213 protein-coding genes (2 of these 213 cut by a window edge) are annotated in these 230,686 nt (G+C 40.4%); 69 read left to right on the forward strand and 144 right to left on the reverse strand.

Annotated features, from left to right (window positions below; all coding sequences use genetic code 11):
• Window positions 1–59 carry the final stretch of an EamA family transporter gene (locus tag MTF64_RS01000; protein ID WP_248450166.1) on the forward strand. The gene continues 805 nt to the left of window position 1, outside the view, so the window shows 59 of its 864 coding nt (coding positions 806–864); its start codon lies beyond the left edge, outside the window; the stop codon is at window positions 57–59.
• A 67-nt stretch (window positions 60–126) separates the two neighbouring features.
• On the opposite strand, the gene MTF64_RS01005 is transcribed toward MTF64_RS01000, so the two are convergent.
• From MTF64_RS01005 to MTF64_RS01015, 3 genes are all read right to left on the reverse strand, one after another.
• Window positions 127–1,122, reverse strand: coding sequence for a patatin family protein (locus MTF64_RS01005; RefSeq protein WP_029772994.1), 996 nt, complete (start codon window positions 1,120–1,122; stop codon window positions 127–129).
• Window positions 1,123–1,404: 282 nt separating this feature from the next.
• A complete protein-coding gene (locus MTF64_RS01010) occupies window positions 1,405–2,394 on the reverse strand; it encodes an LLM class flavin-dependent oxidoreductase (protein ID WP_004586324.1) in 990 nt (329 codons plus the stop codon).
• 140 nt (window positions 2,395–2,534) lie between these two features.
• Window positions 2,535–3,278 (reverse strand): siderophore-interacting protein, encoded by a 744-nt coding sequence (locus MTF64_RS01015; protein ID WP_024032378.1) that lies wholly within the window; start codon window positions 3,276–3,278, stop codon window positions 2,535–2,537.
• Window positions 3,279–3,401: 123 nt separating this feature from the next.
• On the opposite strand from MTF64_RS01015, the gene MTF64_RS01020 reads away from it, so the two are divergent.
• From MTF64_RS01020 to MTF64_RS01030, 3 genes are all read left to right on the forward strand, one after another.
• The gene (locus MTF64_RS01020; RefSeq protein ID WP_004586326.1) at window positions 3,402–3,821 is read left to right on the forward strand and encodes a MarR family winged helix-turn-helix transcriptional regulator; all 420 of its coding nucleotides are present in this window, start codon (window positions 3,402–3,404) and stop codon (window positions 3,819–3,821) included.
• 81 nt (window positions 3,822–3,902) lie between these two features.
• A complete protein-coding gene (locus MTF64_RS01025; RefSeq protein ID WP_004586327.1) occupies window positions 3,903–4,316 on the forward strand; it encodes a S24 family peptidase in 414 nt (137 codons plus the stop codon).
• On the forward strand, window positions 4,304–5,563 hold the full coding sequence (locus MTF64_RS01030; RefSeq protein ID WP_121638558.1) for a Y-family DNA polymerase: 1,260 nt from the start codon (window positions 4,304–4,306) through the stop codon (window positions 5,561–5,563). Before MTF64_RS01025 ends, MTF64_RS01030 begins: the two co-directional genes overlap by 13 nt.
• Before the next feature lies 1 nt (window position 5,564).
• Here MTF64_RS01030 and MTF64_RS01035 read toward each other — a convergent pair whose 3' ends face one another.
• The 5 genes from MTF64_RS01035 to MTF64_RS01055 form a co-directional block, all read right to left on the reverse strand.
• On the reverse strand, window positions 5,565–6,020 hold the full coding sequence (locus MTF64_RS01035; RefSeq protein ID WP_248450168.1) for a hypothetical protein: 456 nt from the start codon (window positions 6,018–6,020) through the stop codon (window positions 5,565–5,567).
• Window positions 6,021–6,201: 181 nt separating this feature from the next.
• On the reverse strand, window positions 6,202–6,717 hold the full coding sequence (locus MTF64_RS01040) for a DUF4240 domain-containing protein (RefSeq protein ID WP_096043004.1): 516 nt from the start codon (window positions 6,715–6,717) through the stop codon (window positions 6,202–6,204).
• Complete coding sequence (locus MTF64_RS01045; protein ID WP_004586332.1) at window positions 6,717–6,908, reverse strand: YwbE family protein; 192 nt, start codon at window positions 6,906–6,908, stop codon at window positions 6,717–6,719. Before MTF64_RS01045 ends, MTF64_RS01040 begins: the two co-directional genes overlap by 1 nt.
• A gap of 59 nt (window positions 6,909–6,967) precedes the next feature.
• A complete protein-coding gene (locus MTF64_RS01050) occupies window positions 6,968–7,249 on the reverse strand; it encodes a hypothetical protein (protein WP_248450169.1) in 282 nt (93 codons plus the stop codon).
• 3 nt (window positions 7,250–7,252) lie between these two features.
• The gene (locus MTF64_RS01055) at window positions 7,253–7,465 is read right to left on the reverse strand and encodes a hypothetical protein (protein WP_004586334.1); all 213 of its coding nucleotides are present in this window, start codon (window positions 7,463–7,465) and stop codon (window positions 7,253–7,255) included.
• An 89-nt stretch (window positions 7,466–7,554) separates the two neighbouring features.
• Here MTF64_RS01055 and MTF64_RS01060 point away from each other — a divergent pair, with 89 nt between their 5' ends.
• Window positions 7,555–8,382, forward strand: coding sequence for an ion transporter (locus MTF64_RS01060; RefSeq protein ID WP_004586335.1), 828 nt, complete (start codon window positions 7,555–7,557; stop codon window positions 8,380–8,382).
• Window positions 8,383–8,448: 66 nt separating this feature from the next.
• On the opposite strand, the gene MTF64_RS01065 is transcribed toward MTF64_RS01060, so the two are convergent.
• The 18 genes from MTF64_RS01065 to MTF64_RS01150 form a co-directional block, all read right to left on the reverse strand.
• Window positions 8,449–9,564 (reverse strand): DUF748 domain-containing protein, encoded by a 1,116-nt coding sequence (locus MTF64_RS01065; protein WP_054981963.1) that lies wholly within the window; start codon window positions 9,562–9,564, stop codon window positions 8,449–8,451.
• A 462-nt stretch (window positions 9,565–10,026) separates the two neighbouring features.
• Complete coding sequence (gene asd / locus MTF64_RS01070) at window positions 10,027–11,166, reverse strand: aspartate-semialdehyde dehydrogenase (protein WP_039972138.1); 1,140 nt, start codon at window positions 11,164–11,166, stop codon at window positions 10,027–10,029.
• 367 nt (window positions 11,167–11,533) lie between these two features.
• Window positions 11,534–14,251, reverse strand: coding sequence for a TonB-dependent receptor plug domain-containing protein (locus tag MTF64_RS01075; protein ID WP_004586338.1), 2,718 nt, complete (start codon window positions 14,249–14,251; stop codon window positions 11,534–11,536).
• 95 nt (window positions 14,252–14,346) lie between these two features.
• Entirely contained in the window at window positions 14,347–15,948 is a 1,602-nt protein-coding gene (locus MTF64_RS01080; RefSeq protein WP_121638538.1) for a hypothetical protein, read from the reverse strand.
• A 300-nt stretch (window positions 15,949–16,248) separates the two neighbouring features.
• Window positions 16,249–17,577 carry a CDC27 family protein gene (locus MTF64_RS01085; protein ID WP_029772987.1) on the reverse strand — a complete coding sequence of 443 codons (1,329 nt, stop codon included), beginning with the start codon at window positions 17,575–17,577 and terminating at the stop codon, window positions 16,249–16,251.
• Between the two features lie 33 nt (window positions 17,578–17,610).
• Window positions 17,611–18,216, reverse strand: coding sequence for an energy transducer TonB (locus MTF64_RS01090; protein WP_248450518.1), 606 nt, complete (start codon window positions 18,214–18,216; stop codon window positions 17,611–17,613).
• Window positions 18,217–18,228: 12 nt separating this feature from the next.
• Window positions 18,229–18,642 (reverse strand): biopolymer transporter ExbD, encoded by a 414-nt coding sequence (locus tag MTF64_RS01095; protein WP_004586342.1) that lies wholly within the window; start codon window positions 18,640–18,642, stop codon window positions 18,229–18,231.
• Window positions 18,643–18,693: 51 nt separating this feature from the next.
• The gene (locus MTF64_RS01100) at window positions 18,694–19,221 is read right to left on the reverse strand and encodes a MotA/TolQ/ExbB proton channel family protein (RefSeq protein WP_029772985.1); all 528 of its coding nucleotides are present in this window, start codon (window positions 19,219–19,221) and stop codon (window positions 18,694–18,696) included.
• Between the two features lie 3 nt (window positions 19,222–19,224).
• Window positions 19,225–20,592, reverse strand: a complete 1,368-nt coding sequence (locus MTF64_RS01105; protein ID WP_024031703.1) for a MotA/TolQ/ExbB proton channel family protein — start codon at window positions 20,590–20,592, stop codon at window positions 19,225–19,227.
• A gap of 10 nt (window positions 20,593–20,602) precedes the next feature.
• On the reverse strand, window positions 20,603–21,355 hold the full coding sequence (locus MTF64_RS01110) for a DUF3450 domain-containing protein (protein ID WP_248450171.1): 753 nt from the start codon (window positions 21,353–21,355) through the stop codon (window positions 20,603–20,605).
• A 232-nt stretch (window positions 21,356–21,587) separates the two neighbouring features.
• Window positions 21,588–22,202 (reverse strand): DsbA family protein, encoded by a 615-nt coding sequence (locus MTF64_RS01115; protein WP_248450173.1) that lies wholly within the window; start codon window positions 22,200–22,202, stop codon window positions 21,588–21,590.
• Window positions 22,199–23,296 carry a GGDEF domain-containing protein gene (locus tag MTF64_RS01120; protein WP_248450175.1) on the reverse strand — a complete coding sequence of 366 codons (1,098 nt, stop codon included), beginning with the start codon at window positions 23,294–23,296 and terminating at the stop codon, window positions 22,199–22,201. The genes MTF64_RS01115 and MTF64_RS01120 overlap by 4 nt, the downstream gene beginning before the upstream one ends.
• A 3-nt stretch (window positions 23,297–23,299) precedes the next feature.
• Window positions 23,300–25,189 (reverse strand): methyl-accepting chemotaxis protein, encoded by a 1,890-nt coding sequence (locus MTF64_RS01125; protein WP_248450177.1) that lies wholly within the window; start codon window positions 25,187–25,189, stop codon window positions 23,300–23,302.
• A 246-nt stretch (window positions 25,190–25,435) separates the two neighbouring features.
• Window positions 25,436–26,689 carry a sugar MFS transporter gene (locus MTF64_RS01130; RefSeq protein ID WP_248450179.1) on the reverse strand — a complete coding sequence of 418 codons (1,254 nt, stop codon included), beginning with the start codon at window positions 26,687–26,689 and terminating at the stop codon, window positions 25,436–25,438.
• Window positions 26,690–26,773: 84 nt separating this feature from the next.
• The gene (locus tag MTF64_RS01135; protein WP_031289408.1) at window positions 26,774–27,661 is read right to left on the reverse strand and encodes a transporter substrate-binding domain-containing protein; all 888 of its coding nucleotides are present in this window, start codon (window positions 27,659–27,661) and stop codon (window positions 26,774–26,776) included.
• A 90-nt stretch (window positions 27,662–27,751) separates the two neighbouring features.
• Window positions 27,752–28,264: an RNA methyltransferase gene (locus tag MTF64_RS01140; protein WP_004586351.1), complete on the reverse strand. Its 513-nt coding sequence runs from the start codon at window positions 28,262–28,264 to the stop codon at window positions 27,752–27,754.
• A complete protein-coding gene (locus MTF64_RS01145; RefSeq protein ID WP_024031710.1) occupies window positions 28,264–28,776 on the reverse strand; it encodes a YcgN family cysteine cluster protein in 513 nt (170 codons plus the stop codon). The genes MTF64_RS01140 and MTF64_RS01145 overlap by 1 nt, the downstream gene beginning before the upstream one ends.
• A gap of 95 nt (window positions 28,777–28,871) precedes the next feature.
• Window positions 28,872–30,713, reverse strand: a complete 1,842-nt coding sequence (locus tag MTF64_RS01150; RefSeq protein WP_248450180.1) for a DUF885 domain-containing protein — start codon at window positions 30,711–30,713, stop codon at window positions 28,872–28,874.
• Between the two features lie 152 nt (window positions 30,714–30,865).
• Between MTF64_RS01150 and MTF64_RS01155 the strand changes: the two genes are divergently transcribed.
• From MTF64_RS01155 to MTF64_RS01165, 3 genes are all read left to right on the forward strand, one after another.
• Window positions 30,866–32,137, forward strand: coding sequence for an amidohydrolase family protein (locus MTF64_RS01155; protein WP_248450182.1), 1,272 nt, complete (start codon window positions 30,866–30,868; stop codon window positions 32,135–32,137).
• A gap of 209 nt (window positions 32,138–32,346) precedes the next feature.
• Window positions 32,347–34,764, forward strand: coding sequence for a TonB-dependent receptor (locus MTF64_RS01160; protein WP_248450183.1), 2,418 nt, complete (start codon window positions 32,347–32,349; stop codon window positions 34,762–34,764).
• 154 nt (window positions 34,765–34,918) lie between these two features.
• Window positions 34,919–35,470, forward strand: a complete 552-nt coding sequence (locus MTF64_RS01165; protein ID WP_004586357.1) for a MarR family transcriptional regulator — start codon at window positions 34,919–34,921, stop codon at window positions 35,468–35,470.
• A 53-nt stretch (window positions 35,471–35,523) separates the two neighbouring features.
• On the opposite strand, the gene MTF64_RS01170 is transcribed toward MTF64_RS01165, so the two are convergent.
• Both MTF64_RS01170 and MTF64_RS01175 read right to left on the reverse strand, forming a co-directional pair.
• Window positions 35,524–36,540, reverse strand: a complete 1,017-nt coding sequence (locus MTF64_RS01170) for a lytic murein transglycosylase (protein ID WP_004586358.1) — start codon at window positions 36,538–36,540, stop codon at window positions 35,524–35,526.
• Window positions 36,533–36,820 carry a YcgL domain-containing protein gene (locus tag MTF64_RS01175; RefSeq protein ID WP_004586359.1) on the reverse strand — a complete coding sequence of 96 codons (288 nt, stop codon included), beginning with the start codon at window positions 36,818–36,820 and terminating at the stop codon, window positions 36,533–36,535. The genes MTF64_RS01170 and MTF64_RS01175 overlap by 8 nt, the downstream gene beginning before the upstream one ends.
• 155 nt (window positions 36,821–36,975) lie before the next feature.
• On the opposite strand from MTF64_RS01175, the gene minC reads away from it, so the two are divergent.
• From minC to minE, 3 genes are read left to right on the forward strand one after another with little or no spacing between them, the layout of a single operon-like run.
• Entirely contained in the window at window positions 36,976–37,683 is a 708-nt protein-coding gene (gene minC / locus MTF64_RS01180; protein ID WP_004586360.1) for a septum site-determining protein MinC, read from the forward strand.
• Between the two features lie 5 nt (window positions 37,684–37,688).
• The gene (gene minD, locus MTF64_RS01185; protein WP_024031716.1) at window positions 37,689–38,498 is read left to right on the forward strand and encodes a septum site-determining protein MinD; all 810 of its coding nucleotides are present in this window, start codon (window positions 37,689–37,691) and stop codon (window positions 38,496–38,498) included.
• A gap of 1 nt (window position 38,499) precedes the next feature.
• A complete protein-coding gene (minE, locus tag MTF64_RS01190) occupies window positions 38,500–38,763 on the forward strand; it encodes a cell division topological specificity factor MinE (RefSeq protein WP_004586362.1) in 264 nt (87 codons plus the stop codon).
• Window positions 38,764–38,848: 85 nt separating this feature from the next.
• Here the strand turns inward: minE and MTF64_RS19865 are convergent, their stop codons facing one another.
• The gene (locus MTF64_RS19865; RefSeq protein WP_268795991.1) at window positions 38,849–39,187 is read right to left on the reverse strand and encodes an outer membrane beta-barrel protein; all 339 of its coding nucleotides are present in this window, start codon (window positions 39,185–39,187) and stop codon (window positions 38,849–38,851) included.
• A 40-nt stretch (window positions 39,188–39,227) separates the two neighbouring features.
• Window positions 39,228–39,545: an outer membrane beta-barrel protein gene (locus tag MTF64_RS19870; protein ID WP_282446946.1), complete on the reverse strand. Its 318-nt coding sequence runs from the start codon at window positions 39,543–39,545 to the stop codon at window positions 39,228–39,230.
• A 134-nt stretch (window positions 39,546–39,679) separates the two neighbouring features.
• On the opposite strand from MTF64_RS19870, the gene MTF64_RS01200 reads away from it, so the two are divergent.
• Together MTF64_RS01200 and MTF64_RS01205 are read left to right on the forward strand one after the other, a co-directional pair.
• Window positions 39,680–40,576 (forward strand): LysR family transcriptional regulator, encoded by an 897-nt coding sequence (locus MTF64_RS01200; protein ID WP_248450185.1) that lies wholly within the window; start codon window positions 39,680–39,682, stop codon window positions 40,574–40,576.
• A gap of 70 nt (window positions 40,577–40,646) precedes the next feature.
• A complete protein-coding gene (locus tag MTF64_RS01205) occupies window positions 40,647–42,332 on the forward strand; it encodes an RluA family pseudouridine synthase (RefSeq protein WP_248450187.1) in 1,686 nt (561 codons plus the stop codon).
• Between the two features lie 190 nt (window positions 42,333–42,522).
• Here the strand turns inward: MTF64_RS01205 and rnd are convergent, their stop codons facing one another.
• The 3 genes from rnd to MTF64_RS01220 form a co-directional block, all read right to left on the reverse strand.
• A complete protein-coding gene (rnd, locus tag MTF64_RS01210; RefSeq protein WP_248450189.1) occupies window positions 42,523–43,653 on the reverse strand; it encodes a ribonuclease D in 1,131 nt (376 codons plus the stop codon).
• Between the two features lie 51 nt (window positions 43,654–43,704).
• Entirely contained in the window at window positions 43,705–45,357 is a 1,653-nt protein-coding gene (gene fadD / locus MTF64_RS01215; protein ID WP_024031721.1) for a long-chain-fatty-acid--CoA ligase FadD, read from the reverse strand.
• A gap of 115 nt (window positions 45,358–45,472) precedes the next feature.
• On the reverse strand, window positions 45,473–46,324 hold the full coding sequence (locus tag MTF64_RS01220; protein WP_004586368.1) for an alpha/beta fold hydrolase: 852 nt from the start codon (window positions 46,322–46,324) through the stop codon (window positions 45,473–45,475).
• A gap of 580 nt (window positions 46,325–46,904) precedes the next feature.
• Between MTF64_RS01220 and MTF64_RS01225 the strand changes: the two genes are divergently transcribed.
• Window positions 46,905–48,194: an alkaline phosphatase gene (locus MTF64_RS01225; protein WP_054981946.1), complete on the forward strand. Its 1,290-nt coding sequence runs from the start codon at window positions 46,905–46,907 to the stop codon at window positions 48,192–48,194.
• Window positions 48,195–48,258: 64 nt separating this feature from the next.
• Here the strand turns inward: MTF64_RS01225 and MTF64_RS01230 are convergent, their stop codons facing one another.
• The 5 genes from MTF64_RS01230 to MTF64_RS01250 form a co-directional block, all read right to left on the reverse strand.
• Window positions 48,259–48,588 (reverse strand): hypothetical protein, encoded by a 330-nt coding sequence (locus MTF64_RS01230; protein ID WP_248450191.1) that lies wholly within the window; start codon window positions 48,586–48,588, stop codon window positions 48,259–48,261.
• Window positions 48,589–48,656: 68 nt separating this feature from the next.
• Window positions 48,657–49,361 carry a tRNA (adenosine(37)-N6)-threonylcarbamoyltransferase complex dimerization subunit type 1 TsaB gene (gene tsaB, locus MTF64_RS01235; protein ID WP_096042989.1) on the reverse strand — a complete coding sequence of 235 codons (705 nt, stop codon included), beginning with the start codon at window positions 49,359–49,361 and terminating at the stop codon, window positions 48,657–48,659.
• Between the two features lie 9 nt (window positions 49,362–49,370).
• The gene (locus MTF64_RS01240) at window positions 49,371–51,287 is read right to left on the reverse strand and encodes an ATP-dependent DNA helicase (RefSeq protein ID WP_029772969.1); all 1,917 of its coding nucleotides are present in this window, start codon (window positions 51,285–51,287) and stop codon (window positions 49,371–49,373) included.
• 98 nt (window positions 51,288–51,385) lie between these two features.
• Window positions 51,386–53,239: a M20/M25/M40 family metallo-hydrolase gene (locus MTF64_RS01245; RefSeq protein ID WP_248450193.1), complete on the reverse strand. Its 1,854-nt coding sequence runs from the start codon at window positions 53,237–53,239 to the stop codon at window positions 51,386–51,388.
• Between the two features lie 73 nt (window positions 53,240–53,312).
• Window positions 53,313–55,493: a pre-peptidase C-terminal domain-containing protein gene (locus MTF64_RS01250; RefSeq protein WP_248450194.1), complete on the reverse strand. Its 2,181-nt coding sequence runs from the start codon at window positions 55,491–55,493 to the stop codon at window positions 53,313–53,315.
• A gap of 503 nt (window positions 55,494–55,996) precedes the next feature.
• Here MTF64_RS01250 and MTF64_RS01255 point away from each other — a divergent pair.
• Window positions 55,997–57,280: a sodium:proton antiporter gene (locus MTF64_RS01255; RefSeq protein ID WP_029772968.1), complete on the forward strand. Its 1,284-nt coding sequence runs from the start codon at window positions 55,997–55,999 to the stop codon at window positions 57,278–57,280.
• 133 nt (window positions 57,281–57,413) lie between these two features.
• Window positions 57,414–59,351, forward strand: coding sequence for a cytochrome c/FTR1 family iron permease (locus MTF64_RS01260; RefSeq protein ID WP_248450195.1), 1,938 nt, complete (start codon window positions 57,414–57,416; stop codon window positions 59,349–59,351).
• 57 nt (window positions 59,352–59,408) lie between these two features.
• Here the strand turns inward: MTF64_RS01260 and MTF64_RS01265 are convergent, their stop codons facing one another.
• The gene (locus MTF64_RS01265; RefSeq protein ID WP_004586377.1) at window positions 59,409–59,657 is read right to left on the reverse strand and encodes a hypothetical protein; all 249 of its coding nucleotides are present in this window, start codon (window positions 59,655–59,657) and stop codon (window positions 59,409–59,411) included.
• 435 nt (window positions 59,658–60,092) lie between these two features.
• Here MTF64_RS01265 and hisG point away from each other — a divergent pair, with 435 nt between their 5' ends.
• The 11 genes from hisG to MTF64_RS01320 all read left to right on the forward strand — a co-directional run bounded on the left by hisG (window position 60,093) and on the right by MTF64_RS01320 (window position 68,851).
• Entirely contained in the window at window positions 60,093–60,992 is a 900-nt protein-coding gene (hisG, locus tag MTF64_RS01270; protein WP_004586378.1) for an ATP phosphoribosyltransferase, read from the forward strand.
• Window positions 60,993–60,997: 5 nt separating this feature from the next.
• Window positions 60,998–62,299 carry a histidinol dehydrogenase gene (gene hisD / locus MTF64_RS01275; protein WP_248450196.1) on the forward strand — a complete coding sequence of 434 codons (1,302 nt, stop codon included), beginning with the start codon at window positions 60,998–61,000 and terminating at the stop codon, window positions 62,297–62,299.
• Entirely contained in the window at window positions 62,289–63,398 is a 1,110-nt protein-coding gene (hisC, locus tag MTF64_RS01280) for a histidinol-phosphate transaminase (RefSeq protein ID WP_248450197.1), read from the forward strand. The genes hisD and hisC overlap by 11 nt, the downstream gene beginning before the upstream one ends.
• On the forward strand, window positions 63,395–64,456 hold the full coding sequence (gene hisB, locus MTF64_RS01285) for a bifunctional histidinol-phosphatase/imidazoleglycerol-phosphate dehydratase HisB (RefSeq protein WP_248450198.1): 1,062 nt from the start codon (window positions 63,395–63,397) through the stop codon (window positions 64,454–64,456). Before hisC ends, hisB begins: the two co-directional genes overlap by 4 nt.
• On the forward strand, window positions 64,453–65,043 hold the full coding sequence (gene hisH, locus MTF64_RS01290; protein WP_004586382.1) for an imidazole glycerol phosphate synthase subunit HisH: 591 nt from the start codon (window positions 64,453–64,455) through the stop codon (window positions 65,041–65,043). Before hisB ends, hisH begins: the two co-directional genes overlap by 4 nt.
• Window positions 65,044–65,076: 33 nt before the next feature.
• Window positions 65,077–65,811 (forward strand): 1-(5-phosphoribosyl)-5-[(5-phosphoribosylamino)methylideneamino] imidazole-4-carboxamide isomerase, encoded by a 735-nt coding sequence (locus tag MTF64_RS01295; RefSeq protein ID WP_248450199.1) that lies wholly within the window; start codon window positions 65,077–65,079, stop codon window positions 65,809–65,811.
• Entirely contained in the window at window positions 65,793–66,572 is a 780-nt protein-coding gene (gene hisF, locus MTF64_RS01300; protein ID WP_006793443.1) for an imidazole glycerol phosphate synthase subunit HisF, read from the forward strand. The genes MTF64_RS01295 and hisF overlap by 19 nt, the downstream gene beginning before the upstream one ends.
• Window positions 66,563–67,177, forward strand: a complete 615-nt coding sequence (gene hisIE / locus MTF64_RS01305) for a bifunctional phosphoribosyl-AMP cyclohydrolase/phosphoribosyl-ATP diphosphatase HisIE (protein WP_054981937.1) — start codon at window positions 66,563–66,565, stop codon at window positions 67,175–67,177. The genes hisF and hisIE overlap by 10 nt, the downstream gene beginning before the upstream one ends.
• 123 nt (window positions 67,178–67,300) lie before the next feature.
• Window positions 67,301–67,795 (forward strand): hypothetical protein, encoded by a 495-nt coding sequence (locus tag MTF64_RS01310; protein WP_248450200.1) that lies wholly within the window; start codon window positions 67,301–67,303, stop codon window positions 67,793–67,795.
• Entirely contained in the window at window positions 67,796–67,981 is a 186-nt protein-coding gene (locus tag MTF64_RS01315; RefSeq protein WP_248450202.1) for a DUF1289 domain-containing protein, read from the forward strand.
• Window positions 67,982–68,044: 63 nt separating this feature from the next.
• Window positions 68,045–68,851, forward strand: coding sequence for a glycosyltransferase family 25 protein (locus MTF64_RS01320; RefSeq protein WP_248450203.1), 807 nt, complete (start codon window positions 68,045–68,047; stop codon window positions 68,849–68,851).
• An 8-nt stretch (window positions 68,852–68,859) separates the two neighbouring features.
• On the opposite strand, the gene MTF64_RS01325 is transcribed toward MTF64_RS01320, so the two are convergent.
• From MTF64_RS01325 to MTF64_RS01335, 3 genes are all read right to left on the reverse strand, one after another.
• A complete protein-coding gene (locus MTF64_RS01325; protein ID WP_138577195.1) occupies window positions 68,860–70,131 on the reverse strand; it encodes an aminotransferase class I/II-fold pyridoxal phosphate-dependent enzyme in 1,272 nt (423 codons plus the stop codon).
• 314 nt (window positions 70,132–70,445) lie between these two features.
• Window positions 70,446–72,527 carry a bifunctional diguanylate cyclase/phosphodiesterase gene (locus MTF64_RS01330; protein WP_248450205.1) on the reverse strand — a complete coding sequence of 694 codons (2,082 nt, stop codon included), beginning with the start codon at window positions 72,525–72,527 and terminating at the stop codon, window positions 70,446–70,448.
• Between the two features lie 133 nt (window positions 72,528–72,660).
• Complete coding sequence (locus MTF64_RS01335; protein ID WP_248450207.1) at window positions 72,661–74,451, reverse strand: M61 family peptidase; 1,791 nt, start codon at window positions 74,449–74,451, stop codon at window positions 72,661–72,663.
• Between the two features lie 203 nt (window positions 74,452–74,654).
• Here MTF64_RS01335 and MTF64_RS01340 point away from each other — a divergent pair, with 203 nt between their 5' ends.
• The 6 genes from MTF64_RS01340 (at window position 74,655) to MTF64_RS01365 (ending at window position 81,745) form a co-directional block, all read left to right on the forward strand.
• Window positions 74,655–76,190 (forward strand): GGDEF domain-containing protein, encoded by a 1,536-nt coding sequence (locus MTF64_RS01340; RefSeq protein ID WP_248450209.1) that lies wholly within the window; start codon window positions 74,655–74,657, stop codon window positions 76,188–76,190.
• A 79-nt stretch (window positions 76,191–76,269) separates the two neighbouring features.
• On the forward strand, window positions 76,270–77,613 hold the full coding sequence (gene ppnN / locus MTF64_RS01345; RefSeq protein WP_004586396.1) for a nucleotide 5'-monophosphate nucleosidase PpnN: 1,344 nt from the start codon (window positions 76,270–76,272) through the stop codon (window positions 77,611–77,613).
• Window positions 77,614–77,623: 10 nt separating this feature from the next.
• Window positions 77,624–78,397: a flap endonuclease Xni gene (xni, locus tag MTF64_RS01350; protein ID WP_248450211.1), complete on the forward strand. Its 774-nt coding sequence runs from the start codon at window positions 77,624–77,626 to the stop codon at window positions 78,395–78,397.
• Window positions 78,398–78,466: 69 nt separating this feature from the next.
• Entirely contained in the window at window positions 78,467–78,853 is a 387-nt protein-coding gene (locus tag MTF64_RS01355; RefSeq protein ID WP_004586398.1) for a DUF3192 domain-containing protein, read from the forward strand.
• Window positions 78,854–78,859: 6 nt separating this feature from the next.
• On the forward strand, window positions 78,860–80,548 hold the full coding sequence (locus MTF64_RS01360) for a hypothetical protein (protein ID WP_248450213.1): 1,689 nt from the start codon (window positions 78,860–78,862) through the stop codon (window positions 80,546–80,548).
• 189 nt (window positions 80,549–80,737) lie between these two features.
• Window positions 80,738–81,745, forward strand: a complete 1,008-nt coding sequence (locus MTF64_RS01365; protein WP_004586400.1) for an isocitrate dehydrogenase — start codon at window positions 80,738–80,740, stop codon at window positions 81,743–81,745.
• 204 nt (window positions 81,746–81,949) lie between these two features.
• Here the strand turns inward: MTF64_RS01365 and MTF64_RS01370 are convergent, their stop codons facing one another.
• A complete protein-coding gene (locus MTF64_RS01370; RefSeq protein WP_248450215.1) occupies window positions 81,950–84,949 on the reverse strand; it encodes an immune inhibitor A domain-containing protein in 3,000 nt (999 codons plus the stop codon).
• Window positions 84,950–85,393: 444 nt separating this feature from the next.
• On the opposite strand from MTF64_RS01370, the gene MTF64_RS01375 reads away from it, so the two are divergent.
• A complete protein-coding gene (locus tag MTF64_RS01375; RefSeq protein ID WP_248450217.1) occupies window positions 85,394–87,118 on the forward strand; it encodes an acetolactate synthase 3 large subunit in 1,725 nt (574 codons plus the stop codon).
• Window positions 87,118–87,615, forward strand: coding sequence for an acetolactate synthase small subunit (gene ilvN / locus MTF64_RS01380; protein ID WP_004586403.1), 498 nt, complete (start codon window positions 87,118–87,120; stop codon window positions 87,613–87,615). Before MTF64_RS01375 ends, ilvN begins: the two co-directional genes overlap by 1 nt.
• Before the next feature lie 208 nt (window positions 87,616–87,823).
• Here the strand turns inward: ilvN and MTF64_RS01385 are convergent, their stop codons facing one another.
• From MTF64_RS01385 to MTF64_RS01460, 16 genes are all read right to left on the reverse strand, one after another.
• Complete coding sequence (locus MTF64_RS01385; RefSeq protein WP_004586404.1) at window positions 87,824–88,099, reverse strand: HU family DNA-binding protein; 276 nt, start codon at window positions 88,097–88,099, stop codon at window positions 87,824–87,826.
• 206 nt (window positions 88,100–88,305) lie between these two features.
• Window positions 88,306–88,845: a DUF3833 domain-containing protein gene (locus tag MTF64_RS01390; RefSeq protein WP_024031747.1), complete on the reverse strand. Its 540-nt coding sequence runs from the start codon at window positions 88,843–88,845 to the stop codon at window positions 88,306–88,308.
• A gap of 1 nt (window position 88,846) precedes the next feature.
• Window positions 88,847–89,320: a chalcone isomerase family protein gene (locus MTF64_RS01395; protein WP_248450520.1), complete on the reverse strand. Its 474-nt coding sequence runs from the start codon at window positions 89,318–89,320 to the stop codon at window positions 88,847–88,849.
• 50 nt (window positions 89,321–89,370) lie between these two features.
• Window positions 89,371–89,883 carry a DUF2878 domain-containing protein gene (locus MTF64_RS01400; protein WP_029774497.1) on the reverse strand — a complete coding sequence of 171 codons (513 nt, stop codon included), beginning with the start codon at window positions 89,881–89,883 and terminating at the stop codon, window positions 89,371–89,373.
• On the reverse strand, window positions 89,858–91,120 hold the full coding sequence (locus tag MTF64_RS01405) for a cyclopropane-fatty-acyl-phospholipid synthase family protein (protein ID WP_248450219.1): 1,263 nt from the start codon (window positions 91,118–91,120) through the stop codon (window positions 89,858–89,860). Before MTF64_RS01405 ends, MTF64_RS01400 begins: the two co-directional genes overlap by 26 nt.
• A 53-nt stretch (window positions 91,121–91,173) precedes the next feature.
• Window positions 91,174–91,911, reverse strand: a complete 738-nt coding sequence (locus tag MTF64_RS01410; protein WP_248450221.1) for a DUF1365 domain-containing protein — start codon at window positions 91,909–91,911, stop codon at window positions 91,174–91,176.
• Entirely contained in the window at window positions 91,904–93,160 is a 1,257-nt protein-coding gene (locus tag MTF64_RS01415; protein WP_248450223.1) for an FAD-dependent oxidoreductase, read from the reverse strand. Before MTF64_RS01415 ends, MTF64_RS01410 begins: the two co-directional genes overlap by 8 nt.
• Window positions 93,157–93,867, reverse strand: a complete 711-nt coding sequence (locus MTF64_RS01420) for an SDR family NAD(P)-dependent oxidoreductase (RefSeq protein WP_004586411.1) — start codon at window positions 93,865–93,867, stop codon at window positions 93,157–93,159. The genes MTF64_RS01415 and MTF64_RS01420 overlap by 4 nt, the downstream gene beginning before the upstream one ends.
• Window positions 93,868–93,869: 2 nt before the next feature.
• Window positions 93,870–94,298, reverse strand: coding sequence for a nuclear transport factor 2 family protein (locus MTF64_RS01425; protein ID WP_096042973.1), 429 nt, complete (start codon window positions 94,296–94,298; stop codon window positions 93,870–93,872).
• 1 nt (window position 94,299) lies between these two features.
• Complete coding sequence (gene phrB / locus MTF64_RS01430) at window positions 94,300–95,691, reverse strand: deoxyribodipyrimidine photo-lyase (RefSeq protein WP_248450225.1); 1,392 nt, start codon at window positions 95,689–95,691, stop codon at window positions 94,300–94,302.
• Window positions 95,691–96,644, reverse strand: coding sequence for a DUF523 and DUF1722 domain-containing protein (locus MTF64_RS01435; RefSeq protein WP_096042971.1), 954 nt, complete (start codon window positions 96,642–96,644; stop codon window positions 95,691–95,693). The genes phrB and MTF64_RS01435 overlap by 1 nt, the downstream gene beginning before the upstream one ends.
• 8 nt (window positions 96,645–96,652) lie before the next feature.
• Window positions 96,653–97,333: a ChrR family anti-sigma-E factor gene (locus MTF64_RS01440; protein WP_248450227.1), complete on the reverse strand. Its 681-nt coding sequence runs from the start codon at window positions 97,331–97,333 to the stop codon at window positions 96,653–96,655.
• Window positions 97,326–97,949: a sigma-70 family RNA polymerase sigma factor gene (locus MTF64_RS01445; protein ID WP_004586416.1), complete on the reverse strand. Its 624-nt coding sequence runs from the start codon at window positions 97,947–97,949 to the stop codon at window positions 97,326–97,328. Before MTF64_RS01445 ends, MTF64_RS01440 begins: the two co-directional genes overlap by 8 nt.
• Before the next feature lie 69 nt (window positions 97,950–98,018).
• Entirely contained in the window at window positions 98,019–98,600 is a 582-nt protein-coding gene (locus tag MTF64_RS01450; RefSeq protein ID WP_248450229.1) for an LON peptidase substrate-binding domain-containing protein, read from the reverse strand.
• 223 nt (window positions 98,601–98,823) lie between these two features.
• Window positions 98,824–99,102, reverse strand: a complete 279-nt coding sequence (locus MTF64_RS01455) for a hypothetical protein (RefSeq protein ID WP_024031759.1) — start codon at window positions 99,100–99,102, stop codon at window positions 98,824–98,826.
• Window positions 99,103–99,339: 237 nt separating this feature from the next.
• On the reverse strand, window positions 99,340–99,687 hold the full coding sequence (locus MTF64_RS01460; protein WP_248450231.1) for a hypothetical protein: 348 nt from the start codon (window positions 99,685–99,687) through the stop codon (window positions 99,340–99,342).
• Between the two features lie 167 nt (window positions 99,688–99,854).
• Between MTF64_RS01460 and MTF64_RS01465 the strand changes: the two genes are divergently transcribed.
• Both MTF64_RS01465 and MTF64_RS01470 read left to right on the forward strand, forming a co-directional pair.
• Entirely contained in the window at window positions 99,855–100,484 is a 630-nt protein-coding gene (locus tag MTF64_RS01465; protein WP_121638500.1) for a hemolysin III family protein, read from the forward strand.
• A gap of 606 nt (window positions 100,485–101,090) precedes the next feature.
• Window positions 101,091–101,990, forward strand: a complete 900-nt coding sequence (locus tag MTF64_RS01470; RefSeq protein ID WP_248450232.1) for an SDR family oxidoreductase — start codon at window positions 101,091–101,093, stop codon at window positions 101,988–101,990.
• A gap of 270 nt (window positions 101,991–102,260) precedes the next feature.
• Here MTF64_RS01470 and MTF64_RS01475 read toward each other — a convergent pair whose 3' ends face one another.
• The 3 genes from MTF64_RS01475 to MTF64_RS01485 form a co-directional block, all read right to left on the reverse strand.
• Entirely contained in the window at window positions 102,261–102,812 is a 552-nt protein-coding gene (locus tag MTF64_RS01475; RefSeq protein ID WP_248450234.1) for a diguanylate cyclase, read from the reverse strand.
• Between the two features lie 549 nt (window positions 102,813–103,361).
• Window positions 103,362–103,673, reverse strand: coding sequence for an MGMT family protein (locus MTF64_RS01480; RefSeq protein WP_248450236.1), 312 nt, complete (start codon window positions 103,671–103,673; stop codon window positions 103,362–103,364).
• The gene (locus MTF64_RS01485; RefSeq protein ID WP_024031766.1) at window positions 103,663–104,559 is read right to left on the reverse strand and encodes a LysR family transcriptional regulator; all 897 of its coding nucleotides are present in this window, start codon (window positions 104,557–104,559) and stop codon (window positions 103,663–103,665) included. Before MTF64_RS01485 ends, MTF64_RS01480 begins: the two co-directional genes overlap by 11 nt.
• Before the next feature lie 123 nt (window positions 104,560–104,682).
• Between MTF64_RS01485 and MTF64_RS01490 the strand changes: the two genes are divergently transcribed.
• The 3 genes from MTF64_RS01490 (at window position 104,683) to MTF64_RS01500 (ending at window position 109,766) form a co-directional block, all read left to right on the forward strand.
• On the forward strand, window positions 104,683–105,765 hold the full coding sequence (locus MTF64_RS01490; protein ID WP_024031767.1) for an efflux RND transporter periplasmic adaptor subunit: 1,083 nt from the start codon (window positions 104,683–104,685) through the stop codon (window positions 105,763–105,765).
• 2 nt (window positions 105,766–105,767) lie between these two features.
• Complete coding sequence (locus MTF64_RS01495) at window positions 105,768–108,848, forward strand: efflux RND transporter permease subunit (protein WP_055019066.1); 3,081 nt, start codon at window positions 105,768–105,770, stop codon at window positions 108,846–108,848.
• A gap of 333 nt (window positions 108,849–109,181) precedes the next feature.
• The gene (locus MTF64_RS01500; RefSeq protein WP_029774483.1) at window positions 109,182–109,766 is read left to right on the forward strand and encodes a hypothetical protein; all 585 of its coding nucleotides are present in this window, start codon (window positions 109,182–109,184) and stop codon (window positions 109,764–109,766) included.
• A gap of 9 nt (window positions 109,767–109,775) precedes the next feature.
• Here MTF64_RS01500 and rluF read toward each other — a convergent pair whose 3' ends face one another.
• From rluF to MTF64_RS01550, 10 genes are all read right to left on the reverse strand, one after another.
• The gene (gene rluF, locus MTF64_RS01505) at window positions 109,776–110,762 is read right to left on the reverse strand and encodes a 23S rRNA pseudouridine(2604) synthase RluF (protein ID WP_029774482.1); all 987 of its coding nucleotides are present in this window, start codon (window positions 110,760–110,762) and stop codon (window positions 109,776–109,778) included.
• A gap of 76 nt (window positions 110,763–110,838) precedes the next feature.
• Window positions 110,839–111,918 carry a DUF418 domain-containing protein gene (locus MTF64_RS01510; protein ID WP_248450522.1) on the reverse strand — a complete coding sequence of 360 codons (1,080 nt, stop codon included), beginning with the start codon at window positions 111,916–111,918 and terminating at the stop codon, window positions 110,839–110,841.
• A gap of 34 nt (window positions 111,919–111,952) precedes the next feature.
• Window positions 111,953–113,167 carry an HDOD domain-containing protein gene (locus MTF64_RS01515; protein ID WP_248450238.1) on the reverse strand — a complete coding sequence of 405 codons (1,215 nt, stop codon included), beginning with the start codon at window positions 113,165–113,167 and terminating at the stop codon, window positions 111,953–111,955.
• A gap of 91 nt (window positions 113,168–113,258) precedes the next feature.
• Window positions 113,259–114,794, reverse strand: coding sequence for a glycogen/starch synthase (locus MTF64_RS01520; protein WP_248450239.1), 1,536 nt, complete (start codon window positions 114,792–114,794; stop codon window positions 113,259–113,261).
• A gap of 41 nt (window positions 114,795–114,835) precedes the next feature.
• A complete protein-coding gene (gene glgC, locus MTF64_RS01525; protein WP_004586432.1) occupies window positions 114,836–116,137 on the reverse strand; it encodes a glucose-1-phosphate adenylyltransferase in 1,302 nt (433 codons plus the stop codon).
• Between the two features lie 14 nt (window positions 116,138–116,151).
• On the reverse strand, window positions 116,152–118,689 hold the full coding sequence (locus MTF64_RS01530) for a glycogen/starch/alpha-glucan phosphorylase (RefSeq protein ID WP_248450240.1): 2,538 nt from the start codon (window positions 118,687–118,689) through the stop codon (window positions 116,152–116,154).
• A complete protein-coding gene (gene glgX, locus MTF64_RS01535) occupies window positions 118,682–120,745 on the reverse strand; it encodes a glycogen debranching protein GlgX (protein WP_248450241.1) in 2,064 nt (687 codons plus the stop codon). The genes MTF64_RS01530 and glgX overlap by 8 nt, the downstream gene beginning before the upstream one ends.
• A complete protein-coding gene (gene glgB, locus MTF64_RS01540; protein ID WP_248450242.1) occupies window positions 120,738–122,957 on the reverse strand; it encodes a 1,4-alpha-glucan branching protein GlgB in 2,220 nt (739 codons plus the stop codon). The genes glgX and glgB overlap by 8 nt, the downstream gene beginning before the upstream one ends.
• Entirely contained in the window at window positions 122,950–124,947 is a 1,998-nt protein-coding gene (gene malQ / locus MTF64_RS01545; RefSeq protein WP_248450244.1) for a 4-alpha-glucanotransferase, read from the reverse strand. Before malQ ends, glgB begins: the two co-directional genes overlap by 8 nt.
• A 9-nt stretch (window positions 124,948–124,956) precedes the next feature.
• Entirely contained in the window at window positions 124,957–125,259 is a 303-nt protein-coding gene (locus tag MTF64_RS01550; RefSeq protein ID WP_004586437.1) for an isoamylase early set domain-containing protein, read from the reverse strand.
• A 373-nt stretch (window positions 125,260–125,632) separates the two neighbouring features.
• Here MTF64_RS01550 and MTF64_RS01555 point away from each other — a divergent pair, with 373 nt between their 5' ends.
• Window positions 125,633–126,565 carry a hypothetical protein gene (locus MTF64_RS01555; protein WP_248443530.1) on the forward strand — a complete coding sequence of 311 codons (933 nt, stop codon included), beginning with the start codon at window positions 125,633–125,635 and terminating at the stop codon, window positions 126,563–126,565.
• A gap of 64 nt (window positions 126,566–126,629) precedes the next feature.
• On the opposite strand, the gene MTF64_RS01560 is transcribed toward MTF64_RS01555, so the two are convergent.
• Both MTF64_RS01560 and MTF64_RS01565 read right to left on the reverse strand, forming a co-directional pair.
• On the reverse strand, window positions 126,630–127,802 hold the full coding sequence (locus MTF64_RS01560; protein WP_248450246.1) for a cellulose-binding family II protein: 1,173 nt from the start codon (window positions 127,800–127,802) through the stop codon (window positions 126,630–126,632).
• A gap of 128 nt (window positions 127,803–127,930) precedes the next feature.
• Complete coding sequence (locus tag MTF64_RS01565) at window positions 127,931–128,359, reverse strand: Lrp/AsnC family transcriptional regulator (RefSeq protein ID WP_004586440.1); 429 nt, start codon at window positions 128,357–128,359, stop codon at window positions 127,931–127,933.
• Between the two features lie 182 nt (window positions 128,360–128,541).
• Here MTF64_RS01565 and MTF64_RS01570 point away from each other — a divergent pair, with 182 nt between their 5' ends.
• The 6 genes from MTF64_RS01570 (at window position 128,542) to MTF64_RS01595 (ending at window position 135,560) form a co-directional block, all read left to right on the forward strand.
• The gene (locus MTF64_RS01570; RefSeq protein ID WP_248450248.1) at window positions 128,542–129,747 is read left to right on the forward strand and encodes an aspartate aminotransferase family protein; all 1,206 of its coding nucleotides are present in this window, start codon (window positions 128,542–128,544) and stop codon (window positions 129,745–129,747) included.
• A gap of 45 nt (window positions 129,748–129,792) precedes the next feature.
• Window positions 129,793–130,827: an arginine N-succinyltransferase gene (gene astA / locus MTF64_RS01575; RefSeq protein WP_248450250.1), complete on the forward strand. Its 1,035-nt coding sequence runs from the start codon at window positions 129,793–129,795 to the stop codon at window positions 130,825–130,827.
• 7 nt (window positions 130,828–130,834) lie between these two features.
• Window positions 130,835–132,301, forward strand: coding sequence for a succinylglutamate-semialdehyde dehydrogenase (gene astD, locus MTF64_RS01580; protein ID WP_248450252.1), 1,467 nt, complete (start codon window positions 130,835–130,837; stop codon window positions 132,299–132,301).
• Window positions 132,302–132,328: 27 nt separating this feature from the next.
• On the forward strand, window positions 132,329–133,132 hold the full coding sequence (locus tag MTF64_RS01585; RefSeq protein WP_096042953.1) for a DUF1338 domain-containing protein: 804 nt from the start codon (window positions 132,329–132,331) through the stop codon (window positions 133,130–133,132).
• A 56-nt stretch (window positions 133,133–133,188) separates the two neighbouring features.
• Window positions 133,189–134,043, forward strand: coding sequence for a transporter substrate-binding domain-containing protein (locus MTF64_RS01590; protein ID WP_248450254.1), 855 nt, complete (start codon window positions 133,189–133,191; stop codon window positions 134,041–134,043).
• 293 nt (window positions 134,044–134,336) lie between these two features.
• Window positions 134,337–135,560 carry a type III PLP-dependent enzyme gene (locus tag MTF64_RS01595; RefSeq protein WP_248450256.1) on the forward strand — a complete coding sequence of 408 codons (1,224 nt, stop codon included), beginning with the start codon at window positions 134,337–134,339 and terminating at the stop codon, window positions 135,558–135,560.
• A gap of 160 nt (window positions 135,561–135,720) precedes the next feature.
• On the opposite strand, the gene MTF64_RS01600 is transcribed toward MTF64_RS01595, so the two are convergent.
• Window positions 135,721–137,001, reverse strand: coding sequence for a flavohemoglobin expression-modulating QEGLA motif protein (locus MTF64_RS01600; RefSeq protein ID WP_248450258.1), 1,281 nt, complete (start codon window positions 136,999–137,001; stop codon window positions 135,721–135,723).
• A gap of 146 nt (window positions 137,002–137,147) precedes the next feature.
• On the opposite strand from MTF64_RS01600, the gene MTF64_RS01605 reads away from it, so the two are divergent.
• From MTF64_RS01605 to MTF64_RS01635, 7 genes are all read left to right on the forward strand, one after another.
• Window positions 137,148–137,405, forward strand: a complete 258-nt coding sequence (locus MTF64_RS01605) for a DUF3081 domain-containing protein (protein ID WP_024031788.1) — start codon at window positions 137,148–137,150, stop codon at window positions 137,403–137,405.
• Window positions 137,405–137,710 carry a hypothetical protein gene (locus MTF64_RS01610; RefSeq protein ID WP_004586449.1) on the forward strand — a complete coding sequence of 102 codons (306 nt, stop codon included), beginning with the start codon at window positions 137,405–137,407 and terminating at the stop codon, window positions 137,708–137,710. Before MTF64_RS01605 ends, MTF64_RS01610 begins: the two co-directional genes overlap by 1 nt.
• Before the next feature lie 414 nt (window positions 137,711–138,124).
• On the forward strand, window positions 138,125–138,700 hold the full coding sequence (gene betI, locus MTF64_RS01615; protein ID WP_024031790.1) for a transcriptional regulator BetI: 576 nt from the start codon (window positions 138,125–138,127) through the stop codon (window positions 138,698–138,700).
• 1 nt (window position 138,701) lies between these two features.
• Window positions 138,702–140,165: a betaine-aldehyde dehydrogenase gene (gene betB, locus MTF64_RS01620; protein WP_248443520.1), complete on the forward strand. Its 1,464-nt coding sequence runs from the start codon at window positions 138,702–138,704 to the stop codon at window positions 140,163–140,165.
• Between the two features lie 10 nt (window positions 140,166–140,175).
• Window positions 140,176–141,843 (forward strand): choline dehydrogenase, encoded by a 1,668-nt coding sequence (gene betA / locus MTF64_RS01625; protein ID WP_096042949.1) that lies wholly within the window; start codon window positions 140,176–140,178, stop codon window positions 141,841–141,843.
• A gap of 146 nt (window positions 141,844–141,989) precedes the next feature.
• On the forward strand, window positions 141,990–143,207 hold the full coding sequence (locus MTF64_RS01630; RefSeq protein WP_064387210.1) for a BCCT family transporter: 1,218 nt from the start codon (window positions 141,990–141,992) through the stop codon (window positions 143,205–143,207).
• Between the two features lie 9 nt (window positions 143,208–143,216).
• Window positions 143,217–143,918, forward strand: coding sequence for a TorF family putative porin (locus tag MTF64_RS01635; protein WP_054981895.1), 702 nt, complete (start codon window positions 143,217–143,219; stop codon window positions 143,916–143,918).
• Between the two features lie 178 nt (window positions 143,919–144,096).
• Here MTF64_RS01635 and MTF64_RS01640 read toward each other — a convergent pair whose 3' ends face one another.
• The 3 genes from MTF64_RS01640 to fdxA all read right to left on the reverse strand — a co-directional run bounded on the left by MTF64_RS01640 (window position 144,097) and on the right by fdxA (window position 148,938).
• Window positions 144,097–146,004 carry a GGDEF domain-containing phosphodiesterase gene (locus MTF64_RS01640; protein ID WP_248443518.1) on the reverse strand — a complete coding sequence of 636 codons (1,908 nt, stop codon included), beginning with the start codon at window positions 146,002–146,004 and terminating at the stop codon, window positions 144,097–144,099.
• Between the two features lie 223 nt (window positions 146,005–146,227).
• Window positions 146,228–148,474, reverse strand: a complete 2,247-nt coding sequence (locus MTF64_RS01645; protein ID WP_248450260.1) for a DUF5916 domain-containing protein — start codon at window positions 148,472–148,474, stop codon at window positions 146,228–146,230.
• A 140-nt stretch (window positions 148,475–148,614) separates the two neighbouring features.
• Window positions 148,615–148,938 (reverse strand): ferredoxin FdxA, encoded by a 324-nt coding sequence (gene fdxA, locus MTF64_RS01650; RefSeq protein WP_029774458.1) that lies wholly within the window; start codon window positions 148,936–148,938, stop codon window positions 148,615–148,617.
• Between the two features lie 192 nt (window positions 148,939–149,130).
• Here fdxA and MTF64_RS01655 point away from each other — a divergent pair, with 192 nt between their 5' ends.
• A complete protein-coding gene (locus tag MTF64_RS01655) occupies window positions 149,131–150,738 on the forward strand; it encodes an NAD(P)/FAD-dependent oxidoreductase (protein ID WP_024031796.1) in 1,608 nt (535 codons plus the stop codon).
• 125 nt (window positions 150,739–150,863) lie between these two features.
• Here the strand turns inward: MTF64_RS01655 and MTF64_RS01660 are convergent, their stop codons facing one another.
• The 28 genes from MTF64_RS01660 to MTF64_RS01795 form a co-directional block, all read right to left on the reverse strand.
• Window positions 150,864–152,165 (reverse strand): DEAD/DEAH box helicase, encoded by a 1,302-nt coding sequence (locus tag MTF64_RS01660; RefSeq protein WP_248450262.1) that lies wholly within the window; start codon window positions 152,163–152,165, stop codon window positions 150,864–150,866.
• A 68-nt stretch (window positions 152,166–152,233) separates the two neighbouring features.
• On the reverse strand, window positions 152,234–152,665 hold the full coding sequence (locus MTF64_RS01665; RefSeq protein WP_248450264.1) for an excinuclease ABC subunit A: 432 nt from the start codon (window positions 152,663–152,665) through the stop codon (window positions 152,234–152,236).
• Between the two features lies 1 nt (window position 152,666).
• On the reverse strand, window positions 152,667–153,470 hold the full coding sequence (locus MTF64_RS01670; RefSeq protein WP_248450266.1) for a MipA/OmpV family protein: 804 nt from the start codon (window positions 153,468–153,470) through the stop codon (window positions 152,667–152,669).
• A 1-nt stretch (window position 153,471) separates the two neighbouring features.
• On the reverse strand, window positions 153,472–154,701 hold the full coding sequence (locus MTF64_RS01675; protein ID WP_055019091.1) for a beta-ketoacyl-ACP synthase: 1,230 nt from the start codon (window positions 154,699–154,701) through the stop codon (window positions 153,472–153,474).
• Entirely contained in the window at window positions 154,701–155,426 is a 726-nt protein-coding gene (gene fabG, locus MTF64_RS01680; protein WP_248450268.1) for a 3-oxoacyl-ACP reductase FabG, read from the reverse strand. The genes MTF64_RS01675 and fabG overlap by 1 nt, the downstream gene beginning before the upstream one ends.
• The gene (locus tag MTF64_RS01685; protein WP_055019093.1) at window positions 155,426–155,881 is read right to left on the reverse strand and encodes a hypothetical protein; all 456 of its coding nucleotides are present in this window, start codon (window positions 155,879–155,881) and stop codon (window positions 155,426–155,428) included. Before MTF64_RS01685 ends, fabG begins: the two co-directional genes overlap by 1 nt.
• 3 nt (window positions 155,882–155,884) lie before the next feature.
• Window positions 155,885–157,054: a beta-ketoacyl-[acyl-carrier-protein] synthase family protein gene (locus MTF64_RS01690; protein WP_248450269.1), complete on the reverse strand. Its 1,170-nt coding sequence runs from the start codon at window positions 157,052–157,054 to the stop codon at window positions 155,885–155,887.
• Window position 157,055: 1 nt separating this feature from the next.
• Window positions 157,056–157,544, reverse strand: coding sequence for a DUF3261 domain-containing protein (locus MTF64_RS01695; protein ID WP_248450270.1), 489 nt, complete (start codon window positions 157,542–157,544; stop codon window positions 157,056–157,058).
• A 77-nt stretch (window positions 157,545–157,621) separates the two neighbouring features.
• Window positions 157,622–158,887 (reverse strand): NAD(P)/FAD-dependent oxidoreductase, encoded by a 1,266-nt coding sequence (locus tag MTF64_RS01700; RefSeq protein WP_248450271.1) that lies wholly within the window; start codon window positions 158,885–158,887, stop codon window positions 157,622–157,624.
• A complete protein-coding gene (locus tag MTF64_RS01705; protein ID WP_248450272.1) occupies window positions 158,887–161,226 on the reverse strand; it encodes an MMPL family transporter in 2,340 nt (779 codons plus the stop codon). The genes MTF64_RS01700 and MTF64_RS01705 overlap by 1 nt, the downstream gene beginning before the upstream one ends.
• Window positions 161,195–161,779, reverse strand: a complete 585-nt coding sequence (locus tag MTF64_RS01710; protein WP_248450274.1) for a hypothetical protein — start codon at window positions 161,777–161,779, stop codon at window positions 161,195–161,197. The genes MTF64_RS01705 and MTF64_RS01710 overlap by 32 nt, the downstream gene beginning before the upstream one ends.
• Complete coding sequence (locus tag MTF64_RS01715; protein WP_248450276.1) at window positions 161,769–162,197, reverse strand: acyl-CoA thioesterase; 429 nt, start codon at window positions 162,195–162,197, stop codon at window positions 161,769–161,771. The genes MTF64_RS01710 and MTF64_RS01715 overlap by 11 nt, the downstream gene beginning before the upstream one ends.
• Before the next feature lie 14 nt (window positions 162,198–162,211).
• Window positions 162,212–163,762, reverse strand: a complete 1,551-nt coding sequence (locus tag MTF64_RS01720) for an aromatic amino acid ammonia-lyase (RefSeq protein ID WP_248450278.1) — start codon at window positions 163,760–163,762, stop codon at window positions 162,212–162,214.
• Window positions 163,763–163,782: 20 nt separating this feature from the next.
• Window positions 163,783–164,772: a family 2 glycosyl transferase gene (locus MTF64_RS01725; RefSeq protein ID WP_248450280.1), complete on the reverse strand. Its 990-nt coding sequence runs from the start codon at window positions 164,770–164,772 to the stop codon at window positions 163,783–163,785.
• A 15-nt stretch (window positions 164,773–164,787) separates the two neighbouring features.
• Entirely contained in the window at window positions 164,788–165,525 is a 738-nt protein-coding gene (locus MTF64_RS01730) for a glycosyltransferase family 2 protein (RefSeq protein WP_248450282.1), read from the reverse strand.
• Between the two features lie 12 nt (window positions 165,526–165,537).
• A complete protein-coding gene (locus tag MTF64_RS01735) occupies window positions 165,538–165,894 on the reverse strand; it encodes an acyl-CoA synthetase (protein ID WP_248450284.1) in 357 nt (118 codons plus the stop codon).
• Complete coding sequence (locus MTF64_RS01740) at window positions 165,887–167,227, reverse strand: AMP-binding protein (RefSeq protein WP_248450286.1); 1,341 nt, start codon at window positions 167,225–167,227, stop codon at window positions 165,887–165,889. The genes MTF64_RS01735 and MTF64_RS01740 overlap by 8 nt, the downstream gene beginning before the upstream one ends.
• Window positions 167,211–167,618 carry a hypothetical protein gene (locus tag MTF64_RS01745; RefSeq protein WP_248450288.1) on the reverse strand — a complete coding sequence of 136 codons (408 nt, stop codon included), beginning with the start codon at window positions 167,616–167,618 and terminating at the stop codon, window positions 167,211–167,213. The genes MTF64_RS01740 and MTF64_RS01745 overlap by 17 nt, the downstream gene beginning before the upstream one ends.
• A 158-nt stretch (window positions 167,619–167,776) precedes the next feature.
• A complete protein-coding gene (locus tag MTF64_RS01750; RefSeq protein WP_087532315.1) occupies window positions 167,777–168,031 on the reverse strand; it encodes an acyl carrier protein in 255 nt (84 codons plus the stop codon).
• Window positions 168,032–168,082: 51 nt separating this feature from the next.
• Window positions 168,083–168,340, reverse strand: coding sequence for a phosphopantetheine-binding protein (locus MTF64_RS01755; protein ID WP_087532151.1), 258 nt, complete (start codon window positions 168,338–168,340; stop codon window positions 168,083–168,085).
• Window positions 168,333–169,127, reverse strand: a complete 795-nt coding sequence (locus MTF64_RS01760) for a lysophospholipid acyltransferase family protein (RefSeq protein WP_248450290.1) — start codon at window positions 169,125–169,127, stop codon at window positions 168,333–168,335. The genes MTF64_RS01755 and MTF64_RS01760 overlap by 8 nt, the downstream gene beginning before the upstream one ends.
• On the reverse strand, window positions 169,106–169,837 hold the full coding sequence (locus tag MTF64_RS01765) for a beta-ketoacyl synthase chain length factor (RefSeq protein ID WP_248450292.1): 732 nt from the start codon (window positions 169,835–169,837) through the stop codon (window positions 169,106–169,108). Before MTF64_RS01765 ends, MTF64_RS01760 begins: the two co-directional genes overlap by 22 nt.
• An 82-nt stretch (window positions 169,838–169,919) precedes the next feature.
• The gene (locus MTF64_RS01770) at window positions 169,920–170,444 is read right to left on the reverse strand and encodes a hypothetical protein (protein WP_248450294.1); all 525 of its coding nucleotides are present in this window, start codon (window positions 170,442–170,444) and stop codon (window positions 169,920–169,922) included.
• Complete coding sequence (locus MTF64_RS01775; RefSeq protein ID WP_248450296.1) at window positions 170,445–171,530, reverse strand: beta-ketoacyl synthase N-terminal-like domain-containing protein; 1,086 nt, start codon at window positions 171,528–171,530, stop codon at window positions 170,445–170,447. It abuts the gene before it with no gap.
• Complete coding sequence (locus MTF64_RS01780) at window positions 171,530–171,802, reverse strand: hypothetical protein (RefSeq protein WP_055019111.1); 273 nt, start codon at window positions 171,800–171,802, stop codon at window positions 171,530–171,532. The genes MTF64_RS01775 and MTF64_RS01780 overlap by 1 nt, the downstream gene beginning before the upstream one ends.
• Window positions 171,793–172,956: an ABC transporter permease gene (locus MTF64_RS01785; RefSeq protein WP_248450298.1), complete on the reverse strand. Its 1,164-nt coding sequence runs from the start codon at window positions 172,954–172,956 to the stop codon at window positions 171,793–171,795. Before MTF64_RS01785 ends, MTF64_RS01780 begins: the two co-directional genes overlap by 10 nt.
• The gene (locus MTF64_RS01790; protein WP_248450299.1) at window positions 172,950–173,873 is read right to left on the reverse strand and encodes an ABC transporter ATP-binding protein; all 924 of its coding nucleotides are present in this window, start codon (window positions 173,871–173,873) and stop codon (window positions 172,950–172,952) included. The genes MTF64_RS01785 and MTF64_RS01790 overlap by 7 nt, the downstream gene beginning before the upstream one ends.
• 43 nt (window positions 173,874–173,916) lie before the next feature.
• Window positions 173,917–175,950, reverse strand: coding sequence for an NADPH-dependent 2,4-dienoyl-CoA reductase (locus MTF64_RS01795; protein ID WP_248450301.1), 2,034 nt, complete (start codon window positions 175,948–175,950; stop codon window positions 173,917–173,919).
• Between the two features lie 240 nt (window positions 175,951–176,190).
• Here MTF64_RS01795 and MTF64_RS01800 point away from each other — a divergent pair, with 240 nt between their 5' ends.
• Window positions 176,191–177,009, forward strand: coding sequence for a HEAT repeat domain-containing protein (locus tag MTF64_RS01800; protein WP_248450302.1), 819 nt, complete (start codon window positions 176,191–176,193; stop codon window positions 177,007–177,009).
• A gap of 54 nt (window positions 177,010–177,063) precedes the next feature.
• Here MTF64_RS01800 and MTF64_RS01805 read toward each other — a convergent pair whose 3' ends face one another.
• Window positions 177,064–177,504 (reverse strand): DUF2141 domain-containing protein, encoded by a 441-nt coding sequence (locus tag MTF64_RS01805; RefSeq protein ID WP_248450303.1) that lies wholly within the window; start codon window positions 177,502–177,504, stop codon window positions 177,064–177,066.
• 82 nt (window positions 177,505–177,586) lie between these two features.
• Between MTF64_RS01805 and MTF64_RS01810 the strand changes: the two genes are divergently transcribed.
• From MTF64_RS01810 to MTF64_RS01825, 4 genes are read left to right on the forward strand one after another with little or no spacing between them, the layout of a single operon-like run.
• Window positions 177,587–178,507, forward strand: coding sequence for a dialkylrecorsinol condensing enzyme (locus MTF64_RS01810; RefSeq protein WP_248450304.1), 921 nt, complete (start codon window positions 177,587–177,589; stop codon window positions 178,505–178,507).
• Between the two features lie 9 nt (window positions 178,508–178,516).
• A complete protein-coding gene (locus tag MTF64_RS01815) occupies window positions 178,517–179,671 on the forward strand; it encodes a beta-ketoacyl-ACP synthase III (RefSeq protein WP_248450305.1) in 1,155 nt (384 codons plus the stop codon).
• A gap of 12 nt (window positions 179,672–179,683) precedes the next feature.
• Window positions 179,684–180,085, forward strand: a complete 402-nt coding sequence (locus MTF64_RS01820) for a hypothetical protein (RefSeq protein WP_055019119.1) — start codon at window positions 179,684–179,686, stop codon at window positions 180,083–180,085.
• 8 nt (window positions 180,086–180,093) lie between these two features.
• On the forward strand, window positions 180,094–181,098 hold the full coding sequence (locus MTF64_RS01825) for a BtrH N-terminal domain-containing protein (protein WP_248450307.1): 1,005 nt from the start codon (window positions 180,094–180,096) through the stop codon (window positions 181,096–181,098).
• Between the two features lie 79 nt (window positions 181,099–181,177).
• Here the strand turns inward: MTF64_RS01825 and dapA are convergent, their stop codons facing one another.
• Window positions 181,178–182,092, reverse strand: a complete 915-nt coding sequence (dapA, locus tag MTF64_RS01830; RefSeq protein ID WP_248450309.1) for a 4-hydroxy-tetrahydrodipicolinate synthase — start codon at window positions 182,090–182,092, stop codon at window positions 181,178–181,180.
• Between the two features lie 172 nt (window positions 182,093–182,264).
• On the opposite strand from dapA, the gene MTF64_RS01835 reads away from it, so the two are divergent.
• A complete protein-coding gene (locus tag MTF64_RS01835) occupies window positions 182,265–182,918 on the forward strand; it encodes a DUF6058 family natural product biosynthesis protein (RefSeq protein ID WP_248450311.1) in 654 nt (217 codons plus the stop codon).
• Between the two features lie 113 nt (window positions 182,919–183,031).
• On the opposite strand, the gene MTF64_RS01840 is transcribed toward MTF64_RS01835, so the two are convergent.
• The 3 genes from MTF64_RS01840 to MTF64_RS01850 all read right to left on the reverse strand — a co-directional run bounded on the left by MTF64_RS01840 (window position 183,032) and on the right by MTF64_RS01850 (window position 185,528).
• Window positions 183,032–183,319: a putative quinol monooxygenase gene (locus tag MTF64_RS01840; protein ID WP_004586483.1), complete on the reverse strand. Its 288-nt coding sequence runs from the start codon at window positions 183,317–183,319 to the stop codon at window positions 183,032–183,034.
• 65 nt (window positions 183,320–183,384) lie between these two features.
• A complete protein-coding gene (gene dkgB, locus MTF64_RS01845) occupies window positions 183,385–184,200 on the reverse strand; it encodes a 2,5-didehydrogluconate reductase DkgB (protein WP_004586484.1) in 816 nt (271 codons plus the stop codon).
• Between the two features lie 155 nt (window positions 184,201–184,355).
• Window positions 184,356–185,528, reverse strand: coding sequence for an MFS transporter (locus MTF64_RS01850; protein ID WP_004586485.1), 1,173 nt, complete (start codon window positions 185,526–185,528; stop codon window positions 184,356–184,358).
• Window positions 185,529–185,642: 114 nt separating this feature from the next.
• Between MTF64_RS01850 and MTF64_RS01855 the strand changes: the two genes are divergently transcribed.
• Both MTF64_RS01855 and MTF64_RS01860 read left to right on the forward strand, forming a co-directional pair.
• Entirely contained in the window at window positions 185,643–186,530 is an 888-nt protein-coding gene (locus tag MTF64_RS01855) for a LysR family transcriptional regulator (protein ID WP_248443500.1), read from the forward strand.
• Between the two features lie 249 nt (window positions 186,531–186,779).
• Window positions 186,780–187,823, forward strand: a complete 1,044-nt coding sequence (locus MTF64_RS01860; RefSeq protein ID WP_248450313.1) for a metal-dependent hydrolase — start codon at window positions 186,780–186,782, stop codon at window positions 187,821–187,823.
• Between the two features lie 188 nt (window positions 187,824–188,011).
• Here MTF64_RS01860 and MTF64_RS01865 read toward each other — a convergent pair whose 3' ends face one another.
• On the reverse strand, window positions 188,012–188,278 hold the full coding sequence (locus MTF64_RS01865) for a hypothetical protein (RefSeq protein ID WP_024031803.1): 267 nt from the start codon (window positions 188,276–188,278) through the stop codon (window positions 188,012–188,014).
• 224 nt (window positions 188,279–188,502) lie between these two features.
• On the opposite strand from MTF64_RS01865, the gene MTF64_RS01870 reads away from it, so the two are divergent.
• A complete protein-coding gene (locus tag MTF64_RS01870; protein ID WP_248450315.1) occupies window positions 188,503–188,766 on the forward strand; it encodes a type B 50S ribosomal protein L31 in 264 nt (87 codons plus the stop codon).
• A complete protein-coding gene (ykgO, locus tag MTF64_RS01875) occupies window positions 188,766–188,900 on the forward strand; it encodes a type B 50S ribosomal protein L36 (protein ID WP_004586489.1) in 135 nt (44 codons plus the stop codon). The genes MTF64_RS01870 and ykgO overlap by 1 nt, the downstream gene beginning before the upstream one ends.
• A gap of 51 nt (window positions 188,901–188,951) precedes the next feature.
• On the opposite strand, the gene MTF64_RS01880 is transcribed toward ykgO, so the two are convergent.
• Entirely contained in the window at window positions 188,952–189,338 is a 387-nt protein-coding gene (locus MTF64_RS01880; RefSeq protein WP_004586490.1) for an OsmC family protein, read from the reverse strand.
• Window positions 189,339–189,538: 200 nt separating this feature from the next.
• The gene (locus tag MTF64_RS01885) at window positions 189,539–189,928 is read right to left on the reverse strand and encodes a cytochrome b562 (RefSeq protein ID WP_024031804.1); all 390 of its coding nucleotides are present in this window, start codon (window positions 189,926–189,928) and stop codon (window positions 189,539–189,541) included.
• A 615-nt stretch (window positions 189,929–190,543) separates the two neighbouring features.
• Here MTF64_RS01885 and MTF64_RS01890 point away from each other — a divergent pair.
• Complete coding sequence (locus tag MTF64_RS01890; RefSeq protein WP_248450317.1) at window positions 190,544–193,390, forward strand: TonB-dependent receptor; 2,847 nt, start codon at window positions 190,544–190,546, stop codon at window positions 193,388–193,390.
• Between the two features lie 105 nt (window positions 193,391–193,495).
• On the opposite strand, the gene MTF64_RS01895 is transcribed toward MTF64_RS01890, so the two are convergent.
• The 11 genes from MTF64_RS01895 to MTF64_RS01945 form a co-directional block, all read right to left on the reverse strand.
• Complete coding sequence (locus MTF64_RS01895) at window positions 193,496–195,274, reverse strand: sugar phosphorylase (RefSeq protein WP_004586493.1); 1,779 nt, start codon at window positions 195,272–195,274, stop codon at window positions 193,496–193,498.
• A gap of 24 nt (window positions 195,275–195,298) precedes the next feature.
• Entirely contained in the window at window positions 195,299–196,522 is a 1,224-nt protein-coding gene (locus tag MTF64_RS01900) for a glycosyl transferase (RefSeq protein WP_248450319.1), read from the reverse strand.
• Window positions 196,515–198,260 (reverse strand): HAD-IIB family hydrolase, encoded by a 1,746-nt coding sequence (locus MTF64_RS01905; RefSeq protein ID WP_248450321.1) that lies wholly within the window; start codon window positions 198,258–198,260, stop codon window positions 196,515–196,517. The genes MTF64_RS01900 and MTF64_RS01905 overlap by 8 nt, the downstream gene beginning before the upstream one ends.
• A gap of 136 nt (window positions 198,261–198,396) precedes the next feature.
• Window positions 198,397–199,635 (reverse strand): uracil-xanthine permease family protein, encoded by a 1,239-nt coding sequence (locus MTF64_RS01910; RefSeq protein ID WP_055254010.1) that lies wholly within the window; start codon window positions 199,633–199,635, stop codon window positions 198,397–198,399.
• 9 nt (window positions 199,636–199,644) lie between these two features.
• On the reverse strand, window positions 199,645–200,277 hold the full coding sequence (gene upp, locus MTF64_RS01915) for a uracil phosphoribosyltransferase (RefSeq protein ID WP_004586497.1): 633 nt from the start codon (window positions 200,275–200,277) through the stop codon (window positions 199,645–199,647).
• A 144-nt stretch (window positions 200,278–200,421) separates the two neighbouring features.
• Window positions 200,422–201,381: an oxidoreductase family protein gene (locus MTF64_RS01920; RefSeq protein WP_248450323.1), complete on the reverse strand. Its 960-nt coding sequence runs from the start codon at window positions 201,379–201,381 to the stop codon at window positions 200,422–200,424.
• A 309-nt stretch (window positions 201,382–201,690) separates the two neighbouring features.
• On the reverse strand, window positions 201,691–202,665 hold the full coding sequence (locus tag MTF64_RS01925) for a transposase (protein ID WP_248450325.1): 975 nt from the start codon (window positions 202,663–202,665) through the stop codon (window positions 201,691–201,693).
• An 82-nt stretch (window positions 202,666–202,747) separates the two neighbouring features.
• The gene (locus MTF64_RS01930; RefSeq protein WP_248450327.1) at window positions 202,748–203,230 is read right to left on the reverse strand and encodes a hypothetical protein; all 483 of its coding nucleotides are present in this window, start codon (window positions 203,228–203,230) and stop codon (window positions 202,748–202,750) included.
• The gene (locus MTF64_RS01935) at window positions 203,205–203,735 is read right to left on the reverse strand and encodes a hypothetical protein (RefSeq protein ID WP_157686038.1); all 531 of its coding nucleotides are present in this window, start codon (window positions 203,733–203,735) and stop codon (window positions 203,205–203,207) included. The genes MTF64_RS01930 and MTF64_RS01935 overlap by 26 nt, the downstream gene beginning before the upstream one ends.
• 191 nt (window positions 203,736–203,926) lie before the next feature.
• On the reverse strand, window positions 203,927–204,160 hold the full coding sequence (locus MTF64_RS01940; RefSeq protein WP_248450329.1) for a DUF6429 family protein: 234 nt from the start codon (window positions 204,158–204,160) through the stop codon (window positions 203,927–203,929).
• A 118-nt stretch (window positions 204,161–204,278) separates the two neighbouring features.
• A complete protein-coding gene (locus tag MTF64_RS01945) occupies window positions 204,279–204,839 on the reverse strand; it encodes a hypothetical protein (RefSeq protein WP_248450331.1) in 561 nt (186 codons plus the stop codon).
• A gap of 241 nt (window positions 204,840–205,080) precedes the next feature.
• On the opposite strand from MTF64_RS01945, the gene MTF64_RS01950 reads away from it, so the two are divergent.
• Entirely contained in the window at window positions 205,081–205,338 is a 258-nt protein-coding gene (locus MTF64_RS01950; protein ID WP_004588699.1) for a phage integrase N-terminal SAM-like domain-containing protein, read from the forward strand.
• Window positions 205,339–205,512: 174 nt separating this feature from the next.
• On the opposite strand, the gene MTF64_RS01955 is transcribed toward MTF64_RS01950, so the two are convergent.
• The 5 genes from MTF64_RS01955 to MTF64_RS01975 all read right to left on the reverse strand — a co-directional run bounded on the left by MTF64_RS01955 (window position 205,513) and on the right by MTF64_RS01975 (window position 214,807).
• Window positions 205,513–207,768 carry an acyl-CoA dehydrogenase gene (locus MTF64_RS01955; RefSeq protein ID WP_004588700.1) on the reverse strand — a complete coding sequence of 752 codons (2,256 nt, stop codon included), beginning with the start codon at window positions 207,766–207,768 and terminating at the stop codon, window positions 205,513–205,515.
• Between the two features lie 265 nt (window positions 207,769–208,033).
• On the reverse strand, window positions 208,034–209,062 hold the full coding sequence (locus MTF64_RS01960; RefSeq protein ID WP_248450333.1) for a zinc-binding dehydrogenase: 1,029 nt from the start codon (window positions 209,060–209,062) through the stop codon (window positions 208,034–208,036).
• Window positions 209,063–209,076: 14 nt separating this feature from the next.
• Complete coding sequence (locus MTF64_RS01965) at window positions 209,077–210,486, reverse strand: TolC family protein (RefSeq protein ID WP_248450335.1); 1,410 nt, start codon at window positions 210,484–210,486, stop codon at window positions 209,077–209,079.
• A complete protein-coding gene (locus MTF64_RS01970; protein ID WP_248450336.1) occupies window positions 210,479–213,631 on the reverse strand; it encodes a multidrug efflux RND transporter permease subunit in 3,153 nt (1,050 codons plus the stop codon). The genes MTF64_RS01965 and MTF64_RS01970 overlap by 8 nt, the downstream gene beginning before the upstream one ends.
• Before the next feature lie 9 nt (window positions 213,632–213,640).
• A complete protein-coding gene (locus MTF64_RS01975; protein WP_248450337.1) occupies window positions 213,641–214,807 on the reverse strand; it encodes an efflux RND transporter periplasmic adaptor subunit in 1,167 nt (388 codons plus the stop codon).
• Window positions 214,808–214,927: 120 nt separating this feature from the next.
• Between MTF64_RS01975 and MTF64_RS01980 the strand changes: the two genes are divergently transcribed.
• On the forward strand, window positions 214,928–215,866 hold the full coding sequence (locus MTF64_RS01980) for a LysR substrate-binding domain-containing protein (RefSeq protein ID WP_004588705.1): 939 nt from the start codon (window positions 214,928–214,930) through the stop codon (window positions 215,864–215,866).
• Window positions 215,867–215,874: 8 nt separating this feature from the next.
• Here the strand turns inward: MTF64_RS01980 and MTF64_RS01985 are convergent, their stop codons facing one another.
• The 7 genes from MTF64_RS01985 to MTF64_RS02015 all read right to left on the reverse strand — a co-directional run bounded on the left by MTF64_RS01985 (window position 215,875) and on the right by MTF64_RS02015 (window position 223,992).
• A complete protein-coding gene (locus tag MTF64_RS01985; RefSeq protein WP_248450338.1) occupies window positions 215,875–216,912 on the reverse strand; it encodes a GGDEF domain-containing protein in 1,038 nt (345 codons plus the stop codon).
• A 129-nt stretch (window positions 216,913–217,041) separates the two neighbouring features.
• Window positions 217,042–218,013 (reverse strand): GTP 3',8-cyclase MoaA, encoded by a 972-nt coding sequence (moaA, locus tag MTF64_RS01990; RefSeq protein WP_138579071.1) that lies wholly within the window; start codon window positions 218,011–218,013, stop codon window positions 217,042–217,044.
• Between the two features lie 84 nt (window positions 218,014–218,097).
• Complete coding sequence (locus MTF64_RS01995; RefSeq protein ID WP_248450339.1) at window positions 218,098–220,389, reverse strand: molybdopterin cofactor-binding domain-containing protein; 2,292 nt, start codon at window positions 220,387–220,389, stop codon at window positions 218,098–218,100.
• Window positions 220,390–220,401: 12 nt separating this feature from the next.
• A complete protein-coding gene (locus MTF64_RS02000; protein WP_029771953.1) occupies window positions 220,402–220,890 on the reverse strand; it encodes a (2Fe-2S)-binding protein in 489 nt (162 codons plus the stop codon).
• Between the two features lie 194 nt (window positions 220,891–221,084).
• Window positions 221,085–221,693 (reverse strand): nucleotidyltransferase family protein, encoded by a 609-nt coding sequence (locus MTF64_RS02005; RefSeq protein ID WP_248450340.1) that lies wholly within the window; start codon window positions 221,691–221,693, stop codon window positions 221,085–221,087.
• Window position 221,694: 1 nt separating this feature from the next.
• Window positions 221,695–222,714, reverse strand: a complete 1,020-nt coding sequence (locus MTF64_RS02010; RefSeq protein WP_138579077.1) for an XdhC/CoxI family protein — start codon at window positions 222,712–222,714, stop codon at window positions 221,695–221,697.
• Between the two features lie 417 nt (window positions 222,715–223,131).
• The gene (locus MTF64_RS02015; RefSeq protein WP_064386626.1) at window positions 223,132–223,992 is read right to left on the reverse strand and encodes a DUF6279 family lipoprotein; all 861 of its coding nucleotides are present in this window, start codon (window positions 223,990–223,992) and stop codon (window positions 223,132–223,134) included.
• Window positions 223,993–224,589: 597 nt separating this feature from the next.
• Here MTF64_RS02015 and MTF64_RS02020 point away from each other — a divergent pair.
• Window positions 224,590–225,315 carry a tetratricopeptide repeat protein gene (locus MTF64_RS02020; protein WP_024032214.1) on the forward strand — a complete coding sequence of 242 codons (726 nt, stop codon included), beginning with the start codon at window positions 224,590–224,592 and terminating at the stop codon, window positions 225,313–225,315.
• 71 nt (window positions 225,316–225,386) lie between these two features.
• Here MTF64_RS02020 and MTF64_RS02025 read toward each other — a convergent pair whose 3' ends face one another.
• The 7 genes from MTF64_RS02025 to ybaK all read right to left on the reverse strand — a co-directional run.
• Window positions 225,387–226,805 carry a coniferyl aldehyde dehydrogenase gene (locus MTF64_RS02025; protein WP_064386625.1) on the reverse strand — a complete coding sequence of 473 codons (1,419 nt, stop codon included), beginning with the start codon at window positions 226,803–226,805 and terminating at the stop codon, window positions 225,387–225,389.
• Between the two features lie 154 nt (window positions 226,806–226,959).
• Window positions 226,960–228,684, reverse strand: a complete 1,725-nt coding sequence (locus MTF64_RS02030) for an ATP-binding protein (protein ID WP_248450342.1) — start codon at window positions 228,682–228,684, stop codon at window positions 226,960–226,962.
• 171 nt (window positions 228,685–228,855) lie between these two features.
• Entirely contained in the window at window positions 228,856–229,122 is a 267-nt protein-coding gene (locus tag MTF64_RS02035) for a hypothetical protein (protein ID WP_004588716.1), read from the reverse strand.
• A 186-nt stretch (window positions 229,123–229,308) separates the two neighbouring features.
• Window positions 229,309–229,560 (reverse strand): hypothetical protein, encoded by a 252-nt coding sequence (locus MTF64_RS02040; protein WP_248450343.1) that lies wholly within the window; start codon window positions 229,558–229,560, stop codon window positions 229,309–229,311.
• 157 nt (window positions 229,561–229,717) lie between these two features.
• Window positions 229,718–230,086: a response regulator gene (locus tag MTF64_RS02045; protein ID WP_024031358.1), complete on the reverse strand. Its 369-nt coding sequence runs from the start codon at window positions 230,084–230,086 to the stop codon at window positions 229,718–229,720.
• 57 nt (window positions 230,087–230,143) lie between these two features.
• On the reverse strand, window positions 230,144–230,548 hold the full coding sequence (locus MTF64_RS02050; protein ID WP_054981852.1) for a DUF1761 domain-containing protein: 405 nt from the start codon (window positions 230,546–230,548) through the stop codon (window positions 230,144–230,146).
• Window positions 230,549–230,668: 120 nt separating this feature from the next.
• On the reverse strand, window positions 230,669–230,686 hold the 3' end of the coding sequence (gene ybaK / locus MTF64_RS02055) for a Cys-tRNA(Pro) deacylase (RefSeq protein WP_248450345.1). 444 nt of this gene lie beyond the right edge of the window; 18 of the gene's 462 nt are visible here — the last part of the coding sequence; its start codon lies off the right edge, out of view; the stop codon is at window positions 230,669–230,671.

Below are 230,686 nucleotides of genomic sequence, written 5' to 3' on the forward strand. Positions count from 1 at the left end.
TAGGCGCGGTAATTAGCAATAAAAAGCCATCGATAAGTTTAAATAAAGCAGAGCTTTAATTTTGCCACTGCACTTTACCAACGCTTAAACTTAAGTAGTAATTTAAGTTTAAGCGTTAATACACAGCTACATAGCGTAGCTGTGTGCGTAATCTACTATACGTGCGTTTTGGCTTTTTAAATAAGCGCGGCCCGCTTTTACACCTAGCTTATGATCAAAGCGTAAGTCGTCGTTTGAGCTACCTAATAATTTACTGTGCAGCTTTTCGTCTGCAAAAATTTGTATAATTTCTACATCACTAGGCGGGTTGGCAATAAACGTTAGCTCGTCTAGGTATGCTTGCTCGTGTTGAATCAAGTAATCAAGTGTTTTTGGGCAGTAGCCTGATGCACATGCAAATGTTCTAAGCTTTTGAACCCATGCTGTTTGCGCCTGAAAATGCTCATCAACGGTTCTAATTACTACGATTTTTCGTGCGCCACGGTTATAAGCTTCGCGTACAGGCAAGGGCGCAGCTAAGCCGCCATCTAAATAAAAATCTTCACTCGATTGCTCTGCAGCTAAATGCGCTTCGTTTGCCGCTTTTGTACCTAACCAAGGAGTAAGTTTAACGCCTTGTTTATACAAAAAAGGTAACGCGCTCGATGCTTTTAACAAATCTCGCCATTGCTTACCCTCGCCTGTAGGTGAAAGGTAATAGGCTTTTCTGTCGCGTGCATTGGTTGCCGTTATAAGCAGCTCTCGCTCGCCTAAGCTGGTTTTTGCTGTTTTAAAATCAAGAGCTCTGTTTACTTCGGTGGTTTTTTCAAAGTACCAGTCTAAATCAACAATGTGCTTGCCCATTAAACCACGCCCTAGTTGAAAAAAGCGTTTGTTACGAGAAAGCCCTCTAATTAAGCGTTTAGCGTAACCTTTTTGACGTGCTAAATAGCTTGTTAAATTTTGCGAGCCGGCAGAGGTGCCAATAAATAAATCAAATGGGTCATAGTTTTGCTCTAACCATGCATCTAATACACCGGCAGTGAATATCCCTCGTTGTCCGCCACCTTCAGCTATCAGAGCAACTTTTGGCTGAGCTGTATGAGTAACTGAATTAGCCGATGCGGTTGTTAGAGCGTTCACGGTGTACCTTCCTTTAATTTAATGATGTTTGGTTAATAACTACATTGTAAAAAATAATAGTGATGTCTTAAAATTGATTGTTTAAATCAGTTTGATTGAAAAAACAGAACGATAAATAATGCAAAATGGGCCTTATCCTTGGCAACCTAAATATGTTTAATTATCGAAATTGTTTGTTCAGACATCACTTAAAGTTAATAAGTTTGTATTCACTTTTAATGATGTCTACATAGTAGCAAGGCTTGTGTGTACGCTTGCTTAACTAAACACTTCCTTTTTTAATTAATGCTTTATTTCCATTAAAATTTCTAGGGCTCGGTGGCGTTTTTCGCTGTCGTAAACATCGTTGGTAAATATAAACTCATCCACTTCTAGCTCTTTCGCTATCATTTGTAATTTATGTTTTATACTCACATGCCCGCCAACAACGCTTAAGCTTAAAAAGTTTTCTACGTGGGCGCGCTCTTGCTCACTCCATAAACCTTCCATACTCTCTACCGGTGGCTTTAGCCATAGCTCTTTGCCGCGTATTAATTCAAGCACGCGTTGCTTTGAGGTGGTAGATAGGTACTGCGCTTCTTCATCGGTTTCTGCTGCTACCAGCGGTAAAGCAAGCATTACATAGGGTTTATCGAGTACATTTGAGGCTTTAAATTCTCGCTTATATAGCGCAATGGCATCGTGTACAAAACGTGGTGCAAAGTGCCCTGCAAATACATAAGGCAACCCTTTTTGCGCAGCCAATTGGGCGCTAAACAAACTTGAGCCTAATAACCAAAGCGGTACGTTTGTGTCCTCCCCCGGAATAGCACGTATAGGGTGTGTGCCATTGTATGGGCCTAATAATGTTTGCAGCTCTGTTACCTCCCCCGGGAAGTTTTCTGCGCGGCTCATATCATTATTTAGCGCACGGCTGGTTACTGGATCACTACCAGGGGCGCGGCCAAGGCCTAAATCTATTCGTCCAGGGTATAAACTCTCTAACGTACCAAATTGCTCAGCCACAACTAAGGGCGAATGATTCGGCAGCATTATTCCGCCAGAGCCAACCCGTATACGCTGAGTTTTACCTGCAATGTGACCTACTAATATTGAGGTGGCAGCACAAATTATACCGGGCATATTGTGATGCTCGGCTAGCCAAAAGCGATTAAACCCTAATTGGTCGGCGCGCTGGGCGTATTTAGTGGTTTTATTGAGCGTATGAGAAACGCTGTCCCCTTTGATCATGGGGGCAAGCTCTAATAACGAAAAGGGAATGGAAGATAACAAAATAGCAGCTCCTTAAAATGCATGCTAACAATGGGCTTCATCATCAGCATAAAACACTTAAATGGGTCTGCTATTTATTCAATTCAAGTTAGGTAACGGATAAAAGCAAAATAGCGTTAGGCTGTTTTGCTCTAAGGTATTTATGCAAGCTCAGGGCTTTGCTGGCGCTCTTTTTTATAACCCTCTGAGTCTACGCCTTTTTTCCAATAGCCAGAGGAAACTATATTACTACGCGGTATATTACAGTCCTGGGTAAGTAAGGTTTTTGCTTTACGTACTAACCCTGCCTCTAATGCCATAAATACAATAGGTGGCTCGTTTGTGTGTGGCAAATTGTTAAGCGCGCTGAGCATATCGGTATCCGGTGTATCTGTAATTAACCAATTAACATCGCGCTGCGTTTGTAAATCAATAATGTCTTGCTCTGTAGGGGCATGCACAAACGCGTCAATTTTTGCGCTGGCGGGTAACTGCTGCATGTACCCTTTTATTGCATTAACTGAGGTTAAATCGCCTAGTAATACATAATGCGGATGCTGGTAATTATCAAGCTTTTTAGGACCTGGGCCCGCTATGCCAACCTCGTCACCTACTTTTGCAGTTATAGCCCATTGCGTAGCCGGACCTTGGTGCATGTTTATTACAAAGTCGAGCGTTAACGCGCCCGTTGCATCATCAACATCTCTTATTGTGTAAGAGCGCATACACGCGGTTTTTAAATTAAAATCAACTTTACCATTTTGGGGAATAAGCACTTTTACATAGCTGCCAATATGTGCTTGTGTTAAATCCGAAAACTCATCTGAGCCTACAACAATGCGCTGTAAATGCGGTGTTATTTGTTCAGTACTTAGTACCGTAGCTTTGCGAACTTGTTTACCCATTTAAAATCACCTCGTTTAACAAAATAGTTAACTGCTTTTTAAAGCAAGCATTGCACAACGCCCCATTGGTTGATAAAATCAACTATAACAAATTAATTGATATTGTCAACCATTAGAGAGCTTATGAACACGCTTTTATCAAATACCCTATTTGAGCTGATGCAAAATTACCGCGTAACAATACGTGAGGCTATTAACGCAGGCGACCTTGGTATTAATGCTATGCACGTGCGTTGTATACACATTATTGCCAGTACATCTAACTGTACCGCTAACGACATTGTGACTAAAACACAGCGCGACAAAGCCCAAATTGCCCGCTTAATTAAAGATCTTATTGCCTTAAATCTTATTAATAAGCAAGCAAGTGAGCACGACAAACGTTGCTTTATTTTGTCGCTCACCGAACAAGGCAACACACTTTTTGATAAGTTATTAGCCTCTGAGCAGCAAATAAATGATCAAATGTGTAAAAACTTAAACCCGCAGCAAATCAAAGACTTTTTAGATACCGCGCAACAAATGATCAAAAACATGGCGTGATCTGTCTTTCATTTCTTGGCATAACTTACACAAAACGCATATACTGTACGCTTATACAGTATATGCGTTTTAGGTTGTGTTATGTTTGTTATTCCCGTTTATATAGAAGCCGGTGTGTGTGGGTTTGAATCGCCCGCGGCGCAATACGCCGAGCTCGGTGTTTCTCTTGATGAGCTATTAATAAAGCACCCCGACGCCACCTTTATTGGTATTGCCTCGGGTAATTCCATGCAAGAGGTGGGGATTTTTGAAGGCGACTTACTGCTTGTAGACCGTGCTGAGCAAGCCGATAACGGCGATGTTATTGTTGCCAACTTAAATGGCTTATTTGTGTGTAAGCTATTAGATAAAACCAATGCGCGGTTACTCTCTGCATCGCCTTTACATAAGCCGGTACAACTAACCTCAGCTGATGAGTTTCAGTTAGAGGGAGTGGTTACACTATCGATTAGAATGCACCGCCCAAGCCCTGAGCTATTAAAATGTACGCCTTAGTCGATGCCGTTGCATTTTATGCCAGTGCCGAAAAAGTGTTCGACCCCGCTATTCGCTCTAAACCTGTGGTGGTTTTAACTAATAACGATGGCTGCGTATGTGCGGTATGCCCGATAGCTCGGCGCTTAAACATTCCTAAATTTGGCCCTTATTTTAAAGTTAAGCACCTGCTTGAGCAACACAAGGTGGTTGTACGTTCGAGTAACTATGAGTTGTACGCCGATTTAAGCGCCAAAATGATGAACGTAATTGGCCGCTTTTGCGACACACAATACATATACAGTATTGATGAATCGTTTTTGCACTTTAATGGCTACACCCCCCTTATACAAAACTGGCACGAGTACGGGCATACAATAAGGCGCACCGTTTGGCGCGAAACTAAACTCCCTGTGGGTGTTGGTTTTGGCCCAACCCCTACTTTGGCAAAAGCCGCTAACCATGCAGCTAAAAAGCTAAGCGGGTTTGATGGGGTGGCCGTTATACATAACGAGCAAAGCCGCCAAGCAATTTTACAAAGAATGAGCTGCGCCGATGTATGGGGCATAGGTAAGCGCCTAGCTAAAAAGCTTAATATAATGAACATACATACCGCGTGGGATCTGGCACAGCAAAACCCTAAAACCATGCGCCGCGCGTTTAGTGTGGTAGTAGAGCGTACCGTAAGTGAGCTAAATGGTATAGCGTGCTTAACATGGGACGATGTACGCCAAGATAAGCGAGAAATATATTCTACTCGCAGCTTTGGTGAGCGGATCAGTGAGCCAACTGCACTTAAAACCGCCCTTATTAACCACGTAACCACGGTTGCCAGTAAACTACGAGGGCAGCGCTCATTAGCAAAACAGCTTTATATATTTGCCGCCACTGGCAAACACGAAGACCGCTATTGTAAAAAGTCGTTTATATATAAATTTGCCACCCCCACTAACGATACCTGCGTAATGGCAAATGCAGTATCAGAAGTATTTACTCATATTTACCAGCCAGGTGTACGGTTTTATAAATGTGGTGTAGGCGCTTTAGAGCTTACCTCGGTGCAGTATCAGCAAACTGATTTATTTAGCCAAAGTGCCGATAACCCTAAATTAATGCAGTGTCTTGATACAATAAACAACCGCTACGGAAAAGGCATACTCACCCTAGCCAGCAGCAAACTAAATCAAGGCTGGCATATGAACAGAGATTACTTATCGCCCCAATACACAACGCGCTGGCACGATATACCGCAAATTCATTGCAAGTAAGTTAATCAACCTGTCTTGTAAATGTGCACTCTACTGCGGGGGTATTCTGCGTATATTCGAGCGTTGTAACACTGGTAAACTTAGTGCTTTGTCTGATGGTTTTTTCGTTATTGGGGTCAATACAGCGGCTCATTTTTAAGCTGTTATCAACACCATCACTTTTGTATTTATACGAGCTAGTTACAAAACAAAAATTTGGCTTTTTAGTTGTACGGGTGCCGTTGTGTAAACTTTCAAACGCAATATGCTCGCCTAATTTAAAACCCGCGTCTGGGTAAACTGGGTTAATTAAACTCAACTGACTATCCACACACAGTGGGGAGTTAGCAGTTACCACCTGGTAATCACCAAGCATTGTTTTTAATAACGGTATAAAACGGCTTTTATTACTCGGCGCAGCCAATGCAGATGCACTAATAAAGGTTGTCGAAATTAAAAAACAAAGTAAGGTTTTCATTAAGTGGGCGTATCCTCGTAATAAGTAACGTGCGGCGCTAACTTTTATAACTATAACAGAGATTTAATCTAAAAAAAGGACGCAGCACTTAGCATTATGTAATGCAGTGTTGTAGTTATGTTTTACGAGTAATAAAACAAAGTGGTTTATTTACTAAATAAATAAACCACTAAGAGTGACTTTACTGCCAGTATTTTGCAAATAATTGCGGATAGCTTTGTTTTAAAAACTTGGGTTTGTCTTTAAAGCGTTTACCTGCAGGTTGCTCGCCTGAGGGTACAAAAGGTAATTCGTCGTCGTTGCGCTCTTCAAATAATAAACCGGCTATTAAGTCGTATTCATCAATATAAGGGTAAGGTTGCTCATTTAAATAATACACAGGGGAGCACTGTGCAAGTGAGTCGGCATTGCTTAATGCGTTATTAAATACCGTCTCCCCGCGGGAGATGAGCCAGCACCTAAATTCGCTAAAACCGTATTCGTCGTTACAGCCAGCCATAACAAATGCGGCACCAAATAAATCCCAGGTAAAACATTTGCGCATGTGAATACCAAAAAATTTATCAAAAGCAATGAGCTGCTCGTCGGTTAAATCGCTCAATTTAGCTTTTAAGTTGTCGCTTACGCTTTGTGGGTCGAGCCCTAACTCAGGCGTGGTCACTAAATCCCAAAATTCCTGCTCTGTTAACGCTGTCATTATAAAATCTCTTTTACTCGGCCGACTTGACCATCTTCTAGGCGTACTTTAATACCATGCGGGTGATTAGGTGATTTAGTTAATAAACGCTCAACTACACCTTGAGTTAATGTGCCGCTGCGTTGATCTTCTTTTAATACAATATTTACGGTTGTACCTGGTGTGATTTGCGAGCGCGATGGAACAGCCATGCTTTACATCCTAAAAATAATTTTGGTAATTATAACGTCCATAGCTAGGCAAACCAATGTTAATCAACTAAAAACGCTATTTGCTTAGCCGCTACCGGTAAGCTTATTTTGCTAAGCTCAGCGTGAATAATATCGACTAGCTGAGAAAAATGCGCTTCGGTGTCGTTATAGGCTATATCATCTTCAAAATAGCAGCTTATTTTTAGTGACTTTGCTTCATTTTTTAAATCAATGGTGTGAGTTAAATAAGCAAAACCATCATGAGTCGCTTTTATTTGCTCACAGGCGTTGGTGAGGGCTTGGCGTATTTGTTTATCGCGCAATTTTTGTGTTTTAGTCATAAATTATTGTGTTTGTTCACTTTGCTGTTTTTTATACTCTTCAAAATTTTTATCTTGATTTTCAAGGCACTCGTAATATTCTTTATCAGCTTTATAATTACATTCATCAAGACGTGCTGATTGAATTTCGTGAAAGCGAGCGTCGGAGCTGCACCCTGCAAGTACCGAAAATCCCACAAACAGCAATGCGCTTTTAGTTATTTGACTGATTAACATTAGAATTCCTTACACTTTCGTTATCGAAAGCAACAATATTATTGTATATTAGCGTCATAAAAACCTGACTTTGCATAGGACCCATAATTATGATGTCGCAGTTACAAAAGCTGTTTCAGCGTATAGACAAAAGCAAGATATTTCAATCATTTGTTATAGCTGTCATTGTTGTTTCTGCCCTCACCGTAGGTGCTCATACATATTCTCTTCACCCCACTGTAGAATTTATTCTAAATTGGATGGATGTAGGGATCACAGCTTTCTTTTTAATCGAACTCATTATTCGCTTTATTGCAAGTAAAGGAATAAAAGACTTCTTTTCAAAGGGCTGGAATATATTCGATACCATTATTGTACTTGGCAGCTTATACCCAGCTGCAGGCTCAACCATGTTACTTGCCCGATTGCTGCGTATATTTAGGGTACTGCGTTTAGTATCTATGATCCCTGAGCTGCGTTTGCTTGTAAATTCGTTACTTAAAGCCATTCCGCAAATGGGCTATATAGCACTGCTTATGTTTGTTATTTTTTATATTTACGCAGCCATGGGCAGTATGATGTTTGCCGATATTAATCCGGTGCTTTGGCAAGATGTATCCATTTCAATGTTAACGCTATTTAGGATAGCTACCTTTGAAGATTGGACCGACATTATGTACGAAACCATGGCGGTATACGAACTGAGCTGGATTTACTACCTCACGTTTATCTTTTTAACTGCGTTTGTGTTTTTAAACATGATGGTAGGTGCCATTTTAGAAGTAATGAGCGAGGAGCACCGAAATGCCCGTGAGCTAAAAGCGGATAATAACTCACTTCCTGCAACGCAAGGACAAGTGGTTGAACTACAAGCGCAAATAGCTGAGCTAAAAACGTTATTAAGTAAAACCTCAGATATTACCAACTCCAATAAATAGCTGATCTATTTTACTTGCTAAAACTTAAAAAGCCCTTTGTATTGAGTTAATACAAAGGGCTTTTAGTTACTCACCTTGTTGTTCTTGCGTGCTTTCAAACGAAATAACATTATCAACCTTCATTTTAAATGCTTCAAAAAACGCATTTTTTAATACCGAAACCACGGCTTCAAAAGTAGATACATCAGCGTTATCTAACTGCCCGTCTATGGGCACCCGAGCAGCCACCAGCTTTGACTCGTCGTTTTCTAATAACGAGCTGAGTAAATCAATACTGCCTTCAAAAATAGCGGTAAATAGACCGTCATCATCTTTTTCTATATCTTCGCGCCACGAAAAAACACTTAAATCGTGCACACCCGCTTTTACATATCCATTTAAGTTATTATTGTTAGCGGCCAATTCCATTGCGCCATCTATTCCGCCGGCTTCAATGTCAAATGGGGTATACACTTTAAAAACAGTTTCGAGATTTTTAACCGAAAAACGCTGCACTTCAACATTAAAATCAAAATTAGCTTCATCGCTAAAGGGGTCTAATTTACCATTTAAAGACAGCTTAGCTTCGCCCATTAGCTGCCCTTCTACTTTTAAACTCGTAACTAAAGTTTTAGAGAGGTTTTGTGCATTGGTAATATTGTTAATGTTAGCGTTTATATTTGATACGTAAGTAGGCTGCTCTCCTTCGCTGGTGGCGTTAACTAAGGTTACTTTACCATTGTCTATACGTAGCGTATCAATTGAAAAAGGCACGAGATCATTAGCAAGGCCTACCCACGTGGTTTCATCTTTCACCTGTTGATTTTGTTCAGCGGTAGTTGGGTCTTTATCGTAAATAACAATTTCTGGGCGGGTAAAAGCCATGTTGGTGACAAAATTACCGTTTAATAAAGCAGACCACGCAAGCGAAAAATCAAGTGTATCAATAGACAGTAACGGCTTAGGCATCTGCGTGGCATCTACCGCGTAAATTTCTACCTCATCAACAGCGTAAGCTCCTCGGTATAAGTACAAATCAACATCACCCACATGCCCTGTTATGCCTTGGGTTTGTTCAAGCTGCTGATTTACATAATATTGAACCGCATAAGGGGCTAAAGCTCTGAGTAAAATTAACCCCAAGGCTGTAACCACTAAAGCATAAAACCATTTTTTGCGTGTATTTTTAAAAGTAGAAGCCATTATCTATCCTTATGTGAAGGCTTAGCATCTCGGCATAAGTAAAAAATACCTGCATAAGTGAATTAAGTACCCACAAAGCAGCTAAAACCGAGCGAATAAAGCTGTAATAGACTATTACGAGCAAAAGCTATACCAAAAAATGCAATGAGCCGAGTTAAGCAAGCTTACTGAGCCTTTCATATAGTCATTAATTTTATAACTGCTCCAACAGAGCATAGGGGATGGCAATATTAATATTTATTACGTTTTTCCTAGGTATTAATGAAGCACAAACTTATACGCTTTATATACAGTGCATTTATATACAGCGCGTTACAGCACCATTGAGCAAGCGTTGTAAATAGCAAAAACGAAAGCAAAACACGAAGGAAAAAATAAAGTAGCGTATGCAGTGCCGCTTAACTAAAAAAGGGGTTAGCAATACGCTAACCCCTTTTTAATATACACTTTTAAATGCAGAAATTATTCACCGTCTACAATGATGCGAAGCATACGACGAAGTGGCTCTGCAGCGCCCCATAACAGCTGATCGCCCACGGTAAATGCGCTAATGTATTTAGGACCCATTGCTAATTTACGAATACGACCAACAGGAATACTTAAAGTACCTGTTACTTTAACTGGGGTTAAGTCAGTTGCACTAATTTCGCGCTCATTTGGGATAACTTTAACCCACTCGTTATGCGAAGCTAAAATTTCTTCAATTTTTTCTACGCTAATGTCTTCACGTAATTTAATGGTCATTGCTTGGCTATGACAACGCATTGCACCAATACGTACACATAAACCATCAATTGGCACAGGCTGTTTAGAAGAGCCTAAAATTTTGTTCGCTTCAACCTGAGCTTTCCACTCTTCTTTAGACTGGCCACTTGGCATTGGTACGTCAATCCAAGGAATTAAGCTACCGGCTAGCGGCACGCCAAATTGGTCTTGTGGTAAATCGCTTGAAGCCATTTTTTCGCTCACTATTTTATCAATTTCTAAAATAGCTGAACTTGGGTTATCTAGTTGCTCGGCAACGCTTGAATGAATAGCGCCCATTTGTGCTATAAGCTCTTTCATATTACGAGCGCCGGCACCAGAGGCCGCTTGGTAAGTCATTGGGCTTACCCACTCAATTAGGTCTTGCTCAAACAAACCACCTAAAGCAAGTAGCATTAACGATACGGTACAGTTACCACCTACAAAAGTTTTTACGCCTTGCTCTAAACCTTGTTCAATGACATCTTTATTTACAGGGTCAAGTACAATAATGCTGTCATCAACCATACGAAGTGCAGAGGCTGCATCAATCCAGTAACCATCCCAACCCGATTCGCGTAATTTAGGGTAAACCGCTTTGGTATAATCACCACCTTGACAGGTAACAATAATATCCATTTTAGCAAGTTCATTTACATCACTTGCATCTAATAACGGTTTTGCGTCGCCAGCAATATCAGGGCCGAGTTGCCCAGCTTGTGAGGTGGTGAAAAAGGTGGTGTCGATATGTGCAAAATCACTTTGCTGTTGCATACGTTCTAATAACACAGAGCCAACCATGCCACGCCAACCGACTAATCCTACTTTTTTCATTGTTTTTTCCACTGTTTGATTCATAAAAGATGCCTTAATACATTAAAAATTAAAATTCATTGCGTGAGAATTAATTTTTATTAAAACCAATCATATTAAGTTATTAATCATTTATAGCGGCAAATTAATAGCGAGATAACAAGCCATAATTTTTTGTATGTAGCTGTTCTGCATCAAAAATTTATTACGCCGTTCGCGCTTTATTTAGCACACTAGAATGACTAGTTATTTAAGTTGATTAGTATAAAGCTAACCTAACACCCCAAGCGCCCTAAAACTAGTGAATAAAGCGAAACTTAAATATTTTTCATAGTCATAAAAAAGCCCTGTATTAAATACAGGGCTAATCGGTAGTTAGGTTTTATTATATCCCCCTTCCTTGGGAAGAAAATTAAAACTCGTAGCTGTAACTTAAATCAAACGTTACACCTTGCTCTTTTGAGCGCACTATAATGTCTGATTGTGTTACCTCTTGATCTTCATCGAGTAAGTTTTTAACTTTAAACTTAATCTTAGAATTAAAGTCAGGGTAATAAGTATAAACTAAATCAAGTGAGTGAAATGGCTGCTCATACGCGTCATCTCTATTAGCAACACCCGCTGCTAAAATTCGCTCACCAAATACGTTATAAACTAATGAACTGCTGTGCATGCCATCTAACGAATCGTAGTTTAATTGTAAATTAACTACATACTCAGAGTGGCCTGTCATACGTTTTTTAGGATTAGTTAATGTACCCGCCAGTGCTGGGTCAATAGACGCTTCAGAATCACTTAATGTGATATTACCGCTAGTAAATAGGCCTTCACTTACAAATGTTAAGTCTTGTAGCCATTCAGCTTCAATACCATAAACTTCTGCTGTTTCACCATTTATAAACGATGCTGAGTAATCTTCATCACCAATGTTTAAAACTGTTTCAATTGGCGCTGTAATATCTTTATAAAACGCCGCTACGCTAAATGAATTACCGGCTTGTCCGTAATATTCATAACGTAAGTCGTAGTTTTTAATTGGGCTACTTTTTATACCTGTACGACCAAACGTTCTAATGTCGGTCAAAGGGTCGTAATACGTAACAGGCACTACTTCACGAAAATCAGGACGAACTACTGTTTCACCATAACCTAAGCGCACTTGGTAATCATCGCCACCTACATAGGTAACAGACAGTGCCGGGTACCAATCATCGGTAATAACAGAGCCTGCTTGAATTTTATCTGGATCGTAAAAGGTATTTAAATCGTCTTCATCAAAAATAAGGCTCGATGTACCGATAGAAGATTGTTTAAATTCCTCATAACGAATACCACCGCTTATTCTTATCCATTGATCATAAAACACATCGAAAGACGCATAACCTGCATCCACCTTTTGCGCAGCAATGTAATCATCGGCATCAGGGGCTGTTGGCTCATTAAAGTCAACTAACACAGCGTTATTATCAATAAAGTCGTCAGTTAAAAAACCACTATTATTAAGCGCATCAGTGCTACCGTCGTTTATTGAAATACCTGAGCCGCCACTGTTGTTTATAGCAAAGCTTGAGGTATTAAATATTCGAGCTCTGTCAGAAAAATCGTAACCAACTTTAAACTCAACTTCCATAGACTCAAAGCTAAGCGGCAGCGTTAAGTTACCACCGTACGATTTAACACGCTCTTCCATATTGGTGTATGACATAATTACACGGTTATCATCCCCTGTAATAGTTGAGCCGGCATAGCTGCCATCACTATTATAAGTGTCACGAAACTCAAAATCGGCACTGGTAGGTATATCAGTCGTTGCTTTAGCTTCGGTGTACTGCCAATCGGCACCAATACCAAAATAATCTAAAAAGGTATGTTGCCCCATAACTTGAGTAATGTTTAATTGGCGTTCTTCGTAATTAAACTCATGATTACGGTTTGCAATCCCATCACCCGCAATACTAAACGTAGAACTCCCCGCAGGGCTTTGCGAAATAGCAATTTCAGACTCATCTTCATTATCAATAATATAAAGCTGTTGAGCTGAAATACTGTGCGTACCTAAACGGTATGACAAGCTTAATGAACCGTTATAACTTTCGGTTTCAGTTGTCACTTGCGAATTTTTGACTGTGTTGTAACACGAGTTACTCACATCTTCACTGGTCGCTAACGACGTTGTACAATCAACATTGCCTTCTTCGTTTTCTAAATCTTGGGTGATAACTGAGCTAAAACGTTCTTCAAAATCCCATTCGTTTTTGTAAGCACCTGCCAGTAAAAACCCAACCTTGCCGCCAAAATAGCTCTCTTCAAAGCTATCACCATAATGGGCTTTAATATTATAACGCGGGTCTAACGACTCTTCTTTTAACTCATAATCGCGAGGAAGCGACTTTAAAAGTGCGTTATTAACAGCGGTTGCTTGTTCTGCACGCGTTAAATCGCCATCTTCAAAGCCTTCACTACTAACAATATTGCCAATACTAAAATCACCACGGTATGTTGAAATAGCCTGTGATAACTCACTTGGAATGCCATTTTCGTTACGATTGTAGGTAAAGCCATCACTTGATGCCGTATCGTAACCTGCACCCACTTCTATGCCTGCTGTAAATTCACTCGGTGCGGTTTTAGTTCTAATATCTATATTACCGCCCCCAAACGCTGCTGGCATGTCTGGAGAGTAAGCTTTTTGAACGGCCATACTTTCAATTATACTTGCAGGGAAAATATCCAGCGGAATAACGTTACGGGTTAAATCTGGGCTTGGGATGTAAGCGCCATTTAAACGCGCACTAGAGTAACGCTCACCAAGGCCCCTAACGTAAATAAACTTACCATCAACAAGCGTTAGGCCTGTTACTCGACGAAGCGCAGATGCTGCATCGCTGTCGCCCGTGCGTGATAATTGTTCAGAGCCTAAAATATCGGCAACAAAGGCTTGGTTTTTACGTTCTTCTACAACTGCCGCAGCGCTCCCTTGTAAACGCGTACCTACAGCAACAACTTCTTCTATTTCTTGTTCGTTTGTTAACTGTTCATCGGCTTGTGCAGCAATTAAGCTAGTCGAATGAGCGACTAAACCTAAACCAATTGCCCAGGTAATTTGATTGAGTCTATGCTTTTTAGACATGAGATAATCCTAATCAGGTTATACAAAAGAGGCGCCTGACGCTTAAATAACAAGCCACAAGGCGCCTTTAATCAGAGGTTATAATGGTGTGCTATTTAGTCAGCATTTGCTGCTGTAACAGCCGCTTCAACCCATTTATACCAGCTAGAGTCTGTATCCTGATCCGATACCGCACCAATGTAGTTTACGCTTTCAAAAAATGAATCGCTTGTGCTTAAGTCTGTTGCAGTAACCGTTACTTCTGCAGCTGCTGTGTTCGTTGCAAAACCGTTATCTGCAAGTACTGCAACATCATCAGTTAAGATTTGGTTAGCACCGTCATTTTCAAACCACGCTGTTTTTGTTTGACCTTCTAATGGGCCGCTTGCAAACGTATCTGTATCTGTAAAGTTTGCAGAACACGCCATTACAGAGCTTGTGAATGAGATTTTATCTGCTTGTGCTTCACCGTCGCCTGAGAACTCAATACATTGCGTGTTAGTTGCGTTTTGCTTAACGATAACAGTGTTGTAAATGCTTGAATTAAATTGGTCATCAAACTTGTAAGCTTGTGAAGGGTCGTCATCACGTACCGAGTTACCATCGGTAGTTACAACCGTTACATTGGCAACCGTTGGGTTAGATGGAGACACTTGCTCGGTAGAAGAACCTTTAACACCATCAGACTCAAAGCCATTGTTACCCATGTTAACTACAGTGCCGTCATTTAGTGTCACAGTACCGTGTTGAATAAATAAGTACTGAGCTTTACCTTGCCAACCTGCGTCAAAGTCAAACGAATCATCTTGTGTATCTGTTACCGCTACGTGTTTAAGCGTTGTAGCACCACCAAAAATTTCAATACCGTCATCAAAACCTTGGTGAATGTGTAGGTAATCAAACTCAGAACCAGAGCCAACTGCATTTAGTGTTAGTGAATTCAAATCATCGCCTTCACCACCAACGCGAGGGCCTGAACCTGCGTACCAAATTTTAGCCCATTTAATATTACCGCTAGAGTCTGCATTATCGTTACCACCAAAGTAGCTTGTAATACCTTCAGAGGCTACGTTACACGTACCACCGTCACGCTCTGCATCAGTACATTGGTCAGTAATGCCGTTACCATTAATGATGATACCGCCCCAATCTGCGTAGCGTGCGCCTTCGCCTGCTGTATCAAAACGGTCAAACGCGTTTGCCGAAGTAAATACAACCGGCTTTTCTTCAGTACCTACCGCTTGAATTTTTGCACCACGTGCAATGCGTACAATTGCTTCACCTGAGCCAAATGCTAAAACGGCACCTGGTTCAACAGTCATTGTTGGACCATTTGATGGTACTTCAAAGCCATCTACAGTGCTGCCGTCTTCGCCAATTTGTAATGCATCTTCAAAAACGTGAACACCGCCATCAGGTAGCTCAGCGAAAGTAATGTTGCTTGTGATAGAAATTGTTTTGCTTGCAAACGAGTCGTTGTATAAACAATCAATGCCACTTACTACGCCTGTTACCGTACCTGCATCTGATTCGTAGCTTGCACAAACAGCTTCTTCTTCAGTTGTTGAACCAGTTGTATTGTTTGAATTATTAACACTGTTATCTGTTGACGAGCTGTTATCGTTTACAGTAGGTGTAATTTCGATATCGCCGCCACAGCCAGCTAGTGTCATTGCAGTTGCTACTAGGCTGACCTTAAATAAATCAGATAATTTCATTGTTCACTCCGTTAAAGTATTTAATTATTTTGTTAGTGCATTAAGTAAAAACTTAAGTCACTTTAAGGCACGATACTCATGCATTAAGGTGACCTGAGTTATCGGATGCAAATAAGATACTGTAGAGATATGACAAACCAGTTACAGTTTAGTAACCATAAGATGACAATAGTAATTAATTTAAATTCAACAACTTAAATATTTTAACAACGAAAAAAACCGCCCTAAGGCGGTTTTGGTGTTGCGATTATGAAATAGGTAAACGCTTTATTATTTGTAAAATAGCGTTAAGGTATAAAGTTAAAGTAACGCGGCTTTAAGTGTTTGCGCATGCACTTTTTCACGCTTAACATATTTAATCCACTGCTTTGCTAAACGTTGTGATTTATCATGCTTTTGGGCTTGTTCAAACGCTAAAATAGACGCATCAAAATTTTGCATATTGTACTGTGCCATACCTAGCGCAACGTAAGCGTTTGATTCAAAATCAAGGCCGCCTTTATCAAGCGCCTTACGCGCAGCATCAGCCGCTTCTTCGTATTGCTCAGTGTTAACAAACACTTCTGCTAGGCGTTGATCGTACTTACCATGCTCTGATAGGTCAGCCGCTTTTGCAAAGTAGCTAATCGATTTTTCATCTTCTTTAGCTTGAATCATGGCCTCTGCAATAAAGGCATAGTTTTTCGCTGATTTTTCTACAATGCCTTTTTCTATCGCATCACTCATTGTTTTAGCTGCTTTGTATGCCAGGCCGTTATAAAGGTAAGTTTGCGATAACTGTCGTAAATCAGACTTGGTTTTTAAAAAGCCTTGTTGATACGCCGCTTCGATTACTGCTAGTTGCTCTTTTTCTTTGCCGGTTTCTCCGTACATACCAGCTAGCTGAACCCAATACTCTGGTTTATTGTAAAGTTTAACCATGCGCTCAAGCACTGCCACTACTTTATCTGTTTGATTAAGTGAGTAATACATAGCGCGCTGTAGTACCAGCCAGTTTTCTTTAGGGGTTTTACCTTCGCTGTCGCTAAGAGCAATAACTTGATTAATGTACTCAAGCCCCTTTGGGTATTCTTTTAACTGGTAGTAAGTTTGCGCTCTAAGTAAGTAATACCCTTCTGTAATAGGTTTGGTATTTATTTCATCCCACTTATCTAAAAACGCGATAACTTTTTTATACTCGCCGTTGGCCATTGCAAGCTGCGCTAGGCTAAACGTGGTACTTAAACGTAATGATTCAGGAATAGCCTCCTCGGCTACCACTTTTTCAAACGAGGCAATGGCTTTTGGTAAATCATTTTCGTTGTAATAAATAAAGCCATAAAAGTTATGCATCATCGCAATTTCGTACGAGTTCATACTTGAAGCTCGCTCTTGAATGCTATCAAGTGCTTCAAGGCCGGCTTTTACATCGCCATCGTCAGCGAGCTTTTGCGCACGAGCAAGCTGGCTATAAACCTTTTCGCGCAGTGCGGGTACACGCTTTGTTTTTTGCTCTTGCTCTGCATGGGCAGTTGCTACGTTTAGCCCCGGCACAAGGCTTAGCGTACTTGGCACAACAATACTTGCACTGATCGCGGCAGTGCAAAATAATGCCAGTTTTAAATTTTTAGCTGTAGGTAGTAATTTCATAATCGCCTCGCTATTTCATCCAATTAAGATAAGTTAACCATTAATTTGGAAAGATATTTTGTTTTGAACACCCGCCACTTCAACGGCTTCACCATTTACTACGCGCGGTTTATATTTAAATTTAAGTGCGGCATCCATCGCTGCTCTATCAAACAGTGACTCAGGAACCGCTTTTACTACTTGCGGGTCACGTACAGTACCTTGCTTAGTTACTGTAAATTCAACAATTACATAGCCTTCAATACCACGCGACAAAGCACGACGCGGATACACTGGAGCTACTTTTACAATGGGTAGGTATTCACCATCACTTGTTTCAAGCGCTAAGCCACCCGCTAGGTCAACGTCGCTGCCTACATCCGCGCCAAAATCAAAATTATTGCTGGCCGCGTTTGCATCATTATTTTGCATTTGCGGCGACTCCATAGGCGGTGGTGGCTCTTTTGGTGTAGGTGGCTTTTGCGGTTTACGTTCTTTCTTTTGCACTGTTTCTTCTTTTTTCAAACGTACAAAATCTAAAACGTTTCCTTTTACTGGCTCCGACATGGCACCTTCACCACCGGTGATCAGTGCCTGCATGCCTAAAAACAGCATAAAGGTCACTGCACCCGCTACTATTAATGCTACTAAATATCGCAACATGGCTAACCCTTAAGACGCATCTTGTGCAGCAATTGAAACATCAAACGCACCTGCAGCACGCGACGCATCCATTACTTTGATTAACATATCAGTGGTGGCTTTTTTATCAGCTTGAATAACCACGCTCCCTTGTGGGTTTTCTGCTTTTAAGCGTTCGATATTGGCTTGCACTGCACGTACATCGATTTGACGTTTATTAATCCAAATCTCGCCTGTATCAGAAATAGCCACTAAAATATTAGCGCGTTCTTTTTTAACCGCTGTTGCGGCTTCTGGGCGGTTTACATCAATACCGGCTTCTTTAACAAACGAGGCGGTAACGATGAAGAAAATAAGCATGATAAATACAACGTCTAACATTGGGGTCATGTTAATTTCTTCAGCTTCGTCTTCTTGTAATAGGTTTCCTAACGGGGCTCTCATTTTTATTCTCCTAGGATGAGCGACTCTATAAGCCGCTTATCAAAATGTTACTTAATGGTCTAAAACCATGCTGTCTTCAAGTAGTTCAACTTCGCGCTTGGCTCTGCGCTGTAAAAACGTAGAGGCAAATACACCCGAAAGTGCACCAACCATACCTGCCATGGTTGGAATAGTTGCTTTAGAAACACCTGATGCCATAGAGCGCGCACTACCCGTACCGGTAATTGCCATTACATCAAATACTTCAATCATTCCCGTTACTGTGCCTAACAGGCCAAGTAGCGGACACAATGCAACCATTACATTTATCAGTGCTAAGTTGGTGTCTAAACGCATTGAAGCACGTGAAATCATCGCCTGGCGTATTTGCTCAGCATTCCAGCTATTGCGCTCTGCACGGTTTTTCCACTGTGCTTTTACGTTTTGCTTGTAACTACGAAAACCTTTGAAAAAATAAATAAATCGCTCGAGTATCAATAACCACATCGCGAAGATTAACACCCCGATGACCAAGAGGACTTGGCCACCAGTGTCGAGAAAATCACGGATAGCATTGATTGAGTCAATCAATAGCACCATGGTTTATGCTCCCTTCTCGCTTCGCTGTGCGATAATACCTGCGCTTTGCTCTTGAATAGTAAGCAAAATATTTTTAGCGCGTGTATTAAGTAGGGTGTATAAAAATACCGTAGGAATCGCCACAACTAAGCCTAGCACCGTTGTTACCAATGCTTGCGAAATACCACCAGCCATTAGTTTAGGGTCGCCTGTACCAAATAATGTGATTGCTTGGAAGGTGTTGATCATACCGGTTACTGTACCTAGTAAACCTAGCAGCGGCGCCACCACCGAGATGATTTTAATAAGCGTTAAATTACGCGTTACTTTTGGCATTTCACGTAAAATAGCTTCGCTTAATTTAAGCTCTAACGTGTCGTGGGCAACATCAGGGAACTGATCTTTAACTTTCATCACGCGGCCAAGTGGGTTGTCATCGCGTGCTACATCATCTTTAAGTTGACGACGAATTTTACCGCCCATAATCAGTAGTGAGAAAAAACGTTCAAGTGAGATAAGTAAAGCAATAACACCTACACCTAAAATAACGTAACCGACTGTGCCACCTTGGTGTACGCGCTCTTCGGTATCTGGTGCTTGCACTAATAAACCTAAAATTGAGCCACCCGTTGGGTCAAGTGCAAACTGCACAATACCATTTTTTGCATTTTGTAACTCTTCTGCAGTTGCAGTAAAACGTGCTACAGGCTGGCGATTTAACTCGCTTAAGGTATTTGTTACTGGGTTAAATTCTAGGTATTTACCGTTAGAGATTAAGTTAAAAGCACCTACACGTACCACTTCTTGTTGTGCTTTTTCACCACCTTGTACAATTACATCGGTAGTAAAGCGGCTTACTTTACCTTGCTCTGTCATTTCGCGTTGTAGCTCAAACCATACTTTTTCAATATCTTCGATAGAGGCAAGCTTTGAAGTAGAGCCCATTTTTTGTGCTAGCTCATCCATAAATGTGCTACGACCCGCAATTTCAGCTGATACCACAGAGGTAGCGAACTTATTGCTAGAATCACCAGCAACTTGCTGAAGCACACCAAATAGCTCTTTTAAAGAACCCATTCGTTTAGACAGTGTATCTGTTAAGTTAGCAAGTTTAATTTCGTTTTCTTCAAACTGTGTTTCTAAGCGCTCAGACTCAGCAAGCATTTGATTACGTTTTGCTTGTGTGTTGTTAAGCATTTGCACTTGTTCGTTTTGGCGCGCCATAAATTCTTGTTCGCGTTGCTTGTTTTGCGCGCTTTGAGCCGATTTGCCTTCTTCAAGTGTTTTTAATAGTGAGTCTAAGTCCATAGGCTCAGCTGCCACACTAGCGCCTGCAAAGCTTAGGCTTGCAGCAAAAAGGGCCATTTTTGTCATTTGAGTAAACAGTTTCATCTTCAACCTCTTATTCTGCTGCGTGTACTGGCAGAGTTAACATATCTGGGGCAAGTTGCTTACGTGCGATACGTAAACCTTTGTTGATTTGGCTAATTGTTGAGTCTGGTAAAGTAAAAAACGATTTTGTTTCTTCATCCCAGCTGCCAGCTTGCTTACCATCACGTGTTAAATAAATAAGCTCTAAGCGGCCAATGCGTAAAAAGTCTACTTCACGCTCTTTACCGTCTACCGTTAGCAGTGAGGTGTAGGCTTCAATAGTGCGTCCGTAATCAACTTCTACTTGATATGCTTCTAATACGCGGCGGAATTTTTCGCTTGAGTTAATATCTGCACGGTCCATCATGGCGTTTAAAGAGCTAATACGCTTAGTGCGCTCTTCTTGCAAAAATGGCACATCAAGTGCTACAAATTGCTCAAGCCCTTCAATCATGCGCAGCATTAGTGGTGTGATCTGACGCTCAATAATAGAGACCTGATCCATTGAAAGGTTAAGTGACTCCATTTCTTCAATTTGGTTATTTAACTGTTTAGTTAATTGCGCGTTATAAACAGTTAAACCATCAATTTCTTTATTAAGGGTTTTAAACTGTTGAAGACGTCCTTGCATTGAATCAGCAATCTTGTCTATTTTTGTTTGTGATTGCGCAGCTGATTTATTTATTTCACTGCTTTTATCGATAACCTTTTCTAAATCATTGGCATGTACTGCAGCACTTGCTGCTACAATACCAGCTAAGATCAATGGTTTAACGCCTTTCATCGCATACACCTTTACTCGTTAATTAGCGGATTTGCTAGTTTGTTGTTTTAGCCTAAACTGACTTGTTTTAGGCTAAAGATTTTCAATGAGTGAAATTGTATAGATGAATAATGACAGGCATGTTGCGCAAAAAAGTCTATTTTGTTACAGCTGTAACATTTGCGTCTTATATCGGAGTGTTTATATGCAAAGCGTGTATTAAAGCAGCAAATACACGCATTTTGGCTAGTTGTTAAGCTAATAAAGCGTTAATTGTGTTTAGTGTTTGCTGGTGATCGGTGTAATTTATTTTAATTGCAATGGCTTTATTATCAGTTATTAATACTAACGAAGGAAAGCCTTGTATTGGCAAACTTGCACTAAATGCTAACTCATCATGTAATTTTTGATTCAAATCCTCTGAGCAAAGTTCCTCGCAAAACTGTTGTTTATCTAGCCCGATTTTTTCAGCTAAGGTAATTAGAGTACTTTCATCAGATGGGTTTTGGGCATGTAGATAATAAGCATGTTGAATTGCCTCTATCATTTGTGGCTCTTTATTATGCGCTCTGGCAATAATCGCCGCTCTGCAGGCTGGGTAAGTAGAGCGCCTTGGCTGACAAACCTGCCAAAAATCAAAATTAAACTGTGTGCCCAACATCGCACTAATTTTATGCCACGTGCTTTGGAGCATGGCGCGCATATTTTCTGGCATGGGCTCTAGGCTATCTGGAGCAAGCCCCCCTACTTTGTATTCTATAGTCAGCTGCGAAGCTAATGCGGCTTTTAGTTTTAACCACGTCGGTTTATATCCCCAGCACCAACTGCACATAGGGTCGTGTACATATATAAGTTTAGTTTGAGTCATAGTGTTCCTGTGTGATTTGATACAACTTTGTTACGCCCTTGCTCTTTAGCTAGGTACAGGTATTCGTCTGCTTGTTTAAGTGCACGGCTGTAATGATCCACATTATCAACCTGTGCCACACCAATACTACAGGTAATAAATACCCGTTTATTATCGCTGGTTAAAATAGCTTGTTTTGCGACACATTGTCTAAAATCATCGGCTAATTTTGTAGCCACTGGGGCTGTTTCTTTAGGTAAAATCACCACAAACTCTTCGCCTCCATAACGGGCTTTAACTGCGGAATTTGGAAATTGTGAATCAAGTAATTTGGTAAATTCTATCAACACTGTATCGCCAAAATCATGACCATAGGTGTCGTTTAGTCGTTTAAAATAATCTAAATCAAGTAATAAAATAGAAAACGGCAGGTAGTTTTCGGGCGTTTTAGCGGCTAATTTTAAAAAGTGAGCGGTGATGAAACGCCTGTTCGCGCCACCCGTTAACTGATCTGTATAAGCATCTTGCGTTTGCGCAAGGGTTATATCAGCAATTGCCAGGTGACTTTTATGCCTGAAATATTCACCTATAAACGAAAAAATAAACACCAGTGTAAAAGAGGCTAAAAAACGAGACTTTTCAATACCGCCATAGTTAACTTGGCCAAAATCAGGCCCGTATAAAATAACACTGCAACACAGTAATAAGCCTAAGCCAAGCCTGCAGCCATGCTTTACACCTAAAGAGGCAAAACACACTACAGGGTAAAACATTAGCCAATAAAGCGCGGTATTTTCTTTTCCGCCTGTATACGTAAGGGCCACACACATAATAAACACTATACACATACTTATAAGTGCAACCATTTCCAGCTTGGCTGTTTTTATAAAATAAAAAGTGCCGCTAATAAGGGTAATATTAACCGCGATTAACGACGCGGTAAGAATAGGCGAATACACCGTGTAGTTAAACACCACCAACATAGAGATAACAATAATAGCAATGGCTATCATGGTGAATAGTGAAAATGCTTGGCGCTGTTTATCTGAGCTATACACCTTATCTATGTTAATAAGGCTTAACCAACTTTGCCCTGTAACCGGTTTTTTTGGCATATTTTAAACTCTAAACTTTTGAACCATTTGCTCTAAATCACTAAATTGTTGTTTAAGTTTAGTACATTCATTGAGGGTGTTTTTTAAATTTTCTTGGCTTTGTACCGATAACTCACTCATGCTTGTAATGTCTGCGTCGAGCACTTTAACAAGGTCGTTTTGCTCAACAGTGGCATTGGCAACACTATGATTAGCATTGCTAATTTGTTTTATTGACTCTATTATTTGGCCCATTAACACGTTCACACCTTCAGCGTGCTCTACGCTTTTTTCACTGTCTTGAATGCTTGTTTTCATCAGCTCTACCGCTTGGTTTGAGCCTCTTTGTAGTTGCCCTACGGTATCTTCAATCTCTTGGGTTGATTGCTGAGTACGATGAGCTAATTGGCGTACCTCATCAGCAACAACAGCAAAACCGCGCCCAGCTTCGCCTGCTCTTGCAGCTTCAATTGCCGCATTTAATGCAAGTAAGTTGGTTTGCTCGCTCACACCTTTTATCACCTCAAGCACTTGCCCAATGCTAATTGTATGCGCGTTAAGGCTATTAATAGTGTGTTGCGCTTGTTCCATATTGGCTGATAACTGATGAATACTATTAACGCTGTGCAATAAGGTTTGCTGGTTTTGTGTTGAATGCTCATCTGCATTTTTAGCAATTACAGAAGCGTCACTGGCGTTATTAGCAATAGCCATAGCCGATTGTGAAAAATTATTAACCGCCATGGCAACACTATCAGTACGTTTTGTTTGGTCATGGTGCATGGCTAGTGAAGAATGTGTCTGCGACACCACGCTGGCTATTACGCTATCGAGTTGTTCGGTCGTTAATTTAACGTGTTCTATAGAGTGCTGAATTTTTTCAATAAAAATGTTAAACGAGTGACTAATTTGGCCAAACTCATCATTGTTTTCAACCTTTAAACGTTTGGTTAAATCGCCTTCGCCTTTTGCAATATCTTCTAGTGCATCATTTAGGCGCGCCATAGGTTGCATTAAGTAACGCAGTAAAAATTGCATAAACACAATAATGGCTACAATTCCCACTAACATATAAATAAGCGCGTTAACACCAAAGCGAGACACCTCTGCATAGGCTTGGTTTTTATTAATAACTACACCTAAGTACCAGTCAACATTGTCTATGCCACGTATTTTAGTAAACGATATCAACTGCGGCTCACCCGCTATATCATATTGTGTAAATTCGCTATTAAGCTCAGTAGATTGGCCAAATAATTCGGAGGTGTTTTTTAAATTAAGTTCGCTATTAGGATGGCTTAGCACTTGGCCATTTTTATCTACTAAAAAAGCATACCCTAACCCTAAAAAATCAATATCGTTAATTATTTCAGTCACTGCGTGCATGTCTATATCTGCACCCGCTACACCACTAAAGCGGGCATTGCTTTGAATGGGCACAACTGCAGATATAGTCAGCTCGTTGGTGGTTACATCAATATACGGTGTGGTAAATGCGGTATAGCTTTTATTTTCAACTAACTTATACCAAGGTCGCGAGGTGGCATCAAAATCAGAAGGTAACACAATGCTTTGATCGTTAAGTATAAATAAACCACTTGGTTTACCTATATACGTGTTTTTAAAGCCACCAGCGTATTTAGCAGTATTAAGCTGGGCAAGGGTTAACTGTTTTGGATCACTATTTTGGTGAGTTTGCGCAATCGATTTTACTATGGTGAGTTTGGCGTTAAGCCAGCTTGCAATGTTTTGTGAGGTAGATTCTGAATTTTGCTTAAGGACTAAATCGAGCTGCTGTTGCGTTTGGTTTCGCATGGCGATGTAATTATTTATAGCAAATAAACCCAGTACAATAACCAGTACCATAGATGCTGCAATAGTCACTTTTGAGGTGAATTTAAGTGAGTTAAGCATGACTGCCCTTTTTTATTTTTTTGTTATTAATTATATTTTTAGCAAAAATTTAAAGGTATGTCGTCGTTAATGAGGTAGATAAGCAGGTTATGTACTTAAAATAAGAATAAAGAACCAGCTCTATTCGGTATATAGTTGTAACAACTCTATTTTTTTAAAAACAAACCCGCACTTGGAACGTTCCTATAAAATGGTAATAAAAAAGCGACTGAATACGTATTCAGTCGCTCTTTCATCTGGGAGTATTTACCACTTTTTAGCTAAACGAACCACGTTTAAGCCATACCAAGCAATAAATACATAACACACTAGCGGAACAAAAAAGCTTTGCTGAATATTAACAACATCAGCAATGTAACCTTGTAATAAAGGCACCAAGGCACCCCCTACTATTGCCAAACACAACCAACCAGAGCCTTTACTGGTTAATGAGCCTAAGCGCTCTATCGCTACAGAAAATATAGTCGGGAACATAATTGAGTTAAATAAACCAATGGCCAGTACCGCGTACAGGGCTACATTGCCTTGCGTAAATATAGTCACAAGTAATAAGGCAATTACCATGCAGGCATTAAATGCCAATGCTTTAGATGGCGCTATTTTTTGTAGTGCAGCAGAGCCAATAAAGCGGCCAACCATTGCTCCGCCCCAATAGTAGCTGATCAGTGCAGCAGCAGCGTGCTCTTCAAGCCCAGCTATATGTGCTTCGCCAAAAAAGTTAACTAAAAAACTACCAATAGCCACTTCACCACCGACATAACAAAATATAGCAAATACGCCCATTGTTAAATGAGGTGCCTGTGTTAGTGAGCGAGTTTCAGTAACCGGGTTATTTTCTTCTTTATGGCCTTCTATTTCAGGAAGTTTAATAAAGGCAAATACGATAGCAATAATAAGTAAGGCCGCTGCTAACATTAAATAAGGTACTTTTACAGACTCAGCAGTAGCAGCACTTGCTGCTAATGTACCTGCGGTACCAAAAAACAGGATACCTCCAACATACGGGCCTACGGTTGTCCCTAAGGCATTAAGTGCTTGCGCTAAATTTAGCCTAGATGAGGCGGTTTTTTCTGGCCCTAAAGCAGCTACATACGGGTTCGCAGAAACCTGCAAAACAGTTACACCAGCAGCCAGTACAAATAAAGCACCTAAAAACAACCAGTATTCATGCACCACCACCGCAGGGTAGAACAACATACAGCCAATTGAGGCAACCACTAGGCCGGTTAGTATGCCTTTTTTATAACCTAATTGTTTAACCAAAATTCCAGCTGGAATAGAGACAATAAAATAGGCGCCAAAAAAGCAAAACTGTACGAGCATTGCTTCAAAGTAAGTTAGGTCAAAAACGCCTTTCAGACGAGGGATTAGTACGTCGTTTAAAACGGTAATAAAACCCCATAAAAAAAACAGTGTGGTCATTGCAGTCAGCGGTAACAGGTAATTTTTATTTTGTTGCTCTTTGACCGCAAATGATTGATTGGTATTTATTTCACTCACGTCATTTTCACTCCATTAACAAGTTGAAAATGATTTTACACGTTTGCGACACATTATAAGTACAAAATAATTGGAACGTTACAATTAATCACATTCATTTAATAAGGACTGTTTCATCCTTTGGGTTTCGCCGCTATTTTTAAATTTGTATAAAGCAGTATTAATATCTTCTAATACAGTGAGCCAGTGTGGTGTTTTTTTACTTATCGCAAAATATAAAGGGTTATATTGAATTGCCTTGCTTTCTGGTTCAATAGCACTAAGTAGGGTCTGTTTTTCGCTATCGGGTAAAGCTGCATATTTTACCGAGTAAAGTAACACAGCGGGGTCGCCTATAATTAAATCTACACGCTTTGCCGCAAGTAACTTTACCAGCTGTAAATCATCAACGGCATTAATGATGATAAATTCGTTGTTATCCATCATGGCATCAAACTCAGGGGTATTTTGATACCCTCTTACAACACCAATACGCGAGCCTTTAAGCGACTTTAAATTGCCATTAAACCTGTCGGGCTCGCCTTTGCGTTTTAAAAAACCTATGTTACCGCCTTCAAACGAATTAGAAAGCCCTAAAAGCTTACGGCGTGTTTTACCTTCTATGTAATCAGATGGCGCGGTGTCTTCAATATAATACTCTGGCATTAACACATCGGCTTTACCTAGCTCTACAGAACGAACAGCTCTCGCCCAAGGAACAAACTCTATATAAGCACTATAACCAGCGCTATGTAGAATCGCCGTACTAAATTGATATACCCAGCCTTTGTTACACAGCTTATTACCTATGTACGGCGGCCAGTCTAATGTAACCACATGAATTGTTTGATTGCTGTTTGGCGTGCTAAATAGGTAACCCGATTTATAGCGCTCACCTATTACAGTGTGACGAGTATCATCTTGCATGTAGGTCACAGGAACCTCAGCAAAACAATAAGATGAAAAGAGTATGAGGATTAAAAATAAACGCATAATTAAATTTCATTTACAATATGTTCCTAAAGTGTAGAACTTAGTACATAAAGTAAAAGAAATTTTAATTAAAATTACAGCAGTGGGTGCTTAAGCTTTTACCCACTTCATTTTATTATTGGTATCGCGAGAATTAATAATAGTTGAGTCGCTGCTCTCTACCCCACCAAGTTTGGCTAAACGGTCGTAAAGTACCACATTGCAGGTGGCCGCAAGGTTCATACAACCAATTGTAGGTACGTAAACCACTTCATCGCACCATTTTAAAACCTCTTTTGGTACTGAGCCGTCTTCTGGCCCAAATACATAAAATGCGTTTTCAGGGTGTTTAAAATCAGGTAACGCCGTGGCGCCTTCAATCAGCTCAATAACCACAACCTTTGCGCCTTCAGGTTTTACACTGAGTAGGTTATCAGTGCCGGTAAGTGCAATACGCTCAACAACATTTTTAGTGTCGGTATGAAACTTTTTAGCATTTAAGTAGCGACTACCGGTAAAAAATACTTGTTTAGCGTCATAGCAACCCGCAGCACGTAAAACGCCGCCAACATTTGTCGGGCTTTTAGGATTAATTAAACCTATTACAGCCTTAAGCTCGCTCATTAGTCGCAATCCTTTGTTGGCCACTCAGCAATGTATAAATCAAAGTCATCGAGCTTTACGTCACAGTCTTTTACGGTTTTATCTTTAACAGAAATACCAAGCGCATGCATTTGGGTTTTGTCACCCTGATTTAATAGCGGATGCCAAGAGGCTAAACCTCGCCCCTCGTGAAGACGGCGATAACTACAGCTTTGCGGCATAAAAAAGATATCTTTAAGGTTGGCTTTGGTCAGTTTAACGCAAGAAGGGACAAGCGTTTGGCGGTTTTCGTATTCGCTACAACCACAGGTATTGTTATCAAGGTATTGGCAAACAATGTTGGTGAAAATAAGCTCTTCGCCTTCACGTAGTTGGTCGGTGGCGGTAAATTCGTCTTCATCTTCACTGTCAATAAAGGTATTTAAACAGCATTTTCCGCAACCATCACAAATCGCTTCCCATTCGTTTTGGTTCATATCGGCTAAGCTTTTTTTAAGCCAAAACTGTGTATTTGCTAACTCTTGATCAAACATAATTTACTCGCGCCCCTAAAGAGCGCGCATTCTAACGTATTGCTACAGCGTGCGCAAAGCCCGTGCCTTTATTTGTACGGGCTTTGTGCGTTTTGCTATTTACTGGCAGCAACCCAACGTTTAATTTTTTCCTCTAAAATAGGCATCGGCAAGGCGCCATCAATCAATATTTGCGTATGAAACGCTTTAATATCAAACTTATCACCTAACTCTTTTTTAGAGTAGTCACGTAATTGTTGAATTTTAAATTGCCCCAATTTGTACGACAGTGCTTGGCCAGGCCATGCAATATAACGCTCAACTTCTGCTATCACATCGCTTTTAGCCATTGACGAATTTGCCAGCATGTAATCGATACCTTGCTGTCGAGTCCAGCCTTTTGCATGAAAGCCTGTATCAAGCACTAAGCGCATTGCTCTAAGTTGCTCATCGGCCAAACGCCCGTACCACATATAAGGGTCGGTAAATAAGCCCAGCTCTTTTCCTAGGCTTTCTGCGTACAACGCCCAGCCCTCGGCAAATACCGTGTAGCCGCCAAATTTTCTAAAATCTGGAAGGCCATCTATTTCTTGCTGTAAAGCAATTTGAAAGTGATGGCCTGGCGCGGCTTCGTGTATAGAGAGTGTTTCTAATAAAAATTTTGGCTGCGCTTTAAGGTTATAAGTATTGATGTAAAAAATACCTGGTCGAGAGCCATCAGGTGCCGGCGCTGCATAAGATGCACCCGCTGCAGATTGAGCTCGATAAGGTTCAACCCCTTTTACAACATAAGGGGCTTTAGGCGCAACATCGAACAGTAAAGGGACGCGCGCATCTATTTTTTGTTTTATATCTTCATACGCTGCAATTAATGCCTCTGGCGTATCGTAATAAAATTGGTCCGAATCACGTAAGTGCTGAAAAAATTCATCTAAGGTGCCGTTAAAACCTACCTCGTGTTTTACTTTTTTCATCTGACTTAAAATACGCGAAACTTCACTTAAACCAATCTCATGTATTTCATCTGCAGAAAGGCTCAACGTGGTATTTTTTTTAATTTGATATTCATACCAAGCTTTACCATTAGGCAAGTCGCTATAGCCTACCGTTTCTCGGCTTTGAGGAATGTATTGATTGGCTAAAAAGTCGCTCATACTTATATATGCAGGCACTAATTGCTGCATAATAAGTGCTTTATATTGCGCCGTTATTTGCTGCTTTTGCTGTGCAGTAAATGAGGCTGGTAAGTTTTTAATTGGCCCCCAAAATAACGAATCCTCTGCATTTTTAACCACATGCGCAGCAAATTGTGGCTGAAGCTTTTTAGCTAATGGTTTTGGTAAGGTAATGCCCGCTTTAATCCCTTTCGCCATCGCGCGCTCTACACTGCTGAGCCACGTAATAAAGCCTTCGCTTCGTTTTATAAAATTATTGTAATCTTCTACGGTATTAAATGGCTGCGCACTTTGTCCCGAGCCAAAACCTGCAAAGGTATTATGCGCTCCCGCCATTTGGTTAATAGGCAGCATATAGCTTGGAAATTGCATTCCCTCTAAATTAAGTGCCAGGTCTCTTTGTAATATTTCATAGCTGAGTAACGCTTGCCCTGTTAACTGCGCCTTATCAATAAGTGTTAAACGTTGTTGATACTTTTTGTAAAACGCGGCTTTTTTTGCCCTATTCTTTTGGGTAATAGCGGGGGTAAACTTATCATTAAATTCACTGCGACCACTATAAGTTGCATTAATAGGTTTAAAGCTGAGTAACTCGTTGTAGTACTGTGCTACAAGTACATCTAATTGCTGCTCATAAGAGAGCTCTGAAACAATAGCTGCAGGTGCGTTTGACGTGTTTAGCTGTGCACTATTGCCAGTGTTATTACTGGTTTGTGTGTTCATACAGCCACTTAAAGCAAACATAACGCCACTGGCAACTAAGGCTAATTTAATTGATTTCATGGTAATCCTTTTTAGTATCGTCAGCCGATTATGCGCACTTAACCTGCGTTAATAAAGAAATTACGATAAGTGGCGATTAACCTATTATATTTACACTTTTATATTAGGTTGTTACATTTCAATTAATTAAACCGCCACCAGAAGAAAAAACAATGAAAAAAAAGCTACTCAGCGCCTCCGTTGCACTTATGTGTTTAGGAAGCTTTAACGCGCAAGCCCTTACTTATATATCTGCTAAAGCCATGGTAGATGTTCAAACAGGCGAGGTTATTCAATCGCCGCTGATCACCATTGATAATGGGGTGATCACTGATGTTACACAAAACAAAAAGCCGAGCATCAGCAAAAACGATCAGCATATTGATTTACCCGAGCTCACTTTAATGCCGGGCCTTATGGATATGCATGTACATTTGACCAGCGATCCTACGGTATCTCGAAGTGAGCGTTTAAGTCAGTCGGTACCGCGCATGGCCATTAAAGCCGCGCACTTTTCTAAAAAAACATTGCTTGCTGGTTTCACTACCCTCAGAAATGTAGGGGCCGAGGGCTATAGCGTGATTGCAGTGCGTGATGGTATTAACGCCGGAGATATTGTAGGCCCGCGTATTTGGGCAGCTGGCCCTTCGCTTGGGATCACAGGCGGACATTGCGATAATAACCGTTTACCACCAGAGCTAAAATACACTTCAACAGGGGTAGCCGATGGCCCATGGGCTGCACGAGTAAAAGTACGAGAAAACATAAAGTATGGCGCTAATGCCATTAAGTTTTGCGCCACGGGGGGCGTTTTTTCTAAAGGTACAAAAGTGGGTGTACAGCAGTATTCATTTGAAGAAATGAAAGCCATTGTAGATGAAGCCCACATGCGTGATTTACCTGTAGCCGCTCACGCACATGGCACAAGTGGTATTAAAACAGCTATAAAAGCCGGCGTAGATAGTATTGAACATGCCAGCTTTTTAGATGATGAAGCCATCGCACTTGCTAAAAAACATGGCACGTGGTTATCAATGGACATTTATAATACAGAATACACACTGAGTTTTGGTGAGCAAAATGGGGTAGATGAAGAAAACCTCAATAAAGAACGTCAAGTGTCTAAAAAGCAACGCGACAGCTTTAACCGCGCAGTAAAAGCCGGTGTAAATATGGTATTTGGTACCGATGCTGCTATTTACCCTCATGGCGATAACGCCAAACAATTTAGCCGTATGGTTAAATTTGGCATGAGCGAACTACAAGCAATACAGGCTGCCACCATTAACAGTGCAAAGCTATTAAAAATGGATAATAAACTGGGTCAGCTAAAATCAGGGTTTGCAGCCGACATTATTGCCGTAAAAGGTAATCCACTTAAAAATATCTCTGTGCTTGAGCGCATTCCTTTTGTTATGAAAGCAGGCGTTGTTTATAAAAAATAGTCACTAATTAATGTATTATTTTACAAAAGCATGAAAGCTTACACTTTCATGCTTTTTATTTACCGCATTAATTTAACCTTAAATTTACTTTTTAGAACAATAACTCACCTACTACGCAATTAATTTCACTTTTTTAGAATTTTTTATTCACTTAACGAATAATAACTATTACTATTCGCACACTTTATGGAATGCGAATAATTATCAATATGAAAAAGTTCAAATACTCTCTTGTTACACTTGCGTGTTTAAACGCATCATTAGTGGTTGCTGCAACAACGGCTGAAAAAGACATTGAGCGCATCAGCGTTTACGAAAAGCAAAACCAAGTTGTAATGAGCTCAGGCCTTGCAACTAAATCAGACATGTCGTTAATGGAAACACCGGCACCGGTTGTTATTATTGACCGTGAACTTATAGAGTCACAAGGTGTAGACAGCCTACAAGAGCTTGTACGTAATGTAAGTGGTTTAACTCAAGCCGGTAATAACTACGGTATAGGCGACAATTTAGTCATTCGTGGTCTTGATGCTAATTACACTTACGATGGTATGTATGGCGGTGCAGGCTTAGGTAATACCTTTAACCCAACTCGTTCACTCACTAATGTTGAGTCGGTTGAAGTACTTAAAGGCCCTGCTACCGGTTTATATGGTATAGGCAGTGCTGGTGGTGTTATTAATCTGATTGAAAAAAAGCCTGAGTTTGAAGAAAAACATAAAATATCTGCCGAACTTGGCCAATGGGATAGTTATTCACTTGCCTTTGATAGCACCAATGCGATTACCGATGACCTAGCGTATCGCGTAATGGCTAAAACGGCCTCAAGCGATGGCTTTCGTGATTTAAAAGAAGACCGCGACGAAATTTATACCTCGCTTAAATACATACTAAGCGACAAGCAAGATATCATGCTCTCTGCTGCCTATATTAAAGACTCAATTGCAGTAGATTCTATTGGCCACCCTATTCGAATTTATAATGCAGAAACCGCCAATGGTTTAACTGCAGGTGAAGTAACTGGCGCAGATTTAGTAAATGACCCATCTGGTAATGGTGTTCAATTAACTGCGGCTCAACAAACACAATTGGCAGATTCGCTTTCATCAACCGATGGCCTTACCCCGTACGATTTTGGTACTAACGGTATTATCTCTCCTATGGCGGATGATAATGAAGGTGAAGAGCTTCGCTTTAAGCTAACCCATAATTACTTTATTACAGATGATTTATTTTTAAATCAGCAGTTACAGTACCGTAACTACACATCAAGCTTTGCTCGTCAAACTGGTGCGTTTAATTATGTGTATTCAACACGCGATGGCATTATAAATAACGACCCGCGTGCCCCGTTAGTTGAAGACGGTGTGCTTTACCCATTTGCAGCGCGACGCCAAGAATACCGCCAAGTAGAAGCTGATGAAAAGTCATGGCAGTATTTCTTAGATTTACGCTATGACTTTATGTTAGGCGACGTAGATAACGAATTACTGGTTAATGCAAACTACGAAGACAGAGACATTCGCTTTAAACAGTATTCTATTTACGATGCAGACAAAGTTATTTACGACAGCGAAGGAAATGTACTTTACCAAGGCACGCTGCCATATATTTATGATATGCGCTCGCCAAATTGGCCAACAGGCAGTTTTGATGACTACGACCCGCTAAAAACCAGTGACTACAACAAAAAAGTACAAGCGTGGGGCTTAGGTATTCAACACGTAGGGTATATTACTGAGCAGCTTACAACTCGAGTTGGTGTTGCTTATAATCGCATTAAGCAAACATATGAGCACTATGGTGTAGATGAGCGTTATAGCTCAAGCCGCGCTGAGCCAACGCCTGAAGCAAACACATCAGACAGTGGCTTAACTTATAACTTAGGCGCAACGTATCAGCCTACTGAAAACTTTTCCGTGTTTATTAACCACGCGAAAGGCCGTACTGCCTACAGTGTATTAGGCTCAGTAGCAGGTACAGAGGCCGACCGTGAAGACTCTGAGTCTATCAGTAACGATTTAGGCTTTAGATTTAAAGCATTTGATGATCAGCTTTTAGCATCACTGGTGGTATTTGAAAGCGCGCGTACAAACCTTGAATACACAAACCCACTGTATGAAGCCGGTGTGTCTGGGCCTGATGTAGTAGAGAGCTACTACGATGGTGAAGAGCAAACCAAAGGCGTTGAACTCGATTTAAATGCGCACTTAAACGAGCAATGGAAAGTAAATGTAAACGGCGTATACCAAGATGCCCGCGATAAATCTAACCCAAATAGCAGCAGTTACGATACACGCCAAAAAGGCGTACCGTATGTAACGGCAAGTACGTGGGTTACCTACTATGCCGATATGTTTAACCTACCTGAAGCTGTTAACATCAGTGGCGGTGTTACTTTTGTAGATAACAGAAGCACAAACTCTAGCTCGTTTAGTATTCCTGATGGCTATGTACCAAGCTACACGGTGTACGACGCAGCAGTTTCGTACACCACTGATAAATGGCACATGCAGCTTAATTTAAACAATTTGTTTAATAAAAGGTACTACTCTAAAGCCATGTTTTTAGGTGGTATGCCAGGCGAAGAGCGCAACGCTAAGCTCAGCTTTAGCTACACACTTTAACCCTGCCTAAGCAATTAATTTACTCCTACAAAAAGTAGGAGTAAATTAAACCTAATCTTGATTTAATACTCTACAAAAGATACCAGGCTAAACGTTGCTATAATTTATAAGCGTGCTAGCATTACTTTCTGAATTTACTGAAACTTAAAAAGCTATGAGTCTATCTGAAAAAAACTTAGCCTTTGTTATGCACTGTGGTGAAATGGGCAGCCGTTGGGGTTTCAATCGTACGATTGGCCAAATGTGCGGTTTGCTGATCATCACCAAAGAGCCCATGACCGCAAATGAGATTGCCGATGCGCTAAGTATCTCGCGTGGCAATGTAAGCATGGGAATTAAAGAGCTCCAGTCATGGCAATTAATTAAAGTGCATCATATCCCTGGTGATCGTAAAGAATATTACGCCCCAGCGGGTGAAATTTGGGATATGGCTAATCGCGTATTTGAAGAACGTAAAAAGCGTGAAATAGACCCTACCCTAAGTTTGCTGCGTGATAACCTTTTAGACGAAGCAAACAACGAAGAAGAGCGCTATGCACAAAAGCAAATGGGCGAAATCCACAACCTACTCGAAACGGTTACTAAGTGGTCTTCAGAGTTACAACGCTTAAGCCCAGAGCAGCTTAACAAGCTAATGAAGCTTGGTTCAGGAATTGGCAAGGTTATCGATTTAAAAGATAAAATATTTAAAAAAGAACATGATTAAACAAATAAAAAAAGCCGCTTAGCGGCTTTTTTTATCACACAACAGCGTATAAATTATATTTTTGGATAACCAATTCTATCTGATAGATAGCCCACGCTGGTGGCAAAGTAATATGAGCGGTTCCAGTGCATAAACACTTTGTAGTTATCATACGCTAAGTACATACGCCCATTAATGTCATCGGGCATTACCAGTGCAGCGCGTACATCAACATTAGGTAAGTCAGACCCGTCAGCTTTGCGTACACCCAGTGCTTGCCAGTCTGCAAGCGAGCGCTCTGAGTCGTTCCAATATTCTAACCATTGCTTACGTGTTTTAGTGCCACGTTTTAGCACGTATTTACTGTCAAAATTTTCAGGTAATTTTACCTGGCGACCCCAAGTTAGTGAGTCATTCCAACCTTCTTGTTTTAAATAATTGGCAATCGATGCAAATGCATCCTCTTTTGTGGTCCAAATATCTTTACGGCCGTCGTTATTGTAATCAACAGCGTAGGCGTTAAAAGAGGTAGGCATAAACTGAGTTTGCCCCATTGCTCCAGCCCAAGAGCCTTTAAATTTATCAAGCGTAATATGGCCTGACTTTAAAATATCTAATGCTGCCCAAAGCTGGCGCTTATAAAGTGCTTCACGACGACCATCAAAGGCAAGCGTCACTAGCGATGAAATAACATTATGGCCACCTTGTATTGTGCCAAAGTTACTTTCAAGGCCCCATAATGCCACTATAAAGCGTGCTTGTACGCCAAACTCTTTTGCAACTTGTTCAAGTACATCTTTATTTTCTGCGTAGAGTTTACGTGCACGATCAATTTTCCATTGCGGTACACGTTTTGGTAAGTAGGTTTCGAGGGTTTCTTTAACCTCTGGCTGGTTTTTATCAGCCGATACAACTTTTTCTTTGTATGAGGCAGTCGCAAATGCATCATCTATTAACTTGCTATCGTACCCTTTAGCAATGGCCTCTTGTTTTAAGTCACTTAAATAAGTTTGAAATTCGGCCTGCGTTTTAGCAACTACAGAGCCACTTAAACACACTGAGCATAAAATTACGGCTAACTTTTTAATCACTATCAACTCCGTTTTCTTTTCGTAATTGGCTAAGTAAATTTTCTTCCGGCGGTGGAATTTGCAAATAGTAACCCTTGTCTGGGTCAGCTAACGCTGCTTTTACTGTTTCAAGGTCGGCACCGCCTAAATGATCACGCTTTGCTAAATTGATAATCATTACATAAATAGGTTGACCAAACATAGCCAGTAAAGGTTCAGGCACTTTACTAAAATCATCTCTTTTTTCAACAAATAAGAAGGTATCCGCTTTTTTCTTACTTTTATATACCGCAGTGAGCATAATGGCCCTATTTAATCTTGCTTAACATTGCCGCACACTATAACATGAGAGTAATAATAAGTTAGAAAAATTAGATTAGAAATTTCATTAAAGGCCTTATTCAGCCTACGTTTATCTAAAATTAATTTCTAATCAGACAAATCAATTGAGCGTGTATGTCGGAACAAATTTTTGAGCTAAAAGGGAACCTTTTCACGTTGTCAGTATTGCATCTTTATAGCACTGATATCGCCCTTCTAGCAGAACAGTTGTATGTAAAAATAGCCCAAGCTCCTCGTTTTTTTGAAGGAGCGCCTATTGTTGTTAATTTAGAAGAAATTAAAAACAGCTCACTTGATTTTGTACATTTAAAATCTCTCATTGAGCGTATGAGCTTTAATGCTGTAGGTGTTTGTAATGGCTCAGATGAGCAACACACGCAAGCTAAAGCCGCTGGCCTGTCTGTACTAAATTACTCGCAAGATGCTAAAAGTGCACCCGTTAAACAAGAGGCGCCAAATACCTCTATTGTTGAAAAAAACGTGTACCTACCTGCGCAAGTAATTAATGGCACGGTACGCTCAGGGCAGCAAGTTTATGCAAAAGACAGAGACTTAATTGTACTTGGTGCAGTTAGCCATGGTGCAGAAGTAATAGCCGATGGTAATGTGCATATTTATGGCACCTTACGCGGGCGCGCTATTGCAGGTGCTAAAGGGATTAAAGACGCCTGCATTTATTGCCAAAAGCTCGAAGCCGAATTGGTTTCAATTGATGGCAATTACTGGATCAGCGACTCATTACAAGGTGAGCACTGGGGCAATGCAGTACAAATACAACAAAAAAACGAATCATTAGAAATTTCAGCTTTGGTTAAAGGATAAATCTCATGGCAAAAGTAATTGTCGTTACCTCTGGTAAAGGCGGTGTTGGTAAAACAACATCAAGTGCTGCAATAGGCACCGGTTTAGCTTTAAAAGGCTATAAAACAGTTATTATCGATTTTGATATTGGCTTACGTAATCTAGATTTAATTATGGGGTGTGAGCGCCGCGTAGTATACGATTTTGTAAACGTAATAAACGGCGAAGCCAACCTAAATCAAGCGCTTATTAAAGATAAACGCGTTGAAAAATTATTTTTACTACCCGCATCACAAACACGTGATAAAGACGCCCTTACCCGTGAAGGCGTAGAGCGCGTTTTAAACGAACTAAAAGAAGACTTTGACTACATTGTGTGTGATTCACCTGCAGGTATTGAAGCCGGCGCAATGATGGCGATGTACTTTGCTGATGAAGCAATTGTAACAACAAACCCTGAAGTATCTTCGGTTCGAGATTCAGACAGAATTTTAGGTATTTTACACAGCAAATCAAAACGTGCTGAAGAAGGCCTAGAAAATATTAAAGAACACTTATTATTAACACGCTACAACCCTGAGCGAGTTGAAAAGGGTGAAATGTTATCGGTAGAAGATGTTAAAGATATTCTGTCGATTCCTTTACTTGGTGTTATCCCTGAGTCGCAAGCGGTATTAAGTGCGTCTAATTCAGGCCAGCCAGTAATACTTGATGGTGATTCAGATGCAGGGCAAGCATACGCTGATGCAATCAATCGCTTACTCGGTGAAACAGTCGATTTTCGCTTCTTAGATGTTGAGAAAAAAGGCTTATTTAAACGGATTTTTGGAGGTTAATGTGTCTTTACTTGACTACTTCCGCTCAGAAAAGAAAAATAGCGCGTCATTAGCAAAAGAGCGATTGCAGATCATTGTCGCGCACGAGCGTTCGCAACGCGGAACACCGGATTACTTACCACAATTAAAACAAGATATTTTAGATGTGATCCGTAAGTACGTAAATGTAAACACTGATGCAGTGCAGGTACAGTTTGATCAAAACGAAGATGATTTAGCGGTACTTGAACTCAACGTGACATTACCTGACGAAGAAAAAAAGTAGCACAACTAAAAGCGGCATTTAAAATGCCGCTTTTTGCTTTACACACTCACTACACGTATGTGGTGCATTGTGTTGTGTTTTAAATTTAAAAGTTTACACGTAAACCAAGTAAAAACTCATGACTTGCTGCACTGTCAATTTTAAAGCCATCAGTAAATGCATCTTGCCCCGTTTGCACATCACCAAATTCAATGTATTGATACTCTGTGTATAACGACATAGTTTTAGTTATTTGATAGTTAACCCCTGCACCAATATTCCATGTAAATTCAGTTGAATCGTCATCAGCATACGCATCGTAATAGCCATCAACATTTCCATCGAATGCGTCAAAGGCGCTAATGCCTGCACCACCTAACTTTGCAGAATAGCTGTTATCGGCAACCCCTAACCCCGCTTTAATATAAGGCGTAAAAGCCTTCAATTGTATAAGTGGTGGTTTTTAAATCCCCCTTTAATACATACTACTCACCTTCGCGTGCACCCACGCCAACTTTTGTATCGCTATAATCGGTATCATGATAGCTAATACGCGCCTCTACTCTAAATTGAGGATTGAACTGATAACCTAAACCAATACTGCCTACACTGCCCTCACCGGCATCAAATTCAGGTGGAAAATCGGCATCTACGGCAATATTGTTACCAATGGCTTGAGAGTCATTTGCTTGCGAACTATAGCCTACATGTGCAGTTCCATAAAATCCCTCTGCACTAGCTAAAGTAGGCGTGGTACACGCTAAAGCAATTGCGGCAACTATAGTTTTTTGTAATGTGTTCATTGTCATTCCTGATTTTTTTAACAGCCAAATTATTGGGCTGTAAGGCTAATGTTGAATTCGCAGTTAATATAACTTTTAGATACACAAGCGAATAGATACAATAACGGCACAATACAATTCCGACTTTCAGAACAATGATTAACTATTTACGACACATGGCTTTTTTTGCCAAAGTGGTTACTGGCGGTTCATTTCGTATTGCAGCTAAGGAGCTTGGCATAGCACCTTCACGTGTAAGCCATAGTGTTTCTGACTTAGAACAGTTTTTAGGCGTCACTTTATTACATATAACAACCCGTAAATTGTCGCTTACCCCTGAAGGTGAAAAATTTTACGCCCACGTAGAAAACATAACAAAACACGCAGAGGCAGGTTTGAACGAAATTAACTCTGTGGGTGATGAGCCTATAGGGTCTTTAAAAATATCGCTGCCCGCCTTTTTAGCAAGCTCCGAGATTTCAGCCGCGATAGCAGAATTTGTGCAAACCTACCCAAAAATCAACTTGTCTCTTAATTACACAGACCAAGTAATAAATATAATGGATGAAGGGCTCGATTTAAGTATTCGAGTTGGCTGGCTAGAAGACAGCTCACTCATGGCGCGCAAAATTGGAGAGAGTAAACGCTTTTTAGTTGCTTCAAGTAAGTACGCGAGTAAGCATCAACCCCCTACGCACCCAAACGATTTAAAACAGTGGGATTGGGTTCATTTTAGTATGCGCGGCAGCACTGTAGATTTTACCTCTCCAAATGGCGAAGTGGTGTGTATTTGTGAAAAGTCGCGCGTAAATGTAAATAGTGCGCTTGCAATAAGTCACTTTGTATCTGAAAACTTGGGTCTTGGCATATTACCCGAAAACCTAGTAAAAAAACAATTAGCACGAGAAGAGCTCATTCACATTTTACCTAACTGGCAACTTAAGCCGCTTGGTTATTACGCGGTATGGCCAAATAATGCACGCAGAGAAAACCTAACACTATCATTAGTACGCTTTTTAGCTAAGCGCGGTTTAGTAACCGCAGAGGATTAAGCAAGTACCCCTTAAGTGAATATGTTATTATGGACCTATTACTTTGCTTTATGCCTGCTATTACTTTGCTATGTTAAATCACGCTTCTTGTTTTACTTTATTTGATTGCTCCGTAGATTCTATACCGCTTCCAGATAAATTTACGTTTCCGTTTTACTACCAGCCTCATCCGTTATCTGTTTTAGCCGCAACACAATTGCAGCAGCAACTTGAAACGCATTTACCGTATAACGAAAATGACAGCAGCAATACAGCAACGAATGATGGCAAAATGTTTGGTGTACTGGTTGTACAAAACCAGCAACAACAACTTGGCTTTTTAGCGGCGTATTCAGGCCAGCTCGAAAATTTAAATACCGATATAAAATGCGTGCCTAATGTATCTACAATGGCACTGGAAGATGTGGGTTATTTAAAAGAAAGTAAAATAATTAACGACATAAATGCGCAAATACATGCCCTAGAAAATGCAAGTACATTGAATAAATTAACAGCGTCATTAAATGCCGATAGAGCCGCGTTTGAGCAGCAGTTACACGCTCAACAAAGCGTAATGCAAGCCAATAGAAAAACACGTAAAAAGGCGCGCAGTGCACTTGTAATTGAGCACAGCCAAGCAATAACGCCTGTGCAACAAGCAAGCTTGAATGAACTGGCCAAACAAAGCATAGAAGATAAAAAACACTATCAAAGCATAAAAGATCACTGGCATGATAAAATAACTCAGCAACAGCAGGCGCTTAATGCCCTACACGACGAAATAAAACAGTTAAAAAAACGCCGTAAAATCTTATCTAAAAACCTACAAAAGCAAGTGTTTGCACAGTACCAGTTTTTAAATGCAGAGCATGAAGTTAAAGATCTCAATGCCATATTTGCAGTATTGCCAGAGCATACTCCGCCATCAGGTGCGGGAGATTGCGCTGCGCCCAAGCTATTACAATACGCTTATCTTAATAACTTAAAGCCAGTGGCTATGGCTGAGTTTTGGTGGGGGGCCGCACCTAAATCGGCAATACGCCAACATAAAAACTATTACCCTTCTTGCTACAGTAAGTGCCAACCTATTTTATCGCACATGTTAAAAGGCCTCAGCATAGAAGATAACCCGCTACTCGTTAACCCTGCTGAAGGTAAAACGCTGCCGATAGTCTATCAAGACGATGATATTGTTATTGTAAACAAACCCAGCGAGTTTTTATCTGTACCAGGTGTCAATATTGAAGATTCTGTGTATTTACGTATTCAAACGCAATTTCCACACGCTACAGGCCCGTTAATTGTGCACAGACTAGATATGTCTACATCAGGTTTATTAGTGGTGGCGCTCAATAAACGAGCCCACAAAGCACTACAAAAGCAATTTATTGCCCGCACTATTGATAAACGTTACATTGCGCTGGTTGATGGTATTGTGCCTAAGGACAGTGGCAAGATAGAGCTACCATTGCGACTTGATTTTGACGATAAGCCACGCCAGCTTGTTTGTTATAAAAACGGCAAACCCGCACTTACTACATGGCAGGTGCTTGAACGTAAAAACAATATTACACGCCTACAGCTCTACCCTAAAACGGGACGCACTCACCAGTTAAGGGTACACTGCGCTCACCACTTAGGGCTGAATATGCCTATTATTGGTGACACACATTACGGTAAAAAAGCCAACAGGTTACACTTACATGCCGAGTATTTGGCGCTAGATCACCCCATTACACATAAGCGTTTAACGTTCAGCGTAGCGCCCGATTTTTAATACCAATTCGCATAATTAAGTCATCTATATTGAGGATGGAAAAACGTGTTGATTGCAAGGCAAAAAAATCGCTATTTAGTTGTTCTAAATGAGAATTTTTTAACGCAGATAGCGACACGTTTAGCCCCTAAAAATGATTAAATATTATTGCGAATTGGTATAACATAGCCTGTTAGCTTAAAAAGTGGGTTTAATTATCCCACTCCTTGAGAGCTTCTTTAACAAAACTGTAGCGCCAAGAATTAAGTAAATCAGGTTTAATATGATTTACCTTTTGCTCATCGGTGAGTTTCCAATTCCAGCTAATAAGCTGATTAATTTGCTTCTTAGAGGCCATTACATCCTCTGGTATACCCTGCTCTTTTGCTACTTTCGCAATTTTTTGTTTAATATCTTTAGCTACTTTTTTATAAGCCGGAAAATCAATTAAACGTTTAAGTACAGGTGGATGCTCATCAACCGGGAGTGCTTTGGCCTTTTCAATACACTTTAGTATTTCGACCCCTGAGCGGTTTACTTCCATTGACTCAACACCCGGAATTTGTCTCAGCGTATTTAAGCTCGAGGGCCCTCGTTTAGCTATTTCCGTCATGTTCTGCTCTTTAAGCACAAAGTTAAGCGCTAAATTTTTACGAATAGCTTTATTACGACGCCATACAGCTAATTCTTTTAATACCGCGAGCTCGTGTGGTTTTAGTTGCCATGCGTTTTTTATATCTTTGTAAAGTAGCTCATCTGGGGTTTGAAAGGCGCGTTTATTTGCAATTAACTCGCTCTCATTTATGACAATATCAAATAGCTCAGCTTTATTTATACGCTCTATTATTAGTTCAAAACAAGGCAGTAAATGAAACGTATCAGCGGCTGCATAATCGAGCTGCTTTTTAGTTAATGGGCGCTGTAGCCAATTAGTTCGCGATTCACTTTTGTCTATTTCTATGCCTAATAGCTCTTTTACCATTAGCGCAAAGCCCATACAGTTGCCTTCGCCTAAAAGCTGAAGAGCAAATTGTGTATCAAACAATGGAGCGGGTACAAAGCCTGCATATTTTTGAAATACTTCAATATCTTCTGAGGGTGAATGCAACACTTTCAGTACTGATGGATCTTGTAATATTTGCCAAAATTCAAATAACGAGAGTTCGGCAAGTGGATCTATAAGGGCAAGATGCTCACCATCATATACTTGAATAAGTGCAACTTCAGGGTACAAAGTACGGCGGCGCATAAACTCTGTGTCTATGGCTAAAATAGGCTTGTTTTTTATTTGCTCAACAAAGGTATTGAGTTGATTTTGTGTTTCGATCAATTGGTATTGCACTTAATCTCCTACAATAAAAAAGCCGGCTAATGCCGGCTTTTTTATAGTTTACTAATCTTTTAGGGCTCTTCTGAGAATTTTACCTACATTTGTTTTAGGTAACTCATCCTTAAACTCAACGAGTTTAGGCACCTTGTAATTAGTTAAATTATCACGACAGTGATTTATTATATCTTTTTCAGTTAAAGAAGGGTCTTTTTTAACAACAAAAACTTTAACTTGTTCGCCACTTACATCGTGCGGAATACCAATAGCCGCTACTTCTAGTACGCCGTCGTGCATGGCAACCACTTCTTCTATCTCATTTGGGAACACATTAAAGCCCGATACAATGATCATGTCTTTTTTGCGGTCAACAATATAGAAGAAACCTTCATCGTCGTATGTGGCAATATCGCCGGTAGCAAACCAGCCATCTTGCAAACATTCTGCGGTTGCATCTGGGCGGTTATAGTAACCTAGCATAACTTGTGGGCCTTTAACCCATAGCTCACCGGGTTCACCTTTTGCCGCTTCTTCTCCGTTTTCAAGCATTAGCTTAATTTCGGTATTAGGAGCAGGTAAACCAATAGAGCCATTATAAGCTTCTAAATCGTACGGGCTTACAGTTACAAGCGGTGCACACTCAGTTAAACCGTAACCTTCCATTAATTTAGAATTAGTCACTTTTTGCCATTTTTCAGCTACAGGACGTTGTACCGCCATACCGCCACCTAATGACATTTTTAAATGACTAAAATCAAGCTCTGCAAACCCTGGTGTATTAAGTAACCCGTTAAACAGGGTATTTACACCGGTAATAGCAGTAAATTTATGCTGATTAAGCTCTTTAACAAATGCTGGCATATCACGTGGGTTTGTAATTAATACATTCAAACCACCGTATTTCATAAACGTTAAGCAGTTAGCCGTTAACGCAAATATATGATAAAGCGGTAATGCAGTAACAACAACTTCAGTACCACGGTCTAATACTTTATCTAAACAGCCCGATACTTGCTCAAGGTTACCAACCATGTTGCCATGACTTAACATCGCCCCTTTAGATACGCCGGTTGTACCACCCGTGTATTGTAAAAAGGCCAGATCAGATAAGCTCATTTCTGGACGCGTATACTTTGCAGGGTCACCTGCTAACACATCTGAAAACTTAATTGTATTTGGCAGGTTGTAGCTGGGTACCATTTTTTTTATGTATTTAACCACAAAATTAACGATATGCTTTTTAATACCACCCACCATGTCGCCCACTTGGGTAACAACAATGTGTTTTACATCAGTTTTTGCAAGTGCTTTTTCAAGCGTGTCTGCAAAGTTAGCCAATATAAAAATAGCTGACGCGTCAGAGTCTTTTAATTGATGCTCAAGCTCTCGTACTGTGTAAAGTGGGTTTACGTTAACCACCACACACCCTGCACGTAAAATACCTAAAATAGCGATAGGCGTTTGTAACAAGTTAGGCATCATTACGGCAACTTTGTCGCCTTTTTTCAAACCTAAATCATTTTGAATATACGAGGCAACACGTTGTGTCGCTGTATCTATTTCATCATACGATAATGTTTTACCCATATTCGTAAATGCAGGTAAATCTTTGTAATCGGTAAAACTTTTTTCGAACACTTCGAGTAACGAGTTGTAATGCTCAGGATCGATTGTTTCAGGCATACCTTCTGGGTAGCGCTTAAGCCAGATTTTTTCCACTCTTAGCCCCTGTTTATAATTATATTTTTATTAACCTTAATCTAAGTAAGGCACTTTAACAATTGAGCAAATACTCTAATGCAGGAATAATCCCACATTTGGCGCTAATTTACAATTAACATGCACCATTTTGCAGCATAAAGGCTTGAATATGCTCAAAACATAACCCACTGCTTTGCATATGGCAATGATGCCCGCCATCTACATTAATTACCTTCAAGTTGTTGTAATAGCTAATATACTTGGCCAAATTTTGTTTTACAAACGAATAACCTTGGTTACCTAAAATTAATTGGCTTGGTGCAATTAATTGTTTTATTGCACCAATACATTGCGCTTCATCAAACCTAAAACCTGAGTGATTTTTAAGCTTAGGGTCTGTTGTTAACTCATACCCTAGTTCACTTTGCTTAATATTACGACTCATCAATAAGGTGATCAGTTCGTTATTTAAATCTGTTGTATTTGCACGCGCATCGATAATCGCTGATTGCGATTTATAAACGCGCTTTTTTTTATTGTAGGCGCGCTCTCTGTTCAGTATCGCCCCTTTTAATTGCTCACATACTTCATCACTGGGGGTTGTAACACAGCCAATCCCTTCAATAAAGGTAACTGAATGCACATACTCACTAAAACAACTAGCAAATAAACCAGCCACCATTGCGCCCATTGAATGGCCGACTAAATGTACCTTTTTTGCCCCTAAGCTCTTTATAAGTTGGTACACATCGTCAATATAATCAACAAAATAATAATGAGCGTCCTGTGCGCGCCAATCAGATAGCCCATGCCCAGCAAACTCAACACAATACCAAGTATGCTGCGGGTTAACTTTATCTAGCATAGGTGTAAAACTATTACTGTTATCTAGCCACCCATGCAAGGCTATAACCAGCTCATCGCCAGTGCCTTTTTGTAAGCCACGCAATGTTATATTTCTTGTTTTTATTTCAAATGGCTGCAACAGACACCTCTTTTTAACGTGCGACATTATTTATAACATACTAGTTGTCAGACCTCTAATACCAAAAGTTTTTATATTTTTTATATTTATAAAGACCACTTTATTTGTAAGGTTAACTTTTGAATTTTAATTATGTATTTAATTTCAACAACTTAAAATATTTTAAGTTTCATTAATTCAATAAATAATTACAAACAGAGCTTAAATACTCTTCAGGTAAGTAATGTATACCACTATATTCATTACACTATAATTAACATAACCTAAAAAAATGGTTGTATTGTTTTAGTGACAATTAGCCAAACCTGTTTATATACTTTGCTTTTTATTCTTACTTCATTTCATTATTATACAAGGGCGTATTGAACTTTGTGGATTGAAACTTGTTCAATCTACGGGCGGTTAAATCCTGTTACGAGGTTTGTAACCTTGTGGGCTGAGTAAAAACCTAGCAAAAAACTTAATCGCCTTAGAAAGAATTCTTGGGCAGCGCATATTTGGTATTTATGCTGCAAATTCAACACGCCGTAACCATATACAATTGTGGTGCTATTTAAACAGCACATTCATAGGGATAAAAATGAAAAACCAACTTAGCTTATTAGCGCTTTTATGTGCATCTACCAGTGTTTATGCTAGCGATGCACCTAAAAATGTAATTTATATGATTGGTGACGGGATGGGTCCTGCCTATACAACCGCTTATCGTTATTTTAAAGATGATCCAACCACCAAGCAGATTGAAACAACCGTATTTGATACTATTTTAACAGGCATGGCGCGTACTTACCCTGACGATCACACTTATGTTACCGACAGTGCTGCAGGTGCAACCGCACTGAGTAGCGGTCACAAAAGTTATAATGGTGCTATTGCAGTCGATACAGACAAAAAGCCCGTTAAAACCATGCTAGAAATAGCAAAAGAACGCGGTATGACAACAGCATTAGTAGCTACCTCGCAAATTAACCATGCCACCCCAGCTAGTTTTGCTACACATAACGAATCACGTCGAAATTACGATGCGATTGCTAATGAATACATAGATAACAAAATTGCCGGTAAACTCCCTGTTGATTTAATGCTAGGCGGCGGTACGCAGTATTTTATTAGAGAAGACCGTAACCTCGTGGATGAATTTAAAGCAGCTGGTTATCAATATAGCGATGATATAAAAAACCTTGGTCAGATCACACAAGTACCGGCACTTGGCTTATACGCCCCAATGGGCCTGCCGTTTGCGCTTGATGCTAATTCAAACCACTTAACGCAACTAACAGCTAAAGCATTTGATTTACTCGACGGCCAAAATAAAGACGGCTTTTTTGTCATGATTGAAGGCAGCCAAATTGATTGGTGTGGACATGCTAACGATGTAGCCTGTGCCATGGCCGAAATGGATGACTTTGCACAGTCGATTGAAAAAGCAAAAGCCTATATTGATAAAAACCCTGATACTTTATTAGTGGTTACTGCAGATCATTCAACTGGTGGGTTAACCCTCGGTGCGCACGGACAATATAAGTGGGATACAGAAGTTATTAAAGGCGTTAAAGCAACAGCCGTTGAGCTGACAAAGCAATTACTCGCTGCTGATGACCTAGAGCCTATTTGGCGCGCCAACACAGGTATTGAATATACACCGGCTAATAAAGTAAAACTTGAACAAGCGAAAAAAATGGGCGAAACAGCGCTTAATTTAGCCATTAAAAGTATTATTAGTGACGCCAGCTTTACTGGTTGGACAACAGGCGGACACACCGCTGTAGATGTACAAGTATTTGCCTACGGTAAAGGCAGTGAACACTTTAACGGTGCTCAAAATAATACAGATATTGCCGATAAACTAATTGGCTTTATTAAACAGTAGCTATAAGCTAACGCAAAAAGCCCGAACCTGTGTTCGGGCTTTTTATTTTTTACTATTACTGGGGCTAAGCGTATATATCGACGCCTATTAAATCTTGTACTTCGGCGCGACGCTCTAAATTTGCAAATTCTGTATATGTTGAAATTGCTTTACTCACCGTTGGGCTTGGTTGGTCATAAATAGTTTGGCTATACTTTGCGTTACGAGTGCTTTGACTAAAGTATTGATTAGCAAGCTCTACACCCGCTTTACTACTTTTTACATAATCTGTGTTTGTTTTTTGACTGGCGCTATCATCCGCTAAACCTTGTGGTTTAGAGGGTATAATTTTTGTAGAGGTAACCTTTGCAGGAATATCCCCCGTAAAAAAACCAGCACCAATTGGCAAAGTCATAGATAACTTCCAACAATAAACATATTAAAAATTATGATTTAAAAACACCCAATTTGCAACTCTTGTGCTTATTCGCGACCCGGTAGTTTTTTCCATGTTACGGTATCGCGCACATATTTAGGTTGCGCATCACTTGCTTTAACAACCTCGCCCTTTAAAAAGGCCGTATCTACATGGCTAAGCATATAGCGAGCATCTGGCAAAGTAATGGCTGTATTTATGGTTATATTGCTAACGTTTTTAAGTGCATCAGGGTAACTTTTAAATCCCGTGCCAACGGCAATCGCGTGTAACTCTTCACTGCTTATGTGCTCTTTGCTTAATAAATCAGGTTTTATAACACACTCTTCATTTACCAACTCCATGCGTGCGTTATTTACCTGGTATTGGGCAAAATAAATTTCTCCCATACGCGCATCTATAGCTGAATACACGACTGGCGCCTGCGTTTGTTCGTACGCTTGCTGGGCCATAATTGCCAAGGTTGATACACCCACTAATGGTAAATTGGCTGAATAAGCTAACCCTTGTGCAATAGCAACACTAATGCGTACACCGGTAAAGCTACCTGGCCCTTGGCCAAAGCCAATAACGTCTAAGTCTTTTAATTTACACTGTGCTTTATTAAGAAGCTCATCAACTAAAGGGAGTATTTTTTGACTATGTTGCTGTGGGCATTCTTCAAAATGATGAAATGTTTGCCCCTCAAAGTGTAAAACTATAGATAACGCTTCTGTTGAGGCGTCTAGGGCAAGAATATTACTTTTAATCATTTTAGTACTCTAGTTAATGTGTTTTAAAAATGTGTTTGCATCTTCTAAGCTTCGCGTGCGGCGCATCGGCGGTAAGCTTTTTAAAAATACTTGGCCATATTGGCGCGTTACTAATCGGTTGTCGCAAATAACCAGCACGCCTTTATCTTTGTTATCTCGTATTAAACGCCCCACGCCCTGCTTAAGCGCTATAACAGCTTGCGGTAACTGTATATGAGCAAACGGGTCTTTGCCTTGCATTTGGCAATCTTGCATTTTGGCTTGCAGTAATGGGTCATCCGGTGCTGCAAAAGGTAACTTGTCGATAATAACACAGCTTAGCGTGCTACCACGTACATCAACCCCTTCCCAGAACGAGGCAGTACCTAACAAGACCGCATTACCATGGCGCGTAAATTTTTCCAGTATTATACGCTTAGACATTTGCCCTTGCATATAAACTGGGTAGTCCATTTGTGTGGTTAACCCCTCAGCCACCAAATGCATCATTCGGTAACTTGTAAACAGCACAAAGCAACGCCCTTTAGCCGATTTAATCAGCTCTAGGGTTAATTTTATAATTGCATGAGGCATGTTCTCTGCGTGCGATTCAGGCAAATATCGTGGTAAGCATAAAAGCGCCTGATTAGGATAATCAAAGGGGCTATCAACCATCATACTTTGCGCAGGAGTAATACCTAAACTTGCATTAAAGTGATCAAGCTTATTATCAACCGATAACGTGGCTGAGGTAAATACAAACCCTGCACCGGTGTCTTTCATCATTTGAGCAAATTTAGCAGAGACATTAAGTGGCGTAATATTAACCGTTAAATAGCGCCGCGTGGTTTCGTACCAATAGCTAAAGCCCGTTTGTGCGGTATCAAAAACACGCTCTAACTGACCTTTAAACGCTAAAGTGCGCTCAAACGGGTGCTCTATTTTATCACTGCGCTCTAGGCACAGTTTTAATACCTGATAAACAAAGTCTAAATCGCTAATTACCCGATGCAGCGCTGCGCAAATTAATTTATCGCTGAGCTTTTCGCGCCAATCACCTCGGCTACCATCTACACCAAACTGTAAACGTAAATCAGCCACACTGGTTTCAAGCTTATTAAGGCTTTTGCCAAGCTGCAGCATATCGGGAATTTCTGCACGGTAAATAGCGCGTAAATCGTTAATTAAATCCACCAGCTTTTTAGTGCTAATACTTTCACCAAAGTAGTCACTAGCAATTTCGCTAAGCTGGTGTGCTTCGTCAAAAATATATGCGTCGGCGGTGGGCATAAGTTCGGCAAAACCGGAGTCTTTTACTGCCATATCAGCAAAAAATAAATGATGGTTTATAACCACTACATCCGCTTCGGCTGCATTTAAACGCGCTTTGCGTATATAACATGATTGAAAGTCTGGACACTCTTTGCCTAAACAATTATCGGCTGTCGAATTAACATAGGGCAGTACTTTGGCATCTTCTTCAATACCAATACAATCAGCTAAATCACCCGAGTGTGTTTCACTGGCAAATTTTGCAACCATAGCAAGTTGATGCATTACATCAGGATCGTCTGTTGGTACGTGGGCTACATGTTGGTTTAGCCTATAAGTACACAGATAATTAGCGCGCCCTTTTAATAATGCGGTTTTTTTAGATGCATTAAGTGCTTTTACTAGCTGAGGTAAATCGCGGTGGTATAACTGCTCTTGCAAGGCCTTAGAGCCTGTAGAGATAATTGTTTTACCTTTAGATTTAAGGGCAGGCGCTAAATAGGCAAACGTTTTACCTGTACCAGTGCCCGCTTCAACCACTAACTGCGTGCTATTTTTTAATGCATCGTTAACGGCAACGGCCATATCAATTTGAGGTTGGCGAGGCGTGTATCCATCTAAAGATAACGCTAACGGCCCGGTTGCACTAAACAGCTGTTTGATAATACCAGTCACTTTACAAAAAATAATAGCGAGATTTTACGTAAGCCTGGCTATAAGGGCAAGCCAATTGAAATTAGAATTTTGCAAAGGGGCTCACACCCCTTTACACGTTATTGTGCATTTATAGATAACGTGACATTGCTGGCATTGCTATACCCTTTTAAATCGATATACCAATTACCTGTTTGTGGCGCAGAAAACGAACAGGTTTCGCTATTGCCATTTTTATATGGCCTGCACAAGTACTCAGAATCACTAGAAGGAGTGCCAAAGTTTACATATAAATCAGCATCGCCACTGCCACCAGACATTGTTATATCTAATGATGCGTACTGCGTATTTAAACTTTGACTAAAGCGCTGCCAGCTCCCAGCAGAAACATTTATGTTTGTAATGCTCCGATTGATAGGCTCAATACTCCCCCCTTCATTGTAACTTCCGGTTAGGGATACATTTTCTATCGCATTCCATGCGTGTACCATCACATAGTAAACTCCTTCACTAGAGGGGTTAATATCGCAACGTTCATTACTACTTGAGGTAGTGCTTTTACAATCATAATCGTTCAGCGTAGGTGCTTGATTGTAGCGTACATATAAGTCTGCATCGCCTGTGCCCCCAGTCGTAATAAAATTTAAATTGCTCGCACTTTGTGGCACAGCTAATGTGTAAATAAACTGCTCTTTTGCAACCCCTGTGATCCCACTGAGTGTTTGCCCATTGGTTAATTGGTAATTAGTAGGGGGCGCGGTATCGCCGGCATTTTTAGCCATTTCGGCAACATAACTTACTGCCAACTTGGCGAATTTACTGGCATGTTGAGCATCAAACTGGTTATCGTTTTGGGTGTGAATAAGCGGGTTTATATCGCCCATTTTTGATTCAAAAGGCATAGAGGCTGCAAACCCTTGCTGATACCATGACGCATGATCAGAACACCCATAACCACACTGATCAAATCCATAATTTAATTGCGGTAAGTAGGTATCTAAAAGCGCTGCTAAAAACTGATTTTGTGCATTGTTAGTGTAATCAGTCATCATAACTATATCTTCAAGGCTGCCATTATTGCCTGTCATATCAAACTGCACCATGCCCACTACATTTTTACCCTGCGATTGGTAGCTGTTTGCAATATCACTTGAACCTCTAAGGCCGACTTCTTCCGCTGCAAACGCCATAATTTGAATCGTACGCTGTGGTTTGTAATTAGTTTGTACAATAGCGCGCAGCGCCTCTGATAGCACAGCAATGCCTGAGGCGTTATCATCAGCACCGGGTGAACGTCCATTACTTGGGTTTGACTGATTTATCGAATCAAGGTGGCCGCCAATAATAACAATTTCATCTGCTTTTTCATTGCCTTCAATTGTCACTATAACCGACGATTGCGCCCAATTATGCGGGTAAGTTGCAATGCTAATATCACTGCGACTTTGCGCTATTTGTTGCCAATATGTGTTTAACCAATTTGCAGCATCTATCCCTGTTTGTGAGGTGTAATAACGATTATTAAAACTGGTTAAAGAGTTAACAGTGCTATCGAGGTTAACGGTGCTAATTGATGACATTAAATTTTGTACTGTTTGTTCGTTATCAATAGAATAACTAAATGCTAATGTATTTTGTATAGTATGCGCCGCGGCTAATTGTGTTGCGTAACTGCTCGCCTCTTGCCATGAATCATGTGCCACAAACCCACCGCACCGATTATAATTGTGGTGCATAAATTCGCTTAGATTATTTACCTGATCAGCAGGTATATTTACCAAGTCTATATTTTCAAGCGCACTTTTTGAGCGCTGTGCAAAGGGCAATCTTTGTACTAATCCATGCTGGGTATACTCATAATGTGCCGCTGCAGTTGAATCTATACTTACCCACACTTTGTTTGTTTCACTTTGTGCTACAACGCCCATTGTAGTAAATAAGCTCAGCGCACTTAGTAGTTTAAAAGGTTTCATTGGTATTCCTTATAATTGGCAATACTGGTATCCATAAAATTAAAAAGGGGCACTAGGCCCCTGGTATCAATGTTTAATTAGCAGACACACTCAGTGTTACTCCGCTTGCATTACTGTACCCTCTTAAATCTAGGTACCAGGTACCTGATTGTGGGTTATCAAACGAACACGTTTCACTGTTGCCATTTTTATAAGGTCTACACAAATAAGTTGACGTACTCGACGCCGAACCATAATTTACATAAAGATCGGCATCGCCACTTCCACCAGAAATAGTAACGGTTAAATTACTATAGCCCGCTCCTAAGTCTTGAGTAAATCGAGCCCAGCTATTAGTTGAAACACTAATATTAGACTCGGTTCTGTTAATCGGTGTTACGCCTCCTGTTGAATTGTTAAAACTCCCAGTAAGCGATACATCAGCTATAGCATTCCATGCTTCTACCATTACATAGTAGGTGCCTGCTTGAACGTTCGAAATACTGCAGTTTTCAGTGCTTGAAGAGGTGGTACTTTTACAGTCATACGTATTCAGTGTGGGTTTACTTCCAAACATTACATATAAATCTGCATCGCCCGAGCCACCAGCGGTATTAAACTCAAGATCTGTTGCCCCCGCTGGTACATCGAGTGTAAAAAACATCTGCGATTTTGCAGAGCCGCTGATCCCCGTACGTGCCACTTTATTTGTTAACGCTTCATCCGTAGGCACAGGCGTGCTCGAGCAATCGCTCCCTGCACTTAGGTTTGAAGTAACTCCCACTGCCGCCAATGCAGCTTGTACATCGCTTGGGTTGTAATTTAAGTCACATGCAGCGTCCATAACGCCGTTACCAGCTAAATCCCAATTTGTACTCGCACTCCAATAAAGCTGATTTGCACGTGCCATGACTACAAATGCTTTTTTAGTATCCCAGCCGGATGTAGTAGCAAGGTTATAAAATGCTTTGTTAAATACACCCGAGCTATAGTGCACATCCATGCCAGAGGTATAACTACCTTGATTATCTATAGAGCGTCCATCCTGTGATGGGTTATTCATATAGCGGAGCGCGCCATTGCCTTTAAAAATATCTTGTCCAACTAACCAATCGTTAGTGCCTTTCATGTAATACTCAGCCGCTTCACCAGCCATATCTGAAAAAGCTTCATTTAAGCCACCAGACTTACCGCTGTAAATTAAGCCAGAATTCTGTTCGGTAAAGCCATGGCTTACCTCATGTGCTGATACATCAAGGCTTACGAGTGGGTAAAAAGTGCTTTGCCCATCGCCAAAGGTCATTGCACTGCCATCCCAAAATGCATTTTCATAATTACTTGAATAATGTACGCGCATTTTTAACTGAAAACTTAGCGGTGGCGATCCCACCCAGTCGTTATACATATTAAAAATAACGTTACCAAAATAATGAGCATCGTTAAGCGGCGAATAAGCCCCATTTATCTCTTTTACTGTATTCTCAGGGCAAGTAAATGAATGGGCAGCAGAGCCACTTGTGCCGCCATTGAGATTTATAGTTCTTACATTGGCATTATCCATAACACAGGTGTTACCAGATTGAGACACATCTAGGTTGCTAAAGTCAGTACCGTAAATGTATTTACCTGTTTTGAGATTCCCCCCTGGTCCCGTAGCATCAGCATGTTGTAAGTTATCGTAGCTGAGCAAAACCTCACCGGTATTAGCATCGATTATTTGATAAGGGCGTGATGGCGATTTGCCGTAGGTTACATACGATACTTCATACACCAAATGCGCCTTACTTTGTTGATCAACCCAAATCGCTAACCTTGATTTCTCATTGTGTTTTTTTAAACCTTTAGTTTTTGCAGCTATGCCTACATTTTGGCTTTGAAGCATGGCTTGTTTTACAGATAATTTAGCGCTTACATCGTTTATATCGCCTTCAATATCGTACACCGCAGCGCCATGGGCTTTTTTAAGCATGCCATTTTTAAATGAAAGGCTTAAAGTGTCACCAATTACTGGTAAACCTTGATATGTTTGCTGATATCGGCGAGTTACTTCACCGTTATTACTTATAAACTCTTTTAATACAACTAACTCGTTCCTTACACTTAACCCAATCAAGTCTTTAGGGCTAGTAGATAAAATGGATGCAGAATTTGATTGCATCATGTTATTTAAAGCCGTTTGTTGATTTAGGTATTTCTTGTTCGCAGCTACTGCATCTGTTGCTTGAACCAAGGTTAAAGCAGCAAAAGTTGCTAATGTGATTTTTGATAAATTCACGTTTACGCTCCGTCAAAATATTTAGTTTGTAGTGGATTTGTATTAACCGGAACTACTTGTACCCGATTAAGGATCAAGCTTATGTTACAAATTTGAGTTATGAAAATTAAACATTTAATTTACAAGTAAAGTATTAGGAAACGTAAGAACAACAGAAATTACAGCAGGTTAAAAAATACACAAAATCAGTAAAACCTTAAACAGATACAAATTGTATACATATATTTACACTAAATTACACTATTACACCCGCAAAATAGCCGCGTTTACTTTATTCAATTAACGGCATTAATTAGCCACTACGTTGCCTAGGCAACTTTGTATTAATCTCTTCATTACAAGCAATAACACCAGTAAATTTGCATTAACTATATGTCTCCTAAAGACATAAAAAAAGTGCTAAAAGCCCCATAAATACTGTGACACAGCCTAGTCACAGGAGTAATATACGGCTCGTTTAATTCGCTCTTTTTTGTTCTCTAAAATAAATTTAAGGTTAGCCAATGAATGCTTGGTATCTCATTTGTTTTCTCTCTGCTATCGCAATTTTTATTGCTTATGCAAACCAGTATGTTCTTAAAATGCAAACAACGATTGCTATAACAACGGGCTCGGTTGTTATATCGTTGTTATTAATTATTTCAGTTAAGTTATTAGGCGATACAACTGCATTAGAAATGACGCAAGTTGTAGCCAGTATTAATTTTAATGAATTGCTTTTAAAAGGCATGCTTGGATTTTTGTTATTTGCAGGTGCTTTAGAAATTAACCTGTTGGCACTGCGTAAACAACGATGGGAAATAACCGCTTTAGTTTTGTTCTCTACCGTAGTCTCTACTTTTTTAATTGGCTATTTAAGTTTTTATATTTTTGCCGCACTCGGCTGGCCCGTCCCTTTTATTTATTGTTTACTTTTTGGCGCCTTAATAAGCCCAACCGATCCAATTGCTGTACTGGCAATTATTAAACAATTACGCGCCCCTGAAGGTATTTCGGTACAGGTAGAAGGCGAGTCTTTATTTAACGATGGTATTGGTTTGGTAATTTTTACTACGCTGTTTTCTGTTGCATTTTTTGGCACCGATGCCAACCCAGCCGACATTGCAGAGCTGTTTTTTGTTGATGCCATAGGTGGAATCGTGTTTGGTTTAGCAATGGCCCTTGTGGGTCACTTTTTAATTATTAACTGTAAAGATGTAAATATACGCCTATTAATAACCTTAACCATTCCAACTGCGGGTTTTGCCGCTGCCAATGTATGGGAAATATCAGGCGCGCTTGCCATGGTAACCAGTGGTATTATTTTAGGTAATATTACTCGCGCAAAAGCAACCGAGCGCACAGGGCCTGAAAACACGCGCTATATTAAAGACTTTTGGCACGCCACCGACAGCTTTCTAAACGCTTTGTTGTTTTTGATTATTGGTATGCTGATTGTCACTATGCCAGTAACAATGGGTGAAATTGGCTTAGGCCTTGTTATGATCCCTGCTATTTTATTAGCACGTTTTATTAGTGTTGGTGCGCCATTTGTAATATTTAAGCGCTTTAAAAACTACGACAAACACAGCGTTAAAATTTTAACTTGGGGTGGTTTACGTGGCGGTTTAGCATTAGCTATGGCTGCAGCTATTCCTCGTGATCAAGTATTTATATCAGGCAGTGATCTGCATGATTTAATCGTTATTGTGACCTATGTTGTGGTTATATTTTCTATTATTGTGCAAGGTTTAACTATCTCTCCTCTCATTCAAAGTAGTATTAAATCAGCCGAGCAAAATCACTAAGTTTTCTTTATTAAACCCGCAGTCTATTCACTGCGGGTTAGTTATTTATGGGGGATTATTTTTAGCACGGTTTTATTTATTTTAAGCGTAATAAAAATAGTTTTAATTTTAAATGTTTTTTATAGGGCTAATTATGTCCAGTAAGTATACAAGTGTTTTTTCGTTATTTTATGGCATTACACGTCGCCACGTTTTTCTCTTTCCTTTGTTCTTACTCACTTTTTTATGTTTTTCTGCTTTTGCCTCAACGCCTGCTGAGCAAGCTAAGATTAAACAAATATCACAACTTGCAGAGTACGTAGGGGTTGATTACGTTGGCGCGGTGCAAAAAGGCGAGGTAGTCAGTAAAGACGAATTTCAAGAAATGTCTGAGTTTGCAAATTTAATAAGCACGCTAGCCACACAGTTAAGCAGTGCTAATAATCAATACAGTCATATAAAAATACAAGCTGGCGCCTTACATAACGCCATTATAAATAAACAAAGCGTACAAAGTGTTCGTGCTGCCAGCTCAAAGCTTAGGGAGTCTTTGCTTGAATTTATGCCGCAGCTTTCTTTACCTTCATCTTTATTACCCCTAAAACAAACAAAGGCACTTTTTGCAGAAAACTGCTCTATGTGCCATGGCATAAATGGACAAGGTGATGGACCACTTGCTAAAGGTTTAATACCACAGCCCACCAACTTTACGGATAAAGAGCGAGCCACAAATCGCACAATTATGGGATTATATGAAGCTGTATCCAATGGCATAGACGATACGCCAATGGTTGCTTTTAGCCAATTTAATGAGCAACAACGTTGGTCACTCGCCTTTTATGTAGGCAGTTTAGCTTTTCAAGATATAACTAAGCCGCAACACAATAACCAGACAATCAGCATTTCAGACATCATTAATCTTAATCCTGCGCAGCTTTCACAAAATCAATCCCCTGCCCAAGTTCAATTTATTAAGTGGCTACGCGGTAATCCAGAACACTTATTTAAAAACAAAGCTCAGCCACTTAGCGTTGCACGCTCGCAACTTATTGCAGCGCAAAATGCACATGCTAATGGTGAATATGCAAAAGCCAGCGAACTGGCTATCAGTGCCTATTTAGATGGCTTTGAGCTGATAGAAAATAACTTAAATGCATACGACGAAACTTTGCGTAAAAACATTGAAGTACAATTGGTGAACTTACGTAACACATTTAAAAATGAAAAAAGCACCGAGCTTGTCAGTGCGCAAGTTAATGCTGTACTTGCACAATTAACAAAAGCAAACAACCTACTTAATGACACCACACTCAGCGATGGCGCCTTGCTATCAGCCAGTTTAGTTATTTTGCTACGCGAAGGCCTAGAGGCACTATTAGTTGTTATAGCGCTAATGACGGTGCTTATAAAAACCAAACGCCAGGATGCGCTTAAATACGTTCATATTGGCTGGGTAATGGCCCTCATAGCAGGTGGTTTAACATGGGCAGCAGCGCAAACATTAATACAAATAAGTGGTGCCAGCCGCGAAGTAATGGAAGGGATAGGCGCCTTATTTGCAGCTATTATTTTGCTATATGTTGGGGTATGGATGCACAGTAAAACCAGTGCTCAGCAGTGGCAGGCATATATTCAGCAAAATATTAATACGCGATTAGAGTCTGGCACACTATGGGGGCTCGCGGGCCTCTCGTTTATAGCGGTATATCGTGAAGTGTTCGAGACGGTATTATTTTATCAGTCGTTATTAACGCAAAGCTCGCAAGCACAGTATTCATCGGTTGCGATGGGCTTTGCACTGGGTGTGGGTCTATTAGCGCTTATAGCATGGGTGTTAGTTAAATATTCGATTAAGTTACCTATTGCTAAGTTTTTTGCCTATACAACTTATTTATTATTTGTACTTGCCTTTGTATTAATGGGTAAAGCTGTCATTGCATTACAAGAGGCTGATATAGTCGCGATTAGTTCAATGCCGATAAGCTTTGATATTGCACTACTGGGTTTAAAATCTACGTGGCAAGGCTTTATAGCCCAACTTACCGTTGCTGTTATATTTAGCTTTTACATTATTAAAGCTAAAAAACGCTAGCAAACACATCCTTAATAGTAAAAAGTTGTACGTGGCTTTTACTATTAAGGGTTTAGCTCATGCCCACGTATCTAAATGTTTATTCCCTTCATCATCTACGGTGATTGCTTTTTCATTAGCTGCACTTGCACTTTTTTTGCCCTGCGCCTGCGCTAATCTTTTTTTGTTGAGCGTCTGCTTTTTTTCATTTTCAAGCTTAATTTTTTGCGCTTGTGGCATATTTTGCACACCTGCAATATGAAATGTACTTTTAGGCTCAAGCTCTAACCGCGAAATTTTCCCTAAAAAAGGGATCATTATATCCATACTCCCCTCCTTAACCTGTTTATTAAAAATTAGATAAATTGACCAACAAAGCCCAATTTGCCTACAATTTAAACATTAAAACAACTAAAAATACTGTTTAGCTCTCAATATTATCGGCAGTTATAAGATATGCTTTAATTTGGTAAAAAAAAACTTGCCTTAGCTAGGCGGTTTATGTTTTTATGAATGCGAAATTTATTGAAACAGATTAAAGCTTAACGCTCACTAAATAGCGGTAAGCAAAATAGGATACAAAAATGCGCTTAAACCTGACAACAGTACATCATCACCACCATTCACCGGAATAACCTGTCAGGTCTTTCGCTGAGAGGTTATTCCTAAAAGGAACCTCTGGCGATTCAAAACACATTGATTCATTTTCGCCCTGAGGTTCCCCTCGGGGTTTTTAGTTTTTAAATTAAAGGAAAATGAATAATGAGTAACACAAATCGTCTACGTATCGCCATCCAAAAAGGCGGTCGCCTGTCTAAAGATTGTCAAGATTTACTAAAGCAACTAGGTGTTAAATTAAACCTACGTGAGCAACGCTTAATTGCACACTCAACCAATATGCCAATTGACGTGCTTCGTGTGCGCGATGACGATATTCCGGGCTTAGTAATGGACGGTGTTTGTGATTTAGGTATTGTTGGCGAAAACGTACTAGTAGAAGTACAAGCCGAACGTGAACGCCAAGGTGTACCAAGCGAAGTTAGCAAACTAGCAAAACTAGACTTTGGTTACTGCCGCCTTGCACTTGCATGGCCACAAGAGCTTGGCCCACGTGATAAAAGCTGGTTTGAAGGCAAACGTATTGCAACAACCTACCCAGAAATTTTAACGCAGTGGTTAAAGCGCGAAGGCATTAATGCAAGTACTGTAATGCTTACAGGTTCAGTAGAAGTAGCCCCACGTGCCGGTCTTTCAGATGCAATTTGTGATTTAGTTTCTACCGGTGCAACGCTTGAAGCGAACGGCTTGATTCAAGGTGATACAATTTTAGAATCAAACGCGTGTTTAATTCAAAATAAAGACCTGCAAGATGAAGACAAACTAGCGCTAATCAATAAGCTTATGCCGCGCCTTCGTGGTGTTAAACAAGCTAAAGAAAGCAAATACATTATGCTACACGCGCCAAAAACTAAACTTGATGAAATTTGCGAAATTTTACCAGGCTCTGGCCAACCTACTCTACTTGCACTTGCTGGTAACGAAGAGTACGTAGCGCTTCACATGGTAAGCAGCGAAACATTATTTTGGGAAACAATGGAGCAGCTTAAAGCCCTAGGCGCTAACTCTATTTTAGTAATGCCAATTGAAAAAATGATGGAGTAAGTACCATGCTTCGTTGGAATGAGGAATCTTCACAAGTACAAGCAGCGGCGCTAATGCGCCCTGCGGTTTCTGCCAGCGCAAAGGTTGAAGCTATATGCCAAACAATTATGAGCGATGTGAAAGAGCAAGGTGATAAAGCCTTACTTGATATGGCTAAAAAGTTTGATAATAGAGCTAACCCTCGTTTACGTGTACCGCTTGATGAAATAAACGCATCAGAGCAAGCACTAAGCGCAGAGCTTAAATACGCAATTGACACCGCTTATGCAAACGTTAAACGTTTTCACGAAGCGCAATTGCCTAAAGATATTAAGTTATCAACCCAACCTGGCGTTGAATGTGAACTGAAATATCAGGCCATCGAAGCTGTGGGTATTTATGTACCAGGTGGCAGTGCTCCACTGCCATCATCGGTTATTATGCAAGGTGTACTTGCACAATTAAGTGGTGCTAAAACCGTCGTACTTGCCACCCCTGTACAAGGTGATGAAAGCATTAACCCTGCGATATTATATGCGGCTAAGTTATGTGGCATTACAACTTTAATTGAAAGTGGTGGCGCAGGTGCAATTGCCGCAATGGCCTACGGCACCGAATCAGTGCCTAAAGTGAACAAAATTTTTGGCCCAGGTAATAGCTTTGTAACGATGGCAAAACAGCTTGTTGCGCAAACGATCCCTGGAATGGCAATCGATATGCCAGCAGGCCCCTCTGAAGTACTAGTGATTGCAGATGAGCGTGCAAACCCAGAATTTATAGCTGCAGATTTACTCTCGCAAGCTGAGCACGGCGCAGACTCGCAAGTTATTTTATTATGTAACAGCGAAAGTATCATTGAGCAAACGCAGCAGGCGCTTACACGCCAGCTTGCTAAATTAAGCCGCAAAGAGACAGCCGAGCAAGCTCTGGCTAATTCATCACTTATTTTAGTCGACTCTGTTGAGCAAGCATTTGACGTATCAGCGCAATATGGCCCTGAGCACTTAATTTTGCAATTAGCAGATTCAACACCTTACTTAGATAAAGTAAAAAATGCAGGCTCGGTATTTGTTGGCGACTACACGCCAGAATCAGCGGGCGATTACGCATCGGGTACTAACCACGTGTTACCTACCTACGGTTACAGTGCAACCTATTCAAGTTTAAACTTACTTGATTTTTTCCGCACTTACACAGTACAAACTATAAGTAAAAGTGGCCTAACACAGCTGTCAAAAGCTATTTTGCCACTAGCAGATGCAGAAGGCCTTGATGCACACGCAAATGCGGTTTCAATTCGTTTAGAGGCAATTAAAAATGAGCAATGAGAGCGCACAAGCGACAAGCTTATTACCACAAAATATTGCAGCCCTTGCTGCCTATAGCTCTGCTAAAAGTGAAAAGCTAACAGGGACAACGTGGTTAAATGCCAATGAAAGCCCGTACGCTAAAAATATTGAACTGAGTATTGAAGATTTAAATCGCTACCCAGATCCACAACCGCAATTGGTTATTGACCGCTATGCTGCGTATGCAGAGCTTGAAAGCGAAAACGTATTAATGACGCGCGGCGCCGATGAAGGCATTGAGCTTTTAGTACGTACCTTTTGCGAACCTGCAAAAGACAGCATTGCGTTATTTTTGCCAACTTACGGTATGTACAAAGTAACCGCTGATACGCACAACGTTGCTATCAATGGCTTAACCCAAGCGCTATTACTTGATGGCAGTGTTAATGAAATAGTTGAGGCAGTGGACAGCTCAAAATTGGTGTTTATTTGTAATCCAAATAACCCAACCGGTAGCATAACCCCCCTTGAAAAAGTAAAGGCAATTGCAGCAGCGCTTACCGGTAAAGCTTTAGTTATTGTTGATGAAGCCTATATTGAATTTTGCCCTGAGCAAAGTGCTACAGCGCTGATTAACGAATATAGTAATGTAGTGGTACTGCGCACTTTATCTAAAGCGTTTGCACTTGCAGGGCTAAGAACCGGTTTTACACTTGCACAAGAAAGTGTACTTGCACCTATTCGCAAAGTGATTGCGCCGTATCCGGTATCGGGTGTGGTAGCAAGTATTGCAGCACAAGCCATAGCGCCTGATGCAATAACATCAATGCGCCGACAAGTAACTATTTTAAATAGTTTAAAAGCTAAACTTGTACAGTGGTTAAACGCATCCCCAGCTGCATTAAAAATTCTCACTGGTGAAGGTAACTTTGTTACCTTAAAATTAGCCGACAAAAACTACTTTAAAGTAGCACTTGAACAAGGCTTAGTGATGCGCGCGTTTACCCTATACGGTGAAGACGATTGGCTACGTATCTCCATTGGTAATGAGCAAGAACTTGAGCAAGTAAAAATTTGGTTAGATGGCCTTGATAAGCCAGCAACCTCACCTCTTTTATCAGGACAAGAAGTATCATGAGTAACCCCTATTTATTTATTGACCGTGACGGCACTATAATTGAAGAGCCAATCACCGACAAACAGGTAGACAGCCTAGAAAAATTAGCGTTTTTACCTGGTGTTATCCCGGCTTTATTACAGTTACAAGCCGCAGGGTACCGCTTAGTTATGGTATCTAACCAAGATGGCTTAGGCACAGACAGCTTCCCTACTGCTGACTTTGATATAGCACAAGATAAAATGATGGACATACTGCAAAGCCAAGGCATTAGCTTTGACGAGGTATTGATTTGTCCACACTTTGACGAGCAAAACTGTGATTGCCGTAAACCTAAAACAGGTTTATTAACTGAGCTTATGCGCTCAGGCAAAGTTGATTTAGCTCGCTCATACGTGATTGGCGATCGCCAAACCGATATTGGCCTTGCTCAAAACTTATGTTGTGAAGGCATTTTGTATGATGGCAGCTGGCCTGCCATTGTTACAAAGCTTACAACTGCCAACCGTGAAGGCCGTGTTACGCGTAACACCAAAGAAACCCAAATTGATGTAGCCATAAACCTAGATCAAACTAAAAACGGTAGCATTGAAACAGGCCTTGGCTTTTTTGATCATATGCTTGATCAAATTCGCACCCACGCCAACATTGGTTTAAATATTAAAGCGAAAGGCGATTTACACATAGACGAGCACCACCTTGTTGAAGACATAGGTATTGCCCTAGGTATTGCGCTTAAACAAGCGCTGGGTACTAAATCGCAAATAGCGCGCTATGGTTTTGCACTGCCAATGGATGAGTGTAAAGCAGAGGCACAAATCGATTTATCGGGCCGCGCTTCATTTGTATTAAACGCTAACTTTAGCCGTGAAAAAGCCGGCGATTTAGACGTACAAATGGTTGAGCACTTTTTCAAAAGCTTAAGCGATAATGCCGCTATTAGCCTTATTTTATCGGTGAGCGACGGTAACTGTCATCACCAAGTAGAAGGCTTATTTAAAGCGTTTTCACGTGCCCTTCGTATGGCAGTAGCACAAGACACGACCCAACAAACAGCCAGCTCTAAGGGATGTTTATGATTGCCATAATTAATACCGGGTGTGCCAATATAAATTCAGTTCGTTTTGCCTTTGAACGTTTAGGTCAAACGCCAACAGTCATTACCTCACCAGAGCAATTAGCTGGTTTTGAGCGTGCAATATTACCAGGCGTTGGACATGCATCTGTTGCCATGAAACGCCTTGTAGATAATGGCTGGCAACAAGCTATAAACGAATACCAGCGCCCACTTATGGGAATTTGCTTAGGTATGCAGTTACTGTGCGAAAGCACCGAAGAAGGTAACGTACAATGCTTAGGTAAAATACCAGGCCAAGTAAAAGCCCTTGATGTTGGCAATTTAACATCGCCTCATATGGGTTGGAATAACTTAAGCGTAAATAAAGAGCATGCACTTACCAAGGGCTTGACACAAGACGAGCAAGTGTACTTTGTACATAGCTTTGCGCACACCGTAAACGATGCAACACTTGTAAGCGGCGAATACGGCCAAACCTTTTCAGCCATAGTTGCAAAAGACAACTACGCAGGCATGCAATTTCACCCAGAGCGCAGTGCAAAAGTAGGCACACGTTTATTACAAAATTTTGTTGATTGGCAGTTATAAACGGCCCATTAACCAACAATAAAGAGATTATTTGTGATTATTCCAGCATTAGACGTATTACAAAATCAAATTGTTCGTTTATACCAAGGTAAGTACGACACCGCTCAGTTTTACCCTTTTGAGCTTGGCGCACGTTTAAAAGAATACGCCGACAGCGGCGCAGGTAAATTGCACCTTGTAGATTTAGAAGGCGCACGCGATCCAAGTAAAAAACAGTGGCAACATATCCAAGCTGCAACGAAAGCGCTTAACGTACCGTATCAAGTGGGCGGCGGTATTCGCTCAGAGCACGATGTAAGCGATTGGCTAAAAGCCGGTGCTAACCAAGTTGTTATTGGTTCTATGGCGGTAGAAAAGCGCGAGCAAGTAAAAGCCTGGATTGAACAATTTGGCGCCGAGCACTTTGTTATTGCCCTTGATGTAAATAAAACAGCCACGGGCTGGGCTCCTGCAACCCATGGTTGGTTAAGTGAATCTGAGTTTGGTTTACTTGAGCTTGTAGATTTTTATGTAAGCTTGGGTGTTATTGATTTTTTATGCACGGACATCAGTAAAGATGGCACCATGACGGGCCCATCGTTTGAGCTTTACGAAGATTTAACTCGCCATAACAGCAGCATTAAAGTGCAAGCTTCGGGTGGCGTGAGCTCACTTGATGACATTAAAAAGCTTAAAGAGCTTGGTGTAGGTGGCGTTATTTTAGGTAAGTCACTACTTGATGGCGCATTTAGTGTTGAGGAGGCGTTGGCATGTTATCAAAACGCATAATCCCGTGTTTAGATGTAAAAGACGGCCAAGTAGTAAAAGGCGTTAAATTTAAAGGCCACGAAATAGTGGGCGATATTTTAACAATGGCAAAAGCATACAGCGATGCCGGCGCCGATGAACTGGTTTTTTATGAAATCAGCGCAAGTGTTGAAAAACGCCTACTTGATGTAAATTGGGTAGAGAGCATTGCCCGCCACATCGATATTCCATTTTGTGTGGCTGGCGGTATTAAATCGGTAGCCGATGCAGCACGTGTACTAGAGCGTGGCGCTGACAAAATAAGTATTAACAGCCCCGCTATTGCCCGCCCTGAGCTTATAAAAGAGCTACATGATGAATTTGGTAAGCAATGTGTTGTTGTAGGTATTGATAGCTTTTACGATGAAGTGACCGGCGAATACTTAGTGTATCAATTAACCGGCGATCCTAATGCATCAAGCCGAACACGTTACAAAACCGAGGAATGGGTTAAACGCGTACAAGACTTAGGCGCAGGCGAAATTGTTTTAAACTGTATGAACCAAGATGGCGTACGTAATGGGTACGACAATGAGCAGCTGAGTAAAATGCGCGCATTATGTAATATTCCTTTAATCGCATCAGGCGGTGCAGGCAGTATGCAAGATTTTGTTGATGTATTTAAACAAAGCGAAGTCGATGGCGCATTGGCAGCAAGCGTTTTTCACAAAAATGTGATTAACATTGGCGAATTAAAACAATTTTTAACTGATAACCAAGTGGCAGCAAGACTATGCAAGTAACACAACAAAACCAAACTCAAGTAGATTTTGCTAAAAGCGAAATGATCCCTGCGATTGTTCAAGATGCTCGCTCTGGTGTTATTTTAATGCAAGGCTTTATGAACAGCGAAGCACTAAAGGTAACGCTTGAAAGTAACAAAGTAACCTTTTACTCGCGTTCAAAGTCACGTTTATGGACCAAAGGTGAGTCATCAGAAAACTACTTAAACGTAGTATCAGTGCATACCGATTGTGACTACGACTCAATTTTAGTACTGGCTAACCCAGAAGGCCCAACATGTCACTTAGGCACACAAAGCTGCTTTGGTGATGACGCAAAACCTAGCCTAAGCTTTTTAGCGCAATTAGAAGATGTGATTGTTGAGCGTAAAAACGACGACCCATCAAAAAGCTACACCGCTTCATTGTTTGCTAAAGACTTAAGCCGTAGCTGTCAAAAAGTAGGTGAAGAAGGCGTAGAAGTAGCGCTTGCTGCAATGAAACACGATAACGATGAGCTTACTAACGAATCGGCTGATTTAATTTACCACCTTACTGTATTACTACAACGCCAAGGCTTAGCCCTAGAAGACGTTGTAAAATGCCTGCAAGGTCGCCATAAATAATACAGCTGCTTTATTTTAGCGCATTTACAGGCCCATATTTTATGGGCCTTTTTACGTTATGGTATTTATTTTTTTACATAGGTTGCGTATGGTGCAGCTTATCGAATTCTTTTAGCGTTGCTTATGAATAAATCAATTATCACAGCCTTATCCTTATTGGTACTAACAGGCTGTGTAAGCCAAAAAGCCCCTGCGCCTAAAATAGTAAAAACGCAAAACGCATGTAGCCCACTAAACACATTACTTAATGCGCACACTAACGGCTTTAATGCAGTAAAAGCAAATAAAGTGGGAAATGATTTTATAAACCAGTGGCATGCTAATACTCATTTTATAGGCAATACCTGCACCATTACTCAACATAATAAACAGTTTAGTTATCAATGCACGAGTGAAAACAAACAAGCCCATGCCACAAATCTACATATACAAACAGTGGATAAAATACGTCAATGTGTAGCGTCACAAGGCTGGTACGAAAATACGAAAGAGTCAGCAACTTCAATGAGTAGTAACTTTGTTTTGGATGAAGCTCATCCAGTTATCACCTTATTTACCTCTCAAAGCAGAACGCGCTATATTACCCGTTTTGAAATTGCTCCACCGCTAGGAAATTAAATGCAAAAAACTACACACTCAAACACTAAGTTAAAAACAGACTGTTTAGGCATATGTGAGCGCCGCAGCGGTTATTGCACTGGCTGCGGGCGAACTAATGAAGAAATATTTGATTGGATCATCCTCAGCCAAGAAGAAAAAAACGCCATTTTAGCGCAGCCGCGAGCTGACTTAAAAAAGCCATAAATTTGCCACTTGCGTGTAACAGCCCCCCTTTAGTATTGCTAAAAACGGTAGGGGGTGAACATCATGGCAGCATTATTTGTAATAAACTTAGCGCGCTCCGCGCAGCGACTCGCAAATACTCAAACGCAACTGGCACGTGTTAACTTGCCATTTGAACGGATTGATGCCGTAGATGGCGCACAATTGAGTACACAACAAAAGTTCCTACATTACAGCCCGCAATTGAATAAACAGCAGTATCACTATCCGCTTAGCAATGGTCAAATCGGCTGCTATTTAAGCCACCGTAAAGCATGGCAAAAAATAGTTGATGAAAAACTAGATTACGCAATTGTGCTCGAGGATGACTTTTATATTGATGAGAGCATTCAAAATGCGATAAAAAATATTGAGCAGCTACAGCAGCCCTGGCAGCTTATTAAACTCGCCGCTTATGAAAACCGCACTCGCCCTATTGCCTATCAGCAAAACCTAAATAACCACCAGCAATTAGTCATACATAAAAAGCTAATGACCGGCTGTTGTGCTACGGCAATAAGCTATGAAGGGGCTAAGCAATTACTTAAAGCCACTGCTCAATTTGGCCGCCCTGTAGATTGCGACTTACAACATATTTGGGAAACCCGCGTAAATGGTTTTTCGCTTATGCCATACCCTGTTTCGCAAAATACAGACATACAGAGCGATATTGCAAGCTGCGCTACTAAAACCAAGGTTAAAAAAGCTTTTTTTAAACGTAAGTTTCAACAATTACACAGCGGCGTTTTAAATAAACTTTATACAAATGCATTTATAAAACAAACCAAGCAAATTAAACCTAATAAAAAAGGCGCTACAAAAGCACCTTCTTTACTCACGCAAGGTTCTTAATTTTATAACTATGCTTTATCGAGCGCTTGGCTTACATCGGCAATAATATCGGCAATGTTTTCAATACCGACTGATAGGCGAATTAAATCACGGCTCACACCTGCGTTTGCAAGCTCTTCATCATTTAATTGGCGGTGCGTGGTTGACGCTGGGTGACAAGCCAGCGATTTAGCATCGCCAATATTAACTAAACGCAAGATCATATTAAGCGCATCAATAAAGCGCGTGCCTGCTTCAAGGCCGCCCGCAATACCAAAACTTAAAATGCCTGAGGCTTTACCACTGGTGATTTTTTGGCTCATTGCATTATGTGGGCTTGATGTTAAACCAGCGTAGTTAACCCAAAGTACTTTAGGGTGATTTTCTAAGTATTCAGCCAGTTGCTGCGCGTTTTCGCAGTGACGATCCATTCGTAAACCTAAGGTTTCTAGGCCAATTAAAATGTCAGATGCGTTTTTGGGCGCAAGTGCTGCACCGGTATTTCTAAGTGGCACTACTCTACAACGACCAATAAAGGCTGCTTCTGCAAAGGCATCGGTATAGACCACATTGTGATACGACGGATCGGGCTCATTCATCATTGCAAAGCGTGTGGCATTGGCTTTCCAATCAAATTTACCTGAATCAACAATCATACCGCCAATAGCTGTACCGTGTCCGTTTATATACTTTGTCAGTGAATGAACCACTATATCGGCACCTAGCTCAAATGGGCGGCATAAATACGGGGTAGCCACAGTATTATCAACAATAAGTGGCACCCCTTTACTATGAGCAATATTAGCTAAACGCTCAATATCGACGATATTACCTGCCGGGTTACCAATGGACTCACAAAATACTGCGCGGGTATTATCATCAATCGCGTCTTCAAAGGCGCTAAAATCATCAGCCTTAATCATGCGTGCTTCAATACCTTGGCGCGGTAACGTATGAGCAAATAAGTTATATGTACCGCCATATACTTGGCTGGTGCTCACAATATTAGTGCCTACTTCACACAAGCATTGAATAGCATAGGTAATAGCTGCCATGCCCGAGGCTACCGCTAGCGCGCCAATGCCCCCTTCCATTGCAGCAATACGCTGTTCAAGTACGGCATTGGTTGGGTTCATTATGCGGGTATAAATATTGCCTGGTACTTTTAAGTCGAATAAATCAGCGCCATGCTGCGTATTATCAAACGTGTAAGATGAGGTATTATAAATAGGCACTGCTGCTGATTTAGTGGTTTCTTCAGACTCGTAACCATGGTGCAGTGCTAATGACTCTAGTTTCATAATTATTTCCTTCAATATTGTGATGATTAAACCTAGCATCATTAGCTAATAAAATGCACATGAATTAAATTAATGAATTATGAGTGTGAGGGGTATTAAAGTTTGCGGGATGAGTTTTACTCAATCTAGTGGGTGTTTTATTTAACTACGTAGGTTTTGTTTTATCTAAATACCAAAGCAGTAGCAGTAAAGCCTATCATATTAATGTGTAGCGTTATTTGGCTAAAGGGTTTAAATACTAAATGCGGTGGGCTGCTCAATTTACGCTATTTAAAGCTCAATGAGTTTTAGGTTAACACTTATAATAAATGTACTTATAACGCTTTAAAATCAAGTAACTGTAGCGCAGGCAGCGGTTTACTAAAGTAGTAACCTTGAATCAAATCGCAATTTAGCTCGGCTAGTAGTTTTTGTTGTGCTGATGTTTCTACGCCTTCAGCTACCACACTTAAGCCTAAGCTATGCGACATTGCAATTGTGGCTTTAACTAAGCTGTAGTCTTCTTGGTTTTCGGTAATACCACAAATAAAGCTGCGATCTATTTTTAATACCTCAAACGGATATTGCCTTAAATAGCTAAGCGATGAGTAGCCTGTGCCAAAGTCATCCATGGATAGTTTAATACCGAGCTTATTAAGTGCATGCAACGACTCTGTAATATTGGTTTGTACGCTCATTAACACGCCTTCGGTTATTTCAAGCTCGACATTTTTAGCACTTACTCCGGTTTTTTCTAACGTGCTTGCTATAAAACTTAGCAGCTCTGAATCTCTAAATTGGCTTGGTGATAAATTAATTGCCATGCTGTAGTTTTGTTGAGAGCTTGCCTGCCACTGCGTTAAAAATGCTAATGCCTGCTCAATAACAAACTTTCCAATAGGAATAATTAAACCTGTTTGCTCTGCTAACGGAATAAACTCATCGGGCATAACCTTACCAAGCACACTATTGTTCCAGCGTAATAGCGCCTCAGCCCCAATTATTTTAAGTGTTTTAGCATCGCATTTAGGTTGGAAATACAATTCAAATTCGTTTTTTTCAAGAGCAACATGCATCTGCGCTTCTATTGCTAACCGCCTTTTTATGGCGGTATTCATTTCGCTGGTAAAGCAGGCGTAGGTGTTTCTGCCAAGCGCTTTTGCTTGGTACATTGCGGTGTCTGCATGGCGTAATAAATCAGAGGCTGTTACCCCATTATCAGGGTACAAAGCCACGCCAATACTTAACGTTAATAACAATTCGCGGCCATCTATTTCAAAGGGGGTTCTAAAGCTTTTAAGTAAGCGTGTAACAATCGCATCTAGCTGTTTTTTACTGTGTAGCTCTGGTTGTAAAATAATGAATTCATCGCCCCCTAACCTGCCTACGGTCGCGTTTTCATTAACTATTTGGCTCAGTTTATTTGCGGCGCTGATAAGTAATGAATCGCCAATTTCATGCCCGAGTGTGTCGTTTACTTTTTTAAAGTCATCTAAGTCGATAAAAATAACAGCGGCTAAAGTATTTTTTTCGCTCGCAGTGCTAATCAGCTGAGTAAGTCGTTTTAAAGAATAAAAACGATTAGGAAGTAGCGTTAAGCTATCGTAATAGGCTTGTTTACGTATAAGTTTGTCTGACTCATGCTGCTCTGTTATGTCGCGAATTATCACCATGACTTGGTCTGAATGATGTAAATAACTCACTCGCGCTTCGAAATACAACACGCCTTTGGGTACTAAAAGTTCGTATTCAAAGCATACATTACCTTTGTGAATTAACAGCTCTTGAATATTGTCTTTAAACATTTTGGCTACAGTATAGGGCAATACGCTAAACATCGATTTATTTAAAAATTGCTCAGGTTGTAAATGTAAGTTGCTCAAATCATTTGCGTGGTAATCAACTATGGTGCCATCCGGTTTGAGTAAAAAGTACAAATCAGGAATGGCTTCAAATACTTTTTCGAGCATCTGCTGTTTATCCATAGCTTGCGCTTGTGCTTGTTTTACATCGCTCAAATCTATGTCGATGCAGTACATCTGTTTTACCCCATGCTGATTTGTAAACATAACATGGCTTGAAAACACAGTGACATTGCTGCCATTTTGATGCTGTAATGTAAGCTCAGCCGCGGGTATTTCGATATCGTTTATGAGCCACTCACGATGAGCATCTATAACCGCATCTTGCATTGGGGGCGGAATAATTAAATCTTCTAGTTTTTTTCCGGTTGCGTACTCTTTTGTATAGCCATAAAGCAGCTCACTGCCTTTATTCCAATAAATAACGCGGCGCTGCTCATCGTATCCTTGCACAGAAATACTGTGTATCGCATCAAATAACTGATGCAGCGGATCGTTAAGCACAATTGATGTGAGAGGATTTGAGTGGTTTTTAATGACTTCATTTATACGCAACCTAGAGTTGTTATTAACACAATAATAGGACGTACTTTTAAAATTAGCACTTTTAGGTTGGTTTCTAGGTGATATACCTTTGCATAAGATATAAAAAAAGGAGCCAAAGCTCCTTTTATTAAACGCTATTATGTTAATCAGCTTGCACATTAATTGGGTGCTCTACCCCCATCCATGCTTTAAATAAAGCGCGTTGAGATAAAGTAGCATTTTTATCAGCAACCACCTTTTTAGGTTTATCATAATCTTGCGATAAAACGAGGGTTGTTGATTGAAGTGCATCGCGACGAATAAAATCGATAGTGACTTTTTCACCCGCTTTAAATACTTCTAAGCTCGATTTTAAATCTTTTCCAACATGCTGCTTGTTAACCGCCACAATTTTATCGTCTGTTGTGAGGCCCGCCTGCCATGCTGCTCCACCTCTGCGAACATGGGTAAGCGTTAATAACTCACCGCTATTTTTTGCAGTGGCATCAATACTTGCTAGTGGCTTAGCGCTCTCAGGGCGAGTAAGCTTTAAGCCAACTTTACCTAATAAAGCATCAAAATCTATATTAGCTGGGGTGCTCACGTTATCGTGCCACCACGTTGTGTAGTCTTCACCTGTTAGCTCTTTCAATATTGCCAGTACATCTTGCTCAGTAAACCCTTGTGGTAACGTGTGCTTGTTGTATAAAGCGTTGTGTACTTGGCGGTAGTTAACTTTTGCCTGGGTTGTTTCTAATAAATGTATATCTAACAACATAGAAAGCAATGAGCCTTCTAAATATATATTGGTGCTGTAATTACGCGCGTGGTCGCCGCCTTGGTTTATCCATTTATCAAAGCTTGTTTCACTGGCACTTTGTACTTCTCGACCTGGTGTTTGTAAGTGGCGATTAATCGTTTTACTCATCACTTTAAAAAACTCATCGGTGGTTTCTATGCCTGAGCGCACTAATAGATGATCTTCAAAGTAGCTAGTAGAACCTTCCGAAATCCATAATAAATTTGAGTAGTTCATGTTGGTGTAATCATAAGGCGCCAGCCCTTTAGGGCGGTAAGCTTTTACATTCCAGGTATGAATAAATTCATGCGCGGCGGTACTTATAAAGCCTAAGTAGTCTTCGCGGCTACCAAAACGATTCCGTGGGCGCTGTATAATGGTTGAGTTTAAATGCTCAGTTGCCCCGCCAGCACCCGATGTAGCATGCACCATAAATACATAACGCTCATACGGGTAGCTATTCCAAATAACATTACCTGTGGTCACTAATTTTTTTAAATCAGTAAGCATTAGTTGCTCATCGTAGTTGCCTTCGCCCCATATAACTAACTCGTACTGGCGGCCATCTACTTCAAATTTATGAAGTTTGTTAATTCCTGTTTCTATTGGTGAGTCTACCAGTACATCGTAGTCTGCGGCTTTAAAACTGTGTTTATTACTCGCATTTTCCATACCTGATACAGAGCGCCACGCTTTAGGCACCTTTAAATCTACGGTAACTGGTTCTTGGCGAAACGATTCACTAAACATAAAAAAGCCAGATGCATCAATAAACGCATGGCTATCGTCTATGTGGCGTGCACGTTTACCTAACTCGTTTGCATATACTTGGTAATCAATATTCACGTGTGTTGGCTCAGCTAAATGCACTCGCCATGTGCTGTGATTAATTTTTTCCCATTTTAATGCATTGCCATTGTCGTCTGTGGCCGCAAAGTAACGTACCCCATTGGCTAAATTTAATATTTCGTAGCGACCAGTACGCCATGCAGGCAATTTAACATCGATATGCGATTGCGCCGACTTTGGAAACTCTACACTTACATTACCTAAATGATGTTGTGGCTGTGTAATACTTAAAGAATAATTTACATCGGCTAACGCAGGGGCTGCACAACAGGCCGCTAACATTGACAGGACTAAACGCTTTTTCATAATGACTCAAGGTTACTTATTATTTGAAATAAGCCTAACAAGGCATAAATTAAAAGTGAATTAAAAACGACAAACAACCTAATAGCTCAGTTTACATGCAGGGTCTAAGTAAAAATGCTAAGTTTTTAATTAGATAACTACACTTAATATGATTTTGTTGTAAACTGAAGGTAATGTAATTAATACGATGGCGGTATGCTTAGGTGTCTGAAAACTCTAACGCTGTAGATAAAAAGTTAAAGCAAGCAATTGAAGCAAGGATAGCCATTGAAAATGCGCGTAAGCTCCAAGTTGATACTTTATCAAATCTAACTGCAAAATTGTCTTTAAGCTGTAAAGGGCTTGATATTGAGCTTGATAATAAACTCGCCAAATTTAGAAGTTCGCTAAATAAAGGTGTCGGGTTTGAAATATTATCCCCTTTAATAGATGACATTTTATTGTTACTGCAAAACCAAGAGGCGTTACAAACAGCCCATCAGCGAGAGCTGTTTTCGAGCGTACAAACAGCCGGTAAGCTTTTACAAAAAACCAAAGGCTTACCAGATGATACCCGCCGCACTTTAAGACATTTACTCGACCACGAAATTAATAATGTACAGTCTACGCACGACTACATTCCGATATTAAATCAGCTTATTAACTTTTATCACCATGCTTTGCATAGCAAGCTTTCAACCACGGATGAAACAAGTACCAATGCTTCTCCTCGTATGGCTAAAAAGCTGTTAGAGCTTGCAAATGAGCTGGTATTAGAGGATGAATCGACAGAACAAATTAAACAAATAAAAAATGCAATTACCGAAAACGATAATTTAGAAACCCTGCTGCAAGCCGCTTTAAATATAATAAGCGTCGTGGTCAAAAATATCAGTAAAGAGCGCCAATCGGCACAAAGCTTTTTAGTCTCGCTTAACCAAACATTAGAAGAGTTGCACTCATCAATCGTATCTACCAGCCAGCACTCTAAATCAATGGGGGAAGAGTTCGATACACTAAATAAACGTATTGAAGGAAAAATAAAGCATTTAAACGAGCAAACCCAATCTGCTACGTCTATTTCCTCTTTAAAAGAATTAGTTGATAACGAGCTAAAATCACTCAGCCAAGACTTTATTGCTAAAGAGCAGCTAGAAAGAAAAGACCGCGAAACGCTGATTGCCAGCTTTGATGAAATTAACGAGCGAATCGGCAGCTTAGAAGGCAAACTAACCAAATATAAAAAACGCCTAAACGAGCAACGCTTTAAAAGCTTACTCGACAGCCTTACAAAACTTCCTAATAGAGCGGCTTTTGATGAACGTTACAATCACGAGCTTCACTTATTTAATGTCCAAGCCTCGGATGTTACCCTAGTGGTTATTGATGTGGATCACTTTAAGTCAATTAATGATAGATTTGGTCATACTGCAGGCGATATAACCTTACAAGTTATTGCAAAGGCGCTGCAAAAATCAGTGAGGCAGTCTGATTTTATAGCCCGCTACGGCGGAGAGGAATTTGTACTACTTATGCCTGGGCTTTCGTTGTTAAACGCAGCGCAGCCGCTTGAAAAACTGAGAAAAGTGATTAAAAATATTCCTTTTAAATTTAGAGAAAAAGAAATAGAAATCACTATTTCGTTAGGCGCTACACAATTTAAAAAAGGCGATACACCGCTCAAAGCATTCGACAGAGCAGATGACGCCCTTTATGAAGCAAAGAAAACGGGTCGGGATCGCCTTTGTATGAGTAAATAATGTCATAATTCTCAATTAGTTTGAGTGCTAAAGTAGATGACATGCAGTTTTTACATTTTAAACAGCAAGGAGAATGCCGATGTTAATACAGTTAAACCCGACTGGGGTTTTAGATTTACTGTCACAATTGGAAGTTGATTTATTAGAGCAATCTTCAGCCAGTGAACGTTATCGACTTTTTAGAAACTGTGCCTTAGCCGTCCTTAACGTAGGCAGCCACACAGATGCAAGTAATGAAATTTACGACAAATACCAAGACTTTGATATTCGTTTAGTCAGTCGCGAGCGCGGCATTAAAATTGAGTTAGAAAACCCTCCCGAAACCGCCTTTGTTGATGGCGAAATAATTACCGGTATTCACGAGCATATTTTTTCGGTGATCCGCGATATTTTATTTATTTGCCAAAAATACGAAAAAGATCTTAAAGAACAAAAAGCCATTACCCACATGGTATTTGATATGCTTAGAAACGCCGGGGCGCTGCGCGTTAACAGCGAACCAAATATGATTGTGTGTTGGGGTGGGCATTCAATTAACGAAATAGAATATAAATATACAAAACAAGTCGGTTACGAGCTTGGCTTACGTGGTTTAAATATATGCACTGGCTGCGGCCCGGGGGCAATGAAAGGCCCGATGAAAGGTGCCACTATTGGCCATGCTAAACAACGTATTAGTGAAAACCGTTATCTTGGTTTAACCGAGCCTAGTATAATTGCCGCAGAGCCACCAAACCCTATTGTAAATGAGCTGGTAATTTTACCCGACATTGAAAAGCGCCTTGAAGCATTTATTAGAACGGCGCATGCAATTATTATATTTCCAGGTGGTGCAGGTACTGCAGAAGAATTACTTTATTTATTAGGTATTTTGCTGCACCCAGATAACGAAAAACAGTGTTTGCCTGTTATTTTAACCGGCCCTAAGGAAAGCGAAGCGTACTTTAGCGAGTTATGTAAGTTTGTAGAGCTGACATTAGGCAAAGAAGCCCTTGATAAGTTTGAAGTAATCATTGATGATCCAGCGCTAGTAGGGCAAAAATTAAAATCAGCTATGGCAAATGTACGTAATTATCGTAAAAGCCAAGGCGATGCCTACTACTTTAACTGGACACTTAAAATCGATAACGATTTTCAGCAACCTTTTGCACCTACGCACGAAAACATGGCAAGTTTAGATTTGCACCTAGAACAGCCCAAGCAGCAATTAGCGGCTAACCTACGTAGAGCGTTTTCGGGGATTGTTGCTGGCAATGTTAAAGATGAAGGCCTACGCGCTATAAAAGCACATGGACCTTATGTGTTAAGTGGTGAGCCTGATTTAATGAAAGATATGGATAAACTATTACAAGCATTTGTAGACCAAGGTCGTATGAAGTTACCCGGTAGTAAGTATATCCCTTGTTATGAAATAAAAGCATGAGTTTGACTATTTGAAACCCCATTTACTTTTAATTGATGCGCTTAATTTAATTAGGCGCATTTACGCAGTTGACGCTAACCAAACACACCATAGTGAAGAACAGATGCTAAAGGCCAGTTGCGCGCGCGTAGCACATGCTTGCAAAAAGCTTTTACAGTCAACAAATGCCACTCACGCTATAGCTGTCTTTGATGGCGACAAAAGCTGGCGCTACCACTTTTATAAGCAATATAAACACTCTAGGGCCCCCATGCCCGACACGCTTAAAAATGCGCTGCACAACTTTAAAGAAGCTATAGAGCAAACGGGTATCGTTGTATTTGAACCGCTTAACGATGAAGCCGACGATATCATAGCCACCTTAGCCGACAAAGCTGCAAAAAATAAGATAAACAGTACCATTGTTTCTACAGATAAGGGTTTTTTACCTTTTTTGAACGACTATATTTGTGTGTACGATTATTTTAAAAAGAGCTACCTAGATTGCGTCAGCATTGAGCAGCGCTTTGGTATTGAGCAAAGTAAACTTATTGATTTTTGGGCCTTAGCGGGTGATAAAACTAACGATGTACCCGGCGTTAAAGGCATAGGGACTAAATCGGCTCAGCTTATTGTAAATACCTACGAAAGCATAGATAGCGCCATAGAAGATGATGCCCTATCAAGCAGTATTCAAAGAAAGCTAGTTGAGCAAAAAGACATGTATGTTATTTCTAAACAATTAGTAACTTTGCGAACAGATATACAGCTAGGTTTTAGTTTAAAGCAGTTAAGGTTGCATTAGTCGCATGTTGATAGCACTGTTTAAGCGCACAACATATACTCACTTTATTGTTGCGAGTGTGAGTTAAAAATGATTAAAAAGTTTATAAGATACTTAATATTAGGGTTAGGCTTGTATGCACTCATTGCGACTTTAGTGATCACCTTTTATAAAGATGACCCGCAAGCAATGATTTGGCAAGACCGTGAGGCTTTTAACGAGCGATACATAAGAAAGCTGTCAATTGATGAGGCGGTTACTTTAAACAGTGTACTCGATTATTTAGGAAGCCCCGATTTAACCTATGCCAAACGTAACAAAGACCAAGTATGGCAGATTGTTTTTTACCGTACTCAGCACCAAACTTCAGATGGCATAACCACGATGGATGAATGCACCGGCTTATTATTTAAAAATGGTGAGTTATTTTTATGGGGCCCCAGCGCCTATACAACTTATCAGGAAAAGATCAGGTGATGGCCAATGGATGAGCCCATTTCAAAACAGTTAGTGCGGTTACTGCATAACACACATCAAATACTAACAATTTATAGTGACAAAACGCAGTGGCAACATCTTTATCCGCTTGTTGTACAAACAGCCCAGCACTATCGCGTTTTGTATCAGCAACACCCGCACGCTTTACAAGCGCGTTTAAGCTTGTACAACAGCCACTACGACTTTGCTACAAACCTCGTTATTAACCAATGTGTTATTAGCACCGCACTGTGCGCTAGCCAGCAATTTGATGACGAACTAACCGAGCTTTATATTGGTGTTGCATTGGTAGAACATTGCTGCGTTGTAGCGCAGCATAATAAAATTGCGCAGCAGCAAATGCTTACACTCAGCGATAAAAAAATATGGCGTTTTCGCCATCAGCTAGCAGCAAAAGTGTTGGTCAGTGCACAGCACCCTACTCAAAATAGCGTGCGTATGTTGGCTAAACTAAATAAGTATAAGCAAGCGTTACTAAGTACTAGCGACATAATGCTATATGACAATGCCATAACCTTGTGCGCATTAAGTAATATTATCGCGATGAACATCACCTATACATCGAAAAAGAACCCATTAAATTTTTACAAAGCTTTGGGTGAATTGTATGTCAAAACAGCTAACCCATTTGCGCAAAGGTTAATTAAGGATTTAATAGCGCATATAGGCCCGCACCTGCCAGGCAGTAAAATTGTTTACAGCGACCAAGCAATGGTTTATCTAGCAAGTGATGAGGCTAATAAGCATATACTAATTAATGCCAATAATGAGAAAAAACTGGCGTGGTACAAGGTTAAAACCTCACTTAAAGATCAACCACTGCAATGGCTATGTACTGATAAACGGGTATTATTTTTAGCCTGGAACAATGAGCACCTGGTACGTAAAGCCCCGGCGCAGATAAGTTCAAAGGCCGAGTTAATAGCGTTAGTGAGTCATATAAAAGTAGCGCATGAATACAGTTTTAAAGGCTTAGATAAGTTACTGGCCCCTTTTAGTGAAATAACACAGAAGCTCTGCCAAGCCGTCAGGCCCTATAACAATCAGCACCAAGCCGCCAAAGACTTACGCCATAGCTTGTCGATGGTCGGCTACGATAATGCACCGGCGATTATTCAGCGGGTTATATTTGAGCAATTAGTGGATACATCACATCATCCACACAAACACATCGTACTGAATAAACTTAATAGCTTTATTAGTATTTTAGCTTTAATGGTATGTAATAACCCAAAACAGCAATTTGAACATATAGCCTTGCCCATCTATGGTTACGTGCATTATTTATTAACCCATTGCAGTGCACAGCTCTGTGCAAAAGTAACCATAAGTAGCGTGCCTAACCAAACCTATAGTGCCCCATTAGCAGCCTTTTTTGGAGTGGAAACGATTAATAATGAACATTTAAATACAGAATTAACACAACTACTGAGTGATAATCCATGGACCAAGCCCCTACTCGATGCTGAACAACAACCTAAAAAAGAGCTAAACGAGCAGCACAAATTATGGATTAGTTTAAAGGTCGTGGCGCAAACTATTTTTAAACCCGCTCTGCCTTTAACGCCTTGGCAAAAACAAACTTTAAATGCGCAGCTAAAAGCACAAGGCTTTAAATCTGAGGATGATTTTTTTGCGCAACTGCAAGGCTTATCGCTATATAACAGCATTTAAGTCACTTATGCTGACTATAAGCACAGGTTATACCCTGTATTTATAGTATAAACTGGCAAAATGGGCGATAAGTTGGTATAAATGCGCCCTCAAAATATATCCACATACGTCACATAAATGACCTAACAAGCAGTTACTATTATTAGTAATAATTTATGTGCGTTTTTTATTCTTTTAAAGGAAAAGTCAATGGCCAAACAAACCATCACAGTGATCAAAGGCGACGGCATCGGTCCGAGCATTATCGACTCAGCACTTGAAATATTAAAAGCCGCAGGTTGCGATTTTGATTATGAATTTGTTGATGCAGGCCTTGCTGCACTAGAAAAAACTGGCGAGCTACTTCCTCAAGAAACAATTGATACAATCGCTAAAAACAAAATCACTCTTAAAGGCCCACTAACGACGCCGGTAGGTGAAGGTTTTACGTCTATTAACGTAACATTACGTAAGCAGTTTGGTTTATACGCAAACGTACGCCCTGTTAAATCATTTGTTGGTACTAAAGCACGTTACGATGATATCGATATCATTACTATTCGTGAAAATACCCAAGGTATGTACTCAGGTTTAGGCCAAGTAGTAAGCGAAGACGGTAATGAAGCAGAAGCTAAATCTGTAATTACTCGCGAAGGCGCTGAGAAAATCATCACTTTTGCCTACGAGTTAGCAGTACGTGAAGGCCGTAAAAAAGTAACCGCAGTACACAAAGCAAATATCTTAAAATCTACCTCTGGCTTATTTTTAAAAGTTGCACGTGAAGTTGCTGAGCGTTACCCGCAAATTGAATCAACTGAAATGATTGTTGACGCAACATGTATGAAGCTAGTTATGACACCTGAAGAGTTTGACGTTGTAGTAACAACTAACTTATTTGGCGACATTTTATCTGATCTTTGTGCTGGTTTAGTTGGCGGTTTAGGTATGGCACCAGGGGCAAACATTGGTGAAGATGCTGCTATTTTTGAAGCCGTTCACGGTAGTGCACCAGATATTGCTGGCAAGAACCTAGCAAACCCTACTTCAGTAATTTTAGCGTCTATCCAAATGCTTGAGCACTTAGATATGGGCGACACGGCTGAGCGTATTCGAAGCGCTGTAGCTGATGTAATTAAATCAGGCGATCGCACAACTCGTGATTTGGGCGGCAGCCACGGTACAACTGATTTCACTCAATCAGTAATCGACCGTTTATAATTTTACAAGGTTAATCTTGTTTTAAGCCTAAAAAGCCAGCATATTGCTGGCTTTTTTGTATTTTAACCTTTGCTGATAACATCACTTGGCATAACTACGCTATTTATTTTAAATAGAATTTTTAATGCAGCGAGCATCACCTTTTATACCACTGGTGTTAAGTTATTAGACATTTAAGTCAAATGCTTTTACTTCACAAAATCATTAAACTTTATTGCTGGTACGCCGGTAAAATCCACTTATCACTAATAGCGCAATGAAATAACTTATTGCCCCACCACTTGATGACGATTCACTTTGCGCCTCTTGTACCGAGACTGTTAGCTCACTACTTATAACTTCATTGGTTTGACTGTCTGTGAGCACAAGTTTTACTGAATAACTACCTGCACCTTGGTAATTATGACTTGGGTTTTGCGTTGTACCTAGTGGGCTGCTATCGCCATAATCCCAGCTATATGTATAATTACCAGAACCACCTAATGGTGAGCTATTGTATTGTACCGCTAAGTTATTTGCCGTATAGCGTGTACTTAATTGCAGCGGTGCGTTAACACTCAAAGCATGTTGTTGGCTAACACTTATCCCTTGCGTATCAGTTACAATTAACGCGAGGGTGTAATCTCCAGAGTAGCTAAATTGGTAATCTAGGTTTTCAGTTTGCGATACGGGTTCACCATCTATAAGCCAACTCATGTTGTAAGGTGCTTCTCCGCCAGTTACGATTGCTTGAGCAGATAAAATCGCACCGTTTAACTGATACGTTAAATTTTCAATTTCTAGCGGCTTTGTGATGGTAATTTGTTTAGTTTGTGTTTGCGTAGTCGTCTCACCCGTTGCCGAAAAGGTAACGCTATAGGTGCCGTAATCGGCATAGGTATGTGTAGGACTTAGCTCAGTACTCGATTGCCCATCACCAAAGTCCCATAAAAATGTATCTGTGGGGGTTAACTTTAAACCGGCTACATTAAAGCTAACGGTTGCCTCGTTTACTGTTGTGGTTATTTGTTGTAGCGCATCATAGCTAAGCAAAAGCTCTGCTGTTTCACTTTCAGGGTGTTGGCTGACTATTTCAAAGTTAAACCCTTGGGGAGTAAGCACCACACCTGATTCAGCCTGCTGCGTAAAGCTGTAATCAAAATGATCATTAAACTCACTAATGGCAGCTAAGTCTTGATCGCCTAAACCTGCACTTTGCTGATATAAACTAAATGCAGCATCGCGTACTTGTATAGGTGTATCTGCAAGTGTGGTGCTACTTGTACCGCGATAAATTGGCTTTTGATCCGCATCAACCACTAAATTAAAACCACCCCCTGGGTGATCAGTTGTGTTGTTGTTATCAAATGCACTATCGCTATACCATAATAAAACTCCCGGTGAATATTGCTCTGCTTGTAAGCCGGCATCCACACCTCTGTGCGCACGTAGCTGTATATAATAGTGGGCTGGTTTAGCATAAATATAACTACTCACGCGGCTAAAACCATTTAACGCTAAGGTCGACTCTGACTGCTCTGCGTTATTTTGCCAAATCACAGTATTGTTGTGTGTTATTTTTAAATCATCGGCTACAAAACCATAATACTGTGTGTTTGTATCGGTAATATACTCAATACTTAATGTTATGGTTTGTCCCGCATATTGTGTTAAATCAAACTCATGCATTAAAAAACCATTAGGTTGCTGCGCATCTGCATGTAAAAACGAATCACCAGTTATATACGGGCCTATATCGCCATAATAAGGATTTGTCTCGATTGTATAATTACTAGCTAAAGGAGTTTGATTTACCTTTACTTGTACAAGGTCATAGTCGCGCTCAATACTGTAGTAAGCTAAAAAGCTAAGTGTCAGTGGTGTAGCCGCCTCAGGTAAGGTCACGGTTTGTGAGAGCGTGTGTGTTAGATTGTTACCTGTACCAGAGTAAAATTGAAAATCACCTTCAACCGGGGTTTTAAATTTTTCTAGCTGCTGCGCAAGTGTCACTTTAATTTGGCTTTGCTGCTGAGAAAGTGAGCTAGTATAAACTAGCGACTGCTGAGGCTGGCTGTTCACTTCCTCCATGGTTAAATTAAGCTGGTTCACCCAATTGCCTTGGTATCTGTTTTGTAAATACTCAAGCGCCTGTGCACTAAACATAACGGGCTGTGAACCCCTAGGCCCACCAACCCAGCTACCAGTAGACATTATTGACCAAGACGATACAGGCTCACCCACGGTATTTGACTGTAAATCGTACTCATCTGCTAAACCTAAGTCGTGACCAAATTCATGCGCAACGACACCTATGCTGGCATCTATTGGGTTTATCGTATAACCCGATAACTTAACGCTACTACCCGCAATACTGACAGGTTCACTGTTTTCATCAAATACGTAGTAGCGGTGAGACCAAATTGCATCAACGCCTAAATAGCCTCCACCGGATTCTTCACCAATACTGGAATGAAAAACCATAACATGGTCGATAATGCCGTTTGGCTCGTTGATAATGCCATCGCCGTCAATATCATCTAAATCTGTTAAATCATATTGCGTTAAATCAATATCAAATTGTGCAGTGGCTTTTTCTACTGCTTCTTTTATCAGTGCGGGGGCATTTATATCGCGTGTGTTGCCTACGCGCTCACCATAGGTTTTAGCATTACTATTTGCCCTAACCCACCCATATACTTGCCCGCTAAAAGTTAAGCTAGCGCCTGATGCGTCGTAATAATAATCGTATACGCTGCTAAGTGTTTCATTATTAGGGCCTACAAACCCACCCTCATTAAAAAGCAATTGTTGGTAATGCTCTTTTGTATAATTTTCGTAATACATATCGGTATCATCATCAACTAGCTGATTGTCATCGTGCTTTAAATCAGGAAAATCAATTAAGATAGCCAGTACTTTAACCTCATTTAGCGCGTTGCTAGGACTAGCCGCACTTGCATATTGCAGCTGCTTATTGGCTTGCTTAGCGGTTAAGCGGGCTTTCATAGTAGAAACAGGTTTTAACTGCGAAGGGTTAAGCCGTTCAATATTCGCTAAGTAGCTTTCAACCGTTGGCTTGTTAGTGGTTTGTTGGGTATCAGCGCGTTTATTTAACCAATACTCTATTCTTTGTTTGTTAATAATACCTGGGTCATGCGCACTGGTATTTGCTGCGTTAAGATTTAGGCTGCAAAGGAATAAGCCAAGCCATATTATTTTTTTCACTGTATCTTCCCCAGATAAATTATTGCTCTATCATACCTAATATATGCATTAAGCACAGCGCTCAAATCACCTATTTACCCATTATGGTTACTCGGTAAAATTAGCATAATTTCTTCATATTTTTTATATAACTACAAATAGCGTGCAACTTTTTAGTATTAAAACAAATTAATTTGAAATTTTAATCCAAAACAGCCCTTTCAAGGTTGACATAAGCACGTAAAACCCTTAAAAATAACCCCATATAGAATTTTTAATCTAAAGCAGCATTTTGCTTTTTATAAAGTGACAATTATGAAAAAACAACTTCACCTTTTAATCGTACTCGTAGTGGTCTTAGTGATAAGCCCAGCGGGGATGTATTAAAAAGTGAAATTGCTTTTTAAAAACCCTCGCACTACGCGGGGGTTTTTTTATGCATAAACAGCGCACAGAGGAATGAGGATGAGCAAACAAGAATATAATGGTTCTGAACTAGTTGTTCAGGCATTAAAAGAGTTGAAGGTTAAGTATATTTTTGGCTACCCAGGTGGATCGGTTTTAGATTTATACGATGCACTTTTTCAACAAGAAGATATTGAACATATTTTAGTGCGTCACGAACAAGCCGCAACCCATATGGCTGACGGTTATGCCCGTGCTACTGGCGAAGTTGGTGTTGTACTTGCTACCTCAGGCCCTGGCGCAACTAACTGTATTACAGGTATTGCCACCGCTTATATGGACTCAATCCCGATGGTGGTTTTATCGGGGCAAGTACCTACTAGCTTGATTGGTGACGATGCATTCCAAGAAACTGACATTGTTGGTTGTTCTCGCCCAGTTGTAAAACATAGTTTTAACTGCAGGAGCGCTGAAGAAATTCCGGCTATTTTGGCAAAAGCGTTTTACATTGCAAGTACTGGCCGCCCAGGACCCGTTGTTGTTGAGCTACCAAAAGATATGCTTAACCCTGCTATTAAGTTTGAGTACAACTTCCCTAAAACAACAGAGCTTAGAACCTACAGCCCAAATACAAAGGGCCACTCTAAACAAATTCGCAAAGCGGTTACCGCAATTTTAGAAGCTAAAAAACTGGTTATATACTCAGGTGGCGGTATTATTTTATCTAACACCTCTGAGCAATTAACCCGCTTAGTTGAATCGCTAAATGCACCTATCACTAATACATTAATGGGCTTAGGCGGTATTTCGGGTATTCACCCAAATTACGTGGGTATGCTGGGTATGCACGGCACGCTTGAAGCCAATAAAGCCATGGCAAATGCCGATGTAATTTTAGCACTGGGAGCGCGTTTTGATGACCGTGTAACCAATAATGTTAAAAAGTTTTGCCCTAATGCAACCATCGTTCACGTTGATGTAGACCCGAGCTCTATTTCTAAAACGATTAAAGCACACATTCCGGTTGTGGGCTGTTTAGCCACTGTGATGGAGCAACTGCAAGCTGGCATAGATAAAAGTAGCATTCAAATTGATCGCAGTGCACAAGAGGATTGGTGGCGACAAATTATTAGCTGGCGCGAGCAAAAGTGCCTAAGCTACAACACCGATGGGGATAAAATAAAGCCTCAAGCTGTTATAGAAGCAGTGTATAAAGCCACTAATGGTGACGCATATGTAAGCTCTGATGTGGGTCAGCACCAAATGTTTGCAGCGCAATATTATCCATTTAAAAACCCTCGCCAATGGATCAATTCAGGGGGCTTAGGCACCATGGGCTTTGGCTTACCAGCAGCTATGGGTGTTAAGCTTGCCTTTCCTGATAAAGAATCAGTGTGTGTAACCGGCGATGGCTCAATCCAAATGAATATTCAAGAGCTATCAACATGCTTACAGTACAACTTGGCTGTAAAAGTGGTTTCGCTAAATAACCGCTCATTAGGCATGGTACGCCAATGGCAAGATATGATTTACGGCGGTCGCCATTCATCTTCATATATGGACTCATTACCTGATTTTGTAAAACTTGTTGAAAGCTATGGCCATGTAGGCATAAAGGTAGATACTTTAGATGAGCTACAACCTGCTATAGATAAAGCCATGAGCATTAACGACCGTTTAGTATTTTTAGATATTAACGTTGATGAAAAAGAACATGTATATCCAATGCAAATTAAACTAGGTGGCATTGATGAGATGTGGTTACGTAAAGGAGTAAAAGCATAATGCGTCGTATATTATCTATTTTATTAGAAAACGAACCGGGAGCCTTATCTCGCATTGTTGGGCTTTTTTCACAGCGCGCCTACAACATAGATAGCTTAACAGTGGGCACCACTGATGATGAGTCACTGTCACGTATCACCATTACCACTATGGGTGATGATAGAATCGTTGAACAAATTACTAAACAAGTTAATAAATTAGTTGATGTACTTAAAATTATTGATTTGACCGAAATGAGTCACATCGAACGTGAATTATTACTTGTTAAAGTATTTGCCCAAGACGAAACCACCCGTGCAGCGGTTACACGCGTTGTAGATGTGTTCCAAGGTGCTATTTTAGATATGGGACGCCAAAGCTACAGCTTACAACTGGTAAGCAGCACAGACAAAATAGAATCGTTTTTAGACACCCTACGCCATGAAACCGACATTATTGAAGTGGTGCGCTCTGGTGCTGTAGGGATCGGCCGTGGTGATAAAGCATTAAAAGCGTAATTAATTAAAGCTTAAACGTTAAGCGTTTTATATTAAATCCCTGCTAAGCAATTAGCAGGGATTTTTTATGCTAAGCCTTGCCTTACAACGCCCTGCATTAATACCTAATTAGGCATGTGAGAATAAGCTTAGGTAAGCTCACTACTTTAATGCAGGCAAAAAAAAAGAGCTAAATAGCTCTTTTTTAAAAAATTCTGTAAAGCGCCAATTAAGGGTTTACTTGGTCTTTAAGACCTTTACCTGCTTTAAAGCTTGGGATAGTTGCCGCTGCGATTTGGATCTCAGCACCCGTTTGTGGGTTACGGCCAGTACGTGCTGCACGTTCTTTAACTGAGAAAGTACCAAAACCTACTAATGCAACTGAATTACCTTCTTTTAAAGAAGAAGTTACAGCGCCAGTAAACGCGTCAAGTGCACGTGTAGCAGCAGCTTTAGAGATTTCTGCATCAGTAGCGATTTTTTCAACTAATTGAGCTTTATTCATTGTTAGATTCCTATTCGTTATTATTTTGCCTTCGCAAAACCTATCTTTATGCATTTTTAAGGAGTTAGCAACAGCAAATTGCATTTTTTGCTTAAATACTTCGAAAATGCGTAAAATTTTAATAATTCTCGGTAAAATACAGCGTGTTGGGTTAACTAAAACTTAATTTAAGTACACAAAAGGCACACTTTAAATAACACACTGCTCTATATTTTTTCGATAACTAAGGTCACTTCCCCAACCTCGACACCAAACTTAACAATAGACGTTCGGTTTATCAAGCGCGATTGTGTAACCAGGTACATCCAATCATCAAAATTCACCTCAAGCGTACTACCGTCATAGGGTAAGGCCACATTATAGTTCCAATGAAACACACTACCTGCGCTTTTACCGGTTGCAATGCCAAGCACATCATCAGCACGTCCCACTAAGCTATTATCGTCATTAAGGGTGACATACCAAATACGCTTTTGTGTTTCACCATCGTCATACACAAAGTCTTCCTCTATAACGCCCTCGTTACCTTCCCAGCGAGCATTCATAGTGACAACAAGTTTACGTGTGAGTTCGCCTTTATAATCTTGCACAACGCCGTATGCTTTCAAATCGCCACTAAAAAACGCTTTAAAATCAAATTCTGGGTTGCTGCTATTGTAGTGCTCTACTTTTGGCGCGGAGCAGCTCACTAAAAATAATGCGGCCATTAAAATACATAACTGTTTAAATTTATTTATATTGCGCATGTTAAATCCCTAATAATTGTTTTCTAAGTGCTGGCTCTGAGGTGTTTGGGCTTAGCCAAATAGCTAAAAACTGATTGGCAAATTGCAAGTCACTAATTTCACCTAACTTTTTGTCATTATGATAAAAAGTAGCCTGACCGCTTGGTGATGTTTGTAAGCTTAACGACTCGCCTTTTTTAATGTCTGGCCAAAGAGTGAGCAATTTATCAGCATACTTAGCAGATAAGTCACTTTTACCTAAATGCTGCCATTGCTCTTTAGTGGCTTTAACAATGTCTTTTGCTGCAAAGTCTCGCAAATAGGTGAGCGTAAATTTAACGGGGTGCGCCCCCTGTTTGTAACTCCCTGAGCGGGTGTATAACGTTGCATCGTAAACATCCCAAAATAAATATTCCATGCGCGCCTCGCCCACTTTTTTAAAGTCAGTTTGCTCTTCGCTAAAGCTCAATGGGGTAAAAAAAGTAGCCATAATCATTGCGGCCGTTATTGCACATATTTTTGCGGTGATATTCATACAAGCTCCTGTTATTGCTTGCTAAAATTTATAATCGCTTTAATTTTTTGGTTAATAATAAGAATTAATGTAAAGGCAGCAGCCCAAAGTGCGCCGTACAGAAGCCAAAACATCCACACAGGTGAATAAATACTAAGCACGCCAAATTGAGCGCCTGAATAATAACTAATTGGCGCAAAGGCTAAGCACACTAAATAGGCTTGCCAAAGTTTTAGATTAGTAATAAACGCCATTGATGTGTTTAAGCAAAGCAATAATGCGGCCCATAGCAAGGCTAACCAAAGCGGAAAAGGGGATACTTTAAATTCCAAAAGGTTTAGCTGCACAGCAAGGTATTCACATAACAGCGCAATTGGTAAAGCTTTTACTAAAAGCAACGCGTCGAGCTTATGCTGCTTTGATAAAACAAACATAAGCACAACAATACCAGAGGTGTATAAAACAGATTGAGCTTCTAAAAACAGTGATAAAAACCACACTGTTTGAAAAAGCACAAAATTAATAATTAAGGGCAATTTCGTCATTTTGACTAGTAAAACGTGGTTTACGCGCCGTTAAATGAACGGTGCTGGTTGCTCGCGTTCTAAAAGCGCCTTCGCAGTAAGCAAAGTAAAATAACCATAATCTGTAAAAACGCTCATCAAACTTGTCACTGTCAAGGGTGTGCCAGTTATCAATAAAGCGTGTGCGCCAATCGGCTAGTGTTCTAGCATAATGCGCGCCTATGTCGCTTACAGTGTGAATAACCATATCGGTATTGTTCTTAATTTGCTCGCTCATCTCATTAATTGAAGGCAAACAACCACCGGGGAAAATATACTGCTGAATAAAGTCAGAGTTTTTTAAATAATGTTGATAACGTTGATCGCCAATAGTGATCGCTTGGATAAGCATTGCACCGTCTTCTTTCAGCAAACTATTACATTGCTTAAAAAAGCTTGGTAGGTATTCATGTCCTACTGCTTCTATCATCTCTATTGATACAAGCTTGTCGTATTGACCTTCTAATAAACGGTAATCAAGCTTGAGCAAAGTTATATTATTTTCAAGTCCTAACTGTTTAACCTTGTTTTCCACATAGGCATATTGCTCATCAGAAATCGTTGTTGTGGTCACATGGCAGTTGTAATGTGTGGCCGCGTGAATCGCAAACGCCCCCCAGCCTGTGCCAATTTCAATAACTGAATCGCCTTCGTTTATCTCTACCTGCTCACAAATTTGTTTAAGCTTGTTTTGTTGAGCGTCCTCAAGAGAGGCGTCTTTTGATGGATAAACAGCGCAGGAGTAGAGCATTTCCTCGCTTAAAAATGACTCGTATAAATCGTTACCTAAATCATAATGTGCAACAATATTCTTTTTCGACCCAGATTCTGAATTGCTGTTTTTGAGATGGTTAAAACGGTGGGCTAAGCCACTAAAAAACGAGAATTTTTTTTCAAAAGCATCTAGTTGTTTTTGGTTTATGGCAAAAATTTCGATGAGTTTGGTCAAGTTATCACACGACCATTGCCCAAGAATGTAAGACTCACCAGCACCTACACTGCCAGATAGCGCAAATGCTTTATACATGGCAGTGTCGTTAACGGTAATCGTGGTTTTTAAGTCTGAATGTTGTTGACCGAATACTGTTGAGCGACTGTTCTCAACTAACACTATTTGGCCTGTTTCAATACTTGCAAAGGCTTTGGTGACTAGCTTTTTATATAAGTTTGTAAACCAACCAGTTTGCTCTTGGCAGTTTATACTCGAGACTTTTTCCATCTTAAACCCTTTATAATTGTATCGCTACCCGCAACTAAGCTTGTTTAACTATACTAAGGTTTTCCTGAATGACCTAAAAAAGGAACCCTTTTAATAAACAACTTAAGTGCTTGCACATAAATACCTTTGAAAATAGACAAAGTCATCGCAGGAAATTTTTTTAATAATTTATTAACTTCTTGCTTCGTTAACTGACTTCGCTTTAATCGTAAAGACGCGTCGAATAACAACTCATCCCCACGTTTATTTTCTATATGAATTAATGTGTTATCGGCTGTATGTTGTACTTGCCAATGGTAGTCCATATCTAAATTCATAAAGGGTGATACGGAGAAAGCCTTCTTAAAGTTCACTTTTTTTTGTAAGGGCACCAAATAATAATGGCGCTCATTCCACGGCGTATTGCTTACCTCAGCCACCATATATTTAAAGTTATCGGTGCTATTACCGTAAAAGTAAAAATTTACAGGGCTGAAATAAATGCCCATACACCTAAGTTGGCCAAGCATATAAATATGCGAAAACGTCTCTTTAACACCTAGTTTTTCTATTTGGCACTGTGCACGTTCAATGATCTTTAATGGCTCTGAGTTTGACAGTGTGTTTAAATAATCGGCTTGATTAAAACGCAGTGCTTTAAACCCAAAAGTACCTAGCATAGGGTGAATGTTGTTAAGTAATAACGGATTTTTTAAATCTACCCACATCATATAAAGTGGGTATTTAAACTGATGGTTTTTTACCGCAAAGCGCCTGTGCCTTACATCGCCTAAGTATACAGCGCTATTCAAATTCAACACCTAATTGCTTAGCCACATCTACTCCACTGCGAACACCATCTTCATGGAAACCGTTATACCAATAAGCACCACAAAAATAGCTATTATTTTGGCCATCAACAGTGTGCTTGAGTTTTTGTGCGGCAATGGATGCTTCGTTAAAAACAGGGTGATGATAAGTAAACTCACGTAATATATTTGCTTTGTTAATCCCTTCTAAGTGATTAAGGGTTACACAAAATTGTGTATCTGAGTCTATACCTTGCAGTATATTCATTTGGTATGTAACAACCGCTGCTTTGTCGGTGTTTTCGTTTAGTAAGTAATTCCAGCTAGCCCAGGCGGCTTTTCTATCTGGCAGTAAGCTGGTATCTGTATGCAGTACTACCGAGTTTTCGGTATAAGGAATTGCACCTAATACAGCCTGTTCTTGCTCAGTCGCATCACCAAGTAATGCAAGAGCTTGATCTGAGTGACACGCAAATACCACTTTATCAAATTCAGCTTGTTCGCCATTTTCAAGAGTAATAATTACTTTATTATCTACACGCGTAACCGTCTCAATGTCGGTATTTAGTTTTATCCGCTCTGCAAAACCCTTTATAAGCGGCTTAATGTATTGCTTAGACCCACCAGGGATTACATACCACTGCGGCCTGTTTGTAACATCAAGTAAGCCATGGTTGTAAAAAAAGTTTACAAAAAACTCAACCCCTACATTTTGCATCTCTTTGATGCTGGTTGACCAAATTGCCGCCCCCATAGGTAAAATGTAATGGTATTTAAAAAAGTCATTAAAGCCGTGCGTATCTAATAACTGACCCAGCGTTTGATCTTTAGGGTAGTTTTGCTCGCTGTGCATTGCTTTACATAATTTATTAAACTTAACTATATCGCTCAACAAGCGCCAAAACTTAGGCCTAAATATATTTCTTTTTTGAGCAAATAAACTTGCAAAGGTGTGTCCGTTGTACTCAAAACCACTTGCTTGATTATGAACACTAAAGCTCATTTGTGTTTCTTGTCTGTCTACGCCAATGCGCGCGAGTAGTTTTTCAAAGTACGGGTAAGTGCGGTCATTAAATACTATAAAGCCCGTGTCTATTGCGCGTTTAACCCCAGCATCAGATATCTCTACTGTCGCGGTATGACCACCAATGTAATCGTTTTTTTCAAATACAGTAATATCGTAATGCTTATGCAGTAAATGAGCACAGGTTAAACCCGATACGCCAGAACCTATTATTGCTATTTTTTTCAACGGGCTAATCCTTTTGCTAAACGTAACCAAAGTGGTAACGGTAAAATACGTAATGCTTTTAAAATAAGCGTAAACCGATAAGGAAAATGAACTTCTTTACGGCGTTTATTGATCCCCTTAATCATATAATCGGCGGCCTCTGTTGCAGTAACAGCCATAGGCATTGGGAAATCGTTTTTATCAGTAAGGGGGGTTTTAACAAAACCAGGGTGCACTAACGTAACATCAACATCGTTTAAATCGATTGCTAAGCTTTTCGCTAAATAGCTTACCCCGGCTTTAGATGCGCCATAAGCCTCAGAGCGTGGCAGAGGTAAATACGTAACGCTTGAGCTAACAAGCACAAGTTGTCCGCCCGCACTAATTTTTGGTAATAGTGCCTCTAGGCAGTAGCCCATTGCCAGCAGGTTTACTGAAATAACTCGCTCAAACAAAGCGCTGTCAAAGTTACGGGCATCATCTACATACTCACAGTTACCAGCGTTAAGAATAACCTTATCAAAAGCACTAAACCCAAGGGTTGCTTGCTTTATGTCTTTAAGGTCTGTGGCATCAAACTGACACGCTTTAATATTGGTGTGCTTTTCAAGCTCAGCTAACTTTTCAAGGTTTCTACCGCAAGCAATTACCGTGTTACCTTGCTGAGCGTACTTTATTGCAAGCTGCTCGCCAATACCTGAGGTTGCACCTGTAATTAAAATATTCATCGCTACCCTGCTCGTTTATCTATGTAATTTATAACGCCACCTAAAATAGGAATATGCTTGTATAGCATCTCACCGACATTAAAATAGTCGCGGTGGTTAATAATTTTACCTTCTTTAAAAACCAGCTTACTGTGCCCTTCTACCGATATAGTTTTGCCAGAAGCCAGTTTTGGGTGGGCGTAATGCATAGTCCAATACAAAAATGCTTTGTCATCACACTCGTAGGTGTCACTAATATCAAACTGACAATGCTTAACATTACTATATAGATTAGAAAAATATCGGGTAAGCTCGCTTAGCCCGTGTATTTCGTGCATTGGGTCTTTAAATTTAATTTGCTCGCTGTAAATATCATTAAGCAAATGCAGGTTTGATTTATCGAGTTGTTGATATATTTCTACAAATTTTGCTACCGGTAATGCTGTTTCCATATCACCCCTTAAATGCAGCTATTGCACGTTCGCGAGCTGCTTTATGAACTACAATTGCCGGCCAGTAACATTGCTTATCAGCCCCTATTGACGCTAAATAAGCATGAGGAAAATGAATATGTTTATCTGGCACTTTTTCAAGCTCTGGTAAATATTTACGTATAAATTTACCATTAGGATCAAAGCGCTCACTTTGAGTGATAGGATTAAATACGCGAAAATAAGGCTGCGCGTCACAGCCAGTGCTTGCAGCCCACTGCCAACCGCCATTATTAGAGGCTAAATCGCCATCAATAAGGTGCTGCATAAAAAACTGCTCGCCTTCACGCCAATCAATTAATAAATGTTTGGTCAAAAAGCTGGCAACTACCATTCTTAAACGGTTATGCATCCAGCCGGTTTGAACTAACTGCCTCATCGCTGCATCAACGAGTGGGTAACCTGTTTTCCCCTCGCACCAGGCTTTAAACTCAGCCTCGTTTTTACGCCATTTAACGCCATTGTACTTTTCGTTAAAGTTATCACCACGAGAAAGCTTAGGAAATTGCGCAATTAAATGACGATAAAATTCGCGCCAAATAAGCTCGTTTACCCAAGTAAACGTTTTACTTTTAGATGTTGTTAAAATATCTGGGTAGCGGTTTTGAATATTAACCAGTAACTGCTTAGGGCTTATAATACCCAGAGCTAGATAAGGGCTTAAACCCGATGTGCCTTTAATGCTGGGTATATCACGATGATCGTCGTAGCTACTTAATTTGTCGCAAATAAAATTATCAACAATGGTTGCTAAGCTTTCATCATCAACTGGCCATTTTTCTGAGCTGCCATCACTTTTAATGGCCTGTGCGTTGTTATTTATCGGCTGTTTTTTTAAAGGCCACGGTAATAAGCTAAAGTAAGTATCTTGGTGTTGTTTAAGCCACTGTTTTTTAAATGGCGTAAACACTTTGTACATTTCGTTACTTTGGTTTTTAACACTGCCTACAGGCGCTATTACATCTCCCTCATAGAGGGTAAACGTAATATTTTTATCATCACACTTTGCAAGTATTTGCGCATCACGATTTACTTCATTTAACTCATACTCTTTATTAGCAATTACATGTTCTACTTGATGTTTATCGCAAAATGATAAAAGCGCACTTTCACAATCGTCAAAGTAAGGGGCGTCAAAAATATGCAGCTCTATTGCGTACTGTGCTAGCTGCTCGCGTATATAATTGAGGCGTCTTTTTAGTAAATCTATTTGAATGGGAGCGGCGTTGTGTTGTTGCCATTGCTTTTCGCAGATAAAAAAAATGGCCTGTTTAGCGCCATTATTTAGCGCTTCAATAAGCGCTTCGTTAGAAAAAAGGCGCAAATCGCGCCTAAACCAAAAAAGTGTATTCATTATATGCCGTAACGTAATTTTAGTTCATTAGGGTAAGGATTAAAAAACACCTGCTTTTCTAGGTATTCATTAGGGTGAACTTTCAGATGGTGTTTTAACAAAGTAAGCGGTACGTACAAAGGCACTAAACCTTGACGGTATTCGTCGATGGCATCGCGTAGCTCTTGCTTTTCAACCTTAGATAAGTCTTTTTTAAAGTAGCCCTGCAAGTGCATTAACGTGTTGCAGTTATTCCTGCGTGATGCAGGCTTTTTAAGGCCGTTCATCAACCCAAGAATGTACTCATCTGCTAAAGCGTTAATATCATCACCTTTATAAGTACCAAGTAAATTACCTAAGTCGCGGTAAGCTTGATAATTATGAGCCATCAATAAGTACTTATATTGCGAATGAAACTGGGTAAGCTTATGCACTGTTAGCGGCTCAGAAGCTAATAACTGCCACTGTTTGTAAGCGTACACGCGCATTACAAAGTTTTCGCGTAAATGCATGTCGTTTAAGCGGCCGTTTTCTTCACATGGCAGTAATGGATTGTGCTTCATTATTTGCTCAGCAAAAAAACCAACGCCTTCGGAGGTATTGCCGGTGCCCGCCTCGTTATAAATTTTAATTCTTTCCATACCGCAACTCGGGCTTTTCGCACAAAATACAAAACCACTTAGGTTTTTAGCTTGCTCTGTGGCTACTTTTTTACCGTATTCAGTTAGCTTAGGCCCAACATCGCCAGTGCCATCTGGTCGACATACTTTTATTGTATCGCCTACGCGTACTTGGCGTATGGTTGGCCTAGGAATAGGTAACCCTACGGCTACCTCTGGGCAAAAACGCGTGTACTCTACATGTTTTCCAAGTTCATCCATACAAAAGTTAGACTTTTTATGGCCTGTATCAAAACGTACTTTTTCGCCTGCTAAGCAGGCGCTAATACCTATTTTTATTGTGTCTGTTTGCATAAATTCTCTTAATAAATCAAGTTACCTATAGGATTAAGTAACTTACTGAGCCCTTTATTAAAATGTAGCGCACTACTGACTACTGTAAAGCATAAACAGCCATCTTTTGTAAGTGGGGTGTGCTGATGAGAGCCATCTTGCCAAATAAAGTCTCCTGGCACGTAACTGCCCTCTTCATCACTAAACTCACCACCAAGTAGCAAGGTTACTTCAAAACCAGTATGAGTATGCTCGGGGATTTCGCCCCCTGCGCCAATATGTAAAAGGCTTGAGCGCAATGGGCCATCATCAATAGCAACGCGAGAGCGAGCAAGCTTACCCACTTGCGTAAAACGCCCATGCGAAATGCGTGTTAAGGCGCGTGGTAATTCGTAGTTATGCTCATTAACTTGTACTGTTACCGGCTCAACTTCGTAAACTTCATCAATGCTAGCATCGGCGGTTATCAAATCTAGCAGATCAGCGTCAAAATCTGGCGCTTGTAAATCATTACTTAAATTTAATGTATCAGGGGCGTGTGACGCATCGCTAAATACATCCTTTGCATTAGCGGCTTCAAGTTTTGCCACTTTTGCTTGGCAAACTGGGCACATATCAACGTGTATAGATACCGCAACGCTTAACGATGCAGGTAACTGCGCTGAACAATATTGTGCTAGTAAAGATTCACTAGGGTGATGTTTAATCATGCTGATCTCCCATTTCATTACGTAATTTTTGCAAGGCTAAACGCAATCGTGATTTTACCGTGCCTACAGGAATATTTAATTGTTGAGCAAGTTGCTCTTGCGACATATCTTGGAAATAAACACCTCTAACTACCTCTCGCTGTGCGGTTGGTAGTTTGTCTAGGTAACGTTTAATTTGTTGATCTTCCAAGTGGTCGCTAAATTCGAGTGTTGTATCTTGAGATTCGTTAATAAGTGGCCAAATATCTTCGCTTATATTTTCTTCTTTATTACTTTTCATTTTACGAAGCATATCAAATGAGGCATTACGCATTACGGTATATACCCAAGTCGTCGCAGCCCCTTTATCGCTGTGATACAAATGCGCTTTACGCCACACTGAGGTTAGTGTTTCTTGTACAAGCTCCATTGCTTGTGCCTCAGAGCCAAATTGCTTAATTCCAAAGCGTTTAATTTTTGGCGAAAAGTATTCAAATAAGTAAGCAAACGCTCTTTTGTCTCGCGAAGTAGCTACATCAAGCAGAGCTTGCATAAGCTCTGCACTTGGCGTTTCTGGCATGGCAGTATATTTACCTGTATTAGGTTCACAACGTGGTGAGGGTTGTTGACTTACCATAATAATTAATCCCGTGTATGCTTTTGTATATATCTATACGCCAAGCAATTAAACGCAGATCACATTATTTTAGGCAAATTCATTGTTAATCACAGTATGGAGGAAGTTTAGTAAGTTAGCAAAGTTACTTTCGAACGCAAGTTGCTGTTTTTTATCGATAGATATAGGTAATAGTTCAAGCCAGCGCGCAGCTACCCAAGCTAAATTATCAAACTTGGTTTGCCTATATAAACTAGAAAGCTCTTTATTGTTTAAAAATATGTCCTGCAAAGAATCAGACAAACGTTGATTATCAGCCGAAATTTCACTGTGGAAGTCATTGTACCAATACGGCGTATTGCAATCGCTTAATAAGCCATGGCGCAATTCACTTTCATCTTGGTATACGTCATTTATTTGCACGCTTTTAGCAGCGTACACATCAATAAGTAGCATATTGCTAGGGTCTTGATCAAAGTCGATAATATCGACCAAACAGCCCTGAGCGCTAATATTAAATGGCGTGTCGTGCTGGTAGGTGCACAGTACAAAACCGACATTATTTTGTAGTGCGGTTTTTACCATGTTTAAATACCTAGGCTCAAATATACGCAAACGCGTATAGCCTTCTGGTAACACAAATATTGGTAATGGGAAAATCGCACGTTTCATAAAGTCTACTTCTTTAAATTACACTGCCTTTATTTACGTGCGCTTTTACTAAGTCGATCAGCTTACTCAAATCGAATTATTTACCTATTAATTAAAAGTTGATCCAACTTCCCATACTTTTTATTACTTGAACCATATAGTAAACACTAATCATGCTTACAACAGGTGCCAACATAAGTGCAAATAATCCTAATTCGTTACTCATCGTCTTATCCTTTTACACTTATTTAGCTTTAACTTGCGTAGTTACCGGCATTGTAGACTGCGTGGTAACGTCAGCTTGTTCTTGCGCTTGATTTACAAATTGCTCAAGTACTGCCTGGGCATCAAAACTAAGGCTCTGCGAAATTGATTGCTCAAGCTCTGCCGTTGCTTGATTAATATAGCTTGTTACGTTTTGCGTTATAATATCAGTTACATCTAGGTCCACTTCACTCGCATGTACTTGCGAAGAACCTAATACTAATAAACTTGCCATAGCGATTTTAATTGAATGTTTCATAATGGTATTCCTTGTTGTGTATATTGTTTAGACGCAATAACATAATCAAGGGTTGTGCCAACCGAAAAATAAAAATTAAATCATTGATATTTAAAGACTATATCAAAATCCATATAGCAACGCAGCATTCAGGCTTGGTTAATTTAACTAACCTTTTTAATTTTTTGACTAACTATTAGTAAATATTTTTAGTTCACTATTTGCAGTTTAAAACAACTGCTACCATTACTTTTTATTTTACGTATCGGGTTTAACTTTTTTACCTAACCGATAAGCATCAACCATACTTAGTAACCAAATGACCACCATTAAAGGAAGATATTTATATTCCCCAAGCTGAGCACATTCACCTGATGGATTACGGGCGGCTTGTAAAATGCCTGAAGCCGTCATCGGAATTTTACCTGCTAAAATTTCATTTGCGCTACATTGCGCTATAGCCAAAATATCACCCAATGTCATAAACAAAAGTAGCGTGAATACACCTGCAAAAATACAGCCTAATAAATGCTTTTTAAGCGAAAAATGCCCTGCCCCAGGATACACAATGGCAGTAAGTAAAACGGCTTTGAGCTCTTTTTTCATGATAAACGTGCCTTAATTAATTGAGACTATACGACCACACTATACCCGATTAATTCCCTTTAAAATCAATAAAAGTACGGTAACTAATTTATAGTAACAATGCTGACATTGAAACATTGAGCGTACACCTGTACACTCAAGTTTAATTAATAAGTGGTAGGACTAGTATGACTATAGAGGCACCCTATTCTCGCAAAGAAGAAAAACTCAATGTATTAAGCCATGCACTGGGAATATTTTTTGCTGTGTTTGTAATGTGGGATTTATTTAAACAAGCCACCAGCGTAAAAGCTTATATTAGTACCGCTGTATATGGGGCTAGTTTATTTGTATTGTTTTTATCATCCACACTTTATCACGCCAGTGTACAGCCAAAATTACGCGCTTTTTATAAAAAGTGCGATCACTGCGCTATTTACGTATTAATAGCAGGTACGTACACTCCATTTTTGTTGCTATCTCTTAATGGATTGTGGTCTTGGGGGACACTGAGTTTTATTTGGGCAGTCGCGCTTGGTGGCGTTGCTTATAAAGTGCTGGTTAAAAATGGTAATAAAAAAGTCTCGCTGGCTACCTACTTACTTATGGGCTGGTTTGCCCTTGCGATTGTATACCCACTTTATTTAAATATTGATGTAAAAGCACTGTACTGGTTACTGGCCGGTGGCATTTTTTATAGCTTAGGTACATTATTTTATAGCGCTAAAAGCACTCAATTTAGCCACGCAATTTGGCACCTCTTTGTAATAGCTGGGTGTGTGTGCCACTACATTTCAATTACTAATTACGTGTATTAATACATGTAATTAGTAATTTACTGCCACGCACATAAACCGCAATAATTTGGCTACCCTTCTATATAAAAACGCGATAAAAGCGCGTTGTAGCTTAAGCGATATCACCGCCTTAATTTAAGACGCTGTTATTTACGGCTTTGACTATAAGCCTATCACTTTACCTTGCTCGCCTAGTTAACTAGCTCGATAAACAGCGTGTAACATTTTCGGTACTCTTATCCATTTTTTACCCATTTTATTCACTTACTCTTTTCCTAGTTTAAAATAAATGCATTAAAATAAGTGACATAGCATCATATTTTGAATGTAACGCTATGGCATATCTATTGCTCCTTCAATATACATGGTCAGTAAAACCTTGGCCAAGCAAATACGTTAAAGGAGATACAAAGTGGGCGCATTCCAAGCTGACTCTACAATTGAGACAAGTGCTAGATTAGTAAGTTGCTACTTATACTCAATATTTTACAACCACACTCACTTTTACGTCTATTCCCGCCAAGCAAAGACATAGATAACACGCATTGCTGCGTTATCTACCATTAGGCTCTTTGCGATTACATGCAGTTAATCCAACTTAAACTTTACGTTAAAGGAGACGTTGATATGCCAACTAACCAATTTACGATGCAAGACCCTAGAAGCCAATATCAAATGGGACGGACCGAAAAAGACAGTGAACAACCAGACCCAGGCCTAGATGAAATTTTAAAACCTAAAGCAGATCACGGCGAAGATACCTATGTAGGTAGCGACAGATTAAAGGGTCGCAAGGCGTTGATCACCGGGGGCGACTCGGGCATTGGCAGATCGGTTGCCATTGCATTTGCCAGAGAAGGTGCCGATGTGGTTATTAATTACTTAGCCAGCGAAGAGGCCGATGCGAAAGAAACACTCGATATATTAAAAGCCAGCGGTAGCAAAGCTTGGGGAATTGCAGGCGATATCTCTGATGAGAGTTTTTGTAACGACCTTGTGGCGCAAAGCGTTGAAAACTTAGGCTCAATCGATATATTAGTGAATAATGCAGGTAAACAACAGTTTGTTGCCGAGCTAGACGATTTATCTACCGAGCAATTTTGCCAAACATATGCAACAAATGTATTTGCTATGTTTTGGATAACAAAAGCGGCGGTAAAACATATGCCACCGGGCGCTAGTATTATTAATACAACCTCTATCCAATGCTATCAACCCTCTGCTGGGCTTCTTGATTACGCATCGACTAAGGGCGCAATTACAAGCTTTACTAAAAGTTTAGCAAAAATGGTGATTAATAAAGGCATTCGGGTTAATGGGGTTGCTCCAGGGCCAATTTGGACCCCGCTTCAACAAAGTGGCGGCCAACCGGCTAAAAAATTGCCTGAATTTGGTGATAACGTGCCATTAGGTAGACCAGGCCAGCCTGCTGAACTAGCACCCACCTATGTATACTTAGCATCGCAAGAGTCAAGTTACATTACCGCTGAAATAATGGGTGTTACAGGTGGGCAGCATCTACCTTAATCATGATAGTTACTTATATCAGTTAATCTCAGCTTATTGATTTTATAAAATAATAGCGGCGTATATACGCCGCTATTTTTACCTAGCCTTTTTTCAATTATACCTAAATAAGCCCCACTAGGTATTGGTGAGGCTCTGGTTAACAGCACCTTAGACAGCATCTTAGCTTGGTACTAAAACCTGTGCTCGAGCAGCACTATTTAGCTCAGTGTGAGCAAGAGTGCGCGAGTTAGACACGCATAAATTAACTGCTTAAATAACTCAAGCAGATTAAGTGTTATCTTTTTTAGCACGTATACCGCGAATGAACTCTTCTAAATAAGGCGTAAATTCTAGCGCAAGTGCTATAAATAGCACCGTTGCCAAGTAAGTTATTGGTAAAGGAGAGTCTTTTAATTGAAGCGTAAAGTCAGGAGGAAAGCCGCCAGGTGTAAATAAAGCGGTAAATTGTTCCCAATGGCGCGCAATAATTAATACCAAAGCTAATAGGGGTATCATTTCTAAAAAACTGTGTATATGTTGCTCTACCGGCCCTACCCTTCGCTTACTTACCGCATAAGTTACATCCCACATTGCTGTAAGCTCATGCAGAAAAAACAACACAATACAAAGGGCAATAATCAAACTATTAACTTCAAAAATTAAAACGAGGATTAACGGAATGCCCACTTCGGCAAACATTAATAAATGAATAAATGACTCTTTAGCACCGCTGGTTGTAGAAATATTACTACGTCGATGACAAAACCAATCAGCAATGCCAGCAGCGAGCCACACAGGGATCACAAAATACATCAAAATCAATAAAGTTGGGTCAGTCATAGTTTGTTAGTCCTTAATATTTGGTTTTAATAACCCTCATGCTTAAAACTAAATATTTACACTTCATCAGCTTCTTCATTTATCACTAGCGATGTGAAAAACCATATTTTTCAAATAATTTATCAGTCACTTTTAAGATGGCTTGAGGATTACTTACGTTTTTACCTTAATGTAAATGAGATACCATTTTTAAACGCGCCCTTGAACGAGCATTTGGTATGCTCAATATCTATTTACAACTAATAAGTAGTTCAAGTGCTATGCCAAATCTCGACGCTTAATTGATTTAATGCCATTTTAGCTATAGGTAGGTGTAGAGGTGTTTTTTACTTTGCCGTATATATTTTTATTGTGTAAAAAATAGAAAATATATCGCTTATCATTGTAAGTTTTTCATTCACAAAGCTAGATAAGGAGGTTGTGGTAAAGGTAAAACTAGAAGCTGAATAACCCTATTTGTTGTAGATTTACGATAGCTAAAAACAAAAAAGTAAGCCGCATACTTGTAATAAAGCAGCCTTTAAAAGCTCTTTTACGATAATACGTTCATTACTGCCATCTACACTCGCGCATATTTACTTTGTCGTTTTTAAAGCTAACCCCTTCTAATAATAGCTTTTGGCGCTGCTCTTGGTATTTATCACTGCCTGCAGGGAATGATATTTTACCTTGGCTATTTACTACTCTGTGCCACGGTATAACAGAATCATCTGGCATTTGCTTTAAAAGGCGCCCTACTAAGCGTGAATTTTGCGGATAACCGGCAAGCGTTGCTACTTGCCCGTAACTTGCTACAAAACCTACAGGTATATTTGCAATAATGGTGTAAATGAGGGTTTCTTTATCAATATCAGCGGTCATTAACGTACGCCTCACTGAGTACTTTAAATTGCTCCCAAATAGAGCGCGCAACAGGGCCATGGTGTATTGCATCACGCCTAAATGCACGTACTTCTATGCCAAACTCATCTTCTCTGTCGTTTATCTGTATTTGCTGCAACAGCCCAGCTTCTATTTCAGGGGCGCAATAGTCTATGTTCATCATTGCCCAGCCGGCACCAGCAAGCAAAAACGACTTTAAATTGGTTACATCGTCAATCTTCATTAAGGCAGAGCCTTTTGAATACGAAAGCTTGTCGCTGTCTATGCTTAAGTCACTTTCAAACATAGCCAAACACGGGTAATTTTGTAGCTCGTTAAAGGTCATGTACTTAGGAAACGCATTAGTAGATGCAATAATTCCAATATTTAATTTACCAATTGGTAGGCTCTCTAAGTGCCCTGTTGCATGAAATAAGTCAAACCAGGGGCCTATGCCTAACTCCACTTGCCCACTATTTACTTGCTCTAAAGAGACAAAGCGTTTGCCACTGGTTAAATTAAACTCCGTACGCTTAAATAGTCTAAAAGTATTACTTATGATCTCGTTATAACTGTCTTTTTGACAAATTTGCTCATAGCAAATTCGATATTGAGGCTCGTTACCCAGTGCAAGCTCTTTAGCAAGCTGCGCTAGCTCATCATTTGCATGCAATAATTGTTGTGCTTCGCGATGAAAAACACGCCCTTTTTCAGTTAACTGTAATCGGTACTTGCTTCTATCGAGTAGTTCAAAGCCAATTTTTGCCTCTAAGTTTTTAATTGCTAAGGTAAGCGCAGGTTGAGTTTTATGTAATTTAAGCGCCGCGCCACTTAAACTTGCACTTTGTACAATGGCATCTAAAATTTGTAATTGATTCAGCTTCATACTGCGCTCAACATGATCATAAATAAAACTTATTATGTTTCTAAAATTTAATGAATTTTATTTTATATGGTTGCGGCGTATCCTGCACTTAATTATTTTGCCCATCATTGCCACGGAGAAGACATGAAACTCTTTCGTCTATGTATACTTACTACGACTTTACTTACCTTAATGGCCTGTTCTGAGCCAGAAAAGCAAGTAAAAGAAGAGCCCATTAGGCCTGTAAAGTTATTCAATATAGGACATGATTCGCAAACAAATGTGCGCAGTTTTCCTGCTGAAGTGGTTGCTAACCAAGGCTCGTACTTAGCATTTAGAGTCAATGGTGAACTGGTAGAGTTTCCGGTATTAGCAGGTGAAGAAGTTGAAAAAGGACAACTTTTAGCAAAGCTTGACCCAGAAGACTTTCAGTTACAGTACGATGATAGAAAAGCCCGTTATGAGCTTGCTAAATCACAACTTAGCCGCATTGAACAATTACTTGAAAAAAGAATCGCGAGTCAATCAGAGTACGATGAAGCATTAGCCAATATGCAAGTGGCAGAGTCTGCCTTTAAAATTGCCGAAACCAACCTAGAATACAGTGAGCTGCGCGCCCCATTTGCAGGGACTGTAGCCAAAGTATTTGTTAAAAACTTTGAAAACATTCAAGCCAAGCAAAACATTTTACGCCTAGAAACCCGCGATTTAATGGATGTGGAAATCCAAGTTCCTGAAAAAATAATAGCGCGCATTAAAAAAGGCAGTGACTACCACCCTACCGTTGTGTTTGACGGTTATGATAATAAAGAGTACACCCTTGATTTAAAAGAGTGGGACACGCAGGCCGATCCTACTACGCTTACCTACAAAGTTGTTTTTTCGCTACCAGTGCCTAAAGACTTTAACCTACTTGCAGGGATGACGGGCCGTGTATTTATCGATTTATCAAAAGTAACCAGCTCGCAAGTGGCTTACACTATTTTACCGGTAGAGTCGGTTTTTTCTGAAGCTAAAGAAAGCGTGTCGGATAACGCCTATGTGTGGATATATAACCCAGAAACCGGTGTTGTTAATAAACAAGCCGTTAAAGTGGGCCAAGTACACCGCGACGGCATTGAAGTGTTAAGCGGTATTAAAGAAGGCCAAATTGTAGTTTCTGCTGGCGTACACTCATTAGATGAAGGCATGAAAGTACGTCCATGGAATAAAGAGCGAGGCTTATAATTATGAGCTTTGCGCAACTCTCCATAGAGAAAAAAGTAATTAGCTGGATGTTTGCACTACTGCTGTTAATTGGCGGGAGTGTGTCGTACTTTGATTTAGGCCAACTAGAAGACCCAGAGTTTACGCTTAAAACCGCCATGGTTATTACTATGTATCCGGGTGCATCGCCACAACAAGTCGAGGAAGAAGTCACCTTTCCTATCGAAAATGCGATTCAGCAACTCCCCTACGTAGATTATGTGACCTCTATTTCATCAAATGGAAAGTCGCAAATATCGGTAGAAATGAAAAGCACCTACCGAAAAGAACAGCTGCGCCAAATTTGGGATGAAATGCGCCGTAAAATTAACGACTTAGCGCCTTCACTCCCGAGTGGCGTTTACCCAAGCACCATTTTAGATGACTTTGGTGATGTATACGGCGTTATGTATGCGGTTACCGGCGATGGCTACTCTTATGATGAACTTAAAGATTACACCGATTACTTAAAGCGTGAACTCGTACTGGTTAAAGGTGTGAGTAAAGTGACCATTGCTGGTGAGCAACAGCCTCAAGTAATGGTTGAAGTGTCTACCCGTAAATTAGCGCAACTCGGTATTGCCCCAAGCCATATTTTTGGTTTACTGCAATCGCAAAATACAGTCTCTAACGCAGGTAAAATTAGAGTGGGCGATGAGTCTATACGCTTTCACCCAACCGGCGAATTTAAAGATGTTAAAGAGCTCGAAACCCTACTTATATCAAAACCCGGTGCTAGCGAGCTTATTTACTTAGGTGATGTAGCCAAAGTATTTAGAGAATACGCAGAAGTACCCAGCAATGTTATTCGCTACAACTCAGAACAAGCGCTTTTAATTGGCGTTTCGTTTATGAATAGCGTGAACGTAGTAGATGTAGGTAAACGTATTGACGAGCACTTAGCAGAGCTTGAGTACCAGCGCCCACATGGCATACATGTAGAATCGGTGTATAACCAACCTAAAGAAGTAGAAAAATCGGTAGATGGCTTTATTGTCAGCCTAGTAGAGGCGATTGCCATTGTAATCGTGGTACTGCTTATATTTATGGGGTTAAAAAGTGGTATTTTAATTGGCGGTATTTTATTACTCACCGTTTTAGGCACCTTTATATTTATGAAGTTGTTCGCCATAGACCTGCAACGTATTTCTCTGGGTGCGCTTATTATTGCCCTTGGTATGCTGGTAGATAACGCCATAGTAGTAACCGAAGGCATATTAATAAATTTAAAGCGTGGCCAAACCAAGTTAAAAGCTGCAGTTAATATTGTAGAACAAACTAAATGGCCGCTACTAGGCGCTACAGTTATTGGTATTACTGCGTTTGCCCCTATTGGCTTAAGCTCTGATGCGACCGGTGAATTTGCGGGTAGCTTATTTTGGGTATTGTTTATATCGCTTTTACTAAGCTGGATCACCGCCATTACGCTTACGCCTTTTTTTGCAAATTTAATGTTTAAACAAGATGAGTTTAAAAAAGCTAAAAATGCTGAGGGCGAAGAGGAAGATGACGACCCATATCAAGGCTTTATTTTTACCGGCTATAAAGCACTTTTAGATGTATCTATGCATTATCGTAAAACCACGCTTGTGCTTATGGTCGTGCTTCTTTGCTCGGCTGTGGTTGGTTTTGGTGCGGTTAAACAATCGTTTTTCCCAGCCTCTAACACCCCTATGTTTTATGTAGATTACTGGCAGCAACAAGGCTCCGACATAAGAGCAACGCTAGAGGGAATTAAAAAGCTTGAAAACTACCTTCAAAAAGAAGAGCTAGTTGAAGAAATAACCAGTACTACAGGCCAAGGTGCTCCACGCTTTATGCTTACTTATGCACCGCAAAAGTCGTACTCGTCATACGGGCAGCTCATTATTAGAGTAAAAAACCGCGAGGCGGTGGCTGTAGTGATGCAAAAAGTGCGTGAATACTCGCAAAATACACCGCTTTCAGCTGAGCTTAAAATTAAGCCTATGGAAATTGGCCCCTCAACCGATGCTAAAATTGAAGCACGCTTTACAGGCCCCGATCCGGTAATACTTAGACGATTAGCCGCCCAGGCTGAAGAAGTTATCGCACAAGACGACGGCGCTTATAATATTCGTGATGATTGGCGCGCACGCACTAAAATGATTCGTCCACAATTTAACGAACAAAAAGCGCGCCGCTTAGGTATTAGTAAGTCAGACCTTGATGATGTTCTGCTTACTAGCCTTTCGGGCAAGCAAGTGGGTGTATATCGTGATGGTACGCAACTTCTGCCAATTATTGCTCGCTCACCGGCAAATGAGCGCCTAAATGTAGAAAGCGTTCACGATTTACAAATATACAGCCCTGTACTGGGTGTATTTGTGCCAGTAACACAGGTGGTTGACGAATTTGTGGTTGAATGGGAAGACAGCCTAATTATGCGCCGCGACCGAAAGCGCACAATAACGGTAATGGCCGATCACAACGTATTAGGCGATGAAACTGCCGCTAAGTTATTTGCACGCGTGCGCGGACCCGTAGAAGCAATAGAGCTACCGCGTGGCTATAAATTAGAATGGGGCGGCGAGTATGAGTCGTCATCGGATGCACAAGCCGCTATATTTGGTTCATTACCGCTGGGTTATTTAGCGATGTTTGCGGTAACCGTACTGCTGTTCAATTCACTTAAACAGCCTTTAGTTATTTGGGCTACAGTGCCACTTGCCATTATTGGTGTGAGTGCGGGCATGTTAATAATGAATGCGCCATTTAGCTTTATGGCACTACTTGGATTACTAAGTTTAAGCGGGATGCTGATTAAAAACGGCATAGTGTTGGTCGATCAAATAAATCTTGAGCTTCGCGATGGTAAATCGCCTTATCAAGCTGTGTTTGAATCTGGCGTTAGCCGTGTACGCCCTGTAGCCATGGCGGCTATTACCACCATTTTAGGTATGATCCCGCTGTTGTTTGACGTGTTCTTCCAGTCAATGGCGGTAACTATTATGTTTGGTTTAGGTTTTGCAACCATACTCACGCTTATTGTAGTGCCTGTGCTTTATACTGTTGTATTTAGAATAGACTACGAGCCTAGAAAGTAATTTAAAAGCCTTAAAGGACATTTAAAACGCAGCTTACCTCACAGTAGCTGCGTTTTTTATTATTTAAACCGAGGTTAAAGATGGACTTAATAAACTAGGTTGTATTTGTATTCTCTTTGGCTATTTTAGCTTTATAACCGACGAAAATGGCAATGTAGATTTAAACAACTACCGTTTCACGGGCGGTATTGCACTGGTAATAACAGGCATGTTTGACGGTACTTACGATTTAATTAAACGACTGCGCTCTAAAAACAGCGTATCTGCATTAGCCATTTATTTAGGGCTTTTTTTACTTTATATTGGCGTTGTGTTTTATAAATAACCCCTCAAATGACAGCAAAACAACTTTTTAGAATAATAATTACCGCTAGTTTACTATTCCCACCCCTATTTTTTATTGCTTGGGATGAAAATCTCGATCCCCCCTTTATTGCCAATACCGCTTATGATTTTTTAACACATAAGCTGCTTCCTGTTTTGTCAGTAATAATTAGTATTGCAGGGGGGATGTACGGATACAAAAAGTACAACGCATGCATAACATTTAAATCAAATTTTAAAGACTACTTAGAGGATGATGGGAAGCTTAGGGGCTGGCTGGGTATTTTGTTTATACCGGTTTTGGTTTATTTATGGCTGTGGGCTAGTTTTTGTATTTCAGTAAAGTTATGGACGTATTATTATAGCGACAATAGCTGGCAGCAAGAGTACCAGCTACTGGCTGTAGAGGCGTGTCCGAGTGATTACGAATACAGCTGCGCAAAACTGGTTGTGCTTGATTTACAAACTTACAGAAAGCGCTCTTTTAGGTGGTATTTAGATAAACCAGCATTAAAGCGGCTAAAAAATGAGAAAATAAACATCGTGGGCGTTAAAAGCCCACTAGGTAACGTCGTGCATCAAATACAATGGTAAGTGCGCACGCTATTTTTTTAAACTTAATGTGCCAGATGAACGCGCTTTACCGTTTGCTGGCTTTTTGTTGTTTGCGCTTTTGCTATCGCCTTGCGTATTTTTACTAGCTCCGCCTTTACCTACATAGGTGGTGGAGCGCTTTTGAAAAGGGGTGTTACTTCTTTGAGTGCGAGTGCCTCGCTCATTATTAAAGGCACGTGGGTTTTCCCCCTGAAAATCACGCTTTTTAGGCTCGCCTTTGTTATTGGCATTTTGCTTATTGGTATCAACCGAATGCTCTTGCGTTTTACCCGAATCGGCAATGGAGTCATTAATTTGCGCCATTTCTACGTCGGTTAAATGTCGCCACTGGCCTACTTTTAAGCCCTTTAACGTTACATTCATAATGCGGGTACGTTTAAGGGTTACAACTTCATAACCTAGGTATTCACACATACGGCGAATTTGGCGGTTTAAACCCTGCGTAAGCACAATTTTGAATTCTTGCGGAGCTGTTTGCGTCACTTTACATTTTTTTGTAACGGTATCTAAAATAGGAATACCGTTGGCCATTTTGCTCACAAATTGGCGATTGAGTGGTTTATCAACTGTCACCACGTATTCTTTTTCGTGGTTATTACCCGCTCGCAAAATTTTATTAACGATATCGCCTTCGTTAGTTAAAAAAATCAATCCTTCTGAAGGTCTATCTAAACGGCCGATAGGAAATATACGGGTGGGATAATTAACGGCTTTGACAATATTACTTTGAATTTTACTCTCGGTGGTACAGGTAATACCCACTGGCTTATTATACGCTATGTACACGCGTTTTGGTTTTTCGCGCAGCGGTTTTCCATCTACTAAAACAGTATCGGTATCAGCCACTTTTACGCCCATTTCAGGCGTATTACCATTAACTGTTACACGACCTTGCTCAATATATTTATCGGCTTCACGGCGTGAACAAAAACCTGTTTCACTAATAAATTTATTTAAACGTTTTAATTCGGTCATGGCACTGAATGGTCCTAATTTTAAAGGCGACTAGTGTAAACCACACGCCATTATTTTTCGCCCCTAATTTAAACCTTTACGCATTAATTTTTGCAATTTTTGCTTGAGTTAACCTGCGCCAAACATATTCCAGCGGCCCTTGCTCATAATAGCGACAATATAAAGCTGTAAACAATAGCTGCACGCTAACTAGGCCAGTCGCGATTATCCAATAGTCTATTCGGTTAAAACTTAATACCCACTGCGGATACAACACTTTATAAAGCAACAGCTGCATAAGTGTTTGGCATATATATAAGGTAAAAGCTAAGCGCCCCGCCTGCTGAATAAGCTGGCCCACATGAGCACGGTTATTACAAAATTTAACGATGAGATGAATATAAAATACAGCCATGAATAACGCGGCAAAGGTATTTATAAACTCTTGTAGGGCGAACCCCGCTCCCCCAGTAAACTTTGACGCATAAAGCCTCATGCCTGAAAAAATAAAGGCGCCAGCTATACAAACAATAAGGTGCGGCTTAGTTAAACCTTTACTAAAAACCTCATTTTTATATAAATATATGCCAATCAGCATTAGCCCTACGCACAGCCACATGATCATGATAGGAACAGCTACCAGCATTAATACATTCATACCTAGATTACTCAAAAAGTAATCGCTGTAATACGGGCTATATAAATCGATATACTGTGCTGAATCACGATAAACGACCTCATCTGGTGCACTAAAGAGCACCAACCCCGTGGCTACACAACCAATTAAAAGAAACTCCCCTGCCCTTTTTACAAGCAGTTGGTTATTACTTTGCAAATATTTTAGAACAAACCAGCCAGATACACCGTACAAAAATAAAATGTCGCCAGCCCAAAGTAAAAAACCATGTACCAAACCAAAAATGATAAGCCAATGCAATCGCGCTTTTAAAGGCGCTGTTGATTTAACTTTTTGCCATTGAATATAAAGCCCTGCCCCAAACAATAAGCTAAACAGCGTTCTAAATCGTCCATCAACAAAAAAAGTACTCACAGCATGGATAAGGGTGTCACTAAAAGGGGGGGTAGATAAAGGAATATAGCTATAATCCATTAAGCCAAACGCATAGCCATTCATATACACTAAGCAAAGTACAGCAATGCCGCGAATAAAGTCCATATTATAATTTCGCATAATGAGCGGTTACTGTCCTTTAACTATTATTTTTATAATTATCTGCCCAATCTACGGCTTGATTATATAACCCTGGCAGCACATCACTTTTAACATTAAGTAATATAACGGCTTTTTCTAATGTCCACCAGCTACCTGTTTCGTACGCTTGTACTACATTTAAAATATAATATAGGGTGTTTTTTTCGTTTAATAATGCCGCTTTAATATCATCAGGAAAAGGTAATTTTTCGACTAATAAACTCATAGGTTGATCGAGTATGGCATCTAGTAACGAAAACAAGCCGGTTAAAAACGCCTCACCCACCAACGATTTAGACACCTGCTTTGCTATTAGCTCACAAAAGCGTGCTCTAACTACACACACTTGCATTAGCTCTGCTGGCTTTTTACCCGCGGTGTGCGCGGTAACAATTAAACTTACAAACTTTTTTAAACGCTCATGCCCTAAATACACTAACGCCTGCTTAATAGATGATATTTTACTCTGAATAGGAAAAACACCGCTGTTAATTAGCCGCATAAGCTTATAAGCCAAGGCCGCATCGGCTTCAAATAACGCACTAATTTGCTTTATATCTGGGCTTGGTTTCATTACTTGCGCGTAAATAGCCACAACTAACGCATAGTTATAATCAATGTCTTGCTGTTCGTGCATTGTGGGCTTGGCAAAAAAGTAGCCTTGAAAGTAATCAAACCCCATTTTATGTGCTTGGTGATAATCGGCTTGGGTTTCTATTTTTTCTGCTAATATTTTTATTTTTTTATGCTGTTTTAGTTTTTCTACAATCTCAGCAATATCTGATAAAGGCGTTTGCGCAATATCAAACTTTACTAGCTTAATAAACTTTAAAAATCGCTCCCATTGCTCGTTATAAACAAAGTCGTCTAATGCGAGTTTATAGTTTTTATGAAAAAGCTCTCTGCAAAGCTGATAGTTATCGTCGGTGGGTTCAATGGTTTCTAATAGCTCAATGACCACATCTTTGCAGGGTAAAAAGTCACATAAATTGTGCTTTAAAGAGTCTGGGCCTATATTTATCAGTGCCGTTTTACCTGAGGTGATGTGGCGTGTGCCTAAATTAAGCTGGTTTTCCATTATTAGGCGAGCAGTTGCTTGACCTTCTTCTATATCGGGAAAAAAGTTTTCAGCACTATTACGAAATAAAAGCTCGTAAGCAACTACATTTTGCTTACGATTGAATATTGCTTGCCTTGCAACAAATACAGACACATTACCTACTTCTTATTTATATACTCAAACTAAGTAATTAATAGCGTAAATAGGTATAAATGTCACTTCTACTGCGTTTAATTTTAATGATTTAGCAATACATGCTTGAAATATAATCAGCAGCGACCGTTTCCCACGAAAAACGTGCTCCTTTAGCATTAGCTTTAATGTTACTCCATTGCTTAGGGTTTTGCTGTTTTAGCGTAAGGGTTTCAGTTAAGCATGTCATTAACCCATCAACTTGTTCATTCAACGAGCCGCCAGAAAATGCAAAGCCATTGTTGTTGTGGCTTACGGTGTCTTTTAAACCGCCAACACTGTGTACTAAACAAGGTTGCCCTGCGCGCATAGCAAGCATTTGACTAATTCCGCATGGCTCAAACGAGCTTGGCATTAAAAATAAATCCCCAAGCACATATAGGCTATCGCCAATACCTTGCCCATAACCTTTTAAAAACAATAAGTTTGCATTGCGTGCCATAGCCTTGGTAAAAATGCTTTCAAGGGCTTTGTCACCAGAGCCTAAAATAATAAGACGACCATTAAAACGGTTAATTATTTCACACACGTTATCAAGCGCTAATGCATTACCGTATTGTTGGCAAAGTAATAACACCTTTTGCTCGGTCAGCCTGCCAACACTTGTTACGAGGGGCCCATCTATTGGCGTGTTTTTAAACTGCAGCATGCGCTGATGCGCCACATAGTAGCTCGTTTCAAGCTGCTCATGTTTTGCCATCCAGTTAAATAAAGTATGTTCAATATGCTCATACAAAAGCGATAAAGTAACCTGCTCAGGGTTTTTCTCAGGGTATTCACAGCCATTTAATATTCCCACCATCTTGCCTTGAGCCGATTGATTTTGTAAATCAAGCTCTAAGCCTTCTCCACCAAAAAAACCTTGCTGATAATTACTCGGCTTTAGTACCTCGGTACTGTAAGTAGGTGAGACTAAATGAACTTTATCTGCCAAATTTATAGCACTGCGCATAGGATTAAAACAGTGTGGGTAACGAGGGTCACACAAATGTTGCCCGTTATAACCTAACGAAGGAAACCAAGCCTCTAAACTCGAGTCGTCGTGTTTAAAAGGCCTGATCCCTTGCAGTGCTAAATTATGAACTGTATAGGCAATATGTAAATTAGCGAGGGTATCGTAGCGTTTATCAAATTTTAATAATACGGCGACACACGCGCTATGCCAATCGTGTAAATGCAGTGCTTGAGGGCGCGTTATTAAACCCTGTAGCAGCGCTTCACATAAAGCGGCACTAAATAATGCATATTTTGTTGCATCAGTAGCAAAAGGTCGCCCGGGTTCGTCATTGCAATACACCGAACCCGATTGGCTAAACAATGGGTGCGAAATAACAAATTGATTAATGTGTGTGTTGTCATCACTTATTTTAAATAAAGATAATACCTGTGGCTGCGCTCTAAATATAACAGTGACATCACCTATATATTCACGTTGCAGTTGCTCAAACCCATAATCAGGAATAACAACATCTACGCTCACGCCTTGTGCTGCTAGTGCTTTTGGGGCATCTCTGACTACATCTGCTACCCCGCCCACTTTAGCGTTTGGTAGAGCATCGTTTTCTGCGGCAACCATTAATACATGCATTTATTTACTACTTCCTTAACCTTTGTTATTCGCATCCGATTTTAAGCGAACTTTTTATTTTCGTGTGCTTGACGTTCAAGCTTTTTAGCAAGTTCCGTGAGCATATCACGGGTGACTAATACGATGCCTTTTTTAGACACCCTAAAGCCGTTTTCTTCATCGGCTTTTCTATCGTAACCAATTTCAAGCCCTGCGGGTATTTCACAGCTTCGATCAATTATGGCTCGCTTAATTTTACAATGACGATTAATGAGAGCTCCGGGTAAAATAACCGATTGCTCTATTTCGCAAAATGAACGCACGTGCACGTTTGAAAACAGCAGTGATTTTCTAACCACGGAGCCCGATACAATACACCCTCCTGATACCGTTGAGTCTACCGCCATACCGCGTCTATCTTCATCATCAAAAATAAACTTAGCCGGTGGCAACTGCTCTTGATAGGTCCAAATAGGCCAGGTTGGATCGTATAAATCTAGCTGTGGCTCGGGCATTACCAATTCCATATTGGCTTCCCAAAACGAGTCTAACGTTCCTACATCGCGCCAATAAGGTTGCCCTTCTTGCATGGGATCTCTAAACGGAAACGCATACACACTGTGCTCTTCTATAATTGCCGGAATAATATCGTGCCCAAAGTCGCGGCCAGAACCTTCATTTTCAGCATCTTTTTTTAGCTGCTCAAATAAAAACTCAGTATTAAACACATAGTTGCCCATAGAGGCTAAGCAGGTACCTGGCTTACCAGGGACAGAGCTGGGGATCGAAGGCTTTTCATCGAAGCGACATACCCGATTTTTTTCATCAACGGTCATTACCCCAAAGGTATCTGCAGCCTCTTCAACAGGTACTTCAAGGCAACATACTGTCATGTCGGCGCCTTTTTGCACATGCTCGGCTAATAGAGCGCCGTAATCCATTCGATAAACGTGATCGCCTGACAAAATCATCACATATTTTGGCAGTTCGTGGCGAATAATATCCATGTTTTGAAAAACCGCATCGGCAGTTCCACAATACCACTCATCACCATTACGCTGAGATGCGGGTAAAATTTCAACCGACTCCCCCAGCTCTTTTTTAAAATGGCCCCAGGCGCGATTAACATGGCGAATTAAAGAGTGCGATTTATATTGTGTGGCTATGCCTACACGCCTCACACCCGAATTGATACAATTTGATAATGGAAAATCGATAATACGGTGCTTACCGCCAAAATAAACAGCGGGCTTTGCGCGCCAATCTGTCAATTCGTGTAAGCGTGAGCCGCGTCCACCAGCCAGTATTAACGCGTACGTATCTCGGGTTAAGCTACTTATGTAACGATTTGCATAACTAGGCATAATACTCTCTCCGTTTAGTCTGTGCTCTTAGTGGCATGGCTCGTAGTTGCGTGTAAGTCTGTTTCACTAATAGTTAGGGGGGTTAGGTGCCAAATATCTTCACTGTATTGGCTTATGGTTCTATCGCTTGAAAATATGCCGCTTGCGGCCGTATTTAAAATACTCATTTGCGTCCAATGCGTTTGGTCTTGATACGCAGCCTCTACCTGCTTTTGCGCTGTCACATAGCTTTCAAAGTCATGTGCAACCAACCACGGATCGTGAGGGCTTTTAATAGCATTAATAATATCGTCAAATAAATTAGGCTCAAACAGGTTAAATTGCCCGCTTTCGAGTAATTGCATTACATGGCTTAGGTCGCTGTTTTGCTCTATTAAATGTGAAGGGTTATATCGCGATTTAATATCATCAATTTGATGAGCCTGCGCACCAAACAAAAAGAAGTTATCAGCGCCAACAGCGTCTCTAATTTCAATATTCGCCCCATCTAACGTACCAATAGTAAGCGCACCATTCATCATAAACTTCATGTTACCAGTGCCTGATGCTTCTTTACCTGCGGTCGATACTTGCTCTGATAAATCGGTTGCAGGGCAAATAGTTTCCATTGCGGTTACATTATAATTTGGCAAAAACGCAACTCGTAAATAAGGCGCTGCAAGTGGGTCTTTATTAATAACCTCAGCTACGTTATTAATTAACTTAATTATTTTTTTAGCCATGTAATAACCAGGGGCAGCTTTACCCCCTAAAAGCACACAACGAGGTACTAAGTTTGTAGTATCGCCCCGGCGTATACGGTCATATAAATGAATAACATGAAGTACATTTAATAACTGGCGTTTGTATTCGTGAATACGTTTAACTTGTACGTCAAACATCATCTCTACATCAAAATCAACACCACAGCGCTCTTTCACCAAATCGACGAGACGTTGTTTGTTTTCGCGTTTAACATTTTGCCATTGCTGATGAAATGCGGTGTCGTCGAAGTAGCGGCGTAATTGGCTTATATCTGCAAAATCGCTAACCCATTTTGAGCCAATTTTTTCTGTAATTAAATGACTCAAGGCCGGGTTGCAGTGTGCTAACCAACGCCTTGGGGTAACCCCGTTGGTTTTATTATTAAACTTGTTAGGCCAAAGCTCATAAAAGGTTTTAAATAGCCCTTCTTTTAAAAGTTGGGTATGTAGCGCGGCCACACCATTTACCGAATAGCTGCCCACAATTGCTAAATAAGCCATGCGTATTTGCGGCACGTCGCCTTCTTCAATTAACGAAAGCGCACGCTGCTTACTTGCATCGCCTGGCCAATGCTGAGCCACTTGCGCTAAAAAGCGAGCGTTTATTTCATAAATAATTTCTAAAATTCGCGGCAATAGTTTTGCAAAAAGCGGCACTGACCATTTTTCTAATGCCTCTGGCAATAGCGTGTGGTTAGTGTAAGCCATTGTGCTGGTTGTAATTTCCCAAGCGTTATCCCAATCAAGCTCGTAGTCATCAACTAAAATGCGCATTAACTCTGCCACGGCAATACTTGGATGCGTATCATTTAATTGAAACACATGATGTGCAGCAAAGTCACTAAAGTCTTCGCCGTATTGTTCAACCCATTGCGATACAATATCTTGAATACTCGCTGATGATAAAAAGTACTGTTGACGTAATCTAAGCTCTTTACCATTTTCACTGCTGTCATTTGGGTAAAGCACCATTGTGATTTGTTCTGCTAGGTTTTTTTGCGCTACCGCTTCTGAATAACTCCCCGCATTAAACTCGGTTAAATTAAATTCGTCGGTCGCTTCTGATTTCCATAGCCTTAGCGTATTAACAATGTCGTTTTTATAACCAGGAATAGGCACATCATATGGCACAGCTAATACGTCGTGACAACCAACCCATTGACGGTGTTCGCGCCCATGTTTGTCGGTATAACTTTGTACGTGCCCAAAAAACTTCACTCGTTGTGATTGCTCAGGCGCGGCAAGCTCCCACGGGTGCCCCTCACGAAGCCAGTTATCGGGTTGCTCAACCTGGTGGCCATTTTTTAATGATTGGTTAAACATACCGTATTCGTAGCGAATACCGTAACCAACCACGGGAAGCGCAAGGCTTGCACAACTATCTAAAAAGCAGGCAGCTAAACGCCCAAGGCCACCATTACCTAGCCCTGCATCGTGCTCTGCCTGGGCTACGGTTTCAATTGTGGTGCAATACTCTTGCAGTGCACTGGAGACTTGTTCGTCTAAGTCGAGATTTAAAATTGCATTACCAAGTGCTCTACCCATTAAAAATTCTAGCGATAGGTAAGCGGTTTTACGGCGTTTTTCTTGCTTGATTTGTTGTTTGGTTTCTCTGCAACGTGCAACCAGCCGATCTCTGATTGTCAGCGCAAGCGCATGATATAAATACAGTTGCGACTCACCCACTTTGTCACGCCCTAAACTGTAATAAAAGTGCCGAGTTAAATCATCTTTTAAAGTGCTTTCATCAATTACAGGGCCTTCTTGCCACCCTTTTACCACACACACATTTTCGTCTTGCTTAGACATGACCATCGTCCTCTAAATTTGCACTAAAAACCCAGCTGCTTTGTGCTGAAATTTCGACTATTGCATCCTCTTTACTACTCACCGATGCGTTATGTACACTTGATAAAACCATCTCCCATTGCGCCGCGATAGGCGATGGGGGTAACTTACAAAAAACTGTTTTTTTACTCGCATTTAAAATGATTAATAAGGCGTATTTATTTTGCTTATCTAACAAGCTATACATTAAAAACTGGCGCTGTGGCTCGTGCCAATGCTCGTTGGTCATTTTTACGCCTTGCTCGGTAAACCATTTAACCGTAAAGCGCTCGTCAATATCTTCTGAAAACACACTGTGTTTAAACGCACTGTGACCACGCCTTATTTTTAGTGCATCGTCAATAAATCGGGTTAGTGAATGATTTAGCTGTGAGTCTTTCCATGCCAACCAGCTGGTGCGGTTATTTTGACAATACGCATTATTATTGCCCCCTTGCGAGTGACCCATTTCACTGCCTGAGGCAATCATAGGCACCCCTTTTGAGAGTATTAGCGTAAGTAAAAAGTTCTTTTGTTGCTGCCGCCTTAGGGCAATAATTTTGGCATCATTAGTAAACCCTTCAACACCACAATTGGTGGAATGATTAGCGCTGTGGCCATCGCGATTTTGCTCGCCATTCGCTTCATTATGTTTATGCTCATAACTCACCAAATCGGCAAGCGTAAAACCATCATGGCTGGTAATAAAATTAATACTGTTTAGCGGCCCGCGCTGGCTGTGCTCAAAAATATCAAATGAGCCATGAATACGTTTTGCTACATTTGCAATAACGCCTTCTTCGCTTTGCCAAAATCGGCGTATGACATCTCTGTATTGGTCATTCCACTCTCGCCAAGGTGCAGCAAAAGCCCCTAGCTGATAGCCACCTGGCCCTATATCCCAGGGCTCACTAATAAGCTTTACACGACTCAATACAGGGTCTTGTTCAATGGCTTGAAAAAACGCATGGGCGCTATTAAAACCATGGGCATTTCGGCCTAAAATGGTGGCTAAATCAAACCTAAATCCGTCTACTCCCATTACTTGCACCCAATAACGTAAGCTATCAAGTACCAGCTTTAAGGTTTTAGGATGATCAATATTAATGGTGTTACCGCAGCCGGTATCGTTTATATACACCTGAGGCTTATCAGCCACCGTTCGGTAATAAGCTAGGTTATCTAGCCCTCTGAGAGATAAAATCGGCCCATCGGCGCCCGCTTCTGCGGTGTGGTTATAAACCACATCTAAAATAACCTCTATATCCGCTTTATGAAGCTCGCTAACCATGCGCTTAAATTCGTTAATGTCATCATCAACTAAATAATCTTTATGCGGAGTAAAAAAGTTGAGTGTGTTGTAGCCCCAATAATTTTGCAGCCCTTTTGCCGTTAAAAACTGCTCACTTATAAAAGCATGTACAGGGAGCAGCTCTAGTGCGGTGACCCCTAAATTATGCAAATGCTCAATAAAGCTAGGGTGGCTTAAGCCTAAAAACTTACCTTGTAAATTTTTAGGGATATTAGGGTGTCGGCACGTGGCGCCTTTTACATGGCACTCATAAACAACGGTATTAGACCAGCTATGGTTTGGCTTTTTGTGTTTATAAGGCTGGCTATTAACAACCCGTGATTTAGGTATATCAATGGCATTATTAACGGTGCTTTTCGTGCCAATAGGCATTTGCCCATAGTGGCGCTCACTCCATGTGAATTCGCCAAATAAGTCTTTTGCATAAGGGTCAATCAGCAACTTGTGCTCGTTAAACAGCAGGCCTTTTTCAGGACTGTACTCCCCTTCTACGCGATACCCATATAATGCGCCTTCGGCTAATGGCGCTACATGGGCTGTCCATATACCGCCTTCGTTGATATGCATGGTTACTTTTAATATTTCAGAGTGCCCACTTTTATCAAATAAGCACACATAAGCTTGTGTTGCTTTAGGTGCGTACAAGCTAAAGTTAACGCCGCCACTGCTAATAGTTGCGCCAAGTGGATGTGGTTGCCCATGTGAAACCTCAAATCGATTACTCATCTTCAACCTTTTGTAAATAAATACTCGTTAACCCGCCCATTGCAATTTTAATGCTATGCGAAAAGCCATGAGCGCTTGCCTTAACGCTACTAACCGTGGCGTTTTTGTTTGCTGTTACTTTAATACCTGAGCCAAAAAAAGCGTCATCATCGGTGTTTAAAATAACCTTATATTTACCCGCTGCGGGTACCCCAATTTCATACTCTTGATAAGAAACAGGCGTAAAGTTTGCTACTACTACAATAAAGTCGTGGGCATTTTTAGCATAACGTACAAAACTAAATATACTTTGCTCATTATTGTTGTTATCTATCCATTCAAAACCCGCAGGGCTTGAGTCCAGTTCATACAGTGCAGGCGACTTTTTATAAACAGTATTAAGCGCTTGTACAGTGTTTTGTATACCGCGGTGGCTTTTATGCTCTAGCAAATGCCAATCAATAGAATGATTGTGATCCCACTCTTTTCGCTGTGCTATTTCGCCGCCCATAAACAGCAGCTTTTTGCCTGGGTGCGCCCACATAAATGCGTAATACGCACGTAGATTGGCAAATTTTTGCCAATCATCACCAGGCATTTTTTCAATTAATGAGCCTTTACCATGTACAACTTCGTCATGACTTAGCGGTAAAATATAATTTTCACTAAATGCGTACACCATAGAAAACGTCATTTCGTGATGATGATGCTGCCTATAAAGCGGGTCATGTTGCATGTAATGAAGGCTGTCGTTCATCCACCCCATATTCCATTTGTAGCCAAAACCTAAGCCATTGTGATCAACACTTTGAGTGACTCCCGGCCACGCGGTCGACTCTTCAGCCACCATCATAATGCCCTGATTATTTTTATAACTACGCAAATTTACCTGCTTTAAGCACTCAATAGCGCCTAGGTTTTCTCGCCCACCATAACAATTGGCAACCCATTCACCTTCTTTGCGGCTGTAATCTAAATAAAGCATTGAAGCCACCGCATCTACGCGCAGTCCATCTAGGCCAAATTGCTCTAGCCAATACATCGCATTAGAGATTAAAAAGCTTTTAACCTCCGGGCGGTCGTAATTATAAATATAGGTATTCCAATCAGGATGAAAGCCCTGTCGAATATCGGCATGTTCAAATAAATGCGTGCCGTCAAAGTGGTGTAAACCATGTGGATCACTAGGAAAATGCCCCGGCACCCAATCAAGTAGCACGCCTAAGTTTGCTTTGTGGCACTGCTGAACAAAGTATTTAAAACTGCTGTAATCACCAAAGCGACTAGTTGGTGCAAATAAACCCACCGGCTGGTAACCCCAAGAGCCATCAAACGGATATTCACTTATTGGCATTAATTGAATATGCGTAAAGCCCATTTCAAGCGTGTAATTAACCAGTTTGTCGGCAAGTTCGCTATAGCTTAAATAGCGGTTTTCCTCAGCCCTTTGCCATGAACCCAAGTGAACTTCGTAAATACTTACCGGCGCGTCTATATGGTTACGCTTTTGACGATTTTTAAGCTCGCTATCACTGAGCGAAATAGCCGCTGCTTGCTGTTGTAATACACTGGCCGTACCCGGAGCTTGCTGCATTTTAAAGGCAAACGGATCTGCTTTTTCAAGCACATCGCCTTGCTGTGTCACAATAGAAAATTTATAACAGGTATCGGGCTGAAGCCCTGCGATAAAAAGCTCCCACACACCACATGCAGGATGAAAGCGCATATAATGACGATTAGCTTGCCAAAGGTTAAACTCACCAATAACAGATACACTGGCTGCATTTGGCGCCCACACACAAAAACGCACTCCATCAACCCCTTGTTGATTAATAAAGTGTGCGCCTAAATGTTTATATGCATGCTCTAAACTGCCTTCGTTAAATAAATACATTGCATCCGTATCTAGGCTGCTTGCAAAGCTATATTCATCGTAAAAACATAATGCTGAGTTTGCATATTCAACGTAACACTTATAAGGTTGCGTGGGCATTTCGTTGCTTGTTGCAATGAATAAATCGCTACTGTTATAACGCTTAGCAATAACTTTTTTATCATTAATAATAATATTTACATTTTTAGCTGCGGGTAAATACACGCGTATTTCGTAGCCATTTTTATAAGCATGCGCCCCTAAAAAACTAAAAGGGTCTTTAAATCTGCCGCCTTGAAGTGCAGTTACCTGTGCGTCGTAATGGGTCTGTAATGAATCCTTTGGTGCGGTACTACTCATATCCTTTCCTTATTGAATTAACTGCAGCCAAGGTACTGGCATTATTTTTAAAAATAGCGTTGCTTGAATGAGTTAAAACACGGCGCCAATTTGGGTATTCGGTATTAGTACCGGGTATATTCACCGGATACGTTTGTTTATCTAAATCATCAAGCTGAAGTGCAAATAAACGGGTCTCACTGCGTGCAAGTGCTTTGGCAAGTTCACCGTAAACACACATAGCATCGCTAGTTTCGCTAAGTTGCTCTGCGCTATGTAACTGTATAAAACGCAGTAATCGTTGTTTTTCTTGTTGTCGTTCGTGCAATTGCTGTTGGTACTGCTGATCATCAATAAGCTGATACTGACGTTTAATATCTAAATCATCTGTTTGCCACCAGCCGCAAAATGGCGGTACGTCATGATTCGCTATCATAATTAAACAATGCTTAGGTAATTCGTGTAACGGTAAAAACTCACCATCATGTTGTTTTTCAAAATAAAATAAGCTATTTGAATAAATACCACTTGCAGCAAGTGCGTGTTTTACCTCGGGCGGGACTATGCCTAAGTCTTCACCTATTACTATGCACTGATTAAGGTGAGACTCTATTTTTAAAATAGCCAATAAGTGTTCGAAAGGGTAATAAACATAACAGCCATCTTGTGTATGGTTATTTTCAAAGCACCACCATAAGCGCCTTAGTGCCATAACGTGATCAATGCGCAAACCGCCAACGCCTTGCATGTTTGCGCTAATAAGTGAGCGATAAAAGGCAAAGTGATCATTTTTTAATTGTTGCGGGTTAAGCGCAGGCAGCCCCCAATTTTGCCCTGCTTGCGCCCAAGGGTCTGGCGGCGCGCCAACATTGGCATTATCACTAAAAAGTGATTGCTGAGATTGATACTCAACGCCATCACCTGCACAACCAACAGCAAGGTCATTAATTAAACCTATTGCCATGCCTTTATTTAAACAGTGCTGCTGACAATGGCTTAATTGTAATTTAGCCTGCCATTGTAAGTAGTAATCAAAGGTAGGATTGGCTGAATTTAGCGTAGTTAGGGTCTGGGCGTTTTGTTTGCAAAACTGGGCAAACTCATCGCGTCGTGAAGCGCTGGCATGTGCTTCAAAATGACTAAATAGCGCTTTAAATAATGCATATTTAACGGCGCTTACTTTTTCATAATTTATAAACTGTTCATTGCTGTTAAAAAGCGCTTTTACCTCATCACTGTGTAACAAAGCATCTAATTGTGGATTGTTTTTAGCATCAGCTGATAGTTCAACACAAATGTACAAAGGATTTAATAACGCACGGCTATTAGGGCTATAGGGACTGGCTCGCTCACTTTGCTGTGCAAACAGCAAATGTAACGGGTTGAGTAATATGTAGTCCATGTGCTGCTGAGCACATAAATCACATAGCTCTAGTAAATCATTAAAATCCCCTACACCTAGGCCTGCTTTGTTTTTAACTGTGTACAACTGCAGCGAAAGCCCAGTGCGCTTAGTATCATCTACTTGAAAAACTTTTTCTGGAGTGGCCCACAATTGAATCTCTTTGCTTTGCTCCCCTACACTAACCAGCGCCTGATGATAACCTACCGGAATAGCCCCTAACGGCACTGCTACTTCAATATAACGCACGCCATGTACATAGTAATCGCCAGTGATGGCCAAATTATGTAAATTAGCACGCTCATAGGTAACGTTTAACTTTGGCAACGTTATCGCAACAGGTAAATCACGTTGACGCTCATCTATGCGAATATAAAAAAGGTTATCAGTTAAATTCACTAAGCTGGTATCGGGTGCTAACTCTAACCAAGGCGCAACATCTAATTGATAATTAAGCTGTGCTATTTGGTGTTCATCTTCGGTATTTACACCACAACATTGTAAGGCACGTTTGCGCGTGTCTTCGCTAAATATAACCTGCTCGCCCGTGTATTTAGTAAACTCATAACCGATACCGTGCAGATAAAACAACTGCGAAAGTGCGTCCATTTACTCGCCTTAATTTATGCGTTGAGTGTTCACTATGCTATTTTCTGTGCCAAATGTATTAGGTAGGTAGTCATCTGCTTGGTGGTCGTTATCCCAAATATCACCATTAATTAAATAACGAAAATGAAACTGCTGATCAACTGGCAAGCGTTGCTTACATTTAAATACCCCTTCTTTTTTATTAAGCTTCATAGGCACTGGCTGCCAATCGGTAAATTCGCCAAGTAAACTTACTTGCTCTGCATCAGGGTGGGTAAATTCAAAGGTAACTTCAGCTTCATTTTTTGTTTTGAAAAAACGTTTATTCAACATAGTAGGCTCCAACTAAACCAAAATGGGTACTTAATCTTTGCCACAGGGCCGATACAACACTTTAAAGGGCGATGTGGGGTGCATTTAAACATCATTAAACGCGGGTAATTTAAACAAATTTTTATTTACGCATTATTACAGTGCAAAAAAGTTTTTAGCTGCACATATAAGGTGCGATTACGATAAAAATTTTCGCTTATTAATGACAAACTAATGTACAGCAAGTATTAAACCAACTTAATCATTTTTCATTATTAATATATTGAGTAAAAAATCGTATAAAGGTTCACACTAACCTATAAAATTCTTTCGTTATCAGTGTGCTTAAGTAATAATACACAGCATCTTACGTCTCTGAAATACCAAAAATTTCATGTTGAAAAAAAGCATTTTATTTACTACGGTAATTGTATTTATTGCACTTGCCTCCTTTGTAAGCCTTTCTATATATACCCTTTATAGTAAAAAGCAATTATCAGTAGACCCTAAATTAAAAGAAATTTCAGGCATTGAGTTTGATAAAAAAAAGCGTTTGTGGGCGATTAATGATGGCGGTGACGACCCAAAACTTTATCGCCTGGGCGAAGATGGCGCTATTGAAAAAGAAATCCTTGTTACGAATGCTAAAAATATAGACTGGGAAGACATGACGCAAAATAAATTTGGTCATTTTTTCTTAGGTGATTTTGGCAATAATAAAAACGACAGAAAGTGGTTAACTATCTATAAAATAGAAAACCCAATAGACATAAAAACAGAGACCACCGAAGCCGAAATTATTAAGTTTACCTATCCTGAAATGGACGGCACTCCCATTACGCCTAATAAACGCAACTTTGATTTAGAAGCCTTTGTAGAATACAAACGCCATTTATATTTATTTACCAAAAATAGAACTGAGCCTTTCGATGGCATAACCAATGTTTATAAAGTGGGCGATCATGCAGCCAATTTTGATGCACAGTTGATTGATTCATTTAAAACTTGCACAACTTTAGAAAAACTCTGTTGGATCACATCCGCTGCTCTTAGCCCTGACAGGACTAAACTTGTGTTACTTGATTCTACAAGTATTTGGCTGTTCGAAAACTTTAAAGGCGACAAGTTTTTTTCTGGTGATGTGTCTCGAATCGATTTAGGTATTGTTACGCAAAAAGAAGCGATCACTTTTTATGATGATAATACGCTTATTTTTACCGATGAAGAATTTAAAGGGCTGGTAGGAGGAAATGCTTACGTTATTAAATTAAACGAAGCACAAAAAACCGTTATCAGACAAGCGCCAAAGGCTGCTGTAAATAAATAGCTATACAATATTTACACAAAATTTTGCTATACACGTGGGCTTTAATGAAACGCTGCTCACGCTATTAATTTAATGCGTTGTTATTAAATGAGTGCAGCGCTTTTTCTACATCAACTCCCAAAATAATAACACCAATATGATCGCCCTTGGCATTTTTTATCGGTAAACTTAATTGCACCTGAAAATGATGTGTTGAGGCATCATATTCAACACTGTCAAAGCGATACGCTAAAGACTGCTGGTATACGAAGCTAAATTTATTCTCATCCCCTTGCCAATAATCGCTGGTGATTTTGCTTATAGCCACATTTTTACCTTGCTTATCTGTCACTATAGTTTCGGTAATTATGCCTTTGAACTGCCTTTGCCATTGTTTTAAATATAATGAAGCATCAGTAAATAGCATATTTTTAGCTAAATCATGTTGATGTGTTTTAACTTCTTTTATCCAAAGCTCGTCAGCGAGTTTAAGCGCTTTGTTAGTAAGCTTTATATGGTTACTTTGCGCCGCGGCATCGGTAATTATGGGCTGTGAAATTAACGCCTTTATTGGCTCTAACAATGTATTTAGTATTTGTACTTGTTCGCCCTGTGATAAATAAAACGGTGCCGGGGCACATTGAGGAATCGTTTCATCGAATTTTTCTAAAAAAGAAGGGTGCGAATTAATAAGCTTATTAGCAGCAAAAACACCTAAAGGCACATAACGATAAAATGAGCGCGGATAGGCAGATGCGTCAATACCTAAGTGATCGGCAGCATTATTAAAATCATCTAAATCAAGTAATACTTTGTCTACTCTATGATGGTGAAGGACGTTTACTATTTCTTCTAGCGAGTTTACTTCAACTAACGAGGTAATATTTTGCGTTTTAAACCAATTAGCCTGATAACTGCCATGGACCACGCCATAACGTAATTTTTTCGGGTCTTTATTAACGCTATCGGGGTGAGTAAACCAGTACCAATTTTCTAGGTAAATAGGTGATGACAACTTACCATACTGGCTCATCTCAGAGGTTAAATGCGTTGTAAAATACCCATCCAACCTATCTTGTTTTACCTCGCGACGAGCCCTCAGCCAAGGTAACGATTGCAACTCAAATGGCATATCCATATTGTGTAAAATGCATTGCACTTGGTTAACCGCATTATCTGGTGTTGTAAGCGATACATTGGTACCAAATTTTAAGGGTTCAGTTAAAGTTAAAAGTGCAAAAAATAACGTTGTGGGCATAATCCATTGCTAAATAATTGTGTTAATTACAATTAGTATAGTAAGGCTTTGCCAAAATATCTAACTTCGATAAAATTAAATATTAAGTTAAATCAATAGGTAACCTTTCGCTTCAGTAACACATAACTTTAACGCTTAAATTTTGTTTCTAAAATCACTGACGATGTTGTGCGCTCTACCCCATCTAAATTACCTATATCATCAAGTAAATGGCTTAGCTTTTCTAAGTTTTGCGCTTGCACTACAGCAATTAAATCAAACTCCCCACTTATGGCATAAAGCTGGGAAATAGCATCAATTTGTTTAAGTTCTAAATTGGTTTTAGTGGTGAGTTTTTGCATCACCTTTATAGATACATGAGCCGAGACCATACTGGTCAAATAGTCTTCACCGTAATCTACGCTATAGCCTTTTATAACTCCTGTTTCTTCAAGTTTTAACATACGGCTTTGCACGGTAGAGCGCGATAAATTAAGCATGCGTGCCAAGTCAGAAATACTGGCTCTTGCATTGGTTTTTAAAATTGAAAGTAGCTTTTCGTCTTGTGGAGTTATCATATTGCTTATTAATTTCGTTATTTTGACTTTTATTGTAATCATTTTTCACAAAATAGCACTGCAAATTTAACCTGCAACCTTCGATAATAGTGCTTAATAACAAAAATTACCTAGCTGAGAAAACGCTAACGTTTTTATTTTGCTAATCTTTATTCAATATTCACAATTTTTAGGTGTACATAATGCAAGTAACAAGAGACTTATTTAACGATGTAATGGTGCCAAACTACAATCCGTCGGCAGTTATTCCAGTGCGCGGCGAAGGCTCACGTGTGTGGGATCAAAATAACAATGAGTTTATTGATTTTGCAGGCGGTATTGCTGTTAATTGTTTAGGCCACTGTCACCCAGCGCTTGTATCTGCTTTAAAAGACCAAGGCGAGAAAATTTGGCACTTATCAAATGTGATGACTAATGAGCCAGCCCTGCGTTTAGCACAAAAAATGGTTGAAGCGACATTTGCTGATAAAGTGTATTTTGCAAACTCAGGCGCAGAAGCCAACGAAGCGGCTCTTAAGCTTGCTCGTCGTTTTGCACTTGACGAACACGGCGAAGAAAAATCGCAAATTATTGCCTTTAATAAAGGGTTTCACGGCCGTACATTTTTTACTGTAACGGTGGGCGGACAAGCTGCTTACTCTGATGGCTTTGGCCCTAAACCTGGCGACATTATGCATTGTGATTATAACGACATTGCAGCATTTGAAGCACTTATTAGCGATAAAACATGTGCCGTAATGATGGAGCCACTACAAGGTGAAGGCGGCATTATTTCACCAACAGATGAATTTGCTAAAAAAGTACGCGAGTTATGTACCAAGCACAATGCACTGCTAATTTTTGATGAAGTACAAACAGGCGTTGGCCGCACTGGCGATTTATACGCTTACGAAGGTTTAGGTGTAGTGCCCGATATTTTAACGACAGCTAAAGCGTTAGGCGGTGGTTTTCCTATTGGCGCTATGATCACTCGTACTCATATCGCAGAGCACTTAAAAGTAGGTACGCATGGCTCTACGTACGGTGGTAACCCACTAGCTTGTGCAGTAGCAGAAGCTGCATTTGACACCGTAAACACACCGGATGTACTCAACGGCGTTAAAGAGCGTGAACAACTATTTCGCGATGGCTTAAGTGCAATTAACGAAAAATACAACGTATTTAGCGAAGTACGTGGTAAAGGTTTACTTATTGGTGCGGTATTAAACGATAAATTTGAAGGCCGCGCACGTGACTTTTTAGTTGCCAGTGCTAACAATGGTTTAATGAACCTTGTTGCAGGCATGAATGTTATTCGTTTTACCCCTTCTTTAGTTATTCCATTTGAAGATATTAAAGAAGGCCTAGCACGCTTTGAAAAAGCAGTAAGCGACGTAGTAAACGGCTAATTTAATTAAGCGCGCCTTAGGGCGCGCTGTTGGAGCAAGTAATAAATGCAAGTATTACGTCCTATTACCACTGAAGACTTTGCTGCACTTAAGCAAATTGCGATTGAATCGGGCCATGGGTTTACCTCACTTCCGGTGGACGATCAGCAATTAAAAGACAAAATAGACCGCGCCGAAAAAAGCTTTGCTAAAAATATCAATCAGCCACTCGATGAAAGCTACTTATTTGTTTTAGAAGATAGCGAAACAGGTGAGGTTATTGGCACAACTGCCATAGAAGCCGCTGTTGGCTTATCGGTGCCGCTTTATCATTACCATTTAGGTAAAACAGTACACCACTCGCCTACACTTAATGTTTATAACACCGTTGATATTTTAAGCATGTGTAACGATTACACCGGATGCTCTGAAATATGTACTTTGTTTTTGCGCGAAAACAGCCGTAAAGGCTTAACTGGGCGCTTTTTATCACGCTCACGCTTTTTATTTATGGCGCAGCACAGCGAGCGTTTTGCCGATACCGTGATTGCTGAAATGCGCGGCGTAAGTGACGAAGATGGTCATTCACCGTTTTGGCAGTGGCTGCAAGAGCACTTTTTTAGTATTGAGTTTCCCAAGGCCGATCATTTAGTAGGGCTTGGCGATAAAGTGTTTATTAGTGAGTTAATGCCTAAATACCCTATTTACGTCAATCTACTAAGTAAAAAAGCCCAAGCAGTGATTGGCAACGTGCATGAAAAAACTAAACCGGCACTTAAACTGCTCGAAAAAGAAGGTTTTGAGCACCGTGGCTACGTTGATTTGTTTGATGCAGGCCCAACGGTAGAAGCCAAGCTTGGTAATATTCGCAGTATTCGTGAATCTCAAGTTTGCCCTATTACTATTGGCGAGCTGGAACATATTAGCCAGCACAGCTCAGATACTTTAGCCGTTTGCAATCAAGGTGTAAGTCGGTTTAGAGCAACCTTTACCCAGCACGCCCATTATAACCACGCTAAACACACATTAGTAATAAGCCAAGAAGTGGCTGATGCCCTTAATTTATCCCAAGGAGATGCAGCGCGTTTTTTCCGCCTGTAAAACAAATATGAACACACACCTTATAAATAACCAATGGCATTCAGGCCAAGGCCCCGCTTTTAGCTCTGTTAATCCGAGTAACGGCAAAGTTGTATGGCAAGGTAATGGCGCAACAGCTGAGCAAGTAGATGCTGCAATCAATGCAGCTAGAGCCGCACAAGTACAATGGGCAGATACGCCTATTGAGTCGCGTATAACCATACTTGAAAACTTTGTAGCACAATTAAAAGAGCACAGCGAAGAATTTGCAGCCATTATAGCGCGCGAAACCGGCAAGCCTCTTTGGGAAACACGCACAGAAGTAGGCGCTATGACAGGTAAAGTGGCCATTTCGATTAAAGCGTACAACGAGCGTACCGGCACCACTGAAAACCCAATGCCGGGTGCTAAAGCCTTTATACGCCATAAACCACACGGCGTTGTGGCTATATTTGGCCCGTATAACTTTCCTGGGCATTTACCTAATGGCCATATTGTACCGGCTATTTTAGCGGGTAACACCGTGGTATTTAAACCGTCTGAACTAACTCCTCACGTTGCTGAATTTACTTTATCACTTTGGTTAAAAGCAGGCTTACCAGCAGGTGTTATTAACCTAGTGCAAGGTGAAGTAGAAACAGGTAAAGCTCTTGCTTCGCATCAAAACATAGACGGCTTATTTTTTACCGGCAGCTCAAACACCGGCCATTTATTACATAAACAGTTTGCAGGCCACCCAGGTAAAATATTAGCGCTTGAAATGGGCGGTAATAACCCATTAATCGTTAAAAATGTAGCCGATGTAAGCGCTGCAGTGCACGATATTATTCAATCGGGCTTTATTACTTCTGGCCAGCGCTGTACCTGTGCACGCCGCGTGTTTATTGAGAAATCGCTCAATGGCGATGCTATTTTAGAAAAACTGATTAGCGCAACTAAAAACATTGTTGTTGATGACAGCTTTGCAAGCGATCAACCATTTATGGGTGCCATGATCAGCGAAAAAGCCGCCTTAGGCATGGTTGCAGCGCAAAAAGAATTAGTTGCAAGTGGTGGCGAAATACTTGTTGAGCTTAAGCAGCTAAAAGCAGGCACTGGGTTTGTAAGCCCAGGTATTATTGATGTAACTAACATTACAAACATGGCCGATGAAGAACACTTTGGCCCGCTTATAAAAGTGTATCGCTACAACGACTTTGACAGCGCAATAGCAGAGGCTAATAACACCAGCTTTGGTTTATCAGCAGGCTTACTTGGCGATAACGAAGATGATTACAGCCACTTTTTAAAGCGCATTCGTGCCGGCATTGTCAACTGGAACCGCCCTATTACGGGTGCCTCTAGTGCAGCACCGTTTGGTGGCATAGGCGCAAGTGGTAACCACCGAGCCAGTGCGTATTATGCCGCTGATTATTGTGCCTACCCTGTAGCATCAGTTGAGGCCGATAAGGTAAACCTGCCACAAACTTTAGCGCCAGGCTTAGTAATTGAATAAGTGAATAACCCAATTTAAGGATTTAACATGCACACTAACGTAAATACATTATTTGAAAACCTATGGGATAACTATTTAGCCGTTACCCCCTCGGCAGATAAAATTCATGATTTATTAGGCTCAACGCAAAAAGATGACATTATTAACGACCATATAGCGCTGCGGACCTTTAATATTGAAAAAGTAGGCCTAGAAAAACTAGCCGCGCACTTTTTAGCACTTGGTTATACAGAGTGTGGTGAATACCACTTTGAAGCTAAAAAGCTCTATGCTAAACACTACGAGCATAGCGATCCTAAGCAACCTAAAGTATTTATTTCTGAGCTATTAGTTGAAAAGTGTTCACCAGAGTTACAAGCCATTGTGACAGATATGGTAGAGCAAATAGATGAAAACGCAGTAACTGCCGATAACTTTTTATACTCAGGTACCCATTGGCAAGTAAGTAGCGACACATACAAGCAGTTACTTGCTGAAAGTGAGTACGCAGCGTGGATGTCGGCATGGGGCTACCGTGCAAACCACTTTACTGTAAATATTAATATGCTTGCTAAGTTTGATAATATTCAGGATGTTAACCAAGCACTTAAAGACGCAGGCTTCGCCCTAAATACATCAGGCGGCGAAGTAAAAGGCTCACCAGAGGTATTATTAGAGCAATCATCAACCCTTGCAGATGAGTATGCTGTCACCTTTAGCGACGGCGAACTGCGCATCCCTAGCTGTTTTTATGAGTTTGCCATTAGATACCCTAAAGCCAATGGCGAGCTTTACACGGGGTTTGTTGCAGCCTCTGCTGATAAAATCTTTGAAAGCACTAACGCGCGTTAAAAATAAAACATGCCTTAATGTTTTAACTTAAAAAAAGCCCGTTTGGGCTTTTTTTTATGACAAAAATATTTAGAACATTTACACTAAGTTTTATGCCTGTATTTACTAAATTTTTGATTATCTTGCATGTACTGCTTATATCATCATTGAGCCATGCAAATGAACCACTTACATTACTCTCTAGAGCGAATGCGTCTACTGATGGCTTTTTAAACTCAGATAAAACGTTCGAAAGCCTGCTCAATCATACAATTAATACTAAATTGCAGTGGACCAACCAAGCTCGTTTAATCAAGCGGCTTATGGGTAATGAAGCAGTATGCAGCTACGATATAATAAAAACGCCCGAGCGTGAAAAACATATTTTGTTCTCAAATATACCAACTACTATTTACGAGCAACGAAAAATATACGCATTTAAACGCACCTTACAAAACTTTCCTGAACGAGTCTCTGTTGCTCAACTACTAGAAAAAGACTTTACCCTTGCCGTAGACTCAGGAACGAGTTATCAAAAACTTGAGCCTGTTTTAACAAAGTATAATGAGCAAATTGCAGCAATAAGCTCAGAAGATACCAGCTCTCAACTACCTCAACTTCTCATCCATAATAGAATAGACATGATTGTCGATTACGAGGTTAACGTACTTGGTGCACTCACCAGTGAGCAACTAAAACAAATAGATAGTCGTGAAATAGCTGAATTTCCAGAATTTGTTAATGGCTACTTTGCATGTAGTAAGTCAGAGCTTGGCGAAAAAGTAATAAAAACCATCAATATTTTAATGAACACCCCCGAAATTTACGAGCGCTTACAAAAAAGTTTACAACAAGCCTATAGTGCTGATACATCCAGCGCTATGATGCTTGCTTACTCTCAAGAGCACGTATACTTAACATCTGATGAGTAAAATCAATCGTCAAGATAAACTCAACAAATCAACATAAGCCACTGATTTTAATAACAAATAAATTATTTTGAATTTATTTAAAATTTTTATTGCGCTGGATAAAAACCTACATTATTATCTCGCCGCTTCTTGATGATAGCCAATCCGAGTACATTACAAACCCCGTTTGTAGCAAGGCGATAGAGCAACTATCCAAGAGTGAATTTGACTGTGCGTTTGCACTATTGATCTCACTCAACTGACTCGTGGATACACCATACCCGAGCAGTTGCTTAATTGACTCGGAAAATAAAATGGCTTTATCAACACAACTACAAGACACCGTAACTAAAGTACCTGCAGCAGCGGTTGCTGCAAATCAAGCAATTGATTGCGCGCAACCGAGTATTGCCCACATTGAACAACTTGCTTCACAATATGGCGCACCTCTAATGGTGCTTGACTGCGACGCTATACGTCGTCAATACCGTGCACTTAAACATGCACTGCCTGGCGTTGTGTTACATTTTGCTTTAAAGCCTTTACCGCATGCTGCTGTTGTGCGCACTTTGTTAGATGAAGGCGCAAGCTTTGATTTAGCAACCAGTGGCGAAGTTGACTTAGTAGCAAGCCAAGGCGTACCAAGCGAGCGTACAATTCACACGCACCCAATAAAGCGCGACAGTGACATTCGCGACGCACTTGCCTACGGCTGTACAGTGTTTGTGGTGGATAACATTAACGAGCTTGAAAAGTTTATTGCCTATAAAGATCAAGCCGAAATTTTAGTGCGTTTAAGCTTTCGTAATAAAGATGCATTTGCTGATTTATCTAAAAAGTTTGGCTGCAGCCCAGAGGCGGCAATCGACATTATTAGCCTTGCCCAGCAACTTGGTATTCGTATTAAAGGGTTATCGTTTCATGTTGGCTCGCAATCACCTAACCCAACTAAATACGTTGAAGCGATAAATGCATCTGCAAAAGTGGTTAAACAGGTGGCTGAGTTAGGCTTACCAGCTCTTAGTACACTCGATATTGGTGGTGGGTTTCCTGTGCCGTACAGCCCAGATGTGCTACCAATTGATGTATTTTGTGCGCCTATTAATATCGCGTTGGCACAATTACCAGAAACAATGCAAATTATTGCTGAACCTGGCCGTTTTATTGTAGCAAGTAGTGTAACCAGTGTTGCCTCTATAATGGGGCAAGCCACGCGCGAAGGTAAAACATGGTACTACTTAGATGATGGCGTTTATGGCTCTTTTAGCGGTTTAATGTTTGATGAAGCAGCCTACCCTATCGATAGTGCAAAACAAGATGGCGAGCGTTTTGAGTCGGTACTTGCAGGCCCAACATGCGACAGTATAGATGTAATAAGTGATTCAATTATGCTGCCAAAACTAAACAATGGCGATTTAATTATTAGCCGTATGATGGGTGCCTACACACTTGCTACAGCAACCGACTTTAACTTTTTTAAACGTGCTGAGGTCGTTGTATTAAACGAGCAAATGCACAGCCAAGTATTAACAGGTTAAGAAAATAAGTTCCTCGCTATAGGTACGCTGGCTTGTACCTATACATTTCAACGCAGTTGCTCATTCCAACTGCGTTTTTTTTATTGCATTAAATAACTGGGGCTTGTTTACCTTTTTGCTCAGCAAAGCAGGCTCTAATAAAAGCAACCTGCGCTACTAATTACAAAAATAGTGGTTTATAGTCGTTTTCTAACTGTTCAAACGATAAGTCACCTATAAATCTGCCAAAGCTTAGCCACGTTGCTAAACCTCGTAAATCTTTAAAATGTGGTGGTACAAATTTTGGGCTTTCTATTACACCTAAACTATGTAATTGCGATATAAGCCTAAAATCATCAATCGATATTTTTCCGACCAACAATAATGGCAGCTGATCAATGCGCCCAAGCTGTATAGCAACACGAATTAAGTTATATACCAGCACAAATCCTTTAATGTAAGCAATATCCTTAGTAAAAGGTAAGCCTGTTGCCGTGCTGCCTCTAAATACACGTTGTGCTAACGTATAGCTTTCATCTTTTGAAAGCCCTTGCGCTAAGTAGTCACGGTATATATCAACAAACTCTGCGCCATCAATCACTTTAGTAACTGCTTGAATACGATTTACTAACTTTGATAAACGCCTAGGCGTTGATTTAAGTGTAATTATTTCTGTTAAAACAGCTAAGCCTTCTTGAGTCACTGTTGAGCTTGGCGTCCCTTTACTTAAACAGGTTAAATAAGGCTGAGCTAGCCCGTTTTGCGTTGTACCTACGTGTATCCACCCTTCGTGCACTTCTAAAATATCAAGCTCACGCTGGGAGAATTTAACATCTTGATTTAGCTTAATGTTATTTGCACCTGCAGCAGCATCACTGACAATCCCATCGCTGAGCATAACCTCTACATTAATACCCACCATACTGCTATTTACTTGCTCAGACAGAATACGCACGGCATCACCTGCATTAATATTTTTAGGATCATCAGGCAAAATATCGGCTATTAATAAGTTTTGCAGTGGTTTTTCTAACATATTGGCAAGTTCGAACAGTGAAGGTTCACCCGCATGAAATAAATCCTTTGGGTGACCAAAAAGCTCTACCGACAAATCATGAAACTCAGGCGTTCCTCTATACTCAAGCATACTGAGCACCGTTTTATACTCACTACACATTTTACCCATGTATTGAGAAATAGGATTTAGCTGACCTAACTGGTTAATAATATTGCGGTGCAAGTTAGAAAACGCTTGGCGTAATTCGCTGGGGGCAAATCCTAAATCTCGTTGCTGGTAATAGGCGCTATCGATTAGCGGATTTTTTTGGCACTTTTGTCTAAAAAACGTCTCTTTGATTTGTTTATCCCAGTTAATGGCATCGAGTATTCTAATGGGTGTTTGTAAAGCAATTAATTGCTCTGACAGTTCGCGAGTTTTAAGGAGTAAAGCCTTGTCTATCATGGTGTAAGCTCAACAAAAAATGAGTCTTGAGCATAAGGTAAAACCAGTTAATAGCAAGATTATTTTAGCGCTTATTAGGCATTGTTTTTACGGTGATCGACCCTCATATATAAAACGTAATAGCTTTAAACAATAAAGGGTTAATGATGAAAAACGAACTCGATAACAAGCAGATCCTCTCTGTGTACGAACGTATTCAGCAGCGCGGTAAACAAAATGATATTGGTAAACATTATCAAGGTGTTACGGCTTACTCTGACATTGACGGCTACACTATTTACTTAGAAGGTAGCGGCGTATTATTGCGCTTTGGGTTTCATAATGCTTATCACCTAGATTATGAGCATGACAAACATAAAGACGACTTTTTAAAAAAACTATACAACATTGCTAATGAGGAATAATGCAGCCAAGACGCATTCGTAAACGCACCACAAACAAGCAAACCACCACGTTTATAAACCAGGTAATTACTGAGCTGCAAGCGCACCCAGAAAAGCTGGAGATAATCCGTCGAAACCTAAATGAATACCGCGAACAGACTCACCTTAAACGCGGTTTTTTGCTGGCTATTGAACGCTTTGACTGGGTGTTTGAGGCCAGTAACGATGTTAATTTTATATGCCAACAAATCTTAGCCGATGATTACATAGGTAATCGCCTTAGACGCTACCCGCTATTATTTAAAGGCGTTATTAATAGCGCCTAATTTACACGCCTTTTTTAACCTTAACGCCTCCTCTTATAACCATTACACACTGCTATTTTTTTAATTAGTACACTAATTAAACATGTAAAATGGTTTCGTTTGCTTATTTAAAATACCCTTCGTACTCTAACTATTACCATTCTAACGAATATTTATCTTTTTTATTACTCATACCCCGTAAACAAATCCTTACTATTTTTACCATTTAATAATTTAAACATAACTAATTGAATATATGAGATTTTATTAATCAAGATCTGCATGTGGCACTACTGCAAATTAACCCGTTTTTATTAATAATCTATCTACATCTTGGTATCTGGTTGTTTACTTGCGCCTTGAATTGTTAGAGCTATTACATTAAGCTTATCTTTATTGAACGTTCAATTAATAAAAATTATGCCTAAAATCGGAATGGAACCTGTCAGGCGTCAGCAGCTAATTGACGCGACCATTGAGTCAGTTGCACAGCGCGGTTTGCAAGGAACAACTATTAACACCATCAGTAAAAATGCGGGTTTATCATCTGGCATTATTAGCCATTACTTTGGTGGCAAGCAGGGGTTAATAGAGGCAACCGTTAGGTATTTGTTATCGAATTTAAAAAATGAATTAATTGAAAAGGTTGAGCCAACCACCAGCGCAATTGAGCGTTTGATGTTTATTGTTGAGGCCAACTTTGCACTTGTTCAACAGCGCAATGACACCACACGTACGTGGTTAAGTTTTTGGGCGCAGTCAATGCACGATCAAGAGCTGCACAGGCTGCAAAATGTAAACAGTAATCGCTTGCAAAGTAATTTAGCATTTTCTTTTAAGCAACTAATGCCCGTAAAGCAAGCAAAACAAGCTGCAGAACTTAGCGCCGCCATGATTGATGGCCTATGGTTAAGAGCAGTATTAAGTCAATCTGACGAAAACCAATTTAAACACAGTGAAACATTAGCAAAAAGCTATGTACATTCACTCATCAAGCAATATGGAGCCTAGCGTGACTACACCTGTCTATCAAAACTTTATTAACGGCCACTTCCTTGCAAACCAAAGTGGTGAAACTTTTGATGTAAAAAACCCAGCCACAGATGAAGTTATTTACTCGGTAGAAGTTGCCGACGAATTTATTCAAAACGCGGCTATCGAAAGTGCAAAACAAGGCTTTGCTCAATGGTCAAAAATGAGCCCAATAGAACGTAGCCGTATTTTATTAAAAGCGGTTGCTTTATTGCGTGAGCGTAATGATGAGCTTGCCTTAGTTGAAGTGCTTGATACAGGTAAACCAATGCAAGAAGCTAATTGCGTTGATATAGAAACAGGCGCAGATGTAATTGAATACTTTGCAGGCCTAGCACCAGCGCAAGTTGGCCAGCAGCAAATGGTTGGCGAAGACTTTTACTATACCCGCAAAGAGCCACTAGGCATTTGTGCTGGTATTGGTGCATGGAACTACCCGCTGCAAATTGCATGTTGGAAATCGGGCCCGGCCCTTGCCGCAGGTAATGCGTTTATTTTTAAACCTTCTGAAGAAACCCCTTTAGGTGCTATTAAACTAGCTGAAGTTTTTGTTGAAGCAGGCGTACCTGCTGGCGTATTTAACGTTGTGCAAGGTGCCGGTGATGTAGGTCAGTGGTTAACCTCTCACAGTGAAATAGACAAAGTGTCGTTCACTGGTGAAGTAGGCACAGGTAAAAAAGTAGTGGCAAGCGCTGCTGGTACATTAAAAGACGTAACAATGGAATTAGGTGGTAAATCACCTTTATTAGTGTTTGAAGATGCCAATATTGAGCAAGCAGTCAGTGCTGCCATGCTAGGTAACTTTTATACGCAAGGCGAAATTTGTACTAACTGTACCCGTATTTATGTTCATAAAAATGTATATCAACAATTTATTGATGAGCTTAAAACACGTACTGAGCAAAATATTATTGCCGGCGACCCACAAGATTTAAATACTAACTTTGGGGCATTAATTTCTAAAAAGCATCAAGAATTAGTAATGAGCTACATAGAAAGTGGCTTAGCCGAAGGTGCAACACTACTAACTGGCGGTACAACTCTTTCTCCTGAATCAGCGCCTAATGGCTACTTTGTAGCACCTACGGTATTTACCGATTGCAACGATGACATGACTATTGTTAAAGAAGAAATTTTTGGCCCAGTTATGAGCGTGCTTGTTTTTGAAGACGAAGACGATGTTATCGCCCGTGCAAATGGTACACACCTTGGCTTAGCTGCAGGCGTATTTACTAGCGATATTAAACGTGCGCACCGTGTTATTCACCAATTAGAAGCCGGTATTTGTTGGATTAATGCTTACGGTAATTCACCTGCTGAAATGCCTGTTGGTGGTTACAAGCAATCAGGTATTGGCCGTGAAAATGGCATAGAAACGCTTGATCATTACACGCAAACTAAGTCTATTTATGTGGGCATGGCCGACATAGAAAGCCCGTTTTAAGGTGGCAACTATGAGTAACACTTACGACTATATTATTGTTGGCGCCGGTTCTGCAGGTTGTGTACTTGCAAATCGCTTATCTGAAGATACAAACAATAAAGTGCTATTGTTAGAAACCGGTGGTAGCGATAAAAGTATATTTATAAAAATGCCAACTGCGCTCTCTATTCCTATGAATACAGATAAATACGCATGGCAATTTCACACTCAGCCAGAGCCGTATTTAGATAACCGAGAAATGCACTGCCCACGCGGTAAAGTGTTAGGCGGTTCGTCATCAATTAATGGCATGGTATATGTTCGCGGCCACGCGAAAGATTTTGACGAGTGGCAGCAACACGGTGCTAACGGCTGGGATTATCAGTCGTGCTTACCTTACTTTAAAAAAGCAGAAAGCTTTTATTTAGGTGAAAATGCGCACCGTGGTGGCACAGGCCCGCTTGGCGTTAATAACGGTAACGAAATGCAAAACCCGCTTTACACCACCTTTATAAAAGCAGGTGTAGAAGCAGGGTATGCACACACAGACGACTACAACGCAGCTCAGCAAGAAGGCTTTGGCCCGATGCACATGACTGTTAAAGACGGTGTGCGCAGTTCGGCCTCGCGCGAGTATTTAGACCCAGTAAAATCACGCAGTAATCTAACAGTTATTACAGGTGCTTTAGCACAAAAAGTGATTTTAGAAGGCAAAAAAGCCACAGGCATTGAGTACACAGTAAATGGCACTCTTAAAACGGCGCATGCGACTAAAGACGTTGTATTAAGTGCAGGTCCAATTGGCTCACCCCATATTTTACAGCTTTCGGGTATTGGCGATAAAGCCATACTTGAAGAAGCCGGTGTTGAGGTAAAGCATCACTTACCAGGCGTAGGTCAAAACTTACAAGATCATCTTGAGTTTTACTTTCAGTACAAGTGTAAACAACCTATTACCTTAAACGGTAAATTAGGTCTTATTTCAAAAGGCTTAATTGGCGCTAAATGGCTGCTGACCCGAAAAGGCTTAGGTGCAACCAATCACTTTGAGTCGTGTGCGTTTATTCGCTCAAAACCAGACGTTGAATGGCCAGATATTCAGTACCACTTTTTACCAGCGGCGATGCGCTACGACGGGCGCAGTGCATTTGCGGGTCATGGTTTTCAGGTGCATGTAGGTCATAACAAACCTAAAAGCCGTGGTAGTGTCACTATTCAATCAGCTAATCCTGAGCAACCGCCGAAAATTTTATTTAACTACTTGCAGCATAAAGACGATATTGAAGGCTTTAGAGCGTGTGTGCGCTTAACTCGCGACATTATTGAGCAAAGCGCATTTGATGACTACCGCGATGAAGAAATTCAACCAGGTAAGCACATTCAAACCGACGAAGAAATAGATGCCTTTGTACGCCAGGCAGTAGAAAGTGCCTATCACCCATCTTGTTCTTGCAAAATGGGCGAAGATGACATGGCCGTGGTTAATTCTAATACCCAAGTACACGGTATTGAAGGGCTGCGTGTTGTTGACTCGTCAATCTTCCCTACGGTGCCAAATGGCAACTTAAATGCCCCTACAATTATGGTTGCAGAAAAAGCAGCTGATCTAATTTTAGGTAAAACCCCACTTACACAGGCATCGGTAAACGTTGCCATGAGCAGTAATTGGCAAACAACGCAACGTAATAGCGAGATTTAATTAAGCCATAACGTGCCTAACACTATGTAGGGCACGTTCAACTTGCAGTGGCTCACGGCGTAAATTGGTTACGCGGTGTTTGTGCAAGTAATAAAACAAAAACGGAGAACTTATGAGTTACTTTTATTCATTTTGGGAGGGCGATAATGACTATATGGCTTAGTGCTGGCATTATATTTACGCTACTTGCTGTTATTACTATTTTATTTAAATGGGGTAACGTACGCGTAGTGGGCGTAACACCAGTGAGAACGTTTACCTTTATCGCAATCTTATTTACCTCAGGCCTAGACGTTGGCCTAATCATGTTTCCATTAACCGAATTTGCAGGTTATGCAGACATAAAAGCAAGCCCAGAATACGCGTTTGCAAACCCTCTGGCTATTGAGTTTGGCTACTGGGGATTCTTGATCTGGGGATTTTACTTTCTTACGTGCTTTTATTTCTGTGTAATAGAGCCCAAAGTTAAATTTTTCGAAATTTCATGGGTTAAGTTCATTAATAACGTGGTTATTATTGGCACATGTGCCTTTACGGCTTACCTACTGCTTTCTAACTTACCCTGGTACTTACCAGAGCTAGGCGATGGTTCGAGCGTTATACCTACCTTCTACTTTATTGTATTTGCAGCTATTTGCTTTGCTGTGTACTCAAGTACAGATATTAAATACGTGCGCTTTTTAAGTATTTCTACAACGTGGTTATTTATCGCATTAATTGCCTTTATGTGGGCAGGTGCCTTTGTCGTTGGAGACAGCGAAATGTCGGCATTTACCAATAACCTTGCTGAAATTGGTACTTACTTTGCCAATATAAATGAGTTTGTTTTACCGCTTAATGACTACCATGAATTTTATCTATTTTGGTGGTTTGCGTGGAGCATTATGATTGGCCAATTTACGTCTCGTTTTGTAGGCGGCCTTAAAACATACCAAGTATTAGGTGCAATGTTGATATTTCCATCTATTCCGATTGCGATTTGGTTTAGCGTACTTTATCACTACCACGAAATGGGTATTTCAACAGCGGGTATTAAAAACTTTGCCATGGTATTTGTTGGGATAGTGTTTGTTATTAATTCGCTTGATTCATTAATACGCTTATACACAGATAACCTTAACTTAACGGTTAAACGTTTAGGTAAAATGAACTATATGATACTCAATATTGTTGCCCTTTCGTTACTAACCCTATTGTTTAAGCTTGAGTTTTTACAAATTCAATGGGTTGGCGCGTTAGTAATTGCACTGTTTTTTGGTTGTGCTGCGTTTATTGGCTACAGCAAATTTAAAACGGTTAACAATATAGACAGTTCGCCAAAAGCAAACAAAATAGATTACACAAAAATAGAAACTGTACATTAGGGATCAACAATGAATAACAAACTAAAACAACTAGCAGTAGCGCTACCTTTCGCACTTTTATCAACTACAGTGTCAGCTAACTGGTCAACAACCATTACAGCAGCATCTGACTATACTTTTAACGGTGTAACTCAAACTGATAGCGACCCTGCAATTCAAGCAAGCCTTGATTACGCGTTCGACAGCGGTGTTTATGCGGGTGCATGGGCATCTAATGTAGATTTTGGTGATGACACTGATTTTGAACTTGATGCCTACCTAGGTAAATACGTGCAATTAACTGACACGGTTAGCGCTGATTACGGTATTGCTTATTACACATACCAAGGTAATAACAGCGATGGTAACTACGCCGAAGCCTACACAAAATTTGGCTATGCAAGTGAGTATGGTCAAACAGAGCTAAACTTTTGGTATAGCTGGGATTACTTTGGTACAGGCGCTGGCCATGTTATTTCTATGATTGCCCACACCTTTGAAATTGCCCCAAATCATGCCATTCGTGCAAGCTTTGATATTTCTAATTCGCTTGATGGCGAAAAATGGGCATGGGATGTAAACCAAAAGAAATCATACAAACATTACCGCCTAGCGTACCAAACTAGCTACGAAGGCTTTGGTATTGAGATTGCTGCTGAAGACACAAGCCTAGATTACGATTACGCTGATGAGCGTATAGTACTTGCTATATCACGCACATTCGATTTATAAATTTGTAGTTGTTAGATTCTACAAACAAAAATGCCACTTTTAAAAGTGGCATTTTTTTTACTAAATTTTAAGGCTTTAGCCCTAAAGAACTTAGTTTTATTTAGGGGCAATTTAATACCATAGCCTTAGCCTAAAACCCTACATAAGCTATTAAATTACCTATAATAATATACAGGCTCTAACTTTCTATTTCCCACGCGCTGGTGCCCGCTGCAGATAAGTTAGCCGTATTTTTACGTAAAACTTTATTACCCACATTGATAGAGGATTCTGGGCGACTAACCAAATAGCCTTGCACAGAGCTTACTCCCATGCGTTTTACAAGTTCAAACTGCTCGATTTCTTCTACGCCCTCTGCCACTATTTTAAGTCCTAACTTTTGACCTAATTCACTAATAGTATTAAGGATGTCATTGTACTTTGGACTTTTATCGGCTTGAGAGATAAACGAGCGATCTATTTTTATTACATCAATGGGCAAATCAGCCAATGTACTTAATGAACTAAAGCCAGTACCAAAATCGTCAATAGCAATCGTCACACCTTCTGCACGAAGCCGCTCAAGCTCTTCAATCATACTTTTACTGGCTTTAATAAACGTAGACTCTGTTATTTCTAGCATTAAAGAATGCGATGGCAGCCCTGTGTTTTTTAGGTTTTTCATTATCCAGTCATACACTGAGCGGTGTTTTAGTTGCACACCCGATACATTAACCGAAATTTTTACTTTGCGCATACCGGCATTATGCCATGCCGCCATTTGCCTACACGACTCATGCATAATCCAATCGCCGAGCTCTAAAATAAGGTTAGACTCTTCGGCAATAGGTATAAACTCCGCCGGTGAAATCATCCCTTCTATAGGGTGATCCCAGCGTGTAAGCGCTTCAAAATAATCTATCATGCAATCTTCTACATGCACGATAGGTTGAAAAGATAAGTAAAAGTCTTTACACGCAACCGCCAAACGCAGCTCTTCTAATAAATAGTGATAGCGGCGCATTTTATTACCCATCTCTGGGGAGTACACTTTAAAAATGCCTTTACCATCGCTTTTTGCACGGTACATTGCCACATCGGCCAATTGCAATAATGCTTGTGGTGTTGATGCGCTCTCTGGGTAGGCCGCTATACCAATACTGGCGCTAATTTTTATTATTTTATTACCTAGTACAAAGTCTTTTTCAAGTTCACTGAGTACGTGCTTAGCAATATCGACTACTTTATTATCGGTATCTACTGACTCAATAAAAATTGAAAATTCGTCACCGCCTAAACGAGATAAATTTTGCTCTAACTGATTCGCCTCGTTAATATTACTTAATTTATGATGGCGCAAAACGTTGGCTAGGCGCGTAGCAACCTGCACCAAAATTTCATCACCAAAGCTGTGGCCAAACGAGTCATTTACCTGTTTAAAGCCATCTAGGTCAATAAACAATAAGGCGCATTTAAGCTGCTCTTCGTCAGTAAAATTTATTTGCCTATCTATATGCTCAATATAAGCATGGCGGTCAATGAGCAAGGTTAGTTTATCTTGGCAGATACTTGTTTGTGTTTGCTTTAAATAATTAGCAACATGGGTATTTAAATTGTTTATTGACTGGCTTAAATTGCCCAGCCCTGACGGGTTGTCGTGTTGGGGTTGTAGGTTAAAGGCAACAAGCAATTGATTAGCGTTGTTATTCAGTTGTGCAATTTGATGCTGATAAGAGATTTTTTTACGCTCTTTACGAATAATTGTAAAGCCAACAAACAATACCATACACACCAATATAAAGTTTATTGGCGACGTTAGCGTCATTAAAATAAGCTTTGTTGCGTTTGCAGCGATAAATTCCGTGTCGGTAGTTTTAACTAACAAAAAATCGGCAGAAGGCTGGTGTATTAAATAGTGCCCATTGAGCATAGGGTTATACCAAGGCGCCATTTCGAGCGTGGTATCTACAATATCAAAGTGGCGTAAATCTATATCAGGGTTGAATAAATTAATGCGGTTAATCTGGTTTGTTAGTTCGATGTTTAAACAAAAGCAAAACAAGATAAATACAAAAAAAATGCTGCCTAAGGGTTTAAATTTATTCATCAACAAAATCCATCTAAATTACTTATCCTATAAACCCGTTACTAAAAGACGATTATATCGCCTGTTTTTAGTACTAAGCAAGCCATAGCACAGTCCTTATTCATTAAAATTTTTAGAACTGTACTCAAAAAGAATAAATTAATGCTTAATAATTAACTAATTATAGAGTGTGATGAATAAAAATAAACCACTTTGTTAAAGTTACATATTTTGGCCTAACAACTTATAGCTGCCATGCATAACTCACTTTTGTAAAAAATGTGCGTTGATCTCTTTCAACGTGTTTTAGAAAATCGTCTTGATAGCTTTTATCTGAGTAGCCTAAATAAAATAATGTTTGAGCATTAATTTTGTACGAGTAAACTAATTGGCTGCCATAGTCTTTATTAATGTGGCTAACTTGGTAGTAGTAGGCGTCTTTATTTCTATCAATGTCTTCAAATTGCAATATAAGCTTGAGCATAGCGCGCATGCTAAATTTATAATAAAGCCTAAAATCTAATAAGTTAGCAGTATAAACTCGCTCCCCTTCAGGGTTATCTAAAACGCTGTAGTTATGTGTAGCGTCTACTTGCCAATGATCGTTTATATCCCACGTAACTTGCGTTTGCGTAGCATACGAATCGCCAATTTGCTCATTGGCGTAATCAATGCGGCTGCCATACTCACCGTAAAACGAAAGCCATATATTATTTTTAGGTTTAAAGCCCGTATAAACAAAGCCAATATTTTGATTATAAAAAGCATCATTATAGTTTTCATAACGATGCAGTAAGCCAATTTCAAAAATAGACTGCTTTTGCCCTTTTAATGTTATAAACCCTTGGTATTCTTCTTCAAGTAGGTCGCCATTTTGCGCCCATGTTTTATCCCAATCAGCCTCATAAGACCATGACGTTAATAAGCCAGATTCATCTGCATACCAGGTTTGTCCGCCCCCAAAGCCTACGTTCTCATAATCTACTTTTTCTTGATAACCTAAGTCAGTGCGATAGTCTTTACCTATGTTTTCGTAGCTGGCAAACAAATTGTAGTCACGTTTATCACGGGTAAACTCTATAGCGTACGCTTCATCAGATTGAATTTTAGATAAGTTATAGTTACTTGTTAAAAAATCAGAGTTTTTAGAATCTGTTGTAGCTACCTGGTAGGTCAGTAGATCTGATTGATTAAACCAATAGCTGCCATCGACAGAAAGCACTGTATTGTAGTAGTCATCGCTTTCGCGGTGAGTCGTACTTAGCCCTATAGTGCCTTGTTGGCCAATATCGTATTGATAACGCGCCGCTGCTGCATGGGTTTTATCCTCTAAAATTGCAAAACCAGAGCCTTGATTTGTTGGCAGTAAAATATTGCTATTATTGTCATCGGCATACATAAATGCATAGCTATGTTGCCCTGTTTTACCTGTTAATTTTGCCCCTACTTCAGGCTCTGCAATAGTGCGGGTATACAATAGTTCAAATAAACTGCTTTTAAAGTAGGATGCGCCGTCTAAAAAAAATGGTCGTTTTTCTGCATAATAAATTGAGTACGTGGTATTTACATCAAGGGCTAACGCATCACTTTCTATTTGCGAAAAATCTGGGTTTATAGTGGCATTAATTACCGCATCTTGTGTAACCCCCCAGCGTAAATCAAGGCCAGCCCCGGTGTCTATATCACCATTATCCCACTGCCCTGGCAAGGTAGCTTTTGAATCATTTCTGAGCGCCGTAAGTGTGGGCGTTAGTTGCAGATTTTTGCTGGCTTTTATATTTTTAAAGCCATTTAATTTATCAAACTGACATAAACTGCATTTTATATCTCGGTCAAACCCCATATTTGAAAGCTGATACAGTACATCACGTTGGTAATTTCGCATAAGGGCAAAGCCCCATGTTAAATCTGTTTTATTTTCAGGAAATCTTAGCGCTTTAAAAGGTATACGCATTTCAACAACAAACCCTTGGTCGGTAATTTGCCCTGCGCTATCCCATATTGCATCCCAAGACGGGTCTGATTGCCAGCCATCGGTGTCGCTCATCCGCGTATCACCTTGCGCACCCAATGGATTTACATAAAATTCGTAAGCTGAACGTTCGTCGTTAAAAGTGTCAATAATTAAAATAACCGTATCATCTTGCCAAAGCGTATCTCTGTCACGTAGAGAAGCTGTAATTTCGCTCGGCTGTGGATCTTCGGCTACAAAAGCAACATATAAGTTGCTGCCATCTTCATACATGTAAGCATCAGTTTTAACCGGTGGGGCGCCCTTTTCGTTAGGCTCATCTTGAAATGCTATAGGAACTAAAGTGGCATTTTGCCAGTGGGGCTCATCAAGTACGCCATCTACAGTAATATCTGCATTTATATGTACAAGAGAATGCTGCTGTTTTTCACTGGCGTAAAGGTGGTTAGAAAATAAAAGTGCTAATAAGAAGGGGAATAAAGCACTGCATTGTTTTTTTATAATTATTAAGTACTGCATAAACATCCATTTAGACGTGTTTACCCTTAAAAGGTAAACTTATTTATGCAGTGTAATTTAAGTCAGTACATTTGTTAATAGTTTGATACTAAAAACAATAGCTTTTTTAACTAATTAATATTAAAGGCTTAATTTAAAAGCTAGGTTTCAATTAATTTAAGCTTATTAGCCACACCATTCCAACTATCGGCATCAGCAGGCGCTGGTTTTACCTCAACAATGCGTGGCCACACCAATGCAAGCTCAGCATTAAGCTCGGTAAACTCTTTTTGGTCTTCCGGCAGCTCGTCTTCTTGGTAAATTGCTTCAGCTGGGCACTCTGGTACGCATAATCCACAATCTATGCAATCAATAGGGCTTATTGCTAAAAAGTTAGGGCCTTCGTAAAAGGCATCTGCAGGGCACACCGCCACACAATCTGTGTATTTACACTTAATACAGTTTTCGGTGACCACAAACGCCATAATAGTTTAAACCTAGTAATTAATTATCTAAAGCGAGGATCATACCCAACCCCATTAAAAACACAATAAATATGTGCCATCTGCGGTCAATTTAACGTAATATATGCGCCCTTAATGTATAGCCATTACGTGCCCTATACTTCTTATTGTGAGCGGATACTATTACCGCTAAGACACCTAAAAGAGATAACAATGATACGTTTAACCGAAATAAAGCTGCCGCTTGATCATAATGAAGACGCTATAGGCCAAGCCATAGTTGATAAACTAAAAATACAGCCAGCGCAGCTACACAGCTACAATGTGTTTAAACGTGGGTACGATGCACGTAAAAAAACGGCTATTTTACTTATTTATACCCTCGATATTGAAGTAGATAACGAAGAAGCGCTGTTAAACGCATTTGCTAAAGATCAGCACGTAAAACCAGCCCCCGATACCTCATACAAATTTGTTGCCCACGCCCCCGCTAACCTTACTGAGCGCCCTGTAGTAATTGGCTTTGGCCCGTGTGGATTATTTGCGGGCTTAGTGCTGGCTCAAATGGGTTTTAACCCTATTATTTTAGAGCGCGGTAAAGAAGTACGCGAACGCACCAAAGACACCTTTGGCTTTTGGCGTAAACGTACCCTTAATACAGAGTCTAATGTGCAGTTTGGCGAGGGTGGCGCAGGTACATTTTCAGACGGTAAACTATACAGCCAAGTGAAAGATCCAAAACATTACGGGCGTAAAGTTATCACCGAATTTGTAGAAGCCGGCGCACCAGATGAAATTTTATACGTAAGTAAGCCACACATTGGTACGTTTAAACTTGTTACTATGATTGAAAAAATGCGCGCACGTATTATTGAACTTGGCGGCGAAATCCGCTTTAGCACCCGCGTAGACGACATTCATATAGATGATGGACAAGTAACTGGCTTAACGCTTTCAAACGGTGAAAAGCTCAATACCCGCCATGTAGTACTTGCTGTGGGACATAGCGCCCGTGATACCTTTAAAATGATCCACGATAAAGGCATTTATGTAGAAGCTAAACCGTTTTCTGTGGGCTTTAGAATCGAGCACAAGCAATCGATGATTGATGAGTGTCGTTTTGGGCCTAACGCGGGTAACCCCATTTTAGGCTCTGCTGATTATAAACTCGTTCACCATTGTGATAATGGCCGCACAGTTTACAGCTTTTGTATGTGCCCAGGAGGGACTGTTGTAGCCGCCACCTCTGAAGAAGGCCGCGTAGTAACAAACGGTATGAGCCAATACTCTCGTAGTGAGCGCAATGCAAATAGTGCCATTGTAGTAGGTATTACACCTGAAAAAGACTTCCCTGGTCACCCGCTTGCCGGCATTGATTTGCAACGTAAACTAGAAGAGCAAGCCTATGCATTAGGCGGTAGCAACTACGATGCACCAGCACAGTTAATTGGCGACTTTTTAAAAGGAAAAGCATCGGGCGATTTAGGTGATGTACAACCGTCGTTTACACCAGGAATAAAACTCACCGATTTAGCAAATGTACTCCCGCAGTTTGCTATCGATGCGATACGCGAAGCCATACCTGCATTTAATAAGCAGATTCGTGGCTTTTCTACAAACGACGGTTTATTAACAGGGGTAGAAACCCGTACATCATCACCTATTAGTATCAAACGCGATAAAAGCTTCCAAAGCATAAATACTAAAGGTTTATACCCAGCGGGTGAAGGCGCAGGTTACGCAGGTGGTATTTTATCTGCAGGCATTGATGGTATTAAAGCGGCTGAAGCAGTTGCACTCTCAATGTTAGAAAACGCTTAACCCTTTTAAGTTATTAATCAAAAACCTCACTTAGTGAGGTTTTTTTGTTTAAACCTTGAGCTAAATTGAGGCACAAAAAAACCTGAGTAAACCTCAGGTTTTTAAAAGCGCTACACTTTGTAAGCTTACTTTTTAAGGGTAAGCTTGGCGCCTTTTAAGCTTTTACGCACATTTGAAATACGTGAGCGATTTACCGCACGTGCTTCGCCTGTTGCTTGGCCTGTTGGCTTATTCGTACGGCTACGACGTAAATGCGCTGGTTTTTTACCTATTTTATCAATAAGTACTTCACGGCTACTTACTTCATAACCCTCTAAGTAAACACGCTTGATTTTTTGGCCAATTAACGACTCTATTTCAAACAAGGTGTTTTCTTCTTCGCGGCTTACAAACGAAATTGCTTGGCCTTGATTACCAGCACGACCTGTACGGCCAATGCGGTGTACGTAATCTTCTGCAAGCCATGGTAAATCAATATTAATTACTCGTGGTAGGCCTTCAATATCAATACCACGCGCTGCAACTTCGGTAGCCACTAAAACACGTACTTTGCCTTCTTTAAATTCACGAAGTGCACGTCGGCGGTTACCTTGCGATTTATCACCATGACATACAGTGGCAGGAATACCATCAAGGTTAAGCTCTTTAACCAGCTCGTCCGCCGTTTCTTTCATGTTTACAAACACAAGTACCTGTTGCCAATTCTTTTTACCAATCAGCTCAGAAAGCAGCTCTTGCTTACGACGCTCTTCAACTGGGTACACAACATGCTGTACCGTACTTGCAGTACTATTAGTTTGATCTACGCGAACAATTTCAGGCTGTTTTAATACTCTTGCTGCAAACTGCTTAATAGCCGCTGGAAAAGTGGCTGAGAAAAGTAAAATTTGGCGCTGCTCGTCACAACTTTTAATAACACTTTGCATATCTTCAATAAAACCCATATCAAGCATACGGTCAGCTTCATCAAGTACTAAGTGTTTTACGCTTGCTAGGCTTAAATTACCTAAACGAATATGATCAAGTAAACGCCCTGGGGTTGCAACTACAACATCTACGCCGTCTTTAAGTGCATTTGCTTGGCCTGCGGTATTAACACCGCCAAATAGGCTCACTACTTTTAAAGCGGTATATTTTGCATAGGCTTTAAAGTTATTTGCTATTTGCTCTGCAAGCTCACGAGTTGGCGCAAGCACTAACGCGTGCGGAGCATTGCTTGTGCTTAGCTCAGATTCAGTTAATTTTTGGATGATAGGTAAAGCAAACGCAGCCGTTTTACCTGTGCCTGTTTGGGCACTTGCTAAAACGTCTTTACCTTTACGAACAGCCGGAATAGCTGAACGCTGAATGGGCGTAAGGGTGTGGTAATTAAGTTCGTCTAACGCCTGAATAAGTTCAGGGGAAAAACTAAAAGATTTAAAATTCATGCTGTATAACCTGCGGCCACATTTATCAAGGGTCGCAAATTATACAGCAAAAATGAGTCAACAGTTAGTTATAACTTAACTAAAGTGCCTTTTAATGCAACGCCAGCGATAATTGTACCAGCACCGCATTCATATTCCGTGCTACTTACAAACTTACGCTTTTTATAATATGATTGAATATTTACAACTGCGTTCATGCCTTCTTTTATGGCACGCTCTTGTAGTGCTTTTAAAGCACTAAGCATGACCCACTCGCACGCTTCACGATCACTTTTATTAAACGCGTTAGTTTTTTTATTAGTGATCACTTCACCGTATTTACTGCTCTCACTACCGTAGCTTTGATCAGCAAAGTAAAGAGGTACATCTAATAGCGCACTTTTGGCTTTACTGGTTTCTAGCAGTGATTGAATAGGATATTTATCTATATCATCACGTGCTTCAACCGCACTCACTGTTAACAAAGATGTAGCTAATAATAAGCTTGTCATTAATTTCATTTTATATTCCTTCTTTTGTATAGAACTTCCATGCAACTCCAAAACCAAACGAGATATTACTATCGTGTTTCACTAAGGGACTACGTTGCTGTTTGCTTTGGGCTAAGTGGTGATATTTAATAAAGCCACCTAGCCAATATTTTTTACTATCTAAATTAAGCCCCAGCGAAATATCGGCGCCCGAATACCCCGACTGAGTATTAAACTTTGAACGTGAATCATGCGTATCTGATGCTGATATACTATAATAATAATTCAAGTAACGACCGTCGGCAAAATTGGCATTTGCTCTTACACTAGTGGTAATTACATAAGTTGGGGCAATAAACACCGGGCTTTCATAGTAGATGCTCGGCCCATAACGCCAACCGACGTTAGTCACTGAGCTAAAATCAGTTGCCATAGCTTTACGGGTGAATAAGCCAATATAAAATTGTTCTGCCGCTTGGGGATCACCTTTAAAGTAATAATTTAGCGAAGGTCCAAGTTCAAACACCCAATCTAAATCATCCATGCCTTCTCGAGCTTGGTTATCTGCGCTGTCAACGGCTAAACTAACTCCAGCAGATATATCTAGGTGTACATTATCAAAATGCCATAAGTAACCAGTAAAGCTATTGCGGTCCACATCTAACTCATCACTTTGATAACGAACATAAGGCACAGGCATTATGTATTGCTCACTTTGATCTGATCCTAGATAGTGGGGGATATCAGCCACAAACACACCACCGCCTATTTCTAATTTAGATGTAGCAAAACTCAATGGGCTAAATAAGCACAAAACTAACACTAACCAAGGCATATTACTCACCTTTAAAGCGTTTAAAAATCAATGAGGTATTAATGCCACCAAATGCAAAGTTATTACTCATTATATAATCGGTATCTATTTCACGGCCATGTTCTGTAATATAATCTAAAGGCGCACACTCATTGTCTACTTCTGTCAAATTAATTGTTGGGGCAAACCAATTATCAGTCATCATATTAATACTAGCCCACGCTTCTATCGCACCACAAGCACCTAAAGTATGACCAAGATAACTTTTTAGTGAACTAATTGGTTTAGCACCTAACGCGTTAAAGGTTGCATGTGTTTCTGCAATGTCACCACGATCTGTTGAAGTACCATGTGCATTAACATAACCAATTTGATCTGCCGATAAGTTTGCATCTTGCAATGCCATTTCAATCGCAACTTGCATCGTCGTTGATGTAGGTTGAGTAACATGTTGTCCATCAGAATTACAGCCAAAACCGACAACTTCAGCCAATATATTTGCCCCTCTAGCTTTAGCATGTTCATACTCTTCAAGTATTAGCGTACCGGCACCTTCTCCTATAACTAAGCCATCACGGTTTTTATCAAATGGCTTGGGAGTTAGCTCTGGATTATCATTTTGTGTACTCGTTGCATACAAAGTATCGAATACCGCAGCCTCTGTAACACACAGCTCTTCAGCTCCTCCAGCTACCATAATTTTTTGACGACCAAACTTAATTGCCTCAAAGGCGTACCCTATCCCTTGTGAACCTGAAGTACACGCAGAGCTTGTGGTAATGACTCGACCTTTAATACCAAAAAAAACACCCACATTTACTGGGGCTGTATGAGCCATCATTTGGATGTAGCTAGTTGCTGTCACTCCATTCATAGAGCCTGTATCCATCATACGACCAAATGGGACTAAAGGAGCCGTTGAGCCAATTGACGAACCATATGAGACACCTGTTGAACCATCGGTCAATGCTGGGTGTTCAAGTAGTTTCGCTTGCTCAAGCGCACGTTCAGTAGCATAAGTAGACATCAATGATACTCGTCCCATTGAACGTACTTTTTTACGAGAGTAATGAGATGGGCGATTAAAATCGATAACAGGAGCTGCGAGTTTAGTATTTAATCCATCTATATAATCCCACTCAGGCATACGCTTGACTGCATTTTTTCCCTGAATTAACGCAGATTTAAAATCCCCCCAGTTATCACCTAAAGCAGTAATCGATGACATCCCCGTTATTACAACTCGCTTCATTACGCCATACCACCATTTACTTGAAGCACTTGACGCGTAATATAGCTAGCCCCATCAGACATTAAAAACGAGACCGCCGCAGCTACCTCTTCAGGATCACCCATTCTATTAGCTGGGATCATTTTTGTCATTTCAGAAATCGGTAGATGGTCGGTCATTCCAGTATCAATCAAACCTGGAGCGACACAGTTAACAGTAATTTTTCGCTTTGCAAGCTCAACCGCAAGTGCTTTAGATGCCCCAATAACGCCTGCCTTTGAAGCACTGTAATTGACCTGACCGCGATTACCTGCCACTCCTGACACTGACGACATTGCAATAATGCGTCCCCCCTTTCGCGTTCTGACCATCGGCATAACAAGTGGATGCAACACATTATAAAAACCATCTAGGTTGGTGTGTACTACACTATCCCACTCTTCATCTGTCATCGCAGGGAATGCAGTGTCTGCAGTGATCCCAGCATTACAAACTACGCCATAAAAAGCACCATGGGTTTCAACGTATTGATCTAAAATTGCTTTTGCACTCGTTCTATCAGCTACATCAAATTGTAAAATATCCACATCTACACCTAACGCAGCAATTTCAGCTTTAACTTGCTCTGCTGCTTCACGACCTGAGCGGCAATGCAGGCTAATATTAAACCCATCTTTAGCTAATTGTAGAGCAACTGCTTTACCAATTCCTTTACTTGAACCAGTCACTAATACTCGTTTTGACATTACATTTGCTCCGCTAAAAATTGCTCTGGGTTTTCAGGTTGAAATACATTAATTTTTGCTTCTACTAACAGGGTATCCACTTGCTTAATACTACAGTCAAAAGCACTTAAGCCATTTGCTTCGCTGTATAATTTTTCTACTCTGATCGTTAATGTGCTATTTAAAGCAAAACGATTACAGTGCATCTTATACTTACGACTACTCACTAAAAAGCCAATTTCGACTTTTGCGCCATTATCAACTTGGTTAGCGTTGGCGTAAGCAGCGATGGCTTGCGCCATATACTCAATACCTACATGGCTTGCGACACTTTGGCTATCTGCATTATAAAAGTTACTCTGGGGTGTAATTGTGACCGAGCAAATTCCAGCTGTTTCATCATAGCTATCTAAACTATCGATCAAAATCATGGGCGCAGTATGAGGTAAAATAGTTTCAATTGGGTACACAGACATCTCTTATAATCCGATTAATACACTAACGTTATTGCCGCCAAAAGCAAATGAGTTGGACAGGCATGTTTTAATTTTTGTTTCGCTCTTCGCCCCTACTGGCACGAGATTAATTGTCGGCAATGCTGGATCCGCTTCGCCATCCCAAATATGCGGGGCAAACTCATCATCGCCAAGTAACAACCAACATAAGCCGATTTCAGTTGCTCCTGCTGCACCTAACGTATGCCCTATCATGCCTTTAGAAGAACTACAGGGTGTACCATTACCAAACACTTCAGCCACTGCAATGGCTTCCATCTCATCATTTTTAGGGGTAGCTGTACCATGCAAATTAACATAATCAACATCACTTGCTTGATAGCCAGCTCGAGTCAGTGCGGCTCGCATAGCCGTTACTGCACCTTCGCCTTGTGGGTGTGGGGCTGACATATGATGCGCATCGCTAGACTCTCCTACGCCGAGCAATTTGACAGTACCTTGTTTTTCAACTATGCATAATGCCGCTGCCTCACCTAAGTTGATACCATCACGGTTTTTACTAGAAGGATTGCTAATGCCAGTAGAAGTTGAGGCCAATGCGGCAAACCCATTAACTGTCATACCGCATAAGCTATCTACGCCACCGACAATTGCAACATCAGCAAGATCCGCTGCAATTAGCTCTTGTGCTGTGGCAAATGCTTTGGCACTCGAAGAACAAGCTGTAGATAATGTCATAGCGGGTCCTTTTACGTCTAAATACAAACTAATAAATTGAGATAAATTGTCCATCTCTTGCTGCTGGTAATGATAATTATGGACAAACTTTCCTTGCTCTAAGTATTGCGCCATGGCTTGTTCACCTTGTGCAATTCCTGAGGTACTAGTGCCTACAATTACTGCAATTCGGTGTTGTTCATATCTCTGTTTTAAATCGTTAACTGGGTTGATTAGCTGCTCTAGTGCTAAAGCGGCTAATTGGTTATTGCGGCTATGAAACTCACAAGGATATTGTACTAATGAAGGCAACACTGCTTGCACAGCACCAACATAAATTGGACCTTCATTAAGTAGTTCATTATTAACAACAATGCCTTCTTGATTTCCTGCTAACAAGTTACGTTTAATTGTTTTATTGTCACAGCCTAATGGGTTAACCATAGCATAATGGCTAATATATAGCGGTTGTTGCATATTAATATTCTTCTAATCTTTCTATTTTTAAGCGATAATTTTGTTCAAATTCTGTCAGTAGAGTGACAGCGCCATTATACGTGATTTCTCGAGCTAATAAGCCATTACGGTAAAACTGCCGTGTTCGAAGTAACATGTTATCAAACTCAATCACCTTACTATCATTACGCATGTTTTGCTCAAGCATCCCCAAAGGCCAAAATGCACTTTGCATATCGTAAATAATTTTTTTTCCATCAAGCTCTAAACCTAACGTATTCTCGGTGGTAAGTTCATGAGTTTGAATATCAAATTGCAGCTGTGTAACCGGCACCCCTTCAAAAGTGAGAGCAACAACTGTGATTGATAATTTTGAAAACTCGGTTGATACCAATATTGACTCATCAACAATGCCGGAAAACTGAAATCTTTCGAGCCAACCTTTTTCAATCAACTGTGTAGGGATTGGCATATAATTAAACATTGCTCTTGCCATATGATTTGCTGCCATTTGTTGACATCCAGCTATAAATAGCACACATAATGGCAACAGCGTTTTTCTATATAATCTCAACATCAGCAGCACCATTAAGCAACACTATCATTATTATCTGGCTCGCAAATTTGTTCTAAAATCTTTAATCCACGCTTGGTATTTTTTACAAATGGGTTACTTTTATCCCAAGCGTACCCCGCTAAGATTGAGCACACCATCTCTTTTACATCTGGTTGACCATCAGCAAAAAAGATCACTGATTGCAAACTCGTGTCGTACCATGAATTCACAAAGTATTTAAATACTTCGATCCCTTCCCTTAGTGGCTCTTCATACTGAACTTGCCAATCAATTGCTTCACCTTGAAGCTGTTTCACCACCAACTCGGACGCTTGAACAGCAGATTTTAACGCAATTGTGACACCAGATGAAAATATGGGGTCTAAAAACTCACCAGCATTACCTAATAATGCGAACTTATCACCGTGTAGCGTTTTTACATTCGCTGAATAGCCACCAATCGTGCGAACAGGTGCAATAATTTTAGCATCTGTCAATAAAGCACTTAGGTTGTCATCAGCACGAATAAAGTCTGAGAGTGTTTGTTCAAGTGTTTGATTTGGTCTTTCGATTTGTGCTGTTTCACCGACAACCCCTACACTAACTGTGCTATCACTAAAAGGAATCACCCAGTACCATACATCTGGAATCATAGGGTGAACGGTGATCAGTATCTTATTGCGGTCGAACTGTGTGCTATCAATATTATCTTTAAAATGTGTAAATACAGCCTTACGAGGAGTGAGTACACTCGGCTCTTCTAAATCCAATAAGCGCGGAAGTACACGGCCAAACCCGCTGCCATCTAAGGTAAATTTTGCAGAAATGATGCTTTCTTCTTTCGTTTTTAAATCAATTATATTTGTGTAAGTAGTCTTTTCATCACTTTTAAAGCCAGTTACCTGCTGTCCAAAGAGGATTGTAGCTCCTTGTTTAACTGCTTCTTGCGCTAATAAATTATCAAACGCAGCTCGTTTAACCTGATATGTTGTACTTGGCCCATCACTGAATTTTTCTTCAAAATTAAAGTTAGTATGGTGACCATTACGATAAAATGCGGCGCCATTTTTGAATTGAAACCCAAGCTCATCAGCATTGTCTAGCAGTACATCAAGCATATTGGCTTTAGCTAAGAATTCCATTGTTTGCGGTAATAAACTTTCACCAATTGAAAAGCGAGGGAATTCATCCCGCTCAATGAGGCAGACACTTAAACCATGTTGCATTAACAAACACGCTGCGACTGTCCCCGAAGGGCCTGCCCCTATAATAGTTACATCATAATCTGTTGATATCATTAAATATTCCTTTTTGATACTAAAGCAAGGCGTGGCGCGAGCAAAAACACCACTGTTACACCAATAAATACTGTAAAACCAAATTGCCTAACTGCAGGCGTTGAACTAACGATTAATATTGCGAATACAAATAATGAACTTGCTGCTGATACAAAGGTGGTTAGTGTTATTTTTTTACTTAGGCCATGTTCGGCATAAAAAATACAATAATCTAGGCCTAGGGCTAAAATAAGGATCCCAGCAACATAATTAAATACGGTCAAACTTCCATAAAACCAAGTGCTTACTATAAGTGCAATTAGTATTGCAATTAGTGGGCGTGTCATTGCAATAAAAGCATTTAATAGCCCGTAGCGCAGCCAAAAAATTATCATCGCCGCAGCTAAGGAAAATGCATAGATTAAAACTAATTGCTGTCTAAATTGCTTTATTTGCTTACTTACATCAGCTACTTTATCAATAAAAAAAACATTAGGATTACTGTTAGCTAAGGTTTTAAGCCTGCTGGAATTTTTTACCCTCTTTAACTTAATCACACTGTAATAACGGTCTAGCGATTGCAACCATTGATTGGTAAATAAAAGTCCCACTTGGCTATCTTGCCATGTGGCAAAGTCAAGCTGTTGATAATAATCATCAAATAGAATATCTGATGAATCATAGCCGAGCACTAAGTTTAACTGTGTAAAATCCCCGCGATTAACTGCTCGAGTTAGCAATTGTTGATTACTCTTTTGCATGGATATTGACGGTAGCCATTGGCTGATACTGGAATACGCTGCAATCTCTTTGTTTGCTTGTAATTGCTCAAGCTGTGGTAAAAGTTGCTCCATCTGCCTAAGCACCTGCTGCTCGCTGTCACTGGCTATCAACAGGTATGAACTGTCCCATTGCGCTGCTAATAAATCGCTGATTGTTTGTTGCTGAGTGATTAAATCATGAGGAACTTTGTAGAAATGTCGTGGATCATCATCATTATCTAAAAACATTAAGCCAAATAATGCGACTATGATGAATAGCACTTGCCAACGCATCGCCAGCTTATTAGTAAGCCACGTTTGCTGTAGGTTATGCAATCCAGTAATAAAGTTCGGCACCTGCATAGCGCTTTTAGCTTTTAATAGCATTAAACTTGGGTAGAGTAGCAATACACATAATAAAGCCCCCAGCAGCCCTGCCATGGTGAAGACCGCAATTTGTTTAAATAATATTAATGGCGTAAACACCAGTATTAAATATCCGGCAGTAGTTGTCAGAAAACCTAATAACAATGAACTACGAATATTGTGCAATGGGTTTGCTATTTTAGCTTGAGAAAAACGCAATTCACTTAGGGCATGAAAACTATAATCGGCTGCTATACCAATTAACGTCACTGCAAACACTAACGTTAAAACATTGACCTCAGAAAACAATAATCGCAGTGCAGTGTAGCCATAAATCATACTGACTAAAACGACGAATAACGTGCAGAACACACTCAATACACTTCGGTAGATAACCATGATCAATAACAAGGTTGCGAGTACAGAAATCCCCCCAAAAAGGGCCATTTCACTTTGGGCGCTGGAGCTTGCACTCGCAGTAAAAAAAGCAGCCCCAGTGGCCAAGTAATCCACACCTGTATCTTGTGTTAATGCTTGCTGTTTAAGAGAAGCGACGTTTGCTGCAATCTTTTTCGCAACATTTAAATCTAAACCCGTGCCATTACTCATAAAGTTTACGAGTACATAATAGCGAACCTGCTCTACAGCCTCGCTTTTAGTCGCAATTAAAAAGCCATCATAGTTTTTAAGTTGCGCTGAAGGTAATCGTTGTTGATTAAAAAAGTCGGCTAGGGCTAAGGTTTTGTCGCTTTGCAAAGTAGCTGCAACCCAAGGCGACGCCACGTCATTAAGGAGGTTAAATTGGTAATTGAATAAGCGTTGACTATCGTTTGCTTGCAACAAGTATCGATATTGCTCACTGATAAAAGCATGCGGATAATTAAGGTAATCACGCACTATTGAGTCAAGTTTGGGTAAAGCATCAAACTTTACATTGACAGCAATACCCGTAATTTCATTTAACGACTTAGCCGCTCTCTGGGCATACTTAATTGCCGTGGCTTTATCTTGATGACCCACTAATAAAAGATGCTGACGTAATTGCTGTTGTTCTAATTGGTCGATAACGAGTTGTATTTCTGGATCTTGTTCTACGCTAAATATTTGATTGAGATCAGCAACAATCGTAAATGACTTAAATAGCCATAAATAAGTCAAACCCGCTAATATAACAGCAAACTGTATGCACCATACAACGAGCTTAGTGCGTGAGCTTAATGGCTTCCATGTCACCTTGACTAAGCTCCTTAGTGGTTATTTTCATAATAATATTGGTATGATTATTCTGTTGGTCGGTTATCACTATCTCACGTTGGCTATCACCTTCTCGGCACAGTTTTACTTGCTTAAACATCTTTGCTACTTCAATTAAAGTTGGCACTAATTGGTAACAACCAGTTTGATCTTCAGTGGTTATTTGCCAATCAGAGTTCTTGATCTGGCCACTTAATAAGTTAGCTAATAGCTGGTTTATTTGTTTATCTTGGGTCAGTACTTGATAATCTTGGTCAGTATCAGTACGCCGATAAATTCCACTAGTTAAAAGCAGTAGCTCACTTTTTACAGGCAAAAGTGTATGCCAATAAACTTGTCGATCGAAAATAACAAACTCACCTTGTGACTTAATGGCCCGTTTTAAAAAGGTGAAATGCTTTGCTTGGCTAAACTCTCCTTTACCTTGCTTAACTTCAAACTCACTGAAATCACTTTGTGCAAAACAGTTAGTTACCAAGCAAACGAATAACACCGCTACTAGCCATATAGTACAGCAAATGTTACTCAACATATGTACGTACTTTATCGATAAGTACAGCGGGAGATTCAAACTGTAATTCTTGGTTTTGTAAATCTAAGGCGACTTGAATTGTATGGGCTTTAGTCAACACCTTCTGGCTGTCTAAACATTCAATTTTATATTCGATTTTGAGCCGTGTTTCGTACTCAACCAAACTCGCATGAATGCGTATGTGCGAACCAAACACGGCCGATGCAACATACTTTAGACGCATATCAACAATCGGCCACATATAACCTGAGTGTTCCATCGCATTGTAATTATAGCCAATTTTGTCAAGTAATACGCACCGAGCATCTTCTATGTATTTAACATAGTTCCCATGCCAAACAATGCGCATAGGATCTAAATCATAAAATGGCACCACCATGTCAACATGGGCAGTTACTATTGCGTTGGATTTTTTCATCTTATACCTTCACTTTATTGGTAAAGCGACCAACGTTGAGTTTGAATATACTCAATGGTTTGACGCAATAACTTATCAGTTGGGCGATCTTCTTCTAATAAATCAAAAAAGCCGGCTACATCATCAATCATCGCTGTAATTTCAGGATTAAGTGCTGCGGCATCGATTTCATTATTTAAAATACGAATGCGCACACCTTGAACTGCCGCAAGTAAAGTCGCAGCTAATACTTGCTCTGTGAGTTGTAAAATCCGTAAGCAATCACGCGCAGCTATAGTTCCCATACTCACTTTATCTTGATTGTGACACTCAGTTGAACGAGAAAACACACTCGCTGGCATGGTTAGTTTTAATGCCTCAGCTGTCCAAGCAGAGCAGCCAATTTGAATTGCTTTAAAGCCATGATTAATAAAGCGACGCTCACTTGAAGCCGCACTTAAATTAGAGGGCAAACCATGGTTCATTTTCACATCAACTAGGGTGGCAATTTGGCGATCAGCCAAGTCTGCTAAGTTAGCCACACAGTTCTTCATTGAATCCATTGCCATGGCGATATGGCCGCCGTAAAAGTGACCGCCATGTAGCACATGCTCACCGACACCATCGATAATCGGATTATCATTAGCACTATTAAGTTCATTTTCAATCATGCTTCTCAGCCACGGTAGGCTGTCTTCTAACACACCAATAACGTGAGGAGCACAACGGATTGAATAACGATCTTGTAGGCGATGTGAATTACGTGGATGTTCTACATGATTTAAATCAGTTTGAATGCGCTTTGCCACATTTTGCTGACCCGGATGTGGTTTAACACTAAATAGAATATCATCAAAATGATTGCTGTTACCTTTAAGTGCAATACTTGCAAGCGCGGTAATACGGGTCATTAAACGACTTGCGTATTCACTACGATCATAAGCTTGACAAGCAAGCGCTGTCATCACCGCTGTGCCGTTCATTATTGCTAAGCCTTCTTTCGGACGTAGGGTAATAGGCTCGAGACCTTCTTCTTTAAAGGCCGCTAATGAGTTAACAACTTGATCCTTATAATAGGTGTCGCGCTCACCAATTAAACTTCCTGCCACATATGAAAGCGGCGTTAAGTCACCACTTGCACCCACTGATCCTTCTTGCGGGATAACAGGGATAATATCACGATTGATCATTTCAACGAGTAGTTTTAGTAAATCCCAGCTAACACCTGAATAGCCTTGTGATAATGACGCTAAACGGCTAGCTAAAATCAATTTACCTTGTTCTGGCGTAAAAAAATCACCCAAGCCACAACCGTGGAAGCGTGTAAGGTGCATAGGTAACTCATTTACTAATGCTAACGGGATCTCTACCGTACACGAGTCACCATAGCCAGTGGTTACACCATAAATATGGCCTTCTTCAGCTAAAAGCTTATCTAAAAAAGCGACGGCTGAATCAATTTTTTCAGCAAACTGGCTATCACCAGATAGCGCGACGCTGCGGTCTTCTTTTACAACACTAATAATGTCTTCAATCGTTAAACGGCCTGCGCCAAATAAAAGGTGTGTTGATTTATTGTTTTCCATTTACTACTGTCTCCAGATATTTAGCTAGGCTTTGAATCTTTGTCGCTGGCTTTTTGCCAAAAGTTAAAAAAATTGTACCATTGATAAGGCGCTTTTTTACAATAAAACTCAAGACGCTCAGCAAACTTTGTTGCCATTGCTTGAAAATGCGCTTGGCGCTCTTTGCGTTTTACTTTAATGGGGTCGGCAAACTTCTCAATATAGGTTCTATAGCGCCCGTGTTCATTAATGCAAAACATTAGAAACACTGGGCATTCCATAATGTTCGCCAGCGCGAATGGACCAACAGCAAAAGGGGCTTGTTCCCCTAAAAACGGCGCTTGATGCACACTTGTTGGGTTATTGACCGAGGTTCTATCAGCAAAGATGACCACTGCTTCACCATCATCAATTTTTTGTTTTAGTTTAATCGTGTCATCAGGACCGAAGTTATTAATATGAATAAAATTAATGGCCGCTTCTTGGTTTATTTTCTTTAAGAAATTATTGAATGACGGGGTATGCTCATTATAAGTGATCACATTAAGTGGACGCTTATTATCACCCATACTAAAAATTGCGCGGCATATTTCCATATTACCTAAATGAGCACTAAAGATAACCGCCCCTTTGGCTTGCACTAACTCTTGATAACCGTCAGGGGTCGCAATTTCAATATCTTTAATATTTACTTTACCAAGCCAAGCATCAAACTTATCGAGTATTGCCATACCAAATGAAAAATACAATTTAAAACCTTGCTTAAAGCGCGCTAAGCCGACCCGCTTTTGCTCACCCATGCTGGTGTTTAAATTGTCTAAGTAATGCCAAATCGCATGTCGTGATAAACGTCCCGTAATATAAAAGTAAAACATCACAGGCGTTAATACGACTTTAAATAACCATTTGCCAAATACTTTATAAATAAACACTAACACTTCAATACCAAACATCGAGCCACGCTCTTTTAATTGTGACCAATGAAAAGTACTGTCGTTGTGCGGTTGCTGTGGTTTGTTGTTATCTGACACTGTGTTTATTACTTCCTATTTAAATTTATTCGCGATGAGCCGAGGTAAACGCAGCAACATACCAAAAAACAAACGCGTATGCATTTTTGATATCAAAATGTTATCTTCCCATACATTAAAGTGGGATACACCATTTTCTGGGTACAATACTTTAGTTTTAATGAACTCAACGGGTGTGCCCTGCCAATAAAGCTTTACCATGACCTCAATATCAAAATCCATCTTATTGCCTAAGCGCGTGTTATTTATTAACTGCGCATAAGCAGCTAACGGATAAACCCGAAAGCCACACATAGTGTCTTTAATTTTGAAAGAAAGCGTTTCAATATAGACCCAAAAATGAGTGATAAAGCGACCGTAATAACGCCCTTTAGATATTGACTCATCATAAACAGGCTGACCGCTGACCAATGCCGTGGGAGCAAACTTAGAGCGCGCGATTAGTTGCTCTACATCATTCAAGTCGTGCTGACCATCCGCATCAACCTGTATAGCATGGCTCCATCCTGCTTGGTGGGCATGAGCTAACCCTGTTTGTACAGCAGCACCTTTACCACCGTTTTGTGTTCTACGAACAAGCGTGACCAGAGCAAACTCTCGCTCAACATCCTCTAACACTGTTTGAGTTTGTTGATTACTGCCATCATCGACCAAAATAATGGGTAAATTAAAACTCACTAAAGCTGCGATGGTATCGCGAATCACTAAATGATGATTGTAATTTGGGATCACAAATCCGTATTGGCTACTCATGACCAGTTCGCCTTAATCATCTGCAAGTACCACTTTGCCAGAGGCATGCTGACCATGTGTGGAACTGTAGCTAAAGCTAAATTTATTTGCTTTGATTTTTTTCAAACGCAGATCAACCTCATAATTAGGCTGTACAATGATTTGAAATTTCAGGGCATCAATCGACACTGCTTTAGTGCAATCGACCGCCATAAACTCTGTTAAATAGTGCATCACCCAGTCAAGCTGTGCTACACCGGGTAAAATAGCCGCCTGCGGAAAATGGCCTTGGAAATAATAGAGATTTTCAGGAATTGTTAACTTTAGCAAAACGTGTTCATCACTTTGCTCAATCAGCTGACAATCCGGTTTATATACAAAATCAGTCAAACAACTTCTCCAACTGCGCTTTATTAAGTTTACCCTGCGAGTTATATGGTAACTCAGTTAAATAACGATACTTTCTAGGTATCACTAAGGGTTCGAAAAATGCTTTTAAATGTGTTTTTAATGCTTGAGAAAACTTAAATTTGCCAAGCTGCTCTAATGCCTGCTCACCAGCCTCTGTTAATACTAATACAGCGGCAATTTCATCTCGCTTACCAGTACTTGTACCATGTTGCAGTAATAAAACATAACTATCTACAACCCAATCAGACTGGTTTACTCTGAGGCTTATTTCATCGAGTGAACAACGTTTTTCTTCTATTTTGACAATCCGGTCAGCGCGACCTAATAAATTAAACTGGTTGTTTGTCAATAACAGCACCCGGTCATCCGTCTGATACCACTGCCCATTATCAACATAAGGAGATGAAATAATAAGTCGCTGATAATCATCGAGTTTAAGCTTAATTGTTGAAAAAGCCTGCCAATGACCCTGGCCGTTTTGTTTACGCCAAGCAATACCACCGGTTTCTGTACTGCCTAACACTTCTATTGGCGAATCACCAAGTTGACTCGCCAACTGCATAGCCGCGGCGGTTTTTAGTGGCCCACCTGATGAGAATAATCCACGTATTTTATGCTTTATAGCCACAAGCACATTATCTTGTACTAATCGATGATAATAAGCAGGGCTGCTGATCACAACAAAGTCATGATCATCATTTTGTTGACTTATAAAGTGCAGTAAATGCTCTGGGTAATCAAAGCTATTAAAACAGACATCACGCCCACTATACAGTGGCCACAAAACCTTAAACAATAAACCATAAATGTGCTGATGCGACACCGTGGCAACCATCATGGTTTGTTGCATTTGATCAGCAAATTGCTGTTCCAGCTCTTTAACTTCAATCAATAACTGGGAAAAGGTTTTATCAATTGCTTTTGGCGTCCCACTTGAGCCAGAGGTAAAAAATCGAATCGCGGCATTTTCATCAAGCTCAATGGCAGTATTTACCACATGCTCAACACGAATGTGTTTATTAAAAGCCACTTCTGCGCAAGTGTTATCGGCTACGCCAGTGAACGCCTCAGCTTGCGCTAAGCACTGTGCAAGCTGCTCGGGTTGGCCATTTTGTGGCAATACAATAGACTTGTTTGCGGCTAATAACGCAAAAAACAAAACACTGAACTGGTAACTGTCAGCATCAAATAATAACCATGTTTGTTCATCACGTGCAGCAAATACGCGTGCATGGGCATCTACTTGCTGTTGCCAAATGGCATAGCCATGATTTTGACAATAAAAGTAGGTCTTGTTAGTCGGCCATTTCATTTGATTTATTTTTTGCCTTTTGAAACTTTCTTATTATAAATTCTACGGCCATTAATATCCCCATTAACAAATAGGAAATTAAACCATTATAGGTTAGCCAAACCACTGGATCTGGATGAAAAATCGTTGCTGTCGCAATTAATCCATTAATGATAAAAAATCCACACCATACTTTTGTTACTGTACGGGTGTAACGCTTGCCGTGCTCGTCAAGCGTTTCAAATTTACTGGCAATCACTTCAATAAAACTAGGTGGGTTATATAGTGAATAAGCAAATACAGCTAAAAAGCAGCTACTTATTACCACTGGGTAAAACTTCAGTGCCAATTCAGAGTTAGCAAAAGTCGCAAAACCTAATAAAGCTATACCACTGATAGTTATTATTTTCATGTGTGCAAAATTAACTATACTGCTTTTTGTTAACCAGTATCGCGCTAAAAGCACCACAATAAAAAGTGCAGCAATTAACGCAGGCTCGCTAAACTGCAAGCCAAAATACACGGCTAGTGGATATAAAAAAAGTAACCCAACTAGCACGGCCTTGTTCATTAAGCGTCTGCTGTCATCAGTTTTTCAACAGCATCAATGACGTCTTGCACTGTACGAACTTGTTTAAAGTCATTTGGCTCGATTTTTTTACCCGTTTGCTCACGTAATTTAACGACTAAATCAACCGCATCAATGCTGTCTAAATCAAGATCTTCATATAAATTTGCGCTGCGGGTAATATCTTCTGCATCTATTTCAAAATCCTGTTCTAGGATTTCGCTTAGCATTGCAAAAATTTTATCGCCATTATTCATGTTTTCATTACTCATAGTTACTTCCAAACAATGCAGAGTGACTGCAGTTTATTATGCCCGTGTTGAGGCAATAAAATCACACAAGGTTTTAACCGAGTAAAAATGTTTTTTACTGTCGTCGGTATTACCATCAATTTTTACGTCATAAGCTTTTTTAATCGCAACACCTAATTCAAGTGCATCAATTGAATCAAGGCCTAAACCATCGACGAATAACGCTTCATCATCATTAATATCTGATGCTTCGATATCTTCCAAATCAAGGGTTTCAATGATTAGTTGTTTTACTTCAGTGCTTAAATCACTCATGTTTTAATTTTTCCTCGTTAAAATAAGCTTGTAAGTCGCGTGTTAGTTGTCTAACAGTGTTCGTTACATGGTCACCTTGTAAATAAGGTTTTATCTCATAAACCGGAAGTACACGCATTTTAAAGGTAAAGCGACGATCAGTCACTTGATACCACTTTTGTCCCTTGGTCAGCGTGACCGGTGATACATCAATCAAAATCGGCAGCATATCGACTTCAGTACGAAGCGCGATATTGGCTACACCTCGTTTAAATTTCCATGGCTGCCCGGGTACACTTCGCGTGCCTTCAGGGAATACAATCAAGTTATTACCACGGGCAAAACTTTGCTGACACTGATTTAAAAAATATTCAGGATCAGCATCATTGTTAATATAGCCCGTAGCCTTTACCACTCCTTTTAAGAATGGATTTTTCCAAAGGTCCGCTTTGACGACACAATCTGCATTTCTGACTATCGAAATTAATACCACCACATCAATTAAAGAAGGGTGATTGGCGATAATTAGCTGTCCTTTCGCATTTTTTATTGTATCTAATTTATCAAGATCAATTCGCAAAATACCAACAAGGCGCATATAACCGACAAAGAATTTAAACGAATAATGCACCGCTGTGCGTGCGGCTTGATTTCGTTGGTTTATATCAGCATAAAGTAAGCGTTGAATCGAAAACACCAAAACAGATAAAACCAAGCCTCCACCGCTAAATAAGGCAAACGCACTGCCCGTTGCTATGATGCGGTATAGTTTTATGAGTGCGGCTTTCATACGCGGCTTAATTGCCATTGATAACGCTTTGAATCAAGGGCTAACTGTTGATTATTTGAATAATAAAAACGCAAAAAAGCCAATGCCTGTAACTGCGATGACTCAGCACTGTTAGGCAGGTCATGGCTGGTAAACTCTAAATTAACGCATGCTTGCGATGTGCTTTTCTCGATTAATAAGGCCACAGCAACGTTATCATGACTTTGCTGTACATAAGGTTGGTATTGCTCAGGTACAGCTAAATCGCTATATACATATAGAATACGGTCATAATTGTAAGCATGTAATTTTGAGACCGCATCAACCAAGCCCATAAAGAAACTATCTTCGCCAGCCGACACTGCAGACAAAGGCGCTTTATTACCGGTAAAGATGCTAAATAACCCACCTACGGCATTATGAACAGATAAACCAAAATGGGTTGGAGACAATGGCTCTTTACTTGCCACATCAGCAATTAATTTGCTGGTTTTATGTAAATCACCATGACGAGATGAAAATACGCTGGGTACTGTTTGTTCATAGGATTCACTGGCTGTAAGTGCGCAGTGTAGTGTCAACTTAGCAAACGGACTAAGACGTCTGCGCTGCATAGCAGGCATTTGTTTTAATTCAGGAAGTGTTAACGTTTCAGTGTTTAAACTATCGTTATTAGCAAAAGCATACCAATCCTCGGCGCTGGTTTTACCGTCGCCCCAAGCTATGCATTTTTTTATAGCAAATTTCAACGTAACAATCCTTATTACAAAGGTGATGACAAAAAGAGGCTAGATTCTACAGTTGTGCATGTTTTGATTCAAGGGAAACACACTAATCTTTATCACGTTCGCTGGAAAAATCTGCGTTTTCTATAATTTTAACTGAACATTGCCGTGTTTTGTCATCTTCTTGCCACATTACTAAGATAGCAATATCAATGATCCCACTTTGGATATCAGCCTGCGCTAGCAATTGATTTTTTTCCATTCCTAACTTATCTGAGCCAATAAATAGATTAGGCCCAGTAATAGAATAAGCACTGGCAAGGTAATAATTAGCGGCATTGCCCACACTCGCAACAAAGCTAAGCGGCTTAATAGCTTCACGGTTGTGCACGTCAAGCAACATAGATTGCATTAAATCACTAGAAAAATAATCAGCGCAACTGTACAAGCCAATCCGCGAGGTTAAATCAACGCCCTGTTTTGCCCTAAAAACGGCCAGTAAGGCAATCAGTGTAAATACATCCATTCTACGAACTGTTAAGCCTGTCTCTTGTTTTATTTGCTGGCGCAGTGCTTTTATATCCAGTGATTTATCTAAACTAACTAATGAGTTTGCAAGTACGTTCATCATCTAAGCCTTATGCCTTTGCATCACTAACGCTGCGTTATTGCCACCAAAACCAAAGTAGTTAAGTAGCACAGTGTTTACCTGCGTAAAGTCTGGCTTTACATAAAATGGCCACATTAATTCATTGCTATCGTGAGCATAACTTGCCACTGCGTAATTTTGTTGTTGCTGACATTGCTGGTACAAGGCTATTTCAATAACACCACACGCTCCCAAGGTGTGACCTGTAAAAGGCTTGAAAGCGATTAAAGGTGGTTGGTGCTGGTTAAAAACCCTTGTTAATGCGTTGCACTCTGCTTCATCGTTACCAAGCGTTGCTGTGCCATGAACCTTAACAACATCAATCTCGCCAGCGCTAATACCGGCATCGCTAAGCGCATCGCTGATCACTTGCGCAATATGACTGCCGTCTTCTTGCGTCATAGTTAAACTGTAAGTATCACACGCAGAAGCACCACCTAATAACTTAAACTGACACTGCTCAGCTGCGTTTGCAGATAGGTACAATGCAGCAAGGCCTTCTCCTAACACCAGACCGGAGCGCCCTTTAGCAAATGCAGCTAAGCCAGATTGACTAATCAAATCTAGCGACTTAAACCCTTCGACTGTTAAAGGATTATAAAACTCACAGCCAATGACTAGCGCATTGTCTATTTTACCTTGGGCAATTAAGCGTGTTGCGTATAAACATGCATTAGCGCTAGCGGTACAGGCCGTACTAAAAGTAAATTCTAAATCATTAAGGCCATAACGCTGAACTAAAGCCCGATTTATTTTGTTGGTCGTAGAGAGCCAAAGTTCATCACTGGCACCAATATCAACTGCACTGATATCTAATGATGTTGAACCTAAAAACAAAGAGGTGGTTTTAAGATCCTCAGCAGTTAATGAAAGTTTTGCAAACAGCGGTAATAACAATTGATCAAAGTAAGCTAAAATGTCGCCAAATTGACAGTTGTCTATTTCATCTCTAAATGATTTAAACGCCACTACTTCACTTTCGTTAGTCTGTACTTTATTGCTTGTTTCAGTGCCTAGCGCTGCACACATCACTTCACTGGCATTTAAATAGACACTGCGTAAAGCCATTATTTTTCGCGCTCACTAACAATAAAATCAACAATAGTATCAATAGACTGCAAATGCTTACGAGTTTCTTTCGAGCCCTCAACTTTAATACCAAAATGCTGCTTTAGTACTAAAGATAATTGCAACGCGTCTAATGAGTCTAAATTTATGCGTGACTGACTACCAAATAAAGGCTCTGAGTCGATAATGTCTTCAGGGGCAAAATCATCTTCTTTGTCACACTCGGTAATAATCAGCTGCTTTAATTGTAGTTTTAGCTCGGCTAATTCCATGTCAAATTCCTCATTTTTTTATTAAATATCCATAGAGCGGCACTAAAGCATGACAATGAAAAACCCCAAAGTAATACGCTGTAATGCCAAAAACTGTGTGTCATTGTCTCGCCCATTATCAACCTTAAAATTTGTGCAGACCAATACATAGGCGAACCATTTGCCAGTGCTGCAAGGTTGCTTGGCATGATCTCAAGCGGCACCATAAAGCCACTCAATGCCGCTAGAATGATATTCACCCCTCCCCCAACAACAATAGCTTGCTCATAGCTTGATACTAAACTGGCTAAAAATAATGCAAAGGATATAGCCGCAACACTCAAACTGATTAATGCAATCACAGACAAGCTCAAGCTGTTTAGAGATAGTAGCGGTAAGTCTAAACAATACGGGATCACCACGCAGCCTATTAACGCTAATAACGCTGTTTGCACTAAGCTTACGAGTGTATAGGCACATGCTTTATTATAAAAGTAACGCGCCATGCTAATAGGGTAGGTTTTTAACCGCACTAAGGTGCCATTATTTCGCTCGTTTATAAAAGTTAAAGAGACTGGTAACACAATAAAATACACGCCAAACACCCACCATGCAGGAATACTATTTAATGCTGGGTTGTGTAGCGCTTTTGCTGGGGTATCAATAAGTAAGTAATTGACATCAGATGCTGTGATTACTGCGTTTATTTGCTCATCAATAACGGCATCGGCTTCTAAATCACCGGTTTCGAGCATATATAAATAAAGTTTCAGTTGTGCCAAACACGCTTTCACTTTTTCTCGCAGTAATAAACGTGTTTGTGGGGCAAGATCATCACTTATAATAAGTTGTAACTGGCTTGTACCTTGGCGCATAAGGATTTGTTGATCAAACTGCGGGTTGATAATCAACTGACTGACTTGCTCGGTTCTGCTTTTATTAGCGCTAATGGTAAACCCTTGTGCTTGCAGTAACTTAGTAATAACCAGGCTGTGTTGGCTATTATTTTCACCCGCCACTGACAGTACCAAGCTCTGCTGTATACTTTGTTGTGACTGACTACTTGCCATGGTCATAATCACCATGAACACGATAGGCATAAGCAATAATACTGCTAAACTGTGCAAATCATTAGCAATTAAGCGCGCTTCTTTTTTCAGTGTGTGAATTAACATGCCTGCTCCGAAAACAACGCCCGATAAAGCTGCTTAATTTGGTTATCAGAAAAATTAACAGACTTTATTTCATCACTGAGCTGACTTAAAGCGCTAAAAAGGCTGCCAAGTAGCTTGGTGTCTGAAATAGTCAACTGATACTGAGCCTCACTAATCACTGTTAATTGCTCTGTAAATAACGCTAACTGCATCTGAGATAAACGGTTTCTAGTAGTAAAGTTAAGCGTGAGTTGAGCACTGTTAATAGCTTGGTTAGCGACAACTTTACCGTCTTTTATAAACACTACATCGTCACATAATTGCGCCACTTCATACAATAAATGCGAGGTGTAAATCAATGTTTTTCCTTGTTTTTTTAAATCCTGCAACAAACTAATAATGGCATCACGAGAGAGCGGATCGATTCCCACAGTCGGCTCATCTAAAAATATAATATCAGGTTGTTTGCTCAATGCGATTGCGATATTTAAACGCCGTTTATAGCCACCTGAAAGTGTACTTGCTCGTTTATTCGTAACCGCTTGTAAATTGCAGGCAGCAATAGCGGATTCAATATACTGAGCATGTAAACGGCGATTTTTTTCACTTATTGCAACAAAAAAGGCAAGATTATCATACACAGTTAGCTCTTCATAAAAGGCAAAATCTTGTGGTACTAAAGCCACTTTTTTTGCTATTGCCTGTTTTAGGCTTAACTGTTGATAATGCGGGTACTCTATCCGTCCTGCAGCAGGGGCTAACAAGCCAGTCATTAACGAAATTAATGTCGATTTACCTGCGCCATTTGGGCCTAAAACAGCGGTGCATGTACCTTGTTTTAACTGCAATGAGACAGCATCAACTGTCAACCGTTCAGCACCTTTGTAAGCAAAGCTAAGTTGTTGCAATTCCAACATGATAGGAGCTATTTTTGCCATAAGGTATCCTGCGCCATGATTACTGTCCTTGTTGTTATTTTAATTATAAACGTTGCGCAAGGTGAAACGCCTCGCCAATAGCCCGTTGTAAATCTAGTTTTTCGGCTTTTAATGCACCACCAATATAGCTTACAGGAATAGAGAGTTCATCTAGCTGCTGATGATTGCAAGGTAATACGGGTTCTTGCCCACTACAAATCACAACATGGTCAACCGCCAAAATCCGCTCTCTTTTTCGTACGCTGATATGTAACCCTTGTTGATCAATTTTAATGTAATTTACAGCAGCTAGCATCTTAACACCTTGATGTTTTAAATGTTCACGGTGGATCCAACCTGTGGTTTTCCCCAAGTCAGCCCCATGCTTTCGTAATTTTCGCTGTAATAAGTACACTTTAGGTGCTGTATCAGCACTGTCGGCTTTCGGCTGTTTATTTATCACACCACCCGGTGAATTCACCGTTAAATCAATGCCCCACTGATTCGAAAAACCCTGCGCAGATTGTTGCACACTGTGTCCAGATTGATTACCAGTAATAAAACTTGCAACATCAAAACCTATGCCACCAGAGCCGACAATTGCCACACTGCCTTTAATTGGTACACTGCCATCTAACACTGCTTGGTAGCTGATCACTTTCGGGTCGTCAATTCCCACAATATCAGGTGTATAGCCTTTCACCCCAGTAGCAACAACACAATGATCAAACTGAGCCAAGGTTGCAGTATCCGCTTGTGTATTCATGCAAACTTTAACATTAAGGCTAGATAAACGATTTTTAAAATACCGTAATGTTTCTTTAAACTCTTCTTTACCCGGAATATTTGCCGCTAATAAAAGTTGCCCACCTAGCTGGTTGCTTTGTTCAAACAAGCTCACTTTATGGCCTCGCTCAGCAGCATAAATAGCGCAGGCCATGCCCGCAGCCCCACCCCCGATAATAGCTATCTGTTTACTTTGTGTACCTTTAGCTGTCAGTATTAAGGTTTCATTACATGCGCGAGGATTAACAATGCATGAAGCGGGTAAATTAACAAAAATATTATCGAGGCAAGCCTGATTACACGCTATACAGGTATTGATCTGTGCACTTTGGTTGTTATGTGCTTTGGTAACAAATTGGCTGTCAGCTAAAAATGGTCGCGCCATGGAAATAAAGTCAGCGTGTTCGTCCGCTAATAATTGCTCTGCGACTTCCGGGGTGTTGATACGATTACTGGTGATCACCGGCACCGAAACCGCCGCCTTTAAACGTTGGCTCAATGACGTAAATAGCGCCCTAGGAACACTGGTTACAATAGTCGGCACGCGTGACTCATGCCAGCCTATGCCTGAGTTGAGCATATCGACTCCAGCATCCTCAAGCGCATGTGCAAGCTGTAATACCTCAGCAAAAGTGCTGCCATCTGCTACTAAATCCAGTAATGATAACCTAAATACTAATAAAAATTCAGGGCCTACGGCTTGGCGAACATGTTTTACAATTTCAATCGCAAAACGAATCCGATTTTCATAACACCCACCCCACTCATCAATGCGCTTATTGGTCGCTTTAACAATAAACTGGTTAATTAAATAACCTTCTGAGCCCATGATCTCAACGCCATCATAGCCTGCTTGTTTAGCAAGTTTTGCACATTGCGCAAAATCATTAATTTGTTTTTCTATTTCAGCGGTGGTTAATTCTTTTGGCATGTAAGGACTGATCGGTGCCTGAATGGCCGAAGGCGCGACTTGCTGAGGCTGATAGCCATAACGACCGGCGTGAAGTATTTGCATGCATATTTTAGTACCGTGTTGTTTTACGGCATCTGTTATGAGCTTATGCTGTGCCACCCCAGTTTGGCAATCAAGTACACTTCTATTCGGTGCCAGTATGCCTTCGGGGTTCGGAGAAATTCCCCCTGTGATTATTAAACCGACCCCACCCTGTGCACGTTCACCGTAAAAAGCAGCGAGACGAGTAAAGCCATCTGGTAGCTCTTCTAAATTTGTATGCATAGACCCCATTACCACGCGGTTTTTCAGCGTAGTAAAAGCTAAATGATAAGGGGCAAATAATCGACTGAATGACATACAAACTACACAACTCTGGTACAAAACCGCGCTAGAGTAGCAAGCTTTAATAATGACTGCAAAAATTACCCACTAATTTTCTTCGCAGCATATTAAACAGTGCATTTTATAGTCAAAATTAAAAATAAGGGCTTGTTGAATACCTAAACCGGCATTATGATAAAACTCAATTAACAGATAAAAACGTTTTTACACTCTGTTTTTATTAATTTTATTTTACTATACCAACAAGGAATGGTTATGTTTTCATTCAAGCCTTTAATAATTGGCTTAACATTAGCAACCTTATCAAGCTCAGCATTTGCCCTGACAACAATAGAGCAGCGCGATTATGATCGTTTAGTTTCTGGTGATTTAACCGAAGTAAAAAAAGCCGCACAATCAATAGTCGCTAATAATACCAACAATGCTCAAGTGTTAGATGTACTAGCCGAATTTGTCGCACAAAACTATTTACATGCACCGGATTATCAACTCGATACCATTGCATGGGCGTGTCGCGCACTAGGTGAAACAGGTAACCCACGTTACCGAGAGTTACTCACTAGCATTGTAAACAGTGATGCTCATAAAAAAGTTCGTAAATACGCGAAACGCTCACTAAAAAGCTTACCTTCTACTGATGCGAGCCAATACGTTGTTGGTAGTATTGATTTAAAGAGCATACAAAAAGCGCCTGTTACAAACGGTTCATCATTAACTGGTGATGATAAAGCAATGTTTGATATTGCTTCAGGAAATTTAATTGAAATCAAAATGCTCGCGCAAAAATACACCACAAGTGGTATTCCTTCGCAACAAGTTGGCGACACCCTGGCTGAATATTTTGCCCAAAACTACAAAACGGGGCAACAACATCAATACGATACACTCGCATGGGTATGTAAAGGCTTAGCAACAGATAAAAACGGTCGCTATAAAGCCTTAATTGAAGATGCCGAAGAAAATAGTCCTATCCGCGCAGTGCGCAAGCATTGTCCTGACGAAATCGAAGGCAAAGGCCCTTACTATCATGCAGGTACGGTTGACCTAATAGAAGTAGAAAAACAACTACAATAATACAGGGTCTGAAGACGTTATAAGGTCTACAAAACTTAATAACAACGCCGCATTTTAGCGGCGTTTTTTATTGTTCACTTTAATTTGAATCTCGCTATTTTGGCTAAACTCAAAGACAGCATCTTCAGGGGATGGCAGGCCAAACATCAAATTTGGGTTATTTGAAAAGCCAACAGGTTCTTTGGGTATCGAACTGGCGGCTAAGTCTAGCTCACCATTGCCATTTAAATCCTGAAAAAATCGAACACAATAGCTGCCTGCCTGCAGTGAAGTTGACTGCTCCAATGAGCTGGCTGAAACGACTACTTCTTGCGTGACTAGATTAGGTAACTCTTGCCAGCTTAAAGCCACATTACTGCAATCAAGAATTTGATAATGCACCGTGCCAGTGACCTGTTTAAATTTGGCAAACGAGAGCTTAAGTGTGTGTCGCTCCTTCGCGAAACTTTGGCTCATCATTAAGCTGATGGCTAATAATCCAATGAATTTTTTCATGCCTATACGCTCCTTTCTATGGCTTGAGTACCTATATCTAGGTATAATAACGGACTTTTAGGAAGTTACAAAAGGTTAAAGGATGCGTAAAGTTCTCGTTATTCACTACTCACAAACGGGTCAACTCACTCAAATAGCAGACTCTATCGTCTCACCGATTCAAGGCAGTGAAGATATAATTGTCGACTATCTTAATTTAAAACCAAGTAAGCCTTATCCTTTCCCTTGGCCCTTTTTAACCTTTTTCCATATCTTTCCCGAATGCGTGAAAATGGTTCCGCAGCCAATGGACCTTATAGAGTCTGCCCATGATGACTACGACCTGGTTATTTTAACCTACCAAGTATGGTTTTTATCACCTTCGTTACCTATATCTTCGTTTATGCAGTCTGAACAAGCGATTAAGCTACTCAATAACAAACCTGTTATTACTGTAATAGGTTGTCGTGGTATGTGGCTAAGCGCGCAAGAGAAAATGAAACAACTATTGAGTAATGTAAACGCTAAGCTCATTGATAATGTGGTACTAAGTGATGAATGCGGCACCGGTTTTAGCTTTTTAGCCACACCACTTTGGATGTTTTCTGGGAAAAAGAAATCAGTATCTTGGGTGCCAGCAGCGGGTGTAGCACTGCACGAAATAACCGCAGCAAGTCGTTTTGGCGTTGCTATCAAAAAAGCCTTATTAACCTTAGAGCCCGGGCACACATTAGATAAACCCGTGCTTAAAGGACTAGGCGCAGTCAAGGTGAACGAAAAGTTTATAGCCAGCGAACGTGTAGGCCAACATAGCTTTAAAATATGGAGTAAAATTTTAGCTACACTTGGCCCGATGCATTCAACGCGCCGAAGTTGTGGGCTATTGATCTATGTGTTATTTTTGCTGACCTTAATCATTACTGTTGTGCCAATAACAGCACTCATAAAAAAATTAATTGCCCCCTTAACTAGAAAAAGAATAGCCAAGCAAAAAGCCTATTTTGCTGAGCCATCTGGAGAGTAACCGTCCGTTATGGAAAATGCTGTATATATAAATAACTTACACGCTGTCTTACCCAATAGTCCTGTAAGCAATAAAGAAATGGAAGTCGTTTTAGGTGAGGTTGGCGGACAACGCTCCCGCGCAAAACCCGTTATATTACGAAGCAACCAGATAAAAACCAGATACTACGCCATTGACCCCGAAACTGGTGAATACAACTACACCAATGCGTCATTGGCTGCGGATGCAGTGCGTGGTTTGTTTAATAAGCTAGGCACACAACTTGAACAACTTGATTGCTTAGTAGCAAGTACGTCAATGGCTGACCAAATCATGCCTAATCACGGTGTGATGGTTCATGGCGAGCTTAAAAACCCTAGCCTTGAGGTCATCTCAACCGCCGGTATTTGTTTATGCGGAATCACCGCACTTAAATACGCTTATTTAAATGTAAAAGCAGGCGAAAGCCAGCACAGTGCAGTGGTAGCCAGTGAGCTTGCTTCAAATGTCATGCATTCGCGTAATTTTAATGCTGAGAGCGAACATAAAGTTGCAATGCTAAACCAAAAGCCTGAAATCGCCTTTGAAAAAGATTTTTTACGTTGGATGCTTTCTGACGGTGCTGGTGCTGCATTATTAAGTAACAAAGCCAACGACCACGGCTTGTCTTTACGTATAGACTGGATTGATGTCACTTCGTATGCTGATCAACTCGAGGCATGCATGTACGCCGGTGCTGAAAAAGTTAACGGTAAGCTAAAAAGTTGGACACGTTTTGATTCACAAGAGCGCGAACAGCACTCTATTTTATCAGTAAAACAAGACGTAAAACTGTTAAATGAAAATATTGTAAAATACACCGTAGAAGACGCACTGAGCAAGATAGTTCAAAAGCGAGGCATTAAAGCCTGTGATTACGACTTTTTCCTGCCGCATTATTCTTCGGGTTACTTTCGTGAGCGATTATTCGATGGCCTTTGTAATATAGACTTCCAAATTCCGTACGATAAATGGTTCACAAATTTAACGAAAAAGGGCAATACTGGCTCTGCGTCTATCTTTATTATGCTTGATGAACTGTTTAAATCAGGTCAATTAACTGAAGGACAAACACTATTGTGTTATGTGCCTGAAAGCGGCCGTTTTTCTAGTGCTTTTATGCAGTTAACCGTGATTAACAAATAATGTGAGTCGCCTGTGAAAAAACATGATGTGCCCCAAGACAACAGCAAAACCTATCAAGGTCAAAACAAACTTGTTTACGCCGTGGATGAGCGCGGCCATTACGAAGGCGTAAAATCATCGGGTTGGGAAGTGGAAAGTTTTGCCACCCAAATGGCTGTTGACGATTTAAACGAGCAAACCAACGAAGCCCTAGCACAAGCGCAACGTGGTGAAGTGTCGCCATTAGCTTATCATATGTTAGCTAGGCGCTTCGATATTCCCACACTCGCTGGCGCCAGCGGTTTTTTTCAATGGCAAATTAAACGTCATTTACGCCCAGCGGTGTTTGCAAAATTGTCTGATAAGAAACTTAATCGCTACTGCGACACCTTAAAAATTAGCCGCGAAGCATTGCTGACTTTGCCCTCACAATAGATACTTTCATGCCTGATATTATTTTACCAATAAACCACCAGCAATCTTCGCATTGCGAAACTGGCGTAGTTACTACGCTATTGCAGAGCAAAGGCATAGACATGAGTGAGCCTATGGCATTTGGGCTTGCATCGGCGCTTACTTTTGCTTATTTACCTTTTGTTAAAATTAGTGGTATGCCATTAATCGCCTACCGCATGCCACCAAAAACCATCATCAAAAAGGTATGTAAAAAGTTAAATATTGAATTAGAAAGCCGCAAGTTTTCAAGTCCAGAAGCTGGTATGCAAGCACTTGATAACGAGCTTGCAAAGGGCAATTTAGTGGGTCTGCAAAGCTCTGTTTATTGGTTACCCTACTTCCCTGAGGATATGCGCTTTCACTTTAATGCCCATAATTTGGTGGTCTATGGTAAAACAGAGCAAGGTGATTATTTGATCAGCGATCCGGTTTTTGAGAACCCTGTGACCTGCGCATACGATGATTTAAAAAATGCCCGCTTTGCCAAAGGTGCATTAGCTGCAAAAGGCTTAATGTATGTGATTCGCTCAGCGCCAAGCCAATGTGACTTAGCCCCAGTAATAAGGCCTGCAATTAAAAAAACCGCTAAGATGATGAATGGCTTAGTGCTACCTTACTTTGGCCTGAAAGGCATTCGCCACATGGCAAAGCAAATACGTATGCTTGATAAAAAGCCAGCTAAATTTGCACGGCTTTACTTAGCGCACATAGTACGGATGCAAGAAGAAATTGGCACTGGTGGTGCCGGTTTTAGGTTTATGTACGCCAGCTTTTTAGAGCAAGCCAGCGAGAAAACCAATACCCCAGCATTAAAGGAATGTGCAGAGCATACAACTGAACTTGGTGACTTATGGCGTGAGTTTGCAATGTTAGCAGTAAAATACTGCAAAAAGCGTAGCGATATCAACCTAAACGAGATAGCAAATAAGTTAGAGCAAGTCGCAGAGCAAGAGGCAAAATTAAGTAAATTGCTATTAAACGCTATTGCTTAAAAGTCTTTAAGTAAAAAGCCTTATCTTAAGAACGAAAAAAGTCACCCAAGGTGACTTTTTCATACTCACTGTTTATTCATTAGCCAATTATTGAATAGTCTTGCAGTAACGGTTTTGCTGTTTTTCCAACAAAGTCGCTGATTGATAAAGCATTGATAAGCTCTACTCCTTGTGCTTGTTGCTCATCGCTCAGTGGCACATACGGTAATCTAAATACGGGATTTACCGCGCCTGTCATCATCATTGCGGTGTTTATTGCAATCGGGTTTGGCTCGCAGAATAGCCAGTTCATTAAAGGTTGTAATGAGGTATTTAAGGCATCATTTTTAGTATCCATTAACTGGCGGAACAATCCAGGTATAAGATTAGATGTGACCGATATAACACCGTGTGCATTGTGCGTGTGGCGTGCATCGTGTGCTTCGTCATCGTTACCTGACCAACACGCAATGCCTTGCTGTTCGTAATGGGCAATACGCTCGTTACCACCACATTCTTTTACACCAATTAAATTAGGGTGTTTTGCTAATGGCTCAATAATATCAGGGGTTAAATCTTGCCCTGTGCGCCCTGCTACGTTGTAAATAAACGCAGGGCCTATATCGAGTACACGTTTAAAGTGCTCGTTAACACCAGCAATAGAAGTGCGGCCATAATATGGGTTAATTTGCAGCGCGGCATGCATACCACTTGCAAAGCCATACTTAGTGGCTTTAATAGCTTCGCGGGTATTATTGCTCCCCGTATTCCCTACAATCACCAGCTTATCGCCATATTTATTTGCACTGTGCGCGATAAGCATTAAATGCTCTTCCCAGTTCATTAGCTGGCCTTCGCCGGTTGTACCACCAACCACAATGCCATCTACCCCCGCTGCAATTTGTATTTCAACGAGTTCATCGTACTTTGCTAAATCTATTTCACCATTGGCTAAGTATGGGGTTTTAATGGCGGTAATTAAGCTTGCTTGTTTAATTTGTTCTAGGGTGCGCATAAAAATTCATTATTTATAAAACTTGCGCTATTTGTAACATACTTGCACGCATTTTTGCAGGCCTAAGCGAATAATAAACGTAAAATGGCTTGTGTTATTTAGTTTGATAATACAAAATACAAGCACTGTACATTTAAACAGTGTTTGTGTTTTTAACTTTAAGCGAGCCATTATGCGTTTATCTGACTACTTAGCCACTCATTTTTATAACACCGATGAGCTTTGCCATGCTTTAAATATTGATGCCGAGCAACTAGATACATGGCAGCAGCAAAGTATTTTCCCTAAACCAAGTTATTGTATAAAAAGCCAATTAAGTTGCAGCTCGTACTCTGGTTTGTATGAATGTGAAGAGTACGATGACTATTACCCGCGCGGCTGTGTAAATTGGGGGCAAGGGCTAATAAAACAAAAAATTGAATCCTCAAGCAATGCCTTTAATTACTTTGCGCAGCAGTACATGGCAAGCCTAAGTAAACTTGCCCAGCAAGGTTTTAGTTTTAATGAAGAATTATTTGGCTGCGAAATAGACGAGCATTTACAGCAAGTGTGGCAACAGTTTTTATGCAGCAAATACGGCGTACTGACACAAAACGGTTTAATTGACGAAATAGTATGTGTGGATATAGGCCGCTTGCTGGTAGACGATATTACTGAATTGCGCACTAAAGGAAGTTTAAATCAACAAGAGCGTACGCAGCTTCACCCCGCGATGAAATTACTCAATAAAGCATTAGGCCACGGTGCCGATCACGAAAAACAACACACATTACGTGCCCGTTACATAGATGCACTTATTTTAAAGTACGATTTATCGATTAAATAAAATGGCTGAGGTTTTAATACGAGGTGGGTATTTAAAAGACTAAGTAACGCAAATGGCGATGTAAGTTTACGCCGCCACTGTATTTTACTCATTAACTAATAAGAGTGCTTTTACTAGCCGATGGTGTTGTACACATCAATATTACTGCTTGTTACAAGCCCGGTAACTTGGGTACCAAATGCTTTGTAGTGAGGCTCTTGTTTATGAGCTTCAAAGTGTTCTTGCGACGCCCACTGCTCACTTACAAGGTACTCGGTATTGTCTGAGTCTCGTTTAACCGACAACTCGTAACGCAAACAACCCACTTCTTGACGTGAATACTTTTGCAGATTTTCGAGCGCAGTTAAAACAACCTCTGCGTCGATATTTTTGCTCGCTATAGTGGCAATTACCGTTAACATACGGAGTCCTTTTAAAAAAATAAAGGTGCAGCTTTGCTACACCTAATGTTGTTTTGCGTATTTTATTACTGATCCCACTGCGGCGCAAAATCTGGCGTTGCTTGGCGGTCGCCACAATCAAGTCCGTCAATACGAGCAATGTCTTCAGCGTCTAATTTAACATGGTCATTAAAGTTATCTTCTAAGTTTTTACGCTTAGTTGACGATGGAATAGTGGTCATGCCGTTGGCATTAATCCATGCAATAACTACTTGCGCTGGCGATGCCTCATGCTTATTAGCAATATCAATAATAGTTTGATCTTTTAGTACTTTACCAACTACAAATGGCATATACGCTGTAACGTGAATGTCGTGTTGGGCACAAAAAGCGCGTAGCTTAGTATTGGTTAAATACGGATGCACCTCAACTTGGTTAGTAAATATTTCACGCGAATCAAGTGTTTGCATTGCTTCGTTTAAGTTGGCAATAGTAAAATTAGATACGCCAATATGTTTTGTTAAACCAAGCTGCTTAGCTTTTAAAAGCTCCGTTAGGTACTCACTCATTGGCTCATCATTTGAAGGCGCAGGCCAATGAATAAGCAGTAGATCGACAGAGTCTACTTGTAATTTCTCAAGTGACTTTTCAACGCTGGCAATAAAGTCAGTTTTGTTAAGCTTGTTGTTCCACACTTTGGTGGTTAAAAATATTTCGCTGCGCGGAATGTTACTATCTTTTATGGCTTGGCCTACTTGCTCTTCGTTACCATAAATTTGCGCAGTATCAATGTGACGAAACCCCACTTCTAACGCCATTTTTACTGAATTGTAGGCGGTATCGCCTTCTAAACGGAATGTTCCCATGCCTAAATCTGGCATTTCTATTACACGTTGTGTCATGGCTCTGTCCTTATAAAATAATCGGTTAAAAATACAAACTGTTTAAAGTTTTACGAAATACACCTTTTACTTCTTTTGTGTTGTCACCTAAAAATTTATGACCTCAATACAGGTAATGAGGTCATAAATTTAAGTTTCAACCTTAACAGAATACTTTATGCTTGTTTGACTTCTCGCTTATCAAGCATGCCACTGTAACGAGTTACTACTAATGCTAGAGCACAAATTGCTGCGCCAATCCAAGCGGTATCTTGAAGTGACATGCCCTCTACTACACTGCCACCAATAATTGAGCCCAGTGCGATACCAATATTAAACGCCGCTATGTTTAAGCCCGATGCGACATCTACTGCATTAGGAGTGTGCTTTTGCGCCTGCTTTACAACATAAAGCTGTAAACCCGGTACGTTACCAAACGCAAATGCACCCCATACTAGAATAGTCAGTACGGCCGCTACTTTTGACTCCATCGTAAAGGTAAAAGCCAATAAAATAATTGTCAGCGCGCTAAATATAATACTCAGTGCGCTAATTGGGCCGCGTTTATCAGCCAGTTTTCCACCCCAAATATTACCAATGGCTACCGATACACCGTAAACCAGCATGATTAAACCAATCGCTGAAGGAGCAAAACCTGTTTCTTGCTCTAAAATAGGTGCTAAGTAAGTAAACGCAGTGAACGTGCCGCCGTAACCTAAAATTGTCATTAAATATACGAGTAATAAGCGCGGCTTAACAATAACCTGAAGCTGCTCTTTAAACGTTGCCGGAATAGACTGTTTTAAGTTTTTTGGTACTAAAATAGCGCTGCCAATTAAAGCGATTAAACCCAGTACCGACACCACTAAAAACGTTGCTCGCCAGCCAAAGTGTTGGCCAATCCAAGTGCCTAGTGGCACACCCGTCACTAGCGCTACAGTAAGTCCGGTAAACATAATAGCAATAGCACTGGCTTCTTTATCTTTACTTACTAAGCTTGTGGCAATCATTGAGCCAATTGAGAAAAACACCCCGTGAGCCAAGCCTGTTAAAATACGCGCTAGTATTAATGTTTCGTAACTAGGCGCTTGCCATGCAAGTAAGTTACCTAAAACAAATAAGCCCATTAAGCTTATTAGTACAATTTTACGGTTCCAACGCCCAGTTAGTGCGGTCAGTACTGGTGCACCAATGGCAACCCCTACTGCATATAAACTAACTAGCAAACCAGCTGAAGGTAGGCTTACGCCTAAATCGTTTGCAATAGTAGGCACTAATCCCACTATTACGAACTCGGTTGTTCCTATTGCAAATGCGCTTAAGGTGAGCGCCCACAAAGCCAATGGCATAATTAAATCCTCATTATTAGTTAAGACTTACAGTTTGACTAAAAATGTGTTTGCAAAAAATAGCATTAGTGACAAAATACTTTTGTAATTAATGCAAAAGTAAGGTGCTCACGTATGGCTCAGCATGCAAAAACCGAAGACTTAGAAATGTTTTTAACGGTAGTAGATAGCGGAAGTTTTTCAGCAGCAGCTAATTTGCTTGATCAGCAAGTAGCAAAAGTGTCGCGGGCCGTGTCTCGCCTTGAAAACACGTTACAATGTACATTACTAAATAGGACCACTCGCCGATTAGAACTAACCGAAGAGGGCCATACCTTTATTAAATATGCTCGCGATGGCTTAAACACTTTACAAACCGGCGAAGAAGCAATAAAGCTTTTAAAACAAGCCCCTAGTGGCAAATTACGTATTGATGCAGCAAGCCCCTTTGTACTGCACCAATTGGTACCTTTAATTGCTGAATTTAATAAGCAATACCCCCACATTACGCTTGATATAACCTCCCACGACAGCATTATTGACTTGCTCGAACATAAAACCGACTTAGCAATTCGTATAGGTGAGTTAAAAGACTCTAACCTACATGCAAAAAAGCTCGGCGTAAGTAAATTGCATTTAGTTGCAAGCCCTAGTTACCTTAAACATACACCGACTATTTCGCACACCAGCGACTTAAACCAGCATAAACTCATTGGTTTTACCGACTCGCCCAAACTTAATAACTGGCCGCTAAAATCGCCCACAGCTTTAAATTTTGGCTTAACCGCCAGTAGCGGCGAGACTGTACGCCAGCTATGCTTGGCAAACCAAGGGGTGGCGCTGCTTTCGCACTTTATGATTGGTGGTGATTTAAAATCAGGCAAGCTAATAGAAATACTGCCAGGGAGTATCAGCACGCCAAACAACCGCGAAATTGTGCAAGCGGTGTATTACAAAAACAGTGCTGTATCGTCGCGTATAATGGCTTTTTTAGATTTTATAAAACCACTGCTTAAATTGTAAGTGCCGTTTTTATACCAAACGTTTAATTAAGTAATCTATATTGTGGCTGGAAAAACGTTTTGCTAGCTAGGCAAAAAATTGGCTATTTCGTTGTTCTCAGCAATTGCTCCTGCATCCTTATAATCGTAAATTAAAATTTTTTAACGCAGGTAGCGACACGTTTAGCCCCGCAATATGATTAAGTATTATTGTGGATTGGTTTTAAGCCCAAGGGCAGTATAACTAACTCCCTAAATAAAAAGGAATAAAATGGACTCGTTAACGCAGGTAGTTTTAGGTAGCGCAGTAGGTTACGCCGTATTAGGTAATAAAATTGGCCGAAAAGCCGCTTTATGGGGTGCTGCTTTAGGTACTTTACCCGACTTAGATGTTTTTATTCCTTATGGCGGGCCAGTGGAGGCATTTACTTATCATCGCGGTTTTAGCCATTCGTTTATTGTGCACTTATTAATTAGTCCCCTTATTGTTTGGCTTATTTTAAAAATACACTCCGGTATGCAAATACATAAAGCCCGCTGGTTTGGGCTGGTATTTTTATGTTTATCGACCCATGCATTACTCGATAGCTTTACAGTATATGGTACGCAATTAATCTGGCCGCTTAGCGAGCACCCTTTTGCTATTTCAAATATATTTATAATCGATCCCCTGTACACCCTGCCGTTATTGTTGGCCTTTCTGTGCACTTTAATACCTAAAATACATACACCGCGCATTTATAAAATTAACGCCGCTATGCTTGTGCTCAGTAGCCTTTATTTATGTAGCTCTCTTATTTTAAAAGTAATAATTAACAATAAAATAGACGCCGCGTTTGCACATAAACACATACACATTAATAACTATGTAAGCACCCCCGCCCCACTTACAACCTTGCTATGGCGAGTTGTTGCAATGTCTGATGGGCAATATTACATAAGTTATGCCTCGGTATTTGACTCCCCTGAAGAGGTTACAATAAACCGCTATAACACAAGCCCCGCTTTGCTAAACGATATTAAAAATGAATGGGGCATAAAACGTTTGCAGTGGTTTACTAAAGGTTTTTATAGCGTGAAAGAGCAGCAAAATAAAATTGTTTTATCTGACTTACGTATGGGCATGGAGTGTTATTACGTATTTAATTTTGCAGTTGGTAAAAAAACCAACAAAGGAGTGCAGGTAAGCAACTTTGAAAAACTAAATCAGCGCTCAAATTTAAGTAGCCTAAGTAAAGTGTGGGATAGAATTTGGAACCCTGATGTCAGTTTAGCCCCGCCCTATGCAGACAAAAACTGTATGAAAACGCCTTAACACTCTGATTATAATTGCATTCATTAATCTGAGCTGTGGTTATAATATTTAAGTTTGCTTTCGCTAGCTAAAAATTTTATGTGAAACAAAACAAATTAGCAGCGTGAGATGATTTTATTATCCAAAGCTCAGGTTGGTGGTTAATTAATAAGGCGCAGCTAAGTGAATGTTTAACCAGCGCCTAAGTATTAATTTTGGTGCTCGTATTGGCCGCGGTATACCTCAAACACTTTTAAAACAGTGTGCTGTTCTTTATTTAGATTATCAAACCAATCGTCAAATAGTTCGTCGTTATCTTGCTCACTTAACGCCATATATTGTGCTAATAGCTCAATAATATCGTTGTGTGTACAGTCTATTGGATTAATTTGCTCAGATAAGACTGTGTGATCGCGCTCTCTAAGGGTTTCCATCACCCCTTGGTCTATTTGTTCTTGTTGTGCTGCGTCGCTCATAGCTTACCTCTAAACCGTAAAAATTTTCTTGTTAACACTTTTTATATAGTTATAACAGCCTAAAAACTAATAGCCAGTATTTTTGGTTTAAGTGGTTATTTTTTGAATTGTTTGCGCAATTAGCCAGCAAAAATACCAGTAAATGAGAGTAAAAATCATTTGCACAAATGCCGTAAACGCGACAACCTATAGTTATACTATCACATAACAACTTAAGGCGTATTATGAAACCTAATATCCATCCAGATTACAACGTGGTTGCTTTTCACGATACAGCTGCCGATAGCTACTTCATTATTGGCTCTACCATTAAAACAGACCGCACTATTGAGCTTGAAGGGAAAACGTATCCGTATGTGCCTATTGATGTGTCTAGCGACTCGCACCCATTTTATACTGGTAAGCAAAAAACAGTGGCTAGTGACGGCCGTGTCGCGCAGTTTAACCGTCGCTTTAAAAACTTATCTACTACCAAAAAAGGTGAGTAATGAAAGTATTAAGCTCGCTTAAAAGCGCTAAGCAACGACCAGGATGTCAAATAGTGAAGCGAAAAGGACGTGTTTTCGTAATATGTAAAGACAATCCACGTTTTAAAGCAGTACAAGGAATGAAGAAAAAGTAACACTAATTCCGTGAAGTATACGGGTAAACGAACCATGTTTACCCGTATTTTTTATTTAACAACTACAGAAAACTCAGGTTGGGCCTGAATCACTTTTTTAACAGTACACGTATTAACCGCAGCAATAAGTGCTTTTTTATATTTTTGAGGAAAGCCATCTGGTAAATTAATTTCGATAGAAAATAATTTTTTACCTTCTTCATCTACGTTTTCATTATTTTGCGTAAGCGTCATCCCTTGTGTAGAGATATCGCGTTGCTCACAAAATTTACGTGCATAAAACCCAGCACATAGCACCATGCTTACTAAGAAGTAGTCAAACGGTTCTGGGTGTTCGGCACCGCCACCAGCATTAATACTTTGATCGCTTATTACTTCAAGGTCGCCAAATTTTGCACTTTGTTTTTGACCCTCTAACAATGACACTGAAATTTCCATTACTATTCCTTAATTAATCTGCACCCTAGATAAGAGCTTTACTAAAATATTGAAAAATGAGCATTCAAACTACTTAATCTGCAGCTATACATTTTATTAAAACATCACAAATCTGCGCATCAATAATGCGCTATAGCGAAAAAGTTAGCATATGTAGCGCTGAAATAACTGCTCGACATTAATTTACAAAAAAGCTGAGGTTAATTACCAAACAATAAGTCAAAAAAACCCGGAGGCTCGTGCAACTCATGATACTTCTTGCGTAAATCATCTATATTTTTAAGGGCTGGCTTTGCTGCATCAAGCCCGCGCTCATTCGCTAATTTTTTTGCCAACTTTGCTTGCGCAATAACTTTATCTAGCCCTTGTAGCGACATTTGTGCTTCTTTATGAAAGGTCGCTTTTTTACTGGTTTCAACCAAAGTAATAAACTTATCTATGGCGGTATTAAAGCCACCTATACCTACTGCTTGCACCGCATTTTTATAAGCAAGGCCTGTATTTTTCATATTAACTTCGAGATCAACTTCTTGCTCTGAAATGGCCGCAGTACTAAATACAAAAGTAAAAATTAAAACTAAAAACTTCATGGTAAAACCTATTTATAAAAAACAGTATAAGTGTATCAAGTTTACGTAATAAAGTAACTCAAGGCGCATAGGAAGCTAGATAACTGTAAAGGGGCTTTACAAAAATTGTGATACGGCAAGTTTTATAGTGAAAAATTTTCAAATTTAATTTTTATTCTTACTATTTCTCAAAAGTTGACTCATTTAACAAGTTAAATTAAACACATAAACCTTACAAATCCGCCTATAATTAGAGCACCTCATTTAAAGGTTAAAATATACTCAATGGTTATATTTAAGCCATTATCAAATCAAGACGCTCAAAATAAACTCTTTAATATTATCAGTTCAATTCCAATGTAAATTAATTGGCTTCAATTAATCAACAAACCGTAAACACCCATAAAACTTAAACTCCTAACACCACCTCGCTTTATTGTTAATTTAACAACAAATCACCTGTAACTTATTTCATGTTAGTGATTTAGGCTTATTCTAGTTGCTTTTAATAAAATAATACGCATGCAATAATCGCCGGCCCTATAACAAAAGTTATAGGGCTTAGGCTAAATGCACTGTGTATTTAGCTAAAAAGTTAATGTATTTAATTATTATAAAATCTCCTTTGGGAAACACATGAAACGTCATAATTTACTTTCTACTAGCATTAAATGTGCATTAATTACTGCTGCTGCAACAGCGAGTAATTCTGTACTTGCACAAGATGAGCAAGCGACAAAAATTGAACGCGTTGAAGTAACGGGTTCGCGTATTTTACGTGAAGGCGCTATTGCACCGGCACCAGTAACAGTTATAAGCGGCGAGCAGCTAATTAATACTGGCGCTGTAAACATTGGTGAAGCGCTAAACAACTTACCAGCACTTGGCAATACATATTCAATGGCTAACTCAGGCCGCTTTATTGGTACTGCTGGTTTAAACATTCTTGATTTACGTAACATGGGTACCGACCGTACCTTAGTACTTGTAAACGGTAAGCGCCACGTATCTAGCTCAGCGGGCTCTCAAGCTGTTGATACAAATACTATTCCGAGCGTCTGGGTTGAGCGAGTAGAAATTATTACTGGTGGTGCATCAGCTGTATACGGTGCTGATGCGGTTACAGGTGTTGTCAACTTTATATTAAAAGACAACATTGAAGGAATGGATTTTAGCGTTACCCGTGGTTTTGCCGATTTAAATAGCTACAACAACGAAAAAGCAACGTTCTCGTACGGCTCTAATTTTGATAACGACCGTGGTAATGCCGCTTTTGCTATTGAGTACTCAGGCCAAGATTCATTAAATGCACTTGACCACCCTTGGACTAGCACATCTTTTAGCAGCTTACCTAACCAAGCCCAAACGGATGAGAACAAAAATAGTGCTGACTTTCCTGATGATATTTTAACACCTAATGCGGGTTATTTCGCCATCAATGATGCAGGTGTTTATGCACTTGAAGATCCAAGTAAATTTATTAATAGCTTTAACCCGGATAGCAGCGCACGTGACTTATACATAGGCAATAACGCAGATCCATATTCATGTGCAGAATGTGACTTTTTTAACCTAGGCCAATTTGAAGAAATACAACCTGAGTTTGAGCGTTACAACGTAAACTTTAAAGTTAACTACGATGTTACCGACGATTTAAACGTCTACTTTGATGCAAAATACGTAAACAGCCAAGGCGAAAGCATAGGTCAACCTGCGTTTTTCTTTTTTGACAGCGACAACAGCATTAAAATTGATAACCCTTACCTAGACCCAGATATCAAAGCGCGAATGCAAGAGGAAGGCGTTGATTCAATCATGGTTAACCGCATGATGAGTGACCTTGGCCGCCGCGTTGAAAATAATACCCGTGAAACAACGCGTTTTGTTACAGGCTTAAAAGGAACTGTGTTTGAAGATTGGGAATTAGATACATCAGTTGTGTATGGTCAAACTGACTTAGAGCGCGAAAATGGCGCTAATATGATTTTAGCCAACTACTTTAATGCCCTTGATGCCGTTGAAGATGCAGATGGCAACATCGTATGTCGCAGCGCTGCTGCACAAGCTGATGGCTGTGTACCGGTAAACATTATGGGTTTTGGCGCACCATCTCAGCAAGCGATTGATTACATAAATACGGTATCTGTAGGTACGTCAACTATTAAGCAAACCGTGGTTTCTGGTTCACTTGCCAATGGCGCTATTTTTGAATTACCAGCAGGTTATGTAGGTGTTGCATTTGGTGCTGAATACCGTAAAGAAGAAAGCGAAACAAAAGAGCCAGATAACGCAGAAGGTACATTTTTTAACGCTTTAGGCGAAGATAAAGGCTCGTTTAATGTGCGTGAAGTATTTTTTGAAGCAACTATGCCTATTTTAACTGACTTACCGCTTATTCAAGATTTAGTATTTGATACCGCTGTACGTCATGCTGATTACAGCACAATTGGCGAAGCAACTAGCTGGAAACTAGGCCTTGATTGGACTGTTAACGATGAACTACGTGTGCGTGTAACGCAATCTGCAGCACTTCGTGCGCCTAACATAAGTGAAGTATTTGGTGCAGCAAGCCAAACTTTCTACAATGTAGAAGACCCGTGCCGCGCTGAAAACATAGCTAATTTATCAAATGCAGCAACACGCACCGCAAACTGTGCTGCATTAGGTGTTGCAAGTGACTTTAACTCAGGTTACGACTCAGCCTCTTTAGATGGCTTAACAAGCGGTAACCGTGATGTTAAAGGTGAAGAGTCTACAAGTACAACGGTAGGTATTGTTTATCAACCAGAGTTTTTAGAAAACGCTGTGCTTACTATAGATTACTGGGAAATTGATCTAGAAAATGCAATTGACACAATCGACGCGCAAGAAATTCTTGACCGCTGTGTTGATAGCACAACAGGTATAGACAATCAGTACTGTAATTTAATTACACGTAATGCCAGTGGTGAAATTTCGCTAATTCAAAACTCAGTACTTAACGTAGCTGGTCAAAAGGCGTCTGGTGTTGATTTTGAACTAGGCTATGACTTTGATGCGCTAGAAGGTAGCTTTAAAACACGTTTAATTGGTACTTACCTTATTGAACGCAAAGATTACCCGTTCCAGGATGATCCTAGTTCATATATTGAGTACGCAGGTACAACCGGCGAAGCGAAATGGCAAACTAACCTATCGGTTAGCTACGTAATGGATAACTTTTATTCAACGGTTGAAACACGCTTTATCAGCGAAGTTGATTTATACACAAATGTAGAGCTTGCGAGTAACTCGAACCCAAGTAACCAAATGTCTTACGGTAAATACTTTATTACCGATATGACAGTGGGTTACAACTTCGATAGCGGCTTAGGCGTTAAAGTAGGTGTTGATAACCTATTTAATCGTAAGCTTCCGTATGGTTCACGTGGTACAAGTGCGGGTAGCGCAAGTTACGATAACATTGGCCGCTTTGGCTACATTAACTTAAGCTACAGCTTATAATTAGTAATAACGTTTATTAATTAAGTTAAAGGCTCGCACTGCGAGCCTTTTTATACCAATGCGCTTAATTAAGTGATCTATTTTGCAAATTGGTATTACTGCACTTTATTTAATATTACTTAACCATACACTTTGATATGGCTCTAGTTCTATAGTGAGTTGATCCTCGGTAATTGTTTCATTAGCCACTAAATCAAACCACTGCTGGGTGTTAATTAAGTTTAAATCTGCAAGGGTAAGTACTTGTGGTTTATCACTTATGTTATAAACGCAAAATATACTTTGGCGCCTGTCTATACTTTGCCGCCAAAAACCAAATAACCCCCCCGCTAAGTGCAGCGTAAATTGCGTGGCATTAGGATGAAATGCGCTTTGTTTTTTTCGAATACCTAATAAATGCTTAATACCATTAAACACTTTGTGATGATGGCTATATTTATCACCTAAAGCCGATAATAGTTTTGACTCTTGCCAACGATGACGGTTAATTGCACGGTTATGCTGTGAGTTTTCAAAGCGTTCGTAATCGTTCGTTGTGCCAAGCAAGCTATGAATATAAAGCCCAGGGATCCCTTCAAGCGCAAACATAATGGCGTGTGCACACATAAATCGCTCAAGGCCAAACTTATCTTGTCCATTGTGCGTGCCTTGTAATGCATCAAAAAGTGCAATATTTAGTTCATACGGTGTGTGCGTACCATCGTTACTGGTGCGCATTGATACACGCCCACCAAACTGCATAGACGTACTCACCAATGACGCTACTTCGCTTGGTTGTAACAAGCCTTCTATTGGCCTAAGTCCAATGCCATCGTGCGAGGCAATAAAGTTAAAGTATGTGGTGCCGTTTTGCGCAGGCGGCATACTCATCATCCAATGCTTAATGGCTGTGCTATCTCCACTGAGTAATGTATGCAGTAATAAGGGCGGTAAGGCAAAGTTATAAATACTGTGGGCTTCGTTAGCGTTACCAAAGTAAGAGAGGTTTTCTTGGTTTGGTATGTTTGTTTCGGTTATTATGACAACGCTTGGCTCAGTATGCTCTATTAGGGTGCGAATAAGCCTAACTGCTTCATGCGTTTGCGGTAAATTAATGCAATTTGTATTGAGTTGTTTCCATAAAAATGCAACCGCATCTAGCCTAAACAAACGCACACCATTATCTAAATAATGGCGAATAATGCTTATAAATTCTTTTAAAACTTCCGGGTTACCAAAATCAAAATCAACTTGGTCGTGGCTAAATGTACACCATACATGTTTTTCGCCGCTTGGTGTGGTTACCGTATTTAATAACGGTGAGGTACGTGGGCGTACTACATTAGATAAATCATCGGTTAAACTTGCCGTTTTAAAGTAATCTTTGCCGGGGTCCAAATCGTTTAAAAAGTTTTCAAACCATACACTTCGGCTAGAGCAGTGATTAATCACTAAATCTGCCATTAGCTTTACATCTTTGGCAATATTTTTTATATCTTGCCAATCACCTAGCGATTCATTTACTTGCACGTAGTTCATTACCGCAAAGCCTTCATCAGAGCTATACGGGTAAAATGGCAATATATGCAAAGCATTAAGCTGCATATCGCACTGCTCTTTTATAAACCGGTGCAAGGTTTTAAGCGGTGCTTCTACCGGTTTTGCAACAGCTTGGTCTCCCTCATCGTGCTTAATAATAGAGTCGCCATAGGCTATTAGTATAATATCTTGCTCGTCCCAACGGTTTGTATGGGGTGTGGGGTCGCGCAGCGGGCTGTCGCCTAAAATTATAGTTATAAGCTGCTCAGCCAGCTCTGTAATACTTAAGGGCAGTTCAACATCTTTATAAATAATATGTAGATGTTGCTCTACCCGCTGTAAAAATAATTCACTTACTGTATTCACACGCGCCCCTTATTATTGTTTTATTTATTCACTAAATTCTTTATTATCAAGATCAACCGCTTCTCTTAAGCGCTCAAAAACATCTGGCATGGCTGATACAACACGGTTCCAACTTGGCACAAATGGCGCTTCCATTGGGTTTTCTAAAAAGTGCTGACCTGCTTCCATAACATTTTTGGCGAACATTTCTACGGCCTTTTCCTCTTGGTGCACATCTAAGGTTAAACCATTCATCAGTGCATCGTTATGGTACGTTTCTATAAAGTCTAAACCAATACGGTAGTAAGTTGCTTTTAAAGAACGAATTGTTTCGCTGGTAAAAGTAACCCCTTGTGTGGCTAATTTTCTAAATAGTGCCTTGGTTATATCTATCGACATTTTAGATAAACCGGCGTTTTGGTCATCAAGAGAAAGTTCCTGATGCTTATGATCGTAGTTATCAGCAATATCCACTTGGCATAAGCGATTGTGCGAATAATTACGGTACATTTCACTTAGTACGCCAATTTCAAGGCCCCAATCACTCGGAATACGAATATCGTTTAGCACATCACGTCTAAACGAAAACTCCCCTGCTAACGGGTATCTAAAGGTATCCATGTACTCAAGGTAGTCGGTATTGCCTAAAATAGTTTTGAACGAGCGTAATAACGGCGTTACTAATAAGCGCGATACTCGGCCATTAATTTTGCCGTTTGCAGTACGTGGGTAAAAGCCTTTACAGAATTCATAATTAAAACGAGGGTGTGCTACAGGGTAAATTAAGCGCGCTAACAAACCTCTGTCGTAAGTTAATATATCGCAGTCGTGCAGGGCTATCGACTCTACCTCTGAAGTGGCCAATTTATAACCCATGCAATACCACACGTTTCTGCCTTTACCAAGTTCACGCGGTGCAACGCCTAGCTCTTGTAATTCTTTATCAAGCGCTTGCAAGCGTGGGCCATCGTTCCAAAGCACTTTGTGGTTTTGGTTAAGCTCTTTAAAAAAGCCTAAAGCATGGCGGTATTGTGACTCGTCTGCCCTGTCTAAACCTATGGTAATTTGCGATAAATAAGGAACCTCTCTAAGTTCTTTTACAATGTTTTGCAGCGCTGGGCCTTCAAGCTCACTAAACAACGAAGGGAGTATTAACCCCATTGGCCGTTGCTTACTAAAACTAATTAGCTCTTCTTCAAGCGCTTCTACCGGTCTATCGGCGATATTGTGTAAGGTTGTGATGATGCCATTTTGATAAAAATCAGCCATGTGATTTTCGCTCCTCAATAGTATTTAAAATGCTGCTAATACAAGGCAATGTGGTTATTTCTTCAATCCAACCCAGTGGAGCGGGCGATTGGGAATAACGCGCCTTGTTATGTGTTAACTTAACCGGCTTTTTACTGCTTGGGTTATGTATGATAATGGCGATATCAGCTTGCTCTAGCATCTGCTTATCGTTGTCACTATCACCTAGTGCAATTACCGTGAGAGGCTTTCTAAAATGTTGTGAAATTTGTTTAACTAACCACTGCTGTGCAGCGCTTTTATCGGTGTTTTTAGCAATATGTATAAACCGCCCGCCTATTTTTATTTCGTAGCCGAGAGCTTTAACATCGTTTACAAACGCATTAAGTAATTCATCGCTTCCGTGCCAATAAAGTGGGTCTGAAAAATCGCGTGTTTGAGCGCGCCTTGCATGCGCTTCATCAAGCCCGGTGAGGGATGATATTTGCTCGCTCGACAAATCACTAAATAACTTATAATGCGATTTATATTCGCTGCTTAAGGAGTCTAAATCACTAAGTAAATTCGATAAGGGTGATGCAAATGCATAACACCAATACGCCCCTACTTGCGAGCAGCCAATGGGTTTAAGCTCAAAATAATCTACTGGTAAATAAGCAGCCGCGCCATTTTCAACAATAAAAGGCTGTTGAATATTAAGCTCGTTTTTAAGTTCAACCACTTCGCAAAATGTTTTACTCGTATTAAACACCACAGGAATGTGGGCTGCTTGTAAATCTTGCAGCAAGCTACTGATATTTTTAGTGTTGTAATCGGCGTGATCGAGTAACGTGCCATCTAAGTCGGTAAATATAATAGGTTGCAGCGTATCGTCGCTGGTTAAGTGCATAGCACTAATATCGCGATTACTATCAAGCTCTATAAGGGCGTTAGCTTTAGCGCTTAGGGTGTTTAAGTTTTCGCGAGTAATACGCTCAAAATGAGAAATAAAGTGCACCAGTTGCTCATCACTCATGGTGCCATCGCCCTCGCCTTTAGCGGCAATAAGCTTTTGCTCTTGCTCTTGTCGCCACTTAAATACATCTTCAAAGCACGGCGCTTTGAGCATCACCGTGTAATCTATTTTACTAAACACACTTTTGTATTCATTTGCTAGGCAACTGTTTACACAACGACGCCACACGCCTTCTTTATCGTGCTGTGTTTCTAACTCGTTTATAGGCTCACTTAAAGAAAATAACGGTTGTGGCTCACTACCTACGCACCAGCCTTCTAAAATAATAATATCAATGGGTTTATTGTTACATTGCCATGTTTGCTCGGGGCTGCAATCGTCGTGATGCTTGTCAAATTTAGGCAAAGGCACGCCAACCTCTTTTGCAAGTAACCGGCTTATGGTGGTATTCATTAACCCTACATCGTGGGTGCCAGGCACACCCCGGGTGGCAAATAATGGGTGTACGTCTTTGGCAAGTCCTTGGCGGTGTGCTTTAGATAAGTAAAAATCGTCAATAGAAAGCGCGACACTGGTAAACGGCGTGTTGTTACTAAACCAAGTAACTAAAAAATCTGCGAGGGTGGTTTTTCCTGAGCCTTGGCAACCATTTATGGCGACAAAAATAGGGGTGTTATTTTTTTTTGATTCTAGAATATCGTGTGCAAGCGGGATAAAAAATTGCTCACTAAGGTACTGATACTTTAAAGGCAATTGGTGCTTTGCTAAAAATGGGGTTATATCCACAATACTGGCCTCTGACATAGTAACTCCTTATATTATGAAGTAACAAATGCAGGTACTAGACCACTATTATTTTTATTTAATTATTAGTAACTTACAAAAATAGCGCAATTAGTATGCGCTATTTTGGTGCGTAAATTTTACATACAGTGCAAAATTAATCAGTTTCTGGTTCAGCTTTTGGCAATACTAAGTTAAGCACAATACCTAAAATGGCGCACAAGCTAACGCCTTCTAAGCTAAATTGGCTACCCCCAATGTGCATACCGCCAATACCGCATACTAATATAAGTGCCACAATACTTAAATTACGGGGTGCAGTTAAGTCATCACCAGATTTAACCAACGTATTTAAGCCCACTACCGCAATTGAGCCAAATAACAAAATCATTATGCCGCCCATCACAGGTACAGGAATTGTTTGTAAACCAGCGCCCATTTTTGCCACAAAGGCCAGTACCACAGCAATTATAGCAGTCCACATCATTACTTTCGGGTTAAAGTTTTTGGTCAGCATCACTGCGCCAGTTACTTCAGAGTAAGTAGTGTTTGGCGGACCACCAAATAAAGAGGCTGCGGCAGTGGCTAAGCCATCACCAAATAAGGTGCGATGTAAGCCTGGTTTTTTTAAAAAGTCTTTATTGGTTACTTGGCTAATAGCCATCATATCGCCAATATGCTCAATAGCAGGTGCAATGGCTACAGGCACCATAAAGAGAACTGCTTGCCACTTAAATTCGGGCCATGTGAAGTTTGGTACAGCCAACCAGCTCGCTTCATTTACGCTGCCAAATTCAACCACACCCATTACCAGTGATAAAACATAACCCGATATAACACCGGCTAATATAGGGATCAGCTTATATACACCTTTGCCCCACACAGCAAAAATAAGTGTTACAACAAGAGAAAACAGCGAAATAATAATGGCTTTATCGTAAGCAATAAGTTCAATACTGCCGTCGCCACTTTTACCCATTGCCATATTTACCGCAACCGGTGCAAGGGCTAAACCAATCACCATAATAACGGGGCCGACGACCACAGGCGGCAAAATTTTATGAAGTGTTGCCACCCCTTTAAATTTAACCAATAGCGCTAACAGCATATAAGCACAGCCTGCTGCCATTAAACCACCCATGGTGGCTGGTACGCCCCACATTTGTACTGAGGCAATAATAGGCGCAATAAACGCAAATGATGACGCTAAAAATATAGGCACCTTGCCTTTCGTCACTACCTGAAATAATAAAGTACCTATACCCGCTGTAAACAAAGCGACACTTGGGTCAAGCCCCGTTAATAAAGGCACTAACACTAACGCACCAAATGCTACAAACAACATTTGGGCGCCGGTTAAAATGGTTTTTATAGAAAATGTAGAATTATTTTGCACTGTTAAACCTTAGTAAACCGTACCGAAAATTTTGTCACCTGCATCGCCAAGCCCTGGGATAATGTAACCCTTTTCATTTAAATGACTATCTACTGAGGCAGTAAAAATCTCAATATCAGGGTGAGCGGCTAATGTTTTTTCAACACCCTCAGGTGCAGCAACCAGTACAATTACTTTAATGTCTTTACAGCCGGCTTTTTTAAGCATATCGATAGTAGCAATCATAGAGCCGCCAGTTGCAAGCATTGGGTCTATAACTAAGCTTAAACGCTCATCAATATTGCCTACTAACTTTTCAAAGTAAGGTACTGGCTCAAGCGTTTCTTCGTTACGCTCAAGGCCCACTACACTTACCTTAGCCGCTGGGAGTAATGACATTACGCCATCCATCATGCCAAGGCCCGCGCGTAAAATTGGCACAACAGTAATTTTTTTGCCTTTAATGTGCTCTACTTTTAATTTGTTGCCGTCCCAGCCAGTAATTTCGTTATCTTCTAACTGTAGGTTTTTAGTTGCTTCGTAGGTTAATAAGGTACCTACCTCAGAGCATAATTCACGAAAGCTTTTAGTACTTATACCGTGAGCGCGCATTAAGCCTAATTTGTGTTGAACTAGAGGGTGTGAAATTACGTGAATTGACATGATAAAAACCTACTGATACTAGAATTGGCGGTATTTTATATTAAAAAAGGTCATTTGACCTGCAATTTTAAATAAGTTTTCATAGATCGTGCCAAAATGCATTGATTTGCTTGATATTTATGCAAGCGACACACTACTTTATGTTTATAAGTTGTTATCTGATAACGTTAGATTTACTTGCGCCATCATGTAACTATTTATTTTAAAATGAGTTGGGCTCCAACCCGCTAAAAATCGATAAAAGTCGGCCCAAGCTAATGGCCATAATGCATGCCACTTTGCAATCACGTCATCGGCATTTATTTGCGGTTGATACACTAAAAGCGCATTTTTTAATTGGCTAAAATAGTAACGTAAATACTCATCGGCGCAGGTATGTAATTGCTCGTCGCTTAAGCAGCTGGTCATAAAATACATTACATCGCAAATCCCTACCCCAGCCCCAACATACTGAAAGTCATAAGCGAGTATTTCACTTTGCTCATTTGCAGCAAAATTGGCAAGCTTAGCATCGCCATGTATCAAGGTTTTGTAGTGTGATGCTTGCAGTGTTTTATCAATTTTATGAGCCGCATTTTTAATATCGGACTTTTTGTCAGCGCTTTGTTTTAACTTATTAAACTCATCTGGCCGTGTGCTCAAATGCCAATAGTTCCCTTGTTGCCATAAGCCCTTTGCGGGCTTATTTAAATTAAAGGCATGAAAATGGGCTTGCCACGTAAGTATTGGTTTTATGTCAAGCGCACTTGCTTGAGCAAAACCATGTTGCGTAAAGTTTTTAAACACTAACGCATAATCATCACCATCATTAATTGCATTAATACAGGTAATACTTTTAGCGCTTGTCGGTAAGTACGCGCTGTATAACCTATAAAAATTATATTCAACTTTATAAGACTGCTGCTTTCTTTTTAATGCAAATTCGCTTTGCTTAATTTTTGGATGATTTATGTGGCTTGGTATTTTAATCGCTTTGATAACACATGGCTCGGCATCAAGCCTGCACTCGACAATACTGCCACACCCGCTCCAAAGCGATGTTAGCGTATCACCCATTTCAATGTCTTTAAAATGAGGCTGTAAAAGAGGAAGATAAAATGCCATAGCTATATTAAGTCATTAAGTTTTTTATAGTTTAACATTAGAAGGTATTTTTAATAAAACGATAGCATTCATAGCCCCTTTCTTTTAGTGTGACACCCACTTTAATTCCAGCCTTTCTTAAAGTGACATCCACATTAATTTCTACAAAGTAAATTACAAAAAAGTTAAAGTTAACTAGTGAATTTATGTTTTTTAACTGTCCAAAAATAATTTGAGTTTTAAAATAGAGGTATTACTAAATAAAGCTCAAATGGCAGCCACAAAAAAACCTACATTATGTAGTTGGAGTGCTCAAAAAGTGATTTGGCTCTAAGCGAATAACTTTGCGCAGTTACTGATATTAGCTCGCCGCTTTCGGTTTAAGTTTTCGCAATACCCTTCTTGTGAGGCAGGCCTGCCCACTGCACCATGAAATACGCGCGTAAATTGTGTGGTGAGTTTTAACCAGTTTTCTGATGATATATTAAGCCTTTCTAACAAAGGAAGGGTCATATTATCTATATGCCCGTGCTTATCCTCTCGCATTGCTCGCCCTGTTAGCTCAACGAGTTCAAGGTACGATTTAAGCTCAAACGGCAGCCCTTTAGGCATAATTTGACGTGACATGCCTGCAAAGCGAAGTAGTTGTTTTGGCTGCTTGCCTTCTTTTGCGCATATTAAGCGTACTTGAGCGCTGGTATGGTCTGACTCTTCTGGCGTGTTAGCCATCTTGGCTCTAATGGGGTTTAAATCTACATAGGCCATACACGCTGCAATTGCGGCTTCATCAAGTAAAGCTTGCGATTTGAATCTCCCCTCCCAGAACCTCCCTGTGGAGTTATCTTCTTTATTTGCTCTACGCGCTATATTTTCATTTAATAGGCGCATAAACCAGCTGATACTTGCTAAACGTTCTCGGTATTGTTTTACCGTTTGATTGAAAAAGATGAGTTCAACTTTACTTAGCTTCTCGCCTTGTATGTATTTTTGCGTTAACAATGTGCCCTTACAAAGTTTATGCCAGCGAATAACAATCGCTTTATCATTCAGCCTATTTGCTTTTTTATCATCTACATACAGTACTAAATGGGTATGATTGCTCATTACGGCATAAGCGCACACATCAATACAAAATACCTTAGCTAATTCACCCAGCTTATCTTCAACCCATCCTCGTCGATGCTCGTAAGATTGACCAGTGAAACGGTCTTCGCCACATAAAAATGCACGACGAACACACCGTGAAATACAGTGATAGTATTTTGTATCAACCAAACTTACTTGTCGCTTTCTTGCAATTGCCATATGACACTCTGCTTGTTTTTTACACTAAATAAAAGCTAGCCTCTAATTGCGTTAAGTACAAAATTTAAGATGGGTGTCTTGTTTATTTGTTTATTTGTTCTATACCTCTCCTGTTTATCAATGTACTCGCAACAAAATTTCCATCATCGAATGTATGCGCAACAGCTAGAACAACACCAAGGCTTGTTAGCTTACTTTGTATTTCTTTTATTTTGGTTTCTTGAGACGAATTGTTTTCACAGTTTTGACTGATATATTTCATTGAGCCGAGTTCAACTCTACGTAAACATTTGTCGCTCTTAAATAATTCAACGATAGAAGTTATTTCAGTTTCATTTACCTTAAACCAGTCATCAACATCACTGATTTCCATATCAACACCTTCTGTACCACATCCTGATAGCAAGAATAGGGCTAGAAAAATGGTTGCTAACTTCATAGTGCCTCTAACGCCCGCATAAGTGGCGCATAAAAGCTTGGCTATACTAAGCGAAGAATGAGCGCAGCCAAGCTTTTTGCGTCCGCCCTTAATGCGTTTGTTATATGTTTGAGCGCTTAATTTCATTTAATGTGTTTACAACACTAGAAACTTTTTGAAACGCATTGTTTGCGTATGCAATGACAAAAAAGTTACCTCTTTTATTGTTTAAGCCTAAAAGTTTATTTGTTAGATCTGTTTTTCGAAAGTGTAAATCAATATCAGCTTGTGAAATATTTAACTCTATTGTAATTCCTTTTACCTGACCATGAAGGGTTTCACTTTTTATAATACCCACATTTTCCCATGCAACATTAAGAGACGACTGATTATTAACTTCATCGAATGAAGTTGGGAAACTTATCCCTCGATTGTCTGCTGAAAAGTAAACCCAACCACGCCAGTTACTTGGCTTTAAAGCCGGGAACATGAAGATCAAACCTAACATAACAAAAATGTATTTAAAAACTACAGGAGAATTACCTGCCCAATTACCATAAGTGTAAAAAGCAAACAGCATCAAACAAGATACAACCAGATAACAAAAGCAAATTAACTTAGCTCCCCATGGAGGTGTTTCATATTTAAACATTTGATTTTCTTTGAATATGCACCAATATCAAGAAACATATAACTTTCCAATAACGGGCGCAGGCACGTGGGGCATAATGGCGAAGCCGCCCCGCGTGTATGCGTCCCAGCGAACGCAGTGAGTGCGTTTATTGGCTTGTTAGTTGCCACGCTAATACATCCTAGAGTAACAGCTAAAATTGCGCACAACGCTTACTCACTTTTGACGAATAACTTTTTGAAAAGTTCTTCTGATTTGGCAAGACCTTCTTCAGTTAAAACAACAGACTTAGATTTGCCAACAGGATCGTGAATATATCCTTTTTCATAAAGCCGATCGGTGATACTCCAATCTATTTGTTTCCAAGCCCTACCAAACTTGTCATGAAGAGTAAGGTAAAACAGAACAAGTGCCGCTTCATCGATTTTATCTTCATCTATTTCCACTGCTGTCTCCATTTTCATATGGCTACTAACGCCCCATTAAGAGGCTTTTAATTGTTGGTTATAATGTGTAGCGAAGCGGAACCTAACCAACTGTTAAAAGTCCTGCTTGAATGGCTTGTTAGGCAACAATTAACGCTGAAATAGAGATTATAAAAGTTATAGCTAAGAAACTTGATAGCGCCTTTTTAGCTACTTTAAACCCACTTTCACCATCTTTTACTCTTTGCCACTCACTTTTTAACATTTTCTGTGATTCGTTAACTAAATCACGATGCGCTTTCTCTGTAATTTTACTGTCACTTAATTTTTTAGCACTTGAACAAATAGAGTCAAACTCCAATACTAGGGCTTTAAATTCTTCGTGCTCGTTAGGATTTAGGTGGAGAATTATTCTAGTTGCAATATTATCTATTTCACCAAGTTTAGATGAATTATTTTTAATAAATTCTTTAGGGTCTTCTCCAGAGTGCATCTGATAAAGCCAATTGGATTTAAATGTTGTGAACAACCCAATTAATTCAGATATATCTTGTCTCATAGAGTTGATCCATTCCTGCCTGAATTCAGAAACTTTCTGCTCTTTCGAAATGACTAAACTTAATAAAGACATTATTGCAGCTATAATCGCTGCACATATAGCTCCAATTGCGATATATGCGCTATTTGGTAGTTGTTCCACTTAACCTCCTTGTTGCCTAACAATTTTGTCTACGACATTGGTCGTTTTATAAACCGACAAATGTCCATATATTACAACGCATTTATCTTAACCATCAAATAAACACCTGTAAACAATTAGTTAACTGAAAATTATTTTTTATCAGTGCGAAAATACACCGAAATGGTGGAGATCAGTAATATTGGACAAAACAATATACACTGTCTATATATACAGTTAAATTTTGCTAGAGATTCATATCATGAAATCACCTTTTTTAACTATGATAGCCGAACAAATGTATCTAAAGCATTATGCTAAAAGTACCATCAAAGCGTATTTATACTGGATAGCTTCGTTTATTCGTTTTAACTCTATGAGGCACCCAACAACGATGGGAGATAATGAGGTCGAACTTTTTTTAAATCATTTAGTCAACCAACAAAATGTTGCTCCTAATACTCAAACACAAGCCTTAAATGCGTTGAGCTTTTTATTTAAAGTATGGAAAATAAACTAAACAGCTACTCTAATTGAACAAGCAAAACGACCATAAAATGAGCCACCATTAGCCCTGCCTCTATATTACACACATAAAAAAGCCCCGCTTGGTTTTAAACAAACGAGGCTCCACACTAATTTTTTAATCAAGAATAAAAGCGCCGATACAGCGGGCGCTTTGCATCATTGAATTTTATTGATTAACTACACTTTTAAGTGGGTTAACTGGTTGAGCGTTGTCATCAAGTAAGTTCATGTCAAAGTCGAACTCATCAACGCGAATCGCTTTTTCACGTTTTTTGTTGTAATCAATTAGTTGCGCATGTTCATCCGCAGTAATTACATTTGCCGCTAATGCGTTATCTAGCGTAATGGCAAAACGTGTACCTGGTTTAATCGTTTTAGCGCGCAGCGCTTTTTTAACTTTGGCCAGTTCAACAAGTGATGCCATTTTAGCTTTATAAGCTTGCTCGTTAATGTGATGACCGTCACCTTCTACAGGCTTAACTAAATGCGTAATTTGCGCTTTAAATGCAGTATCAAGCTGTGCTTGTTTTGCTAATTCACGAATTAAGTCGTCGCTAATTTTTGGCATTTTAGTTGAGTAGTTCATTGTTACAAAACGAATAAACTTACGAGTACCACTTGCAGGGAAGTTATCTAAAAACTTATGCAGTGCTTCTTCAGCGCTTTGCAATGCAAAACGTGTCGCGTAGTGGAAGTACGGCGCTGCTTGTTCGCGCTCGCTGCTTGCTACTTTTTGCTCGTAATACTTAATTGATGCCATTGCCGCGTATAAAAAGCTCATTACATCGCCTAAACGTGCTGATAGCATTTCAGCCTGCTTTAATTTACCGCCAAGTACGAGTAACGAGAAGTCAGCATACACTGCTAATTTTGCAGATAGTTTATGTACGGCTTTTTCGTATTCACGTACTTCTGGTAATGCAGAGTTTGCACTTGCAGTAAATGGTAAAACACCTAAACGGAACGCACGTAAGCTATTTGCTGTGCTGTAACCAATTGTTTTACGCAAAATGCCGTTAAACTCTTTATCTGCACCTTTATCTTCACTATGGATTGATTCAACCATAGATTGTAAATAAGGGTGACAACGCATAACACCTTGACCAAAAATCATCAGGTTACGTGTAAGAATGTTCGCGCCTTCTACTGTAATTGCAATAGGCTGTGCTACGTAACCGCTTGCAAGGGTATTTTGTGGACCATTTTGAATCGCTTTACCCGCTTGAATATCCATTGCAGAGTCTAATACGTCGCGGCCAAGCTCGGTCATGTGGTATTTAGCTATTGCTGTAACAACCGATGGTTTTAAGCCCATGCCCAGGCCTTCAGTTGTCAGCACGCGCATTGCTTCTTGAAGGTATGTTTTACCTGCAATGTCTGCTAGTTTTTCTTGAATACCTTCAAATTGACCAATTGCTAAACCAAACTGCTCACGCACTGCTGCGTATTCAGATGCTGATTTAAACGCCACTTGTGATGTACTTACACCTAGTGCAGGTAATGAAATACCACGCCCTGCACCTAAACAGCTAACCAACATTTGCCAACCACGGCCGATGTTTTTCTGGCCGCCAATAATAAAGTCCATTGGTACAAATACTTTGTTACCACGTGTAGTACCGTTATAAAAACGAATACCCATTGGGTCATGGCGGTTGCCAAGCTCTACACCTGGGTGATCTTTAGGAATAAGCGCACAGGTAATACCTAAGTTTTCTTTGCCGCCTAGTAAACCTTCTGGATCCACTACTTTAAATGCTAAACCAAGTACCGTAGCGATTGGTGCCAGTGTGATGTAACGCTTATCCCATGTGATCTCAAGGCCAAGTACTTCTTCGCCGTTGTACATGCCTTTGGTGACAGTACCAATATCTGGAATGCCACCTGCATCAGAGCCCGCCTCTGGGCTTGTTAATGCAAAACATGGAATGTCTCTGCCGTTTGCTAAACGCGGTAAGTAATGCGCTTGCTGCTCTTGTGTACCAAAGTGAAGTAATAATTCACCTGGGCCTAAAGAGTTAGGAACCATAACAGTTACCGCTACTGCAGAGCTTTTAGTTGCAATGGTTGCCACAATAGTTGAGTTTGCATAAGGGCTAAACTCTAAACCGCCAAACGATTTAGGAATGATAAGCGAGAAGAAACGCTCTTTTTTCAAAAATTCTAATATGTCATCTGGTAAGTGAATACCGTTTTGAATAACTGAATCGTCAATCATGCCTAGTAGCTCTTGTACTGGGCCATCTAAGAATGCTTGCTCGTCTGCACTTAGGGTAGCAGCCGGCACATCGCGTAGTGCGCTAAAATCTGGCTTACCTTGATAGATAGACCCTTCTAACCACACATCACCCGCGTCTAGCGCTTCTTGTTCAGTGATTGAAATACTTGGTAATACTTTTTTTAATTTTGTACGTAAACTCATGATTGAACTCATCCGACCAGATAAATAATACCTACATTACGTCATAAAAATCAGTTTAGATCAATTACTCTATTCAATTAATTAACAGTTTTTTCAATTTATTTTCTTTACGGTGACGTAAACTGTTGAAACTAAAAGGCTTACACTTGTGCGCTGAAATACCTCTATTTGGCAACAATTAAGCCCCATACTCATAAAAAGCTATTTTTTAGGCATAAAAAAACGCAGCCACTTGGGCTGCGTTTTTAAAATAAGGTGGGCAACGTTAATTGCTTATTTGCACAACGTGTTTGCCTGTAAAGCCACCCGCTATTTGGTTATTTAAGGCAGCACTGACTGAGTCAGCAGTAAAGTCAACCGCAGTGATTGCCGGTGTTTTAATATCGCCCGATAGCGCGCCTTCAAGCAATAAATTGCCCATAAAACTTAAGCGCTGCTGTGCACATAAACTATTGGCAAGCCACGCACCACCAATAGACACCACACTAATATTAGGCGCTCGGTGGTACATTAAATCTTGATCAAAATGAGGCAGCGAGTTTAAACACGCGATACGCCCGCAAAAGCGCATTAATTCAATATTTCTAAGCGTTGATTCACCGCCCATGGTATCAATTACAGCATCAAACCCTTGCGGGCCAAGCTCGCGGCGAATTTTGTCGCGTAACTTTTTGTCGTTATAATCAAATACCACATCGGCACCTAGCTGCTTTACCAGCTTGTGATTACGCTTTGAAGCGGTGGTAAATACATCGGCACCGCGTTGTTTAGCATATTGAATGGCAAACTGCCCTACCGCACCAGAGCCACCTTCGATTAGGATTTGGTCGCCCTCAGTAATTGCAATTTTATCTAAGCTAATAAGGGCGGCCATACCAGCACACGGTAACGTAGCAGCCTTTGCAGGGCACAGCCCATCGGGCACAACCGATACAGCAAAGTTAGGCACCGTGGTGTATTCACTCAGTACCCCTTGCTCGCCAATATTGGCATGCCACATTACTCGTTCGCCAACCCCAGGAAACACACCTTTGTTAGCTTTAACTACCACACCAACGGCGTCTAGGCCTAAAATATGAGGGTATTGCCACTTACAAAATCCCGTTTTAGCAAAATAGGCATCAGCAGGATTGAGGCCTACATACTCAAGCTTTACCAACAATTCGTTGTCGGCGCACTCGGGTATATCAACCTCAACATCTTGCAAGCGTATTTGCTCATCTGGTTGTGATAAAACAATAGCGCGCATTGTTTGTAAGGGGCTGCCTTGATGTGATAATTCAGTATTGCTCATTCAATTAACTCTACCTATTTTGTACTGCTCAGTGCATAGCTCCATTGGCCGTTAAATGCCTGATAAGCATTCACTTTAGCAAGCAATGTAGCAATAGTTGTGTCAACAGCGTTTTCTTGTGCCATTAAAACATCCTGGCGTGCATCTAACAACTCTAAGTACGGTATTTGGCCTTCTTCGTACATCGCCTGTGCTTGTAAAAATGCTTTATTTGCAAAGCCATAGCGCTGTTTAGCATAACGCTCTTGCTGTTGTTGATTGACCAACATTTGCAATGAAAGTTCACTTTGAGTCACCGCATTTAATACTATTTGCTGATAGTCGCTGTAGGCAGCTTCACTTAAAAACTGCTGCGCGTCGCGCTGAGCAAGGAGTGCGGGGTAACTTAATATTGACCATTGCAACTGGGGGGCTACTTGCCATTGCTGATCAGTATTTTTTAAGCCCGTGCTGTCTATGCTCACTACGCCTGCAAAGGCTGATAAGCTAATATCAGGTAGTAAGGCTTTACTTGCCGCCACACTTAAGCTGTTGGCTTGGCTAAAATCATACAATGCACGGCTTATATCAGGGCGAAGGGCAATGGCGCTATTGGCATTTTTAAGCGCAACGCTAAAGCTTTGCTCCAGCAGGTTTTGCTCATTGTCTATCGCAATGTCTTGCGCAAGCTTACCTGTAAGCACCGCTAAAGTTGATAAGTCGCTGTATTTAGCATACTCAATAGCGGGCATTAGGGCTTCTTGCTGCCTAAGCTGTGCCATAGTACGGTTTAGGTCAAGCTCGTTGGCAACGCCTTCATCTACACGTGCTTGAAGTACCTCAATGCTTTGCTCTAATGCGTTAATTTGCATGGCTATGATGTGTTGTTTTTCAACATTACCTTGATAGCTTACAAACCCTTTAACAACAGACGATACCACTTCAATTTGCAGTGAACGTACTTGCTCGGCTTGGCTCATGGCCGATGCATTTGCAGCATCAACCAAAGCAGTAATACGGCCAAATAAATCTAACTGCCAATCAAGCGCTATGTTAGCACTCGATTGACGGTCAAACACACTCGGTGCATCGCTTCGTGCTGCGCCAATATTTACCCCGCCTTGGGGTAAATATTGCGCTTTTTGCTCACCAAGTCGGGCAAGGGTACTTTTGAGCGTTAATTGGCTTGTTTGCAAATTGTAGTTATTGGCAAGTGCGCTATTAACCAAAGCATTTAGCTGCTTTGATTCTAACTTGTGCCACCAATTTGTTTCATCTGCAATGGCAACATTGCTGGCAATATTTGCTTGAGCTACAAAATCGTTAATAGCGTTTTGCTCGCTTTGTGTATCTATTTTGCTAGCGCAACCAGATAAAAAAGCAGCCACTAACACAGCACTTAACGTTAAGCGCGTTTTGATAGGTTTAGCGATAAAATTAGTCATGCGATAACCCCTTTGCTTTTTGCTGCTTTTTCACAACTAACATATAAAACACAGGTGTAAATAATAAGCCAAACACCGTTACCCCTATCATGCCTGCAAACACTGCGTTACCCATTGCGTGGCGCATTTCGGCGCCAGCACCGGTTGCAAGTACCAAAGGTACAACCCCAGCTGTAAAGGCAATTGAGGTCATTAATATTGGGCGTAAACGCATACGACACGCCGCTAATATTGCCTCAAAGTGCGTTAACCCACCGCCGTGTTGGTCGCGGGCAAATTCTACCATTAATATGGCGTTTTTAGAGGCGAGTGCCACTAGTACAATTAATGCAATTTGAGTAAATATATTATTGTCTGAGCCTACAAACCACACACCTAATAGTGCTGAGAAAATAGTCATCGGTACAATTAATATTATGGCCAGTGGCAAACGTAAACTTTCGTACTGCGCAGCAAGCACCATAAATACAAGCAACACAACTAATGGGAATACATAAACCATGGTGTTACCTGCAAGTACTTGTTGGTACGTTACTTCTGTCCACTCGTACTCAATACCTGTTGGCAGATTGTCGGCTAATATTGTTTCAATAGCAGTTTGTGCCTGATCAGAGCTATAACCGGGGGCTGGACTGCCGTTTAGTTCTGCACTTGGGTAACCGTTGTAATGCATTACACGGTCAGGCCCTATGGTTGGTGTAACTGTAAGTACCGAGCCAAGCGGCACCATATTTCCTGCACTGTTACGTACTTTTAGGTTAAGGATTTGCTCAGGATCAAGACGAAAATCAGCATCAGCTTGCGCATTAACCTGATAAGTACGACCAAACATATTAAAGTCATTCACATACACAGAGCCTAGGTATATTTGCAATGCGTCAAATACTTCATCAAGAGGAATACCTTGAATAAGCGCTTGCTCGCGGTCTATATCAATATCCATTTGCGGTACTTGAATGCGAAAGCTTGAATATAAGCCCATTAACGCGGGGTCTTGCTGCGCCTTACCAATAATGGTTTGCAAACTATTAAATAGTGCATCAAAGCCTTTATTTGCTCTATCTTCAATTTGCAGTTTAAAGCCACCTGTTGTGCCTAAGCCTTGAATTGGCGGCGGCGGAAATACAGCCACAAATGCTTCATCAATAGCTGCAAAACGCTGGTTTAGCTGCGCAGCAATTGCCATCGCTGATTGACTAGGGTCGGTACGTTTATCAAAGCTCTCAAGTGGCGTAAATACAATGCCGCTATTTGGGCTGTTAGTAAAACCGTTTACCGATAAGCCTGGAAACGCCACGGTGTGTGCAACGCCTGGTACTTCTAATGCTATTTTTTGCATTTGCGAGAGCACATCTTCGGTACGGTCTAAACTGGCTGCATCTGGCAGTTGCGCAATCGCAACTAAATATTGCTTATCCTGCTGTGGAATAAAGCCACCGGGTACGGTATCAAACAATTTAATTGTACCGCCCACCAGCGCAACATAGGCCACCATAACAATAACGCTCATACGTATAAGCTTTTGTACCAGCTTTTCGTAGCCTTTAGCACCACGGTCAAACACGCGGTTAAACGGTTTAAATAACCATGCACCAAATAGCTTATTAAGTAAACGCGTGAATGCATCTGGTTTTGCATCGTGCGATTTTAATAATAATGCCGATAGCGCAGGCGACAGGGTTAAGGAGTTAAACGCCGAAATAACAGTCGAAATAGTAATTGTTAGTGCAAATTGCTTATAAAACTGACCCGATAAACCGGTAATAAATGCAGTAGGAATAAATACCGCACACAGCACTAACGCTATCGCAATAATTGGCCCGGTTACTTCGCTCATAGCAACACGTGTTGCCTCTAAAGGCGAAAGCCCTTGTTCTATATTTCGCTCTACGTTTTCAACAACAACTATTGCATCATCAACTACAATACCAATTGCCAGCACCAAGCCAAACAGCGAAAGCGTATTAATAGACACGCCTAGCCATTGCATTACAGCAAACGTACCAATTAACGAAATTGGCACCGCAATCAATGGAATAATAGACGCGCGCCATGTTTGTAAAAATACAATTACAACGATAACAACTAATACTATTGCCTCTAGCAATGTAGCGATTACCGCATCAATTGAACCACGTACAAACACAGTGGGGTCATATACAATGTCGTACTCAACACCCGTTGGGAAATCTTCTGACAAACGCGCCATTGTCTCACGTACTTGGTCTGAAAGCTCAATCGCATTTGAACCTGGGCGTTGAAAAATAGGCATTGCAAGTGCTGGCTGGTTATCCATTTCAGCGCGAAGTGCGTACGTATCTAGACCTAAATCAACACGGGCTACATCAGACAAACGCGTTAATTGCCCCTGTTCGCCCACTTTAATAATGACCTTTTCAAACTCTTCAACACTGTTTAAACGCCCTTTTACGTTTAACAAAATTTGAAATTGGCTGTCGTTAGAAATTGGCTGTGCACCTAAGCTACCCGCTGCAACTTGCTGATTTTGCGAGCGCAAAGCAGCCACAACATCGGTGGCTGTAAGCTCACGCGCTGCTAATGCATCTGGGTTTAACCACACACGCATAGAGTACTTACCACCGCCAAATAAACGAATATCGCCTACACCCGGTAAACGGGCAATTTCATCTTTAATATGAATGTCGGCATAGTTAGATAAGTACGCTGTGTCGTGCGTTTTTTCAGGCGAGTATAAATGCACCACCATGGTTAAATCGGGTGATGATTTTTCGGCTACTACACCTAAGCGCTGCACCTCTTCGGGCAAACGTGGTAATGCACTGTTTACACGGTTTTGTACTTGTACTTGTGCACGGTCTAGGTCGGTGCCTAATGCAAACGTTACCGTAAGTGTCATGCGGCCATCACTGGTACCTTGAGAAAACATATACAGCATGTTTTCGGTGCCGTTAATTTCTTGCTCAAGCGGCGTTGCCACAGTTTGCGCAATAACGGTAGGGTTTGCGCCTGGGTAATTTGCAGTTACTACAACCGTTGGTGGCACAACTTCTGGGTATTCACTTACAGGAAGTTGAAACAGTGAAATACCACCAGCAATTAAAATAACCAACGACAGCATGGCTGCAAATATTGGTCGCTGAATAAAAAAGTGTGAAAATTTCATCGATAAACCTTATTGCTTAGCCATTAACTGGGCGTTGTCGTTTGACAATGTAAAAGCCACGCCGCTTGTATCAATTGTTACTGTATTTGGCGAAATTGGCATACCAGGGCCTACACGTGCAGGGCCATTTACCGCAATAATATCGCCTTCGTTTAGGCCAGCAGTAACAGCGCGTAACGCACCATAGCGCTCGCCTACTTCTATTAATTTGTATTCAAGCACGTTGTTTTCGCCAACGGTTAACACAAAGCGATTTTTTAAATCGGTGCCAATAGCACGCTCAGGAATAATTACTTTTTCACTCACTTCGTTTGCTGCCAATTTAACGCGAGCAAAAGAACCTGCACGTAGTTGATTGTTATCTTGTTCAAATACCGCACGTACACGTAAAGTACCCGTTGCTGAATTAATTTGGTTATCAATAAAGTTAATATAGCCTTGGTAAGCAAACTCTTTTTGCCCTACTTTTTGCATAACAACTGTTTGGCGGCTTTGCGCGGTTACATCGTTAAAGGCGCTATTCCAAGTACGCTCATCAACATCAAAGTAGGCATACATCGCTTTATTAGAAACAATTGATGTTAATACACTTTGGCCCGCTAATACGTTATTACCTTTGGTAATATTTGCGCGTGAGATAACACCATCAATCGGCGAAACCACTGATGTAAATTCTAAATCGAGCTTTGCAGAAGTAAGCTGTGCTTGCAGCGCTGCAAGTTGTGCTTCGCGCTGGCGAAGCGTTGAAGTACGTGCTTGCGCTTGCTCTGTGGAAATAGCTTTACGCTCTAATAAGCGTACTGCACGTTTATCTTCACTTACAGCTTGTTCAAGGGCTGCTTCAGCGCTGTGTATTTGCGCTTCTAGGCTTGCTACAACTGCTGCAAAAGGGCGCTCGTCAAGTTGAAACAACACATCGCCTTGCTTAACAACATCACCTTCTTTAAATTCAATGCTATCAATCACCCCAGATACACGCGGCATCAGCGCAACTTCTTGCGGCGATTCTAAACGCGTGGTGTAGGTGTGCCAGCTTTGTACTGGTTTAATTAAAACTTGTGCTACATCGATAGGTTGTAATTGTTGTTGCTGCGCATTTGGTGCGCTCTCATCGGCACAGCCCGCTAAGGATAGAGTTGCCGCAGCTAATGCAGCAGCAATTAAATGTTTATTCATGAAGACGCTCCTTTATTTATTTACCTGGCATGTTACGGACTATACTTGCGGACAAAAACCATAGATTTATAAATTCATTAATGCCAAAATGGCATCAATAGCATTTATTAGGTGACCATAATGGATACAACAAGCCGGCTTTTAATGCTGCTTGAAGTGGTAGAACAAGGCTCTTTTGCCAAAGCTGCAGAAATAAGAAACATAGACCGCTCTGTTATATCTAAACAAATCAGCCGGTTAGAGGACGAGCTAGGCGTTAGGTTATTAAACCGCACCACCCGTTCGTTTTCGTTAACGGCGGCGGGCGCAGAAATGATTAAAAAAGCGTCAGAGCTAAGAGAGCTACTTGGTGAAACCGTACGTATGGCCGAAAACTACCACCTAGAGCCACGCGGTGTGCTAAAGGTTACCTCGTCAACATTAATTGGTCGGCGTTATTTACAACCTGTGCTAAACGACTTCCAAAAACGTTTTCCACAAGTAGAAGTAGAGCTACGTTTAGACGATAGGCTAGTTGATATTGTATCTGAAGGGTTTGATTTAGCATTTAGAATTGGTGAGCCTAAAGACTCCTCGTTAATTGCCCGTAAAATTGCCCGTAATAGGCTGCTTATTGTAGCCGCCCCTGAATTTATAAAAACCTATGGTATGCCACAAACCATAGAAGAGCTGGTGCAGTTACCCGCTGCAAGTTATGCAAGTAACGCTATGCGCGTAGAAACCATAGATTACTACGATAGTAAAGGTGAGCCGTGCGAGCTAAAAATAAAAAGCGTGTACAGAGCAAACGATGCTGAAGTACTGCTAATGAAAGCTATTTCAGGGACTACCTACTTTGTTGCGCCAGCATTTATTATCGATAAAGAAATTACACAAGGTCAATTAGTGCCCATTTTAACGGATGTTAAGTTAAAAGAGTTTAGCCATATGTATGCGGTGTACCCACACAGAGACTTACCGGTAAGAACACGTTTATTTTTTGATGCAGTAAGAGAATACCTAGGTAAAGACAAACCAATTTGGGAAAACAACATCCCAAATTTTGAGCAAATGTACTAGCCTCGTACTTAGGCTATTTGAGGCTTTTCAATCAGGTTGGCATTTGCTTGAAAGTACACTTTATTGCGGCCATATTCTTTTGCTTTATACAGTTGTTTATCTGCTTTAATTACAAACTTTTCAAGCGTGTCGCCTTGGCGATACTTAACAACGCCGATACTGGCAGTTACATTTATTTTTAGTCCATCAATCTCAAATGCCGTATTGTTGAGTTTTTCTCTTATGGTTTCGGCCATTGCCAATGCATCACTTTGTGACGCAAAAGAGTGAAGTAAAGCAAACTCTTCCCCGCCCACTCTAAATACATACCCTTTTGCCAATACAACCCGTAATAAAGTGGCGACTTCAATCAGCACTTTATCACCTACTGCGTGGCCATGGGTGTCGTTAACCTGTTTAAAAAAGTCTAGGTCGAGTAAAAACAAATAAAGTTGCGACTTATCTTTAAGCTCTACTGCAAAGTAATGGTTCATTGATAAACGGTTTGCAGCCCCGGTAAGTGGGTCTAACAAGGCCAGATTTTTCAGCCGCTTAGATGATAAAGCACGGCTACCTTCAAATACATGAGAAATGGCCCAAATGCTGATATAAACAAAGGCAAGATTTAAACTGAAGTTAAGCGTCGTTAGAGGAAGTTGCGATGCTTTGGTTAATAATATGGCTCCCTGGAGTACAAATAACAAAGCCGATAATACAATGCCATAGCGCTTACCTAACAGTAGGTAATACAACACAGGTAACGCAAACGACCACACATACAAACCATTTATTGGCTTTGCTAAATAATTACCTAATACAATAACAAAGGTGACAAATATGCACATAACAACAGATTGCCATACTTCGAGTGCGTGTGTGTTTAAGCGGTGGTAGGTATAGGCACAAAATACAGTGAGCGCTATTTCTAAATAGCCTAATAACGCAAAGTTATTTAAAAAAATATTAAACGCAGCAAAAAACAATGAGACAAAACCAAAACACAAGCACATCCATTTCAGAACGTTTCTTCTTAATGATTTAGTACTACTAAGTGCTGCTATATCCATTCAAAAAACTTAAAATAATAAAAAATTTAGTGTAACGCTAAAATTAAATATAACAAGTAGGTATAAGAAAACATTAACTTTACTCACTACAGAGGCACGAGCACCCAACCAAACAGCTTACTATAAGGATTAACCACCTAGCATAGATAAGTTTGTAGTGACCCCAGTGTTACCTTGGTGCAATAAGTGGGTTGGTTTTTTTGTTTTTATATAACGCGCTAACTGATCAATTAATGCCTGATTAGTGTTATCACTCATGTATTCTCTAAGTGATATACCCTGCTCAGAAAACAAACATAAATGCAGTTTCCCCAGTGATGAAATTCTTAGCCTGTTGCAGGTAGCACAAAAGTCACTACTGTAAGGCATTATTAACCCTATTTTGCCTAAATAATCAGGATGGAAAAACTCTTGCGCAGGCCCCGCCGTTACATCGCGTATAATGGGCTGCCAACCAGCGCGAAGCAACTGCTCTTTTATGGATTGACCTGATATATGGTTAGCATCAAAAAATGCTTTATTGTCGTTTGTTTGCATTAGCTCAATAAAACGCATCGTTACGGGTCTGTGCTTTAAATACGCTAAAAAAGGTTCAAGGGCACGGCCATTGTACTGTTTCATTAGTACGCTGTTTATTTTTACTGAATCTAAGCCGCTCTCTAGGGCCGTGTCTATTCCTTTCATAACCGTGGCAAACTTATCATTGCCGGTAATGGTATTAAACATACGTGGGTCTAGGCTGTCGATGCTAACATTTATTGCATTGAGCCCAGCGTGTACCCAATCTTTAACATGTTTATGCATCGAGTAACCATTTGTAGTGGCGGCTATTTTGGTAATACCTTGGGTGTCTTTTGCCGCACGAATTACATCTATAAAATCTTTTCTGAGGGTTGGCTCACCGCCAGTAATGCGTAACTTTGATATGCCATGATGAGCAAAGGCGTTTACGGTGTTGCTAATTTCGTTAAGTGAAAGGAAGTCTCGGTCGTGATCGCATTGATAACCATCCGGCAAGCAATACACACACTTAAAATTACATACATCAGTAATAGATAAACGCAGATAACTAAATTTTCGCCCTGCTGGGTCGACTAGCATAAAAAAGCCTTTAACATTTTAATAATTCATCGCTAAGTTCAAAGCACGTAAAGCCTGTGCCTTACGCGCTTTGTTAGCACTTAACTAGGCCGTAAGACCTGCTTTAAGCTCATTGGGTTTCATGGGTAAATTACGTAACCGCACACCAACTGCATTAAATACCGCATTTCCAATAGCTGGCGCAACACCAATTACTCCAGGCTCACCTAAGCCCATTGGAAACTCATCACTTTGTACAAACTCTATGTCCATATCGGGCACATCTTGCATTCTAAGTGGTAAGTAAGTGTTAAAGTTAGTGGCTGCTACTTGTCCGTTTTGGTAATTATTTGATTCATGTAACGCAAGGCTTGTGCCCCACAATAACGAACCTTCAAGCTGGGCTAGTGCACCATCAGGGTGAACAATTAAACCTGCATCTACCACGGCGTAAAGCTTTTTAAGCGTAATTTTGCCATCGCTTTTATTTACGTGCACATGGGCTGCTGTGGCAATCCACGCTGGCATATTACGCTCTTGGCCTGAACTTACTGAAAAACCAATGCCTTCATTTTCACCCAGCTTAACATTTGCGACCTTCGCTGACACTTTTTTAAGTACCGCATTTAAGCGCAGCGCTCCGCCTACGCTTTCAGGGGCTTTACCTGCTTGTTTACCTTTGCCATCGAGCATTGATAAACGAAACTCAACCGGATCAATCCCTTGTTTGTGCGCTATTTCGTCGATAAAAGACTCTAAGCTCCATGCAATCCAGCCAGGGCCTACCGAGCGAAGCCAACCTGGGGTAAATGTGCTTTGCGCTAATTCGTTATTAATTGCGCGGGCACGGTGGTTATCTATGCTGTACCAGTGATCGGCTCCAGAGGCTGAAAATGCATCAAACTTACCTTTGCCATCAACCCCTGGTGATAAAAAGCCAGGTGCCATTGCTTTTGTTGGCCAGCCTGCTGCAAAAGCATGTTCCATTGCACTAAGCTCGCCATTTTCATTAAACGAAGCAGTTAATTTAGCTGTAGAGGCAGAGCGTGATTGATCAAATAAGCTATCGTCGGCGCGCGTAAATACCAGTTTTACGGGTTTGCCAATCGCTTTCGCTGTTAATGCTGCAGGCACAGTCCAATCGCCAAATAAACGACGCCCAAATCCACCGCCTAAATAATAAGGGCGAATGATAACGTTATTTTGTTCAACCTCTAACGCCTTGGCCAATGCAGGTAGTGTTAAAGACTGCCACTGATTACCGGTATGGATAATCCACTTGTCTTGTTTAAACTCTGCCACTGCGTTAAGCGGCTCTAATTGATAATGGCTTGCTGTTGCTGTGGTGTACAGCGACTCAAGAGACTGCGTTGCCTCAGCCTGCATTTTAGCGGTATCACCTTCATTAACAAATAAGGTGCCAGCGCTGCTATCGTTACATAATTTTTCGCCTAGGGATTGAATATCGGCCTCTGTAACATTAGCTTTTTGCCCTTTTTTATAGGTTACTTTTAGCGCATCTACCGCTTTAATAGCACTGGGGTAATTGTCAGCTAAAACCACCACCCAGCCTTGTACGGTATTACTCGGGTCGTTTAAAATCTCAAACCCTTTATAGCCTTTTATTGTTTTTGCAGCGCTATCGTCCACCTGTGTCACTTCGCTACCATAGCGTGTTGGTGGGATCACAGGGCGCGCATACACCATGCCTTCAAGCTCTACATCTATACCGTATACGGCAGTACCATTTGTTTTTGCCGGAATATCAAGCGCTTTAAAGTCTTGTTTTAAACCCGTTAAGTGGCGTTTATTGGCAGGCTTTAACGGCAGTTTTGCAACTTCTTCACTGCTAAAGGTACGGTTAAACTCACCATTTTTAACAATATCGGCATAACTGAGCGATTTATCGCCTGCAATTATACGCCCTTTGCTCGCGTGGCACTGCTCAGGTTTAACCCCAAGCATATTAGCCCCTGCATCTATAAGGGCTATACGCCCCGCAGCGCCAGCTTGTGAAAGCGGCTTAAAGCTTTGAAACACCGACCACGAGCCACCTGTAACCATGTAGCCCCACTTTTCGTGCGTATCTACATACGTGATTGATACTTTATCCCAGTCGCACTCAAGCTCATCTGCCACAATACGCGCTAAGGCGGTGCCTACGTGTTGGCCCATTTCAGCTTTGGCAATACTAACGACTACTTCACCTTGCTGGTTCATAGTCCACCAAATTGTGGGTGAAAACGATTGTTGTGCAATCGACTCTTTGGCGCTAAGTTCACCTGAAAATATTGCCGGAGCAAATGCCATAACCAGGCCAGCAGTTGCTGTACTAATCATAAAAGAGCGACGGTTTAAGTCTACGGTTTCGGTATTTTTTTGAAATAGTTTTTTCATTGTCGGCTCCAGTTACACGTCTAGCTCTTTGGGGTTAAACATTTGTACTGCACTTTGCGATTCATCAGCTGCACGTTGTATAGCCGATTTAATACGCTTGTACGCCATACAGCGGCAGTAGTTGCCATTCATATGATTTACTATTTCTTGATCTGTTGGATTTGGATTGTCAGCTAATAACGTAGCAGCTTGCATAATTTGTCCAGACTGACAGTAACCGCACTGAGGTACTTGCTCATCTACCCACGCTTTTTGCAGCGGGTGCGCGTTGTTAAGCCCTTCAATGGTCGTAATGTTTTTTCCTGCCACTGCGCCCACGGGTAATACACACGAGCGCGTTGCTTGCCCATCTAAATGCACTGTACATGCACCGCACATAGCAATACCACAACCAAACTTAGTTCCTTTTAACCCTATTTCATCGCGAATAACCCACAGCAAAGGTGTATCTGCACTTGCTTGCGATTTAACCTCTTTGCCATTAACTGTAAACGTCACCATAGCTTGCCCCTTCATTAAGCCTAAATAAAATTAAAGTAACGCATGACCCATACACGTTACTTTTTATACCACCGTACGTTGAAACTATTACGCTTTGCATTGCAGCGCACATTTAAAATGCGCGCAGGCATAACTGTTAAAAATCTAATCTCGTTTTAAACGTTTAACCTAAAGTTTAGGCTATATTTTTTAGTTTATTCGCTTACAGTTAGGTTGTTGTTATTATTAATAAACTGCTTTAATTGCTGTTGAGTGTCGATATCTGTGCTTGCCTGCTTAAGTAAAATGGTATTAACGTCAACCTGTGTATCGCGCAGTAAATGTTGAGCGCCTTTATCGCAATTTAGCGCTGCGAGTGTTTTAAAATCACAGGCAGGAAATACAGCAGGTACGCCAAGGCGCTCGCCATAATCAGCGCACCAGCGCGACGGGTTGTTGTTAAAATGAGTAATTAAAGTATTTATGTGTGTAGCACTAAGCTCAACCTGATCCGCCAGCATAAATAAAATCCCCTCTAATGAGTGCGCCTTACTTATAGTGTGTGTTGCCAGCGCAATAGATTTTCCTAAGCCTATTTGCCAGTGTGGGTTATGCAGTATTTCAACATTTTTATAGCCACGTAACGCATCTTCAATTTGCGCATGCCAAGCACCGCTAATAACGTATATGGGTAATGTGTCATCACCTTGTAAGGTATCTACGGCGCGGCAAATCATTGGTTTATTACCTACATCGGCTATAAGCTTACAGCCGTTAAAGCGCGACGATTGCCCAGCGGCTAAAATAACCTTTGCTATGCGCACCTTAGTTGCCCCAATTACTTAACGATGTAGCATCTTTATTAGCAAATACCGCATGAATTTCGCTAATGAGCGATAAAGCTATGCTCTCTGGCGAGTCGCCTCCCAAATTAAGCCCAACAGGACCAAATACAGGCGCTACTACCTTATTTACCGTTGTATTTGCATGTTCAAACACTTGCGCTCGGCGATGTGCAGGCCCCAGTAACCCCATGTACTTTAGTTGGCTTTGCTCAAGTGCGGCTAACGCCTGTGAGTCAAGCTCTACACTGTGGGCCATTAAAACAGCGGCATCCACTTTGTGCTGTTCGCAAAATTGTTTAAGCTGCGCAGCTGGGCAACGCAAAATATTATCGGCCTGCTTAAAGTAGTCTCTTTTAGCATTTGCAGCTCGGCTATCCCATACACTTACCATCCACCCGAGTTGTTTAGCAAACGCGTATACCGGTATCGCATCAGCGCCACCGCCAACAATTAATAAATGTGCGCTGGGGTAAATAGCCACTTCTAAACGTTGGACTTTATCTTGCTCTAAAAGCGCTGCTTTGCGGTTTAAAGATAAGTTGTGCTGCTGCGCCACAGTTTTAAAAACGCCAGACCCCTTTGCCACCAAAGGTTTAATTTGCTGTGTGTAGTGCCCCGATTGCTTATTTTTAAGCGCATTAAACATGCTATCTAATTGTAAGTATTCGTTTTCACTATTAACGCTTTGCAAAATAATATGCACCACACCACCACAGCCAATTCCTAGCTGAAATGTTAAGTCGTCTTCATCGGTTGCATCGTAGGTAATAGTTTTAGAGTGTAATGAGGTCATAACCTGTTTGGCGTGGCGCTGAATATCAGCCTCTAAACAGCCACCCGAAAGCATGCCTAAGCGCTGGCCAAGGCTCGAAATAAGCATCATCGCGCCCAATTTTCGATAGCTAGACCCTTCAATTTGGTACAAGGTTGCGAGCACCCATTGTTGTTCATCACGAAGCGGATACCACGTATTGAGCATTCCTTTTAAATCAGTAACCATAAACTGCAGCCATTACAAACCTTAATATGCGCGCGTTTTAATTATCACCATGGTGTCGCTTTGCTTCATTTGTTAGATATAACGAGGATAATCAAGCAACAAATAAGTGAGAAGCGTACGTGATATATTTTAAAATCGATCAGATAGGACGTTATTAAATATGAAATATTATCTTAGCATTTATCGAGGGCGAGGTGACCTGTGTGGATTGAAATTTTTCACTCTAGGTGCAATTAAATCGCCTTCAAAGGCTTTGCCCTGACTAAAAACCAAACGCCCTGTTGTAAATTCATCCACCGCAGTACGCCTCGCGCTAACTTCCTTAATAAGCGTATAATTTATAAAATGTTACACATGCTTAATTAGCAAACAATACGTTAGCTTTTTGGCTAATGCGAGCCTTGGCTTAAATAAGCATTAATCTTCAATTAAATCGGTGAGCGTATTAATTAGCTCATCAAACTCATTATTTACACTCTCGCGTTGCTGCTCACTCAATGTGGTATTTAGCTCAATAAGTAGGTTTACATAGAGCGCTAAGTTTGCATCATTACTGGCTAATAACTCTTCGCTCATATACGCTTCTCGCTGTGTAATTACATAGCTTAATTGTTTTACAAATTCAGCCTCACTGAGCGCTTTATTTAAAAGTACTTGCTGCGCTGCATTTAAACGCGTTTGCTTGTACTGATGCCAAAGCAATGAAGAGTCATAATGAGCATTGTTAGCTTGGGTAATAAGCTGCGTTTGCACAGGGGTTAACTTTCCTAGCCATTGTTTGTAGTAATCGAGCTGCCTTTCTAGGCGTTCGCTTTTGCGCTCCTGCGCTGTTAATTCAGTAAACTCTTCGTATTCTTCGTTAATTTGCGTTTGGATATTAGCAATAAGCTCTTCGCGCTGCGCATAAGAAAGCGTAAGCCCTAACTGCGCGAGCGGTATATGCGCGTGTTCAAGAATGTTTTGAAAATGAGCTCTGGCCAATACCACTTGCGACTTTAATTGCTGATAGTCTAACTGCTGATTAAATAACCCTTTTAAATTTAGTATATCTTGCTTGTAGGCGGGTAATTGCGTGGTGCGGTGCCACTGCTGGGTTGTGTTAATAATACTTTTGAGTTGCTTGTTTTGCTGCTTATTTAGGTCAATGTAGTCATCTACCCAAAACGATGAAAGCCACGTTAAGTTATTATAAGTAAACGAAGCCGAACAACTACACAAAAATAGCAGACTGAGCGCAATGGCTACGCGCGAAACTTTTATATTTTTTATTTTAAACATGAAATCCTCAACTAACGCTTTCTCTCAAACTTTCACATAAATACGCAAAGATGTTAATTTACTTTAATTGATAATAATTATTATTTACTGTTGACACTCCGTCAAATCTAAATAATAATTAATCGCATAAACAAAGTGTAACGACCTCAGTGCCCAAGGAAGAAATACAGCATGGATGCTGACATTTTGTTTTAAGCGCGTGACTGCTTAATGGCTATTATTTACTCGACCCAAGTAATAGCATAAAAGTTCATCTCTACTTGCTACATTGCTCATATTAGTGACGGTTAATATGACATTAAAAGCGCAGGCCTTGGCTTGCGCTTTTTTACTGCTTTAAATTTTCTGTAATATCTGTATCTTACGCTTATAAACAACGCATTATTAGCAATATAATTACTTATTTAAGCTATAATTACCACAACAGCTTGGCTAAGTGTTAAACGAGCATATAATCACCAAAGCGTTAGTATTTCACTTAACCCCAAGCACTTGCACCATTTTATACGTGGCTATTAAATAGTAAGTACAAAGTGTTGCAATAAAACAGGTTTTTATACATACACATTGCAACTATTACCTATTGGAGACATGGCTATGTCACAGTTTAATTTAAAAGCATTAATACTCACTGGCGTTTTGCTTTCAAGCCCATTTGCACATGCAACTCTTGAAGACGGTATAAGAGCTGCCAACGAAGGCGAGTTTGCGACGGCACTAAAAGAATTTGAATATTTAGCTGATAAAGGCTTTGCCCCCGGTATTTACGAACTAGGTAAACTTTACGAGGGCGGCTATGGTGTTACACGCGACTACTTTAAAGCGGCAGAGCTTTATAAAGAAGGCGTTAAAAAAAATCACGCTGACTCAATGTTTGCGCTAGCGGTTTTATACGATGAAGGCAAAGGCGTAAAGCTTGATAAGCAAATGGCGGTAACGTTATTTGAAAAAGCAGCGAAAAAAAACCTCCCCGCCGCACAATTTAATTTAGGTGTTATGTATGCAAATGGCGAGGGCGTAACGCGCGATTATAAACAAGCCAGAACGTGGTACGAAAAAGCCGCTGCTAATAACTACTCACTGGCGCAATTTAATCTGGCGCTCATGTATTTTGAAGGCCTAGGCATGCCAAAAGACTTAGAGAAGTCGTATGTGTGGAACACCATTGCAGAATACAACGGTAACATGCAAGCAAGCCATAGCCGTAAGCTAGATGAGCGTAAAATGCTACCCAAAGAAATAGAAGAAGCAAAAGAAAAAGCCGACAAAATCTACGAAAAAATACTCGCAGGCACGTATGCCGGTGAAGGTCGCTTATTTTAATTTGCGCCTAGCTAAACCTGAGCGTTTCACAAGGGCAAATGCATCTCGCATTTGCCCTTTTTTATATCAATTTACTTAATATATAAAAATTTAAGCAACTTAATAATAAGGTTGCTCTGTTTGAGTAAAAGCGCGGTACGCGGGTTAAACGTGCTAGACACCAAGGTGTTTTTTGCATGACTAAAGGTTAAAAAACCTTCTTTACCATGATAATGCCCCATTCCTGAATGCCCAACCCCACCAAATGGCACATCGTCCGCTGTCACCTGCACTAAGGCATCGTTTACAGCAACTGTACCACTTAATGTTTGCTCCATTATGTAATCTTGAGCGTGCTTATCTTGCCCTAAAATATATAGCGCTAAAGGGTGATTATGCGCTTTTATGTAGCTAATTGCCTCATCGAGCTTTTCGTAGGTTTTAATAGGCAAAATGGGGCCAAATAACTCATCTTGCATTAGCGTCATATCATCGCTAGGTGCGGTAACAATATGCAAACCCATTCTATGCTTTTGTTTGTCTTGCTGGTTTTGATCTAGCGGCTTAATAACTTGCGCACCTAACTGCTGTGCTTGTGTTAAATACCCTTCTAAGCGAGTGTAATGCGCATCGCTAATAATTGACGTTAAGTTTTTGCCTTCAACCCCGTCTTTAAAGTGCTTTTTATAAAGCTCGCACAATTGCTGCACCAGCTGATGCTCAAGGGCCTTAGGTACAAATACATAATCTGGGGCTACACAAATTTGCCCCGCATTGGCCATTTTACCAAACAATAATGTTTGCGCTGCTTTTTTAATATTAGCTTGCTCAGTAATGATCACCGGCGACTTACCACCAAGCTCTAAGGTAACAGGGGTTAAATTTTCGCTGGCCGCTTTCATAACCAGCTTGCCCACTGACGTTGAGCCAGTAAACAGCAGGTGTGCAAATGGCAGAGCAGAAAACTCACTCGCTACATCGCTTGCCCCTAACACCACTTTACAGTGCGCTTGTAGCTCGTCTGCAAATATTTTTTCGATGACTGCATTAGTATGCGGGGTAAATTCGCTGAGCTTAAGCATGACTCTATTACCTGCAGCAATGGCGGTAATAACAGGCACTAATGCCAATTGTATGGGGTAATTCCATGGTGCAATCACACCAACTACACCAAGTGGCTGGTAAGTCACACTCACTTTTGATGGCCACAAACTTAAGCTAGTTGAGCGCTTACTGGGTTTTGCCCATTTTGGCAATTTTTTAATAATGTGCGCTAAGCCCTGAACCGTTGGCAGAATATCGCCAAGTAACGTATCGAACGCGGTTCTGTAGCCAAAGTCTTTTGATGCTGCATCGATAAGCGCTTGTTCATTACTAACAATGCGTTTGTGCAACGTTTTTAATAATACGATACGCTTATCTATCGGGAGGTACGACTGGGCTAAAAAGCTATTTTGCAGCTCATTAAACGTATCGCTGAGTGACGGTGTGTGTGTGCTATCAGTATCCAAAGGTGCTACTCGTGTATCATTTTGCTACGACTATAACGCCGTTCTGATTTTCGAGCAATAACACTAACTATCTAAAAATTACCGCTTTTGTAGGAACAAATAGCCACAATTAACCACTACTCGCTCAATAATTTAGCCCTTAAATTACTTTTATTTAGCTCGTTAGCGGCTCACAAGGAAGCGTAATAATAAATTTAGCGCCGCCTTGCTCGCGGTTCTGTGCGCTTAGCGTGCCATTAAGCGTGCTAATAATTTGCTTAGAAATACACAAACCAAGTCCTAGCCCATCAACCGATTTAGTACTGTAAAAAGGCTCAAAAATAGTGTCTATATCGTGCACTTCTATACCCGGACCGGTATCTTCAATACACAGTTGCACACTATTATTTAGATAATTGGCACTGATACTCAGCTCGCGAGTAATACACCCTTGCATTGCTTGGCTGGCATTCGATATTAAGTTAACTAACACTTCTTCAAGGGCCGCTTTATCTGCTAACACGTTTAATTGGCTGTCAATTTTAGGCGGTAAAACACTTATATTGTCTTGCTTTAGCTGGTTTTTATTAATCTCAAGTGCTTTGGCTACTGATTCACTTAATGGCACTTCGCTAATAATCGTTTTTGCAGAATCAGAAAAATAATTTAGCTGTGCAACTATCTTATGCACTCTTGCTACTAAGGATTCAATAAACTGTAAATTTTCGTTTAGGGCTTCAAACTTTCCTTTAGCTAGCAAGCGCTTAGCACTGGCTAAGTAAGTATTAATGGTATTAAGCGGGTGATTAATTTCGTGGTTAAAGCCCATGCTAAGCTGGCCAATTGTTGCAAGCTTAGTTGATTGTACAAGCGCATCTTGCTGTGCTTTAAAAGCATTGGTACGTGCACTAATTTCCTGACTGACACTGTGATGGGAATAAACCAGCTTTTTAACGCCAACAAAGCGCCTTAAAACAACATACCCTAGGGCAATAATAAGCGCATAAATTACCACAAAGCCAAATAACGCCGGTAATTGGGCAATATTAGCATTAGATACATTTACTAATACGGTAACCGATGCGTTCAAAAAGCGTAATTTTTGCTCTACCGATAAATAGTTATGCTCATCAATTGTGCTAAACAGTAACCTTTGTGATGTGTAATTTGAATGGGCAATCAGCTTAGGTTGATAATCTAAATACGCACGACGCTGAGCGATATCTCGACGATGAGTAATATCGAGTGTAGAAAACGTATTCAGGCGCCAATTTTCCATATCTGAAATAGCAATCACGCTATCTTCTAGCTGCACATAAAAGTGGCTGCCTTTGGCGGTATTTAAAAGCTCACGGTCACTTTCAAATTTGTTCACATTGACTTTTAAAACAACAACCCCTACCGCTTGATTATTGTTATAAATGGCTTGTGAAAAATAGATGCCTCGCTCTTTTGTACGCATACCTACGGCAAAATACGCTACTTTTTCACCTGCAAATGCGCGCTTAAAATACGGTCTAAACGACAGATCGCTGCCTAAAAAGTTATGATCGGCCTGCCAGTTACTGCTTGCAATCACAGCGCCTTGTTCATCAAGAATATAAATATCTGAGGCACCACTGGCTTGTTGTATATCAGCTAAGTAGTTATTAATCTTTTTTTCGTTATTTTGCGCCGCACCTAAAAAATCAATAACCTCATTGTTATAGGTAAGAAGCTGAGGAATTTTTGAAAAACGCGCAAGCTCAGCATCAATATAATGCTTTAACTGAGTTGCTTGCTGGGCTGCTTTTTGCTCGGCCTGATTATAATAATGAGTTCGGCCATAGCAAAACACGACCGACAATAGCACTATCAGTACAACAAAAGATAAAAGAAGTTTTTTAGAAAAGGAGAACATGCCCTAGCTCACAACAAAATAGCTATAAAATTTAAGGGCGCTAGTTTAACGGGTTATGGGCGCTAACAACAGAAACTTTGTGTTAACAAATACAATAAATCTTAATTTATTTATAAACTGCTGCAAGTCTGTACTGACTCGCAACAGTAAACATCATTAGCGGTACTAAAATTACGAGTTAGTGGCTAATTGAGGCTTATTTTTAGCGTACTTGTATAAGCCGATCAGTGAAGCTGCAATCCAGAAAATCTCAATTACAAAGCTTGCAAGGTTAAAGTTGTAACACAAACTGATTAACAGCAAAATTGCCCCTGTTAAATTCATTATGTTGTACAATAACCCCGTTGGGGATGCTTTATTAAGTTGTAATAAAAAGAATGCACCAACAACTAAGAAAGTACCCGCCATACCTACAATATCAAATAACAGTGCTATCACACGTTTATCCTTTGCTTAAAAAACCCAACTAACTGGCCCTATCCTTGGGGAGGGTGTTTTTCAATCATTGAAACAGCAAAACCGGGCGAGTATAGCAGGCTTGTTTATTGGTACAAGGTCAATTGTCCGCCTTACTAAGCAGCAAATCTAAGCTTTTGTAGTTATTACATTTTTAAACGTATTGGGTTATTTAAAGGTAACCTTACCGCCAATTATTTTATAAGCTGGTGTACCGCGTATGATTGCTGGGCGCGCAAATGGGCGCTCGCATTGGGGGCAAATACACGGTGTAGTTGTGTAATCTTGGGTTATTCGCTCTATAAAACACTTTACTAAAGCGCCTTTGCCACCTTTTCTATATTTAAACAGCGCCGCTTTGCAAGCAGAGCAAAAAATATCGACTGTTTTAGTCGGCCCTCTTTTATTTGGCTTAGCCATACACTCCTTAACATACCTACGTAGATACAAAGCAGGCATTTTAGCAGTTAATAAATAAAAACGTTACAGAAGCTAGGCAAACTGCCTAATAAGCGGTGGAGAAAAACGCAGGGGATTAAATAATAGGTACGGTATAAAACGCCATAAAAGCGTTTCGCTAATCTCTAAAAAACAAACGGTTTAATTGCGCTGATAACACATTCATATTAAATGGTTTAATAATAAACCCCGACACTTTTGCTTTAATAACTTGTTTTACTGTATCAGCGTTATCTTCGCACGTGACCATAATAACAGGTAAATCGACTAAGGCTTGGTCGTGGCGTATGTTATCGAGCAAGTTTACACCGTCTACTTTAGGCATGTGTAGGTCGGTTATTACTAAATCAAATTTTTGCTGACGCAGTATTTTTAACGCCTGTTGGCCGTCAGTTGCCTCTACAACATTTTTGTAATCAAGCTGCCTTAACATATTAATTAATACGTGGCGCATAAGTGGCATATCATCAACGACTAATATTTTCATAATTATCTTTATTGTATTTTAGCGCTTAGCTTAAAGGTGGCGCCTTATTTAGCTTGCTTAGGGCCATACACCTATAATAAAACCCATTAATGTAAATTGTAATGTGTAATACCCTGCATTAATTATAAATAACTTGATTGGCCGCTGCTCATAAATGTAACTGAGCCCCAGCGAGCTACCTACCCAAAACAAACCGATGGCAAAACCTGTAAAGGCGCCCTCTCCCATTCCGGCCTCTTTACCTAAAAATAATGAAAGTACCACTGCCGACAAAAGTGCAAGTACCATACTGCCGCCAAAAATTAACGCCGGTTTTGCTGTTTGTAAATCAAGCTCCGTAAGGCCTGTACACTCTAACCAGGCATTTTTAAAAAAAGCGTTTGAATACCAAATACCGCCAAGCATAAAAGAGGAAAGCGCCGCCACAAGCACGGCAAAAAAATTAACATCAGCAAAATTCATACATACTGCCATAATGCATAGTGTACAAGGGTATTTTGACTGTAGTTAAAAATACCCTAAGCAGCAAATTATCGCCTTTAAAATTTGCGGTTTAGGGCATGTTGGTTTTTGTGGAGGTTTTTAAAAATCGCCATAGGT

This window comes from Pseudoalteromonas sp. 2CM41L (assembly GCF_023161905.1).
Taxonomy (GTDB): domain Bacteria; phylum Pseudomonadota; class Gammaproteobacteria; order Enterobacterales; family Alteromonadaceae; genus Pseudoalteromonas; species Pseudoalteromonas atlantica.

Coding starts and splice junctions, on each gene's coding strand:
- MTF64_RS01015 (WP_024032378.1), bottom strand. CDS start 3,278: ATGGGTAAACAAGTTCGCAAAGCTACGGTACTAAGTACTGAACAAATA.
- MTF64_RS01020 (WP_004586326.1), top strand. CDS start 3,402: ATGAACACGCTTTTATCAAATACCCTATTTGAGCTGATGCAAAATTAC.
- MTF64_RS01025 (WP_004586327.1), top strand. CDS start 3,903: ATGTTTGTTATTCCCGTTTATATAGAAGCCGGTGTGTGTGGGTTTGAA.
- MTF64_RS01030 (WP_121638558.1), top strand. CDS start 4,304: ATGTACGCCTTAGTCGATGCCGTTGCATTTTATGCCAGTGCCGAAAAA.
- MTF64_RS01035 (WP_248450168.1), bottom strand. CDS start 6,020: ATGAAAACCTTACTTTGTTTTTTAATTTCGACAACCTTTATTAGTGCA.
- MTF64_RS01040 (WP_096043004.1), bottom strand. CDS start 6,717: ATGACAGCGTTAACAGAGCAGGAATTTTGGGATTTAGTGACCACGCCT.
- MTF64_RS01045 (WP_004586332.1), bottom strand. CDS start 6,908: ATGGCTGTTCCATCGCGCTCGCAAATCACACCAGGTACAACCGTAAAT.
- MTF64_RS01050 (WP_248450169.1), bottom strand. CDS start 7,249: ATGACTAAAACACAAAAATTGCGCGATAAACAAATACGCCAAGCCCTC.
- MTF64_RS01055 (WP_004586334.1), bottom strand. CDS start 7,465: ATGTTAATCAGTCAAATAACTAAAAGCGCATTGCTGTTTGTGGGATTT.
- MTF64_RS01060 (WP_004586335.1), top strand. CDS start 7,555: ATGATGTCGCAGTTACAAAAGCTGTTTCAGCGTATAGACAAAAGCAAG.
- MTF64_RS01065 (WP_054981963.1), bottom strand. CDS start 9,564: ATGGCTTCTACTTTTAAAAATACACGCAAAAAATGGTTTTATGCTTTA.
- asd (WP_039972138.1), bottom strand. CDS start 11,166: ATGAATCAAACAGTGGAAAAAACAATGAAAAAAGTAGGATTAGTCGGT.
- MTF64_RS01075 (WP_004586338.1), bottom strand. CDS start 14,251: ATGTCTAAAAAGCATAGACTCAATCAAATTACCTGGGCAATTGGTTTA.
- MTF64_RS01080 (WP_121638538.1), bottom strand. CDS start 15,948: ATGAAATTATCTGATTTATTTAAGGTCAGCCTAGTAGCAACTGCAATG.
- MTF64_RS01085 (WP_029772987.1), bottom strand. CDS start 17,577: ATGAAATTACTACCTACAGCTAAAAATTTAAAACTGGCATTATTTTGC.
- MTF64_RS01095 (WP_004586342.1), bottom strand. CDS start 18,642: ATGAGAGCCCCGTTAGGAAACCTATTACAAGAAGACGAAGCTGAAGAA.
- MTF64_RS01100 (WP_029772985.1), bottom strand. CDS start 19,221: ATGGTGCTATTGATTGACTCAATCAATGCTATCCGTGATTTTCTCGAC.
- MTF64_RS01105 (WP_024031703.1), bottom strand. CDS start 20,592: ATGAAACTGTTTACTCAAATGACAAAAATGGCCCTTTTTGCTGCAAGC.
- MTF64_RS01110 (WP_248450171.1), bottom strand. CDS start 21,355: ATGAAAGGCGTTAAACCATTGATCTTAGCTGGTATTGTAGCAGCAAGT.
- MTF64_RS01115 (WP_248450173.1), bottom strand. CDS start 22,202: ATGACTCAAACTAAACTTATATATGTACACGACCCTATGTGCAGTTGG.
- MTF64_RS01120 (WP_248450175.1), bottom strand. CDS start 23,296: ATGCCAAAAAAACCGGTTACAGGGCAAAGTTGGTTAAGCCTTATTAAC.
- MTF64_RS01125 (WP_248450177.1), bottom strand. CDS start 25,189: ATGCTTAACTCACTTAAATTCACCTCAAAAGTGACTATTGCAGCATCT.
- MTF64_RS01135 (WP_031289408.1), bottom strand. CDS start 27,661: ATGCGTTTATTTTTAATCCTCATACTCTTTTCATCTTATTGTTTTGCT.
- MTF64_RS01140 (WP_004586351.1), bottom strand. CDS start 28,264: ATGAGCGAGCTTAAGGCTGTAATAGGTTTAATTAATCCTAAAAGCCCG.
- MTF64_RS01145 (WP_024031710.1), bottom strand. CDS start 28,776: ATGTTTGATCAAGAGTTAGCAAATACACAGTTTTGGCTTAAAAAAAGC.
- MTF64_RS01150 (WP_248450180.1), bottom strand. CDS start 30,713: ATGAAATCAATTAAATTAGCCTTAGTTGCCAGTGGCGTTATGTTTGCT.
- MTF64_RS01155 (WP_248450182.1), top strand. CDS start 30,866: ATGAAAAAAAAGCTACTCAGCGCCTCCGTTGCACTTATGTGTTTAGGA.
- MTF64_RS01160 (WP_248450183.1), top strand. CDS start 32,347: ATGAAAAAGTTCAAATACTCTCTTGTTACACTTGCGTGTTTAAACGCA.
- MTF64_RS01165 (WP_004586357.1), top strand. CDS start 34,919: ATGAGTCTATCTGAAAAAAACTTAGCCTTTGTTATGCACTGTGGTGAA.
- MTF64_RS01175 (WP_004586359.1), bottom strand. CDS start 36,820: ATGCTCACTGCGGTATATAAAAGTAAGAAAAAAGCGGATACCTTCTTA.
- minC (WP_004586360.1), top strand. CDS start 36,976: ATGTCGGAACAAATTTTTGAGCTAAAAGGGAACCTTTTCACGTTGTCA.
- minD (WP_024031716.1), top strand. CDS start 37,689: ATGGCAAAAGTAATTGTCGTTACCTCTGGTAAAGGCGGTGTTGGTAAA.
- MTF64_RS19870 (WP_282446946.1), bottom strand. CDS start 39,545: ATGAACACATTACAAAAAACTATAGTTGCCGCAATTGCTTTAGCGTGT.
- MTF64_RS01200 (WP_248450185.1), top strand. CDS start 39,680: ATGATTAACTATTTACGACACATGGCTTTTTTTGCCAAAGTGGTTACT.
- MTF64_RS01205 (WP_248450187.1), top strand. CDS start 40,647: ATGTTAAATCACGCTTCTTGTTTTACTTTATTTGATTGCTCCGTAGAT.
- MTF64_RS01225 (WP_054981946.1), top strand. CDS start 46,905: ATGAAAAACCAACTTAGCTTATTAGCGCTTTTATGTGCATCTACCAGT.
- MTF64_RS01230 (WP_248450191.1), bottom strand. CDS start 48,588: ATGACTTTGCCAATTGGTGCTGGTTTTTTTACGGGGGATATTCCTGCA.
- tsaB (WP_096042989.1), bottom strand. CDS start 49,361: ATGATTAAAAGTAATATTCTTGCCCTAGACGCCTCAACAGAAGCGTTA.
- MTF64_RS01245 (WP_248450193.1), bottom strand. CDS start 53,239: ATGAAACCTTTTAAACTACTAAGTGCGCTGAGCTTATTTACTACAATG.
- MTF64_RS01255 (WP_029772968.1), top strand. CDS start 55,997: ATGAATGCTTGGTATCTCATTTGTTTTCTCTCTGCTATCGCAATTTTT.
- MTF64_RS01260 (WP_248450195.1), top strand. CDS start 57,414: ATGTCCAGTAAGTATACAAGTGTTTTTTCGTTATTTTATGGCATTACA.
- MTF64_RS01265 (WP_004586377.1), bottom strand. CDS start 59,657: ATGGATATAATGATCCCTTTTTTAGGGAAAATTTCGCGGTTAGAGCTT.
- hisG (WP_004586378.1), top strand. CDS start 60,093: ATGAGTAACACAAATCGTCTACGTATCGCCATCCAAAAAGGCGGTCGC.
- hisD (WP_248450196.1), top strand. CDS start 60,998: ATGCTTCGTTGGAATGAGGAATCTTCACAAGTACAAGCAGCGGCGCTA.
- hisC (WP_248450197.1), top strand. CDS start 62,289: ATGAGCAATGAGAGCGCACAAGCGACAAGCTTATTACCACAAAATATT.
- hisB (WP_248450198.1), top strand. CDS start 63,395: ATGAGTAACCCCTATTTATTTATTGACCGTGACGGCACTATAATTGAA.
- hisH (WP_004586382.1), top strand. CDS start 64,453: ATGATTGCCATAATTAATACCGGGTGTGCCAATATAAATTCAGTTCGT.
- hisF (WP_006793443.1), top strand. CDS start 65,793: ATGTTATCAAAACGCATAATCCCGTGTTTAGATGTAAAAGACGGCCAA.
- hisIE (WP_054981937.1), top strand. CDS start 66,563: ATGCAAGTAACACAACAAAACCAAACTCAAGTAGATTTTGCTAAAAGC.
- MTF64_RS01310 (WP_248450200.1), top strand. CDS start 67,301: ATGAATAAATCAATTATCACAGCCTTATCCTTATTGGTACTAACAGGC.
- MTF64_RS01315 (WP_248450202.1), top strand. CDS start 67,796: ATGCAAAAAACTACACACTCAAACACTAAGTTAAAAACAGACTGTTTA.
- MTF64_RS01320 (WP_248450203.1), top strand. CDS start 68,045: ATGGCAGCATTATTTGTAATAAACTTAGCGCGCTCCGCGCAGCGACTC.
- MTF64_RS01325 (WP_138577195.1), bottom strand. CDS start 70,131: ATGAAACTAGAGTCATTAGCACTGCACCATGGTTACGAGTCTGAAGAA.
- MTF64_RS01335 (WP_248450207.1), bottom strand. CDS start 74,451: ATGAAAAAGCGTTTAGTCCTGTCAATGTTAGCGGCCTGTTGTGCAGCC.
- ppnN (WP_004586396.1), top strand. CDS start 76,270: ATGTTAATACAGTTAAACCCGACTGGGGTTTTAGATTTACTGTCACAA.
- MTF64_RS01355 (WP_004586398.1), top strand. CDS start 78,467: ATGATTAAAAAGTTTATAAGATACTTAATATTAGGGTTAGGCTTGTAT.
- MTF64_RS01360 (WP_248450213.1), top strand. CDS start 78,860: ATGGATGAGCCCATTTCAAAACAGTTAGTGCGGTTACTGCATAACACA.
- MTF64_RS01365 (WP_004586400.1), top strand. CDS start 80,738: ATGGCCAAACAAACCATCACAGTGATCAAAGGCGACGGCATCGGTCCG.
- MTF64_RS01375 (WP_248450217.1), top strand. CDS start 85,394: ATGAGCAAACAAGAATATAATGGTTCTGAACTAGTTGTTCAGGCATTA.
- ilvN (WP_004586403.1), top strand. CDS start 87,118: ATGCGTCGTATATTATCTATTTTATTAGAAAACGAACCGGGAGCCTTA.
- MTF64_RS01385 (WP_004586404.1), bottom strand. CDS start 88,099: ATGAATAAAGCTCAATTAGTTGAAAAAATCGCTACTGATGCAGAAATC.
- MTF64_RS01390 (WP_024031747.1), bottom strand. CDS start 88,845: ATGCGCAATATAAATAAATTTAAACAGTTATGTATTTTAATGGCCGCA.
- MTF64_RS01395 (WP_248450520.1), bottom strand. CDS start 89,320: ATGATTATGGCTACTTTTTTTACCCCATTGAGCTTTAGCGAAGAGCAA.
- MTF64_RS01400 (WP_029774497.1), bottom strand. CDS start 89,883: ATGACGAAATTGCCCTTAATTATTAATTTTGTGCTTTTTCAAACAGTG.
- MTF64_RS01405 (WP_248450219.1), bottom strand. CDS start 91,120: ATGGAAAAAGTCTCGAGTATAAACTGCCAAGAGCAAACTGGTTGGTTT.
- MTF64_RS01420 (WP_004586411.1), bottom strand. CDS start 93,867: ATGAATATTTTAATTACAGGTGCAACCTCAGGTATTGGCGAGCAGCTT.
- MTF64_RS01425 (WP_096042973.1), bottom strand. CDS start 94,298: ATGGAAACAGCATTACCGGTAGCAAAATTTGTAGAAATATATCAACAA.
- phrB (WP_248450225.1), bottom strand. CDS start 95,691: ATGAATACACTTTTTTGGTTTAGGCGCGATTTGCGCCTTTTTTCTAAC.
- MTF64_RS01435 (WP_096042971.1), bottom strand. CDS start 96,644: ATGCAAACAGACACAATAAAAATAGGTATTAGCGCCTGCTTAGCAGGC.
- MTF64_RS01440 (WP_248450227.1), bottom strand. CDS start 97,333: ATGATTAAACATCACCCTAGTGAATCTTTACTAGCACAATATTGTTCA.
- MTF64_RS01445 (WP_004586416.1), bottom strand. CDS start 97,949: ATGGTAAGTCAACAACCCTCACCACGTTGTGAACCTAATACAGGTAAA.
- MTF64_RS01450 (WP_248450229.1), bottom strand. CDS start 98,600: ATGAAACGTGCGATTTTCCCATTACCAATATTTGTGTTACCAGAAGGC.
- MTF64_RS01455 (WP_024031759.1), bottom strand. CDS start 99,102: ATGAAACATTCAATTAAAATCGCTATGGCAAGTTTATTAGTATTAGGT.
- MTF64_RS01460 (WP_248450231.1), bottom strand. CDS start 99,687: ATGAAAAAAGAGCTCAAAGCCGTTTTACTTACTGCCATTGTGTATCCT.
- MTF64_RS01465 (WP_121638500.1), top strand. CDS start 99,855: ATGACTATAGAGGCACCCTATTCTCGCAAAGAAGAAAAACTCAATGTA.
- MTF64_RS01470 (WP_248450232.1), top strand. CDS start 101,091: ATGCCAACTAACCAATTTACGATGCAAGACCCTAGAAGCCAATATCAA.
- MTF64_RS01475 (WP_248450234.1), bottom strand. CDS start 102,812: ATGACTGACCCAACTTTATTGATTTTGATGTATTTTGTGATCCCTGTG.
- MTF64_RS01480 (WP_248450236.1), bottom strand. CDS start 103,673: ATGACCGCTGATATTGATAAAGAAACCCTCATTTACACCATTATTGCA.
- MTF64_RS01485 (WP_024031766.1), bottom strand. CDS start 104,559: ATGAAGCTGAATCAATTACAAATTTTAGATGCCATTGTACAAAGTGCA.
- MTF64_RS01490 (WP_024031767.1), top strand. CDS start 104,683: ATGAAACTCTTTCGTCTATGTATACTTACTACGACTTTACTTACCTTA.
- MTF64_RS01495 (WP_055019066.1), top strand. CDS start 105,768: ATGAGCTTTGCGCAACTCTCCATAGAGAAAAAAGTAATTAGCTGGATG.
- MTF64_RS01500 (WP_029774483.1), top strand. CDS start 109,182: ATGACAGCAAAACAACTTTTTAGAATAATAATTACCGCTAGTTTACTA.
- rluF (WP_029774482.1), bottom strand. CDS start 110,762: ATGACCGAATTAAAACGTTTAAATAAATTTATTAGTGAAACAGGTTTT.
- MTF64_RS01510 (WP_248450522.1), bottom strand. CDS start 111,918: ATGGACTTTATTCGCGGCATTGCTGTACTTTGCTTAGTGTATATGAAT.
- MTF64_RS01520 (WP_248450239.1), bottom strand. CDS start 114,794: ATGCATGTATTAATGGTTGCCGCAGAAAACGATGCTCTACCAAACGCT.
- glgC (WP_004586432.1), bottom strand. CDS start 116,137: ATGCCTAGTTATGCAAATCGTTACATAAGTAGCTTAACCCGAGATACG.
- MTF64_RS01530 (WP_248450240.1), bottom strand. CDS start 118,689: ATGTCTAAGCAAGACGAAAATGTGTGTGTGGTAAAAGGGTGGCAAGAA.
- glgX (WP_248450241.1), bottom strand. CDS start 120,745: ATGAGTAATCGATTTGAGGTTTCACATGGGCAACCACATCCACTTGGC.
- glgB (WP_248450242.1), bottom strand. CDS start 122,957: ATGAGTAGTACCGCACCAAAGGATTCATTACAGACCCATTACGACGCA.
- malQ (WP_248450244.1), bottom strand. CDS start 124,947: ATGGACGCACTTTCGCAGTTGTTTTATCTGCACGGTATCGGTTATGAG.
- MTF64_RS01550 (WP_004586437.1), bottom strand. CDS start 125,259: ATGTTGAATAAACGTTTTTTCAAAACAAAAAATGAAGCTGAAGTTACC.
- MTF64_RS01555 (WP_248443530.1), top strand. CDS start 125,633: ATGTTGAAAAAAAGCATTTTATTTACTACGGTAATTGTATTTATTGCA.
- MTF64_RS01560 (WP_248450246.1), bottom strand. CDS start 127,802: ATGCCCACAACGTTATTTTTTGCACTTTTAACTTTAACTGAACCCTTA.
- MTF64_RS01565 (WP_004586440.1), bottom strand. CDS start 128,359: ATGATAACTCCACAAGACGAAAAGCTACTTTCAATTTTAAAAACCAAT.
- MTF64_RS01570 (WP_248450248.1), top strand. CDS start 128,542: ATGCAAGTAACAAGAGACTTATTTAACGATGTAATGGTGCCAAACTAC.
- astA (WP_248450250.1), top strand. CDS start 129,793: ATGCAAGTATTACGTCCTATTACCACTGAAGACTTTGCTGCACTTAAG.
- astD (WP_248450252.1), top strand. CDS start 130,835: ATGAACACACACCTTATAAATAACCAATGGCATTCAGGCCAAGGCCCC.
- MTF64_RS01585 (WP_096042953.1), top strand. CDS start 132,329: ATGCACACTAACGTAAATACATTATTTGAAAACCTATGGGATAACTAT.
- MTF64_RS01590 (WP_248450254.1), top strand. CDS start 133,189: ATGACAAAAATATTTAGAACATTTACACTAAGTTTTATGCCTGTATTT.
- MTF64_RS01595 (WP_248450256.1), top strand. CDS start 134,337: ATGGCTTTATCAACACAACTACAAGACACCGTAACTAAAGTACCTGCA.
- MTF64_RS01600 (WP_248450258.1), bottom strand. CDS start 137,001: ATGATAGACAAGGCTTTACTCCTTAAAACTCGCGAACTGTCAGAGCAA.
- MTF64_RS01605 (WP_024031788.1), top strand. CDS start 137,148: ATGAAAAACGAACTCGATAACAAGCAGATCCTCTCTGTGTACGAACGT.
- MTF64_RS01610 (WP_004586449.1), top strand. CDS start 137,405: ATGCAGCCAAGACGCATTCGTAAACGCACCACAAACAAGCAAACCACC.
- betI (WP_024031790.1), top strand. CDS start 138,125: ATGGAACCTGTCAGGCGTCAGCAGCTAATTGACGCGACCATTGAGTCA.
- betA (WP_096042949.1), top strand. CDS start 140,176: ATGAGTAACACTTACGACTATATTATTGTTGGCGCCGGTTCTGCAGGT.
- MTF64_RS01630 (WP_064387210.1), top strand. CDS start 141,990: ATGACTATATGGCTTAGTGCTGGCATTATATTTACGCTACTTGCTGTT.
- MTF64_RS01635 (WP_054981895.1), top strand. CDS start 143,217: ATGAATAACAAACTAAAACAACTAGCAGTAGCGCTACCTTTCGCACTT.
- MTF64_RS01640 (WP_248443518.1), bottom strand. CDS start 146,004: ATGAATAAATTTAAACCCTTAGGCAGCATTTTTTTTGTATTTATCTTG.
- MTF64_RS01645 (WP_248450260.1), bottom strand. CDS start 148,474: ATGCAGTACTTAATAATTATAAAAAAACAATGCAGTGCTTTATTCCCC.
- fdxA (WP_029774458.1), bottom strand. CDS start 148,938: ATGGCGTTTGTGGTCACCGAAAACTGTATTAAGTGTAAATACACAGAT.
- MTF64_RS01655 (WP_024031796.1), top strand. CDS start 149,131: ATGATACGTTTAACCGAAATAAAGCTGCCGCTTGATCATAATGAAGAC.
- MTF64_RS01660 (WP_248450262.1), bottom strand. CDS start 152,165: ATGAATTTTAAATCTTTTAGTTTTTCCCCTGAACTTATTCAGGCGTTA.
- MTF64_RS01665 (WP_248450264.1), bottom strand. CDS start 152,665: ATGAAATTAATGACAAGCTTATTATTAGCTACATCTTTGTTAACAGTG.
- MTF64_RS01670 (WP_248450266.1), bottom strand. CDS start 153,470: ATGCCTTGGTTAGTGTTAGTTTTGTGCTTATTTAGCCCATTGAGTTTT.
- MTF64_RS01675 (WP_055019091.1), bottom strand. CDS start 154,701: ATGAAGCGAGTTGTAATAACGGGGATGTCATCGATTACTGCTTTAGGT.
- fabG (WP_248450268.1), bottom strand. CDS start 155,426: ATGTCAAAACGAGTATTAGTGACTGGTTCAAGTAAAGGAATTGGTAAA.
- MTF64_RS01685 (WP_055019093.1), bottom strand. CDS start 155,881: ATGTCTGTGTACCCAATTGAAACTATTTTACCTCATACTGCGCCCATG.
- MTF64_RS01690 (WP_248450269.1), bottom strand. CDS start 157,054: ATGCAACAACCGCTATATATTAGCCATTATGCTATGGTTAACCCATTA.
- MTF64_RS01695 (WP_248450270.1), bottom strand. CDS start 157,544: ATGGCAGCAAATCATATGGCAAGAGCAATGTTTAATTATATGCCAATC.
- MTF64_RS01700 (WP_248450271.1), bottom strand. CDS start 158,887: ATGATATCAACAGATTATGATGTAACTATTATAGGGGCAGGCCCTTCG.
- MTF64_RS01710 (WP_248450274.1), bottom strand. CDS start 161,779: ATGTTGAGTAACATTTGCTGTACTATATGGCTAGTAGCGGTGTTATTC.
- MTF64_RS01715 (WP_248450276.1), bottom strand. CDS start 162,197: ATGAAAAAATCCAACGCAATAGTAACTGCCCATGTTGACATGGTGGTG.
- MTF64_RS01720 (WP_248450278.1), bottom strand. CDS start 163,762: ATGGAAAACAATAAATCAACACACCTTTTATTTGGCGCAGGCCGTTTA.
- MTF64_RS01730 (WP_248450282.1), bottom strand. CDS start 165,525: ATGAGTAGCCAATACGGATTTGTGATCCCAAATTACAATCATCATTTA.
- MTF64_RS01740 (WP_248450286.1), bottom strand. CDS start 167,227: ATGAAATGGCCGACTAACAAGACCTACTTTTATTGTCAAAATCATGGC.
- MTF64_RS01745 (WP_248450288.1), bottom strand. CDS start 167,618: ATGAAAATAATAACTATCAGTGGTATAGCTTTATTAGGTTTTGCGACT.
- MTF64_RS01750 (WP_087532315.1), bottom strand. CDS start 168,031: ATGAATAATGGCGATAAAATTTTTGCAATGCTAAGCGAAATCCTAGAA.
- MTF64_RS01755 (WP_087532151.1), bottom strand. CDS start 168,340: ATGAGTGATTTAAGCACTGAAGTAAAACAACTAATCATTGAAACCCTT.
- MTF64_RS01760 (WP_248450290.1), bottom strand. CDS start 169,127: ATGGCAATTAAGCCGCGTATGAAAGCCGCACTCATAAAACTATACCGC.
- MTF64_RS01770 (WP_248450294.1), bottom strand. CDS start 170,444: ATGATGAACGTACTTGCAAACTCATTAGTTAGTTTAGATAAATCACTG.
- MTF64_RS01775 (WP_248450296.1), bottom strand. CDS start 171,530: ATGGCTTTACGCAGTGTCTATTTAAATGCCAGTGAAGTGATGTGTGCA.
- MTF64_RS01780 (WP_055019111.1), bottom strand. CDS start 171,802: ATGGAATTAGCCGAGCTAAAACTACAATTAAAGCAGCTGATTATTACC.
- MTF64_RS01785 (WP_248450298.1), bottom strand. CDS start 172,956: ATGTTAATTCACACACTGAAAAAAGAAGCGCGCTTAATTGCTAATGAT.
- MTF64_RS01790 (WP_248450299.1), bottom strand. CDS start 173,873: ATGGCAAAAATAGCTCCTATCATGTTGGAATTGCAACAACTTAGCTTT.
- MTF64_RS01795 (WP_248450301.1), bottom strand. CDS start 175,950: ATGTCATTCAGTCGATTATTTGCCCCTTATCATTTAGCTTTTACTACG.
- MTF64_RS01800 (WP_248450302.1), top strand. CDS start 176,191: ATGTTTTCATTCAAGCCTTTAATAATTGGCTTAACATTAGCAACCTTA.
- MTF64_RS01805 (WP_248450303.1), bottom strand. CDS start 177,504: ATGAAAAAATTCATTGGATTATTAGCCATCAGCTTAATGATGAGCCAA.
- MTF64_RS01810 (WP_248450304.1), top strand. CDS start 177,587: ATGCGTAAAGTTCTCGTTATTCACTACTCACAAACGGGTCAACTCACT.
- MTF64_RS01815 (WP_248450305.1), top strand. CDS start 178,517: ATGGAAAATGCTGTATATATAAATAACTTACACGCTGTCTTACCCAAT.
- MTF64_RS01825 (WP_248450307.1), top strand. CDS start 180,094: ATGCCTGATATTATTTTACCAATAAACCACCAGCAATCTTCGCATTGC.
- dapA (WP_248450309.1), bottom strand. CDS start 182,092: ATGCGCACCCTAGAACAAATTAAACAAGCAAGCTTAATTACCGCCATT.
- MTF64_RS01835 (WP_248450311.1), top strand. CDS start 182,265: ATGCGTTTATCTGACTACTTAGCCACTCATTTTTATAACACCGATGAG.
- MTF64_RS01840 (WP_004586483.1), bottom strand. CDS start 183,319: ATGTTAACGGTAATTGCCACTATAGCGAGCAAAAATATCGACGCAGAG.
- dkgB (WP_004586484.1), bottom strand. CDS start 184,200: ATGACACAACGTGTAATAGAAATGCCAGATTTAGGCATGGGAACATTC.
- MTF64_RS01850 (WP_004586485.1), bottom strand. CDS start 185,528: ATGCCATTGGCTTTGTGGGCGCTCACCTTAAGCGCATTTGCAATAGGA.
- MTF64_RS01855 (WP_248443500.1), top strand. CDS start 185,643: ATGGCTCAGCATGCAAAAACCGAAGACTTAGAAATGTTTTTAACGGTA.
- MTF64_RS01860 (WP_248450313.1), top strand. CDS start 186,780: ATGGACTCGTTAACGCAGGTAGTTTTAGGTAGCGCAGTAGGTTACGCC.
- MTF64_RS01865 (WP_024031803.1), bottom strand. CDS start 188,278: ATGAGCGACGCAGCACAACAAGAACAAATAGACCAAGGGGTGATGGAA.
- MTF64_RS01870 (WP_248450315.1), top strand. CDS start 188,503: ATGAAACCTAATATCCATCCAGATTACAACGTGGTTGCTTTTCACGAT.
- ykgO (WP_004586489.1), top strand. CDS start 188,766: ATGAAAGTATTAAGCTCGCTTAAAAGCGCTAAGCAACGACCAGGATGT.
- MTF64_RS01880 (WP_004586490.1), bottom strand. CDS start 189,338: ATGGAAATTTCAGTGTCATTGTTAGAGGGTCAAAAACAAAGTGCAAAA.
- MTF64_RS01885 (WP_024031804.1), bottom strand. CDS start 189,928: ATGAAGTTTTTAGTTTTAATTTTTACTTTTGTATTTAGTACTGCGGCC.
- MTF64_RS01890 (WP_248450317.1), top strand. CDS start 190,544: ATGAAACGTCATAATTTACTTTCTACTAGCATTAAATGTGCATTAATT.
- MTF64_RS01900 (WP_248450319.1), bottom strand. CDS start 196,522: ATGGCTGATTTTTATCAAAATGGCATCATCACAACCTTACACAATATC.
- MTF64_RS01905 (WP_248450321.1), bottom strand. CDS start 198,260: ATGTCAGAGGCCAGTATTGTGGATATAACCCCATTTTTAGCAAAGCAC.
- upp (WP_004586497.1), bottom strand. CDS start 200,277: ATGTCAATTCACGTAATTTCACACCCTCTAGTTCAACACAAATTAGGC.
- MTF64_RS01920 (WP_248450323.1), bottom strand. CDS start 201,381: ATGGCATTTTATCTTCCTCTTTTACAGCCTCATTTTAAAGACATTGAA.
- MTF64_RS01925 (WP_248450325.1), bottom strand. CDS start 202,665: ATGGCAATTGCAAGAAAGCGACAAGTAAGTTTGGTTGATACAAAATAC.
- MTF64_RS01930 (WP_248450327.1), bottom strand. CDS start 203,230: ATGAAATTAAGCGCTCAAACATATAACAAACGCATTAAGGGCGGACGC.
- MTF64_RS01935 (WP_157686038.1), bottom strand. CDS start 203,735: ATGTTTAAATATGAAACACCTCCATGGGGAGCTAAGTTAATTTGCTTT.
- MTF64_RS01950 (WP_004588699.1), top strand. CDS start 205,081: ATGAAATCACCTTTTTTAACTATGATAGCCGAACAAATGTATCTAAAG.
- MTF64_RS01955 (WP_004588700.1), bottom strand. CDS start 207,768: ATGAGTTTACGTACAAAATTAAAAAAAGTATTACCAAGTATTTCAATC.
- MTF64_RS01960 (WP_248450333.1), bottom strand. CDS start 209,062: ATGAGCAATACTGAATTATCACATCAAGGCAGCCCCTTACAAACAATG.
- MTF64_RS01965 (WP_248450335.1), bottom strand. CDS start 210,486: ATGACTAATTTTATCGCTAAACCTATCAAAACGCGCTTAACGTTAAGT.
- MTF64_RS01970 (WP_248450336.1), bottom strand. CDS start 213,631: ATGAAATTTTCACACTTTTTTATTCAGCGACCAATATTTGCAGCCATG.
- MTF64_RS01975 (WP_248450337.1), bottom strand. CDS start 214,807: ATGAATAAACATTTAATTGCTGCTGCATTAGCTGCGGCAACTCTATCC.
- MTF64_RS01980 (WP_004588705.1), top strand. CDS start 214,928: ATGGATACAACAAGCCGGCTTTTAATGCTGCTTGAAGTGGTAGAACAA.
- MTF64_RS01985 (WP_248450338.1), bottom strand. CDS start 216,912: ATGGATATAGCAGCACTTAGTAGTACTAAATCATTAAGAAGAAACGTT.
- moaA (WP_138579071.1), bottom strand. CDS start 218,013: ATGCTAGTCGACCCAGCAGGGCGAAAATTTAGTTATCTGCGTTTATCT.
- MTF64_RS01995 (WP_248450339.1), bottom strand. CDS start 220,389: ATGAAAAAACTATTTCAAAAAAATACCGAAACCGTAGACTTAAACCGT.
- MTF64_RS02000 (WP_029771953.1), bottom strand. CDS start 220,890: ATGGTGACGTTTACAGTTAATGGCAAAGAGGTTAAATCGCAAGCAAGT.
- MTF64_RS02010 (WP_138579077.1), bottom strand. CDS start 222,714: ATGGTTACTGATTTAAAAGGAATGCTCAATACGTGGTATCCGCTTCGT.
- MTF64_RS02015 (WP_064386626.1), bottom strand. CDS start 223,992: ATGTTTAAAATAAAAAATATAAAAGTTTCGCGCGTAGCCATTGCGCTC.
- MTF64_RS02020 (WP_024032214.1), top strand. CDS start 224,590: ATGTCACAGTTTAATTTAAAAGCATTAATACTCACTGGCGTTTTGCTT.
- MTF64_RS02030 (WP_248450342.1), bottom strand. CDS start 228,684: ATGTTCTCCTTTTCTAAAAAACTTCTTTTATCTTTTGTTGTACTGATA.
- MTF64_RS02040 (WP_248450343.1), bottom strand. CDS start 229,560: ATGGCTAAGCCAAATAAAAGAGGGCCGACTAAAACAGTCGATATTTTT.
- MTF64_RS02045 (WP_024031358.1), bottom strand. CDS start 230,086: ATGAAAATATTAGTCGTTGATGATATGCCACTTATGCGCCACGTATTA.
- MTF64_RS02050 (WP_054981852.1), bottom strand. CDS start 230,548: ATGAATTTTGCTGATGTTAATTTTTTTGCCGTGCTTGTGGCGGCGCTT.